Annotated in this window: 227 protein-coding genes, 1 other RNA gene, 2 pseudogenes and 1 other annotated feature (2 of these 231 only partly in view); of the genes and pseudogenes, 100 read left to right on the forward strand and 130 right to left on the reverse strand. The window is 52.5% G+C overall.

The features are described from left to right. On the reverse strand, positions 1-379 hold the 5' portion of the coding sequence (gene ttrR / locus AC07UY_RS07060) for a tetrathionate respiration response regulator TtrR (protein ID WP_494700947.1). 206 nt of this gene lie to the left of the window's left edge; 379 of the gene's 585 nt are visible here — the first part of the coding sequence; it begins with the start codon at positions 377-379; its stop codon lies beyond the left edge, outside the window. Beyond that, on the reverse strand, positions 354-2,117 hold the full coding sequence (ttrS, locus tag AC07UY_RS07065; protein ID WP_494659984.1) for a tetrathionate respiration histidine kinase TtrS: 1,764 nt from the start codon (positions 2,115-2,117) through the stop codon (positions 354-356). Before ttrS ends, ttrR begins: the two co-directional genes overlap by 26 nt. A gap of 197 nt (positions 2,118-2,314) precedes the next feature. On the opposite strand from ttrS, the gene ttrB reads away from it, so the two are divergent. The 3 genes from ttrB to ttrA are packed head-to-tail and all read left to right on the forward strand — an operon-like array spanning position 2,315 to position 7,133. Then, the gene (gene ttrB, locus AC07UY_RS07070; RefSeq protein ID WP_370552271.1) at positions 2,315-3,049 is read left to right on the forward strand and encodes a tetrathionate reductase subunit TtrB; all 735 of its coding nucleotides are present in this window, start codon (positions 2,315-2,317) and stop codon (positions 3,047-3,049) included. After that, positions 3,050-4,075 (forward strand): tetrathionate reductase subunit TtrC, encoded by a 1,026-nt coding sequence (gene ttrC / locus AC07UY_RS07075; protein ID WP_494700948.1) that lies wholly within the window; start codon positions 3,050-3,052, stop codon positions 4,073-4,075. Then, the gene (gene ttrA / locus AC07UY_RS07080) at positions 4,068-7,133 is read left to right on the forward strand and encodes a tetrathionate reductase subunit TtrA (protein ID WP_494700949.1); all 3,066 of its coding nucleotides are present in this window, start codon (positions 4,068-4,070) and stop codon (positions 7,131-7,133) included. Before ttrC ends, ttrA begins: the two co-directional genes overlap by 8 nt. Before the next feature lie 43 nt (positions 7,134-7,176). Here ttrA and AC07UY_RS07085 read toward each other — a convergent pair whose 3' ends face one another. Genes AC07UY_RS07085 through AC07UY_RS07095 form a run of 3 tightly spaced genes read right to left on the reverse strand, consistent with a single transcriptional unit; the run spans position 7,177 to position 9,694 of the window. Next, positions 7,177-7,989, reverse strand: coding sequence for a MetQ/NlpA family ABC transporter substrate-binding protein (locus tag AC07UY_RS07085; RefSeq protein WP_494700950.1), 813 nt, complete (start codon positions 7,987-7,989; stop codon positions 7,177-7,179). 21 nt (positions 7,990-8,010) lie between these two features. Then, on the reverse strand, positions 8,011-8,679 hold the full coding sequence (locus tag AC07UY_RS07090; RefSeq protein ID WP_494659826.1) for a methionine ABC transporter permease: 669 nt from the start codon (positions 8,677-8,679) through the stop codon (positions 8,011-8,013). Continuing rightward, complete coding sequence (locus AC07UY_RS07095; protein WP_494700951.1) at positions 8,672-9,694, reverse strand: methionine ABC transporter ATP-binding protein; 1,023 nt, start codon at positions 9,692-9,694, stop codon at positions 8,672-8,674. The genes AC07UY_RS07090 and AC07UY_RS07095 overlap by 8 nt, the downstream gene beginning before the upstream one ends. 351 nt (positions 9,695-10,045) lie before the next feature. On the opposite strand from AC07UY_RS07095, the gene ynhH reads away from it, so the two are divergent. The 3 genes from ynhH (at position 10,046) to lpp (ending at position 12,250) form a co-directional block, all read left to right on the forward strand. Next, the gene (ynhH, locus tag AC07UY_RS07100; protein ID WP_494700952.1) at positions 10,046-10,276 is read left to right on the forward strand and encodes a protein YnhH; all 231 of its coding nucleotides are present in this window, start codon (positions 10,046-10,048) and stop codon (positions 10,274-10,276) included. Between the two features lie 7 nt (positions 10,277-10,283). After that, positions 10,284-11,705, forward strand: a complete 1,422-nt coding sequence (gene pykF, locus AC07UY_RS07105; RefSeq protein ID WP_203357981.1) for a pyruvate kinase PykF — start codon at positions 10,284-10,286, stop codon at positions 11,703-11,705. A 308-nt stretch (positions 11,706-12,013) separates the two neighbouring features. After that, positions 12,014-12,250: a murein lipoprotein Lpp gene (gene lpp, locus AC07UY_RS07110; protein ID WP_001082307.1), complete on the forward strand. Its 237-nt coding sequence runs from the start codon at positions 12,014-12,016 to the stop codon at positions 12,248-12,250. Between the two features lie 69 nt (positions 12,251-12,319). On the opposite strand, the gene ldtE is transcribed toward lpp, so the two are convergent. The 8 genes from ldtE to AC07UY_RS07150 all read right to left on the reverse strand — a co-directional run bounded on the left by ldtE (position 12,320) and on the right by AC07UY_RS07150 (position 20,451). Then, positions 12,320-13,324, reverse strand: a complete 1,005-nt coding sequence (gene ldtE / locus AC07UY_RS07115; RefSeq protein WP_494700953.1) for a L,D-transpeptidase LdtE — start codon at positions 13,322-13,324, stop codon at positions 12,320-12,322. Between the two features lie 99 nt (positions 13,325-13,423). Beyond that, entirely contained in the window at positions 13,424-13,840 is a 417-nt protein-coding gene (gene sufE, locus AC07UY_RS07120) for a cysteine desulfuration protein SufE (protein WP_203357983.1), read from the reverse strand. 12 nt (positions 13,841-13,852) lie between these two features. Further along, entirely contained in the window at positions 13,853-15,073 is a 1,221-nt protein-coding gene (gene sufS, locus AC07UY_RS07125) for a cysteine desulfurase SufS (RefSeq protein ID WP_494700954.1), read from the reverse strand. Beyond that, positions 15,070-16,341, reverse strand: a complete 1,272-nt coding sequence (gene sufD / locus AC07UY_RS07130) for a Fe-S cluster assembly protein SufD (RefSeq protein WP_494700955.1) — start codon at positions 16,339-16,341, stop codon at positions 15,070-15,072. The genes sufS and sufD overlap by 4 nt, the downstream gene beginning before the upstream one ends. After that, the gene (gene sufC / locus AC07UY_RS07135; RefSeq protein ID WP_203357986.1) at positions 16,316-17,062 is read right to left on the reverse strand and encodes a Fe-S cluster assembly ATPase SufC; all 747 of its coding nucleotides are present in this window, start codon (positions 17,060-17,062) and stop codon (positions 16,316-16,318) included. The genes sufD and sufC overlap by 26 nt, the downstream gene beginning before the upstream one ends. A 9-nt stretch (positions 17,063-17,071) precedes the next feature. After that, a complete protein-coding gene (gene sufB, locus AC07UY_RS07140) occupies positions 17,072-18,559 on the reverse strand; it encodes a Fe-S cluster assembly protein SufB (protein WP_192612063.1) in 1,488 nt (495 codons plus the stop codon). An 8-nt stretch (positions 18,560-18,567) separates the two neighbouring features. Beyond that, positions 18,568-18,936 (reverse strand): Fe-S cluster assembly scaffold SufA, encoded by a 369-nt coding sequence (sufA, locus tag AC07UY_RS07145; protein WP_203357987.1) that lies wholly within the window; start codon positions 18,934-18,936, stop codon positions 18,568-18,570. A gap of 639 nt (positions 18,937-19,575) precedes the next feature. Next, entirely contained in the window at positions 19,576-20,451 is an 876-nt protein-coding gene (locus AC07UY_RS07150) for a LysR family transcriptional regulator (RefSeq protein ID WP_494700956.1), read from the reverse strand. Between the two features lie 124 nt (positions 20,452-20,575). Between AC07UY_RS07150 and AC07UY_RS07155 the strand changes: the two genes are divergently transcribed. After that, positions 20,576-21,427, forward strand: coding sequence for a Vmh family MBL fold metallo-hydrolase (locus AC07UY_RS07155; RefSeq protein ID WP_494700957.1), 852 nt, complete (start codon positions 20,576-20,578; stop codon positions 21,425-21,427). Between the two features lie 83 nt (positions 21,428-21,510). Here the strand turns inward: AC07UY_RS07155 and AC07UY_RS07160 are convergent, their stop codons facing one another. From AC07UY_RS07160 to ydiJ, 3 genes are all read right to left on the reverse strand, one after another. After that, positions 21,511-21,699 carry a YdiH family protein gene (locus tag AC07UY_RS07160; protein WP_203357990.1) on the reverse strand — a complete coding sequence of 63 codons (189 nt, stop codon included), beginning with the start codon at positions 21,697-21,699 and terminating at the stop codon, positions 21,511-21,513. Between the two features lie 99 nt (positions 21,700-21,798). Continuing rightward, positions 21,799-22,209 (reverse strand): 1,4-dihydroxy-2-naphthoyl-CoA hydrolase, encoded by a 411-nt coding sequence (menI, locus tag AC07UY_RS07165; RefSeq protein WP_203357991.1) that lies wholly within the window; start codon positions 22,207-22,209, stop codon positions 21,799-21,801. Further along, on the reverse strand, positions 22,206-25,262 hold the full coding sequence (gene ydiJ / locus AC07UY_RS07170; protein WP_494700958.1) for a D-2-hydroxyglutarate dehydrogenase YdiJ: 3,057 nt from the start codon (positions 25,260-25,262) through the stop codon (positions 22,206-22,208). The genes menI and ydiJ overlap by 4 nt, the downstream gene beginning before the upstream one ends. 302 nt (positions 25,263-25,564) lie before the next feature. On the opposite strand from ydiJ, the gene ydiK reads away from it, so the two are divergent. The 3 genes from ydiK (at position 25,565) to aroD (ending at position 27,929) form a co-directional block, all read left to right on the forward strand. Next, the gene (gene ydiK, locus AC07UY_RS07175; RefSeq protein WP_494700959.1) at positions 25,565-26,677 is read left to right on the forward strand and encodes an AI-2E family transporter YdiK; all 1,113 of its coding nucleotides are present in this window, start codon (positions 25,565-25,567) and stop codon (positions 26,675-26,677) included. A gap of 265 nt (positions 26,678-26,942) precedes the next feature. Further along, positions 26,943-27,050: antisense sRNA RprA (rprA, locus tag AC07UY_RS07180), an RNA gene on the forward strand. 126 nt (positions 27,051-27,176) lie between these two features. Continuing rightward, on the forward strand, positions 27,177-27,929 hold the full coding sequence (gene aroD, locus AC07UY_RS07185; RefSeq protein WP_494700960.1) for a type I 3-dehydroquinate dehydratase: 753 nt from the start codon (positions 27,177-27,179) through the stop codon (positions 27,927-27,929). Between the two features lie 63 nt (positions 27,930-27,992). Here aroD and ppsA read toward each other — a convergent pair whose 3' ends face one another. Further along, positions 27,993-30,371, reverse strand: coding sequence for a phosphoenolpyruvate synthase (ppsA, locus tag AC07UY_RS07190; protein ID WP_494700961.1), 2,379 nt, complete (start codon positions 30,369-30,371; stop codon positions 27,993-27,995). 335 nt (positions 30,372-30,706) lie between these two features. Here ppsA and ppsR point away from each other — a divergent pair, with 335 nt between their 5' ends. The 3 genes from ppsR to hemP all read left to right on the forward strand — a co-directional run bounded on the left by ppsR (position 30,707) and on the right by hemP (position 33,101). Beyond that, positions 30,707-31,540 carry a posphoenolpyruvate synthetase regulatory kinase/phosphorylase PpsR gene (gene ppsR / locus AC07UY_RS07195; RefSeq protein WP_203357996.1) on the forward strand — a complete coding sequence of 278 codons (834 nt, stop codon included), beginning with the start codon at positions 30,707-30,709 and terminating at the stop codon, positions 31,538-31,540. Positions 31,541-31,695: 155 nt separating this feature from the next. Then, on the forward strand, positions 31,696-32,742 hold the full coding sequence (gene aroH, locus AC07UY_RS07200; RefSeq protein WP_203357997.1) for a 3-deoxy-7-phosphoheptulonate synthase AroH: 1,047 nt from the start codon (positions 31,696-31,698) through the stop codon (positions 32,740-32,742). A 167-nt stretch (positions 32,743-32,909) separates the two neighbouring features. Continuing rightward, entirely contained in the window at positions 32,910-33,101 is a 192-nt protein-coding gene (gene hemP / locus AC07UY_RS07205; protein WP_494700962.1) for a hemin uptake protein HemP, read from the forward strand. A 6-nt stretch (positions 33,102-33,107) separates the two neighbouring features. Here the strand turns inward: hemP and selO are convergent, their stop codons facing one another. The 14 genes from selO to thrS all read right to left on the reverse strand — a co-directional run bounded on the left by selO (position 33,108) and on the right by thrS (position 45,871). After that, positions 33,108-34,550 carry a protein adenylyltransferase SelO gene (gene selO / locus AC07UY_RS07210; RefSeq protein WP_494700963.1) on the reverse strand — a complete coding sequence of 481 codons (1,443 nt, stop codon included), beginning with the start codon at positions 34,548-34,550 and terminating at the stop codon, positions 33,108-33,110. Between the two features lie 61 nt (positions 34,551-34,611). Continuing rightward, positions 34,612-35,325, reverse strand: a complete 714-nt coding sequence (locus AC07UY_RS07215; protein WP_494700964.1) for an EAL domain-containing protein — start codon at positions 35,323-35,325, stop codon at positions 34,612-34,614. Between the two features lie 314 nt (positions 35,326-35,639). Beyond that, positions 35,640-36,104, reverse strand: a complete 465-nt coding sequence (locus AC07UY_RS07220) for an NlpC/P60 family protein (RefSeq protein ID WP_203358001.1) — start codon at positions 36,102-36,104, stop codon at positions 35,640-35,642. Positions 36,105-36,179: 75 nt separating this feature from the next. After that, a complete protein-coding gene (gene btuD / locus AC07UY_RS07225) occupies positions 36,180-36,929 on the reverse strand; it encodes a vitamin B12 ABC transporter ATP-binding protein BtuD (RefSeq protein ID WP_494700965.1) in 750 nt (249 codons plus the stop codon). After that, entirely contained in the window at positions 36,929-37,480 is a 552-nt protein-coding gene (locus AC07UY_RS07230) for a glutathione peroxidase (protein ID WP_494700966.1), read from the reverse strand. Before AC07UY_RS07230 ends, btuD begins: the two co-directional genes overlap by 1 nt. A gap of 81 nt (positions 37,481-37,561) precedes the next feature. Next, positions 37,562-38,542 (reverse strand): vitamin B12 ABC transporter permease BtuC, encoded by a 981-nt coding sequence (gene btuC, locus AC07UY_RS07235; RefSeq protein WP_203358004.1) that lies wholly within the window; start codon positions 38,540-38,542, stop codon positions 37,562-37,564. Between the two features lie 102 nt (positions 38,543-38,644). After that, positions 38,645-38,944, reverse strand: coding sequence for an integration host factor subunit alpha (gene ihfA / locus AC07UY_RS07240; RefSeq protein WP_003030571.1), 300 nt, complete (start codon positions 38,942-38,944; stop codon positions 38,645-38,647). A 4-nt stretch (positions 38,945-38,948) separates the two neighbouring features. Then, positions 38,949-41,336: a phenylalanine--tRNA ligase subunit beta gene (gene pheT / locus AC07UY_RS07245; protein ID WP_494700967.1), complete on the reverse strand. Its 2,388-nt coding sequence runs from the start codon at positions 41,334-41,336 to the stop codon at positions 38,949-38,951. A gap of 15 nt (positions 41,337-41,351) precedes the next feature. Beyond that, positions 41,352-42,335, reverse strand: coding sequence for a phenylalanine--tRNA ligase subunit alpha (pheS, locus tag AC07UY_RS07250; protein ID WP_192612044.1), 984 nt, complete (start codon positions 42,333-42,335; stop codon positions 41,352-41,354). Positions 42,336-42,449: 114 nt separating this feature from the next. Continuing rightward, positions 42,450-42,574, reverse strand: a sequence feature (Phe leader region). Then, entirely contained in the window at positions 42,525-42,569 is a 45-nt protein-coding gene (gene pheM, locus AC07UY_RS07255) for a pheST operon leader peptide PheM (protein WP_001386830.1), read from the reverse strand. Its footprint overlaps the feature before it by 45 nt. 119 nt (positions 42,575-42,693) lie before the next feature. Continuing rightward, positions 42,694-43,050 (reverse strand): 50S ribosomal protein L20, encoded by a 357-nt coding sequence (gene rplT, locus AC07UY_RS07260; RefSeq protein WP_192612043.1) that lies wholly within the window; start codon positions 43,048-43,050, stop codon positions 42,694-42,696. Positions 43,051-43,102: 52 nt separating this feature from the next. After that, the gene (gene rpmI, locus AC07UY_RS07265; RefSeq protein ID WP_003030583.1) at positions 43,103-43,300 is read right to left on the reverse strand and encodes a 50S ribosomal protein L35; all 198 of its coding nucleotides are present in this window, start codon (positions 43,298-43,300) and stop codon (positions 43,103-43,105) included. 96 nt (positions 43,301-43,396) lie between these two features. Further along, entirely contained in the window at positions 43,397-43,939 is a 543-nt protein-coding gene (gene infC, locus AC07UY_RS07270) for a translation initiation factor IF-3 (RefSeq protein WP_071828920.1), read from the reverse strand. A 3-nt stretch (positions 43,940-43,942) separates the two neighbouring features. Beyond that, on the reverse strand, positions 43,943-45,871 hold the full coding sequence (gene thrS / locus AC07UY_RS07275) for a threonine--tRNA ligase (RefSeq protein WP_203358006.1): 1,929 nt from the start codon (positions 45,869-45,871) through the stop codon (positions 43,943-43,945). A gap of 302 nt (positions 45,872-46,173) precedes the next feature. On the opposite strand from thrS, the gene yniD reads away from it, so the two are divergent. Further along, positions 46,174-46,281 carry a small membrane protein YniD gene (gene yniD / locus AC07UY_RS07280; RefSeq protein ID WP_162379854.1) on the forward strand — a complete coding sequence of 36 codons (108 nt, stop codon included), beginning with the start codon at positions 46,174-46,176 and terminating at the stop codon, positions 46,279-46,281. A gap of 167 nt (positions 46,282-46,448) precedes the next feature. On the opposite strand, the gene AC07UY_RS07285 is transcribed toward yniD, so the two are convergent. Beyond that, a complete protein-coding gene (locus AC07UY_RS07285) occupies positions 46,449-47,207 on the reverse strand; it encodes a DUF481 domain-containing protein (RefSeq protein WP_162379771.1) in 759 nt (252 codons plus the stop codon). Positions 47,208-47,495: 288 nt separating this feature from the next. Between AC07UY_RS07285 and pfkB the strand changes: the two genes are divergently transcribed. The 3 genes from pfkB to AC07UY_RS07300 all read left to right on the forward strand — a co-directional run bounded on the left by pfkB (position 47,496) and on the right by AC07UY_RS07300 (position 49,789). Then, on the forward strand, positions 47,496-48,428 hold the full coding sequence (gene pfkB, locus AC07UY_RS07290; protein ID WP_203361283.1) for a 6-phosphofructokinase II: 933 nt from the start codon (positions 47,496-47,498) through the stop codon (positions 48,426-48,428). A gap of 103 nt (positions 48,429-48,531) precedes the next feature. Beyond that, positions 48,532-48,822, forward strand: coding sequence for a type V toxin-antitoxin system endoribonuclease antitoxin GhoS (gene ghoS / locus AC07UY_RS07295; protein ID WP_494659843.1), 291 nt, complete (start codon positions 48,532-48,534; stop codon positions 48,820-48,822). 106 nt (positions 48,823-48,928) lie between these two features. Next, a complete protein-coding gene (locus AC07UY_RS07300; RefSeq protein WP_494659844.1) occupies positions 48,929-49,789 on the forward strand; it encodes a fructosamine kinase family protein in 861 nt (286 codons plus the stop codon). Between the two features lie 88 nt (positions 49,790-49,877). Here AC07UY_RS07300 and AC07UY_RS07305 read toward each other — a convergent pair whose 3' ends face one another. Then, complete coding sequence (locus AC07UY_RS07305) at positions 49,878-50,417, reverse strand: YniB family protein (RefSeq protein WP_203358010.1); 540 nt, start codon at positions 50,415-50,417, stop codon at positions 49,878-49,880. A gap of 149 nt (positions 50,418-50,566) precedes the next feature. Between AC07UY_RS07305 and hxpB the strand changes: the two genes are divergently transcribed. The 4 genes from hxpB (at position 50,567) to tcyP (ending at position 54,346) form a co-directional block, all read left to right on the forward strand. After that, positions 50,567-51,235, forward strand: coding sequence for a hexitol phosphatase HxpB (gene hxpB / locus AC07UY_RS07310; protein WP_494659845.1), 669 nt, complete (start codon positions 50,567-50,569; stop codon positions 51,233-51,235). 138 nt (positions 51,236-51,373) lie between these two features. Continuing rightward, on the forward strand, positions 51,374-52,135 hold the full coding sequence (kduD, locus tag AC07UY_RS07315) for a 2-dehydro-3-deoxy-D-gluconate 5-dehydrogenase KduD (protein WP_494659846.1): 762 nt from the start codon (positions 51,374-51,376) through the stop codon (positions 52,133-52,135). Positions 52,136-52,231: 96 nt separating this feature from the next. Further along, positions 52,232-52,819, forward strand: coding sequence for a metal-dependent hydrolase (locus AC07UY_RS07320; protein ID WP_192612035.1), 588 nt, complete (start codon positions 52,232-52,234; stop codon positions 52,817-52,819). A 135-nt stretch (positions 52,820-52,954) separates the two neighbouring features. After that, entirely contained in the window at positions 52,955-54,346 is a 1,392-nt protein-coding gene (gene tcyP, locus AC07UY_RS07325; RefSeq protein ID WP_494700968.1) for a cystine/sulfocysteine:cation symporter, read from the forward strand. 62 nt (positions 54,347-54,408) lie between these two features. Here tcyP and cedA read toward each other — a convergent pair whose 3' ends face one another. The 8 genes from cedA to osmE all read right to left on the reverse strand — a co-directional run bounded on the left by cedA (position 54,409) and on the right by osmE (position 60,755). Next, positions 54,409-54,651 (reverse strand): cell division activator CedA, encoded by a 243-nt coding sequence (gene cedA / locus AC07UY_RS07330; RefSeq protein ID WP_494700969.1) that lies wholly within the window; start codon positions 54,649-54,651, stop codon positions 54,409-54,411. Between the two features lie 205 nt (positions 54,652-54,856). Beyond that, the gene (gene chbG / locus AC07UY_RS07335; protein WP_494659849.1) at positions 54,857-55,615 is read right to left on the reverse strand and encodes a chitin disaccharide deacetylase; all 759 of its coding nucleotides are present in this window, start codon (positions 55,613-55,615) and stop codon (positions 54,857-54,859) included. Positions 55,616-55,627: 12 nt separating this feature from the next. Then, entirely contained in the window at positions 55,628-56,977 is a 1,350-nt protein-coding gene (locus AC07UY_RS07340; RefSeq protein ID WP_494659850.1) for a 6-phospho-beta-glucosidase, read from the reverse strand. Positions 56,978-57,103: 126 nt separating this feature from the next. Then, positions 57,104-57,946, reverse strand: coding sequence for a transcriptional regulator ChbR (gene chbR, locus AC07UY_RS07345; protein ID WP_494659851.1), 843 nt, complete (start codon positions 57,944-57,946; stop codon positions 57,104-57,106). An 11-nt stretch (positions 57,947-57,957) separates the two neighbouring features. Beyond that, on the reverse strand, positions 57,958-58,305 hold the full coding sequence (gene chbA / locus AC07UY_RS07350; protein WP_494700970.1) for a PTS N,N'-diacetylchitobiose transporter subunit IIA: 348 nt from the start codon (positions 58,303-58,305) through the stop codon (positions 57,958-57,960). A gap of 49 nt (positions 58,306-58,354) precedes the next feature. Further along, positions 58,355-59,713 (reverse strand): PTS N,N'-diacetylchitobiose transporter subunit IIC, encoded by a 1,359-nt coding sequence (chbC, locus tag AC07UY_RS07355; protein ID WP_203358020.1) that lies wholly within the window; start codon positions 59,711-59,713, stop codon positions 58,355-58,357. 79 nt (positions 59,714-59,792) lie between these two features. Continuing rightward, positions 59,793-60,113, reverse strand: coding sequence for a PTS N,N'-diacetylchitobiose transporter subunit IIB (chbB, locus tag AC07UY_RS07360; RefSeq protein ID WP_192612027.1), 321 nt, complete (start codon positions 60,111-60,113; stop codon positions 59,793-59,795). 303 nt (positions 60,114-60,416) lie between these two features. Beyond that, a complete protein-coding gene (gene osmE, locus AC07UY_RS07365; RefSeq protein ID WP_192612026.1) occupies positions 60,417-60,755 on the reverse strand; it encodes an osmotically-inducible lipoprotein OsmE in 339 nt (112 codons plus the stop codon). Positions 60,756-60,981: 226 nt separating this feature from the next. On the opposite strand from osmE, the gene nadE reads away from it, so the two are divergent. After that, on the forward strand, positions 60,982-61,818 hold the full coding sequence (gene nadE, locus AC07UY_RS07370) for an NAD(+) synthase (protein ID WP_203358021.1): 837 nt from the start codon (positions 60,982-60,984) through the stop codon (positions 61,816-61,818). A gap of 66 nt (positions 61,819-61,884) precedes the next feature. On the opposite strand, the gene ves is transcribed toward nadE, so the two are convergent. From ves to astC, 7 genes are all read right to left on the reverse strand, one after another. Beyond that, on the reverse strand, positions 61,885-62,460 hold the full coding sequence (gene ves, locus AC07UY_RS07375; RefSeq protein WP_494659852.1) for an environmental stress-induced protein Ves: 576 nt from the start codon (positions 62,458-62,460) through the stop codon (positions 61,885-61,887). Positions 62,461-62,623: 163 nt separating this feature from the next. Then, complete coding sequence (gene spy, locus AC07UY_RS07380) at positions 62,624-63,109, reverse strand: ATP-independent periplasmic protein-refolding chaperone Spy (protein WP_494659853.1); 486 nt, start codon at positions 63,107-63,109, stop codon at positions 62,624-62,626. Between the two features lie 339 nt (positions 63,110-63,448). Beyond that, a complete protein-coding gene (gene astE / locus AC07UY_RS07385) occupies positions 63,449-64,417 on the reverse strand; it encodes a succinylglutamate desuccinylase (RefSeq protein WP_494659854.1) in 969 nt (322 codons plus the stop codon). Next, on the reverse strand, positions 64,410-65,753 hold the full coding sequence (astB, locus tag AC07UY_RS07390; RefSeq protein WP_494700971.1) for an N-succinylarginine dihydrolase: 1,344 nt from the start codon (positions 65,751-65,753) through the stop codon (positions 64,410-64,412). Before astB ends, astE begins: the two co-directional genes overlap by 8 nt. Continuing rightward, a complete protein-coding gene (gene astD, locus AC07UY_RS07395) occupies positions 65,750-67,228 on the reverse strand; it encodes a succinylglutamate-semialdehyde dehydrogenase (protein ID WP_494700972.1) in 1,479 nt (492 codons plus the stop codon). Before astD ends, astB begins: the two co-directional genes overlap by 4 nt. Continuing rightward, positions 67,225-68,259 (reverse strand): arginine N-succinyltransferase, encoded by a 1,035-nt coding sequence (gene astA, locus AC07UY_RS07400; protein WP_494659857.1) that lies wholly within the window; start codon positions 68,257-68,259, stop codon positions 67,225-67,227. Before astA ends, astD begins: the two co-directional genes overlap by 4 nt. Then, a complete protein-coding gene (astC, locus tag AC07UY_RS07405; protein ID WP_494700973.1) occupies positions 68,256-69,476 on the reverse strand; it encodes a succinylornithine/acetylornithine transaminase in 1,221 nt (406 codons plus the stop codon). The genes astA and astC overlap by 4 nt, the downstream gene beginning before the upstream one ends. A gap of 445 nt (positions 69,477-69,921) precedes the next feature. Here astC and xthA point away from each other — a divergent pair, with 445 nt between their 5' ends. The 9 genes from xthA to AC07UY_RS07450 all read left to right on the forward strand — a co-directional run bounded on the left by xthA (position 69,922) and on the right by AC07UY_RS07450 (position 78,315). Then, the gene (gene xthA / locus AC07UY_RS07410; RefSeq protein WP_203358028.1) at positions 69,922-70,728 is read left to right on the forward strand and encodes an exodeoxyribonuclease III; all 807 of its coding nucleotides are present in this window, start codon (positions 69,922-69,924) and stop codon (positions 70,726-70,728) included. 173 nt (positions 70,729-70,901) lie between these two features. Then, positions 70,902-71,624, forward strand: coding sequence for a TVP38/TMEM64 family protein (locus AC07UY_RS07415; RefSeq protein WP_494659859.1), 723 nt, complete (start codon positions 70,902-70,904; stop codon positions 71,622-71,624). A 4-nt stretch (positions 71,625-71,628) separates the two neighbouring features. Next, the gene (locus AC07UY_RS07420; protein WP_494659860.1) at positions 71,629-72,312 is read left to right on the forward strand and encodes a YdjY domain-containing protein; all 684 of its coding nucleotides are present in this window, start codon (positions 71,629-71,631) and stop codon (positions 72,310-72,312) included. Positions 72,313-72,327: 15 nt separating this feature from the next. Then, a complete protein-coding gene (locus AC07UY_RS07425) occupies positions 72,328-73,035 on the forward strand; it encodes a TVP38/TMEM64 family protein (RefSeq protein WP_494659861.1) in 708 nt (235 codons plus the stop codon). Then, a complete protein-coding gene (locus AC07UY_RS07430) occupies positions 73,035-73,598 on the forward strand; it encodes a carboxymuconolactone decarboxylase family protein (protein WP_494659862.1) in 564 nt (187 codons plus the stop codon). The genes AC07UY_RS07425 and AC07UY_RS07430 overlap by 1 nt, the downstream gene beginning before the upstream one ends. Before the next feature lie 15 nt (positions 73,599-73,613). Beyond that, positions 73,614-74,780, forward strand: coding sequence for an ABC transporter substrate-binding protein (locus AC07UY_RS07435; RefSeq protein WP_494659863.1), 1,167 nt, complete (start codon positions 73,614-73,616; stop codon positions 74,778-74,780). After that, positions 74,753-76,288: an ABC transporter permease family protein gene (locus AC07UY_RS07440; protein ID WP_494700974.1), complete on the forward strand. Its 1,536-nt coding sequence runs from the start codon at positions 74,753-74,755 to the stop codon at positions 76,286-76,288. Before AC07UY_RS07435 ends, AC07UY_RS07440 begins: the two co-directional genes overlap by 28 nt. Beyond that, the gene (locus tag AC07UY_RS07445; protein WP_494700975.1) at positions 76,288-76,920 is read left to right on the forward strand and encodes an ATP-binding cassette domain-containing protein; all 633 of its coding nucleotides are present in this window, start codon (positions 76,288-76,290) and stop codon (positions 76,918-76,920) included. Before AC07UY_RS07440 ends, AC07UY_RS07445 begins: the two co-directional genes overlap by 1 nt. A gap of 87 nt (positions 76,921-77,007) precedes the next feature. Next, the gene (locus tag AC07UY_RS07450; protein ID WP_494700976.1) at positions 77,008-78,315 is read left to right on the forward strand and encodes a rhodanese-like domain-containing protein; all 1,308 of its coding nucleotides are present in this window, start codon (positions 77,008-77,010) and stop codon (positions 78,313-78,315) included. Between the two features lie 67 nt (positions 78,316-78,382). On the opposite strand, the gene AC07UY_RS07455 is transcribed toward AC07UY_RS07450, so the two are convergent. Next, entirely contained in the window at positions 78,383-79,006 is a 624-nt protein-coding gene (locus tag AC07UY_RS07455) for a CDP-alcohol phosphatidyltransferase family protein (RefSeq protein ID WP_494700977.1), read from the reverse strand. 87 nt (positions 79,007-79,093) lie between these two features. Here AC07UY_RS07455 and AC07UY_RS07460 point away from each other — a divergent pair, with 87 nt between their 5' ends. Beyond that, positions 79,094-79,507 carry a pyrimidine (deoxy)nucleoside triphosphate diphosphatase gene (locus tag AC07UY_RS07460; protein WP_494700978.1) on the forward strand — a complete coding sequence of 138 codons (414 nt, stop codon included), beginning with the start codon at positions 79,094-79,096 and terminating at the stop codon, positions 79,505-79,507. Here the strand turns inward: AC07UY_RS07460 and AC07UY_RS07465 are convergent. Further along, a complete protein-coding gene (locus AC07UY_RS07465) occupies positions 79,467-79,745 on the reverse strand; it encodes a YnjH family protein (protein ID WP_192612007.1) in 279 nt (92 codons plus the stop codon). The two genes, AC07UY_RS07460 and AC07UY_RS07465, sit on opposite strands and share 41 nt — an antisense overlap. A gap of 236 nt (positions 79,746-79,981) precedes the next feature. On the opposite strand from AC07UY_RS07465, the gene gdhA reads away from it, so the two are divergent. After that, positions 79,982-81,325, forward strand: coding sequence for an NADP-specific glutamate dehydrogenase (gdhA, locus tag AC07UY_RS07470; protein ID WP_192612006.1), 1,344 nt, complete (start codon positions 79,982-79,984; stop codon positions 81,323-81,325). Between the two features lie 80 nt (positions 81,326-81,405). Here gdhA and topB read toward each other — a convergent pair whose 3' ends face one another. The 3 genes from topB to AC07UY_RS07485 form a co-directional block, all read right to left on the reverse strand. Further along, positions 81,406-83,343: a DNA topoisomerase III gene (topB, locus tag AC07UY_RS07475; RefSeq protein WP_494700979.1), complete on the reverse strand. Its 1,938-nt coding sequence runs from the start codon at positions 83,341-83,343 to the stop codon at positions 81,406-81,408. A 4-nt stretch (positions 83,344-83,347) separates the two neighbouring features. Further along, a complete protein-coding gene (selD, locus tag AC07UY_RS07480; protein WP_490467821.1) occupies positions 83,348-84,391 on the reverse strand; it encodes a selenide, water dikinase SelD in 1,044 nt (347 codons plus the stop codon). Positions 84,392-84,507: 116 nt separating this feature from the next. After that, positions 84,508-85,059, reverse strand: a complete 552-nt coding sequence (locus AC07UY_RS07485) for an NAD(P)H nitroreductase (protein ID WP_494659872.1) — start codon at positions 85,057-85,059, stop codon at positions 84,508-84,510. A 178-nt stretch (positions 85,060-85,237) separates the two neighbouring features. Between AC07UY_RS07485 and sppA the strand changes: the two genes are divergently transcribed. The 4 genes from sppA to AC07UY_RS07505 all read left to right on the forward strand — a co-directional run bounded on the left by sppA (position 85,238) and on the right by AC07UY_RS07505 (position 89,923). Continuing rightward, positions 85,238-87,094: a signal peptide peptidase SppA gene (gene sppA / locus AC07UY_RS07490; RefSeq protein WP_494700980.1), complete on the forward strand. Its 1,857-nt coding sequence runs from the start codon at positions 85,238-85,240 to the stop codon at positions 87,092-87,094. 54 nt (positions 87,095-87,148) lie between these two features. Continuing rightward, positions 87,149-88,165: an asparaginase gene (gene ansA / locus AC07UY_RS07495; protein ID WP_494700981.1), complete on the forward strand. Its 1,017-nt coding sequence runs from the start codon at positions 87,149-87,151 to the stop codon at positions 88,163-88,165. A gap of 20 nt (positions 88,166-88,185) precedes the next feature. Beyond that, a complete protein-coding gene (pncA, locus tag AC07UY_RS07500; RefSeq protein WP_494659874.1) occupies positions 88,186-88,827 on the forward strand; it encodes a bifunctional nicotinamidase/pyrazinamidase in 642 nt (213 codons plus the stop codon). 193 nt (positions 88,828-89,020) lie between these two features. Next, positions 89,021-89,923 carry a DMT family transporter gene (locus AC07UY_RS07505; protein WP_494659875.1) on the forward strand — a complete coding sequence of 301 codons (903 nt, stop codon included), beginning with the start codon at positions 89,021-89,023 and terminating at the stop codon, positions 89,921-89,923. Positions 89,924-90,233: 310 nt separating this feature from the next. Here AC07UY_RS07505 and AC07UY_RS07510 read toward each other — a convergent pair whose 3' ends face one another. After that, positions 90,234-90,512, reverse strand: coding sequence for a YeaC family protein (locus AC07UY_RS07510; RefSeq protein WP_203358047.1), 279 nt, complete (start codon positions 90,510-90,512; stop codon positions 90,234-90,236). Between the two features lie 41 nt (positions 90,513-90,553). Further along, positions 90,554-90,967 (reverse strand): peptide-methionine (R)-S-oxide reductase MsrB, encoded by a 414-nt coding sequence (msrB, locus tag AC07UY_RS07515; RefSeq protein ID WP_494659877.1) that lies wholly within the window; start codon positions 90,965-90,967, stop codon positions 90,554-90,556. A 341-nt stretch (positions 90,968-91,308) separates the two neighbouring features. Here msrB and gapA point away from each other — a divergent pair, with 341 nt between their 5' ends. Together gapA and AC07UY_RS07525 are read left to right on the forward strand one after the other, a co-directional pair. Next, the gene (gene gapA / locus AC07UY_RS07520) at positions 91,309-92,304 is read left to right on the forward strand and encodes a glyceraldehyde-3-phosphate dehydrogenase (RefSeq protein ID WP_203358049.1); all 996 of its coding nucleotides are present in this window, start codon (positions 91,309-91,311) and stop codon (positions 92,302-92,304) included. A 76-nt stretch (positions 92,305-92,380) separates the two neighbouring features. Then, complete coding sequence (locus AC07UY_RS07525) at positions 92,381-93,265, forward strand: D-hexose-6-phosphate mutarotase (RefSeq protein WP_494659878.1); 885 nt, start codon at positions 92,381-92,383, stop codon at positions 93,263-93,265. Between the two features lie 126 nt (positions 93,266-93,391). On the opposite strand, the gene AC07UY_RS07530 is transcribed toward AC07UY_RS07525, so the two are convergent. Both AC07UY_RS07530 and AC07UY_RS07535 read right to left on the reverse strand, forming a co-directional pair. Then, positions 93,392-94,246 (reverse strand): aldo/keto reductase, encoded by an 855-nt coding sequence (locus tag AC07UY_RS07530; protein WP_494700982.1) that lies wholly within the window; start codon positions 94,244-94,246, stop codon positions 93,392-93,394. Between the two features lie 90 nt (positions 94,247-94,336). Next, entirely contained in the window at positions 94,337-95,083 is a 747-nt protein-coding gene (locus tag AC07UY_RS07535) for a MipA/OmpV family protein (protein ID WP_203358052.1), read from the reverse strand. Between the two features lie 445 nt (positions 95,084-95,528). Between AC07UY_RS07535 and yeaG the strand changes: the two genes are divergently transcribed. The 5 genes from yeaG (at position 95,529) to AC07UY_RS07560 (ending at position 102,736) form a co-directional block, all read left to right on the forward strand. Continuing rightward, the gene (yeaG, locus tag AC07UY_RS07540) at positions 95,529-97,463 is read left to right on the forward strand and encodes a protein kinase YeaG (RefSeq protein WP_494700983.1); all 1,935 of its coding nucleotides are present in this window, start codon (positions 95,529-95,531) and stop codon (positions 97,461-97,463) included. Between the two features lie 123 nt (positions 97,464-97,586). Next, entirely contained in the window at positions 97,587-98,870 is a 1,284-nt protein-coding gene (locus AC07UY_RS07545) for a YeaH/YhbH family protein (RefSeq protein WP_192611994.1), read from the forward strand. A 298-nt stretch (positions 98,871-99,168) separates the two neighbouring features. Further along, positions 99,169-100,506: a sensor domain-containing diguanylate cyclase gene (locus AC07UY_RS07550; protein ID WP_494700984.1), complete on the forward strand. Its 1,338-nt coding sequence runs from the start codon at positions 99,169-99,171 to the stop codon at positions 100,504-100,506. Between the two features lie 188 nt (positions 100,507-100,694). Then, on the forward strand, positions 100,695-102,185 hold the full coding sequence (gene dgcJ, locus AC07UY_RS07555) for a diguanylate cyclase DgcJ (RefSeq protein WP_494700985.1): 1,491 nt from the start codon (positions 100,695-100,697) through the stop codon (positions 102,183-102,185). Between the two features lie 44 nt (positions 102,186-102,229). Further along, a complete protein-coding gene (locus tag AC07UY_RS07560; protein ID WP_203358056.1) occupies positions 102,230-102,736 on the forward strand; it encodes a YbaK/prolyl-tRNA synthetase associated domain-containing protein in 507 nt (168 codons plus the stop codon). A 1-nt stretch (position 102,737) separates the two neighbouring features. On the opposite strand, the gene yoaI is transcribed toward AC07UY_RS07560, so the two are convergent. Continuing rightward, positions 102,738-102,842, reverse strand: a complete 105-nt coding sequence (yoaI, locus tag AC07UY_RS07565; protein WP_238929142.1) for a small membrane protein YoaI — start codon at positions 102,840-102,842, stop codon at positions 102,738-102,740. Between the two features lie 204 nt (positions 102,843-103,046). Between yoaI and AC07UY_RS07570 the strand changes: the two genes are divergently transcribed. Beyond that, the gene (locus AC07UY_RS07570) at positions 103,047-103,493 is read left to right on the forward strand and encodes a DUF441 domain-containing protein (protein WP_003832453.1); all 447 of its coding nucleotides are present in this window, start codon (positions 103,047-103,049) and stop codon (positions 103,491-103,493) included. Here AC07UY_RS07570 and AC07UY_RS07575 read toward each other — a convergent pair. Next, positions 103,476-104,268, reverse strand: a pseudogene (locus AC07UY_RS07575) (AraC family transcriptional regulator); the annotation flags it as partial. The gene AC07UY_RS07570 and the pseudogene AC07UY_RS07575 sit on opposite strands and share 18 nt — an antisense overlap. Before the next feature lie 99 nt (positions 104,269-104,367). Here AC07UY_RS07575 and AC07UY_RS07580 point away from each other — a divergent pair. Next, positions 104,368-105,555, forward strand: a complete 1,188-nt coding sequence (locus AC07UY_RS07580) for a CynX/NimT family MFS transporter (RefSeq protein WP_494700986.1) — start codon at positions 104,368-104,370, stop codon at positions 105,553-105,555. Positions 105,556-105,589: 34 nt separating this feature from the next. On the opposite strand, the gene AC07UY_RS07585 is transcribed toward AC07UY_RS07580, so the two are convergent. Further along, the gene (locus AC07UY_RS07585; RefSeq protein WP_494659886.1) at positions 105,590-106,297 is read right to left on the reverse strand and encodes a CTP synthase C-terminal region-related (seleno)protein; all 708 of its coding nucleotides are present in this window, start codon (positions 106,295-106,297) and stop codon (positions 105,590-105,592) included. Between the two features lie 190 nt (positions 106,298-106,487). Here AC07UY_RS07585 and AC07UY_RS07590 point away from each other — a divergent pair, with 190 nt between their 5' ends. Beyond that, positions 106,488-106,835 carry a DUF488 domain-containing protein gene (locus AC07UY_RS07590; protein WP_494659887.1) on the forward strand — a complete coding sequence of 116 codons (348 nt, stop codon included), beginning with the start codon at positions 106,488-106,490 and terminating at the stop codon, positions 106,833-106,835. 5 nt (positions 106,836-106,840) lie between these two features. On the opposite strand, the gene AC07UY_RS07595 is transcribed toward AC07UY_RS07590, so the two are convergent. After that, the gene (locus tag AC07UY_RS07595; RefSeq protein WP_494659888.1) at positions 106,841-107,092 is read right to left on the reverse strand and encodes a putative hemolysin; all 252 of its coding nucleotides are present in this window, start codon (positions 107,090-107,092) and stop codon (positions 106,841-106,843) included. Positions 107,093-107,290: 198 nt separating this feature from the next. On the opposite strand from AC07UY_RS07595, the gene AC07UY_RS07600 reads away from it, so the two are divergent. Then, positions 107,291-108,304, forward strand: a complete 1,014-nt coding sequence (locus AC07UY_RS07600) for a sensor domain-containing diguanylate cyclase (RefSeq protein ID WP_494700987.1) — start codon at positions 107,291-107,293, stop codon at positions 108,302-108,304. A 47-nt stretch (positions 108,305-108,351) separates the two neighbouring features. Beyond that, positions 108,352-108,450, forward strand: a complete 99-nt coding sequence (locus tag AC07UY_RS07605) for a YoaK family small membrane protein (RefSeq protein ID WP_203358063.1) — start codon at positions 108,352-108,354, stop codon at positions 108,448-108,450. Between the two features lie 141 nt (positions 108,451-108,591). On the opposite strand, the gene AC07UY_RS07610 is transcribed toward AC07UY_RS07605, so the two are convergent. Continuing rightward, the gene (locus AC07UY_RS07610; RefSeq protein ID WP_203358064.1) at positions 108,592-108,840 is read right to left on the reverse strand and encodes a GlsB/YeaQ/YmgE family stress response membrane protein; all 249 of its coding nucleotides are present in this window, start codon (positions 108,838-108,840) and stop codon (positions 108,592-108,594) included. 490 nt (positions 108,841-109,330) lie between these two features. On the opposite strand from AC07UY_RS07610, the gene fdhF reads away from it, so the two are divergent. Next, a complete protein-coding gene (gene fdhF, locus AC07UY_RS07615; protein ID WP_494659890.1) occupies positions 109,331-111,478 on the forward strand; it encodes a formate dehydrogenase subunit alpha in 2,148 nt (715 codons plus the stop codon). A gap of 61 nt (positions 111,479-111,539) precedes the next feature. Here the strand turns inward: fdhF and AC07UY_RS07620 are convergent, their stop codons facing one another. From AC07UY_RS07620 to dhaR, 7 genes are all read right to left on the reverse strand, one after another. Next, complete coding sequence (locus AC07UY_RS07620) at positions 111,540-112,184, reverse strand: hypothetical protein (protein WP_494659985.1); 645 nt, start codon at positions 112,182-112,184, stop codon at positions 111,540-111,542. A gap of 227 nt (positions 112,185-112,411) precedes the next feature. Continuing rightward, the gene (locus tag AC07UY_RS07625) at positions 112,412-112,594 is read right to left on the reverse strand and encodes a DUF1869 domain-containing protein (protein ID WP_012132688.1); all 183 of its coding nucleotides are present in this window, start codon (positions 112,592-112,594) and stop codon (positions 112,412-112,414) included. A gap of 3 nt (positions 112,595-112,597) precedes the next feature. Next, positions 112,598-112,960, reverse strand: a complete 363-nt coding sequence (gene yeaR, locus AC07UY_RS07630; RefSeq protein WP_203358066.1) for a DUF1971 domain-containing protein YeaR — start codon at positions 112,958-112,960, stop codon at positions 112,598-112,600. Between the two features lie 186 nt (positions 112,961-113,146). Further along, entirely contained in the window at positions 113,147-113,785 is a 639-nt protein-coding gene (gene leuE / locus AC07UY_RS07635; RefSeq protein ID WP_192611979.1) for a leucine efflux protein LeuE, read from the reverse strand. A gap of 138 nt (positions 113,786-113,923) precedes the next feature. Beyond that, positions 113,924-115,189 carry a translesion error-prone DNA polymerase V subunit UmuC gene (gene umuC, locus AC07UY_RS07640; protein ID WP_494700988.1) on the reverse strand — a complete coding sequence of 422 codons (1,266 nt, stop codon included), beginning with the start codon at positions 115,187-115,189 and terminating at the stop codon, positions 113,924-113,926. Further along, positions 115,173-115,607 (reverse strand): translesion error-prone DNA polymerase V autoproteolytic subunit, encoded by a 435-nt coding sequence (gene umuD, locus AC07UY_RS07645; RefSeq protein ID WP_494659892.1) that lies wholly within the window; start codon positions 115,605-115,607, stop codon positions 115,173-115,175. The genes umuC and umuD overlap by 17 nt, the downstream gene beginning before the upstream one ends. Before the next feature lie 138 nt (positions 115,608-115,745). Beyond that, the gene (dhaR, locus tag AC07UY_RS07650) at positions 115,746-117,662 is read right to left on the reverse strand and encodes a dihydroxyacetone kinase operon transcriptional regulator DhaR (RefSeq protein WP_494659893.1); all 1,917 of its coding nucleotides are present in this window, start codon (positions 117,660-117,662) and stop codon (positions 115,746-115,748) included. Between the two features lie 324 nt (positions 117,663-117,986). On the opposite strand from dhaR, the gene dhaK reads away from it, so the two are divergent. The 4 genes from dhaK to AC07UY_RS07670 all read left to right on the forward strand — a co-directional run bounded on the left by dhaK (position 117,987) and on the right by AC07UY_RS07670 (position 123,041). Continuing rightward, positions 117,987-119,057 (forward strand): dihydroxyacetone kinase subunit DhaK, encoded by a 1,071-nt coding sequence (dhaK, locus tag AC07UY_RS07655; RefSeq protein WP_494659894.1) that lies wholly within the window; start codon positions 117,987-117,989, stop codon positions 119,055-119,057. 11 nt (positions 119,058-119,068) lie between these two features. After that, positions 119,069-119,701: a dihydroxyacetone kinase subunit DhaL gene (gene dhaL / locus AC07UY_RS07660; protein ID WP_203358072.1), complete on the forward strand. Its 633-nt coding sequence runs from the start codon at positions 119,069-119,071 to the stop codon at positions 119,699-119,701. Between the two features lie 10 nt (positions 119,702-119,711). Further along, a complete protein-coding gene (gene dhaM / locus AC07UY_RS07665; protein WP_494700989.1) occupies positions 119,712-121,145 on the forward strand; it encodes a dihydroxyacetone kinase phosphoryl donor subunit DhaM in 1,434 nt (477 codons plus the stop codon). Positions 121,146-121,325: 180 nt separating this feature from the next. Next, positions 121,326-123,041, forward strand: a complete 1,716-nt coding sequence (locus AC07UY_RS07670) for an alpha,alpha-trehalase (protein WP_494659896.1) — start codon at positions 121,326-121,328, stop codon at positions 123,039-123,041. A 40-nt stretch (positions 123,042-123,081) separates the two neighbouring features. On the opposite strand, the gene AC07UY_RS07675 is transcribed toward AC07UY_RS07670, so the two are convergent. Further along, entirely contained in the window at positions 123,082-125,187 is a 2,106-nt protein-coding gene (locus AC07UY_RS07675; RefSeq protein WP_494659897.1) for a TonB-dependent siderophore receptor, read from the reverse strand. Positions 125,188-125,323: 136 nt separating this feature from the next. Then, a complete protein-coding gene (locus AC07UY_RS07680) occupies positions 125,324-125,578 on the reverse strand; it encodes a GlsB/YeaQ/YmgE family stress response membrane protein (RefSeq protein WP_203358076.1) in 255 nt (84 codons plus the stop codon). 202 nt (positions 125,579-125,780) lie between these two features. On the opposite strand from AC07UY_RS07680, the gene ycgR reads away from it, so the two are divergent. Next, entirely contained in the window at positions 125,781-126,515 is a 735-nt protein-coding gene (ycgR, locus tag AC07UY_RS07685; RefSeq protein ID WP_494659898.1) for a flagellar brake protein YcgR, read from the forward strand. A gap of 12 nt (positions 126,516-126,527) precedes the next feature. Here the strand turns inward: ycgR and emtA are convergent, their stop codons facing one another. Further along, positions 126,528-127,139, reverse strand: coding sequence for a membrane-bound lytic murein transglycosylase EmtA (gene emtA, locus AC07UY_RS07690; protein ID WP_276292013.1), 612 nt, complete (start codon positions 127,137-127,139; stop codon positions 126,528-126,530). Positions 127,140-127,299: 160 nt separating this feature from the next. Between emtA and ldcA the strand changes: the two genes are divergently transcribed. Together ldcA and AC07UY_RS07700 are read left to right on the forward strand one after the other, a co-directional pair. Further along, positions 127,300-128,214, forward strand: a complete 915-nt coding sequence (ldcA, locus tag AC07UY_RS07695; RefSeq protein ID WP_203358079.1) for a muramoyltetrapeptide carboxypeptidase — start codon at positions 127,300-127,302, stop codon at positions 128,212-128,214. Between the two features lie 119 nt (positions 128,215-128,333). Continuing rightward, positions 128,334-130,067: a potassium/proton antiporter gene (locus AC07UY_RS07700; RefSeq protein WP_494659899.1), complete on the forward strand. Its 1,734-nt coding sequence runs from the start codon at positions 128,334-128,336 to the stop codon at positions 130,065-130,067. A gap of 49 nt (positions 130,068-130,116) precedes the next feature. Here the strand turns inward: AC07UY_RS07700 and dadX are convergent, their stop codons facing one another. Both dadX and dadA read right to left on the reverse strand, forming a co-directional pair. Continuing rightward, the gene (gene dadX / locus AC07UY_RS07705) at positions 130,117-131,187 is read right to left on the reverse strand and encodes a catabolic alanine racemase DadX (protein WP_494700990.1); all 1,071 of its coding nucleotides are present in this window, start codon (positions 131,185-131,187) and stop codon (positions 130,117-130,119) included. A gap of 12 nt (positions 131,188-131,199) precedes the next feature. Beyond that, complete coding sequence (dadA, locus tag AC07UY_RS07710) at positions 131,200-132,534, reverse strand: D-amino acid dehydrogenase (protein ID WP_494659901.1); 1,335 nt, start codon at positions 132,532-132,534, stop codon at positions 131,200-131,202. A gap of 290 nt (positions 132,535-132,824) precedes the next feature. On the opposite strand from dadA, the gene AC07UY_RS07715 reads away from it, so the two are divergent. Further along, a complete protein-coding gene (locus AC07UY_RS07715; protein ID WP_203358083.1) occupies positions 132,825-134,357 on the forward strand; it encodes a SpoVR family protein in 1,533 nt (510 codons plus the stop codon). A 63-nt stretch (positions 134,358-134,420) separates the two neighbouring features. Here AC07UY_RS07715 and fadR read toward each other — a convergent pair whose 3' ends face one another. Further along, on the reverse strand, positions 134,421-135,140 hold the full coding sequence (gene fadR / locus AC07UY_RS07720) for a fatty acid metabolism transcriptional regulator FadR (protein WP_494659902.1): 720 nt from the start codon (positions 135,138-135,140) through the stop codon (positions 134,421-134,423). Positions 135,141-135,364: 224 nt separating this feature from the next. Here fadR and nhaB point away from each other — a divergent pair, with 224 nt between their 5' ends. Then, positions 135,365-136,906 carry a Na(+)/H(+) antiporter NhaB gene (gene nhaB, locus AC07UY_RS07725; RefSeq protein ID WP_203358085.1) on the forward strand — a complete coding sequence of 514 codons (1,542 nt, stop codon included), beginning with the start codon at positions 135,365-135,367 and terminating at the stop codon, positions 136,904-136,906. A 144-nt stretch (positions 136,907-137,050) separates the two neighbouring features. Beyond that, complete coding sequence (gene dsbB, locus AC07UY_RS07730; protein WP_203358086.1) at positions 137,051-137,581, forward strand: disulfide bond formation protein DsbB; 531 nt, start codon at positions 137,051-137,053, stop codon at positions 137,579-137,581. A 130-nt stretch (positions 137,582-137,711) separates the two neighbouring features. On the opposite strand, the gene AC07UY_RS07735 is transcribed toward dsbB, so the two are convergent. Beyond that, positions 137,712-137,957, reverse strand: a complete 246-nt coding sequence (locus AC07UY_RS07735; RefSeq protein WP_162383724.1) for a hypothetical protein — start codon at positions 137,955-137,957, stop codon at positions 137,712-137,714. A 153-nt stretch (positions 137,958-138,110) separates the two neighbouring features. Then, positions 138,111-138,530 (reverse strand): hypothetical protein, encoded by a 420-nt coding sequence (locus AC07UY_RS07740; protein ID WP_494700991.1) that lies wholly within the window; start codon positions 138,528-138,530, stop codon positions 138,111-138,113. Between the two features lie 328 nt (positions 138,531-138,858). Between AC07UY_RS07740 and AC07UY_RS07745 the strand changes: the two genes are divergently transcribed. Then, on the forward strand, positions 138,859-139,218 hold the full coding sequence (locus tag AC07UY_RS07745; RefSeq protein ID WP_203358088.1) for a hypothetical protein: 360 nt from the start codon (positions 138,859-138,861) through the stop codon (positions 139,216-139,218). 205 nt (positions 139,219-139,423) lie between these two features. Here the strand turns inward: AC07UY_RS07745 and ycgN are convergent, their stop codons facing one another. The 3 genes from ycgN to AC07UY_RS07760 form a co-directional block, all read right to left on the reverse strand. Then, the gene (ycgN, locus tag AC07UY_RS07750) at positions 139,424-139,870 is read right to left on the reverse strand and encodes a cysteine cluster protein YcgN (RefSeq protein ID WP_494700992.1); all 447 of its coding nucleotides are present in this window, start codon (positions 139,868-139,870) and stop codon (positions 139,424-139,426) included. A 92-nt stretch (positions 139,871-139,962) separates the two neighbouring features. Beyond that, positions 139,963-140,622 carry a fumarylacetoacetate hydrolase family protein gene (locus tag AC07UY_RS07755; protein ID WP_203358090.1) on the reverse strand — a complete coding sequence of 220 codons (660 nt, stop codon included), beginning with the start codon at positions 140,620-140,622 and terminating at the stop codon, positions 139,963-139,965. Positions 140,623-140,691: 69 nt separating this feature from the next. Continuing rightward, positions 140,692-140,985 carry a YcgL domain-containing protein gene (locus AC07UY_RS07760; RefSeq protein WP_192611955.1) on the reverse strand — a complete coding sequence of 98 codons (294 nt, stop codon included), beginning with the start codon at positions 140,983-140,985 and terminating at the stop codon, positions 140,692-140,694. A 574-nt stretch (positions 140,986-141,559) separates the two neighbouring features. Here AC07UY_RS07760 and AC07UY_RS07765 point away from each other — a divergent pair. The 4 genes and pseudogenes from AC07UY_RS07765 to minE all read left to right on the forward strand — a co-directional run. Continuing rightward, positions 141,560-141,796: pseudogene (locus AC07UY_RS07765) on the forward strand (tyrosine-type recombinase/integrase); the annotation flags it as partial. A gap of 178 nt (positions 141,797-141,974) precedes the next feature. Continuing rightward, positions 141,975-142,682 (forward strand): septum site-determining protein MinC, encoded by a 708-nt coding sequence (minC, locus tag AC07UY_RS07770; protein WP_494659906.1) that lies wholly within the window; start codon positions 141,975-141,977, stop codon positions 142,680-142,682. A gap of 22 nt (positions 142,683-142,704) precedes the next feature. Further along, positions 142,705-143,517, forward strand: a complete 813-nt coding sequence (minD, locus tag AC07UY_RS07775) for a septum site-determining protein MinD (protein WP_192611953.1) — start codon at positions 142,705-142,707, stop codon at positions 143,515-143,517. 3 nt (positions 143,518-143,520) lie between these two features. After that, positions 143,521-143,787, forward strand: coding sequence for a cell division topological specificity factor MinE (gene minE / locus AC07UY_RS07780; RefSeq protein ID WP_003859937.1), 267 nt, complete (start codon positions 143,521-143,523; stop codon positions 143,785-143,787). A 91-nt stretch (positions 143,788-143,878) separates the two neighbouring features. Here minE and AC07UY_RS07785 read toward each other — a convergent pair whose 3' ends face one another. Further along, the gene (locus AC07UY_RS07785) at positions 143,879-144,796 is read right to left on the reverse strand and encodes a LysR substrate-binding domain-containing protein (protein ID WP_192611952.1); all 918 of its coding nucleotides are present in this window, start codon (positions 144,794-144,796) and stop codon (positions 143,879-143,881) included. A gap of 103 nt (positions 144,797-144,899) precedes the next feature. On the opposite strand from AC07UY_RS07785, the gene AC07UY_RS07790 reads away from it, so the two are divergent. From AC07UY_RS07790 to AC07UY_RS07810, 5 genes are all read left to right on the forward strand, one after another. Then, complete coding sequence (locus AC07UY_RS07790) at positions 144,900-145,985, forward strand: tartrate dehydrogenase (RefSeq protein WP_494659907.1); 1,086 nt, start codon at positions 144,900-144,902, stop codon at positions 145,983-145,985. A 256-nt stretch (positions 145,986-146,241) separates the two neighbouring features. Then, the gene (locus AC07UY_RS07795; protein WP_494659908.1) at positions 146,242-147,855 is read left to right on the forward strand and encodes a BCCT family transporter; all 1,614 of its coding nucleotides are present in this window, start codon (positions 146,242-146,244) and stop codon (positions 147,853-147,855) included. 49 nt (positions 147,856-147,904) lie between these two features. Continuing rightward, positions 147,905-149,029, forward strand: coding sequence for a carnitine monooxygenase, oxygenase subunit YeaW (gene yeaW / locus AC07UY_RS07800; RefSeq protein ID WP_494659909.1), 1,125 nt, complete (start codon positions 147,905-147,907; stop codon positions 149,027-149,029). Positions 149,030-149,047: 18 nt separating this feature from the next. After that, positions 149,048-150,496, forward strand: coding sequence for an NAD-dependent succinate-semialdehyde dehydrogenase (locus AC07UY_RS07805; RefSeq protein ID WP_494659910.1), 1,449 nt, complete (start codon positions 149,048-149,050; stop codon positions 150,494-150,496). 62 nt (positions 150,497-150,558) lie between these two features. After that, positions 150,559-151,524, forward strand: coding sequence for a PDR/VanB family oxidoreductase (locus tag AC07UY_RS07810; protein ID WP_494700993.1), 966 nt, complete (start codon positions 150,559-150,561; stop codon positions 151,522-151,524). A 47-nt stretch (positions 151,525-151,571) separates the two neighbouring features. On the opposite strand, the gene rnd is transcribed toward AC07UY_RS07810, so the two are convergent. The 5 genes from rnd to yoaA form a co-directional block, all read right to left on the reverse strand. Continuing rightward, positions 151,572-152,687: a ribonuclease D gene (rnd, locus tag AC07UY_RS07815; RefSeq protein WP_494659986.1), complete on the reverse strand. Its 1,116-nt coding sequence runs from the start codon at positions 152,685-152,687 to the stop codon at positions 151,572-151,574. An 81-nt stretch (positions 152,688-152,768) separates the two neighbouring features. Next, complete coding sequence (fadD, locus tag AC07UY_RS07820; protein WP_494659912.1) at positions 152,769-154,454, reverse strand: long-chain-fatty-acid--CoA ligase FadD; 1,686 nt, start codon at positions 154,452-154,454, stop codon at positions 152,769-152,771. A 204-nt stretch (positions 154,455-154,658) separates the two neighbouring features. Further along, positions 154,659-155,246: a Slp family lipoprotein gene (locus AC07UY_RS07825; RefSeq protein ID WP_494700994.1), complete on the reverse strand. Its 588-nt coding sequence runs from the start codon at positions 155,244-155,246 to the stop codon at positions 154,659-154,661. Positions 155,247-155,302: 56 nt separating this feature from the next. Beyond that, positions 155,303-155,998 (reverse strand): tRNA (adenosine(37)-N6)-threonylcarbamoyltransferase complex dimerization subunit type 1 TsaB, encoded by a 696-nt coding sequence (gene tsaB / locus AC07UY_RS07830; RefSeq protein ID WP_203358099.1) that lies wholly within the window; start codon positions 155,996-155,998, stop codon positions 155,303-155,305. A gap of 57 nt (positions 155,999-156,055) precedes the next feature. Next, positions 156,056-157,966 carry a DNA repair helicase YoaA gene (gene yoaA, locus AC07UY_RS07835; protein ID WP_494700995.1) on the reverse strand — a complete coding sequence of 637 codons (1,911 nt, stop codon included), beginning with the start codon at positions 157,964-157,966 and terminating at the stop codon, positions 156,056-156,058. 136 nt (positions 157,967-158,102) lie between these two features. Here yoaA and AC07UY_RS07840 point away from each other — a divergent pair, with 136 nt between their 5' ends. Further along, entirely contained in the window at positions 158,103-158,447 is a 345-nt protein-coding gene (locus AC07UY_RS07840; protein ID WP_203358101.1) for a RidA family protein, read from the forward strand. Between the two features lie 7 nt (positions 158,448-158,454). Here AC07UY_RS07840 and AC07UY_RS07845 read toward each other — a convergent pair whose 3' ends face one another. Further along, the gene (locus AC07UY_RS07845) at positions 158,455-158,634 is read right to left on the reverse strand and encodes a YoaH family protein (protein ID WP_203358102.1); all 180 of its coding nucleotides are present in this window, start codon (positions 158,632-158,634) and stop codon (positions 158,455-158,457) included. An 83-nt stretch (positions 158,635-158,717) separates the two neighbouring features. Between AC07UY_RS07845 and pabB the strand changes: the two genes are divergently transcribed. From pabB to AC07UY_RS07865, 4 genes are all read left to right on the forward strand, one after another. Then, positions 158,718-160,079 carry an aminodeoxychorismate synthase component 1 gene (gene pabB / locus AC07UY_RS07850; RefSeq protein ID WP_494659914.1) on the forward strand — a complete coding sequence of 454 codons (1,362 nt, stop codon included), beginning with the start codon at positions 158,718-158,720 and terminating at the stop codon, positions 160,077-160,079. Positions 160,080-160,082: 3 nt separating this feature from the next. Next, positions 160,083-160,661 carry a CoA pyrophosphatase gene (locus AC07UY_RS07855; protein ID WP_494700996.1) on the forward strand — a complete coding sequence of 193 codons (579 nt, stop codon included), beginning with the start codon at positions 160,083-160,085 and terminating at the stop codon, positions 160,659-160,661. Positions 160,662-160,844: 183 nt separating this feature from the next. Beyond that, a complete protein-coding gene (gene sdaA / locus AC07UY_RS07860; RefSeq protein WP_203358105.1) occupies positions 160,845-162,209 on the forward strand; it encodes an L-serine ammonia-lyase in 1,365 nt (454 codons plus the stop codon). Between the two features lie 130 nt (positions 162,210-162,339). Beyond that, entirely contained in the window at positions 162,340-163,938 is a 1,599-nt protein-coding gene (locus AC07UY_RS07865; RefSeq protein WP_494700997.1) for an EAL domain-containing protein, read from the forward strand. Between the two features lie 6 nt (positions 163,939-163,944). Here the strand turns inward: AC07UY_RS07865 and yoaE are convergent, their stop codons facing one another. Then, positions 163,945-165,504, reverse strand: a complete 1,560-nt coding sequence (yoaE, locus tag AC07UY_RS07870) for a CNNM family cation transport protein YoaE (RefSeq protein WP_494659917.1) — start codon at positions 165,502-165,504, stop codon at positions 163,945-163,947. Then, positions 165,492-165,650, reverse strand: coding sequence for a protein YoaL (locus tag AC07UY_RS07875; RefSeq protein ID WP_494659918.1), 159 nt, complete (start codon positions 165,648-165,650; stop codon positions 165,492-165,494). Before AC07UY_RS07875 ends, yoaE begins: the two co-directional genes overlap by 13 nt. A gap of 315 nt (positions 165,651-165,965) precedes the next feature. Here AC07UY_RS07875 and manX point away from each other — a divergent pair, with 315 nt between their 5' ends. The 5 genes from manX (at position 165,966) to mntP (ending at position 170,156) form a co-directional block, all read left to right on the forward strand. Next, the gene (manX, locus tag AC07UY_RS07880) at positions 165,966-166,931 is read left to right on the forward strand and encodes a PTS mannose transporter subunit IIAB (protein ID WP_494659919.1); all 966 of its coding nucleotides are present in this window, start codon (positions 165,966-165,968) and stop codon (positions 166,929-166,931) included. Positions 166,932-166,988: 57 nt separating this feature from the next. Next, positions 166,989-167,789, forward strand: coding sequence for a PTS mannose transporter subunit IIC (gene manY, locus AC07UY_RS07885; protein WP_162379735.1), 801 nt, complete (start codon positions 166,989-166,991; stop codon positions 167,787-167,789). A 12-nt stretch (positions 167,790-167,801) separates the two neighbouring features. Continuing rightward, on the forward strand, positions 167,802-168,653 hold the full coding sequence (locus tag AC07UY_RS07890) for a PTS mannose transporter subunit IID (protein ID WP_203358109.1): 852 nt from the start codon (positions 167,802-167,804) through the stop codon (positions 168,651-168,653). 51 nt (positions 168,654-168,704) lie between these two features. Beyond that, entirely contained in the window at positions 168,705-169,163 is a 459-nt protein-coding gene (locus AC07UY_RS07895; RefSeq protein WP_494700998.1) for a DUF986 family protein, read from the forward strand. A gap of 426 nt (positions 169,164-169,589) precedes the next feature. Then, the gene (gene mntP, locus AC07UY_RS07900; protein WP_192611932.1) at positions 169,590-170,156 is read left to right on the forward strand and encodes a manganese efflux pump MntP; all 567 of its coding nucleotides are present in this window, start codon (positions 169,590-169,592) and stop codon (positions 170,154-170,156) included. Here the strand turns inward: mntP and rlmA are convergent. The 6 genes from rlmA to mgrB all read right to left on the reverse strand — a co-directional run bounded on the left by rlmA (position 170,153) and on the right by mgrB (position 174,640). Continuing rightward, positions 170,153-170,962 (reverse strand): 23S rRNA (guanine(745)-N(1))-methyltransferase, encoded by an 810-nt coding sequence (gene rlmA / locus AC07UY_RS07905; protein ID WP_494700999.1) that lies wholly within the window; start codon positions 170,960-170,962, stop codon positions 170,153-170,155. The genes mntP and rlmA overlap by 4 nt on opposite strands. A 141-nt stretch (positions 170,963-171,103) precedes the next feature. After that, the gene (gene ftsI / locus AC07UY_RS07910) at positions 171,104-172,849 is read right to left on the reverse strand and encodes a peptidoglycan glycosyltransferase FtsI (RefSeq protein ID WP_494701000.1); all 1,746 of its coding nucleotides are present in this window, start codon (positions 172,847-172,849) and stop codon (positions 171,104-171,106) included. 219 nt (positions 172,850-173,068) lie between these two features. Then, positions 173,069-173,278, reverse strand: coding sequence for a transcription antiterminator/RNA stability regulator CspE (gene cspE / locus AC07UY_RS07915; protein WP_001062678.1), 210 nt, complete (start codon positions 173,276-173,278; stop codon positions 173,069-173,071). 12 nt (positions 173,279-173,290) lie between these two features. Next, positions 173,291-173,434 carry a DUF2627 domain-containing protein gene (locus tag AC07UY_RS07920; RefSeq protein WP_192611929.1) on the reverse strand — a complete coding sequence of 48 codons (144 nt, stop codon included), beginning with the start codon at positions 173,432-173,434 and terminating at the stop codon, positions 173,291-173,293. Positions 173,435-174,134: 700 nt separating this feature from the next. Beyond that, on the reverse strand, positions 174,135-174,422 hold the full coding sequence (locus tag AC07UY_RS07925; RefSeq protein ID WP_494659923.1) for a YebO family protein: 288 nt from the start codon (positions 174,420-174,422) through the stop codon (positions 174,135-174,137). Positions 174,423-174,496: 74 nt separating this feature from the next. Next, positions 174,497-174,640, reverse strand: a complete 144-nt coding sequence (mgrB, locus tag AC07UY_RS07930) for a PhoP/PhoQ regulatory lipoprotein MgrB (RefSeq protein ID WP_162379727.1) — start codon at positions 174,638-174,640, stop codon at positions 174,497-174,499. 157 nt (positions 174,641-174,797) lie between these two features. Between mgrB and AC07UY_RS07935 the strand changes: the two genes are divergently transcribed. Then, complete coding sequence (locus AC07UY_RS07935; RefSeq protein WP_203358115.1) at positions 174,798-175,037, forward strand: YobH family protein; 240 nt, start codon at positions 174,798-174,800, stop codon at positions 175,035-175,037. 196 nt (positions 175,038-175,233) lie between these two features. On the opposite strand, the gene kdgR is transcribed toward AC07UY_RS07935, so the two are convergent. After that, the gene (gene kdgR / locus AC07UY_RS07940; protein WP_192611926.1) at positions 175,234-176,025 is read right to left on the reverse strand and encodes a DNA-binding transcriptional regulator KdgR; all 792 of its coding nucleotides are present in this window, start codon (positions 176,023-176,025) and stop codon (positions 175,234-175,236) included. Positions 176,026-176,201: 176 nt separating this feature from the next. Between kdgR and AC07UY_RS07945 the strand changes: the two genes are divergently transcribed. Then, positions 176,202-177,575, forward strand: coding sequence for an MFS transporter (locus AC07UY_RS07945; RefSeq protein ID WP_494701001.1), 1,374 nt, complete (start codon positions 176,202-176,204; stop codon positions 177,573-177,575). An 81-nt stretch (positions 177,576-177,656) separates the two neighbouring features. Here the strand turns inward: AC07UY_RS07945 and htpX are convergent, their stop codons facing one another. The 4 genes from htpX to AC07UY_RS07965 all read right to left on the reverse strand — a co-directional run bounded on the left by htpX (position 177,657) and on the right by AC07UY_RS07965 (position 182,083). After that, a complete protein-coding gene (gene htpX / locus AC07UY_RS07950) occupies positions 177,657-178,541 on the reverse strand; it encodes a protease HtpX (protein WP_192611924.1) in 885 nt (294 codons plus the stop codon). 192 nt (positions 178,542-178,733) lie between these two features. Then, positions 178,734-180,782 carry a carboxy terminal-processing peptidase gene (gene prc / locus AC07UY_RS07955; protein WP_494659925.1) on the reverse strand — a complete coding sequence of 683 codons (2,049 nt, stop codon included), beginning with the start codon at positions 180,780-180,782 and terminating at the stop codon, positions 178,734-178,736. A 19-nt stretch (positions 180,783-180,801) separates the two neighbouring features. Beyond that, positions 180,802-181,488, reverse strand: coding sequence for an RNA chaperone ProQ (proQ, locus tag AC07UY_RS07960; RefSeq protein WP_203358122.1), 687 nt, complete (start codon positions 181,486-181,488; stop codon positions 180,802-180,804). A 97-nt stretch (positions 181,489-181,585) separates the two neighbouring features. Continuing rightward, positions 181,586-182,083 carry a GAF domain-containing protein gene (locus AC07UY_RS07965; protein ID WP_494701033.1) on the reverse strand — a complete coding sequence of 166 codons (498 nt, stop codon included), beginning with the start codon at positions 182,081-182,083 and terminating at the stop codon, positions 181,586-181,588. A 128-nt stretch (positions 182,084-182,211) separates the two neighbouring features. Here AC07UY_RS07965 and yebS point away from each other — a divergent pair, with 128 nt between their 5' ends. The 5 genes from yebS to AC07UY_RS07990 all read left to right on the forward strand — a co-directional run bounded on the left by yebS (position 182,212) and on the right by AC07UY_RS07990 (position 188,263). After that, on the forward strand, positions 182,212-183,507 hold the full coding sequence (yebS, locus tag AC07UY_RS07970) for a membrane integrity lipid transport subunit YebS (RefSeq protein ID WP_494701002.1): 1,296 nt from the start codon (positions 182,212-182,214) through the stop codon (positions 183,505-183,507). After that, on the forward strand, positions 183,464-186,097 hold the full coding sequence (locus tag AC07UY_RS07975; RefSeq protein ID WP_494659927.1) for a PqiB family protein: 2,634 nt from the start codon (positions 183,464-183,466) through the stop codon (positions 186,095-186,097). The genes yebS and AC07UY_RS07975 overlap by 44 nt, the downstream gene beginning before the upstream one ends. Positions 186,098-186,175: 78 nt before the next feature. Then, entirely contained in the window at positions 186,176-187,615 is a 1,440-nt protein-coding gene (rsmF, locus tag AC07UY_RS07980; RefSeq protein WP_494659928.1) for a 16S rRNA (cytosine(1407)-C(5))-methyltransferase RsmF, read from the forward strand. Between the two features lie 117 nt (positions 187,616-187,732). Further along, the gene (locus tag AC07UY_RS07985; RefSeq protein ID WP_192614329.1) at positions 187,733-187,969 is read left to right on the forward strand and encodes a YebV family protein; all 237 of its coding nucleotides are present in this window, start codon (positions 187,733-187,735) and stop codon (positions 187,967-187,969) included. A 102-nt stretch (positions 187,970-188,071) separates the two neighbouring features. Further along, positions 188,072-188,263 (forward strand): YdfD/YebW family protein, encoded by a 192-nt coding sequence (locus tag AC07UY_RS07990; protein WP_203358126.1) that lies wholly within the window; start codon positions 188,072-188,074, stop codon positions 188,261-188,263. Here AC07UY_RS07990 and pphA read toward each other — a convergent pair whose 3' ends face one another. From pphA to AC07UY_RS08005, 3 genes are all read right to left on the reverse strand, one after another. Then, a complete protein-coding gene (gene pphA / locus AC07UY_RS07995; RefSeq protein ID WP_494659929.1) occupies positions 188,264-188,926 on the reverse strand; it encodes a protein-serine/threonine phosphatase in 663 nt (220 codons plus the stop codon). Positions 188,927-189,314: 388 nt separating this feature from the next. Further along, complete coding sequence (locus AC07UY_RS08000; RefSeq protein WP_494659930.1) at positions 189,315-189,992, reverse strand: SDR family oxidoreductase; 678 nt, start codon at positions 189,990-189,992, stop codon at positions 189,315-189,317. A 313-nt stretch (positions 189,993-190,305) separates the two neighbouring features. Then, a complete protein-coding gene (locus tag AC07UY_RS08005; protein WP_494659931.1) occupies positions 190,306-190,587 on the reverse strand; it encodes a hypothetical protein in 282 nt (93 codons plus the stop codon). A 295-nt stretch (positions 190,588-190,882) separates the two neighbouring features. On the opposite strand from AC07UY_RS08005, the gene AC07UY_RS08010 reads away from it, so the two are divergent. The 3 genes from AC07UY_RS08010 to AC07UY_RS08020 all read left to right on the forward strand — a co-directional run bounded on the left by AC07UY_RS08010 (position 190,883) and on the right by AC07UY_RS08020 (position 194,264). Next, on the forward strand, positions 190,883-191,287 hold the full coding sequence (locus AC07UY_RS08010; RefSeq protein WP_494659932.1) for a cell envelope integrity TolA C-terminal domain-containing protein: 405 nt from the start codon (positions 190,883-190,885) through the stop codon (positions 191,285-191,287). A 135-nt stretch (positions 191,288-191,422) separates the two neighbouring features. Next, complete coding sequence (locus AC07UY_RS08015) at positions 191,423-192,406, forward strand: alpha/beta hydrolase (protein WP_494659933.1); 984 nt, start codon at positions 191,423-191,425, stop codon at positions 192,404-192,406. Between the two features lie 472 nt (positions 192,407-192,878). Further along, a complete protein-coding gene (locus AC07UY_RS08020; protein WP_494701003.1) occupies positions 192,879-194,264 on the forward strand; it encodes an FAD-binding oxidoreductase in 1,386 nt (461 codons plus the stop codon). A 255-nt stretch (positions 194,265-194,519) separates the two neighbouring features. Here AC07UY_RS08020 and AC07UY_RS08025 read toward each other — a convergent pair whose 3' ends face one another. Next, on the reverse strand, positions 194,520-195,431 hold the full coding sequence (locus tag AC07UY_RS08025; protein ID WP_494701004.1) for a LysR substrate-binding domain-containing protein: 912 nt from the start codon (positions 195,429-195,431) through the stop codon (positions 194,520-194,522). Positions 195,432-195,616: 185 nt separating this feature from the next. Between AC07UY_RS08025 and AC07UY_RS08030 the strand changes: the two genes are divergently transcribed. After that, positions 195,617-196,816, forward strand: coding sequence for an MFS transporter (locus AC07UY_RS08030; protein ID WP_494701005.1), 1,200 nt, complete (start codon positions 195,617-195,619; stop codon positions 196,814-196,816). A 2-nt stretch (positions 196,817-196,818) separates the two neighbouring features. Beyond that, complete coding sequence (locus AC07UY_RS08035) at positions 196,819-197,991, forward strand: amidohydrolase (protein ID WP_494701006.1); 1,173 nt, start codon at positions 196,819-196,821, stop codon at positions 197,989-197,991. A gap of 580 nt (positions 197,992-198,571) precedes the next feature. Here the strand turns inward: AC07UY_RS08035 and AC07UY_RS08040 are convergent. From AC07UY_RS08040 to yobA, 3 genes are read right to left on the reverse strand one after another with little or no spacing between them, the layout of a single operon-like run. Then, a complete protein-coding gene (locus AC07UY_RS08040; protein ID WP_494701007.1) occupies positions 198,572-198,910 on the reverse strand; it encodes a YebY family protein in 339 nt (112 codons plus the stop codon). 16 nt (positions 198,911-198,926) lie between these two features. Further along, positions 198,927-199,799 carry a copper homeostasis membrane protein CopD gene (copD, locus tag AC07UY_RS08045; protein ID WP_494701008.1) on the reverse strand — a complete coding sequence of 291 codons (873 nt, stop codon included), beginning with the start codon at positions 199,797-199,799 and terminating at the stop codon, positions 198,927-198,929. Positions 199,800-199,801: 2 nt separating this feature from the next. Then, on the reverse strand, positions 199,802-200,176 hold the full coding sequence (gene yobA, locus AC07UY_RS08050) for a CopC domain-containing protein YobA (protein ID WP_494701009.1): 375 nt from the start codon (positions 200,174-200,176) through the stop codon (positions 199,802-199,804). A 138-nt stretch (positions 200,177-200,314) separates the two neighbouring features. Here yobA and AC07UY_RS08055 point away from each other — a divergent pair, with 138 nt between their 5' ends. The 3 genes from AC07UY_RS08055 to exoX all read left to right on the forward strand — a co-directional run bounded on the left by AC07UY_RS08055 (position 200,315) and on the right by exoX (position 201,993). Continuing rightward, a complete protein-coding gene (locus AC07UY_RS08055) occupies positions 200,315-200,545 on the forward strand; it encodes a DNA polymerase III subunit theta (protein WP_162383786.1) in 231 nt (76 codons plus the stop codon). A 106-nt stretch (positions 200,546-200,651) separates the two neighbouring features. Continuing rightward, on the forward strand, positions 200,652-201,308 hold the full coding sequence (locus AC07UY_RS08060; RefSeq protein ID WP_494701010.1) for a nitrilase-related carbon-nitrogen hydrolase: 657 nt from the start codon (positions 200,652-200,654) through the stop codon (positions 201,306-201,308). A 22-nt stretch (positions 201,309-201,330) separates the two neighbouring features. Continuing rightward, a complete protein-coding gene (exoX, locus tag AC07UY_RS08065) occupies positions 201,331-201,993 on the forward strand; it encodes an exodeoxyribonuclease X (protein ID WP_192611904.1) in 663 nt (220 codons plus the stop codon). Here exoX and ptrB read toward each other — a convergent pair. From ptrB to yebG, 4 genes are all read right to left on the reverse strand, one after another. Next, positions 201,990-204,050, reverse strand: coding sequence for an oligopeptidase B (gene ptrB, locus AC07UY_RS08070; protein WP_494701034.1), 2,061 nt, complete (start codon positions 204,048-204,050; stop codon positions 201,990-201,992). The two genes, exoX and ptrB, sit on opposite strands and share 4 nt — an antisense overlap. A gap of 87 nt (positions 204,051-204,137) precedes the next feature. Further along, the gene (locus AC07UY_RS08075; RefSeq protein WP_192611902.1) at positions 204,138-204,797 is read right to left on the reverse strand and encodes a tellurite resistance TerB family protein; all 660 of its coding nucleotides are present in this window, start codon (positions 204,795-204,797) and stop codon (positions 204,138-204,140) included. A gap of 95 nt (positions 204,798-204,892) precedes the next feature. Continuing rightward, on the reverse strand, positions 204,893-205,249 hold the full coding sequence (gene yebF / locus AC07UY_RS08080; protein ID WP_494701011.1) for a protein YebF: 357 nt from the start codon (positions 205,247-205,249) through the stop codon (positions 204,893-204,895). A 66-nt stretch (positions 205,250-205,315) separates the two neighbouring features. Continuing rightward, entirely contained in the window at positions 205,316-205,606 is a 291-nt protein-coding gene (gene yebG / locus AC07UY_RS08085; protein WP_494701012.1) for a DNA damage-inducible protein YebG, read from the reverse strand. A gap of 131 nt (positions 205,607-205,737) precedes the next feature. On the opposite strand from yebG, the gene purT reads away from it, so the two are divergent. Then, positions 205,738-206,916, forward strand: a complete 1,179-nt coding sequence (gene purT, locus AC07UY_RS08090) for a formate-dependent phosphoribosylglycinamide formyltransferase (protein WP_494659945.1) — start codon at positions 205,738-205,740, stop codon at positions 206,914-206,916. A 61-nt stretch (positions 206,917-206,977) separates the two neighbouring features. On the opposite strand, the gene kdgA is transcribed toward purT, so the two are convergent. From kdgA to zwf, 3 genes are all read right to left on the reverse strand, one after another. Continuing rightward, on the reverse strand, positions 206,978-207,619 hold the full coding sequence (gene kdgA / locus AC07UY_RS08095) for a bifunctional 4-hydroxy-2-oxoglutarate aldolase/2-dehydro-3-deoxy-phosphogluconate aldolase (RefSeq protein WP_162383794.1): 642 nt from the start codon (positions 207,617-207,619) through the stop codon (positions 206,978-206,980). A gap of 37 nt (positions 207,620-207,656) precedes the next feature. Further along, the gene (gene edd / locus AC07UY_RS08100) at positions 207,657-209,468 is read right to left on the reverse strand and encodes a phosphogluconate dehydratase (RefSeq protein WP_494659946.1); all 1,812 of its coding nucleotides are present in this window, start codon (positions 209,466-209,468) and stop codon (positions 207,657-207,659) included. Positions 209,469-209,702: 234 nt separating this feature from the next. Then, the gene (zwf, locus tag AC07UY_RS08105) at positions 209,703-211,178 is read right to left on the reverse strand and encodes a glucose-6-phosphate dehydrogenase (RefSeq protein WP_203358151.1); all 1,476 of its coding nucleotides are present in this window, start codon (positions 211,176-211,178) and stop codon (positions 209,703-209,705) included. A gap of 355 nt (positions 211,179-211,533) precedes the next feature. Between zwf and AC07UY_RS08110 the strand changes: the two genes are divergently transcribed. After that, complete coding sequence (locus tag AC07UY_RS08110) at positions 211,534-212,403, forward strand: MurR/RpiR family transcriptional regulator (RefSeq protein ID WP_192611897.1); 870 nt, start codon at positions 211,534-211,536, stop codon at positions 212,401-212,403. A 93-nt stretch (positions 212,404-212,496) separates the two neighbouring features. Then, complete coding sequence (pyk, locus tag AC07UY_RS08115; protein ID WP_203358153.1) at positions 212,497-213,939, forward strand: pyruvate kinase; 1,443 nt, start codon at positions 212,497-212,499, stop codon at positions 213,937-213,939. Positions 213,940-213,987: 48 nt separating this feature from the next. Here the strand turns inward: pyk and lpxM are convergent, their stop codons facing one another. From lpxM to yceD, 15 genes are all read right to left on the reverse strand, one after another. After that, entirely contained in the window at positions 213,988-214,959 is a 972-nt protein-coding gene (gene lpxM, locus AC07UY_RS08120) for a lauroyl-Kdo(2)-lipid IV(A) myristoyltransferase (protein WP_494701013.1), read from the reverse strand. A gap of 177 nt (positions 214,960-215,136) precedes the next feature. After that, complete coding sequence (ptsG, locus tag AC07UY_RS08125) at positions 215,137-216,570, reverse strand: PTS glucose transporter subunit IIBC (protein ID WP_494701014.1); 1,434 nt, start codon at positions 216,568-216,570, stop codon at positions 215,137-215,139. A 294-nt stretch (positions 216,571-216,864) separates the two neighbouring features. Beyond that, on the reverse strand, positions 216,865-217,662 hold the full coding sequence (locus tag AC07UY_RS08130) for a metal-dependent hydrolase (protein WP_494659950.1): 798 nt from the start codon (positions 217,660-217,662) through the stop codon (positions 216,865-216,867). 10 nt (positions 217,663-217,672) lie between these two features. Beyond that, the gene (gene holB / locus AC07UY_RS08135) at positions 217,673-218,677 is read right to left on the reverse strand and encodes a DNA polymerase III subunit delta' (RefSeq protein WP_494701015.1); all 1,005 of its coding nucleotides are present in this window, start codon (positions 218,675-218,677) and stop codon (positions 217,673-217,675) included. Then, positions 218,674-219,315 (reverse strand): dTMP kinase, encoded by a 642-nt coding sequence (gene tmk / locus AC07UY_RS08140; protein ID WP_203358158.1) that lies wholly within the window; start codon positions 219,313-219,315, stop codon positions 218,674-218,676. Before tmk ends, holB begins: the two co-directional genes overlap by 4 nt. Then, positions 219,305-220,327, reverse strand: coding sequence for a cell division protein YceG (gene yceG, locus AC07UY_RS08145; RefSeq protein WP_494701016.1), 1,023 nt, complete (start codon positions 220,325-220,327; stop codon positions 219,305-219,307). The genes tmk and yceG overlap by 11 nt, the downstream gene beginning before the upstream one ends. Before the next feature lie 2 nt (positions 220,328-220,329). Continuing rightward, complete coding sequence (pabC, locus tag AC07UY_RS08150; RefSeq protein ID WP_494701017.1) at positions 220,330-221,139, reverse strand: aminodeoxychorismate lyase; 810 nt, start codon at positions 221,137-221,139, stop codon at positions 220,330-220,332. 162 nt (positions 221,140-221,301) lie between these two features. Then, complete coding sequence (gene fabF, locus AC07UY_RS08155; protein WP_494659955.1) at positions 221,302-222,543, reverse strand: beta-ketoacyl-ACP synthase II; 1,242 nt, start codon at positions 222,541-222,543, stop codon at positions 221,302-221,304. Between the two features lie 90 nt (positions 222,544-222,633). Next, a complete protein-coding gene (gene acpP / locus AC07UY_RS08160) occupies positions 222,634-222,870 on the reverse strand; it encodes an acyl carrier protein (protein ID WP_000103754.1) in 237 nt (78 codons plus the stop codon). 154 nt (positions 222,871-223,024) lie between these two features. Continuing rightward, positions 223,025-223,759: a 3-oxoacyl-ACP reductase FabG gene (gene fabG / locus AC07UY_RS08165; RefSeq protein ID WP_203358162.1), complete on the reverse strand. Its 735-nt coding sequence runs from the start codon at positions 223,757-223,759 to the stop codon at positions 223,025-223,027. Positions 223,760-223,771: 12 nt separating this feature from the next. Next, entirely contained in the window at positions 223,772-224,701 is a 930-nt protein-coding gene (fabD, locus tag AC07UY_RS08170) for an ACP S-malonyltransferase (protein ID WP_494659956.1), read from the reverse strand. 15 nt (positions 224,702-224,716) lie between these two features. Continuing rightward, entirely contained in the window at positions 224,717-225,682 is a 966-nt protein-coding gene (locus AC07UY_RS08175) for a beta-ketoacyl-ACP synthase III (RefSeq protein ID WP_203358164.1), read from the reverse strand. A 76-nt stretch (positions 225,683-225,758) separates the two neighbouring features. Further along, positions 225,759-226,838: a phosphate acyltransferase PlsX gene (gene plsX, locus AC07UY_RS08180; protein WP_203358165.1), complete on the reverse strand. Its 1,080-nt coding sequence runs from the start codon at positions 226,836-226,838 to the stop codon at positions 225,759-225,761. A gap of 201 nt (positions 226,839-227,039) precedes the next feature. Next, positions 227,040-227,213 carry a 50S ribosomal protein L32 gene (gene rpmF, locus AC07UY_RS08185; protein WP_000290724.1) on the reverse strand — a complete coding sequence of 58 codons (174 nt, stop codon included), beginning with the start codon at positions 227,211-227,213 and terminating at the stop codon, positions 227,040-227,042. Positions 227,214-227,229: 16 nt separating this feature from the next. Next, on the reverse strand, positions 227,230-227,751 hold the full coding sequence (gene yceD / locus AC07UY_RS08190; protein WP_192611884.1) for a 23S rRNA accumulation protein YceD: 522 nt from the start codon (positions 227,749-227,751) through the stop codon (positions 227,230-227,232). 197 nt (positions 227,752-227,948) lie between these two features. Here yceD and AC07UY_RS08195 point away from each other — a divergent pair, with 197 nt between their 5' ends. After that, the gene (locus tag AC07UY_RS08195) at positions 227,949-228,533 is read left to right on the forward strand and encodes a Maf family protein (RefSeq protein ID WP_192611883.1); all 585 of its coding nucleotides are present in this window, start codon (positions 227,949-227,951) and stop codon (positions 228,531-228,533) included. 80 nt (positions 228,534-228,613) lie between these two features. On the opposite strand, the gene rluC is transcribed toward AC07UY_RS08195, so the two are convergent. After that, entirely contained in the window at positions 228,614-229,567 is a 954-nt protein-coding gene (gene rluC, locus AC07UY_RS08200; RefSeq protein WP_203358166.1) for a 23S rRNA pseudouridine(955/2504/2580) synthase RluC, read from the reverse strand. A gap of 572 nt (positions 229,568-230,139) precedes the next feature. On the opposite strand from rluC, the gene rne reads away from it, so the two are divergent. Beyond that, positions 230,140-230,686, forward strand: partial view of a ribonuclease E gene (gene rne / locus AC07UY_RS08205; RefSeq protein ID WP_494701018.1) — the 5' portion only. It continues 2,681 nt past the right edge of the window; the window shows 547 of its 3,228 coding nt (coding positions 1-547); its start codon is at positions 230,140-230,142; the stop codon falls past the right edge of the window.

A 230,686-nucleotide genomic window follows, 5' to 3' on the forward strand; every position in this document is an offset into this window, starting at 1 on the left:
GCCGCGCAAACGCCGACGCCGACACCACCAGCGCATGTTCCAGCGCAGTCTGGAGGGGGCCGGCAGACACCGGTTTTTGCAGGAAATCGACCGCCCCGCGCTTCATCTGCTCCACCGCCATCGGGACATCCCCATGCCCGGTGAGAAACACGACGGCCAGCGTACTGCCTCGCTGGCGCATCTCTTCATGCACGCTCTGACCATCCAGCCCAGGCATCCGCATATCCAGCAACAGCACACCGGTTTGTCGCAAGTCCGCCTGTGCTAAAAAACGGCCGCCATCGTTCCAGCAACGAACCTCGTAACCTAAACTCTCCAGTAAAAAGGCACATGCGTCTGTCACTGCCACATCATCATCCAGCAGATGAATGATCGCCATCGCCGCTCTCTCCCTCATTTTTTCTGAAATGCAATATGACAACCGCCCCCGTCTGACCATCAGGCGATGTCTGGTTCGAAATGCTAATTTCTCCCTGGCCGTAACGTACCAGCCGCTGGCAGATAACCAGCCCTAAGCCCATCCCTTCTTGGCGGGTGGTCACGAAGGGCTGAAAAGCCTGATGAAGTACCGCGTCATCGATTCCCCCCGCATTGTCCCGCAACAGGATATACATCGAGTGGTTGCCCTCTTCAGCCTCTAACCACACTGTCGTCGCGCCCGCCTGAGCGGCATTGAGGATAAGATTCGCCAGAACCTGTTCAAGGAGCATCGGCGGCAGCGTGAGCGTCAGTGCAGGATCCACATCGGCGTGTAACGTCACCGTCGGGAAATGCTGCGACATGCGTAACAGCTGCCAGACGTGAGATATGGCGTCGCGAATGCCGGTAGCCTTCCACTCTTCGGTCAGGACCGGGTTTCCCCGCGCCTGGCTGACCCAGTGGCGCAAATTGCGCAACGTATCCGCGCCGCGCTGGGCCTGGCTGTCGATATGTTCCAGCGCGGGTAACAGCGGGTGTTGCGGATCCTGTTTGCGTAAACGAATCAGGCATCCTTCGGCATAATGACGGATCGCCGAAAGCGGTTGGTTTATCTCGTGGGCAAACCCGGAGGTCATCTCGCCGAGAATACTCATTTGTCTTGCCGTTTCGAGGGCCTGCTCTTGTTGATGCAGCAGCACATTATTGCGTTCCAGCTGTTTCCCCCGCCGTCGAACCAACAGCATGACCCAGATGTAATTCAGGGTAAGCAGGAAGAGGATAATCGCCGCCCCGCCCATCGCCGTCTTATGCTGAATGAGCCAGCTTTTCACATCCAGCCATAAACGTCGCTGCTGCGGATGCTGGCGCACCTCGCGCAGCAATGCTTCAACCTGGCTGGTCGAGGCAGGCGCGCCCCAGTGATACGGGGCGGATTCCGGGGCGTTGAATAACGCGCGGGTAACGCGATCCGCAAGGGTATTACTGACGGACGACAGTGCCGCAAACGACCAGTCAGGATAAAGCGGAGTGCTGGTTAAACAGGGGATCGATGCGGGATGGTTGAGTACCGCCACAAAATCGTCTTTGTGAATCAGCCCTTCCTGGTCCATTTTTTCCAACAGGCACACCGGTACAATCGCGGCCTGCACCGCTTTTTCTCGTAGCAGATACACCACCGCATCGCCGGGGAAACCGGTAAAACGTAACTGCAGATCGCGCTCCGGACGCAGTCCCGCGTCGCTGAGGGCTTTATACCCCAGCAAATACCCGCCGAAGGCCTGGGCATCAATGGCGCCAACCGTTTTACCGATCAGGTCGTGAACGCCGTTGATGCCGCTGTCACGCCGCGTCAGGATCACGCTGCCAATCACATTTCCCGCCGTCTCGCTCCCACGCAGCGAACGCAGCGAGGCCAGCCAGCGTAACGGGGCGTGACTATTGAGTTGCACAAACTGCGCCGGGTTTGTAATCACAAACTGAATCGTTCCGCGATTCACCGCTTCCTGCATTTGGTGCAAGTCTAACGGTTGAATATGGAATTGTTCGTCAGGCAGTTGCTGATTCAGCATCGTCACCAGCGGTTGCCAGTGATTGCGCGTTGAATCTTCCCCTCGCATCGCCAGAACGCCGATATTCCACATCCCCGCCCACGCGGGATTCATTAATACCCAGACGGATGCCAGCACCGTCAGGTACATCGCCACTTTGCCTTTCACCCAAGAATCCCTGTCATTTATGTTGTTTTAGATCAACAACAAGCCGGGTATGTGGTTAACCACAATAGAGTTGCCCCCGCCGCGATTTTTACACTGTAAATCATCAAGATTCTTTATACATAGCACGCAAATCAACGACATGACCAATGTTTAGTGGTTACATCGTGACGGGAGAAAATATGGACAGCAGTAAACGGCAGTTTCTCCAGCATCTCGGCGTCCTGACCGCAGGCGCCTCTCTGGTCCCCCTGGCAGAGGCGAAATTTCCCTTCTCACCGGAGCGACATGAAGGATCGGCGCAACACCGTTATGCGATGCTTGTCGATCTGCGCCGCTGCATTGGCTGTCAGGCCTGTACCGTCAGTTGTGCGATTGAGAACCAGACGCCGCAAGGTGAGTTTCGTACGCACGTCAACCAATATCAGGTCAGGCTGGAAGGCGAGCAAAATGTCACTAACGTCCTGCTTCCCCGCCTGTGCAACCATTGTGATAACCCGCCCTGCGTCCCGGTCTGTCCGGTGCAGGCCACCTTTCAGCGAGAGGATGGCATTGTGGTGGTGGACAACACACGCTGCGTCGGCTGCGCCTACTGCGTGCAGGCGTGTCCCTATGACGCCCGGTTTATCAACCACGAGACGCAAACTGCGGATAAATGCACGTTCTGTACGCACCGACTGGAGGTTGGATTGCTCCCCGCCTGCGTTGAATCCTGCGTCGGCGGCGCCCGGATTATCGGGGATATCAAGGATCCCGACAGCCGGATCTCGCAGATGCTTCACACTCACCGCGATGCAATCAAGGTACTGAAACCGGAAAACGGCACCTTGCCACACGTATTCTACCTGGGCCTGGATGAGGCGTTCGTCACGCCGCTGATGGGCCGCGCACAACCCGCCCTCTGGCAGGAGGTTTAAATGTCGCATTCACTGTTAATCGAAGAGGTGCTGACCCGGCCGCAGGAAGTGAGTTGGCTGCCCTGGGCTGTGCAATATTTCTTTTTTATTGGCATTGCCACCTGCGCGGCACTGTTTGCCTGCTATCTGCACTGGCGTAAGTCTGACGACAGCGCCTCTCTGGAGAATTTGACACTACTGATTGCCCTGACCTGCGCCATCACCGCGCCGCTGGCGCTCACCGCCGATCTCCACCAGACCGCCCGCGTATGGCATTTTTATGCGTATCCTACTCCCTGGTCCTGGATGCCCTGGGGCGCCGTATTTCTGCCACTGTTCACGGGTTTTCTGGGACTCTGGTTTGTGGCGCAGCACATCAAGCGGTTAACCGACAAACGTTATCGCCTCACTAAATGGCTGGCGCTGGCCAGCGCGTTGTCCGCCGTCGGATTACTGGTTTATACCGGGCGGGAAGTGTCTGTGGTACAGGCTCGCCCGGTCTGGTTCAGCTACGCCTTTCCGCTGGCAATGCTCTTCAGCGCCTTTCAGGCTTTCTTCGCGCTCCTGGTTGTCGCCAATCACCGCGACCCGCGATTACAACGACGCCTCGCGGGCGGACAGTTCTGCATGTTGTTGGCGCTGGCGCTCGTCGTGGTGATTTGGGTGAGCAGTGACACGCTTTCGGGCGTCGCGCTCCGCCAGTGGATTGACGTATCGCCTTCCGCCCGGCACTACGCCGTTGGCTGGGTCGCCTTATGGCTTTTCACTCTCACCGTGTGCGCCATCGCAATGCGTAAACCCTTATCGCGCACATGGCGCGTCAGCCTGGCGTTAAGCGCAATGGCACTGTGCTGGCTAATGCGCTGGACACTGCTGATTCAGGTACAGACCATCCCCAAATTTAACGCGCAATTTAACCCGTATTCGCTGCCAGGTGGGAACGACGGCTGGCTGGCCATCGTTGGGACTTTTGGTTTGTGGATTGCGCTTATCATCATTGTTCGTGAGGTGCTTAACGTGTTCACCAGGAGATTACAACATGGCTAATTTAACCCGTCGTCAGTGGCTTAAAGTGGGTCTTGCCGTGGGCGGCATGGTGACCTTCGGCCTCAGTTACCGTGATGTGGCAAAACGCGCGATTGACGGTCTGTTGGACGGCACATCCGGTAAAATTACCCGCGATCGAATTTTCGGCAATGCGCTGATCCCCGAAGCACATGCTGCGCCGCACTGGCAGCAAAACCCGCATCAGGTGATCTCCATGACGCAATGTTTCGGTTGCTGGACACAGTGCGGCGTGCGGGTTCGGGTCGACACCCAGCAGGGCAAGGTGCTGCGTATTGCAGGTAATCCGTATCACCCGCTTTCACATGAACACCACATTGACGCCGCCGTCCCATTTGCAACGGCAATGGAACAACTGGCCGGAGAAAATGGGCTCGACGCCCGTTCCACCGCCTGCGCCCGTGGCGCCACGCTGCTCGAAGGCTTATACAGTCCGCTACGCATCCTGGTACCAATGAAACGCGTAGGCAAACGGGGAGAAGGGAAATGGCAGCGCATCAGTTTTGAACAGTTGATCGAGGAGGTTGTCGAGGGTGGCGATCTGTTCGGCGAAGGACACGTCGACGGCCTGCGCGCTATTCACGCCCCGGACACCCCCATTGACCCGCAGCACCCCGGTTTTGGCCCCAAAAGTAATCAACTGCTGGTGACCAACACCAGCGATGATGGGCGCGATACCTTCCTGCGCCGCTTTGCCCTCAACAGCTTCGGCAGTAAAAATTTCGGTGCCCACGGCGCGTACTGTGGCCTGGCATACCGGGCGGGTTCTGGCGCGCTGATGGGCGATCTGGATAAAAACACCCACGTAAAACCCGACTGGGAAAACGTCGAATTCGCCCTCTTTATGGGCACCTCACCGGCGCAGTCCGGCAACCCCTTTAAACGCCAGGCCAGACAGCTTTCCAGCGCACGCTTACGTGATGATTTTCGCTATGTGGTGGTCTCTCCGGCACTGCCATTAACCACCGTGCAGGCCGACCCTCGTGGGCACTGGCAGTCTATTTTGCCGGGCAGTGACTCGGCGCTGGCGATGGGCATGATCCGCTGGATAATCGAAAATAAACGCTATAACGCCGCGTACCTCGCGCTCCCCAGCGCGGCGGCAATGCAGCAGGCTGGCGAGAAAAGCTGGACCAACGCCTCACATCTGGTGATTACCGATGAGATCCCAACCCTTGCCGGACAGCATCTGACCCAGGCGCACCTGAGTTCTGAGGGCAGTGCCGATCCCATGGTTGTCAACGAATCGGGCGAGATGGTTGCGGCAACGGCGTGTCAGCAAGCCCAACTGTTTGTCACCCGCCAGGTGACGCTGGCAGACGGTCGTCACGTGACGGTAAAAAGCGGGTTTCAGTGTCTGAAAGAGTCCGCAGAAAAACTGACGCTCAGCGAGTACAGCCTGCAGTGTGGGGTTTCACCAGAAAACATGGTGGCCATGGCTGACGCCTTCACCGGTCATGGCCGCAAAGCAGCCGTGATTACCCATGGGGGAATGATGGCGGGCAATGGATTTTACAACGCCTGGGCCGTGATGATGCTCAACGTGTTGATTGGTAACCTCAGTCTCGAAGGCGGCGTTTTTGTCGGCGGCGGTAAGTTTAATGGCGCAACCGATGGTCCCCGCTACAACATGGAGAGTTTTCCCGGCAAGGTGAAGCCGAAAGGTCTGAGCATTGCCCGCAGTAAAACCGCCTATGAATCCTCCGAAGAGTACCGTGACAAAGTGGCTGCCGGGAAATCCCCTTTCCCGGCAAAAGCGCCGTGGTATCCGTTCGTGGCAGGCCAGCTCACTGAATTACTCAGCTCTGCGCTGGAAGGTTATCCCTATCCGCTGAAAGCCTGGATTTCCAATATGACCAACCCGTTCTATGGCATTCCGGGATTGCGGGCGGTCGCCGAAGAGAAGCTCAAAGATCCCCAACATCTGCCGTTGTTTATCGCGATTGATGCGTTTATGAATGAGACGACAGCGCTGGCGGATTATATCGTGCCGGATACCCACAACTTTGAAAGTTGGGGATTCAGCGCCCCGTGGGCGGGTGTCGCCAGTAAAGCCACGACCGCTCGTTGGCCTATTGTTCCGCCAGCCACCCACCGCGCGGCAGACGGGCAGCCCGTATCGATGGAATCGTTCTGTATCGCGGTGGCGAAACGGCTGCATCTGCCTGGATTTGGCGACAATGCGATCACTGATGCGCAGGGCAACAACTATCCGCTGAATCGCGCAGAAGATTACTACCTTCGCGTCGCCGCCAATATTGCGTTTATGGGCAAATCGCCGGTGGCCGAGGCCAATCAGGAGGATGTCACGCTGACCGGCGTAACGCGTATTCTGCCGGTGATTGAACAGACGCTGAAAGCCGATGAAGTGCGCCGCGTCGCCTTTGTTTACTCGCGCGGCGGTCGTTTTGCGCCGGAAAAAAGCGGTCGGGTGGATGATCGGGTCGGCAACGCCTGGGAAAAACCGCTGCAAATCTGGAATGCGAGTGTTGCTGCACATCGTCATGCCATCACAGGTGAACGCTACAGCGGCTGCCCGGCATGGTATCCGTCGAGGCTGTCGGACGGGCGTTCGGTGGATGAACTGTTCCCCGTAAAACAGTGGCCGTTCAAACTCATTTCCTTTAAGTCCAATACGATGGCGAGCGCATCGGCGGTGATCCCGCGTTTACTCCACCTTAAACCCACCAATCTGGTGGCGCTCAACCCGCAGGATGGCGAACGTTACGGACTCGCCCATGGCGACGTGGCGCGCATTACCACGCCTGGCGGTGAGGTGGAAGCGCACATCAGTCTGCTCAGCGGCGTAATGCCGGGCGTGATTGCCATTGAGCATGGCTATGGACACCGGGAAATGGGAGCAGCACAGCATACCCTGGACGGTGAACCGATGCCGTTTGATGCACAGATAAAATCGGGAATCAACCTGAACGATTTAGGGTTTGCCGACCCGACCCGTCAGGTGAGTAATACCTGGCTGGACTGGGTGTCGGGCGCGGCGGTTCGCCAGGGATTACCGGCGAAAATTGCGCGGGCCTGATCCGTGTGCCGGATGGCAACATCGCCATCCGGTACAGAACCTGTCAGTTATTGACCGGGATCACCGCACCTTTATATTTGGTGCGGATCCAATCCTGAATCGCCTGAGAGTGCAGCACGTCAACCAGCGCCACAATATCCTTCTTCTTCTCATCGCCGCGATGCACGGTAATGATGTTGGCGTACGGGTTATTTTCGCCACTTTCCACCGCAATCGGATCGTGTACCGGATCCAGTCCGGCATCGATCGCGTAGTTGGCGTTGATAACCACCGCGTCACCTTCGTCATTGTTGTACATCTGCGGTAGCAGCGCCGCTTCAACGTTTGGCAGGAACTTCAGTTTCTTTGGATTATCGACAATGTCGCTGATGCGGGCAGACACTTTATCCACGCCAGGCTTCAGTGTGATGACCCCTTCTTTTTCAAAAATCGACAGGATACGCCCCTCTTCAGAGACAGCATCACGCATGATAATTTTGCCGCCTTCCGGCAGGTCTTTCAGCGACTTGTATTTCTTCGAGTAAATACCGATCGGCTCAATATGAATCGCCCCTGCGCTGACAAAATCATAGGTTTTATCCCCCGCATGATCCTTCAGAACGCTGTTCAGATAGGGAATATGCTGGAAGTAGTTCGCATCAATCTCGCGTCCAGCCAGCGCGGTATTGGGCAGGATGTAATCCTGGAAGGGTTGGATCTTCAAATCGATCCCCTGCTTTGCGAGGATCGGTTTCGCCTGCTCGAGAATTTCAGCATGCGGAACGTTAGACGCGCCAACAGTCAGGGTATCTGCCCAGGAGGCAAAGCTCAGGGCGCTTAAGGTTGCGGCAGCGAGTAATGTCAGTGTTTTTTTCATGATGCAGGTTTCCCTATTTTATTAGCGTTTATCGAACAGTGATGTGATCACATCGCCGCAGAACTGGATGATGAAGACGATGAGCAAAATGGTCACCGTCGCCACCAGCGTGACGTCGCTGTGGTTGCGCTGGAATCCTTCCAGATAGGCCAGATTCCCTAAACCGCCTGCGCCAATCACCCCTGCCATCGCGCTGTAGCTAACCAGCGCAATCAGCGTCACGGTGATCCCGGACACTAACGCGGGTGATGACTCAGGCAGTAAAACCCGAAAAATAAGCGTGGCTGGACGCGCGCCCATTGAGCGCGTAGCCTCAATCACCCCCTTGTCGACCTCGCGAAGCGCGATCTCCACCAGACGCGCATAAAAAGGTGCCGCGCCGACAATCAGGGCGGGAAGCGCCGCGTTGGCGCCAAGAATGGTCCCCACTAATGACTTGGTGAATGGAATCAGCAGTACAATCAATATGATGAACGGGATAGAGCGAAACACGTTCACCACAAGGGAGATAGCGCTATAGAACGCGCGATGTTGGTACAGCCCGCCGCGGGCGGTCAGGAACAACGCCAGCCCCAGAACGATGCCAAGCGCAAAGGTGGCAGCCCCTGAAAGCGCAGTCATGTAGAGCGTTTCCTGGGTTGCCGCCCACAGTTGCTCCCACCGGAGGTGAGGAAACAGCGTCTCAGCCATGTTGAATCACCTCGCTTTCAATCCCACTGCGTCCCAGATCCGCCAGAATATTGTTCAGTTGCTCTTCGGTTGCCACGACATGCAACCAAAGTTCCCCAAACACGCCGTGTGCGGTTTGCGTCATCTTGCCGTGCAAAATATTGAAAGGCAGGCCGTAGCGCAGGGTCAGCTCCCCGACAATCGGTTGATGCGTACTGTGACCGGTGAAGGTCAACTTAATCACCGTGCCGCCCAATTCACTCGCCAGTAAAGGATTGAAGGCATCGTCCTCGGCATACTGGTTGACCTGACGGACAAACTGTCGGGTGATCGGCTGCTGCGGATGGGTAAAAACGGTCAACACGTCCCCTTCTTCCACCACCCGGCCATTCTCCATCACCGCCACGCGATCGCAGATTTTGCGTACCACGTGCATTTCATGGGTAATCAGCACAATCGTCAGTTGGAAGCGACGGTTGATATCGAGTAACAGATCGAGAATTTGATCGGTGGTTTGCGGGTCCAGCGCCGACGTGGCTTCATCGCACAACAATACATCCGGACGATTTGCCAGAGCCCGCGCAATACCCACGCGCTGTTTTTGCCCACCGCTTAATTGAGACGGGTACGCATTTTCGCGCCCGGTTAAGCCAACAAGTTCAATCAATTCCGCCACCCGGGTTTTGATCTTCGCCTTTGGCGCGCCGGCAATTTGCATCGAGAAGGCAATGTTTTCGCTGACAGTGCGCGACCACAGCAGATTAAAGTGCTGAAACACCATGCTGATTTTTAGCCGCGCCTGGTGCAGGGATTCCCCTTTAGCCTGAGAGATAACCTGCCCATTGATGGTGACGCTGCCAGCAGTCGGTTTTTCAAGCCCATTGAGTAAACGAATCAACGTGCTTTTCCCGGCTCCGCTGTAGCCAATGATTCCGTAAATTTGCCCCTGTTCAACCGTCAAATTGACGTTATCCACGGCGGTGATCGTATGGTTGCCGGGCGTAAACACTTTCGAAATATTTTTCAACGCGATCATATCGTTATCGTATCCGCTGCTGCTGATGGTTATCCTGCCAGTGCCTTTCGCTGTTTAGCAGTATGGATGTCCAAATGAGTGTAATCAGAGCAGATACGCTTTAAAATGATTAAAAAAGAATTTGTTATAACTTCAGAGAATAAATGTCATCGTGCGAGCGTAAATTCAGACTTTGGCACTATTTTTGTAATGCTAAAGCATAAGATTCCCACTGTTGCGCAACACTTTTGCCTCCTGGAGGGTCAGTCTTCACGCGGGTATTAACGCTCTAATAACAATTTGTGGTGAAACTGCACAGAAGATTTTTGAAACGCTGTTTTTATTTTCCTTTTGGATAAACTTCAGCGTATAATGCGCGCCAATTGTCTCTTGAATGGTTTCAGCAGATTGCAGTATAAAACTCAACGACTAACATTATCCCCTTCCCGTTGGGCTGAAACACGAGCACACATTCTTCTGCACGCTCCTTCGATGTCACCTATCCTTAGAGCGATGTATCACCACTTTCGCAACACAGGTTTAGCTTCTTGGCCGTGCGCCCCTGAAGCCAGATTTCCATATCCTTCTCAACTTAAAGACTAAGACTGTCATGAAAAAGACGAAAATTGTTTGCACCATCGGCCCGAAAACCGAATCTGAAGAGATGTTAAGCAAAATGCTGGACGCGGGCATGAACGTCATGCGTCTGAACTTCTCTCACGGCGATTACGCAGAGCATGGTCAGCGTATCCAGAACTTGCGCAACGTGATGAGCAAAACCGGCAAAAAAGCCGCTATCCTGCTCGACACGAAAGGTCCGGAAATCCGTACCATCAAGCTGGAAGGCGGTAACGATGTTTCTCTGAAAGCGGGCCAGACCTTCACGTTCACTACCGACAAAACCGTAGTCGGTAACAACGAAATCGTTGCTGTGACTTACGAAGGTTTCACCACTGACCTGAGCGTTGGTAACACCGTTCTGGTTGACGATGGTCTGATCGGCATGGAAGTTACCGCGATCGAAGGTAACAACGTTATCTGTAAAGTACTGAACAATGGCGACCTGGGCGAAAACAAAGGCGTTAACCTGCCGGGCGTCTCTATCGCACTGCCAGCACTGGCTGAGAAAGACAAACAGGATCTGATCTTCGGTTGTGAGCAAGGCGTTGACTTCGTTGCCGCGTCCTTCATCCGTAAGCGTTCTGACGTGGTTGAAATCCGTGAGCACCTGAAAGCGCACGGCGGCGAGAAGATCCAGATCATCTCCAAAATCGAAAACCAGGAAGGCCTGAACAACTTCGACGAAATCCTCGAAGCGTCTGACGGCATCATGGTTGCTCGTGGCGATCTGGGTGTAGAAATCCCGGTTGAAGAAGTAATCTTCGCGCAGAAGATGATGATCGAGAAATGCGTTCGCGCGCGTAAAGTGGTTATCACTGCGACGCAGATGCTGGACTCCATGATCAAAAACCCACGCCCAACCCGCGCAGAAGCAGGCGACGTGGCTAACGCCATCCTCGACGGTACCGACGCAGTTATGCTGTCTGGCGAATCCGCAAAAGGTAAATACCCGCTGGAAGCCGTCTCCATCATGGCGACCATCTGCGAACGTACCGACCGCGTAATGACCAGCCGTCTGGACTACAATAACGACAGCCGTAAACTGCGTATCACTGAAGCCGTATGCCGTGGCGCAGTCGAAACTGCAGAAAAACTGGAAGCTCCGCTGATCGTTGTTGCGACCCGTGGCGGTAAATCTGCACGTGCAGTGCGTAAATACTTCCCGGATGCAACCATCCTGGCGCTGACCACCAATGAAACCACCGCGCGTCAGCTGGTGCTGAGCAAAGGGGTTATTCCGCACCTGGTGAAAGAAATTGCTTCTACGGATGATTTCTACCGTCTGGGTAAAGAAGTGGCTCTGGAGCTGGTTGACCGTGGTCTGGCACAGAAAGGCGACGTTGTGGTCATGGTTTCCGGTGCACTGGTACCAAGCGGCACCACCAACACGGCATCTGTTCACGTGCTGTAATAATTCCTGTGTGAATTAATTTGTTTAAAAAGCGCCCTTGTGGCGCTTTTTTTATTTTATCAATAGCTACTATTAATAAAAAATCAAATCGGATTTCGCTATCTAATTACTGATTATCTAAGATGAATCCGATGGAAGCATTCTGTTTTCACTCAGTTTTTTAGACGATTTCGCTCAATTCGGTGCTTCTTTGAGCGAACGATCAAAAATAAGTGCATTAGCATCAAAAAAATATTCTCAACCTAAAAAACTTTGTGTAATACTTGTAACGCTACATGGAGATTAACTCAATCTAGAGGGTATTAATAATGAATCGTACTAAACTGGTACTGGGCGCGGTAATCCTGGGTTCTACTCTGCTGGCAGGTTGCTCCAGCAACGCTAAAATCGATCAGCTGTCTTCTGACGTTCAGACTCTGAACGCTAAAGTTGACCAGCTGAGCAACGACGTGAACGCAATGCGTTCCGACGTTCAGGCTGCTAAAGACGACGCAGCTCGCGCTAACCAGCGTCTGGACAACCAGGCTACTAAATACCGTAAGTAATAGTACCTGTGTAATAAAAATGGCGCACATTGTGCGCCATTTTTTTTGTCTGTTACTCACCCTTCCCTGTTACTGCGTCACACGCTGCTCCATATCATTCCCGGCTTTCCCATTCTGCGCAGAATCAACCGTTGAGACATTATTCGCAACCGGTGTCTGACTGGCGGTTACGGCCACAGGGTATCCCGCGCGACGATACAGCGCTTTCTCTACCAGCCCATGATCCACATTCTTATCCGCTTTGAATTGGCTAAAACCCGCTGGCAAGACATAGGGCATGGTTTGTACGTTTTGTTCTTCTTCCGGCGACAACGGTCGGTGCACTTCTACATAACGTATACCGTTAGGCTCAACGGAGTATTTCACCGGTTCGTTGATCACTTTGACCGGCGTTCCTGTTCTGACCTGAGCAAACAGGGCCTTAATGTCAGGTGCATTCATGCGGATGCAGCCGGAACTCACTCGCAGACCGACGCTGTCCGGCGCGCTGGTGCCATGAATGAGATACTCTCCGTGACCATGCGCCAGACGCAGCGCATAGCGTCCCAACGGGTTATTGGGCCCGGCCGGGACCACGGGCGGCAGCGTAATACCACGCTCCAGAGAACGCTTACGTATGCCTGGCGTCGGCGTCCATGTCGGGTTAGGGATCTTCTGGCCGACACGGGTTTCCATCACCGGCGTTTCAAGCCCCTGCAAACCAATACCGATCGGGAAAACCTGCACCATGTTCTCACCTGGCGGATAATAGTAGAGCCGCAGTTCCGCCAGATTCACAATGATGCCTTCGCGCGGCGCATCCGGTAATAACAATTGAGAGGGGATTGTAATCAGCGTTCCGGCTTTAGGAACGGGAGCAATAGTGTTATTCGCTTCCAGGATCAGCATCGCGGCGGTATCGAAACGCCGGGCAATCGCCTGTAAATTCTTATCGCCTTCCTGAACGGTGTACGTTTGATTTTGCCCAACCAGACGACTTCCTGCTGGCGGTAATGGATAATCCACCGCCCAGGCTGCCTGTAAGGCGCTGTAAGCGCCGAAAAGTGTAATAGTGATGAGAGACACGCGTTTCATACCCAAACTCCTGTATTCACTGGCTATGAGCCAGAAGGCTGAACGTCCGACAAGGCAAAGCACCGCCTTGCCTAACAGGATGAAAGCTGTCTATTGAGTTTAGCCAATAGTGGCGGCTTTGGTGCGGATAGCGCGTATCATTGCCTCCAGCCCCTGTGAACGGGAAGGTGTCAAATGCTGCGCAAGCGCCATTTTTTCAAACCACGGTCGCACATCAAAATTCACAATATCCTGGGCGGTCATCTGGTCGTACAAAATGAACACAACGCCGATAAGCCCCTTCACAATTGCCGCATCACTGTCGCCCTGCAACTCAATAATGCCTTCAGCATTCTGACGCATAACGATCCATACCTGACTCTGACACCCTTGAATGCTGTTTTCGGGGTTACGATCCTGCTCCGTTAATTCCGGCAGACGCTGTCCCAATTCAATGATGTACAGATACTTCTCTTCCCAATTATCGCAACGCTGAAAATTACGCAACAATTTTTCTTTATCCGGTAGCGCGGCCATAGTGTCTCCCTGTTACCCCAGCAGACGGTGAATACGTGTCAGCCCTGTCGCCAGGCGATCCACTTCTTCATGGGTGTTATACATTGCCAGCGACGCCCGGCACATGGCAGGAACGCGATAGAACGCCATCAGCGGCATCGCACAATGATGCCCGGTACGCACAGCAATGCCGTAGTTATCCAGAAAACTCCCCACATCATAGGCGTGATGTTTACCGAGATTGAATGCGATAACGCCAAGCCGATTATCCGGGCCATACAACGTCAGTTCCGGCACCTCAGCCAGTTGCTCCAGCGCGTAATGCATTAAATTCTGTTCATACTCGCTGATGTTCGCGAGCCCCAGCGCTGAGACATACTCTATTGCCGCGCCGAGTCCGACGATGCCGCCGGTATTTGGCGTGCCCGCCTCAAAACGCCAGGGGGCTTTCGCCCAGGTGGTTCCCTGCGTCAGGCTAACAGTGGCGATCATCGACCCGCCGCCTTCCCACGGCGGCATTTCCTGCAACAGCGCCTCTTTGACATACAACACGCCAATGCCCGTCGGTCCATACAATTTATGCCCGGAGAAGACATAGAAATCGCAGTCCAGCGCCTGCACATCAACCTTGTGATGCATCACCGCCTGTGCGCCATCCACCAGCACTTTCGCACCGTACTGATGTGCGAGCGCAATCATTTCCGGCAATGGATTCTCCGTCCCCAGCACATTGGAGACGTGCGTAATCGCCAGTAGCTGCGTATTGTCGTCAAACAGGGTGTCCAGAACATCCAGTTGCAACGTACCGTCCTGGTTTAGCGGGATCACCCGCAGTTCCGCTCCGACGCGCGAACAGAGCATCTGCCAGGGCACGATGTTGGCGTGGTGCTCCATCTCGCTGATAATAATGTTGTCGCCGGCGCGAATATTGCTGTTACCCCAACTGTTAGCCACCAGGTTAATGCCTTCCGTTGTGCCGCGAACAAACACTAATTCTTCGGCGGATCGGGCATTAATAAACAGCGACGCCTGCTTGCGTACGTTTTCCATTCTTTCCGTGGCCTGCGCACTCAGCGTGTGAATACCACGATGGACCGCCGCATAGCCGTGTCGATAAAATTCGGCCTCAGCATCAATCACCTGATTGGGTTTTTGCGCACTTGCCGCGCTGTCCAGATAGGCCAACGGCATACCATTGACCTCACGCGTCAGGACAGGAAAGTCCGCCCGTACTTTTTCGATGGAGAAACTCATGCTACGCCTCCCGGCAGGCGAAGACCTATTCGCGCCAGCACCTGTTGTTTGAGCACATCATCACCGAGAACTTCCGTCAGCTCTGCGGCAAATGCATAAAGGATCATCTGTTGCGCATCCTGCTGCCCAATACCCCGCGAGCGCAAATAGAACATCTGCTCATTATCGATACGCCCTACCGTTGCTCCGTGACTGCACTTCACATCATCGGCATAAATTTCTAATTGCGGCTTAGTATCGACTTCAGCGAGTTTCCCCAGCAGCAAGTTGTTATTGGTCATCTGTCCGTCGGTTTTGATCGCGTGCTGCGCCACGGTGATCACGCCATTAAAGACCGCCCTGCCTTTATCGCTGACGATGGTTTTATGCAACTGACGGCTGTTGCAGTAGCCCTTGTTGTGTTCCAGCCAGGTCCGGGTGTCACACACTTCATTTTTCACTGGCATCGCCAGACTGTTGATCCGAAGGGTGGTATTTTCGCCGTTAAGCTGCGTGCTGGTGTTGTGGCGCAGCACGGCATCACCTAGCAGGAAGCTGTGGCTGTGCGCGGTGGCATCGCCAGCCAGCCGAAGATCGTTATGGGCAAAATGATGGCTAACCGGGTTTTCAAACACCAGCTTGATGTGATGCAGATGCGCATTCGCACCGACATTCATCGTTAACCGTGCCCCGGTGAAATGACGCGTGTCATCAAGGCTGACGTAGTGCTCAATAATCGTTGCTTCAGCGCCTTCGCCCAGGTCAAGGTGATGGCGGTAATGTGCGGTATTCACCTCATCACCGTCCACGCCTTGCGTGATATGTATCAGCAGCAGGGGTTTCACAGGACGTTGATGGCGTTTCACGCGAATATGGCTGCCGCATTGGGCGAGACTTTCGGTCAAATGCAGGAACACATCCGGCTGAATCGGGGCAACCCAGGTTTGCGGGTCATCATTGAACGTGACCTCAAAGCCGCTGCCTTCTGTGCTGTCACTCAGCGCCGGGCTAAATTGTCCATCGACAAACACCAGGCGAACCGCATCGATGCCTAATGCCAGGGCCTCGCATTGGGCCGGGTTAATTTCAGTAATGCGGCTGACAAAAGTGCTGTTGGTCAATCCTTCAAGCGGTGTGTATTTCCAGTTCTCATGCTTACGCGTCGGCAATCCCAGACGCAGCATCTGCTGCAGATGCTGCTGGGCATGTTCTGAGCGCGATTCTCCCTGCGCCTCAAACAGGCGGTGCCATTGTTGCAGCACGTTACTGCTGTTCGCTAAGCCAGCCATATCCCTGCTCCTCCAGTTGTTTGACCAGAGTGAAATCACCGGACTTCACAATCCGCCCCTGATACAAAACGTGAACGTAATCAGGCTTGATATAGTCGAGAATACGCTGATAGTGGGTGACGATAATGAACGCGCGTTTCCCGTCACGCAGGGCGTTGACTCCATCGGCGACAATTTTTAGCGCATCAATATCCAGCCCGGAATCAGACTCATCAAGGATGCACAGTTCCGGCTCCAGTACGGCCATCTGCAGAATGTCATTACGCTTTTTCTCGCCGCCCGAGAAACCCACATTCACGGAGCGGGTTAACAAATCTTCCGGCATCTTCAGGAGCGCCATTTTCTCTTCCATCAGATCCTGAAAATCAAAGCGATCCAGAGACTCTTCTCCCCGGTAACTGCGCACCGCATTGAGCGCGGTTTGTAAAAAGAACTGGTTACTGACGCCAGGGATCTCCACCGGATACTGGAATGCCATGAAAATCCCTTCTCCCGCCCTCGCCTCCGGCGACAGTTCAAGAAGATCTTTTCCTTTAAACTCTACCTGCCCCTGGGTGACTTGATAATCTTCACGTCCGGCAAGCGTAGCGGATAAGGTGCTCTTTCCGGAACCATTAGGCCCCATAATGGCGTGCACCTCTCCAGGACGGATCTCAAGATTCACGCCCCGCAGGATCGCGTTATCTTCAACACTGACCTGTAAATTTTTAATGCTTAACATGAGCTTTCCTTATCCAACGCTGTGTTCAAGGCTAATCGCCAGTAATTTTTGCGCTTCAACCGCAAACTCCAGCGGCAATTCGGAGAAGACATCCTTACAGAAGCCGTTGACGATCATGGAGATGGCATCTTCTTCACTGATCCCGCGTTGTAGACAGTAAAACAGCTGGTCTTCACCAATGCGCGAGGTGGTCGCCTCGTGCTCCAGTTGGGCACTGTTATTTCGGCACTCAACATACGGGAAGGTATGTGCGCCACAGTCCGTACCGATAAGCATGGAGTCGCACTGGGTAAAGTTTCGTGCGTTGGTCGCCGTTGGCATGATCTTCACCAACCCGCGATAACTGTTCTGGCTATGCCCTGCGGAGATCCCTTTCGAGATAATGGTTGAGCGGGTATTTTTGCCGATGTGGATCATTTTGGTGCCAGTATCCGCCTGCTGATAACCGCTGGTTAACGCGACGGAGTAAAATTCGCCGATGGAGTTGTCGCCGCGCAGAATGCAGCTCGGGTATTTCCAGGTGATGGCCGAGCCGGTTTCCGACTGGGTCCACGACATCTTGCTATTTTCCCCTTCGCACAGCGCACGCTTCGTCACAAAGTTCAGAATCCCGCCGGTGTTGTTATCACCGGGGAACCAGTTTTGCACCGTGGAATATTTCACTTCAGCGTCTTTGTGGATGATCACTTCGACGACCGCCGCATGCAGCTGATAGCTGTCGCGGACCGGCGCAGAGCACCCTTCGATATAACTCACGTAGCTCCCTTCCTCCGCCACCAGAATAGTGCGTTCAAACTGGCCGGTTTTTTCCGCATTAATACGGAAATAGGTGGAAAGCTCCATCGGGCAGCGCACGCCTTTCGGTACATAGATAAAGGTGCCGTCAGACGCCACGGCAGCGTTAAGTGCCGCAAAAAAGTTGTCATTCCCCGGAACCACAGTCCCGAGGTATTTCCTCACCAGTTCAGGGTGATCGTGAATCGCTTCGCCAAAAGAGCAGAAGATGATGCCCTGTTCCGCCAGTTTTTCACGGTAGGTGGTGGCCACAGAAACGGAGTCAAAAATGGCGTCCACCGCCACATTGCTACCTTCATGCACCGGCACCCCTAACTGGGCGAAAGCATCCTCCACCTCTTTGCTTAAAAAGGCATTCGCGCCTGTCTGCTGTACCGCGCCGGGTTCAGAGGCGCAGGTGTCGTCGCAGTTTCCGCACGACGGGGCTGAGTAATAGCTGTACTCCTGATAATTCAGTTTGTCGTAATGCGCTTTGAGCCAGTGCGGCTCCTCCATCTCAAGCCACGCACGAAACGCGTTGAGGCGAAATTCGAGCATCCACTCCGGCTCATGCCGTTTTGCAGAAATAGCGCGCACCACCTCTTCATTAATGCCTTTTTCCAGCTCGTCGGTTTGCAACTGGGTGAAGAACCCCTCTTTATAGTTGAGGTGTCCACCCGTCCAGGTTTTGACATCGTCGGTTGCTTCAGTATTACGAGACATAGTACCGCCTATACCCCAAAGCTTTCGCCGCAGCCACATTCATTCTGCGCTTTCGGGTTGTGAAATTTGAATATTTGATTTAATCCTTCACGCACATAATCGACTTCCGTTCCGTCGATAAACGGCATGGCCTGTAACGGCACATACAGTTTCGCGCCATCGAATTCGAACAGCAGATCGTCATTGTGCGGTTCACTGACCGTCGCCAGCACATAACCAAACCCTGCACACCCGGTTTGCTTCACGCCTAAACGCACACCCTGCATACCCGGTTGCTTATCAACCAGCTCGCGAATATGCGCTGCCGCGGCGGGCGTTAACGTCAATCCGCGCCAGGTAAAGTCGTCCGGGTTAAATGTTCCTGAATGCAATTCCATAGGTTCACCTCATGTCATGAGCCACCAGGGCATAACACCATGTTAGTGATAATGATTATCACTTCAACCCCTCATCCGCAGGGGCATTCGTTTAAATCGCCCTTTTTGGCTACGTTAACTAAGCATAGACCCTGCTACGCGGGATCACAGGGAACGATGTTTTTGTTCAATGCATTGATTAATAATGAATTAATGAGAGGTTATCGTTCTGGCAGGTCAAATCATAAAAGATGTATAGAAAATGCCTATTTATAAAATAGCCGCAACTGGCACGTATCTGGTGTAGCGGAGTACCAACATTGTGAATCGTGCTGAAAAGAAGGAAGAACAGGTATGACGCGTTCGACGACGATCGCCGGCAAACAGATTAAAAGAAGAGGGTTGAAAAAGAGAGAAATGACAGACAGTGAGGAAATGACCAGCGAACGGTCAGCGCTGTGGTACAACGCTGACCGTTCGCCTTCCCCATCCGGCGCTTATCTCCGGCACTCATTTCTGGCTTAGCTCTTGAAGGGGCATAAGAATCCTCTCATAACACCGCAGTGCCTTTTTAACACAAATTGCGGTTTGTTTTATTTATGAGCCATATTAAGCACCTGGACGCTCAAATAATCATCTGAATAGCTCTGATAATCGGGTTTATCTCATTGTGGCCTGCACCGCATCAAGCAACAAACGCAATGCTGCTGGCTGATGATCGCGGGAAAGATACATGCCGTACACCGCAAGTCGCCGTGGCTCCAGTTGCCCTAAAAGCCGAATTAACGCGCCCTCTGCTAATCCCGGGCGAGCCTCTTTTTCCGGCACCAACGCAATGCCCATTCCCGCCTGCGCGGCCTCACATAAGAGCGAGGAGATCCCGGCACTTAAATTTCCTTTGATAGCCACCGATATGGCCTCGTCCTGAGCATTCAGAAAATGCCAGGATTTCCCTGCAAATCCGCTGTAATAGAGACAGTTATGGTGCGCCAGGTCCTCAAGCGTCTGTGGGGTTCCGTGCTGGCGCAGATAATCAGGTGAAGCGCAAAGGACGGATTCACAGTCGCCCAGTCGGCGGGCTATCGTCCCTGGCTCAGGATTGTCAGTAATACGGATCGCCACATCAATGCGTTCGCCCACCAGACTCACCGGTTGATTATTGATCTCAACTTCAATACGCAGTTCCGGATAACGCGCTAAAAAGTCAGGCAGAATCGGGGCCAGAACATGGGTTGCCGTAAAATGCGCGCAAGCAACACGTAATATTCCTGAAGGGATTTCGCGTCCGGCAGCCCCCGCGATATCGAGGGATAACCCTGCCAGCGTACGTGTTTTTACCAGCGCCTCTTCCCCGGCAGGGGTAATCGTTAATCGCCGTGATGAACGATGGATCAGTCTGGCGCCTGCCCATTTTTCCATTTCATCCAGATAGCGGCTCACCATCGGTCTTGAGATCCCCAGCGCGCGGGATGCGGCGCTCAGACTGCCCAGATCGCAGATATGATTAAACACCGTTGCCGCCATCACTCTGTCCATTCTTCCCTCATCTGATCGTTTTACGAAACTAAGCATGTCCTGATAGAGGAATTTTAACAGATCGATATTTGCTTAAAATACGAGGCGTAAAGAAAACAACATCCTCTGCATAAGGTTTCCTGTTATGAACGTTAAAACGCTGGCACTGCTGCTGTCATTTGCCGCATCGCCGTTACTCGCCGCCCCGCTTCAACTTGATGTTTATAATCCGCAAGAAAACGGTCTTTTCCCGGTCTCTTCCACGCTGGTTTCCGGCCCGAAAGAGGCCATCTTGTTTGATGCGCAGTTCAGCATCAAAGACGGCGAAAAACTGGTGAAGATGATTCAGGCGAAGGGCAAAAAACTGAAAGCCATCGTGATTACCTCCGGCGATCCGGATTTTTACTTTGGCCTACAACCACTGGTCAGCGCCTTTCCAGAGGTGAAGATCCTGGCGACGCCCCACGTGGTTGACCATATTCGCGCGACAAAAGACGCCAAACTGGCGTTCTGGGGCCCACAAATGAAAGACGGCGCGCCAACAGCGGTGACGGCGCCAACGGTCACCCACGATACCCGTTTCACCGTTGATGGTGAAACGCTGGAACTCCGCCATCCGAATGATTATGCCGCCTATATCTGGATCCCTGCGAACCGTGCCATTCTGGGCGGCACGGGCATTGCTTCCGGCATTCACGTCTGGACGGCAGACACGCAATCGGCAAAACAGCGCGCGGCATGGCGAGACACTCTCAATGAAATGCAGAATCTGAAGCCGGATCAGGTGATCCCAGGGCACTACATTGGCGAACGTCCGGCTGGCGATAGCGCAATCCGTTTCACGCAAGATTATCTGCAATCCTTCGAAAAAGCGCTGGAGGCGAAAAAGGGATCAACGTACGTGATTCAGACGTTAAAAGCCGCCTGGCCGGGGTTAGCGGATGAAAGTTCGCTTGAATTGAGTGCGAAGGTCAACAGCGGTGAAATGGCATGGTGAGCAGATAAAAAATAACCCCGGCGGGAGACTGTCGGGGTTTTCTGTTTGGCATTATAGGCCGTCGCCTTTCAGGCGGTCCGGCATCAATGCACGCCCAGCCGCCAGGCAAAATAAATTTCTTCTTTCAGCTCAGTGGAGGAAAGTGCGAGTAAATCGGCAAATTCCAGCTCGAGTTGTTTCAAACGTTTCAGATACTGCGCGGGAGAAAGCTCGGTTTTATCGCGACGAATAAATTCAATGGCCAGTTGGCTTGGGTCTAATTGGGTAGACATATCATCCTCACTTTTGTTCAAAACGTGCACAGTATATCACTTTCCACTGTGCACATTACGACCAAAAGCAAAATCAGGATGATAATTAAAGTGACGTTGTCACACAATAGCCGTTGTCAGACGTGAAGTACAACACAGGCGTCCCTGTTCATCAAAGATCTCAATTTGCCAGACCTGATGGCGCGAGCCCGTATGCAGCGCTTTACACACGCCCCTCACACGCCCTTCGCGAGCGGAACGAATGTGGTTAGCATTCACCTCCAGCCCCACCACTCTTTGTTCGCCCTGGGTACACAAGTAGCCGGCAACCGAACCGATACTTTCAGCCAGTACGACGGACGCCCCGCCGTGCAACAGGCCAAACGGCTGTTTTGTCCGACGATCCACAGGCATTGTCGCCTCCAGTGTATCGTCACCAATATGCTCAAATCGGATATCCAGCAGTCCGACCATGTTTCCTTCTCCCATCGCATTAAGCGCGTCGAGAGAAACTTCACGTTTCCAGATCATCCAATAATCTCCAACAATGCCTGTAGTGGATGGCGAACGCCGGTGCCTTCAACACGCTTGACCTGGCTCCGGCAGGAATAACCGGTTGCCAGACAGCGGTTGCGCGGCAGTCGCTGCATCGCCTGACGCCATGATAGCTCGTAGATCCCCAGCGAGTTCTCATGATTTTTGACTTCGTGCCCGTAGGTACCCGCCATCCCGCAGCACCCGACGCTGACATTTTCCAGTCTGGCGCCAAATTGGGCAAAAATAGCCCCCCACTGCGCTGGCGCGCCGGGTAAGGCAGTCACTTCGGTACAATGGCCGAAGAAATACCAGGGCTCACCGCTGACCGCCAGCGGCTGTATCGGCTCGAGTACCTTCGGCAGCCATTCATGAACCAGTTGCACGTGGAAATCGCCACGCTGTTCACCCAGCGCCAGGTTGTACTCATCGCGATAGCACAGAACCAGCGCCGGATCGACGCCCACCATCGGTATCCCCAACGCGGCCACGCGATTGAGAAACTCTGACGTCTTCTTCGCGGTTTTTGCAAACCGTTTAAGGAAGCCTTTGATGTGCTGAGCCTTGCCATTCGGCGAGAAGGGCAGCAGCACCGGCTGCAATCCCAGTTTTTCCACCAGGCGGACGAAATCTGCCACCACCTGCGCGTCGTAATAACTGGTGAACGGATCCTGCACCACCAGCACCGTGCGGGATTTTTGCTCGAAACTTAACAACTCCAGCTGTTCCAGCGTCATATTGGCGCTGCGATGCCCGACCATGTGTTGCTGGAGTGACGGCGTAGAAAGCAGCGGCAAATCAACCATCCCAATGTGTTTTTTGGAAAGCGACCGCACCAGGGGTTGATTTATAAAGAAGTTGAATGTTTTTGGCGCCCGCGCCATCAACGGCGCATAGGTTTCCACTGTCGCCACCAGATGATCGCGCAGAGGACGCAGATAACGCGTGTGATAGAGCTGCAGGAAACGCGAACGGAATTCCGGTACGTCGATTTTGATCGGGCATTGCGTGGAACAGGCTTTACAGGCCAGACACCCGGACATCGCCTCTTTCACTTCATGCGAGAAATCGTACTCGCCCTTGCGGGCATGCCAGCTGTTACGGGTGCGGGCAATCAGCGTCCGCAAACTGGCGTGTTTTTCCGGCAGTTCGTGTTCCAGCTTGACGGGATCGATACCACGGTCGGCCAACAGGCGTAACCATTCCCGCACCAGCGTTGCGCGCCCTTTCGGGGAGTGGATACGGTTAAGACTGATTTTCATCGACGGACACATCGGACTTTTGGCATCAAAGTTAAAGCACAGCCCGTTGCCGTTGCACTCCATCGCCCCACGCCACTCTTGTCTCACCGCGAACGGGATCTGGCGATCGTAGGTGCCGCGCTTCACGGCATCCACCTTCATCATCGGCGCATCAATACCTGCAGGCGGGCAAATCTTGCCTGGATTCAGTCGGTTTTGCGGGTCGAACGCCGCTTTCACGTTGCGCAGTTCACCGTACAGTCGCTCGCCAAAAAATGCCGGGCTGTACTCAGCGCGGAAACCTTTCCCGTGTTCACCCCATAACAGACCGCCATATTTCGCCGTCAGCGCTACCACGTCGTCAGATATTTGCTTCATCAGAATCTCTTGCTGCGGGTCGCACATATCCAGAGCCGGTCGAACGTGCAACACCCCGGCATCAACGTGACCAAACATGCCATAGCTCAGGCCGTGGCTGTCGAGCAAAGCACGGAATTCAGCAATGTAATCAGCAAGATGTTCTGGCGGCACGCAGGTATCTTCGGCAAAAGGAATCGGTTTTGCCGCGCCTTTGGCATTCCCCAACAAACCCACCGCTTTTTTACGCATTGCGTAAATACGTTCGACACCCGCCAGTTCAGTACACAGCTGCCAGCCGATCACGCCAGCCTGTTGCCCGGCAATCAATCCATCGAGTCGCTCGCACAGCGCCTCGATCTGCGCGTCAATCAACGCCTCGTCATCCCCCGCAAATTCGACGATGTTCAGACCCAACATCTCTTTATCCGGCACATCGGTGATGAGTTCACTGACGGAATGCCAGACAATGTCCTCCCGCGCGAGGTTGAGCACTTTAGAATCGACAGTTTCGACCGACAGCGCCCGCGCCTCAACCATAAACGACGCATTGCGGAGCGCAGAATCGAAAGAGTCATATTTCACATTCACCAGACGGCGAACTTTGGGCAGTGGGGTGATATCCAGACGCGCTTCGGTGATGAAGGCAAGCGTTCCTTCAGAACCGGTCAGGATGCGCGTTAAATCAAACTCCGTCATCTCATCATTAAAGACATGACGTAAATCGTAGCCCGTTAAAAACCGGTTCAGCTTCGGGAACTTATCGATAATCAACTGACGGTTTTCACGGCAGCGCTGATAGACCGTATGGTAGATACGTCCTATCGTCGTATTGCTTTTACCCAGCGTCTCAGCAAGTTCGACGGGAAGTGCCTGAGTGTCGAGAATGTCGCCCCCCAGTAGCACTGCCCGCACGCCAAGAACATGATCAGAGGTTTTGCCGTACACCAGCGATCCCTGACCGGATGCATCGGTATTAATCATCCCCCCCAGCGTCGCCCGATTACTGGTCGACAACTCCGGCGCAAAGAAATAGCCATACGGTTTCAGATACTGGTTCAGTTGATCTTTGATCACGCCGGCTTCCACCCGTACCCACCCTTCTTCCGGGTTGATCTCAATGATACGGCTCATGTAGCGCGACATATCAACGATAATGCCCTGATTCAGCGCCTGACCGTTGGTGCCGGTGCCGCCGCCGCGGGGGGTAAAGACAAGAGAGGTGAATCGCGGTTCTGCCGCCAGGCGGGCTAGCAGCGCCACATCTGCCGTTGAACGGGGGAAAAGGACAGCATCCGGCAGAAGTTGATAGATACTGTTATCTGTCGACATTGTGAGGCGATCGGCGTAACTGGTTGCCGTATCCCCCGTAAACCCTTGCTGTTCCAGTGCCTGCAAAAAGTTGAGCACCAGCTGAACGACGCCAGGTGCCTGAGAAATTTGTGGAATCATTATTGACCCTTTCCTGCGGTCTGTGTTGTGGACTCTGGGCCTGTCACGGTAATGGCTACTTTACAGACAATGAGAGGCTGTTCAGCTTCACAACGGTAAATAAAATAGCCTTACAGGGCGGCGCCTAATCGTTTGCGTGTTGCACTATTTGTTGTATCACATTTTTTTCATATGCGCTCAGCAGAATTACAGGCAGAATCACCCTGTCAAAAACCGCTGAAATTGCTCATTATTATATACGAGTGATTCGCGTGTTCAGATCACGTCAACATTCTGACGTACAGAAAAGGTGAAAAGTATTTATGGAAAACATTCGTCAGCCAAGGGATATCGCGCAAGTGCTGCTATCGGCGCTGTTTTTGGTCATCATGATTGTGGCATGTCTGTGGATTGTACAACCCTTTATCCTTGGCTTTGCCTGGGCAGGCACCGTGGTGATCGCCACCTGGCCTGTTTTACTTCTGCTGCAAAAACTGCTCTGGGGCCGCCGTTCTCTCGCCGTTCTGGTGATGACGCTCCTGTTGGTTTTGCTGTTTGTGATCCCCATTGCGCTGTTGGTGAACAGCATCGTCGACGGCAGCGGTCCGCTAATCCACGCCATGAGCGCCGGTGACATGACGTTACCCGACCTTGCCTGGCTGAACAGCATTCCGCTGGTCGGGAGCAAATTGTATGCCGCCTGGCACAATCTGCTGGATATGGGCGGCTCGGGGATTATGGCCAAAATCCGGCCTTATATTGGCACTACGACCACCTGGTTTGTTGGTCAGGCAGCCCATATTGGCCGTTTTATGGTGCACTGTGGCCTGATGCTGCTGTTTAGCGCCCTGCTGTTCTGGCGTGGTGAGCAGGTTGCTTTAGGGGTCCGCCATTTTGCAAGCCGACTGGCGGCAAAACGTGGCGATGCAGCCGTTGTGCTGGCAGCGCAGGCCATTCGCGCTGTGGCGCTTGGCGTCGTCGTCACCGCACTGGTGCAGGCGGTTCTCGGTGGTGTGGGTCTGGCGATCTCCGGTGTGCCTTATGCCACGCTGCTGAGCGTGCTGATGATCCTCTCCTGCCTGGTGCAACTGGGGCCTCTGCCGGTACTGATTCCATCCATCATCTGGCTCTACTGGACAGGCGACAACACCTGGGGCACCGTGCTGCTGGTGTGGAGTTGTGTGGTCGGTACGCTGGATAACGTGATTCGCCCAATGCTCATTCGCATGGGGGCTGATTTGCCGTTGATTCTGATCCTCTCAGGGGTTATCGGCGGATTAATTGCGTTTGGCATGATCGGCCTGTTTATTGGTCCAGTGCTGTTGGCCGTCTCCTGGCGTCTGTTCTCTGCGTGGGTCAACGAGGCTCCGCTTCCCGATAATGAGCCAAACAACGCTCTGGAAGGACTGGCTGAACCTGAAGAACCCCACAAGTAGATCGTAAAAGTGTGGTGTTGCCGAAGCCTATTTTTCTGGTAAAGCCACACGGCAGAACTGCCCGTTAACAACGCGTCGACGGGCAGTCCCGATATTCCGAAACGCCAAATACTTTAGACTTACTAATCAATCAACCCCTTGATTACACAATATTGTTGCTGAATCTTTCTGTTTTCCCCTCTTTGTGTCGCAAATTCTTTACAGCTTTTAAACTATTGAGACGAATCTGATCGACGCAAAAAATCCCCATGCCTACTATTAGCTCACGGTTATAGATCAACACATTGATTTATAAGCATGGACATCCCCTGAGTGAAACAACGAATTGCTGTGTGTAGTCTTTGCCCATCTCCCACGATGGGCTTTTTTTTATTCCCCTGAAGATGACCCCCTGACCCCTTTATTTCGCCATTGTGTTGAAAATCCCCGGGGCTATGGTTGCAAAACGATGCTGTGTTGCGGCATGTTGTAACGCAGACCAGGTATGTGAAGGGTAATAATGAAGACATTAACAATAAAAAATCTCGTCATTGGCGAAGGCGTTCCGAAAGTGATTGTCTCTTTGATGGGCAAGGACATCGCCACCATAAAGACGGAAGCACAAGCCTATCTCGATGCTGATTTCGACATTCTGGAATGGCGCGCCGACCATTTTATGGATGTGGGTTCTGCGCAATCTGTATTGAACGCGCTGGCTCATCTTCGCCAGATAGTGGGAGATATCCCCTTACTATTTACCTTCCGTAGCGCTCAGGAAGGGGGAGAACATGCGCTTTCCGTTGAGGAATACACAGCGCTCAATCTGGCGGTAATAGACAGTGGGCTTGCTGACATCATCGATATTGAACTGTACACCGGTGATAAACACGTAGAAGACCTCGTTGCCAGGGCGCATGAAAAAGGTGTTTATGTCGTCATGTCTAACCATGATTTTCACCAGACGCCAGCGGCAGACGAAATCGTCCATAGGCTACGCAAAATGCAGGCTTTGGGGGCGGATATTCCCAAAATTGCCGTCATGCCTCAGTCAAAACGCGATGTATTAACCCTGCTTACCGCCACGCTGGATATGCATGAAAACTATGCGGATCGTCCGATTATCACCATGTCGATGGCTAAAACAGGGGTCATTTCTCGCCTGGCGGGTGAGGTGTTTGGTTCTGCCGCCACCTTTGGCGCGGTAAAAAAAGCGTCAGCCCCGGGACAAATTTCTGTCACTGACTTACGCGCTATCCTGGCTCTCCTGCACTAACAAGGCATAAAAAAACGGCTCCTTTTACGGGAGCCGTTCTCGATTTACGTGACGTAATCTATTTTACTTCTTCAGTTCCGCCAGACTCAGCCAGGTTTGCACGACGGTGTCCGGGTTCAACGAAAGGCTGTCGATCCCCTCTTCCATCAGCCACGCAGCAAAGTCTTCGTGGTCGGACGGACCCTGACCGCAAATACCCACGTACTTCCCTTGTTTCTTCGCTGCACGAATCGCCATCGACAGCAGCGCCTTGACCGCATCGTTACGTTCGTCGAACAGCGCTGAAACCACACCGGAATCACGATCCAGACCCAGCGTCAGCTGCGTCATGTCGTTGGAACCGATCGAGAAACCGTCAAAGTATTCGAGGAACTGCTCTGCCAGCAAGGCGTTGGACGGGATCTCACACATCATGATGAGTTTCAGCCCATTTTCACCACGTTTCAGCCCCTGACGCTCCAGCTCTTCTACTACCGCTTTCGCCTGATCAACCGTACGCACAAACGGGATCATGATTTCAACGTTGGTCAGCCCCATGTCGTTGCGCACACGTTTAACCGCATCACACTCAAGCGCAAAACAGTCACGGAAGCTGTCAGAAACATAGCGGCCAGCGCCACGGAAGCCCAGCATCGGGTTCTCTTCTTCTGGCTCATAACGCTCGCCGCCCACCAGGTTGGCGTATTCGTTCGATTTAAAATCAGAGAGACGCACGATGACGCGTTTCGGGTAAAATGCGGCGCCCAGCGTCGCGATACCTTCCGTCAAACGACCAACATAGAACTCGCGCGGCGAATCGAAACCTTTCATCATTTCGCGGATTTCGTTTTGCAGTTTCACGTCCTGGTCATCAAACTCCAGCAACGCACGCGGGTGCACGCCGATCATACGGTTGATGATAAATTCGAGACGCGCCAGGCCAACACCTTCATTCGGCAAACAGGCAAAGTCAAACGCGCGATCCGGGTTGCCAACGTTCATCATGATCTTCAACGGCAGATCCGGCATGGTGTCGACGCTGGAGCTTTTCACACTAAAGTCGAGTAAATCGGCATACACGTAACCGGTGTCGCCTTCAGAGCAGGAAACGGTCACTTTATCGCCATCTTTCATGCGTTCGGTCGCATCGCCACAGCCAACCACTGCCGGGATCCCCAGCTCACGCGCGATGATCGCCGCATGACAGGTACGACCGCCACGGTTAGTCACAATCGCCGCGGCTTTTTTCATGATCGGTTCCCAGTCCGGGTCGGTCATGTCAGTTACCAGCACATCTCCCGGCTCGATACGGTTCATCTCGCTGATGTCATGGATGACCTTCACGGTGCCCGCGCCGATACGGTGGCCAATGGCACGACCTTCCGCAACAATTTTGCCCTGGGCATGCAGCGTGTAACGCTCCATCACCTGACCGCGTGAGCGGACGGTTTCCGGACGCGCCTGAACAATGAACAATTTGCCGGTGTGACCGTCTTTTGCCCATTCGATGTCCATCGGGCGACCGTAATGTTTCTCGATCTGCACCGCTTGTTTCGCCAGCTCCTGGACTTCCTCGTTGGTCAGCGAGAAAATGTCGCGTTGTTCCTGCGGCACATCTTCAATTTTGACCTGCTTTCCGTGCTCTTGCGTCGGCGCATAGACCATACGGATTTTTTTCGAACCCATGGTGCGACGAACAATGGAAGGACGGTTTGCCGCCAACGTTGGTTTGTGCACGTAGAACTCATCCGGGTTCACCGCGCCCTGCACCACCATCTCGCCCAGACCCCAGGCTGAAGTAATGAAGACGACCTGGTCGAAACCTGACTCCGTATCAATGGAGAACATCACGCCGGACGAGGCGAGATCTGAACGCACCATGCGCTGAACGCCTGCAGAGAGCGCAACGCCGCGGTGGTCATAACCCTGATGCACACGGTAAGAGATCGCACGATCGTTAAACAACGACGCGAAGACATGCTTCACCGCCACCAGCACAGCATCAAACCCCTGCACGTTGAGGAAAGTTTCCTGCTGGCCCGCAAATGACGCGTCTGGCATATCTTCTGCCGTTGCGGAAGAACGCACCGCAAACGAGGCATGAGCATCATCCGCGGAAAGCTGTGCGTACGCATCGCGGATGGCATTTTCCAGCTCAGGCTGGAAAGGAGTGTCGATAATCCACTGGCGGATCTGCGCACCGGCTTTCGCCAGCGCAGTGACATCGTCAATATCCGTTTTATCCAGCAGTTCATAAATGCGCTGGTTTACGCCGCTTTGGTCCAGAAATTGGTCAAACGCATCGGCGGTTGTCGCAAACCCATTCGGTACTGAAACACCCATACCGGAGAGGTTAGTAATCATTTCACCCAGGGAGGCATTTTTGCCCCCAACTCTGTCTACATCATTCATGCCGAGTTGGTTATACCAAAGCACCAGCGGTGACGAGCCATTGTTGGACATCGAACAATCCTTTTGTGATAAATGAACGAGTTTAGGAAACACTTAATTGCGTATTTATCTTTGCATATTTAACCCGCCGAAAAAAACGGTGAATCGTTCAAGCAAATATATTTTTTCTTTTTTCAGATTGTTTCCGCATTTGCGCAAAGCCACGAAGTACGGGCGATCCCCCTAAAAACTGTCGGTATAAACATCAGTTCCAAAAAATGAAATGTACTTTTCAGTAAATATAAAAATAGTGTTTCATTTTATAAAATAAGAGCTGAGTTATACGCTTCTGTCTTTTTTTAATTTATGCTTTCAGAGAATTATGTGTGCTCTTCAGGATGAACAAAATGGATAATGTTGTTGATCGTCATGTTTTTTATATTTCTGATGGTACGGCCATTACTGCCGAAGTGCTGGGACATGCTGTCATGTCGCAGTTTCCCGTGACGATCAGTAGCATCACGCTGCCGTTTGTCGAAAATGAGAGTCGCGCCAGGGCGGTCAAAGACCAGATCGACGCGATTTACCAGCAAACTGGTGTGCGCCCGCTGGTGTTCTACTCCATTGTGCTACCCGAAATCCGCGCAATCATTTTGCAAAGCGAAGGTTTCTGTCAGGACATTGTGCAGGCGCTGGTCGCGCCGCTGCAGCAAGAAATGAAGCTTGACCCGACCCCGATTGCGCATCGCACCCACGGTCTTAATCCCGGCAATCTCAATAAGTATGATGCGCGCATCGCCGCCATTGACTACACCCTCGCGCATGATGACGGCATTTCGTTGCGCAACCTCGATCAGGCTCAGGTGATCCTGTTGGGTGTCTCACGTTGTGGAAAAACGCCGACCAGTCTTTATCTGGCAATGCAGTTTGGCATCCGGGCGGCAAACTACCCCTTTATTGCTGATGATATGGATAATCTGGTGTTACCCGCGTCTCTGAAACCCCTCCAGCACAAGCTTTTTGGTTTGACGATCGAGGCGGAACGTCTGGCGGCCATTCGCGAAGAGCGCCGTGAAAACAGCCGTTATGCTTCACTGCGCCAGTGCCGGATGGAAGTGGCGGAAGTTGAAGCGCTGTATCGTAAAAACCAGATCCCGTGGTTGAACAGTACCAATTACTCGGTAGAAGAAATTGCGACTAAAATTCTCGACATTATGGGATTGAATCGCCGAATGTACTAATGCGCTAGTGCAATGATTCAATTTTCGTTATCATCTCTGATAGCTTGCGAGGTGTGACACGCCTCGCACTTGAAATCAGCAGGGATTGGTTTATCGTGATGCCCATCACTTCCCGGTAGTCCTGCCGTTGAAGCAACAAATTTCTGAGAGATGTAATGAACAGAACCGACGAACTCCGTACTGCGCGTATAGACAGTCTTGTCACCCCCGCCGAATTGGCGCTACGACATCCCGTATCGTCCGCTGTTGCAAGCCACGTTACCGACTCGCGACGCCGGATTGAAAAAATATTGAATGGTGAAGATCCCCGCCTGCTGGTGATCATTGGCCCTTGCTCAATTCACGATCTTGATGCCGCGATGGATTACGCCAGCCGTTTGCAAACACTGCGTTCAAAACATCAGGCGCGCCTGGAAATCGTCATGCGCACCTATTTTGAAAAGCCGCGTACCGTTGTTGGCTGGAAAGGCTTAATCTCCGACCCTGATTTAAACGGCAGCTATCGTGTTAACCACGGCATTGAACTGGCGCGAAAATTACTGCTGAAAGTCAATGAATTAGGCGTACCAACCGCGACTGAATTTCTCGACATGGTGACGGGGCAGTTTATCGCCGATCTGATCAGCTGGGGAGCCATTGGCGCACGGACCACAGAAAGCCAGATCCACCGTGAAATGGCTTCCGCACTCTCCTGCCCTGTCGGATTTAAAAACGGTACTGATGGCAACACACGCATTGCCGTCGACGCCATTCGCGCCTCCCGCGCCAGTCATATGTTCCTTTCACCGGATAAATCGGGCCAGATGACCATTTATCAGACCAGTGGCAACCCTTATGGTCATATCATTATGCGTGGCGGTAAAAAGCCCAATTACCACGCTGAAGATATTGCCGCCGCCTGCGATACCTTGCACGAGTTTGATCTGCCGGAACATCTGGTGGTGGACTTTAGTCACGGCAACTGCCAGAAGCAGCACCGCCGCCAACTGGACGTGTGTGATGACGTTTGCCAGCAAATTCGTAATGGCTCCACTGCGATTGCCGGGGTCATGGCCGAAAGTTTCTTGCGTGAAGGCACGCAGAAAATCGTTAGCGGTCAACCGCTGGTGTACGGTCAGTCGATTACCGACCCCTGCCTGAACTGGGAAGACACCGAACTGTTGCTGGAAAAATTAGCCTCCGCCGTGGAGTGCCGTTTTTGATGTACGGCCCATTCCTTCGGGGATGGGCGCTTCCTTCCTCACCCTTATTTTGCTCATCACCCTCTTCGCTACGCATCAACACGCAACGCTCATTTAACACTTGCCGTTACCGTCCATATTATTGATAATAATAATCATTGTTAAATTGATTTTTATTAATGAACGCTATGTCACGTATGGATCACACCGAGTCACCTCATTCTAAGGAAAAGAGCAGCGTCCCTCCCCCCAATGATACGGAACGGCGGATCAGCAGCCAGACGTTATTAGGTCCACAAGGAAAAGTGATCATCGATCATGATGGTCAGGAGTATCTGCTGCGTAAAACGAACGCCGGTAAGCTTCTCCTGACCAAATAAACTGTTCTAGCTTGAGCAACTGACTTCCAGCCGTTTTCCCCAGTCGGGAGGACGGCTGACATAGTCATCATCTCTGTCGGTAAACGGTGTGCGCAGTACCTGATGCAGTTGGTGCAATTCGCGCGTATCCCCACGTTCCGCATTCTCTATAGCACGCTGAGCCAACCAGTTGCGCAGTACCACCGCAGGGTTGGCGCGCTGCATGTGTTGCTGACGCAATGCATCATCAACCTGTTCCCGTTGCAGGCGAGCGCGATACTGTGTGAACCACTCGTCAAAGGCGGCACGGTCAACAAACTCATCACGCAACGGAGATGCCGCGCTTTGCTGCTCTGTCTGGCTCAACATTCTGAATGTTCGGGTATAGTCGCTTCTCTCGCGCGCCATCAGGCTGAACAAAGCGTTGAGTAACGCATTGTCGTCTTTCTGTTCGCTAAAGAATCCCAGCTTTTGCCGCATCCGTTGGCCGTAACGCGTCAACAGGGCCAGTTGATAGCCATCCAGCGCATCATTGAGTGTATCAACCGACATAAACGGAGAAAGCGTCTGCGCCAGTCGTTGTAAATTCCATAGCCCCACAGCGGGTTGGTTTTCAAAGCTGTAGCGCCCCAGATGGTCGGAATGATTGCAAATCAGCCCAGGCTGATAATCATCCAGAAAACCAAACGGCCCATAATCTATCGTCAACCCCAGGATAGACATGTTGTCGGTATTCATCACGCCATGGGCAAATCCCACGGTCTGCCAGTCAGCGATAAGCGTCGCCGTACGCGACACCACATCCCGAAACCAGAGCGTGTATTTATCATCTTCATCCTGAAAATGGGGCCAGTAGTGGCGAATAGCAAAATCAGCCAGCTGGCGCACTTTTTCAGGTTCACGGCGATAGTAGAAGTGTTCAAAATGGCCGAAACGCATATGGCTTTGCGCCAGACGCATCAACATTGCACCGGTTTCCGGCGTTTCCCGGTAAACCGGGGAATCGCTGGTCACAATCGACAACGCACGGGTCGTTGGGATCCCCAGGTAATGCATCGCCTCACTGGCCAGACTCTCTCTGATCGTAGAGCGCAGTACGGCTCGCCCATCGCCCATTCGCGAATACGGGGTTAAACCCGCGCCTTTCAGATGCCAGTCAAGCGTCGTGCCATCGGGCAGGAGTTGTTCTCCCAGCAGAATGCCGCGTCCGTCGCCAAGTTGCCCCGCCCAGACACCAAACTGATGTCCGCTGTAGACCTGGGCCAGAGGCGACATTCCGGGAAGTAAAGATTCACCACCCCAGACACCCGCTCCACGTTCAATATCAAAAAGTGAGGCTGGAATATCAAGCTGTTGTGCCAAAGCATCATTATGCCAAATCACACGGGCATTGCTCAGGGGAGTTGGGGAAAGAGCGGTATACGTTGCCGGCAACTCATCGCGCCAGCGAGCGGTAAAAGACAGGGTCATAGGGCCTCCTGTTTGTAGTGTAGTCGGTTACTACCGTCTTAAACACCAGCAAATAGAAGGGTTATCGCTGTACCAGAGTCGTTATCTGACCGACCGATACGGCTGGCCACAAGCAGCCCTGCAATACGCTGAAACCTAAAGGGGTTACGCGGGCCTTCATCTCTTCCGTATCGATACCCGCAATTATAACGGAATCACAACAGGATGATATTTGCGAAACAATAGCCTGCATAAACGGTTCAAATGAAATGCTCATTGCTCTGTGCTGAACAAAACTTTTATCCAGTGCAACCCGTTTGAAAAGACCGTCAAAAATGGCTTTCATTGAAGAATCACCCGCACCAAAATTAGCCAGTATGAGTGGAAACCGAGCCGCTAATTTCACCAGTTTTGGATTTTCTTTTCCACGATTTAATTCAGGGTAATTTTCATTAATCATTAATTCAAGAAATGAAAATCGCTTAACACGCGCGTTAAACTGGTCGTCATATATTAATGCGTCAACCACCGCTGGTGTTAATTTTATCCAGGCATTCAATTTTTGTTGAATAAAGAAATGTTGGCACGTTTCAATCAGTGAGAGTTTTTCTTCGAATAAACGGCACTGCTCTTCAGCCGACAGTCGGGGTATGACCAGCTCTGTCGGCATACGTACAGAGCCATCGTCACTGACAAAGTTTGCAATGATTTCTAAACCGACAAGATCCCCTTTTACACTCCGCGCGGGCAGAAACAAGAGATCGGAGTGATAGGAATTATCCAGTGAAACAATCATTTTGCCAGCCCCGCTGTTTGGGTGTAATCCGGCATCCTGTAACAACGGATGGAAAACGACATCATTTCAGAGACTAATGGGGGTGCTTTCATTTTATCCTTTTTATCCGGTAAACCGGGTCCTTTTTTTAGCTTATCCTGATTATAAACCAATATCCAGTTTTACACTTTTTCATGGGATGCGCGCGAATTTACGCTAACCACATTACTTTCATGAATAGTATGGTTATCAGGAAACCAGCCTTATGTCATTAATCGCAAAATTCCATTTTTAAATACGGATGATAAGCCAGGAAAACCTTGTCATCCGTATGATTAAATTCTTCGGGCCTGCCAAAAATTTTTGCGCCAGTAGACATTGTCGAGAGATGAACGCATCACCCCTCGACTGGTCGACGCATGGATAAATTGATTATTGGTGTCATAGATACCGACATGCAAACCACTCTCACCCGAACCGGTTTTAAAGAAAACCAGATCGCCGGGCAGGAGATCATCTTTGTCGATTTCCGTACCAATTTTGGACTGTTGTCGGGTGTCTCGTGGCAGTTGCAGAGAGAACTGGTCACGCATCGTCATCAACACAAACCCTGAACAGTCCACACCACTACGGCTCATTCCGCCATAACGGTACGGTGTTCCGCGCCAGTTCTGTAACTGATCATTGAGACCCGCGATCACCGTAATGGAATCCGAAAGTCTGGCATTTGGCGCAGGAGCGCGATGGCTACTACACCCAGCTAACACCAGTGCTGCGATAAGAAGGAACCAAAAACGCATTCAGGACGAATCCTCTTTTTTATTTTTATATCTATATAGCGTGGAAAGCGCCTTATTTTCAAGAAACCATTTAACTTAAGTGGTTGATATGAGCATTCTGTGGCCTTCCACATCAAGCCGCCGGAAGTTTAACCCATACGCACGGGCTAAATTGGGCGGTGTCAGCACCTCTTCACGCGGCCCACAGGCAATCAACGCCCCACGTTTCAACAGCCACGCCTGATGCGCGTGACGTAGCGTGTGGTTAAGATCATGGCTGCTCATCACGACAGCAATTCCCTGCAGGCAAAGCCGACTGAGCAATCGGTCCAGTGCGTTTTGTTGCGCAACATCCAGGCTGTTCATCGGTTCGTCCAGAAGCAACAATTGCCCGTGAGGATTAGAATCTGGTGAAATTTGTAGCATTACCGCCGCAAGACGGACACGTTGCCACTCGCCGCCGGAGAGTTGATTCGTGCCTCGTTCCAGCTTATCGCCCAATCCGAGTGCCTCTGCCACCTCTTTCAGCAGATCGGTTCGTGTTTTATCGGGCTGATGAAGCGTCAGGTAATGCCAGACAGGCATGGCAAAAGGGGGATTTTGCTGTTGCGCAAGGTAGGCGCGATGTTGGGCAAGCTTTGCGGCAGGCCAGGATTCCAGAGCCGTACCGCCAAATACGACAGTTCCGGCACCGCTGGTCAGGCCTGCCATCCGCGCCAGCAGTGTGCTTTTCCCCGCCCCGTTAGGTCCGACAAGGTGTAAGATTTCGCCAGCTTTGATCGAACCTGAAAGTGGACCAAGCCGGGTGCTTTCAGCCACGTCCTGTAACTGCATCAACGGAGACATTATTTCTCCAACGCCAGTTTGATACTTTCCATGACAATGGGATCGTCAGGCGTCATGTCGGGTGAAAAACGCTGCACGACGTGTCCATCCCTGCCCACTAAAAACTTCTCAAAGTTCCACAAAATATCGTCAGGATACAGCGGCGCACGTCCTTTGCTGGCCATCCGCTCGTAAAAAGCGCTCGCCTGCGGGGCAATGGCCGCAGGCGCGGCAGCGACCAATTTTTGGTACAACGGGTGGCGGTCGTCGCCATTGACATCAATTTTGCTGAACATCGGGAACGTCACGCCCCAGGTCGTGGCGCAGTACGTTTTAATCTCATCTTCGCTGCCCGGTTCCTGCCCGAGGAACTGGTTGCACGGAAAACCCAACACGGCAAATCCACGTTCGCCCCAGGTTTTTTGCAGGTTTTCCAGTTGTTCATACTGCGGCGTTAAACCGCATTTTGACGCCACGTTAACGATCAGCAGTACATTTCCGGCATATTTCGCAAGCGAGATCTCCTCGCCGTCGATGCTTGTCACTTGAGTGTTGAGAATGGTCTTTTGCATAACGTCTCCCGGGTAACAGACGAATGAGTATTGAACAACATCAGTTTCTAATCATAGACCGAACAGCGATGATCTTTGTATTTAACGTCCTGCTTTTAATAGCAACCAGATGAAGACAGGCGCCCCTAATGTGGCCGTTACCACACCAATAGGAAGTTCTGCGGAGGCGAGCGCCAGTCGGGCAACCACATCCGCCGTCAACAGCGCAATCGCTCCTGCCAGCGCACACGCAGGCAATAAGACACGATGGTCGGTTAACCCGCATAAACGCAAGATATGGGGAATAACCAAACCGATAAAGCCGATAGCCCCGGCCAACGCCACGCTTACGCCAACCATCCATCCTGTCGCCACCACCAGAAGATTACGCCAGAACCATAAAGGCAATCCAAGCTGGCGGGCAGAGGTTTCGCCCAATGCCAGCATATTCATAGCCTGCGACTGGCAGCAAATCCAGATCAGAACCGGAATCAATGCGATCATCAACCAGCTCTGTTGCCAGTCAACGCCGCCGAAGCCCCCCATCATCCAGTACATCAACTGGCGCAGGTCAAAAGAGGTGGAAAAATAGATCGCCCACGTCATCAGTGCACTACAAATAATGCCCAACGCGACACCGGCAAGCAGTAAGCGACTGGTCGAAAGATGACGACGTGCGAAACGCAGAAGAATGAGCGTGATAATGAGTGCGCCTGCAATCGCGCACACCCCTAATGCCCAACCCGGAAGCTTACCCTGCCCTAACAGCACGGCCGCAATAAGCCCCACACCAGCGCCATTGGAAACGCCAAGCAGTCCCGGCTCCGCAAGTGGGTTTTCAAAGAGTGCCTGCATCACCGCGCCGGAGAGCGCCAGTGCGGCCCCGACCAGCAAAACAGCCAGCGTCCGTGGCAGTCGAATTTGCCAGACAAACAGGTCTCCACGGGTACCAAACCACTCACCTGGACCTATCCACTGTTCTCCAGCACATAAACTTACAGCGGCTGCCAGCAGCGTTAGCGCCGTCAGACTCAGTATCCAGCGCACATGTCGTCGCTGTTGTTGGCGGGCAAAAGTCAGCATATTTTCCATTCTGCTGAAAAGGGATGATCTTGATTTTACGGTGCTTATGCAGCAGTGAAAAGAAAAAAGGCCGCAAAAGCGGCCTTTTTAGTTAGTTAAAAATTACTCTTCTTTGGGCGTTGCGTTTTCAACCCGACTCTTTAACTTCTGTCCGGGTCTGAAGGTCACCACGCGCCTTGCTGTAATGGGAATATCTTCGCCCGTTTTCGGGTTACGGCCCGGACGTTGATTCTTATCACGCAGATCGAAGTTACCAAAACCAGAGAGTTTTACCTGCTCACCGTTTTCCAGAGCACGACGGATCTCTTCGAAAAACAGTTCGACCAGTTCTTTGGCATCCCGCTTGCTAAGCCCAAGCTTATCAAACAGATATTCTGACATTTCAGCTTTTGTAAGCGCCATAGGTTCAATCCCTCAATGATGCCTGGAATCGCTCTTTTAATGCCTCTACACATTTGGCGACGGTAGCGGCAATCTCCTCTTCTTCGAGTGTACGGCTGGTATCCTGAAGGATCAGGCTGATAGCGAGGCTCTTATAACCCTCCGCAACACCCTTACCGCGGTACACGTCAAATAAGTTTACGCCAACTACCTGATTTACGCCAACTTTCTTACACTCAGATAAAATATCTGCTGCAGGAACGTTTTCTGCGACCACAACCGCGATATCGCGACGGTTAGCCGGGAAGCGAGAAATCTCACCCGCCTGAGGCACCACGCGGTCTGCGAGCTTATTCCACTCCAGTTCAAACACCAGAGTGCGACCGTTGAGATCCAGTTTACGTTCCAGCTCAGGATGAACAACCCCAATAAAACCAATACGTTCACCTTTCAGATAAATCGCTGCGGACTGTCCAGGATGCAGTGCCGGATTGGCTTCTGCTTTGAACTGTACGTCAGCAAGTTTACCGGTCAGGTCCAGCACTGATTCCAGGTCGCCCTTCAGATCATAGAAATCAACGGTCTCTTTTGCCAGGTTCCAGTGCTCATCGTGACGGTTACCGCAAATCACCCCTGCCAGCATCAGGTCCTGACGAATGCCCAGGTTCGCCTGAGTATCAGGAACAAAACGCAGACCGCTTTCAAAAATGCGTACACGGTTCTGCTGACGGTTCTGGTTATAGACAACGGTCGCCAGTAAGCCAGTCCACAGAGACAGGCGCATTGCGGACATCTCTACAGAGATTGGGCTTGGCAGCAGCAGCGCTTCAACACCCGGGTGAATCAATTGCTGTACTTTAGGATCAACAAAGCTATAGGTGATCACTTCCTGATAGCCTTTGTCATTCAGCATCGTTTTGACGCGCTTCAGTGACAGATTGGCTTCGCGGTGTGTCCCCATGATCAGACCCGCCTGAACCGGCTCATCAGGGATATTGTTATAGCCGTACACGCGCGCGACTTCTTCGACCAGATCTTCTTCAATCTCCATATCGAAGCGCCAGCTCGGTGCAACCGCTTTCCACTCGTCCTGACCTTCCGTCACTTCGCAACCCAGACGGCGCAGAATATCGCTCACTTGCTCATCCGCAACGTGATGACCGATCAGGCGATCCAGTTTGCTGCGACGCAGGGTGATGGTCGCGCGCTTCGGCAACGTCGCTTCATGGGTGACGTCAATGACCGGACCAGCTTCACCACCACAAATGTCGATCAGCAGACGGGTCGCACGTTCCATCGCTTTGTGCTGCAGAGCCGGATCCACGCCACGCTCATAGCGGTGAGATGCGTCAGTGTGCAGGCCATGACGACGTGCGCGCCCCGTAATGGAGAGCGGGCTGAAGAATGCGCATTCCAGCAGCACATTTTGCGTTTCGTCGTTCACACCGGAGTGTTCACCGCCGAAGATACCGCCCATTGCCAGCGCTTTCTGATGGTCAGCAATGACCAGCGTGTCAGCGCTCAGTTTGGCTTCAGTGCCATCCAGCAGCACCAGAGATTCACCCTCTTTCGCCATACGCACGACAATCCCGCCTTCGATGCGGTCTTTATCAAACGCGTGCATCGGCTGACCCAGTTCGAGCAGCACGTAGTTGGTCACGTCAACCACGGCATCAATAGAACGGATACCACAACGACGCAGTTTCTCTTTCATCCACAGCGGCGTTGGTGCTTTAACGTTGATACCTTTGACCACGCGGCCCAGGTAGCGCGGACAGGCTTCTGGCGCGTCTACTGCGATAGGCAGCGTATCATTGACCGTCGCCGCAACGGGCGCGATTTCCGGCTCAACCAGCGGCGCCTGGTTCAGCACAGCGACGTCACGTGCGACACCGATAATACCTAAACAGTCGGCACGATTTGGCGTCACGCTGATCTCGATGGTGTTATCATCAAGTTTGAGGTATTCACGGATGTCGGTCCCGATCGGCGCATCCGCAGGCAGTTCGATAATGCCGTTATGATCGTCGGAAATGCCCAGCTCAGAGAAGGAGCACAGCATCCCTTCCGACGGCTCACCGCGCAGCTTAGCCGCTTTAATTTTAAAATCGCCCGGCAGTACGGCTCCGACTGTCGCCACCGCGACACGCAGCCCCTGACGGCAGTTCGGCGCGCCGCAGACGATATCCAGCAGGCGTTCACCACCCACATTGACTTTCGTTACGCGCAGTTTGTCGGCGTTAGGATGCTGACTGCATTCCACCACTTCGCCCACCACTACACCGTTAAACTCACCGGCAACCGGATCAACACCATCAACTTCCAGACCCGCCATGGTGATTTGGTTCGACAGCGCATCGCTATCGATAGCCGGGTTTACCCATTCGCGTAACCACAGTTCACTGAATTTCATTATTTATTCCTGCCTTTATTTAAACTGTTTGAGGAAACGCAGATCGTTTTCGAAGAATGAACGCAGGTCAGTCACGCCATAACGCAGCATCGTCAGACGTTCCATGCCCATACCAAAGGCGAAGCCAGAGTAAATTTCCGGATCGATGCCGACATTACGCAGCACGTTCGGATGCACCATGCCGCAACCCAGCACTTCCAGCCATTTGCCATTTTTGCCCATCACATCCACTTCTGCAGAAGGCTCTGTGAACGGGAAGTAAGAAGGACGGAAACGGATCTGCAAATCTTCTTCAAAGAAGTTACGCAGGAAGTCGTGGAGCGTGCCTTTCAGGTTGGTAAAGCTGATGTTGGTGTCAACAATCAACCCTTCCATCTGATGGAACATCGGGGTGTGGGTCTGATCGTAATCGTTACGATACACACGGCCCGGCGCGATGATACGAATCGGCGGCTGCTGGTCTTTCATGGTACGAATCTGAACGCCGGAGGTCTGCGTACGCAGCAGGCGGGTCGCATCAAACCAGAATGTGTCGTGGTCCGCACGTGCCGGGTGATGACCTGGGATGTTCAGCGCATCGAAGTTGTGATAGTCGTCTTCGATTTCCGGGCCTGTCGCCACGGTAAAACCAAGCTCGCCAAAGAAACTTTCAATACGATCGATAGTACGGGTCACCGGATGCAGACCGCCGTTTTCGATACGACGACCAGGCAGAGAAACGTCAATCGTTTCTTCGGCCAGACGCGCGTTCAGCGCAGCATTTTCTAAATCTGCCTTACGTGCGTTCAGCGCTTGCTGCACCTGCTCTTTCGCTTCGTTGATAACCGCACCAGCGGCCGGACGCTCTTCTGGCGGCAGTTCACGCAGGGTCGTCATCTGAAGGGTTAAATGCCCTTTCTTGCCCAAATATTCGACGCGTACATTGTCTAACGCGGCAACATCTGACGCCTGGTTAATGGCTGCCTTTGCACTGGCAACCAGCTCTGCGAGATGTGACATGGTTTTCCTCATTGTGTCGGTGAAGACACCGTTTGTGGTCATTATTTTTGCTCTAACTATTTCGAGTTGCAGTCTGTACGCCTGCTACTTGAAATAGATCGCGCAATTTTAGATACAAAAAAAGCCTCCACTGGGGAGGCTTTCTGGCGCTGTTTTCCGTTTCATTTCTCACGCGCTAGCCTCCTGAAGTCAGGTGCTAAAGTAAAAAAAGAAACGGAAAATAGCAGCATTCATGCTTGCGTTACCTTGTTGGGTAAAACCGAAAGACCTTTATTGAAAAGGGTTACGGGTAAATTGTCAACTGATTGATTGCACTACAAATAAAAGAGAGGGAGCCAGGCTCCCTCTTTTCACTGGCTTATGCCAGAGCTGCTTTCGCTTTTTCGACCAGAGCGGTGAACGCTAATTTGTCGAATACTGCGATATCAGCCAGGATCTTACGGTCAATTTCAACAGAGGCTTTTTTCAGGCCGTTGATGAATTTGCTGTAAGAAATACCGTTCTGACGTGCTGCTGCGTTGATACGCGCAATCCACAGTTGACGGAACTGACGCTTACGTTGACGACGGTCACGGTAAGCATACTGGCCAGCTTTGATAACAGCCTGGAAGGCAACGCGGTATACGCGTGAACGCGCACCGTAGTAGCCTTTGGCTTGTTTCATGATCTTCTTGTGACGTGCACGTGCCATTACACCACGTTTTACGCGAGCCATATGTGCTCTCCTGTATCTATATTCTTAGTGAAAAAAGTTAAACGTTAACGGCTTATGCGTACGGCAGGCACGCGATTACCAGACCCAGATCGCCTTTAGAAACAAGGCCTTTTGGACGCAGGTGACGTTTACGCTTAGTCGATTTTTTGGTCAGAATATGACGCAGGTTTGCGTGCTTACGCTTAAATCCACCACCACCGGTTTTTTTGAAGCGCTTAGCAGCACCGCGTACGGTCTTAATTTTAGGCATTTTAATAACTTCCACTTCGCATTGTTAATAAACGAAACGTAGGCGAACAACGACTGTGGAACCCGCAGGCTCCACAGACATTGCTACTTGAAGGCCTTACTGTTTCTTCTTAGGAGCGAGCACCATTATCATCTGGCGGCCTTCGATCTTCGTAGGGAAGGATTCGACTACTGCCAGTTCACTCAGATCGTCACGGACGCGCGTAAGCACTTCCATACCGATCTGTTGGTGGGCCATCTCACGACCGCGGAAACGCAGCGTGATCTTAGCCTTATCGCCATCTTCCAGAAAGCGTACCAGGCTGCGGAGTTTTACCTGGTAATCGCCATCGTCGGTACCAGGACGGAATTTAATTTCCTTAACCTGGATAACTTTTTGTTTCTTCTTCTGTTCCTTAGAAGACTTACTCTTTTCATAAAGGAACTTGCCGTAGTCCATAATACGACAAACTGGCGGTTCGGCGTTAGGGCTGATTTCAACTAAATCTACTCCAGCTTCTTCAGCTTTTTCGATAGCTTCTCTCAGACTCACAATACCCAAAGCTTCGCCTTCCAGACCTGTTAAGCGAACTTCCAGGGCGCGAATCTCGCCATTGATACGATTCGGACGTGCCGTTTGAACTCGTTTTCCGCCTTTAATACCTTATTCCTCCAGTTGTTGAAGACTGCGGCTGCGAATCTCTTGTTGCAGCTTCTCGATAACTTCATTTACGTCCAGGCTGCCCAAGTCTTTGCCACGACGGGTACGCACGGCAACTTTGCCTGCTTCTACCTCTTTGTCGCCACAGACCAACATGTAAGGGACACGACGTAAAGTGTGCTCGCGGATTTTAAAGCCTATCTTCTCATTTCTCAAGTCTGCTTTTACACGAATACCCGCATTTTGTAGTTTCTGCGTTAATTCGTTAACGTATTCAGACTGTGAATCGGTAATATTCATGACCACAACCTGAACCGGCGCCAGCCAGGTCGGGAAGAAGCCTGCGAACTCTTCAGTCAGGATACCGATGAAACGTTCCATCGACCCAAGAATTGCGCGGTGAATCATAACCGGTACCTGACGTTCGTTGTTTTCGCCAACATAAGAGGCGCTTAAACGAGACGGCAGAGAGAAGTCCAGCTGTACAGTACCGCACTGCCATGCACGATCGAGGCAGTCATACAGGGTAAACTCAATTTTCGGACCGTAGAATGCACCCTCACCCAGTTGATATTCAAACGGGATATTGTTTTCTTCCAGTGCAACCGCTAAGTCCGCCTCAGCACGATCCCACATTTCGTCGCTGCCGATACGTTTTTCGGGGCGAGTGGAAAGTTTGACGACGATCTTCTCGAAGCCAAAGGTGCTGTACATATCGTAGACCATACGGATACATGCGTTGACTTCATCACGGATCTGCTCTTCAGTACAGAAGATATGCGCATCATCCTGAGTAAAGCCACGTACACGCATCAGGCCATGCAACGCACCTGACGGTTCGTTACGGTGGCAACTACCGAACTCCGCCATACGCAGCGGCAGATCGCGGTAGGATTTCAGACCCTGATTGAAGATCTGAACGTGACCCGGACAGTTCATCGGTTTGATGCAGTATTCACGGTTCTCGGAAGAGGTGGTGAACATCGCATCTTTATAGTTGTCCCAGTGCCCTGTTTTTTCCCACAGAACACGGTCCATCATGAACGGACCTTTCACTTCCTGATACTGGTACTCTTTCAGTTTTGAACGAACAAAAACTTCCAGTTCACGGAAAATGGTCCAGCCGTCATTGTGCCAGAACACCATACCCGGTGCTTCTTCCTGCATATGGTACAGGTCAAGCTGCTTACCGATTTTACGGTGGTCGCGTTTGGCCGCTTCTTCCAGACGTTGCAGGTAGGCGCTCAGGGCTTTTTTATCGGCCCATGCAGTACCATAAATACGCTGCAGCATCTTATTGTTGCTGTCACCGCGCCAGTACGCGCCTGCAGTTTTCATCAGTTTGAAGTGATGGCAGAAACGCATGTTCGGCACGTGCGGACCGCGGCACATATCGACATATTCTTCATGATGATACAAGCCAGGCTTATCATCATGAGTAATGTTTTCATCAAGAATAGAGATTTTATACGTCTCGCCACGCTTCACGAAGGTTTCACGCGCTTCGTGCCAGCTGACTTTTTTCTTAATGACGTCGTAGTTTTTCTCAGCGAGCTCGTGCATCCGCTTCTCGAGCGCGTCGACATCTTCCTGGGTTAACGTACGGTCAAGATCAATGTCATAGTAAAAACCGTTGTCGACAACCGGACCGATAGCCATTTTGGTATTCGGCCAAAGTTGTTTGATCGCGTGCCCTAACAGGTGCGCACAGGAGTGACGAATGATCTCAAGACCTTCTTCATCCTTGGCGGTGATGATGGAGAGCTTCGCATCATGTTCGATGAGATCGGAAGCGTCAACCAGCTCACCATTTACACGGCCAGCAATGGTGGCTTTCGCCAGTCCTGGACCGATGTCCAGCGCAACATCCATGGGGCTTACAGCGTGGTCGTAATGGCGTTGGCTGCCATCAGGAAGAGTAATAACAGGCATGTTATATCCTTATTTGCAGTGGTGACCCACACGAAAGATCACATACAAAGTTTCAATGTTAAATTTATCAAAAAGTTATGGACTGATTCCCGCTTCACTCTGCGAAATATGTCACGTACCACTCGCGTGGCGATACCGTAACCTACATCCGCTTTTTGATAACACCGTCTGACAGTGTACACGGCATTGACGGTCGTTCAAAGCCGCAATCACACTGAACTCTATGATGTAAATCAACTGACTGACTTGCCGCGACTTTGTTACACTAAGAAAATCAGGTTGAATTTAACAGGAAAAGGATAATGCCGACGAACCGCTTTGCGAAAAAACACTGGAAGATGGTGGTTGTATTGATTGCCATCTGTGGTGCGATGCTTCTGCTACGCTGGGCGGCGATGATCTGGGGTTAACCTTCAGAATAATGGCGGAGCATAAAACGCTGTTTATTCCCTGCGCAACAATAAAACGCCAATGCGCGTTAATATTCACTTGCCCGTGATGACGGGAATAAATCTCTTAAAAAAATAACGTCGCATTTTAAAACGGCCAGGTCGCCTGTAAACGACCCGGCGCACGTTTACATCTTATAACCCAATGATACTGTCGTACGGCGATCAGTATGCTCTGGCGCCGTTTCAGGCGGTTCGGAGTTCCAGGTCACATTATAGGCAACCTTCAAGCCGAAATGTTCATTGATGGCGACATCCAGAGCCGTCTCCGAGTTGAGGGTGGTATCATCCGCCCCAAACACTGACACGCCCTGCGTGAATTTAGTGGTATCCGTCATTTGCCAGGCGTAAGCGCCCGACGCATAACCGAGTGGCTGAGTTTCCGTCGTATCGTCTGTGCGTTCGTCATAACGAACACCGGGACCGAATTCAAAACGGAAACTGTGTACCGGACCATTGAGAAACTGGCGACCATACCCTGCCGTCGCAATATCACGCTCGTGGTAACCGTTGTAGCGGTCGGTAAGCCAACTCGCCTGGCCAAAAAGATAATCATAATCGGTGGTGTTAAAACGGCTACGGCCGCCCACAGCGTATTTTTCCGAAGAACGCTCATCATTCGACGAGGTGTTGCTGGCATTCCCCCACAGTGACCATGCGGTGGTTTGACCGTACCAGGTCATGGTGGTATCCGCCGTTAAGGAAGAGCTTTGGGTATTGCCTGACTGCGCAAGGTATCCCGCATTCAGGTTACCTTCAAAGGGTTTCTTCGCGGTGGTGGGATCATCCATGACAGTAAAAACGGAATCATCGGCGGCGGCATGCATTGACGCAACGACGCCACCCGCCAGCATTAATGCAGCGGGTACTGTCTTCAAAAGCTTCATTTATAAAGAGTCCGTACAACAAAAAAAGAGACCATAGCGGTCCCGGAAACCTTCTTAGGGATCAAAGACAAACGATCGCCGGAAAGGTAACAAATTATAAAAAGGCTCGAATAACATAGCAATGAATTCTTATTTCATTTTTTGAATAAGGACGTTCCTGAATCAATAAAATATTTATATCTACACATAGCGCAAATTTTGAATAAATAGCCAATAAATCATACCGTTAATTACTTCACTTTCCAGGCGTTCGGTGCCAGACTGAATTCAGCCTAACAGGAGGTAATGATGGTACGTATCTATACGTTAACACTTGCGCCCTCTCTCGATAGCGCAACACTCACTCCGCAAATCTACCCCGAAGGGAAGCTCCGCTGCACGTCACCGGTTTTTGAGCCCGGCGGCGGCGGCATCAACGTCGCCCGTGCAATTTCACATCTTGGCGGTACGGCCACCGCCATTTTCCCCGCTGGCGGTGCCACCGGCGAACACCTGGTAGCCTTATTGGCCGATGAACATGTTCCCGTCGCAACAGTCGAAGCCAAAGACTGGACCCGCCAGAATCTGCATGTCCACGTCGGATCCAGCGGCGAGCAATATCGCTTCGTGATGCCCGGCGCATCGCTGAGCGACAAAGAATTTCAGTTGCTTGAAGAACAGGTTCTCGAAATTGAATCAGGCGCGTTGCTCGTTATCAGCGGCAGTTTGCCGCCCGGCGTCAAGCTGGAAAAACTCACGCAGCTCATCTCGGCGGCGCAGAAACAAGGCATTCGTTGCATTGTTGACAGCTCAGGCGATGCCCTACGCGCGGCCTTAGATATCGGCAATATTGAACTGGTTAAACCCAACCAAAAAGAACTGAGCGCACTGGTAAACCGTGAACTCACCCAACCTGATGACGTGCGTAACGCGGCTCAGGAGATTGTGAAAAGCGGTAAAGCGCATCGGGTTGTTGTTTCTCTGGGCCCACAAGGTGCGCTGGCGGTCGACGCCGACAGTTGCGTTCAGGTCGTCCCTCCGCCGGTGAAAAGTCAAAGCACCGTGGGTGCGGGTGACAGCATGGTTGGCGCTATGACGCTGAAATTGGCTGAGGATGCATCTCTGGAAGATATGGTGCGGTTCGGTGTGGCTGCGGGGAGCGCGGCGACCCTCAATCAGGGAACGCGTTTGTGCTCTGCTGAGGATACCCAAAAGATTTATGCTTATCTGACGCAATCATAATGGCTTTCCCCTCCTTTATTGTGAGGGGATTCGCCGACAAACCTGTCAGCATGGTGATTCTCCGTCTATGCTGAAAAGTCATGTGATTACAAAGAGGTGAATTATGGCCAGTGGTGATATCACCCGTTATGTCATAACCGTAACGTTTCATGAGCACTCCTTAACGGAAATTAATGAGCTTAATAATCATCTTACACGCGGTGGTTTCTTGTTGACCCTGACGGATGAAGACGGAAACGTGCATGAACTTGGCACAAACACCTTTGGCCTGATTAGCGCACTGAGTAAAGACGAGGTGACGGCACTCACCGCAGGGCTGGCTGAAAGTGCGTTAGGCAATAAACCCGGAATTTCCGTTTCCACATGGGAGGAGTGGCGAAAAGACAAACAATAAGTGCCATTACAGCGACGACGCGTCTCAGGTGTGCGTCAGTTCGTGTTTTTTTACCGCATTTATGCGCTAACCTTATGATCTGGCAGACAACATGGGGAGAGACATCATGTGGCAGGCTATCAGTCGTCTTTTAAGCGAGCAATTAGGTGAAGGCGAAATCGAACTGCGTAATGAACTGCCCGGCGGAGAGATCCATGCCGCATGGCATTTACGCTATGCGGGACGTGATTTTTTCGTTAAGTGTGATGAAAGAGAACTCCTTCCGGGCTTTACGGCCGAAGCTGACCAACTGGAATTGCTCTCTCGCAGTAAAACCGTTACGGTACCAAAAGTGTGGGCCGTAGGTTCGGACAGAGACTACAGTTTCCTGGTAATGGATTATCTCCCACCCCGTCCGCTGGATGCCCATAATGCGTTTATTCTGGGTCAACAGCTCGCCCATTTACACGCCTGGAGCGAGCAGCCGCAATTCGGTCTTGATTTCGATAACGCACTCTCTACCACGCCACAACCCAACGCCTGGCAACGACGCTGGTCGACCTTTTTCGCAGAACAACGTATCGGTTGGCAGCTGGAGTTGGCTGCAGAAAAAGGGATAGCGTTCGGTAACATCGACGCTATTGTTGAGCATATTCAACAGCGACTCTCCTCACATCAACCACAGCCCTCACTTTTACATGGCGATCTGTGGTCGGCAAACTGTGCGCTGGGTCCAGATGGGCCTTATATCTTTGACCCCGCCTGCTACTGGGGTGACAGAGAGTGCGATCTGGCGATGCTGCCGCTGCATACCGATCAACCTCCACAAATCTATGATGGCTACCAGTCGGTTTCCCCATTGCCGTTAGATTTTCTGGATCGCCAGCCCGTCTATCAGCTGTATACATTGCTAAACCGGGCGATTCTGTTTGGTGGTCAACACCTGGTGATTGCGCAAAAAGCAATGGACAGGCTGTTGGCAGCGTAGTGCGTATGCCCGATGGCGCGACGCTTATCGGGCACACAACCACGAACCCCTGGCCGGATAAGGCATCAGCCGCTATCCGGCATTATTTTTACCCGACAAATCCCAGCAGAGAAAAGAAGACGTAGCCGAGCACGATAATAATCACCGGCAGGATATAAAGCGGAAAAAACTGCAGAAAGATAGTGTGATGCGGCACGACGATACGTGACTCGATCTGCTCACGCGAGATCCCCTCAGCACCTTTGGCTTTTTCCAGAATCAACTGGTCCTCAACGCCTTCACGGAGAAAACGCGCCTGACGGCTCATTCTGGCGCCAGAGTCCTGCAACGCAAGACCAATGAAGATCAGGACGAAAATCACCCAAAACATCACATTGAGACTGTTTTGAAAATCCGGCGTCGGCGAGTTGTACCAGAACAGGTTCAGGAACGGGGTATTAACGCGCATCATGTCGATCATCACGTGGGCAAAATCGAGCATCACCGCATTAATCCCCTCTTGCTTCTCGCTGCGGGCGTACATAAATTTCAGTACCGACACCAGCGTAGAAATCAGCGCAGGGATGAAAATCACCCATCCCAGAATCCTTTTTAAGATAGCAATGCGTCCAGCTTGTTGATACGTCATGAGTTCCCCTTGGTAAAGACGCGCTGTTTTGGCCTTAAGTCTACCTTCTGATAACTATTTTCGCCCGATTTTTAAAGGCAGTATGGTACGGTAGTAGCCATAATGAACGCTCATTACCTTACGTTTTAATCTCAACAGGAGAGGTTGTGATGTCAACCCCGCGTCAAATTCTTGCTGCAATTTTTGATATGGATGGATTACTGATCGATTCCGAGCCGCTATGGGATCAGGCCGAACTGGATGTGATGGCTAGTTTAGGCGTAGATATCGCCCGCCGCCATGAACTCCCGGACACCCTGGGTTTACGTATCGATATGGTTGTCGACCTGTGGTACGCACAACAGCCCTGGAAGGGACCTGACCGTCAGGAAGTCACTGACCGGGTAATCGCGCGGGCTATTTCACTGGTAGAGGAAACGCGTCCACTGCTGCCTGGTGTACGTGAGGCCGTTGCGCTGTGCAAATCTCAGGGATTGCTGGTCGGGCTGGCGTCGGCTTCCCCGCTGCATATGCTGGAAAAAGTCCTGACTATGTTTGGTCTTCGCGACAGCTTCGACGCCCTCGCCTCGGCGGAAAAACTCCCCTACAGCAAGCCGCACCCGCAGGTTTATATCGACTGCGCAACCAAACTGGGCATCGATCCGTTAGCCTGTGTCGCGCTGGAGGACTCCGTCAACGGCATGGTGGCGTCAAAAGCCGCCCGTATGCGCTCTATCGTCGTTCCTGCTGAAGAGGGTCAACACGATGCACGTTTTGCCCTTGCCGACGTGAAACTGACTTCTTTATCCGATCTTACGGCCGCCCATTTGCGTGGCTAACCGTCAGGGGCAATAGTGTATTGCCCCTTCCTTGTATTTTTTTAAAACGTCGTTTCATTTTTTGTTGTATTCCCTCGCAACCTCTTCTATTCTTCTTTCATTCGTTATCGCTGATAAACATGGGTAGCCGAGGTAAGTATGATTTTGGATGCGTTTAGTCTGGCGGGGAAAACAGCGATCGTCACCGGTTGCGATACCGGGCTGGGCCAGGGTATGGCTGTCGCGCTTGCCGAGGCTGGCTGCAACATCGTGGGTGTGAACCGGAAGATCCCCCACGAGACGGCAGCGAAAGTTGCGGCGCTGGGCAGGCAATTTATGACGATTCAGGCCGACCTGAGCCAGCAAAGCGCTATCGCTGATATCGTGAACCAGACAGTCGCGAAATTCGGGCGGGTGGATATTCTGGTCAATAACGCCGGGACGATTCGCCGCGACGATGCGCTCTCTTTCAGCGAGAAAGACTGGGATGACGTGATGAACCTGAATCTCAAATCTGTTTTCTTTCTTTCACAGGCCGTGGCGCGCCAGTTTTTACAGCAAGGCCACGGTGGCAAAATCATCAATATTGCCTCCATGCTCTCTTTCCAGGGCGGGATCCGTGTTCCCTCTTATACCGCTTCTAAAAGCGGTGTGCTGGGTCTTACCCGCCTGTTGGCCAATGAATGGGCGCCACATCAGATCAACGTCAATGCCATCGCCCCGGGTTATATGGCCACAAACAATACGCAGCAGTTGCGCGATGATGCCGGGCGCAGCAAAGAGATCGTCGATCGCATTCCGGCTGGACGCTGGGGAACGCCAGACGACCTGAAAGGCCCGGTGGTTTTTCTCGCATCAGACGCTTCTGCCTACATCAACGGCTATACCATTGCCGTTGACGGTGGCTGGCTGGCACGCTAATCACCACTTTTGTGACATAGGGTTACAACGTCACCTCTTCCGCCTACTGTACAAAAACCCTATACTGTATGAATTGACAGTTTATTGGGTTCTATCATGACGGCGGAAGGCCACCTCCTTTTTTCAATTGCCTGTGCGGTATTTGCCAAAAATGCTGAGCTTACGCCCGTTCTCGCGCAGGGCGACTGGTGGCATATTGTCCCTTCAGCAATTCTGACCTGCCTGTTGCCTGACATTGATCATCCAAAGTCATTGCTCGGTCAGCGGTTAAAATGGATCTCCAAACCGATTGCCAGGGCTTTTGGTCATCGTGGATTTACCCACAGTCTGCTGGCGGTATTTGCGCTACTGACGACGTTTTATCTCAAAGTCCCCGAGACCTGGATTATCCCGGCCGACGCTCTGCAGGGTATGGTGCTGGGTTACTTAAGCCATATTCTGGCAGACATGCTAACCCCGGCTGGTGTCCCTCTGCTCTGGCCGTGTCGCTGGCGCTTCCGCCTGCCAATACTGGTCCCGCAAAAAGGCAATCAACTGGAGCGTTTTCTCTGCATGGCACTGTTTGCCTGGGCCGTGTGGATGCCGCAGACAATCCCCGAAAACAGTGCAGTACGCTGGTCTTCGCATATGATCAATACGCTGCAATTCCAGTTCAACCGTTTTATAAATCACCAAATCGATTAGTAAATCGGCGCAACTGTTGTTTTTGGTATAAACAATTCCATTTGAATATAAGAGGCAACTCACAGTTCTGCTAATCTTGCGGCAACAGAATCGTGGTAACGACGCGATACAAATAAAAAGATCAGGAGAACGGGGATGAATTTTCCATTAATTGCGAACATCGTGGTGTTCGTTGCACTGCTGTTTGTGCTGGCGCAAGCCCGTCACAAACAGTGGAGTCTGGCAAAGAAAGTACTGGTGGGTCTGGTTATGGGCGTGGTCTTTGGCCTTGCTCTGCACACGATTTACGGGTCTGACAGCCAGGTCTTAAAAGATTCAGTTCAGTGGTTCAACATTGTCGGTAACGGCTATGTGCAACTGCTGCAAATGATTGTTATGCCGCTGGTCTTCGCCTCTATCCTGAGTGCGGTGGCGCGTTTGCATAACGCCTCTCAACTGGGAAAAATCAGTTTTCTGACCATCGGCACCTTGCTGTTCACCACGCTGATTGCCGCTCTGGTGGGGGTACTGGTGACCAATCTGTTTGGTCTGACCGCGGAAGGTCTGGTGCAGGGAGGCGCAGAAACCGCGCGTCTGACCGCCATTGAAACCAACTATGTGGGCAAAGTGGCCGACCTCAGCGTACCGCAGCTGGTGTTGTCATTCATCCCGAAAAACCCGTTTGCCGACCTGACCGGCGCAAACCCGACGTCGATCATCAGCGTGGTCATTTTCGCTGCGTTCCTCGGCGTTGCGGCGCTGAAACTGCTGAAAGATGACGCGCCGAAAGGCGAGCGCGTGTTAACCGCCATCGATACCCTGCAAAGCTGGGTAATGAAACTGGTTCGTCTGGTTATGCAGTTAACGCCTTATGGCGTGCTGGCACTGATGACCAAAGTCGTGGCTGGTTCTAACCTGCAGGACATCATCAAGCTGGGAAGCTTTGTTGTGGCGTCCTATCTTGGCCTGGCGATTATGTTTGCCGTACACGGCGTTCTGCTTGGCGTTAACGGCGTCAGCCCGCTGAAATATTTCCGCAAAGTGTGGCCGGTCCTGACCTTTGCCTTTACCAGTCGTTCCAGCGCTGCGTCAATTCCGTTGAACGTTGAAGCGCAAACGCGTCGTCTGGGCGTACCGGAATCTATCGCCAGCTTTGCGGCTTCTTTTGGCGCGACCATTGGTCAGAACGGCTGTGCGGGTCTGTACCCGGCAATGCTGGCCGTCATGGTGGCACCGACCGTTGGCATTAACCCGCTGGATCCCGTATGGATTGCCACGCTGGTTGGTATCGTCACGGTAAGCTCTGCGGGTGTTGCTGGTGTGGGTGGCGGTGCGACGTTCGCCGCGCTGATCGTTCTGCCCGCCATGGGGCTGCCCGTCACGCTGGTTGCCCTGTTGATTTCCGTCGAACCGCTGATCGATATGGGGCGTACTGCGCTGAATGTCAGTGGCTCAATGACGGCCGGTACTCTGACCAGTCAATGGCTGAAGCAGACAGATAAAACCATTCTGGACAGCGAGGATGATGCCGAACTGGCTCATCACTAATCCACATCTGACTATGTGAAAAAAACCGCCTGTATGCCCTACAGGCGGTTTTTTATATCCCCTTATTCCGCCAGCTCATTTTCCTGGCGGATCTGATTTGCCCAGCGCTGCGCCGACTCCGGAACGGTAAATGCAGGCGATCGCTGAAACGACTCCCCCATTAAGACAAACGCGACGTATTTTCCACGCATAATCCACACGTCACGAAATGTATCCATTTTTATCGCGTGTTCCGGCGGCGCAGGCTCCACGCGTGGAACATAGCTGATAACCGGGCGATTTTGTTGGCGAAGAGGTTTCATCATCAGTTGTTTCACTAAAGGCAAATTCAAAAAATCATAAAAACACTATCTTAGCCGATTTTGCCCCCCGGCGTCCTGCCCTGCGTGTGCGGTTAAACGCATCGTAGCGATCGCGGATGGGAAAGTTGAAGGGGAAATAGCGAGCAGCAAATATAAAACATGGGTGAAATAAAAAAAACGGCGCTCTATCGCGCCGCAAACTCAGGCTCTATACATCAAGAAAACTGCCGAGACGATACCCACGTTCCGCAATGGCATTTTTCAATGACGGGGACGTAAGCACATCAAGCTCAGTCAAGCGGGGGTAACAGTAGGCGCTCTGACGAAGTGTATTGTCGACAAAGGCCGGATGACACATGACTTCAAGCGATGCCTCGCCTTTTTCTGCAGAAGCGTCAAGCACCTGCAAAAAGAGCGATTCTGAAATCGCCTCACCATAAAACTCGCTGCTAAACCCTTGCGAGCTTCGCAGCGCCATCGGCAAATCGGTATCTTTAAATACCGTCTGGCGATCGATTCGCAATGCAACACCCTGTTGTGCGGCAAAATGCGCCACCCGCGGGAAAATCTGCGGGAACATATGGACATGGTGATGGCTGTCCAGATGCGTTGGCGCTTTGCCAAACAGTTCTATAAAACGCTGATACTGACATTCCAGTTCATGCGAAATTTCGTCCAGCGGTAAGTCGTCTTCTTCCGCCATCTGCCAGATCCATTTCCCCAGACGGCCATCACGGGTTAGCCCTGGCATCTGCGTTAACGGTTTCCCCAGCGTCAGAACAAAGTGCATTCCCACCGCAAGCTCAGGGACTTCACGGCTAAGTTGAACGGCATGATCGATAGCGTCACCATTGACCAGCGCGGTCGTGGAAGTGACCACACCATGACGAAAGCTCTCCACAATGCCGTAGTTTTGCCCTTTGCTCAGGCCAAAATCATCCGCATTCACAATCAATAAGCGTTCCATAGCCAACCTCTGTTAGTGTTCTTTGAGCTTTTCAATGCAGTCCGCAAAATGAGGCAGCCACTTTTCATGCGCCAGAATCAGTTCGCGCGCCAGGCTTTCCGCATCACGGTCAGAATGCACCAGCGGGCTCAGGTTAAGCGCCAGCAAGACATCATTAAATTCACCGCTCAGCGCCGCCTTACTTGCCGCGACTTCAAACCCTTTAATGGTATAGATAAGACCCAACACTTTCTCGTCAAAATGCGTAATACGCGGATGTGGCGTGGCGCCATTGCGTCCTAACGTGCAGGTCATTTCCACCGCCCAGTCAGCCGGAATATTATCGACATGCCCATGATGCGGGATGTTGACATAATGCTCAGTCTGCTTGTCATTATAGATTGCATTAATCACTTCACAGGCGGCGTCGGAGTAATACGCCCCGCCGCGTTGCTCAAGCTCTTTCGGCTTCACGTTAAGTTCTGGATTCTTATAAAGGTCAAAAAGTTGTTTCTCCACTTTTTGCACCACCTGAGCGCGAGCGCCACCTTTATAGTATTCCCCTAACTCAATGGCCAGCATCTCTTTCTGTTTGAAGTAATACAGCAAATAAGAGCACGGCAGCAGATTCAGGGAGCGAATTAACCCTTCGCTAAACGGCAGATCGAAAATATTCTTCACCGTTGAGGCTTTCAACTCACCGGAGGCGACACCGTCCAGAAGTTCGGCAAACCGTGATTCACCATTTACCAGCACATCTTTAATAAAGACCATATGGTTCAAACCAAACAGGTCAATAGACAGGTCGTCGCTTTCCGATAATTTCAGCACATCATTAATAAACATCTTCATGCCAACCGGAATATTACACACGCCGATAAATTTCTTGAAGTTAGTGTGTCGGTAAACCGCTTCAGTCACCATTCCTGCCGGGTTGGTAAAGTTAATCACCCACGCATTCGGGCAAAGTTCTTCCACATCGCGAATGATGTCGAAAATAACCGGAATGGTACGCAACCCTTTGAACAGGCCGCCAGCGCCGTTGGTCTCCTGACCAAGATATCCCTGACTGAGAGGGATACGCTCATCGAGTTCGCGGGCTTTCAGTTGGCCCACGCGCAGTTGGGTGGTGACAAAGTCAGCCCCTTTCAACGCTTCACGGCGGTCGAGGGTCTTAAACAACTTCATCGGTACGCCAGCTTTGTCGATCATTCGCTGGCATAGATCAAAAATAATATCCAGTTTCTCTTTGCCGCCTTCCACATCGACCAACCATAATTCGGAAACCGGTAATTCGTGATAACGCTTAATAAAGCCTTCAAGTAATTCAGGGGTGTAGCTGCTCCCGCCACCAATGGTGACGATCTTTAATTTCTGGCTCATAATATCTCCCTTCAGTGTAAAAACACTGGCGTGTATTATGCTTCGCCCAAATACAGGACAGTCGCATGGCGTCCCGGCATTATTTTCGGGCAAGCTTTAAAATAATTGAGTCGAACAAATAAATCGTTATTGATTTATTTCAGTCAGTCTTTTTCGGTAGCTATTCGGCGTAAATGACGTCAGTTTTTTAAAGGTTTTAATGAACAGGCTTGGGCTACTGTATCCCGCTTCATAAGCGATATCGGTTACCGAATAGTTGGTCATTTCCAGCTGTTTTTTCGCAAAGTTGATACGGATTTCATTAATAATCTGCATCGGCGTTTTGCTGTAATAACGCTGGGTCGCGCGGGTCAGGTACTCCTGGGATTTTGCGGACAGGTATACCATATTTTCCAGCGCGTTTTCGCCAAACTGCGTTTTGTCGTGCATCGCCTCCACGGTGACTTTAAGCCACTGTGGAATATCGCCAATCACCTGCTCTTCCCGGTGGTGCCGTAACCGATTAATGATATAGAAGGTGACCACTTCTATAAATTCATCCAGTTCGTTATCACGAAAGTTGAGCGACGCAATCACTGTCTCGATATAGGTAAGAAAGGCGCTGTTAGCCCGATACACCTGCGATGCCACAAAGCAAAACGGTAATAAAGGGTGATAGTGCTGTTCAAAAAAACGTTTACTGATGCCGACATTCAGAATGCGCGTGGCGCCAAATTCGTAAAAACTTTGATGGTGCGACCCCAGAGGGATAAAAACAAAGTCTCCACGCTCCAGCAACACCCGCTTGCCGTTGATTTCCTGATAATAGCGACCGGTTAATACGAGGGTAAACTCATAGTAATCATGCTGGTGCAGCCCACTGATACTCTCAGTTTTGTTGTAGATAAACACATGGAAATTTTTGCCGTTAAAAAGCTGCTGCTCAAAAGCGGTCGCAATTTCCGGAGCGTTAACCTGTAGCTGCATCATATTACCCCTCGCTATTTCAACTTCTCGTGAAGCTCTATCAACTCGGTGACCAGTTCACGCGCCAGCATTGATGTCATCAGATGGTCCTGAGCATGCACCAGAACCAGGCTGACTTTCATTTTACCTTCACCCTGATCGCCTTCAATCAGTTTCGTCTGCACGAGATGCGCTTCATTGAGCGCCATGCGTGACTGCTCCATCATGGTTTTTGCAGCTTCAAAATCACCCTGCTTGGCCTGCTTAAGCGCAGCGTATGCCAGGCTGCGAGCCTGACCCGAATTGATGATAAGCCCCATCACCACTTCTTCAAGTTCTTCCGCTTCTGACTGCGTATCTACGATATTTTCGAGATCGATCATAATCCGTCCTCTGGTGTGTCCCGGCATGGCGCGCCATGCCGGACTCAATTTAGAATTTCAGTGCGTTGGCAATATCTTCTTCGCTTTCTTCTTCATCAATCGCGTTCTGTGCCTTGTTGGCAACCACCACGAACGGCAGATAAATCAGCGTGGCAATCCCTAAGTTGAACAGTGCGACCAGCAGAGCAGCGACACTACCGTTGGTGTTAAAGAACGCCCCTAGCCCGGTTGGCATCGTCCACGGAGCGATGTTGGTTATCGGCGGGATAATCCCCATGTAATAGGCCACCAGCGTGATACCTGCCAGAATCGGCTGTACCAGGATGAACGGAATAAACATCACCGGGTTCATGATAATCGGCAAACCGAACAGAATAGGTTCGTTAATCTGGAAGATACCGGAAGGCAGCGCCAGTTTCGCAACCTGACGATAATCCGCACGACGCGAGGCCAGGAAAATCGCAATAATCAGACCCAGAGTTGCACCGCTTCCGCCGAGGAAGATGTAGGAGTCCAGCATAGGTTTTGCCCACACGTGGAACGTCTTACCGGCTTCCAGCGCCGCATCTACGGAACCATACTGCTGGTAGATAGCGATGTTTTCCAGAGCCCAGGGGGTCATGATGCCGCTGTCCAACGCCGTCAGCGCCAGTGAACCGTGAATACCGAAGAACCACAGCAGCGGAACAAAAAGAACATACGCCCAACCCACCACACTGCCCAGCGACGCCAGCGGTGTAGAAATGGTGTCCATAATGATCTGGTGGAAGTTAGAACCATAATTCGACAGCGCCCAGGCAATGATCCCCATAATGGAGAGAATAATGAAACCTGGAATTAATGCCGAGAATGAGCGTGAAACAGATGTAGGCACACTGTCCGGTAATTTAATCACCCAGTTGCGGTGAACAATAAAGGTAAACATTTCGGCCACGGCCAGGCCAATAATAATACCGGAGATAATATTGGCGCCGCCTAACCAGTTCGCTCCCACCGCATAGGCTTCACCTACGCTATATGGCGTTACGGTCATAAAGGCAGCGACAGATAACAGTCCTGCGGCCAATGAATCGACTTTACGCTCTTCCGCCAGCGCCATGCCAATAAAGAATGGCGCCATCAGGGACATGATACCCAGCGTACCGTTATAGACGTTTCCGCCGATGCCTTTCAGACTGTTCAAATTCTCAATCGTCGACGCATCAAGCCGAATGCCTAATGAATAAAAAAACGACCCCTCCCCAAAGCTCAGGAAAACGTTATTGATCAAGACAAACATGGCCCCCGCAAGGGTCAGCGGCATTAAGCGAATAAAGCCGTTTTTGATTGCATTGACGTGTGGTTGCTTTCCTATTTTAACAGCGAAAGGAAGGAGTACCTTTTCAAGTGAAGCAATAGCGTTACTCATAGAAAAATACCCTTAAATACCGCAATAAAATATTGCGGTGAATGTTTATGAAATAACTCTTTGACGGGAAAATTTAAAATTAATTTGCAGCGGCTTTTTTAATTGCTGCAACAGCAGCCTTAAGCACGCCTAAACCATCGACTTTGCCATACAGCAGCGAGTCAATTACTTCTACCGGTTTGCCTGGTAACAGACGCTGAATTTCAGGCAACATATAAGCAATTTGCGGACCTAATAAAACGACATCTGCGACAGGTCCCTTTTCTCCGGCCAGTGTTTCAGGAAATGCTTCAATAACGACCGGAACTTCGTATTTCTCAGCCTGAGCACGCATTTTCGATACCAGTAACGATGTCGACATGCCGGCAGAACAAAACAGATAAATGTGTTTCTTTTCCATAAAAACGTTCCTCATGTGCGATTATCTGTCAGCCAGACATTGCGCAAGCCTTAACCTGCATCCATGCCTTGGGTAACTTGCGTAACCGAAATTACTTATTTAGGTGGCTGAAATGAGTATACGGTATCGAACCTGTGGATGGTATTTCCTTGACCTAACAAATTGTCTCTCATTGACCTTGCGTTATGACTGCCCTCACATTTTGGGCAAATAATTCGCGATAATAAATAAGATTATCATCGCCATAAAAAAACCGGCGCAATGGCCGGTTCTCTCAGATGCTCAGGCACCAGGCAGGGAGGACTACTTGCCTGTCTGCGGGTCGGTGTCATACTCTGCACAGGTCTGGTAACCCGAGTTAACGACATGCCCGGTATCGTCCAGCGCGACAAAATAGGTTTCCGTTTTACCATCCCGTTGACCCAGAATGTATGTCTGGCAACTACCGCGAGCGTGGGTCATGCTCACCTCAGAAGAAGGTTTCCCGGCAATTTGTGCAACCTGCGCCCGGCTCATGCCTTTCTTCACATCTTTGACGACAGGTTGAACAAATTGGTCTTTGGTACGATCATATGCCGTACACCCTGCCAACATCGTCATTACGGCCGCTGCGCTTAGAATTCCTGCCATTTTCTTGTTCATTTTTCGTCCTCTTGTTTATCAGCGTGTTATATAAGCCTGGAATACATCAAACCATTTTTCAAGCTTACTATTCCTACGATACGCGTTTCGGAAAATTCTCTTTAGGCCAAATGTTCTCTTTTTACGCCGCAAATTGCGCCACTCGCGCCAGTGAACCTTGTCGTTTGCACAGCAAAGCGTTAGCTTTAACGCATCGTGATTATTTTGATCGTTTCGGAGGGGTTGAATGACTCTGCAGCAAAAGATTATCCAGGCGCTTGGCGCAAAACCGCACATTAATGCCGAAGAAGAAATTCGCCGCAGCGTGGATTTTCTAAAATCCTATCTGAGCACCTACCCCTTTTTGAAATCGCTGGTGCTGGGGATCAGCGGCGGTCAGGACTCAACGTTAACCGGTAAATTATGCCAGATGGCAATAACGGAGCTACGGGAAGAAACGGGGAATATGGCTCTGCAATTTATTGCCGTGCGTCTGCCTTATGGCGTACAGGCTGATGAACAAGACTGCCAGGATGCTATCTCCTTTATTCAGCCTGACCGCGTATTGACCGTTAATATTAAAGGCGCCGTGCTGGCCAGCGAGCAGGCGTTGCGCGAAGCGGGCATTGAGCTTAGTGATTTTGTCCGTGGTAACGAGAAAGCCCGTGAGCGAATGAAAGCCCAGTACAGCATCGCCGGGATGACCAGCGGCGTGGTGGTGGGGACCGATCATGCGGCAGAAGCGCTGACCGGGTTCTTCACCAAGTACGGTGACGGCGGTACCGATATCAACCCTATTTTTCGCCTGAATAAGCGTCAGGGGAAACAGCTGCTTGCCGCCCTGGGCTGCCCGGAGCATTTATATAAGAAAGCGCCTACCGCCGATCTCGAAGACGATCGCCCTTCGCTTCCTGACGAAGCCGCGTTAGGCGTCACCTATGATAATATTGATGATTATCTGGAAGGAAAAACGCTGGCGGTCGAAACAGCAAAAATTATTGAAGGCTGGTATTTGAAGACGGAACACAAGCGCCGTACGCCGATTACCGTCTTTGATGATTTCTGGAAAAAAAGCGACCTCTGATGGTCACGTCAGGCCGGATAGCGCGTCCTCTATTCGGCCTGCCATTACCCGCAACACAATGTGAAATTATTGCACCGACGCTGGCGCATGGCCCGCCAGCCAGGTTATCTCGCTAAACAGCAGTTTCCCCTCAGATTTCAACAACCGCAGCGTATGCCGTCCATCATCCCAGCAGGCCCCTTGATCGGCCGTCAGTAATTTTTCGCCCAACTGCCAGGCCCCGCTAATGACAAACACCACGCCGCCGCGCGAGCCAAATGTTGTAAAGGAGCGGTCAGCAACTCTGACGTTCGCCTGGCAACAATCACGGCGGGTCATAATATTGAAATCCATCGACATTTTCCCCTCCGTCAGTTTCGCTTTCACCGCATGCTCGCCCGCAAAGGTAAACGGCTGATGCTGTTTGAGGGTGTGGTTAAAGGTATTGCCGCCGTCCAGAGTGACCTCGCCCCCTTCCAGCAGCGTAATCACACGCTCCACGCCGGGGAAAAGTGCAAACTCACCGTTTCCGGCAATAGAGGCGATGCTCGCGCGCCAGTGAAAGTCACGCGTCGCCGGAGGAAAACAGCAAATTTCTCGCGTTTCACCCGCCCCATTACGCCAGAGGTTTACCGGCATTTTACGGATATCAAAGTATTCCATCGTCACTCCTGAAAGATGCGGTGCGCCATAATCATGCACGGTATCGTTATCGGCAGCAGTGAGGATTTACCTTAGAGAGAAATAAAGAAAAACCGCCGACCCTGTCCACCTCGTAAAGACGTGTTGTGAACAGGGCCGGCGGTCTTGAATGTTGACTGCGAGATTACTCGGCAGTTGCAGGCATTTTACCTTCATGCGCCGGACGTTCTGTCAGACGCTTCTCAAAATTAGCATTAAACTGTTTTTTCTGTTCAGGGGTCAGAATGTTGTAGATCTTGTTCTGGGTTTCCATGTGCGCCAGCATGTTCGCCTGACGCTGCTCTTCCATCTTGGCAATCTGCGCCTGCGCTTTGGCTTTATCGAAGGTGTCGCTGGCAATGATGTCATGCATCGCGCGGCGTTCTTCTACCGGCGGACGTTTCATCTGGTCACGCTGGCCTTTCATGATTTCGCGAACCTGCTGCTTCTGCGCATCGGTCAGGTTCAGGTCTTTAAACATCATATCGTGATGCGGACCGAATTGACCTTTATGGTGCATCATCGGTTTTGCGTCAGTCGTGGCCGCGCTGGAAGTGTCAGCAGCGTGAGCCAGGTTTGCAGCGCCCAGCGCCAGTCCAGAGGCAACTAACAGTGCAGTTAATTTACGCATAATCTTTATCCTTCCTTTCAGTTATTTTTACGGCATTCCTGATGAGGCGGTGCCGTGTTGACGAGATTAACTTTACTGGCTTATTCGTCAATAAGTCAGAGCAACGGTAAAACAATGAAAGTGTAAAAAACAGTTTTTCGCCAATTATGAAGAAAAAAAGAATAAATCGTGGAGAGTTGAAATAAATAATTACAATACGCTGATTTTGAAGGGATTATGAAAAACTATACCGGAACAGTGGTGATTAATAAAGCAGTTATCCAGGAATAATCCGTAATCATGCGACCGACTGTCTGATGCGTATAATTCCCTCAGGCGAACACCCGAGGGTAAATATCGCTAACGCAGTTTTTCCAGCATTAATCCGGCGCGTAAACCAAATGCCACATTGGGATTGGGAAAGAGAACATATTCAATATCATGGGTGGCGATCACCCGATCTTCGCCATCCTGTGCCAGTAACGTCCCTTCTTTAAAGGGCGTAAAGTTCAGCGTCTGGTTATCCATATGCAGAACAAAAGCGTCGCTGCGACGGGTAATTTGCGACACCACGCGATAGCGTACTGGAGACAAATCCCCTGCGATAGCGAGATTGCCGGCAAGCAACGACGCTAACGCATGTGCGGTGGGCGCAAACAACGTGAGATCATTGTGGCCAAACGGCAGCGCCTTACCGAGTTCCAGCGTGCAGGACAGCGCGCCAAAATGCTCACAACTAAAATGCGTAAACGTGCCTCCCGGAGCCTGATGGAACACCAACGCCTCCAGACCCGCCGCGCCAAGCCAGCTAAGAAATGTCTCCTCCCAGGGAATCGGACGCTGAGGCAATACGCCAAACCGGACGTGATACGAGCCGCGAATCGCGGTATGCAGATCGAGATGCCAGCGTAACCGTTCACTGCCACCCGCGAAAAAATTCTCCAGACACTGCTCCAGCTCGCGGGTACGCTCCGTTTCTTCACTCTCCGCAAACACCTGCCATCGCCCGCCAAACATCCGGTTCATGTCGCTGTGGCAATACCGTTTCCCTGTCGAGAGCGCCAGCGGATTCCCCAGCACGACCAGCAGTCGCCAACGCAGCGTCTGTCGCCCCTGAATGAGCGCTGAAAGCAGCGCATCCAGCATCTCCACCGGCGCCGTTTCGTTGCCATGAATCCCCGCAGAAAGCACCAGCGCGCGATCCACAGGCGTTTCTGGCGTGAGCTCCAGCAATCCGTGACCTAACCACCGCCAGCGAAAACCGGGGGCTTCCCCCTCCCGGATATCCGGCGGTTTTCCCGCCAGCGTCAGCGCAAGAAAGTTATCCATTATTTGCCCCTGATTGCTGGAAGGGGTAGACCGACCCCAGGTTAAGCAACTGTGTCAGCGCATCCAGCGCTTCCCGACCTTCACGCAGCAACTGCGGATCGGCGAGATCTGCGGCGGTCAGGCGGTCGCGATAGTAGCGATCCACCCACTGATTCAGCACCGTAAAGAGCGTATCGTTCATCATCACCGACGGATTCACCGCCCGTTGTTCCTCTGGCGTTAATACCACGCGCAAACGTAAACAGGCTGGCCCCCCGCCATTCGACATACTTTCACGTAAATCAAAGACTCGGAGATCGCTTATCGGGTTGTCAGCGTCAAGCAGTCCATTCAGGTAACGCCATACCCCCGCATGGTCACGACATTCCTGCGGTAAAATCAGCATCATGCTGCCGTCTTCACGACTTAACAACTGACTGTTGAACAGATAGGTGGCAACCGCATCCTGTACCGTGACGTCAGACGACGCGACCTCTATCGGCGTAAAGTCGGGCACGCATGAGCGCAGCCGGTTCATTAGCTCGTCCTGGTTCACGAACGCCTGCTGATGGCAAAACAGCACCTGCCGGTTAGACACCGCAATCACATCGTTATGGAAAACGCCAAGGTCGATCACGTCCGGATTCTGTTGGGCGAAAATAGCCTGGCGGGGATTCACCTGATTCAGTCGCGCCACGGCGTCGCTGGCCTCACGCGTTTGTCGTGCCGGATAGCGAGTCGGCCGTAAAGTGTTCCCCCCTTCACAGCCATAAACAAACAGTTGCACGCCAGGCTCGCCGTAATCGCCCCCCAGTCGGTTATGGTTTGCAGCCCCTTCATCGCCCAGCAGCGCGACCTGTGGCAGCGCGTTGTGAACGGAAAAAAACTGCTCATCACGGAATATTGCCCGTAATAATGGCTCGGTGGTCGATGCTTCCAGAGAACGATGGAATTTGTTGTTCAGATTGGCGACGGTGAAGTGCACTTTGCCATCCAGCGCATCTGCCGAAGGGCATACTGTCGCCGCATTCGCCACCCACATCGGTGAAGCCGAACTGGCGCTGGAGAGCCATTGCGGCGCCTGGCGCGCCACTTTTTCAAGCACCTGCTCGTCACTGCCGGTAAAACCCAACTGACGGAGTACGGGAAGATACGGACGCTCATGCGGCGGGATCACCGCCTGCACAAATCCGGCGTCCGCCAGCGCCTTCATCTTTAAGAGCCCCTGCTTCGCCGCCAGCCGCGGGTTCGACACCTGAAAACGATGACGGGTCGACGCCTCATTGCCGAATGACAATCCGGCATAATGGTGCGTCAGACCGACCAGCCCATCGAAATTGACTTCATGCGCTTTCATACCGGCTCCTCATGAGAAAAATCGAGTCCGGGGCTGAGCGACGTGGGTAAGGTTAATGCCGGTGATTCAAGACTCGCCATCGGCCACGCACAATAATCTGCTGCATACCAGGCGCTCGCCCGGTGGTTGCCCGATGCGCCAACACCGCCAAACGGTGCCGTACTGGCGGCCCCGGTCAGCGGCTTATTCCAGTTGACGATCCCGGCCCGCGCCTCAAGCAACAGTTGCTCAAACTGTTCACGGTCCGGCGAGACCAGACCGCACGACAATCCAAAGCGGGTGTTATTCGCCAGCCGAATCGCCTCGTCAAAATCGTCATAACGCCAGACCCCAAGCAGCGGGCCAAACACCTCTTCATCCGGCACGTTCGCCACGCCGGTCATTTCGATAATGCCAGGTGAGAGCAACGATGCCCCCTCTTTCAGCACGCGCGGTGCCAGCAGCGTCTTCCCGCCCAGCGATTCAAGTTTTTGCCACGCGTCATACACGTGACGCGCCGCCTGGCCTGAGATCAATCCTCCCATAAAGGGCTGGGGTTCGTCGTCCCATCCCCCTGGCGTCAGCCGTTGGCTGACCTCCACCAGACGCGCCAGGAACGCATCGCCCAACTCCCCTTTTTTCACCAACAGGCGACGCGCGCAGGTACAACGCTGCCCGGCAGTGACAAAAGCCGACTGAATGGTCAGATGCACTGCCGCGTCAATATCCAAAGGTTCTTCAACGATCAGCGGATTGTTGCCGCCCATTTCCAGCGCGAGGATTTTTTCCGGCTGGCCGGAGAGTTGGCGGTGCAGTTGATAACCGGTGTTCGCGCTACCGGTGAAAAGCAGTCCATCAATGTCGTCCAGCGCGCTCAGCGCCTGCCCGGTTTCGCGCCCACCCTGCAGCATATTCAGCACGCCTGGCGGCAAACCGGCCTGCTCCCACAGGCGCATGACGGCTTCGCCCGTCCACGGCGTTAACTCGCTGGGTTTAAAAATCAGCGTATTCCCCGCCAGCAGCGCCGGAACGATGTGACCGTTCGGCAAATGTCCGGGAAAGTTGTACGGGCCAAACACCGCCAGAACGCCATGCGGACGATGGCGCAACGTCGCCGCGCCATCCGGCAGTTCACTGTGCTGTTCTCCGGTGCGGGTGTGGTAGGCCTTCACTGAAATGGCAATTTTATTGATCATTGCCGTCACTTCCGTCACCGCCTCCCAGCGGGGCTTACCGGTTTCGCGGGCAATAATGGTCGTGAGCTCCGCTTTATTGCTCTCCAGTAACGCGGCAAATTTCTCCACCACCGCCTGTCGCTCATTGAACGCGCGTTTCGCCCAGCCGGGGAACGCCGCCCGCGCCGCGCGGTTCGCCTGTAAAACCTGCGTCGCATCGGCATCATTACCCTGCCAGAGGACATCTCCGGTCACCGGGTTGGTTTTAATGCGATGTTCTCCCTGACCGGTTATCCAGTCGCCGTTAATCCATAGCGTCATACCGTTTTCTCCTCAGCGCACAGGCGCACCAGACGAACCTTATCTCCCGCGTGGCATTTCAGCGCATCTAATTGCGCTGCAGTCAGCACCAGACGCTGTGTGTCAGGGTCGGTACGTATCAAGGTGGCGCGAAAATGGTGGTAGTTTTCATTGGCGACCAGGCAGGCAGGAAACTCACCCTGCGCAGGCTGTCCTTCAACAACCTCCACCAGTCGGCTTTTGCGGATCGCGCGCACGCGATCGATATCGCATTCCAGCGTCGGGCCACCGTCAAAAATATCGATATAGTTCCGGTAGCGGAAACCTTCTTTCTCGAGCACCGCGCGAGCGGGCGCGGTCTGCGGATGCACCTCGCCGATCACCGCCTGCGCCTCGTCCGAAAGAAAGTGCGTATAAATAGGATGCTTGGGCATCAGTTCGGCAATAAACGCTTTCTGCCCCGTACCGCACAGAAAATCGGCCCGGCTAAACTCCATCGAAAAAAAGCGTTTCCCAAGGCTTTGCCAGAACGGGGAATAACCGTGCTCGTCGATCACGCCGCGCATTTCAGCGACCACTTTCTCGTTGAACTTGTCGCGAAATGCCGCCATGAACATAAATCGCGATTTCGAGAGCAGATACCCATTCCCCTCTTTGCGCCACTCCGGGTCAAGAAACAGCGTACACAGTTCGCTGCTACCAGTATGGTCATTGCTGAGGAAAAGCGTCGGCAATGCGTTGTAAACATTCAACTCTTTCGACGCGTGTACCAGCGTCCCGACCCGGTAGTTATACCAGGGGTCATTCAGCCCCACCGCCACTTCAATGGCGCAAATGCCCGCCACCGCGCCGGTTTCACTCTCTTCCAGCACAAACACGTAGCCCTGCTCGCTTTTTGGCAATTCACCCTGCCAGGTCTTTATCGCGCGATCGATTCGCGCAATCAGCGTTTCTTCATTCGCCGGTAACGAGGTCAGCCCGCCGCCGGTTTTCGCGGCAAGCTTCATCAGCGCGGTAATGTCCGCTTGTTCGACGGGACGGATCACCATCATGATGAACCCCCTGCTTTAATGCGTTCGCAGGCCAGGGAGAAGCGATCCAACCCGGTAGAGACTTCTTCTGCGCTGACGTTTAGCGCAGGGGCGAAACGCACCACGTTGCCACCTGCAATCAGCACCATGACACCGGCTTGTGCCGCTTCCTGGGAGATCAGTTTAGCTTTCCCGGCATATTCGGCCGTCAGCACACAACCGATCAGCAACCCCAACCCCCGGATTTCACTGAACAACCCAAAACGGGCGTTGATGGCATTCAGTCGTTCAACGAACCAGTCGTGACGCTGTTTGACGCCATTGAGCATCTCCGGAGTATTGACGATTTCCAGTAATTTTCCGGCCACCGCCGACGCCAGCGGATTACCGCCGTAGGTGGTGCCGTGGGTACCCACCGTCATCACGCTGGCACACCGTTTTGTGGTCAACAGCGCACCGATGGGAAAACCACCGCCCAGCGCTTTCGCGGTGGTCAGCAGATCCGGCGTCACGCCGTAATGCATATAGGCATAGAGTTCGCCCGTACGGCCCACACCGGTTTGCACTTCATCAAAAATCAGCAATGCATTGTGGCGCTCGCACAGTTCGCGAAGCCCCTGCAAAAATTCTTTTGTCGCAGGCAGCACACCGCCTTCCCCCTGCATCGGCTCGACAATCACGGCGCAGGTGGTGTCGTCGATCAGTTCGCTTGCCGAGTTGAGGTCGTTATACACGGCGTGACGAATATCCGGCGGCAGCGGTGCAAAATCCTGCGAGTAGGCCGGCTGTCCGCCTGCAGTGACAGTGAACAGCGTCCGCCCGTGGAACGCATTCTTGAACGCGACGATCCCACTTTTATGGCTGCCAAAATGGTCATGGGCGTACTTGCGCGCCAGTTTTAACGCCGCTTCGTTCGCTTCAGCCCCTGAGTTACAGAAGAAAACACGTTCGGCAAAGGTGGCATCAATCAACTGTTTTGCCAGTCTCAGCACCGGTTCATTGGTGTAGCCATTCCCGGTATGCCAGAATTTTGCCGCCTGTTCGTTTAATGCCTCACGCAATGCCGGATGCGCATGCCCCAGCGCGTTAACGGCGATCCCCGCCGCGAAGTCGATATACTCTTTACCCTGCTGATCCCACAAGCGCGAGCCCTCCCCACGAACCGGAATAAAAGGTGCGGGTGCGTATACGGGCATCATCCATTCATCAAAGTTTTCACGCGTAACTGACAGAGACATAGCGACCTCTTGGGTAAATTAAAAGTTACTTTTATGTTAATAAATATGAGTGTTTGCGCTGTAAATGTAGATTGCAGAGTTCGTGCCAGCCAGTGCTAAAAATGCATAAACGGGAGATGAGAACGGAAAATCAACCGGTTACGACCCAACGATATTCACTTTGATTGCATAAAAAGTGAATATGTTTGCGTATCCGGTGAGTATGGAGAGGAAAAAACGCAATATTATTCAGTTGCCAAATATAATTCTGGAATTGTGATCGTATACGAAATTTATCGGAAATGACTGCCTCATTCTGACGCAGCGCGCCCTAAAACAGTGCGTTTTTTGCGCCATTGTTAATACCATTCACACTCATCGCCGTAATCTCACGACAAGTGGCAGTCAGTTAGCCTAATTTCTGCTAACATCCTTGCACTATTCACCTTACAAAGTGGCAGCAACTATGAAATTTGTCTCTTTTAATATCAACGGCCTGCGAGCCCGCCCTCATCAACTGGCAGCCATTGTCGAAAAACACCAACCGGATGTTATTGGCTTACAGGAGACAAAAGTTCACGATGACATGTTCCCTCTCGAAGAGGTGGCAAAACTGGGCTACAACGTCTTCTATCATGGGCAAAAGGGCCATTACGGCGTAGCGCTGCTGACCAAAGAGACGCCGATTTCCGTGCGTCGCGGTTTCCCGCAAGACGATGAAGAAGCACAACGCCGGCTCATCATGGCGGAAATCCCCTCTCCACTGGGAAATATCACCGTCATTAACGGCTATTTCCCTCAGGGCGAAAGCCGCGACCACCCGTTGAAATTCCCGGCAAAAGCGCAGTTTTACCAGAACCTGCAAAACTATCTGGAAACAGAGCTAAAACAAGAGAATCCCGTGCTGATCATGGGCGATATGAACATCAGCCCGTCCGATTTGGACATCGGTATTGGTGAAGAGAACCGCAAACGCTGGCTGCGCACCGGTAAGTGTTCCTTCCTGCCGGAAGAGCGCGAATGGATGGCAAGGCTGATGAACTGGGGTCTGGTTGACACCTTCCGCCAGGCAAATCCAGAAACTGTCGACAAATTCTCGTGGTTTGATTACCGCTCGAAAGGTTTTGACGATAACCGTGGCCTGCGCATAGACCTTCTGTTAGCGAGCAATCCGCTGGCAGAACGCTGCGTAGAAACGGGCATTGACTATGAAATCCGCAGCATGGAAAAACCCTCCGATCACGCGCCAATCTGGGCCACCTTTCGCGGATAACGCATACTAACGTCCTGGCGGCTACGTGGCGTAGGACGTTAAATATATTGAGTAAAATCAACAAAATGGCAGTAAGAATTTGTTACTTACTGCCGTTTATTATACTGTCATCCTCGTTTTTGTTTCCCTACCAAACTCTCTATTATCAAGTCTTGATATAGGAAATCGCTGCGATGAAAGCCGAGTGTAAATTACCGATCGCCTGTCTGTTATTTGGCATTGTGGTTTACGCTATTCATTCATTCGGATTCTTTGATTTAGTCGTTAATTTACCCCATCTGCAAGAAATCGTTCGCCAAAGCGGCACGCCTGGTTACATCCTGTATATTCTGTTATTTATTGTTGCCACGCTCTGCCTGATGCCCGGCAGCGTGCTGGTCATTGTTGGCGGTGTGGTATTTGGTCCCCTTTGGGGAACGCTGCTCTCCCTGGTGGCGGCAACCCTGGCCTCCTCATTATCTTTTCTGCTTGCCCGCTGGTTGGGCAGAGATCTGCTGCTGAAATACGTCGGCCACACGCCCGTATTTCAGGCGATTGAGAAAGGTATCATCCGCAGCGGTACTGATTTTTTAATCCTTACGCGTTTGATTCCATTATTTCCCTACAACATTCAAAATTATGCTTACGGCCTGACGGCTATCTCATTCTGGCCTTTTACGTTTATTTCCGCCATCACCACCCTGCCCGGACTGTTGATATATACCCTGATGGCCAGTGAACTCGCCAGCGAAGGGGTTACAACGCTCTTTATTGTGAAACTCTGTCTGGCAGGTCTGTCGTTATTTATTTTAATTCAGCTTGCCAAAATATATGCCCGACATAAACGGGTTGATCTGCATGCTTCCGATACACCGAACAGCCCACCGACCTACTCATCGAATAATACGAAAGGATAGAGCGATGCAACATCACACAACAACATGGAAAAAAGGATTCACGGCACTGTGCCTGTTGGCTGTCGCAGGGCTTAGCGGCTGCGATCAAAAAACCGACGCGGCGGCGACCACACAAAAGACAGAATATGATGGTCTTTCGGAGAGTAAACCGCTGCGCATTGATTCGCAGGCGCACACTGTCACCCTGCTGGTGCAAATTAACGGGCGATTTCTTACCGACGATACCCGCCACGGTATTGTCTATAAAGGCGGCTCCAATGGTCATAAATCCCTGTTTATCGGCTATGCCGATCCCAAAGCATTGTATGACGCGTTGAAACAAGCCGGTGCCACTCCGGGTGATAATATGACGATGGAGAATAAAGAGACCACCCATGTCGCCGGGAGTAAACTGGCTATGTCGGTCAACTGGCAAGGCGCGGCTAAATCATATTCCTTCAATGACGTTATCAATGACAGTAATGGCAAAACTCTGGATATGCGCTTCGGCGGTAATTTGCAGGCAGCACAAGAGATGAAAACCGGTTGCCTGGTGTGTCTGGATAGCTGTCCTGTCGGCATTGTCAGCAACGCCACCTATACCTATGGTGCGGTCGAAAAACGCGGCGAAGTGAAATTTAAAGGTGACGCCTCGATATTACCGCCAGACGGCACGCTGGCTACCGTGACATTCAAAGTCGCTGACTGAGTTAACAGGTAAAGGATGATGGATAATAAAACGCGTATTCTCTGGTACTACCGCTGCGGAATCATCATCCTGTTGGCAGCCACACTGTTAGCATGGGCGCTGCTTCCCGGCGTTCATGCGTTTATTAATCACGGTATTGCGGCCTTTGCCGCCGTGGACCAACAGGGCATTGAACGTTTTATTCAATCGTACGGCGCCCAGGCGGCGGTAGTCTCTTTCATTTTGATGATCTTGCAGGCCATTGCCGCCCCGCTTCCGGCGTTTCTCATCACCTTTGCCAATGCGTCGCTGTTCGGTGCCTTCTGGGGCGGCCTGCTCTCCTGGACAAGCGCAATGGCGGGCGCCGCCCTCTGTTTTTTCATCGCCAGGGTGATGGGCCGTAGTGTTGTTGAGAAATTAACCGGCAAAGCCGTGCTGGATAGCATGGACGGTTTTTTTGCGCGTTACGGCAAACATACTATTCTGATCTGTCGTCTGCTGCCTTTTGTCCCTTTCGATCCGATAAGTTACGCCGCCGGTCTGACGTCGATCCGTTTTCGTCATTTTTTTATCGCAACAGGTCTGGGCCAGCTACCGGCAACCATCGTCTATTCGTGGGCAGGAAGCCTGTTAACCGGTGGCACATTCTGGTTCGTGACCGGACTGTTTATTCTGTTCGCGCTAACGGTGGTTGTCTTTGCTGCCCGAAAATTCTATAGCGAACGTCAAAAGAGGAGTTCCTGATGGGGTTGCCGCCTCTGAACAAAATCCCGTTGATTTTACGTCCCCAGGCGTGGCTGCACCGCCGCCATTACGGTGAAGTACTCAGCCCGATCCGCTGGTGGGGGCGTATTCCCTTTATCTTCTATCTGGTTTCTATGTTTGTGGGTTATCTGGAGCGCAAACGCTCACCGCTTGACCCCGTGTTGCGCGCGTTAGTCAGCGCCCGCATTGCGCAAATGTGCCTGTGCGAATTTTGTGTCGATATCACCAACATGAAAATCGCGGAACGCACAGGCAGTACGGACAAACTGTTGGCCGTCAGCGACTGGCGGCAATGTCCGCTGTTTAGTGAGTCGGAACGTCTGGCGCTCGAGTATGCTGAAGCCGCCACCATGACTCCCCCTACCGTCGATGACGCACTGCGCAGCACGCTGACCGCCCACTTTGACGCACAGGCGCTAACGGAACTGACGGCGCTGATCGGCCTACAAAATTTATCGGCGCGTTTTAACTCGTCAATGGACATTCCCGCGCAGGGACTGTGTCGCCTCCCGGGCGGGCCATCATCAGACGCGAAATCATAAGAATAAGGGGAAAATATGCGCCATTGTGTATGGTTATTGGGGATCCTGTCGCTCTTTTCCCAGACCACGTATGCCCTCGACTGGCAACAGATCAAAGATGAGGCGAAAGGTCAGACCGTCTGGTTCAATGCCTGGGGCGGCGATAATGCCGTCAATCAGTATCTCGACTGGGTGAGCGGCGAAATGAAAACCCATTACGCAATCAACCTCAAAATTGTCCGTCTGGCCGATGCCGCCGATGCCGTTAAACGCATCCAGACGGAGTCTGCCGCCGGGCGTAAAACAGGCGGTTCGGTGGATTTACTGTGGGTGAATGGCGAAAACTTCCGGACGCTGAAAGAGGCCGGATTGCTGCAAACCGGATGGGCGCAAACGCTGCCAAACTGGCGATTCGTGGACACACAACAGCCGGTGAACGAGGACTTCGCTATTCCCACCGAAGGCGCAGAATCACCCTGGGGCGGCGCGCAGCTCACCTTTATTGCCAACAGCGCGACCACGCCCGAACCACCCAAAACCCCGCAGGCGCTGCTGGAGTTTGCCAAAACGCATCCCGGGACCGTGACCTATCCGCGACCACCGGATTTTACCGGCACCGCCTTTCTGGAACAGCTTCTGATTACGCTTACCTCCCAGCCTGATGCTCTGAAAATCGCCCCCGATAACGCCACGTTTGCCGAGGTTACCGCGCCACTCTGGCACTATCTTGATGCACTGCATCCCTGGCTGTGGCGAAAAGGCGCTGATTTTCCGCCATCGCCTGCGCGTCTCGACGCCCTGCTCAACGCCGGTGTGCTGCGCCTTTCCATGACCTTTAATCCTGCCCATGCGCAGCAAAAAATCGCCGGCGGCGAACTCCCCGCTACTGCCTACAGCTTTGGCTTTTCTCAGGGCATGGTAGGCAACGTGCATTTCGTCGCGATCCCGGCGAATGCCCGCGCCAGCGCAGGCGCGAAAGTGGTCGCTAATTTTCTGCTCTCCCCTGAGGCGCAGTTACGCAAAGCCGACCCCGCCTTCTGGGGCGACCCTTCGGTGCTGGATCCGCAAAAGCTCCCGGATGCCCAACGTAACGTTCTGCAGTCGCGAGTCCCGGAAGGATTGCCCGCCGTACTGCCTGAACCCCATGCTGCATGGGTAAACGCGCTGGAACGAGAATGGCTACGCCGCTACGGTACGCGTTAATTTCGCTGCTCTGGTGCACTATAGCGGTGATCTATTCGCCGTTGGTTCCCGCCGCGTTCGCGCTTATCATTCCCGCGCTGTCCGTCAACCACTGGCTGGCGCTGTTTGCCGACCCGCAGCTATCACAGGCACTGCTGGCGACGCTGACCTCGGTGACCATTGCCACAGTTGGCGCTCTGGCGATTGCTCTGACGGTGATTGTCGCCCTCTGGCCAGGTGCGAAGTGGCTGCGTCTGTGCGCACGTCTGCCGTGGCTGCTGGCGATTCCGCACGTGGCCTTTGCCACCAGCGCGCTGCTGTTGTTTGCGGAAGGCGGGTGGCTGTACCAGATATTCCCTTATTTCTCCCCGCTATTGGATCGCTATGGTATCGGGCTTGGCGTGACCCTGGCGGTGAAGGAGAGCGCCTTTATCCTGTGGATCCTGGCGGCACTGCTCAGTGAAAAACACCTTTCCCAACAGGTTATCGTGCTGGATACACTGGGCTACAGTCGCCTGCAGTGTCTGAACTGGCTGCTGCTGCCTTCCGTGGCTCCCGCACTGGGGGCGGTGATGCTGGCGGTTGTCGCCTGGTCCCTCTCGGTTGTTGACGTGGCGATCATTCTCGGGCCAGGCAATCCACCTACGCTGGCGGTGTTAAGCTGGCAATGGTTAAGTCAGGGAGATAGCGAACAACAGATCAAAGGTGCGCTGGCCAGTTTGCTGCTGGTGGGACTGCTCGCCGCGTTTGCGCTGACAGGCTATCTGCTGTGGCGCTGCTGGCAACGCACCCTCCCCGCGCTCAGCGGCGTGCGTCGCCGCCGTTCATCAACGCGAGCGGGTAAAACGCTTTCGGTGATGCTGCCGGTAACGGGCGTGCTGTGCGCCCTGCTGCTGGCGCTTATCGCTCACCCTGCGTCCGTCAACCATGAGGCGTTACTCAACAGTCTGTATCTGGGCCTGGCTGCCAGCGCCATCGGACTCATCATGATTCTTTTATGGCTGGAATGGGGACCCGCACGCGGGCATCGCTGGCTCTGGTTGCCGATCATTCTACCAGCGCTACCGCTGGTGACCGGGCAGTATACCCTCGCGCTGCGACTGGAACTGGACGGTCAGTACGCCACCGTTATCTGGGGGCATCTGCTGTGGGTTATCCCCTGGATGCTGTTTGCGCTACGTCCGGCCTGGCAGCGCATCGACCCACGCCTGATACTGGTGGCGCAAACGCTGGGCTGGACAAAAGGTAAGATATTCTGCTGCGTAAAATGTCCGTTGGTGGTCCGTCCGGTACTGCTGGCCTTTTCGGTAGGATTCTCCGTCAGTATCGCCCAGTATATGCCAGGACTTTGGCTGGGTGCCGGTCGCTATCCTACACTCACCACCGAAGCGGTCGCGCTCAGTAGCGGCGGCAGCAACGCAATCCTGGCGGCTCAGGCGTTATGGCAGCTATTGCTCCCGCTGCTGGTTTTCGCGCTGACCGCGCTCATTTCAAAGTGGATTGGCTATTCACGACAAGGACTCCGCTAATGCTCGCTGTTCGCCATCTCTCACTGCATGTGGGACAAGTGCCACTGCTTAAACAGATGAATTTTGTTGTCGATAAAGGTGACATTGTCACTTTAATGGGACCCTCTGGCTGTGGCAAATCGACCCTACTCTCCTGGATGGTCGGTGCAATGTCTTCGCATTTTCAGGCCAGTGGCGAACTGTGGCTTGATACGCGACGCATCGATGGTTTGCCCACCGCTGAGCGACAAATCGGTATTCTGTTTCAGGATGCCTTGTTGTTCGATCACTTCAGCGTCGGGCAAAATCTGCTGCTGGCAATCCCCGCCAGGTTGAAAGGTTCAGCGCGGCAAGACGCCGTTCAGCAAGCCCTTGAACGTGCCGGGCTGGAGGGGTTTTATCACCGCGATCCGGCCTCGTTGTCCGGCGGTCAGCGGGCGCGTGTTGCCCTGCTACGTGCGCTACTGGCGCAACCGCAGGCGCTATTGCTGGATGAGCCGTTCAGCCGCCTGGATACGGAACTTCGCGAAGCCTTTCGCCAGTGGGTATTTGCTGAAATACGCCAGCAGGGAATTCCCGTGGTGCAGGTCAGCCATGATGTGCAGGATATTCCACCGGGTGGTGTGGTGTTGCAAATGGCTGACTGGGCGTGAATTTGCGCACAAACTGCGTTAACGCAAAGTTTTTGCCTCACGGCAGGCAGAAAATAGCGCCCTCTTATTTCAATGTCGGGCTATTCGATGAAACGTGTTTCTCAAATGACCGCGCTGGCACTGGCTTTAGGGCTCGCTTGCGCTTCTTCGCAGGCTGCTGAAATGTCGCAGGCGCTCACCCTCCACCAGTTGCAACAAAAACAGGGCGCTGCCATTGATACGCGTCAAAGCGCTTTCTACAACGGCTGGCCACAGTCGCTCAACGGCCCCTCAGGGCACGAACCCTCCGCGCTGAATCTCTCCGCGAGCTGGCTCGATAAAATGAACGATGAGCAGCTCACCGCCTGGCTCCAGACGCATCAGTTAAAAACCGATACCCCGGTCGCACTTTACGGTAATGAAACCGACATGCAGGCCGTCAAATCGCGTTTGCAAAAAGCCGGTTTACACCAAATCTCCACCCTCAGCGACGCATTGCAACAGCCTTCCCGCCTGCAGCGACTGCCGCATTTTGAGCAACTGGTCTACCCGCAGTGGTTGCACGATCTTCAGCAAGACAAGTCCGTGACGGCAAAACCGGCCGGTGACTGGAAAGTCCTCGAAGCAGGCTGGGGCGCGCCGAAGTTCTACCTGATGAGCCACATTCCTGGTGCCGGTTACATCGATACCAACGAAGTGGAAAGCGAGCCGCTGTGGAACAAAGTGTCCGATGCTCAGCTTAAAGCGATGCTGGCGAAACATGGCATCCGCCACGATACGACGGTTGTCCTGTATGGTCGCGACGTTTACGCGGCAGCGCGTGTCGCGCAGATCATGCTCTATGCCGGTGTGAAGGATGTTCGCCTGCTTGATGGCGGCTGGCAAAGCTGGTCCGATTCAGGCCTGCCAGTAGAACGCGGCACACCGCCTAAGGTGAAAGCGGAGCCTGATTTTGGCGTGACCATTCCGGCGCAACCGCAGCTGATGCTGAATATGGAACAGGCTCGCGCCCTGCTGCATCGCCAGGATGCTTCGCTGGTCAGCATTCGCTCGTGGCCTGAGTTTATTGGCACCACCAGCGGGTACAATTACATCAAACCGAAAGGCGAGATTGCCGGTGCGCGTTGGGGCCACGCTGGCAGCGACTCTACGCACATGGAAGACTTCCACAATCCGGATGGCACCATGCGTAGCGCAGAGGATATCACCGCCATGTGGAAGCAGTGGAATATCCTGCCGGATCAGCAGGTTTCCTTCTACTGCGGCACCGGCTGGCGCGCTTCAGAAACGTTTATCTATGCCCGCGCGATGGGCTGGAAAAACGTCTCCGTCTATGACGGCGGTTGGTACGAGTGGAGCAGCTTCCCCAAAAATCCGGTCGCCAGCGGCGAGCGTGGTCCGGACAGCAGCAACTAAATCGTGAATGCCTGATGGCGCTACGTTGTGTAGGCCGGATGAGCGTAGCGCCATCCGGCTACACGGCTTATCCGGCACGCTGAAGCGATTTCAGCGTCAGGTAGCCACTGCAAATCCGCGTAAAGGTCGTCATCCAGCACAACACGCCGAATATCCACGCAAACCACGAAAAATAGGCCGGGAATAAGCAACTCAACACAAACAGCAGAATCGTCTCCGTCCCTTCCGTCAACCCACCAAGATAGTAAAACGACTTGTGCGCGTAACCGGGATTATCAATCTGATGTTTCGCCGCCAGCGCGGCAAAGGCCAAAAAGCTGCTGCCCGTCCCGATAAACGCAAACAGCAGCCAGCCACCGGCCAGCGCATTTTGCTCCGGTGCAGCGAGAATAAAGCCAAACGGAACCAGCGCGTAAAAGAGAAAATCGAGCGAGATGTCGAGAAATCCGCCCGCATCCGTCAGCCCCCGACGTCTGGCTAATGCGCCGTCCAGACCATCCAGAAAACGGTTCAACACAATAGCGACCAGCGCGGCCAGATACCAGCCTAATGCCAGAAACGGCAATGCCAGGACACCGATAGCAAATCCAAGCAACGTCAGTCCGTCAGGCGTAATCGCCGGTTTATCCAGGACGCTGGCGCACCGATGCAGGAGGGGTTTAATTCCAGGGTGAAGATAGCGATCAAGCACAAGCGCTCCCGTAAGCGTAAAGGTCTTCAGATTAGGTAAAACTGCGGATATTATGGCATTTTCTCTCGTCAGACAGTGTTGAATATAATGAAATCTCTCGACGTCGTTGCCGCTATCATTGAACGTGATGGCAAAATTTTACTGGCTCAGCGCCCGGAACACGCTGACCAGCCCGGAATGTGGGAATTTGCGGGTGGAAAAGTCGAGTCCGGTGAAAGCCAGCCACAGGCACTGGCGCGCGAACTCAGGGAAGAATTGGGGATCGACGCGGTGGTTGGGCAGTATATCGCCAGCCATCAGCGCGAAGTGTCTGGTCGGTTAATTCATTTGCATGCCTGGCATGTGCCGGACTTTAGCGGTACGTTGCGCGCGCATGAACACCAGCGTCTGCTCTGGTGTTCGCCTGAAGACGCGTTTAATTATCCGCTCGCCCCGGCAGACATTCCGCTATTAGAGGCATTCAGGGTTTTACGCGACGCCAGACCAGCGGATTCGTACTGAGGGTTTTCTCGTCACGTTGACACTGCAACAACACGCCGTCGGCTTTGATGACGGCCCCTTCTGAATAATTTTGGTCCTGGTAGATGCAGCACTGATTGCAGGGCTGCGGGCGCTGTCCGCTGGAGCTAAAGACCTCCGGCGGCACGTTGACGTCGATATCCGGGCGATAACGGTCATTCGCCTGTACAGCAAAAGGCATAAGCGCCACTGCAACAGCGGCCATCAATAAACGGCGCATAGTCATTCCTTTTAAATTGAACTCATCTTCCATTATAACGGTCGTCAATGGCAGAAACTTTAGCCCTCTGACCATCGCTTTTGGTAATGACGCCCGCCTCGTTATTAATTTGCTTAGCGCGACGATTTTTTTCTTGCTTAGCGTCACATTGCTGATGTTATATTCAAAATCTGCAAACACCTATTCACATAAAACACAATTACAACCACATTAAAATATAAGAGGTTTTTAAATCTATGGATCAGACATGTTCTCTGGAGTCGTTTCTCAACCATGTTCAAAAGCGCGACCCGAATCAAACCGAGTTCGCGCAGGCCGTTCGTGAAGTCATGACCACCTTGTGGCCCTTCCTTGAGCAGAATCCCCGTTATCGCCAAATGTCATTGCTGGAACGTCTGGTTGAGCCGGAACGTGTGATCCAGTTTCGCGTCGTCTGGCTGGACGACCGCAATCAGGTTCAGGTCAACCGGGCCTGGCGCGTACAGTTTAACGCAGCGATCGGTCCTTATAAGGGCGGGATGCGTTTCCACCCTTCGGTTAACCTGTCGATTCTGAAATTCCTCGGCTTTGAGCAAACCTTTAAAAACGCCCTGACCACGCTGCCGATGGGCGGTGGTAAAGGCGGTAGCGATTTTGACCCGAAAGGCAAAAGTGAAGGCGAAGTGATGCGTTTCTGCCAGGCGCTGATGACCGAACTGTATCGTCATTTGGGGCCGGATACCGATGTACCCGCCGGTGATATCGGCGTGGGTGGGCGTGAAGTGGGCTTTATGGCTGGCATGATGCGCAAACTCTCCAACAATAGCGCCTGTGTTTTTACGGGCAAAGGTCTCTCGTTCGGCGGTAGCTTGATCCGCCCGGAAGCGACCGGTTATGGTCTGGTCTACTTCACCGAAGCGATGCTCAAACGCCACGGTCTCGGGTTTGAAGGGATGCGCGTGGCGGTTTCCGGATCTGGCAACGTGGCGCAATTTGCCATTGAAAAAGCGATGGAGTTTGGCGCGCGCGTGGTCACCGCCTCCGACTCCAGCGGTACCGTCGTTGACGAAAGCGGCTTTACCAAAGAAAAACTGGCGCGCCTGTGCGCAATCAAAGACAGTCGCGATGGTCGCGTTGCCGACTACGCGCGTGAATTTGGCCTGACCTATCTGGAAGGCAAGCAGCCGTGGGCAGTTCCGGTCGATATCGCCCTGCCATGCGCAACGCAAAATGAGCTGGATGTCGATGCCGCTCGTCAGCTTATCGCCAATGGCGTGAAAGCGGTGGCGGAAGGCGCAAATATGCCGACCACCATCGAAGCGACCGATCTGTTCCTGGAAGCGGGCGTACTGTTCGCGCCGGGCAAAGCGGCTAACGCAGGCGGCGTAGCGACCTCCGGGCTGGAGATGGCGCAAAACGCCGCGCGTTTAAGCTGGAAGGCAGAAAAAGTGGATGCACGTCTGCACCACATCATGCTGGATATTCACCACGCGTGCGTCGAGTACGGCGGTGAAAATAAACATACCAACTACGTTCGTGGCGCAAACATTGCGGGCTTCGTCAAAGTGGCCGACGCGATGCTGGCGCAGGGCGTGATTTAACGTTCTGTCGGTCTGATAAGCGTAGCGCCATCAGACATTGCCGGATGGCGACATAACTGCCTTATCCGGCCTGGACAGTGTTACAGGCCCGCCTCAGCTGATGGCGGGCTTTTTTTCGCCGTACGTTTACGCGGCGCGGACTTTTTCTTCTCGCCGCCGGGGGCAACAATTCCCCGAAAGCGCCTTACCGGCGTACGCTTCGCCTGATCGATCAACTGATACAGCGTTCCGACCAATGGCTGCATAAAGTCCTGATAACGGCACTGTTTTTCACTGATTTGGGTCAGGATCGACTCCCAGTGCGCCGTCATATCGGGTCGGGTCGCCATTTCCGGCAGCGAGTGAAACAACGCTTTTCCGGCATCGGTAGAGTGAATGTAGCGCCCTTTTTTGGTCAGAAAACCGCGTTTAAACAGTAATTCAATGATACCGGCACGGGTCGCCTCGGTACCAAGACCGTCGGTTGCTCGCAGGATCTTTTTCAGATCTTTGTCCTGCACAAAGCGAGCGATACCGGTCATTGCCGAGAGCAAGGTCGCATCCGTAAAGTGGCGTGGCGGTTGTGTCTGACGCTCGACTACTTCACCTTTCTCGCATAAAAGCTCATCGTCTTTCGCGACCACCGGCAGCGGTGTACCGTCGTTTTCTTCATCACGTTCTTTATTGCCCAGCAGCGTGCGCCATCCCGCTTCCGCCAGGAACCGGGCTTTGGCAATAAATTTGCCCTTCGCAATGTCCAGCTCAATCACGCACTTGCGGAACACCGCATCCGGGCAGAACTGCATCAGATACTGGCGCGCAATCAGGTTGTAGACCTTCGCTTCGTTGTCGTTCAGCGAGATCGATGAGCTGCGCGCGGTCGGAATGATGGCGTGGTGCGCATCAACTTTTTTGTCATCCCAGCAGCGATTACGGGTATCCGGATTGACCGCAGGCTGCGGCAACAGATCCGACGCATGGACGCTGATGGCGTTCAGCACCGCATGACGTCCGGCAAAATGTTCTTCCGGCAGATAGCGACAGTCAGAACGTGGGTAGGTGATAAGCTTGTGGGTTTCATACAGCTTCTGGCAAATATCGAGCACATTCTGCGCGCTCAGCCCGAAGCGTTTGGCGGCTTCAATCTGCAAGGCGGAGAGTGAAAACGGCAGCGGCGCTGATTCTGATTCCCGTTTATCGTTATAACTGGTGACCACCGCGGGCTGCCCGTTGATACGGTTGACCACGTGTTCCGCCAGCGGGCGATGAAGTAAACGCCCTTCTTCGTCCTGATACGGTTCACAGGCTTCGCTGGGTTGCCAGAGGGCGGTGAACCGCTCATCGGCCGGCGTCACAATATGCGCCTTCACCTCAAAGAAATCTTTGGCGACGAAATTTTCGATCTCTTCATCGCGGCGCACCACCAGCCCAAGAACCGGCGTCTGTACGCGCCCCACCGAGAGAACGCCCTGATAACCGGCGTTGCGCCCCAGGATGGTATACGCACGGGTCATGTTGATGCCATACAGCCAGTCGGCCCGCGCACGCGCCAGCGCCGAGACGCACAGCGGCACAAATTCGCTATTGGAGCGCAGACGTTCAATCGCCCGTTCGACCGCCTGCGGGTTGAGATCGTTGATCAAACAACGTTGCACCTGATGGCGCTTTTCCGGGGCCAGTTGCAGGTAATCCAGCACTTCATCCACCAGCAACTGCCCTTCGCGATCGGGGTCTCCCGCGTGAATCACTTCGCTGGCTTCATGCAGGAACCGTTTGATAACGTTGAGCTGTTTCGTCACGGAAGGACGCGGCTGCAACTGCCATTTTTCCGGCACTATCGGAAGATCGGCTAAACTCCAGCGCGCATAACGGCTGTCATAGGCGTCGGGCTGCGCTTGTTCAAGCAGGTGACCGATACACCAGGTCACCACTTGTCCATTGCCACATTCGATAAAACCATCGCCTTTACGGTGCGGCTTTGGCAGCACGTCCGCAATGGCGCGGGCCAGACTCGGTTTTTCGGCAATATACAACCGCATCGACTTAACGGATCTCGACCATGGCGCGTCCGCCACGGGCTTCAACCAGCTCACCGATGGCGGTCAGATCGATACCAAACTCCGCCGCGGTCGCTTTCACTTCCGCTTCGGATTCCGGCGTCACCGCCAACAACAGTCCACCGGAGGTTTGCGGATCGCACAACAGAGAACGTACCGCGTGTGGCATCTCGCCCATCAAATGCCCGTAACTGGCATAGTTGCGCTCGGTACCGCCTGGCACTGCGCCCAGTTGAATGTACTCTTCAACGCCCGGCAGTTTTGGCACATCCTGATAATCAATTTGCGCTTGTACCCCTGCGCCCTGACACATCTCGCTTAAGTGCCCCAGCAAACCAAAACCGGTCACATCGGTCATCGCCTTCACGCCGTCAATATTGGCAAACGCGGCACCTGCTATATTCATTTGGCACATCACTTCGGTCGCCAGTCCCTGATGTTCCGGCTTCAGCAGTGATTTTTTCTCTGCGGTGGTCAGTACGCCAATCCCCAGCGGTTTGGTGAGGAATAGCTTGCACCCGGCCTGCGCGGTACTGTTCTTTTTCACGCGCTCGGTCGGCACAACGCCGGTAACGGCCAGGCCAAAAATCGGTTCCGGCGCATCAATGGAGTGACCGCCCGCCAGCGCAATACCGGCCTGTTTGCAGGCAAAACGCCCGCCTTCCGTGACTTCCCGGGCAATTTCCGGGGACAGCGTATTGATCGGCCACCCCAAAATCGCGATCGCCATAATCGGTTTGCCGCCCATCGCAAAAATATCGCTAATGGCGTTAGTCGCCGCAATGCGACCAAAATCGAACGGGTTATCGACGATAGGCATAAAGAAGTCAGTGGTACTGATAATACTGGTGCCATTACCCAGATCGTACACTGCCGCATCATCGCGGGTTTCGTTACCTACAAGCAGGTTCGGGTCGACAAACTTCGCCTGCTCGCTGTGCAGGATGGTTTCCAACACTTTGGGGGAAATTTTACAACCGCAACCGGCTCCGTGGCTGTATTGCGTTAAACGAATAGTTTGCTCGCTCATGGACATCTCCTGTCATTGCAATCCGGCTATGGTAACGCTCATTCAGTGATGTGATAAGAGTGACTGTCTGAATTCCAGCGTCTTTGCTCACAATCCAGACAGTTTCGTCGAATATCTTAAAAATAACGGACGAAGGGGGTCGGATCTGGCAGGTTAATGTTCGTCGAGGCTTTCAGTTGCGGCGTCCCCAGGTAGAGGAATCCCACAATTTTATCCTGCGCCCGGCACTGAAACGCATCGCGCACGACCGGGCTTTCCGTTAATGCGCCACTGCGCCAGATCCCATTGAAGCCTTGCGCGATCGCCGCCATCTGCATCGCCATCACCGCACAGCCCGCGGACATCTGTTGTTCCCAGACGGGCACTTTGTGGTTCTCTTCGCACTTCGCCACTACGGCAATGATCAGCGGAGCGCGAAACGGCGCTGAGCGGGCTTTCTCAACGGCTTTTTCATCTCCGTCCTCCGCGATAGCGGCTTTCTCCAGCGTGGCGCTAAAACGTTCGCGCCCTTCGCCTTCAATCACAAAAAAACGCCAGGGTTGCAGAGATTTGTGATCCGGTGCGCGCATGCCTGCCCGCAAAATGTTTTGCAGTTGTTCACCGGCGGGAGCAGGTTCAGCCAGACGAGAGGCGCTACGGCGGTTAACAAGTAATTCGAGTGCATCCATTTAGTTAACTCCAGCAATGATGTTAATTCACAAAATTAACACGAGAGCAGATTTTGTTACAGCACAGGCAGTGATTCCTGCTGACAAGAGCCGGTTGGGTCATTACGATAGCCTCATCTTAGCGCTTTCTCCTGGTACGACGAGAGTGGCGTTGTGTTTCTTTGGTTAGGGAGTATACATGCAAACCCTGTGGCGATTTATTGCCGGATTTTTTAAATGGACGTGGCGACTGCTGAATTTCGTGCGTGAACTGGTGCTTAACCTGTTCTTTATTCTGCTGGTGTTGGTCGGTGTGGGCATCTGGATGCAGGTCAGCAGCAGTCATACCAGCGAGCAAACGGCGCGTGGCGCGCTGCTGTTGGATATTTCCGGCGTGATCGTCGATAAACCCTCCAGTACCAACCGCCTGGGCATTCTGGGTCGCCAGTTTTTTGGCGCAAGTTCTGACCGACTGCAAGAAAACTCGCTGTTTGATATCGTGAATACGATTCGTCAGGCGAAGGACGACCGTAATATTACCGGCATTGTGATGGACCTGAAAAATTTCGCTGGGGCGGATCAACCTTCCATGCAGTATATCGGTAAGGCGCTGCGCGAGTTCCGCGACAGCGGTAAACCGGTCTTTGCCGTGGGCGAAAACTACACTCAGGGGCAGTATTATCTGGCGAGCTTCGCCAATAAAATTTGGCTCTCGCCGCAAGGCGCTGTCGATCTGCACGGGTTTGCCACCAATGGCCTGTATTACAAATCCCTGCTGGATAAGCTGAAAGTCTCCACGCACGTTTTCCGCGTCGGAACCTATAAATCCGCCGTTGAACCGTTTATTCGCGACGATATGTCTCCGGCAGCGCGCGAAGCGGACAGCCGCTGGATTGGCGAACTGTGGCAAAACTACCTGAATACGGTTGCCGCAAACCGTCAGATCCCAGCCCAGCAGGTCTTCCCCGGCGCGCAGGCCATGCTCAACGGGCTGAGCAAAGTGGATGGCGACACGGCGAAATACGCACTGGATAACAAACTGGTGGATGCACTCGCCTCCAGCGCCGACATTGAAAAAGCGATGACCAAACAGTTTGGCTGGAGCAAAAAGGAAAATAATTACCGCGCCATCAGCTATTACAATTACTCGCTGAATCCCCCTTCCGATACTGGCGACAGCATTGGCGTGGTCTTCGCGAATGGCGCCATCATGGATGGCGAAGAGACGCCGGGAAATGTCGGTGGCGACACCACTGCCTCGCAGATCCGCGATGCGCGCCTGGATCCTAAAGTGAAAGCGATCGTCTTGCGCGTCAACAGTCCTGGCGGTAGCGTCAGCGCCTCCGAAGTGATCCGTGCAGAACTGGCGGCAGCGAAAGCGGCAGGTAAGCCTGTGGTAGTTTCAATGGGTGGCATGGCCGCCTCCGGTGGTTATTGGATCTCTACGCCTGCCAGTTATATTGTGGCCAACCCCAGCACCCTGACCGGTTCTATCGGTATCTTTGGGGTTATCAATACCGTTGAAAACAGTCTGGATTCTATCGGCGTCCATACTGACGGCGTCTCCACCTCCCCGCTGGCAGATATGTCGATGACCAAAGCCCTGCCGCCAGAAGTGCAGCAGATGATACAACTGAGTATTGAGAACGGTTACAAGCGCTTTATCACGCTGGTGGCGGATGCACGTAAGACCACGCCGGAGCAAATTGATAAGATTGCGCAGGGCCATGTCTGGACCGGACAGGATGCGAAAGCCAACGGTCTGGTCGACAGCCTGGGTGACTTTGACGATGCGGTCGCCAAAGCCGCTGAACTGGCCAAACTCAAGCAATGGCATATTGATTACTATCAGGATGAGCCGACCTTCTTTGATTTGGTCATGGACAGCATGTCAGGCTCGGTCCGCGCAGTGCTGCCGGAAGCGATTCAGGCAATGCTGCCCGCCCCGCTGGTCTCTGCGGCAAACGTGGTAAAAGCAGAGAGCGACAAACTGGCGGCGTTTAATGATCCACAAAACCGTTATGCGTTCTGTTTAACCTGCGCGAACGTTCGCTAACCATCAACCCCTCTTCACAAGAAGAGGGGTTTTTATTTTCCAGAAGAAAATATCATGCAGAAGAAATCGATTTACGTTGCTTACACTGGCGGTACCATTGGTATGCAGCGTTCCGAACAAGGCTATATTCCTGTTTCCGGTCATCTTCAACGTCAACTGGCGCTGATGCCCGAGTTCCATCGCCCTGAAATGCCCGACTTCACCATTCATGAATACGCCCCCCTGATGGATTCATCCGATATGACGCCGGAAGACTGGCAGCATATTGCCGAAGACATCAAAGCGCATTACGACGACTACGATGGTTTTGTCATTTTGCACGGCACCGACACTATGGCGTTTACCGCCTCAGCACTCTCCTTCATGCTGGAGAATCTGGGTAAACCGGTCATAGTGACAGGGTCACAAATCCCGCTGGCAGAGCTACGGTCAGATGGTCAAATCAATTTGCTGAATGCGCTGTATATTGCGGCGAATTATCCGATCAATGAAGTGACGCTCTTTTTCAATAATCGCCTGTTTCGCGGTAATCGCACCACCAAGGCGCACGCAGACGGCTTTGATGCCTTTGCATCTCCGAACCTACAGCCGTTGCTGGAAGCCGGGATCCATATTCGTCGGCTGGGCACGCCGCCCGCACCGCACGGCGAAGGCGAGTTGCTGGTGCATACGATCACCCCACAGCCGATTGGCGTGGTGACCATTTATCCGGGAATTTCCGCCGATGTGGTGCGTAACTTCCTGCGCCAGCCGGTAAAAGCGCTGATTCTGCGTTCTTATGGTGTGGGAAATGCGCCACAAAACAAAGAGTTCCTTAAAGAACTGGAAGAGGCCAGCTCGCGGGGTATTGTTGTCGTCAATCTTACGCAATGTATGTCCGGCAAAGTGAACATGGGCGGTTACGCCACCGGTAACGCGCTGGCGCACGCCGGGGTGATTGGCGGTGTCGACATGACCGTTGAAGCGACGCTGACCAAACTGCATTACTTGCTGAGCCAGGGCGTAGACACACAAACCATTCGCACCGCGATGACGCAGAACCTTCGCGGTGAACTGACGCCGGACGACTGAGTCGCCCTCAGGAGGACGAAATGACAAACCGGGCTTTGTTACTGGTCGATTTGCAGAATGATTTTTGTGCCGGTGGCGCGCTGGCGGTTCCTGAAGGGGACAGCACGGTAGAGGTTGCCAACCAACTGATTGCCTGGTGTGCTTCCCGGGGAGACGCCGTGATCGCCAGTCAGGACTGGCACCCCGCCGGGCACGGGAGTTTTGCCAGTCAGCATCAGGCGCAGCCGTACAGTCAGGGGCTGCTTGACGGTCTGGCGCAAACCTTCTGGCCCGATCACTGTGTGCAAAACAGCGACGGTGCGGCGTTACACCCCCTGCTCAATCAACGCGCCATTACGGCTATTTTCCATAAGGGTGAAAACCCGTTGGTTGATAGCTACAGTGCTTTTTATGATAACGGCCGTCGCCAGAAAACGGCGTTAGACGCCTGGCTTCGTGAGAATGGCATAGAGGCACTGATCATTATGGGGCTGGCGACCGACTACTGTGTGAAGTTTAGCGTGCTGGACGCGTTACAACTGGGCTATACGGTGAGCGTTATCACCGACGGCTGCCGGGGGGTGAATATTCAGCCGCAGGACAGCGCACAGGCGTTTATGGAGATGTCGAGCGCAGGCGCAACGCTGTATACCCTGGAGGACTGGGAAGAGACGCAGGCTTAAGTTTTATTCGGGCATCGGCGTTGGCTGATGCCTTTTTCCCCTCATATTGCCTCCATGACAGCAAAAAACGCTTTTTATGTTCATAAAGCCAATGAACCCCTGCGATTTCAGTCACAAAAAACCGCCATCTTATCCCCTTACAATCTACGCCACGCTCTGGGAGCAGTATCGCGAGTCATTTAAGGAGTTAGCCGTGGCTTATTTATTACTGACATGGGCTGCCGTTTTCTGGGGCGGGAATTATGTCGTCGGGCATATTCTGGTGCAATATGTCGATCCCTACGGATTGAGTCTTATACGCTGGGGAGGCACGACGCTGCTGATGTTTGCTCTTTACTGGAAGACATTTGTTCAAGACTATCCGGCACTGCGCCGTCAACTCAGGATGAATACTCTCTTCTCTTTGCTTGGTCAGGTTAGTTTTCCTCTCAGTTTGTATATTGGGCTGCAGTACACCACCTCGCTAAACGCGTCCATCTATATTTCCAGCACGCCTTGCCTGGTGTTGCTAATCAATTATTTTATTTTCCGGGAGCGTATTTCCGGAAGAAATATCCTTGGCGTCATTGCCAGCACTGCCGGGGTTATCTATCTTGCCTTCTCCAACGCTAAAGGCGCCAGCAGTCTGCAGGCCTTCGGCTGGGGAGATGTGCTGACGATTGTGTCTGCATTGAGCTGGGCATTTTACTGCGCGTTGTTGCGGCTCAAAAATAAAGAAGTGAAAAATACCTCATTTGTTGCCTTCAGCTCCCTGATTGGCACGATCATTCTTGTGCCAATGTACTGGCTGCATGCCACATTTTCGCAAGACTTCCACGGTATGATTTACACGGTTTCACCTCCGGTTATAGCCGGGATCCTCTATTTAATTATCTTTCCATCATGGCTTTCTTATGTGTTCTGGAACAAAGGTGTTTCGCTGATAGGAACGACACGTAGCGAAATCTACACGCATCTAATCCCCATTTCTGGCGGGATAATGGGAATCGCTTTCCTCGGCAATACGCTGGAGACTTATCATCTCATTACCCTGCTTTTGATTGTTTTTGGCATCGTCTGCTGCTCAGCAAAAAACTTAGCAACTGAGAAAATATAAGCCGTGACGGAGATTTTTGGCGAGTCGTCACGAAAAACAGAGAACCGTTTCCCGAATGGACGGAAATAAACCGGTGAACGGCGCATGGGATCTGCTGGATAAGCAACCTGCCGAGAGAGAAAACACCACCACCCTGTTAAAAGAACTTCACGAAACGTTGCCATAGAGCCAACGCGTAGCCACCGCCGTGGGGGTAAATGTCAAAAGCCCAAAAAGCTGAGTAGATGTGAAAACCTTTGCGCTTTTTTGGGCCTGGCTGGCCCGTACACAGGCCCAGCAAGCGTTGGCACCGCTGGGCAACAAATACAACTTACTGCACTTTCAGTGTCGCGATCGGCGGCGGTACAATGCCGAAATCGGCCTTCAGCTGCTGCTTACTCTTCATCACCATCTGACCCTGAGTATCAATCGTCATATGCTGTGCGTCGGTGTTGTAACGCGCCTGCCACAGCATCACCAGTTGCAGACTGTTCTCTTTTTGTTCCGGCGTCAGCGCGACGCCATCAGGCCATTTTCCCAGTTCAACCGCGGTGGATAACCGCTGATAAACTTCCGGCGTCATGCTGTCGATCATCTCATCAAGGTTCATGATAAGTCCGCTCCTCTGGAATAATTTGCTGAATCGTTTTTTCAGCCTTTGATTTGTTCGCCATTTTCATCATCGGTAAAGCTTAATGAGGCTGAATTGACGCAATAACGCTCGCCGGTCGGCTGCGGGCCGTCCGGGAAGACGTGTCCCAGGTGCGCATCACAGCTCCCGCAGCGGATTTCAATACGCTGCATCCCATGGGAAGTATCTTTAATGTAACGAATTGACTCTTCGCTGACCGGCTCATAAAAGCTGGGCCACCCACAGCCCGAATCAAACTTCGTCTGGGAGTGAAATAACGCAGCATCACAGACCAGGCAATGGTAGGTCCCACCCCGCTTGTTATGCAGCAAACGCCCGGTAAACGGCGGTTCTGTGCCGTGATTTTGCGTCACGTAAAATTGCATTTCCGACAAATTTTTTTTCAGTTCTTCCGGAGAGGGTTGGTTAGCCATTTACTCGCATCTCGCTGTAGTCATGCTCACATTACGCAACCGATTCTAACAAAACATTAACACCTCAGTACGAACTTTTGTTCTAAACTTGATCCTGGCGAAATGGCAGCTCGTGATTCGTGATCGCAATCACATTTTTATCTGAGTTGCCCTTTAAAATTCGGGGCGCCGCCCCCACGTGGTTTGAAGCCCAAAGGAAAAGTGAGGTGAATCAGTCGTGCAAAGCTTGTTCAGAGGATTGATTTGTCGCAATGATTGACACGATTCCGCTTGACGCTGCGTAAGGTTTTTGTAATTTTACAGGCAACCTTTTATTCACTAACAAATAGCTGGTGGAATATATGACTATCAAAGTAGGTATCAACGGTTTTGGCCGTATCGGTCGCATTGTTTTCCGTGCTGCTCAAGAACGTTCTGACATCGAGATCGTTGCAATCAACGATCTGTTAGACGCTGAATACATGGCTTACATGCTGAAATATGACTCCACTCACGGCCGTTTCAACGGTACCGTTGAAGTGAAAGACGGTCATCTGATCGTTAACGGTAAAAAAATCCGTGTTACCGCTGAACGTGATCCGGCTAACCTGAAATGGGACGAAGTTGGTGTTGACGTAGTTGCTGAAGCTACTGGTCTGTTCCTGACTGACGAAACCGCTCGTAAGCACATCACTGCTGGCGCGAAAAAAGTGGTTCTGACTGGTCCGTCCAAAGACAAAACCCCAATGTTTGTTAAAGGCGCTAACTTTGACAAATATGCTGGCCAGGACATCGTTTCCAACGCATCCTGCACCACTAACTGCCTGGCTCCGCTGGCTAAAGTTATCAACGACAACTTCGGTATCGTTGAAGGCCTGATGACCACCGTTCACGCAACCACCGCTACTCAGAAAACTGTTGACGGCCCGTCTCACAAAGACTGGCGCGGCGGCCGTGGCGCGGCTCAGAACATCATCCCTTCTTCTACCGGTGCTGCTAAAGCTGTAGGCGTTGTACTGCCAGAGCTGAACGGTAAAATCACTGGTATGGCGTTCCGTGTTCCGACCCCGAACGTATCCGTTGTTGACCTGACTGTTCGTCTGGAAAAAGCGGCTTCTTACGAAGACATTAAGAAAGCAATCAAAGCTGCTTCCGAAGGCCCGATGAAAGGCGTTCTGGGTTACACCGAAGACGACGTTGTATCTACCGATTTCAACGGTGAAGTTTGCACTTCCGTGTTCGATGCTAAAGCGGGTATCGCACTGAACGACAACTTCGTGAAACTGGTATCCTGGTACGACAACGAAACCGGCTACTCCAACAAAGTTCTGGATCTGATTGCTCACATCTCCAAATAAGTTGAGATGAAACAGTAATCTGTAAGAGAGCGACTTCGGTCGCTCTTTTTTTTGCCTGAAGAGAAAGGATTACGTGATGATCAATAAAATTTTTGCACTGCCAATAATCGAACATATTACCCCTGTCCTCTCCCGCCGCCAGCTTGATGAGCTGGAGGTGATCGTTGTCGACCACCCGCAGGTAAAAGCCTCTTTCGCATTACAGGGCGCGCACCTGCTCTCCTGGAAACCGGCAGGCGAAGACGAAGTTCTGTGGTTAAGCAACATTACGCCGTTTAAAACAGGCACCGCGTTGCGCGGCGGCGTACCGATTTGCTGGCCATGGTTTGGTCCGGCGGCACAGGCTGGCCTGCCTGCTCACGGTTTTGCCCGTAACCTGCCGTGGACGCTGAAAGCGCACAACGAAGATGAAAACGGCGTGGTCCTGACTTTTGAACTGCAAAACAGCGACGCCACCCGCAAGTATTGGCCGCATGACTTTACGCTGTTAGCCCGTTTTAAACTGGGGAAAACCTGCGAGATTGAGCTGGAAGCCCACGGTGAGTTTGAAACAACCTCCGCGCTGCACACCTATTTTAACGTCGGTGATATTGCGGCAGTGAAAGTCAGTGGTCTTGGCGATCGCTTTATCGATAAAGTGAACGATGCCAAAGAAGATGTGCTGGCCGACGGCGTGCAAACGTTCCCGGACAGGACTGACCGCGTGTACCTGAATCCACAGGCCTGCAGCGTCATTCACGATGACGCACTCAATCGCACTATTGACGTCGTGCACCATCACCACCTCAACGTGGTAGGCTGGAACCCTGGCCCGGCGCTGTCCGTGAGCATGGGTGATATGCCGGATGATGGTTACAAGACGTTTGTTTGTGTCGAGACGGTGTACGCTACCGCGCAGCAAAAGACCACCGAAGAGAAGCCTTCTCGTCTGGCGCAAACGATCCGCGTCGCCAAACGTTAAGCGGTAAGTGATGCCGGTGTTTCTGTCGTTTTCACAGGTCTGATAAGACATTAACCGCCATCAGGCATAGTTTGCCGGATGGCGATGCTTACGCATCTTATCCGGCCTACAGAAATTCCGGCATCATCACACCATATCCAGTGCGGTTTTCCCCTTCGGAGCCGGATACGCTTTATCCAGCGCAGCCAGCTCACTGGCTGAAAGAGTAAAATTCAGCGCCGCCGCGTTTTCCTGTACATGCTCAACGCTTGCCGCTTTTGGAATCGCCATCACGCCCTGATGACTAATGACCCACGCCAGCAGGATTTGCGCCGCGCTCGCACGGTGAGCATGGGCAATCTCATTAATGACGGGATTGTTCAATAAGCCGCTACGTAGACGTCCGGCTTGCGCCAGCGGGCTGTAAGCCATCACCGGCATCTGATGCTGCTGACACCAGGGCAGCAGGTCATACTCAATCCCACGAGAAGCCAGATGATAAAGCACCTGATTGGTGGCGCACTGCTTCCCGCCAGCAACCTGCCATAATTTCTGCATAGCGTCATCATCAAGATTAGAAACGCCCCAGCGACGGATTTTTCCCTGCGCGATCAGTTTTTCCATCGCCGTGACCGTCTCTGCAAATGAGTAGCTGCCCGACCAGTGTAATAAATAGAGATCCAGGTAATCGGTATTCAAGCGGCGCAGACTGCCTTCACATGCGGTAATGGCTTTCTGCCCTCCGGCATTCCACGGATACACTTTCGAGACCAGGACGACCTTATCACGCCGGCCTGCCAGCGCTTCGCCGACCACCTCCTCTGCCGCACCTTCAGCGTACATCTCTGCGGTGTCGATAAGCGTTAAGCCCAAATCAATGCCCGCACGCAGTGCATTCACCTCGGCCCGTCGATGATGGGGTTTTTCACCCATATACCAGGTCCCCTGTCCCACCGCAGGGAGTGTGAGCTGGCCACTAAAAACAACCTGTTTTTCTGTCATCGTATCCTCCAGTGTTATGCACTACCGTAATGCAAAACAGGGCGCTCGCGCCCTGTTTTGATGCACAAAATGCACTGTAATGATGCACAATCAGAACTTGTAGGTAACCCCGGTGGAGATCAGACCACTCCAGGATTTGTCCACCATCGGGCTGTCGCTAATTTCATCCGACAAATGGGTATAGCGCGCAGTACCGTACACGCTCCAGTTACCGAGGAAATTGTAGTTGGCGCTAATTTCCAGGTACGGGTTCCAGCTGTCGTTCGGGTCGTAGCTACGCAGACCGCTGTGCGAAGACTCTTTGCCCGAGACGCCATAGTAGTACTCGTTCTGGTTTTCGCTGTTCCATTCCACACCGATACCCGGTGTTAATGTCAAACCGCCATTGGTGTAACGGTACAGCCAGGCCAGATCCCACACGATGCCGTTGCTGTTATCCAGCGTGTCACCCGCAAGCGTAGTGCGCAGGAAGCCATACTGTGTGTTATGAACGTAAGACAGCCCTGCCATCATGGTACTTTTACGTTTGTCGAGCTGGCGAAGTTGGTGATTGTCGCTGTCTTCCGGTTTGAAATACATCGGAGACCAGTACGCGGTAATCGACAATTTATCGGTGTTGTCATTCCACAGGTAGTATCCACCACCCAGACCACGGAACCAGAAATTTTCACTTTCATAGGTGATGACTGGAACCGGATATACGTCGGTATCGTAATCTTTATAGGGGTGCTCAACCACACCAACACCTGCGCCCAACGTCAGGTTGCTTTCAGCTTGTGCGACATTCGTCGTCGTTGCGATAAGCACGCCAAGTGCCAGAAGTTTGAGTTTGGTCACAATCCATAATTCCTTATTCAAATGTTTAGCAGCAAAAGTGTAACCGCCAATACGTTTCAACCCAACCATTTTACTTATTACTCACAAAATGTAACCGACTAATTTTTCAGCAGCAGATGACATTTCATTTTCAGTCCGGTGAATTCTGCGTGATTTTCGTCCTTTATCTTTACATTAAATATGCATTTTTTGTGGATGAGTTATTGATATGCCATTGAAATTCATTTAAGCGCACAGGCAAGTTTTGCAAATGCCATCTACGCTTAATTTTAAGAAGGTGTATCACCGGGCACGTTGATCTCTTGGCCGCCAATTTGGCATGAGAGTTGCTGTTTTTTACAACAAGAGACAGCAGAGGCGTCGTTCAGTTTACCTCTTCCGGGGGCCTCTACTATTCATATGAACGGCTCTTAACATGTGCTAAAAAACGAAAGGACGGCATACCATGAATATATTCGATCACTATCGCCAGCGCTATGAAGCTGCCAAGGACGAAGAGTTCACACTGCAGGAGTTTCTTACCACTTGTCGGCAAGATCGCAGTGCTTATGCCAACGCGGCAGAGCGGCTATTGATGGCCATTGGTGAGCCCATTATGGTCGATACTGCCCAGGAACCCCGACTTTCTCGACTCTTTTCAAACCGGGTGATTGCTCGTTATCCCGCCTTTGAAGAGTTTTATGGCATGGAAGACGCGATTGAACAGATTGTCTCTTATCTGAAACACGCGGCGCAGGGGCTGGAAGAGAAGAAACAGATCCTGTATCTGTTGGGGCCTGTAGGGGGCGGTAAATCCTCGCTTGCTGAAAGACTGAAGTCTTTGATGCAGCTTGTTCCGATTTATATCCTGAGCGCAAACGGTGAACGCAGCCCGGTAAACGATCACCCGTTATGCCTGTTTAATCCGCAGGAAGATGCGCAAATTCTCGAAAAAGAGTACGGCATTCCGCGCCGTTATCTCGGCACCATCATGTCACCGTGGGCGGCGAAACGCCTGCACGACTTCGGTGGCGACATCACCAAATTCCGCGTGGTGAAAGTGTGGCCGTCGATTCTTGAACAAATCGCCATCGCCAAAACGGAACCGGGTGATGAAAACAACCAGGACATCTCCGCGCTGGTCGGCAAGGTGGACATTCGTAAACTCGAACACCATGCGCAAAACGATCCTGATGCTTACGGTTACTCCGGCGCACTGTGCCGTGCCAACCAGGGGATTATGGAATTCGTCGAGATGTTCAAAGCGCCGATTAAAGTGCTGCATCCTCTGCTGACGGCGACCCAGGAAGGCAACTATAACGGGACAGAAGGCATTTCTGCCCTGCCCTTTAACGGTATTATCCTTGCCCACTCGAACGAATCCGAATGGGTGACGTTCCGCAACAACAAAAACAACGAAGCCTTCCTCGACCGTGTGTATATCGTGAAGGTGCCGTATTGCCTGCGCATTTCTGAAGAGATCAAAATCTACGAGAAATTGCTTAATCACAGTGAGTTAACGCATGCACCTTGCGCGCCGGGAACCCTCGAAACCCTGTCGCGCTTCTCGATCCTTTCCCGACTGAAAGAGCCGGAGAACTCGAGCGTCTACTCGAAAATGCGCGTCTACGACGGCGAGAGCCTGAAAGATACCGACCCGAAAGCGAAATCCTACCAGGAGTATCGTGATTACGCAGGTGTCGATGAAGGGATGAACGGTCTGTCAACGCGTTTCGCGTTTAAGATCCTCTCCCGCGTCTTTAACTTTGATCACGTTGAAGTGGCAGCCAACCCGGTGCATCTGTTCTACGTCCTCGAACAGCAGATCGAGCGTGAGCAGTTCCCACAAGAGCAGGCAGAGCGTTACATTGAGTTCCTGAAAGGCTATCTGATCCCGAAATATGCTGAGTTTATCGGCAAAGAGATCCAGACCGCCTATCTCGAATCCTACTCCGAATACGGACAGAACATTTTTGATCGTTATGTCACTTATGCGGATTTCTGGATTCAGGATCAGGAGTATCGCGACCCGGATACCGGTCAGCTGTTCGATCGCGAGTCGCTGAACTCCGAGCTGGAAAAAATCGAAAAACCGGCGGGCATCAGCAACCCGAAAGATTTCCGTAACGAGATCGTCAACTTTGTTCTGCGTGCTCGCGCGCATAACAGCGGTCGCAATCCGAACTGGACCAGTTACGAGAAACTGCGCACCGTGATTGAGAAGAAAATGTTCTCGAACACCGAAGAGCTGTTGCCGGTAATTTCATTCAACGCCAAAACCTCTACAGATGAGCAGAAGAAACACGACGATTTTGTCGACCGTATGATGGAAAAAGGCTATACCCGCAAGCAGGTGCGTCTGTTGTGCGAATGGTATTTGCGCGTACGTAAATCGTCATAAAACCAGCCCGGTAGCGTTGCGCTTACCGGGTCTGGAACGACAGCGAACCGTAGGCCGGATAAGCGGCGCTTATCCGGCGCTACAGGCGTAGCATGAAGTTGGCAAATGCAGTACGGGGGGCATATGACCTGGTTTATAGACCGGCGCCTGAATGGGAAGAATAAAAGCACTGTGAATCGCCAGCGCTTCTTACGCCGTTACAAAGGGCAAATTAAACAGTCGATCTCCGAGGCCATTAACAAGCGTTCGGTCACCGACGTGGAGAGCGGTGAGTCCGTCTCCATTCCCACAGAAGATATCAGCGAACCGATGTTTCATCAGGGGCGTGGCGGTCTGCGCCATCGCGTACACCCGGGTAACGATCATTTTGTGCAAAATGACCGCATTGAACGTCCTCAGGGCGGTGGCGGCGGCTCAGGAAGCGGACAAGGCCAGGCCAGTCAGGACGGTGAAGGCCAGGATGAATTCGTCTTTCAGATTTCAAAAGACGAATATCTGGATCTGCTCTTTGAAGATTTAGCCCTGCCTAACCTGAAGAAAAACCAACAACGCCAGCTAACCGAGTATAAAACGCACCGGGCGGGTTTTACCTCAAACGGTGTTCCGGCCAACATTAGCGTGGTGCGTTCTCTGCAAAACTCTCTGGCGCGCCGCACGGCAATGACCGCCGGTAAACGCAGAGAATTGCATGAGCTGGAAGACGCGCTGGAAACCATCAGCAAAAGCGAACCGGTACAGTTACTTGAAGAAGAGCGGCTACGCAAAGAAATTGCCGAATTGCGGGAAAAAATTGCGCGCGTGCCGTTTATCGACACCTTTGATCTCCGCTACAAGAACTACGAAAAACGCCCTGACCCTTCCAGCCAGGCGGTGATGTTCTGTCTGATGGACGTGTCAGGCTCCATGGACCAGTCCACCAAAGACATGGCCAAGCGTTTTTATATTCTGCTGTATCTGTTTTTAAGCAGGACATATAAGAACGTTGAGGTGGTGTATATCCGCCACCACACTCAGGCCAAAGAAGTTGACGAGCATGAGTTTTTCTATTCTCAGGAAACGGGCGGCACCATTGTCTCCAGTGCCCTGAAATTAATGGATGATGTGGTGAAGGATCGTTACGACCCCGCACAATGGAATATTTATGCGGCACAAGCATCCGATGGCGACAACTGGGCGGATGATTCACCTTTGTGTCACGAAATTCTGGCGAAAAAATTGCTGCCGGTCGTACGCTATTACAGCTATATCGAGATCACCCGACGCGCTCACCAGACCCTCTGGCGGGAATATGAGCATCTGCAAACCACGTTCGAAAACTTTGCGATGCAGCATATTCGCGATCAGGATGATATTTATCCGGTATTCCGCGAGCTTTTTCATAAGCAAGGCGCCACTAACAGAGATTAATCATTCGCCATCAGCCAGCGGTTAACGCCACTGGCTGATTTCTCCTGGTGATTATTTTACTTGCTGGCTTAATAAACACCGTGTTGATAATCAAGTCCGTTAATTCCCAAAACCTCTACATAATTTATTTCTCACGTTATCATTCGGAAAAACTCACATCAGACATTTATTTTTTCCGTTTTATCAGAGAATAGTGCCTGCCCTGAACGAAAATAATTGATCACAATCAACACTGAACATTTTTATCATCAATAGAATCCCACCCACATCACAATCGATTGCCATTAAGAGTTGTTTTATGGAAAAGCATAAAATAAATGCACGGAGCATTCTTTTATTCACCCTGCTACTTTTCGTTATCTTATTTTGTCTCACAATGCTATATCAGGAAAATTCCAGCGTAAAATCGATACCGCAATTAAATTATCTTATTGTTGTCGTGGCGTTATTTTTCTTGAACGCGATAATTTTCATTTTTATGATTTTAAAATATTTTGCCAACAGCCGTCATTTTTCAACTCTCATTATGAGCTTAGCGTTCCTGAGCAGTCTGGTTTATTTTGTAGAAACAATATTTATCATCAAGGAACCGATTATCGAGAGCGCATTAATTCAGATGAAATCGAATGACATCTCAATTTTTTATCTCTTTCGACAATTAAGCTTTATATTCTTACTATCTCTGGCGCTGTTCTGTTCAGACATCAATAACGTAGACCAAACCGATAATAAGAAAAAAACCGTCGTTTTGCTAATGTCGCTAATCCCGTTCTTCTTCTTTCCTGTGATTGCCCATAACCTGAGCAGTTATAACCCAGATTATTGCTGGTTTATTGTCGATTACTCCAGAAAAAATGAAGCCGTCACATGGGGCGCTAACTACCTTAAAATCATCATATGCCTGTGGTCATTTTTACTTTTCTTTATCATTACCCAAACCCGGCTGGCATCTGATCTTTGGCCTTATATTGCCCTGCTTTGCCTTTCGGCAATATGTTGTAATTTATTACTACTGGCTCTGGATGATTATAACTATACTGTCTGGTATATCAGTCGGGGGATCGAAGTCGCCAGTAAGCTTTTCATCATTTCAATTCTCATTCATAACATATTTAAAGAGTTACACTTAGCAAACAAACTGGCCGTTCAAGATGTAATGACCAATATCTATAATCGCCGTTATTTCTTTAACGAGCTCGAGTTACGATTAAACACCAGGAACAAAACATGCTTTTGTCTTTTGTTCCTCGATATTGACCATTTTAAAAGAATCAATGACCGATGGGGACATGTGGTGGGAGATAGGGTAATCATCTCAATTGTTAATATTATACAACAAAGCCTTCGCTCAGAAGATCTGCTGGCGCGCCTGGGCGGCGAGGAATTTGGCGTCATGCTTTATAAAACGAATATAACCCAGGCCAGATTTATTGCTGAAAAAATCCGTAAAAATGTTGAAATGCTCACCGGAGAAAATAACATTTATAATGTCCCTGAACCGATGACAATAAGCATAGGTGCTTTTTTTGCGACCACGCCAGATTACAGCGCTTCGGACGTCATGGTTCAGGCAGACAAAGCACTCTATGAAGCTAAAAACAATGGCCGTAATCAAGTGGTGATCCATCACACCTGAGCAAACTGTTTTAATTATGGTCATACACAATGTGTATGACCATTGTCTTCCTACTTTTTCGCCTATTTCCTCATTAGCGCTGTCCCACATCCTGTTCATGAGTATAATTAGCACCTTCTGCATTATGAGTACAAACGGACATTGTGCGATAATCTTCAGTTTCCGATCGGCAAGGGGTGTCATTTACCATGAAATTGCATCATAAAGCGCTCAGGCACTTTATCTACGCAAGCGTCATCGTCCTGACCTCTTCTTTCCTGGTTTACGAACTAATTGCCAGTAACAAGGCGATGAACGCCTATATGCGTTACATCATCGAGAAAGCAGATTCCTCTTTTCTGTATGATAAATATAAAAATCAGAGTATTGCCGCGCATTTAATGCGTACGTTCGCCTCGCCGAAAATGCCTGTGACGACAGCGGAGAAAAACGCATTATGCGCTGCCTTTGAGACTCTCAACGATACACACGGACTCAACCTCACTGCGCATAATTACCGTGCGCTACACGGCACGTTGCAGACATCTGCCGAACGCTGCACGGAACAACTCGATGACGTGTTCTTGCTCCCGGCCTTCGACCAGGCAGTGAACGTCAATCGCCAGCAAGTGGATTTCAACCAGGGGCTGGGAACGCTGGAATATAAATTCCGTTATTATTTCGATTTGAAAAATCACTACATCTATTTCTACGATCTGGTCAATTCACGCCAATTTTCGATGCACCACTGGTCTTTCCTGCAAAATGCAACATTAGGCATTGACCGGGAGGATATTGATGATTTATTTACCGGTCGCACGGTTATTTCCAGCATCTATCACGACGATCTCACACAAAAGAAAGTGATGAGTTTTTTAACGCCGGTCTATTTATCCGGAAAGTTGAAAGGCATGGTGATGGTAGACATTAACCAGGAGAATTTGAAGAATATTTTTTATACCCAGGACCGCCCTCTGGTCTCGCGTTATCTGAATGTGACGTTGGCAGATATCGAATCAGGAAACACAATTGACATTCACCAGAGTGAAAGCGATCTTTTCCCGTATGTTCACCATGTTCATAACATTCCGGGTGGGATGCGTGTCACGCTGTCCCTCGATTTAATGTACTTTGTCGTCTCTTCCTGGAAGCTTTTTGCCTTCTACCTGTTGGCCACTGCGCTGCTACTGAATATGGTCAGAATGCATTTTCGTCTGTATCACAACATCACGCGTGAAAATATCAGCGATGCCATGACCGGGCTCTATAACCGAAAAATATTAACGCCCACCCTTGAGCTACGTTTACAACGCCTGGTGAAATCAGGAACGCCCGTGACATTCATCGCCATTGATTGCGACAAATTGAAAATGATCAACGATACGCAAGGGCATCAGGAAGGCGACCGGACGATTACGATCCTCGCCAAGTCCATTGAAGCATCAATTCGTAAAAGCGATTACGCCATTCGTCTTGGCGGCGATGAATTCTGCATTATTCTTGTCGATTATGCAGCGGAGTCCGCTAACACACTTCCGATGCGGATTGCTAAAAACCTGCAAATCATCGCCGACGAAAGAACGATCAGCTTTTCCTGGGGAATGTATACCATGCAGGCGAATGACACTATTGATGATGCATATCAGGCTTCCGATGCGCAACTCTACCTCAACAAGCAACAAAAGCGGGATCGTTCGTGATAGTCTTTTCGCGTTGATTTTTCTCTGTGAAGTCAGGAGTAAACATGACCGAAGTTGTTAAAGGCACTGCGACTCATCAGCGGTTGATTGCCTTATTATCACAGGAAGGGGCGAGCTGGCGCGAGGTCAGCCATGAGCCCGTAGGCAAATGTGAAGCCGTTTCTGAAATCCGCGGTACAGCGTTGGGTCAGGGCGCAAAAGCGCTGGTCTGCAAAGTGAAAGGCAATGGCGTCAACCAGCACGTACTGGCTATTCTTTCCGCCGATCAGCAGGCCGACCTCGCTCAACTGGCAACCCATCTGGGCGGTTTGCGCGCCTCCCTTGCCAGCCCGGCAGAAGTTGACGAACTGACAGGCTGCGTATTTGGCGCAATCCCCCCTTTCAGCTTTCATCCTAAGCTGAAACTGGTCGCCGATCCGCTGCTGTTCGAACGTTTTAGCGAGGTCGCGTTTAACGCGGGCGTACTGGATAAATCCGTCATCCTGAAGACCGAAGATTACCTTCGCATCGCCCAGCCAGAACTGGTCACATTCCGTCGCATATCATCGTGAGTTAATGGCTTCTTTCGAGAACCAGCACTGAAATCACAATAACGACGGCTATGGCCAAAAAAGAAGAGGTAATGAACAGCGTCTCAATAAACATGTGATCGTTCATGGTTTCACCCCGTGGTGACGAATATGACAACTCACTTGTTATTGATAGAGCAAATAGATGGCAATTTAATGACAGCCTCTTCAGTTTAAAAACCGACCTCGGGCATTCGCCTAAAAATAAAACCCGGCAACAAAAAAAGCCTGTTCAGCTACGCATTTACGCGTACAGTAAGCAGGCTTATCTTTTTTTGGCAAGGAAACCCCGATGTTTGATGTCACTCTGCTGATCCTACTCGGACTGGCGGCTCTCGGCTTTGTGAGCCATAACACCACTGTCGCCGTTTCAATTCTGGTGCTGATTATCGTACGCGTGACCCCGCTAAATACCTTTTTCCCGTGGATTGAGAAACAGGGTCTCACTGTGGGGATTATTATTCTGACAATTGGCGTTATGGCGCCCATCGCCAGCGGAACACTTCCCCCCTCCACGCTGATTCACTCCTTTGTGAACTGGAAATCACTGGTCGCCATTGCGGTGGGCGTATTTGTCTCCTGGTTAGGGGGACGTGGGGTAACGCTGATGGGCAGTCAGCCACAGCTTGTCGCCGGCCTGCTGGTGGGCACCGTCCTCGGCGTCGCTCTGTTTCGCGGCGTGCCGGTGGGTCCGCTTATTGCGGCGGGACTGGTTTCGCTGATTGTTGGGAAGCAGTAGTTAATCCCGTCAGATAACGGCCTGGTGTTTGTCCCAGGCCTTTTTTAAACATGGTGATAAACGCCGTCGTGGAATCATAACCCAGCGTTTGCGCCACCTGTTGAACGCCTTTACCGTCAATCAGCGCCTGTAACGCCAGGATAAGCTGTAACTGATGACGCCAGCGACGAAAACTGAGTCCTGTTTCCTTCACCACCAGTCGTGCCAGATTACGTTCGCTCATGGCAAACTCACTGGCCCACTGCCCCAGCGTCTGCCATTGGGCGGGCTCACGCGCCATCGTCGCCACCATTCGGCGAATTTTCGGATGCCCGGAGACCGGCAGCTGCATCTGCTCCTGGGGCTGCTGTGGAAGCTCATCAAACAGCACCTGCGTCAGTCGCTGTGTGGTCGGTTCTGTACGCTGAAGATCCGATCTGTCGGCCAGTGCTAAGATAAGCTCCCGGCACAGCGGGGCAATTTTCAACGTGCAACAGCGTTCCGGCATTTTTACCGCCTCTGGCTCTATAAACAAAAAGCACAGCTCAGCCCCGGCAGTAACATGGTTGCTGTGCACAATTCCACCGGGTATCCAGACGGCGTACTGCGGCGGCACCATCCACATCGCATTTTCAACTTCACAGGTGATCGCGCCATGCTGGGCGAGGATCAGTTGCCCCTTGCGATGCTGATGCAACGGGCTGAAAAGTTCGTCTTCTCTAGCGCGGATACAAAACGCGACGGCGACATCGTGGTGAAGATCGGGCTCATAGCCATCCAGTCTCAAACCAATCATCAACTTGTCCGATTTTAGCGATAATCTGTCATTTTAGCTTGATTCATCCAATCTGTAAAAACGGTAAGGTAGCGCCTCGCCTGACACGATGAGAAGACAATGACCCTTTCACCTGCATTACGCGGCAAAAATACCGCCTTACTGATTGCCGGTATCCTGATGATTGCCACCACGCTGCGCGTTACCTTCACCGGTGCGGCGCCGCTGCTGGAGGCTATCCGTGCTGATTACGGACTGACGACGGCCCAAACCGGTCTCCTGACTACTTTACCCTTGCTGGCCTTTGCGCTGGTTTCGCCTTTGGCAGCACCGATCGCTCGCCGATATGGTATGGAGCGCAGCTTGTTTGCCGCCATGCTGCTGATCTGCCTCGGGATCGGCGTACGCTCACTCCCCTCACCCTGCTTTTTATATAGCGGAACGGCGATCATCGGTTGCGGTATCGCCCTTGGTAATGTGCTGTTGCCAGGGCTTATCAAGCGCGATTTCTCGCAGCATGTGGCAAAACTGACCGGCGCCTATTCGCTGACGATGGGCGCTGCTGCCGCGCTCGGATCTGCACTGGTTGTACCGTTGGCGCTACACGGCTTTGGCTGGCGCGGCGCGCTACTCATGCTGATGGCCTTCCCGTTACTGGCCTTTCTCATCTGGCTACCCCAGTGGCACAATACCGCCCAGGCCAGTCTGAGTACCTCCCGGGCTTTGCACACCCGCGGTATCTGGCGTTCAGCCCTTGCCTGGCAGGTCACACTGTTTCTGGGTATTAACTCGCTGATTTATTACGTGATAATAGGCTGGCTGCCTGCGATTTTAATAAGCCAGGGCTACAGCGAATCGCAGGCAGGCTCCGTTCACGGTCTGTTGCAACTGGCGACCGCTGCACCTGGACTCCTGATCCCCCTGGTCCTGCACCGATTTAACGATCAACGCAGTATTGCCGCCGGGGTGTCGTTAATGTGCGCGATAGGTACCGCCGGAATCTGGCTAATGCCAGGACAAGCAGTGCTGTGGACGCTGCTGTTCGGATTTGGCTCCGGGGCAACGATGATCCTCGGGCTGACCTTTATCGGCCTGCGCGCCAGCTCTGCACACCAGGCGGCTGCGCTTTCGGGCATGGCACAATCGGTCGGTTACTTGCTCGCGGCATGCGGTCCGCCGCTGATGGGAAAAATTCACGACACCCGCGGAGACTGGCACATTCCGCTGATGGTGGTGGCGGTGTTATCTCTGGTGATGGCTGTGTTCGGACTCTGCGCCGGGAGAAACCGGGAGATCGCCACACAATAACGTTGCGGGCAGGTGTCATAACCTGCCCTTTTGTTTAACCTCGTGCGACCCGCAGCATCGCCTGCACCAGCGGCACCGGTTTGCCGGTCAGCGCGCCGCGTTCATGTTGAAAGAGCGTGCCGACAAAAAACGGATGCGTCACCAGTTCAATCGCGCGAACCTCGCCTGCTTCATCCCAGCCGGTCACCCGCAGATCGCCACGTTCAAGTTCGGCGGTAAATTCTTCAGACACGCCGTAGTTGCAGTGATAGCCCTCAGAGATCACCGTCTGCCCATACGCTTTGGCGATCAGCGTATTCGCCCGCAGTTCGATAGCCTCGGTTTTTTCCACCAGGGAACAGGCCAATGGCGCAATCACCATGCGGCCTGAAGTGTCGGTCTCAGCGTGTGCGGCATCGCGCCAGCCCACGACATTACGCGCATACTCCAGAATGGCATGCTGAAAGCCGCCACAGGTTCCGAGAAAAGGAATGCTGTTTTCCCGCGCATAGCGAATGGCGATCAGCGCGCCTTCCGTATTCTGATACGGACTGCCAGGCACTACCCAAATTGCATCGTAACCCACCAGATCTTCAGCGCTACCGATATCAGACGTCGTCAGCCAGTCGTAGTCGGCCATGAGCTCCAGCACCGCAGCGGCGTCATCAATCGCCAGGGGAATAGCCTGATGCGCCACGATCTCTGGGTTGTAATCACCCACCAGCGCAATGCGTAGCGTATCTTTAACAGGGGAGAATGCCATGAGGAGTTCCTTATGCCAGGACAATGAGAGACAACATAAGGAATCTCAAACTACCGATCTTTTGCGGTTTTCACAATCCCTTAATTTAGGGGGCGTCGTCGCCAGGCGCTATCGTGTTCGCGATGACGTCAGACCTGCTTTATGGTACTCATAGGGATCGGTTAACCCGCCGAATGGATGAGAGGGAAACATGAAAATTCAGTGTAAACGCGTTTATGACCCGGCAGATCAAAGCGATGGATATCGTGTGCTTGTCGACAGGTTATGGCCACGCGGGATCAAAAAAACGGATCTTGCGTGTGATGAGTGGGATAAAGCCCTGACGCCGTCGACCGAATTGCGTAAAGCCTTTCACTCTGAAGCGATAGATTTCACACACTTTTCAGAACAGTACCGCGCAGAGCTGGCGCAATATACGCAGGAAGGCCAACGGCTGGCGGACATTGCCCGCCAGCAAACGCTAACGCTGCTGTATTCAGCAAAAAACACCGGGCAAAACCATGCTCTCGTGTTAGCCGAGTGGTTACGCGGTTTTTAATTCACTCATTTGTTGGTCGGATGATCTCTGCGCCAGAGCGCCCACTCATCGATGACTTCCCCGCCAGGCAGTTTGCAGTCTGCACGCGCGCCTTGTGGGGTCTGAACCGGCACGAGCGTTCCGCCTTTTTGTTCACAATAGACCGCCGCAGGATTCGCCATACCGACCTGAGGGGGTTTAGGGGCATCAGGCAGTGTTGACGATGAACATGCAGCCAGTCCCAGAATACAAGGCAGCACGGCAAGAATGAATTTCATAGAATCTCCCATTAACGCAATATCCGGACAGGGTAACCCGTCTGATAAGGCATCTCCATGTTTTATTGGCATCTTTTCCCTGTTACTCACTTTCTGGCAGAACAGATACATTTCATTTGTCAAAGTGATACTCTACCTGCCCAGCAAAGCAGAAATTTTCAGCACACTGTGCTACCAATCAGGGAGAACCTTCGCGTCATGCCAGATATGATCCTCGCCCGCGTCTCGCAATCACTCGCCACCGAACAGTCTCTGGAAAGCCTGGTTCGGCAACTTCTGGAGATGCTGGAGATGGTGACCGAGATGGAATCAACCTATCTGACGAAGGTCGATCTCGACGCCCGTTTGCAACACATCTTGTATGCCCGTAACAGCAAGCAGATGCACATTCCTGAAGGATTGTCCGTGCCCTGGGATGAAACGTTATGTAAACGCGCAATCGACGATAACTGTTTTTACAGTGATAACGTCCCGGAGCGCTGGCCGGATTGCACCGCCGCCCAGGCGCTGGAAATCACCACATTTTTAAGCACGCCGGTTCATCTTCCGGACGGCACGTTTTACGGTACGCTGTGCGCCACCAGTAAGCAGCAACATAAATTGAGTCACCGTGGAGAACAGGTATTGCATCTGTTTGCCGGACTCATTGCCCAGTATATTCAGAAAGAGTCACTGGTTTCTCAACTGCAATCGGCCAATGCGGCGCTTATCGCGTACTCGTATACTGATGCACTCACCCGCTTACCAAACCGACGGGCCATTTTTGAGAATATGGACACCCTTTTCTCACTGGCCAGCCATCTGAATCGCAACGTCATTGTGGCGTATATCGATCTGGATCATTTTAAACAGATCAACGATCGCTTTGGGCACGAAGCTGGCGACCAGTTTCTAATCCAGGTCGGCCAGCGCCTGACCGACTGGCGCAGCGAAAACGACATTATTGGCCGCTTAGGCGGCGATGAGTTTCTGGCCGTGTGTCTTGCCGATGAAAATGAGCTCAGTCTGCAAACGTTAAAAGACCGGCTACAGCAGCAGATTCGTGGGGAGTACCAGGTCGAGGGCGAGGTTCTGTTTTACCCTGGCGCCAGCCTCGGCGTTATTGAAATCAATCCTCGTGAGACGGACGTTGACAGCGCCCTTCGCGCGGCGGATAGCGCCATGTATCAGGATAAAAAGCGCAAAGATAAAACACCTTTTGTCACGCATTGAGCCCTGCTATTCTGGCGCGTCATCAAATAACACAATCAGGTGGTAGCATGAGATTGGGTATTGTTTTTCCTGTCGTCATTTTTATTACAGCGGTTATTTTCTTAGCGTGGTTTTGTATTGGTGGTTACGCAACCCCCGGAGCATAACGGTGAAAAAAACAACGCTTATCATGATCGGCGTGGCCATTATTGCGCTAGTGGGAACGGCGCTGGGTTGGTGGTAACGGCGGTCATTTAAAATAATAAAGGCCACCGTCGGTAGCCTTTTTATCTTGCGATACGCTTCGTTTAGCTTTTGATTTTTCTGTAGATAAACAGAACAACAATGGCACCAATAACGGCGACGGCAAAACTGCCAAAGTTGAAACCGTCAACTTTGCCAAATCCGAGAAGTGTGCTGATCCATCCCCCAACCACGGCACCGACGACCCCGAGAATGATCGTCATAAAGAAACCACCGCCATCCTTACCAGGCATAATCCACTTCGCCAGAATACCTGCAATAAGCCCAAAGATAATCCATGAAATAATGCCCATTCTTTCCTCACTTATGTTTTTACGTCAGCGATTAATTCGCTGCTAAAAAGAATAGCACATGGACAGAAAATTGAAATTTGTGATCAGCATCACCTTTCAGTATTTCACGTTCTTCCGTTATTCGATCAAATAAACACACATAAAAGACAGGGTTGAAATGTTAGATGATAAAGATTATCTTTCTCATTACCAAATAGTTGAGTAAATAACTCGGGTATTTGGTACGACATTGCTCACATTGCTTCCAGTATGTTTTGCCCGCCTCAATGAGTGCGGGCTTTTTTTTGACATCTGCCCGTCATTTCTGTCGATCCGTCTGTCATTTCTCGCCCACCTTCTCAGCAAAGCCCCGCCGTCTCTGGTTTTCCGCTTTTGGCACAATTTATGCTTAGCTTCCTCTGTCGCTACGACAAAACGAAGTCCATCGCCTGTAATGCGCTGACTTCTTCTTCAATTCGCGCTATTTCAGCATTTAACAGGTCTGTTATTGATGAAAAAAATCACCAGTGTGTGCCCTTATTGCGGGGCCGGGTGCAAGCTCACGCTTGTTGTTGAAAATAACAAAATCATCCGCGCCGAAGGTGCAGAAGGTGTAACGAATCAGAATCAGCTATGCCTGAAGGGATTTTATGGTTGGGATTTTCTTAACGACACACGTCTTCTGACGCCGCGTCTGACCCGCCCAATGATTCGCTATGAAAAAGGCGGCAAACTCACCCCTGTGAGTTGGGATGAAGCCATCCGCTATACCGCAACGCGTTTGTCAGAAATTAAAGCGGCCTTCGGCCCTCGCGCCATCATGACCACCGGTTCTTCCCGCGGGACAGGGAATGAGACGAACTACGTCATGCAGAAATTTGCCCGCGCCGTGCTGAATACCAACAATGTCGATTGCTGCGCTCGCGTGTGCCATGGCCCTTCCGTTGCTGGTTTGCAGGAGACGCTGGGCAACGGCGCAATGAGCAACGCGATTAGCGATATTGAAAACTCTAAATGCCTGCTCATTTTTGGCTACAACTGCGCCGACTCCCACCCAATCGTGGCGCGCCGGGTCATTAAGGCGCGTCAGAACGGCGCCAAAATTATCGTGTGCGATCCAAGGCGCATTGAGACGGCCCGCATTGCTGACCAGCATCTGCAACTGAACAACGGCTGCAATATGGCGCTGGTCAACGCCTTTGGCTATGTCCTGATTGATGAGCAGCTTTATGATCGGGAGTATGTGTTAAAACACACCGAAGGGTTCGAGGATTACTGGCAAACCGTGAAGGATTTTTCGCCAGAATCCGTCGAACACCTGACCGGCGTCCCTGCACAACAGGTACGTCAGGCTATGCGGACTTTCGCCGCCGCCCCTTCTGCGACGGTGATGTGGGGAATGGGCGTAACGCAGTTTGGTCAGGCCGTTGACGTCGTTCGCGGTCTGTCGAGCCTGGCCTTGCTGACCGGAAATCTGGGGCGTCCTCATGTCGGCGTCGGGCCGGTTCGCGGTCAGAATAACGTGCAAGGGGCGTGCGATATGGGCGTGTTGCCCAATCAATTCCCCGGTTATCAAGACGTGACGGATCCCGCAGTCAGAGAGAAATTTGCGCGCGCCTGGGGCATTGATGCCGCGCTGATGGACGATAAAGTCGGCACCCGTATTACTGAGGTGCCTCATCTGGCGCTCGAAGGTAAAGTCAAAGCTTACTACATCATGGGGGAAGATCCGCTGCAAACAGAGGCCGATCTGGGGCTGGTACGTTCAGGCTTCGACGCGCTGGATTTTGTCGTGGTGCAGGATATCTTCATGACCAAAACGGCAGAAGCGGCGGATGTGATTCTGCCCGCCACCTCGTGGGGTGAACACGGAGGTGTCTTTACCTGCGCCGATCGTGGTTTCCAGCGTTTTGAAAAAGCCATTGAGCCGACTGGCGATGTGAAGCGTGACTGGGAGATAATCAGCCTGCTCGCCACCGCAATGGGCTACCCCATGAAGTATGAAAATAATCAGCAAATCTGGGATGAGATGCGCGAGTTATGCCCGCTGTTCTACGGTGTGACGTACGAAAAAATGGGCGATATGGGGCATATTCAGTGGCCGTGTCCTGACCTTGATCACCCCGGCACCCCGTATCTTTATCTGCACAGCAAATTTGATACGCCCAGCGGGAAAGGCAAGCTGTTTGCCGCCCCGTGGCGCGCGCCTGCTGAGGTGCCGGATGAGGATTTCCCGATGGTGCTTTGCACCGTGCGTGAAGTCGGACACTATTCCTGCCGTTCCATGACCGGTAACTGCGCGGCGTTACAGGCGCTGGCTGATGAACCGGGGAATGTGCAAATCAACGGACTTGATGCGGAAAAACTGGGGATTCGCCATCGCGATCTGGTCTGGGTCAGTTCTCGTCGCGGCAAGGTGATCAGCCGTGCCGACGTCTCAGACCGTATTAACCGTGGCGCAGTTTACATGACGTATCAATGGTGGATTGGCGCCTGCAATGAGCTGACTCAGGATAACCTGGATCCCATCTCAAAAACGCCTGAAACAAAGTACTGCGCCGTGAAAATTGAGCCGATTGCCGATCAGCGCTGGGCGGAAAACTATGCTGTAGACACTTACACGGCGATGAAATCGCGTCTCTGTGAGGCCATCGCGTAAGCGTCATTATCTCGCCTGGGTCCGTATTTGCGGACTCAGGCTACCTGCATCGGCTAACGCACTATTTCGCGAACTGCACATCACCGACCCGGGACGTGGCATTCTCGCCCACTCTCTCCCGCTGCATAAACCCCAACGTAATTAAAAATAATCCCAACATAAACGGCAATTCATATAGCTCTTCAATCAGATCGGCATAGTGCAGGTTGTGCAGGAAAACGGGCGCCATCAAACGATGATGCTCTACGGCGTCGGAAATCAAAAACGTCGCGGCGGTGACAGCAAACAGCCACAACGGGAACGGCTCTTCACGCAGTCGACGCACAATCTCGTGACGCAGCGTTTTCGAGAAAAATACCGGTAGTGCGAGTGCTGCGATCAATATCACCGAGATAACCCTGAAGATGATTCTGGGCTCGTCCGGGAAATAAGCGCGTCCCCAACTGGTGCTTCGCCCCAGGAGCACCAGCCACCATACAACGGCCCAGAGCCAAAACTGTTTTGCCCCTTCCGGGCGAGAGAGTGGCTTGATATACCAGGCGGTAAACAATGCGCCAAACAGCAACCATAGCGCTTGTCCATTTTCAATCCACGTCACCACGACGCCATCAAGCAGGGGAAGATGCCAGTCAGCAGTGAAGGGGATAACTATCGCGGCCAGTACAAGCAGCACCGTTATCGAGGTGATTCGGGTATCAAGTTTCATAAGCATTTTAGTCTGTTCCGCTTTCGATACCTGAATCATAAGTTTTATGAATATTCATTCATTAGCAATCTATGCCATATTCTTAAGGTTTTCTTAATATTTTATTTCTACTGATGTCAGCGGGTAAGGTAGTCTGCCAGACCGTTAACAAAAAAGCCGCACAGCGCGGTCATCACGCTATGCGGCTTAGAGGACTGAAAGCGTTACGCTTTCGTTAGCTGGCTGAGTTACCAGCCGCAAACATCATGTTCATTTTCCGTGTCGTATGAACGCACGGTATTAACCAGGTCTTTGACGACTTCTGCGGCGACATCCGGCACCAGCAAGGTCATCGGCGCTTCAGTTTCATAATCGACCGAAACGCCATTACTGTTGTTGGTCACCGTCACGGTATATGTTGCTTTACCCATGGTTTACTCCTTCCCGGTGCGAATGACTTTCCGTTGGTTTGCGCTTTCCAGTAACACTTCCGGGGCAACGAAAAAATCGATGTTAAAGTAAGTGTCGTCAGTCATCACTTCGATGTTATGCCACTTTTCCGGTGGGAAAACGCCAAACTGACCGGCTTCAATAATCATCACCTTTTCTGGCTCGGGACTGTGTTCATCGGCATATCCGAGATATTTGACCGCCCCCTGCATGACCGACAAACGGGGATACACGCCCGGTCGGGTTCCTTTATCAAGGTGGCGTTCGAAAATTCCGGCGGGCGCTGTCTCTTTGTTCCAGAATGGCGTGGCGCGTGTGTGAATATGATTCTGTGGAATTTGAAGCATTGTCTTCCCTCTTTCCATCAACAACGCAGCGTATTTCATTTATCGCTGCTGTAAGAAGGTTACTCCTCATAATATGCATTTAAAATACCATTTATTGGTTATTTTAAAGGTTTATACATCAGGGCTGTATCTTGATTTGCGGGAGGAAAAGACAGAGGCCCGTCAGAATAAACGGGCCTGCAGATATTACGACTGCAGCGTCGCCAGACGCGCGGCAAAACCGACGAAAATCAAACCAATCAGAGAATTGCCGACTTTCGCCAGTTTCTTTTTAGTCCGAATATATTGCGTCACAAACGCCCCCGAAATAATCAGGAAGCTCAGGTAGAAGAAGCTCACCACTTCCAGCGAGATAGCCAGAATCAAAAATGACAGCCCCGTATGCGGCGCGTTCACATCAATAAATTGCACGAAGAACGACACGTAAAAAAGGATCGCTTTTGGGTTGGTCAGGCTCAGAACTAAGGCGCGTTTAAAAATCGCACCAAAAGGGACATCCTCGCCAGTCGACGCGTTTTCTTTTGATTTCAGCGTCGCGTAGAGCATCTTTGCGCCCAGATAAAGCAGATACAATGCGCCGAGATAGCGAACAATACTAAACAGCACCGGCGTCGTTTTAATCATCGTTGCAACGCCGGCGTAAGCGAGAAACATCAGCACCGCATCGCCAATAAACACGCCGCTTGCCGCGAGATACCCACCTTTCATCCCACGCCCAACGCTATTTTTCAGCACAAAAAATGTATTAGGACCAGGGACCAGAACGATAAAAATTGCCCCGACCAGATACGTCCAGTAATTCAGAACTCCATACTCTGCGAACACGTTAACCTCTTCCTGAAAAAAACAGATACGCCTAGCTGCGAAACAATATGCTAACGAATGCGTCTGATGATGGAAAGGAAAATCAGGACTCACCGCCATACCCAGTACATTACTCCGAAAAACAGGCAATAAAGCAGCCTATTTCACCACCGGTAAATCTGAAAACCGAGTGGTATAGCGTGGGGAGAGCATTTCCCGTTTCATTTGCCATTGCTGCTGTACCCCCTGCCCGGCAAAATAGAGGGTGCCTCTCCCCTTTTTGCTGTTGAGGTGATCCAACACCGCCATTAATTGCTCACTGTTGGGGCGTGGGGCGTTTTCATCAAACAAGTTTAGCTGAGCAATCCCCTGGCTAAAAAAATCACTGAGCATGACGCCTGCTTTCATATAGCGAAAACCGTCTTTCCAGATCCTGTCCAGCGCACTGCAGGCAACACGAATAATGTCGCGGGTATCCTGAGACGGAATCGTTAACTGACCACCGGCCTGCGGCGCGTAAAATACCTCATTTTCGGCATGCGGGCTGGTTCGCATAAAGACGCTGATAGCGCAGCAGTACTGTCGTTCTGCCCGCAGTTTTTCCGCCGCGCGTTCAGCGTACATACAAATCGCCTGATGCATCTCGTCGTAGTGGGTGATGCGATGGCCGAATGACCGGCTACAAATAATCTGCTGTTTGGTGGGGGCAAACTCATCAAATGCCAGACAAGACTCCCCGCGAAGCTCACGCACGGTACGTTCCGTCACCACGCTGAAGTGTTTACGCATCACCCAGAGAGAGCTGTCAGCCAATTGCAGCGCCGACGTAATGCCCATCGCATTGAGTTTCTTACTGGTACGCCGCCCTATCCCCCAGACTTCTTCAACAGGGACGTGCGCAAGAAGTTTTCTCTGACGCAACGAGTCTGAGAGATCAACCACGCCGCCGGTCTTTTGCCATGTTTTCGCCGCAAAATTGGCGACTTTAGCCAGCGTTTTGGTCTGCGCAATGCCTACGCCAACGGTCAACCCCGTGTTCTTTCGTATCTGTTGACGAATTTGGTGCCCAAACGCCTCGAGCGAGTAACCACGCCTGATCCCTGACAGATCGATAAACGCTTCATCAATGGAATAGACCTCAACCGACGGCGCCATTTCTGCCAGCGTCAGCATTACACGGTGGCTGAGATCGGCATAAAGCGCATAATTTGAGCTAAAGACCGCGACGTGCTGACGCCGTAATTCATCTTTCACTTTGAAATAAGGCGCCCCCATTTTGATGCCGAGCGCTTTTGCCTGTGCCGATCGCGAAATAATGCATCCGTCGTTGTTTGAAACCACCACCACCGGTTTTCCCTCGAGATCCGGTCGAAAGACCGTCTCACAAGACGCATAAAAACTGTTTACATCAACCAGCGCGAACATGTCTGTGTGATTTCAACGTAAATGTCACAACGCCAAAGAGTTGCAGCTCTTCCTCGCTCTGCAACACGATGGGGGAATAATGCGGGTTGTGGGGAACGAGCTGAAGACGGGGCCGCGTGTGTAGCTCCTTCACGGTAAATTCCCCCGCCACGGCCGCCACCACAATATCGCCATGCGTCGCCGTCAACGAACGGTCAACCACCAATAGATCGCCATCGCTGATACCGGCGCCTACCATCGAGTCACCGCTGACCCTAAGGAAGTATGTTGCCCCCGGATGCTTCACCACCAGGGTGTTAAGATCGAGACTGTCCTCAACATAGTCTTGCGCCGGGCTGGGAAACCCGCATGAAACACGCTCCAGAAACAGAGGTAACGTAATGATGTCATTACGTTCACAGGAAAAAATATCATTCATCACGGCCAAACCAATAAACACTGTACATATAAACAGTATGTTGTATTTGCCGATCAAATCAAGCGACTTATGCGATCAGTGAATGAACCCGTTGAAGTCACAGCACATTCAGTGATCCATGCCCCGCCACGTTCAGCCTCAACGCGAGTCCTGACGACGGCGCTTAAACTGACTGACATCAATGTTGTACTGCTTTAGCTTACGCCACAGCGTTGTGCGCCCAATGTTCAACACGCTGGACATTTCCTGTACACGGCCGCCGGTGACCTTTGCTGCATGAATAATGGCGTCTTTCTCGATACCGGCAAAGGTCAGCTGGGTTGGGAGGCGCATACCGCCCTCTTCGAAGCGTTCGGTGAAAAGATGTTCCGGTAAATCGCTCAGCCGGATATGCCCGTTGTCGCAACTCATGGCGATGTTTTCGATAACGCTAAGCAACTCAAAATCATTCCCCGGCCAGGCGCAATCAACCAGCTGCGCCATCGCATCATCCTCTATCTTCAGCCGCGTCGAGAAACGTTTCTCAAGACGCGCAAGGGTATTACGCACCAGCGCTGGAATGCTGTTGCGCCGCATTCGAAGCGGTGGAATGGTGATTTCAAATGCATGTAACGCGTAGTAAAGCTGGCGACTAAAACGGTTTTGTTCCACCAGCAACGCGAGATCCAGGGTCGTAGAGGCGATGACTTTCACATCGACAGGAATCAGCCTGCGGGCATCAAGGCGCGTTAATACTCCTTGTTTGATCACCTGCAGAAGCGCCGATTGCAACTCCGGCTCCAGATATTCAATTTTCTCCAGAAATAAGGTGCCGCCGTTGGCCAGTTCCAGACGACTTAAACGCCCGCCCTCCGACGTGCCATTGGTATCGCCCTGTCCCAACACGGTATCGGCATACAGCTGACAGTTCACCGCAATATAGGGGCATTCCGCACGCTCACTTTCATTATGAATGGCCTGACTGAGCTGTTCTTTGCCGACCCCTTCCTCCCCGCAAAGTAACACCGGGAAGCGCCCCCGCGCGGCCTGACGCCCAAAATGCAGTAAGCGCCGGGTGGCAGGATCGTCGCCCGGCATTTGTGCAAAGGTGTGACTCACTTTCCCCAACTGGCTGGTCACCAACTGGCGCATCTGTTCGACCGGATGGAGCAACAGAATAAAACTGGCCCCCTGAGCCTCAATAATCGGTTTCAGAGTGATGACCGCATCCACAAATTGATGCTGGCTTTCAAACGTGACTTCGACATGGTTAAGCTGGCGCATTTGCCGGATTGCACGCTGCAAAACGGCAGGCAGCGTGACCAGATCGGTGATATTTTTCCCCTGGCTCGACTGGGCATCCAGATGCAGTAATCGCGCGGCCTGCGCATTCAGAAATTGCAGCGTTCCCTGCTCATTCCAGGCCATCACGCCGTCGACCATTCCTTCGAGCAGGCCGTACAGCTGATTCAGATGGCGATTAGACTCGGTCAGCAGGTTGTCGGTCAGCAATGAATTGCCCACTTCACGCGCTATCGCCAGCGTCAGCGGCAGATCGGACGCCGCCTCCTGCCCAACAGGGCAACACAAGGCGATGGAACCCGACTGGCGACCGTGGTTATCAAAAATAGGCGTGGAGAAGAAACTCCAGCCAGACAGCCTCCGTTTGAAATGTTGCTCGCCAGACGTTTGAATCGGCTGTCCAAGCGCAGACGCCAGGGAGAGCGCACAGGTGCCAATAAGACTTTCCGCACAGTAGGCACCGTTGATAAACCCCAGTTCGCCAAGCTGTTGCAGCGTAAGCGGATCGCCGCAGCGACTCAGAATGCAAGCCGACTCATCAAGAATAAATAACCCACATCCCCGGGGAGACATGTATTCCCAGGCATCCTCCAGCGCCGCTTGCCCTAACGCCAGCAATGCGGTCTTTCGTCGACAAATAGAGTCAAACGTCAGTCCCTGAGCCTGATGCGGCACGATCCAGGGCTCTCGCTGCATCATTGTGCTACAGCGTTGCCACGAGGTGTCAAGAATGCCAGAGACGGCGTTGTCGCCGGTTTGATGTTGAGTCGCCATGTTTTCTCCGCACGCATGCGCGCGCTTTTCCACGTCCCGAGCACCGGGAACCCTTTTTCGCCTTTTGCAGCGGCAAAGAGGGTTGAACCTCTCATTTTTGCCTAAAAATTCATCTTCACGTTCCATTATGAAACATAAATAAAAATAAATGTTCCGTATTGAAACATAAATTTGTGGAATATTTTTTTCGCGTCGCTGCGGCACAATGATCGTATCGGCAGCATGTGGTCGCCGTGTCGTTGTCCATAACCGATACCCGCACTCAGATGCCTGCGATGTGTTCCCTTTTGCAGCCATCTCATGACGACCTACGGAGCACAAAAAATGAAAAAATTGATTAACCGTGTCGAAGATGTCCTGAATGAACAGCTGGCCGGTATGGCGAAAGCCTTTCCTACACTGACGCTGCATCAGGACCCAGTATATGTCACCCGTTCAGATGCCCCTGTACAAGGGAAAGTGGCGCTGCTGTCGGGCGGCGGTAGCGGACATGAACCCATGCACTGTGGCTACATTGGTCAGGGAATGCTTTCCGGCGCCTGTCCGGGTGAAATTTTCACCTCGCCGACGCCGGACAAAATGTTTGAATGCGCGATGCGTATCGACGGCGGTGAAGGTGTCCTGCTGATTATCAAAAATTACACCGGCGATATTCTTAATTTTGAAACGGCCACCGAACTCCTGCACGACAGCGGCGTGAAGGTAACGACCGTCGTCATTGATGATGATGTGGCGGTCAAAGACAGCCTCTATACCGCCGGTCGCCGGGGAGTAGCAAACACGGTTCTGATTGAAAAACTGGTCGGCGCGGCGGCTGAACGCGGTGATTCGCTGGAAGCCTGCGCGGAACTGGGACGTAAACTTAACAACCTCGGCCACTCCATTGGTATCGCGCTGGGGGCGTGTACGGTGCCTGCCGCCGGTAAGCCCTCGTTTACCTTGCAGGATAATGAGATGGAGTTTGGCGTGGGTATTCACGGCGAACCGGGTATTGACCGTCGGGCTTTCACCTCTCTCGACAGGACCGTCGATGAAATGTTCGACACCTTGCTGGAAAACGGTGCCTACAACCGTACGTTACGTCACTGGGATCCCGTACAGGGCGCATGGCAAGAAGACAAACAGGGCAAACAACCGCTGCAACGCGGCGATCGCGTGATTGCGCTGGTCAACAATCTTGGCGCGACGCCGTTATCCGAGCTGTTCGGCGTCTATAACCGACTCGAAAGCCGTTGTCAGGACGCGGGCATTCACATCGAACGCAATCTGATCGGATCTTACTGCACCTCCCTGGATATGGCCGGATTTTCCATCACCCTCTTAAAAGTGGACGATGAGACGCTGGCATTATGGGATGCCCCGGTACATACCCCGGCCCTCAACTGGGGTAAATAAGGAGATTTTTTATGTCGCTCAACAGAACGCAAATTGTTAACTGGCTCTACCTGTGCGGTGAAATCTTCACCAAAGAGAGTGATTTCCTCACCGGGCTCGACAGAGAAATTGGCGATGCTGACCACGGTTTAAACATGCATCGCGGATTTAGCAAAGTGGTCGAAAAATTACCCGCGATTGCCGACAAAGACATCGGTTTTATTTTGAAAAATACCGGAATGGTGCTGCTCTCCAGCGTCGGGGGTGCCAGCGGACCACTGTTTGGCACCTTTTTCATTCGCGCCGCTCAGGTTACCCAGTCCCATCAAAGTCTGACCCTCGACGAGGTCTATGCAATGGTGCGCGAAGGCGCCGAAGGTGTGGTCAGCCGGGGCAAAGCCGAACCGGGTGATAAAACGATGTGCGATGTCTGGCTGCCGGTGGTGGAATCCTTGCGCCACTCCTGCGAACACGCGCTGTCCGTACCGGCAGCGCTGGAGGCCGCCCGTCTCCAGGCGGAAGCGGCGGCGCAAAGCACCATCACCATGCAGGCGCGTAAAGGTCGCGCCAGCTACCTCGGCGAGCGCAGCATCGGTCACCAGGATCCGGGAGCGACTTCCGTCATGTTTATGGTGCAATGTCTGGCGGCAGCCTCCAGAGAGTAAGGGGAATACGATGGTAAACCTGGTCATTGTTTCTCATAGCGCCAGGCTGGGCGAAGGCGTTAGGGAGTTAGCCCAGCAGATGTTGATGGGGGGAAGCTGCAAACTCGCGGTTGCTGCGGGTATTGATGACCCGCAAAACCCCATTGGCACCGATCCCATCAAAGTGATGGAAGCCATTGAGTCCGTGGCTGACGCAGACCACGTGCTGGTGATGATGGATATTGGCAGCGCGCTGCTGAGCGCAGAAACGGCGCTGGATTTGCTCGACCCGACTATTGCGGCGAAAGTGCGTCTGTGTGCCGCACCGCTGGTTGAGGGAACGCTCGCGGCGACCGTGAGCGCAGCGACGGGCGCCGGTATCGACAAAGTCATCAGCGACGCCATGAACGCCCTTGACGCCAAACGTGAGCAACTGGGTTTACCTTCGCCGTTTGAAGCAAGCAACCCCACAACGGCATTTTCAGCCCACGACAGTGAAGCGCGTTCGCTTTCCGTCGTCATCAAAAACCGTCATGGGCTCCACGTGAGACCCGCTTCACGGCTGGTCGCCACCCTTTCGGGCTTTAACGCCGACATGCTGCTGGAAAAAAACGGTAAATGCGTCACCCCAGACAGCCTGAATCAAATCGCCTTGCTGCAAATACGCTGCAACGACATGCTACGACTGATCGCCAAAGGTGAACAGGCAGACGAGGCGCTGGCGGCGTTCAAACAGCTTGCCGCAGAGAATTTTGGCGATGCCCTGGAAGAGAGCGGGTCTGGCGATCCGTCGCACCCGTTACCCGACCCGGTAACCGGCACCGCGTTTTGCTATTCCCCCGACCTGCCAGACTTCGCCAGTAGCACGACCGACTCTGTGCAGTATGAACAGCAGCGTCTTCGCGCCGCCATCCGGCTTACGCTTGACGACCTCAGCGCATTGACGGCGCTGGCGGAAGAAAAATACTCCGCTGACCTGGCCGCTATTTTCTCCGGGCACCACACGTTGCTGGACGACCCGGAACTGTATGACATGGCCAGCGCATTCATTCTCCATCAACACTACAGCGCAGAAGCGGCGTGGCAAAGTGTACTGAACGACCTCCGAGAACAGTATCAACATCTCGACGATGCCTATTTGCAGGCGCGCTACATCGACATCGACGATCTGCTCCACCGTACGCTTCGGCATCTGAGTGGCATAAAGGCGCAAATGCCCCTCTTCACTCGCCCGACTGTCGTGCTCACGGACAATATTTTCCCGTCCACCGTGTTACTGCTCGACCCGCAATTCGTGAAAGGGATTGGCCTGAGTGCTGGCAGAGAGATGTCACACTCCGCGCTCATCGCCCGTGAGATGGGCATCGGCTGGCTTTGTCAGCAGGGCGAGTCTGTCAGTACGCTGAAGACCGGAGAAACGGTAACGCTGGATCTCGCCAACCGCCGCATTCTCCGCCCAGAGTAAACCCATAAATAGCGCGTCCCTGCCCGAAAAAGGCCGCGCTATTCATGTCATGCCCTACGGCGAGAAATGCCCGTGAGTTCCCAAAATGTCGGTTCAATCACGCGCAGAGGGCAATCGTGGACTAAGGTTTTCTCAAGGTAAATGCCGTTAACTCAGGCACACCGCTAAGGAGGAACCTCAATGATAACCCCAGCTATTCGCCAACCAGGCGTATTGTCTTTCATGATTAAACTGGCTCTGACCGGGACGTTTCTGACGCTCGCCTCGTTGTCTGTACATGCGGAAGAATCCAATGACAGTCTGCCGCAACCCCCGGATATTCTGCTGGGACCGCTATTTAATGATGTGCAGACCGCCAAACTGTTCCCCGACCAGAAGACGTTTGCCGACGCCGTTCCCAATAGCGATCCCCTGACGATCCTTGCCGATTATCGAATGCAAAAAAGTCAGTCTGGCTTCGATCTACGCCATTTTGTCGACGTGAATTTTACGCTGCCCAAAGAGGGGGAAAAATACGTTCCTCCGGACGGACAATCGCTGCGTGAACATATTGACGGGCTGTGGCCGGTATTGACCCGTTCGACAAAAAGCGCGGGGAAATGGGACTCTTTGCTGCCGCTGCCTGAGCCTTATGTCGTGCCCGGCGGACGTTTTCGGGAGATCTATTACTGGGATAGCTATTTCACGATGCTGGGACTGGCTGAAAGTGACCACTGGGATAAAGTCGCGAATATGGTCGCCAATTTCGGCTACGAGATTGACAGTTGGGGCCATATTCCCAACGGCAACCGCAGCTATTATTTAAGCCGTTCACAGCCCCCCTTCTTCGCGTTTATGGTGGAGTTGCTGGCGCAACATGAGGGCGATGACGCCCTGAAAAAATATCTGCCGCAGTTGCAAAAAGAGTATGCCTGGTGGATGGAGGGGGCAGAATCTCTTCAGCCAGGGCAACAACATAAGCGGGTGGTCAAACTCGACGATGGCACGGTGTTGAACCGTTACTGGGATGAGCGTGACACGCCACGTCCGGAATCCTGGGTAGAAGATATCGCCACCGCGAAGAGCAATCCGAATCGCCCGGCCACGGAAATTTATCGCGACCTGCGATCGGCGGCCGCCTCCGGCTGGGATTTTAGCTCACGCTGGATGGATGATCCGCAACAACTCAGTACCACCCGTACTACCAGTATCGTCCCTGTCGACCTCAATGCGCTGCTGTATAAAATGGAAAAAATTCTCGCCCGTGCCAGTAAAGCCGCAGGCGACGATGCCAAAGCCAGCCAGTACGAAACCCTCGCCAGCGCGAGACAAAAAGGAATCGAGGACCATCTGTGGAATACCAAAGAGGGGTGGTACGCTGACTACGATCTGAAGAGCAAGAAAGTCCGTAATCAACTGACGGCGGCGACGCTGTTCCCGCTGTATGTGAATGCCGCGGCAAACGATCGGGCCAGCAAAGTGGCGGCGGCAACTCAGGCGCATTTACTGCAACCTGGCGGCCTTGCCACGACCTCGGTGAAAAGCGGACAGCAGTGGGATGCCCCCAATGGCTGGGCGCCGTTACAGTGGGTCGCGACCGAAGGGTTACAAAATTATGGTCAGGATACGGTTGCCATGGAGGTCAGCTGGCGTTTTCTGACCAATGTTCAACACACCTGGGAGCGCGAGAAAAAGCTGGTCGAGAAGTATGATGTCAGCAGCACCGGGACGGGCGGCGGCGGTGGCGAGTATCCGCTGCAGGATGGGTTTGGCTGGACTAACGGCGTAACCCTGAAAATGCTCGATCTGATTTGCCCGAAAGAAAAACCGTGCGACAACGTACCCGCTACGCGCCCCACGCCGACAGAGACCGCGCAGCCTGCGCCACAAAAACAGACCACGCCCTCTACTCCGTAAACAGGATGAAATGACCCGGCGTTCTTCCGGGTCATTTTTATCAGAAACTGTAGCTCGCACCGACCTGCACCGTGCGATCGCGACCGATCCAGCAGTTGGTGCTGTCATAACAGCTGAAGGTCTCTTTGTTGGTGATGTTCTGCGCGCTGGCTTTCAACGTGACGCCAGTCAGCGACGGCAACGCTTCTCCCAGACGATACGACACGGCCATGTCGTACTGCGTGGTGCCGCCAAGCTTACCCCCTTTATTATCCGGCGAGATCTCCATCGGCCCGGTATAACGTGCCCCGGTGCCAATGGTCAGCCCTCGCAGAACCGTCTCATCAAAGGTGTAGTCGCCCCACAGGTTAAACGCGTTTTCGGGTACCTGCGTCGGGCGTTTACCTTCGTACGTCTCATCTTCGGTATTGATGGCATGGGTATAGGCGTAGTTGGCGATCAGCGTGATGTTATCCGCCGGGCGGCTCACGACAGACACCTCTGCCCCTTTCGACTCTATCTCGCCGGTCTGACGGTAATCCCAGGTTGGCGTGGCGGAGAGGACATTTTTCTGGCGAATGTTGAACACCGAGGCGGTAAAGGTGGTGGCATATTCTGCCAGCAGGTATTTCACCCCGCCCTCAACCTGCTTGCTGGTGGTCGGCTTTACATCCTTTGCCGTCAATGTACCTTGTGGCGAAATCGGCTTAAAGCCTTCGGAGTAGCTGATGAACGGGGAGATACCATTTTCGAAGGCGTACAGCGCGCCCAGACGTTTGGTTACGCGATCCTGCGAGATCCATGTTTTCTCGCCATTTTGCATATCATCCGTGGTGGTGGAGCGGTAGTCGTCGTACCGCACGCTCGCCAACAGATTCAGCCCGCCAAATTCCACCTGATCCTGCAAATAGTAACCATTCTGCTGGTAGGAGAGACGGTTTTTCTGCGCGGTATAAAGCCCGAGTTCATCGCTGTGAATTTGATGGTAGTTCGGATCGCGCATATCGATCCCCGGCGTGTTGCTGGCGTAACGATACAAGTAATGGCTATCGAGTTTTTGGTAGTCAAAACCCGCCAGCAAATGGTGTTTCCAGTCACCCAGCTCAAGGGTTTTGGTCACCTGGTTGTCAATATTAAAGCTCTTCAGATCTTCATCGGTGGTGTAGGCAAAACGGTTTAACTCCCACACCGGATTCGTGCCATTCCCGGTTGAGTAGACGCTGCGCTGATGGGTATCGACATCAAAATAGCGGGCTTTCTGCGTAAAGCCCCAGCCGCTGTCAAACTGGTGTTCAAAACTGTACCCCAGCATCCATTGCCGCTGTTTGAAACCGCTCCACTCGTCCCCGGCATAGTCACGGGAATCGGCATACCCTGAGCGCAAATAGGCAATGGGCAGCGGGTTGGAAGGTGACAACGACGGCGTGTTCTGCGCCAGCGCATCGATGGTCAGCCGTGTTTTATTATCCGGCTGCCAGGTGACAGAGGGCGCCACCAGATAGTTTTCATAACGGGTGGTGTGCGGCTGATCGTCGCCTTCCGTGGCTTTGCCCAGCAGACGGTAATTCCAGTCGCTGTCGCTGATTTGCCCTGTCGAATCCAGATAACCCTCTTTCAGATTGCGGGTCCCGGTCGTAAAGCCCATTTCCGTTTTTTGTTCCGCTTGCGGCTTTTTCCCCTGGATGTTAACCAGCCCACCAGGCGATCCATTCCCATAAAGCACCGATGCCGGACCTTTCAGAATATCCACGCTTTCAATCATCAGGGGATCGATCCGCGCTTTGGTATTGCCGGTCACGTTATAGGGGAGTTGTAAGCCGTTGTAGTACTCCTGCTCGACCGTAAAGCCACGAATTTTGTACTCGCTCATGTACGAAGTACTGCCCCGCACCTCCGTAGAAACGCCCGGTGCGTAGCGTAGGATCTCATTCACTGAGTTCGCATGACGCTGTTCGATCTCTTTACTGTCGATGGTGTTAATGACCTGCGGCGTTTTGCTTTCCGGCACGGCCGACTTGGTGGCGCTGTTGGTCCAGGCGGGCAGCAGACTCTCCTGACCGGCGGCCGTCACGACAATGGTTGATTCTTCGGCATAAGACGGGAGTGTCAGTGCCAGGGTGATACATCCAGAGAGCGCGCGCAACGTAAAACAATGGGTGGTTTTCATGGGTGAATTATTACATGAGAAATGGAACGACAATTATTCGCATTTTCATTAACAAATCAAGCTATCCCTTCCCCTTTACATTCCTGCGGTTACGGAACCTGCAGAAAGAAAAACGGCCCCCGCAGGAGCCGTTCTGTTAATTTCGCCGCAGGAGTCGAAAGACGCCCAGCACAAGAATCGCACCAACGACGGCCACCAGGAAACTATTCAAATTGAATCCACTGATACTGCCGCCAATGCCAAACATGGTCGCCAACCATCCACCGACAACTGCACCCACGATACCGAGAATGCAGGTCAGGAAAAAACCTCCACCATCACGGCCCGGCATGATCAGTTTGGCGATAACACCTGCAATCAGACCAAAAACAATCCAGGCAATAATTCCCATTTTCAGGCCCTCTTTCCAGTGAACGCATGCGCAAGACGTTCTTGCACTCGCACCCTAAGTATAGGCAAGCCACGATTCTGCGCTTTTGGACGCCGCCTTAATTCGTTCAGTTTGAAAAAAAATTTCACCCATTTGTATTAAGTTCTGTCGCGCAATGCCGATAACTGACGACAGTCTGTCAGGTATCCAGGAGTCATTAGGCGTGAGTCATTACCATGAGCAGTTCCTGAAACAAAATCCATTGGCGGTGTTAGGCGTTCTTCGTGACCTCAATAAGAATCAGGTTCCGTTACGCATTTCATGGTCAGGAGGCCAGTTCATCAGCAAAATTCTCGCGGTCAGCCCGGAGAGTCTGGTGATGGATTTCGGCAGTCAGGAGAATGAAAACCTTGCGGCTCAGCGCGCCAGACAAATAACCATTACCGCCGAAACGCAGGGCGCGAAAGTCGAATTTACGCTACCGCAGTTGCAGAGCGGTGAATACCAGCAGCTTCCGGCGTTTATCACTGCGCTACCGCCCACCCTGTGGTTCGTACAACGACGCGAATATTTCCGTATCTGCGCCCCGCTGCATCCTCCCTACGTCTGCTCAGCAAAAATGCCGGACAACAGCACGCTGCGTTTTCGCTTATTCGATCTCTCTCTCGGGGGCATGGGCGCATTGCTGGAAGGCGCCAAACCCGAAGGGTTGAAGGAGGGAATGCGGTTTTCTCAGATTGAACTCAACATGGGCGAATGGGGAATTTTCCATTTTGACGCGCAGCTCATCTCGATTAGCGAGCGTAAAGTGATCGACGGGAAAAATGAAACGATCACCACTCCCCGCCTGAGTCTGCGTTTTCTTAACGTCAGCCCGGCGGTGGAGCGGCAATTACAGCGGATTATCTTTTCGCTGGAGCGCGAAGCGCGGGAAAAAGCGAATAAAGTGCGCGAGTAACATCAACCCCGGTTACATGGCATTCAGCGCTTGCTGAAGTTTCCAGATATAGCGCGGTGCCTGTGGCGCAGGATGGTTATCGGCAACATGTTCGATAAACTCATCAGGATCAAGATCGTTGATCTTGCTGATCGCTTTTTTCCTGTCAGAGGAGAAGGTACGCAGTAGCGCGCCAGCCCCGTTCGCGTAGGAAACCACCAGCGCATATTGCATCACCTGCGGATCTTCGATGCCGGCCAGCGGACCGTTTTCCAGAATGCTCAGATAGGCGGCGCCCATGGAGATATTACGTTCCGGGTTTTTCAACTCGCTGGTCGACGGCTCGCCGCTCCACCCCATCCGGCGATAGACATCCCGTCCGGAAGTAGAAGCTTTCAACTGCATCAATCCTACGGCATTCGATTTACTGACCGCATTAGGGTTACCGCCGGATTCAATCGCGATAATCGCGGTGATCAGTTGAGGATCCACGCCCCAGGCCGCACCGGCTTTTTCGCTGATTGGCATCCATTGCATCGCGCGTTTGACCGGAACTTCCGCATTCCAGGGCGGATTTTTATAATCCTGCTTTGAACTACAACCCGCCAGTAACACGATTAAAAAAGCAAACCATCTCAATTTCACTTCGTCTATCCTTTTAGCCGGAATCCATCGTTGAGGTGACAACAACACAACGTTACGCTGAAACTTCAGCAGGCCGGATAAGCAAAGCACTACCCGGCAAAACGTTCTAATATATGCGGCATGATATACATTTGCATTCTATTGTCAGCAAGGAATTGCCATGTCTTTGTTTCATTTAATTGCTCCATCGGGCTACTGCATCAATCAACAAGCCGCATTACGCGGGCTTACGCGTCTTAGGGAAACGGGGCATCAGGTGAATAACGCCTCGGTCATCCATCGCCGTGAACAGCGCTTTGCCGGAACGGAAGCAGAACGCCTGGCTGACGTGAATTCCCTCGCCAGCCTGACCACTGCCGATACCATTGTGATGCCGGTGCGTGGCGGTTATGGCGCCAGCCGTTTGCTGGAGAACATTGACTGGCAGGCCCTGACGGCCCGACAACAGCACAACCCGTTACTGATCTGCGGGCACAGCGACTTTACCGCCATTCAGTCCGGTTTACTCGCCCAGGGTAACGTCATCACCTTTAGCGGCCCAATGCTGGCGGCTAACTTTGGCGCTGAAGAAATGAACGCCTTCACGGAATACCATTTCTGGCTCGCGCTACGCAACGCGCAATATACCGTGGAGTGGCAAGGTCAGGGGCCAGCCTGTCAGACCGAAGGGACGCTGTGGGGCGGCAATCTGGCGATGCTGATTTCGCTCATCGGCACACCGTGGATGCCGAAAATTGAAAACGGCATACTGGTGCTGGAAGACATTAATGAGCATCCTTTCCGCGTTGAGCGTATGCTGTTGCAACTGCTTGATGCCGGTATTTTAAACCGGCAAAACGCGATTGTACTGGGCAGCTTTAGCGGCAGTACACCAAACGAGTATGATGCAGGTTACGATCTCGACGCGGTTTACGCCTTTTTGCGCTCACGTCTGTCTGTACCGCTGATTACTGGCCTGGATTTTGGTCATGAGCAACGCACCGTGACCCTGCCATTAGGCGCACATGCGGTGCTGAAAAATACAAAAGAAACTACCCAACTCACGATATCGGGTCACCCCGTACTCAAATCGTAAAAAAACCGGTCCGAAAGTGCAAAGCCTGACCCGTCAGGCTTTCAGCAACACGCTGTTTCTGTCGTTTTTGTGTTAGGGTTTATTATTAAGAAACAGCGTAATTCAGGAGTAACCGAACGTTGGATGCCGCAGCAATCATTAGTCTGTTTATTTTGGGTTCAGTCCTCGTAACCTGCAGTATTTTATTAAGTTCATTCTCATCCCGCCTCGGCATCCCTATTCTGGTTATTTTTCTCGCTATCGGTATGCTCGCGGGCGTGGACGGCGTGGGCGGTATCCCCTTTGATAACTACCCGTTCGCTTACATGGTGAGTAACCTTGCGCTGGCGATCATTTTGCTGGATGGCGGCATGCGCACGCAGGCCAGCTCTTTTCGCGTTGCGCTGGGACCGGCCTTATCGCTGGCCACCGTCGGGGTTCTTATCACCTCCGGATTAACCGGGATGATGGCGGCATGGCTGTTTCACCTTGATCTCATTGAGGGATTGCTGATTGGCGCCATTGTCGGCTCAACGGATGCAGCGGCGGTATTTTCATTGCTGGGCGGTAAAGGGCTTAACGAACGTGTGGGGTCCACACTTGAGATCGAGTCCGGAAGTAACGATCCGATGGCGGTGTTTCTGACCATTACGCTGATTGCGATGATCCAGAATCATGAGACGAGTCTGAGCTGGATGTTTGCAGTCCACATCATCCAACAGTTTGGCCTGGGGATTATGCTCGGCTTAGGCGGCGGCTACCTGCTTTTGCAGATGATTAACCGCATATCGCTGCCCACCGGTCTGTATCCTTTGCTGGCGCTCAGCGGCGGGATCCTCATTTTCGCCGTCACCACCGCGCTGGAAGGCAGCGGCATACTGGCGGTGTACCTGTGTGGATTCCTGCTGGGCAATCGCCCGATTCGCAACCGGTTTGGGATCCTGCAAAACTTTGATGGCCTCGCCTGGCTGGCGCAAATCGCCATGTTCCTGGTGCTGGGGCTGCTCGTCAATCCTTCGGATCTACTGCCGATTGCCGTTCCGGCGTTGATATTGTCCGCCTGGATGATCTTTGTTGCCCGCCCGTTGTCGGTCTTCGCGGGGCTGCTGCCATTTCGCGGCTTTAATCTGCGCGAGCGGACGTTCATCAGTTGGGTTGGCTTGCGGGGGGCGGTGCCGATTATCCTCGCGGTCTTCCCGATGATGGCCGGACTGGAGAATGCGCGGTTGTTCTTCAATGTCGCGTTCTTCGTGGTGCTGATCTCCCTACTGCTTCAGGGCACGTCGCTCTCCTGGGCGGCTAAAAAAGCCAAAGTGGTGGTTCCCCCTGTGGGCTGGCCGGTCTCTCGCATGGGGCTGGACATCCATCCGGAAAACCCTTGGGAGCAGTTTGTTTATCAGCTGAGCGCCGACAAATGGTGCGTTGGCGCGGCGCTGCGCGATCTGCACATGCCAGAGGATACGCGCATTGCCGCCCTGTTTCGCGATAATGCCCTGTTTCATCCAACCGGCAGTACTCGCCTGCGTGAAGGCGACGTCCTGTGCGTGATTGGCCGCGAGCGTGACCTGCCTGCGTTGGGGAAACTGTTCAGCGAGTCGCCGCCCGTGGCGTTGGATCAGCGCTTCTTCGGCGACTTTATTCTGGAAGCCAGCGCGAAATATGCTGATGTGGCGCTGATTTACGGGCTGGACGATGGCACAGAGTACCGCGATAAGCAGCAGACGCTGGGTGAAATTGTTCAGCAACTGCTTGGCGCCGCCCCGGTCGTGGGTGATCAGGTGGAGTTTGCCGGTATGATCTGGACAGTGGCGGAAAAAGAAGACAATGCGGTACTGAAGGTCGGTGTTCGTGTCGCAGAGGATGAAGCGGAATAACGACGCAACATGCCGGATACGCCCAAGGCGATATCCGGCAGTTGTTAAGTTACACTGTCACTACTGGCACGCGTAACGCTAACGCGCACATCAGCTCATAACCTACCGTGCCTGCTGCAGAGGCGACATCGTCAATTTTCACCTCTTTGCCCCACAGCTCCACCGGCGTGCCAATCCCCGCCTGTGGACACGGCGTCAGATCCACCGCCAGCATATCCATCGATACCGTCCCCACCGTTCCGGTACGGACACCGTCGACGAGGACGGGGGTTCCGCTCGACGCATGGCGCGGATAGCCGTCCGCATAACCGGCAGCGACAATACCGATGCGCTGTTCGCCACGGGCGGTATAGCGCCCGCCGTACCCCACCCGATCGCCCGCTTTCAGGGTCTGTACGCCAATGATTTCGCTGCGAAGGGTCATCACCGGCTTCAGCCCGGTATTGGCGATATCCTGCCACTTTCCTGACGGCGAGGCGCCATACAGAATGATACCCGGGCGCACCCAGTCAAAATGGGCCTCAGGATGCCATAGCGTGGCCGCCGAGTTTGACAACGAGCGACGACACTCCAGTCCTTCCGTGGCCTGAGATACCCGGGCCATGGCTTCACGGATGCCATCCGGATGCTCGGCATCCGCAAAGTGCGACATCAGCGTCAGTTCGCCGACATTCGGCATCGCACGCAGTTGCTGCCAGACGGTTTGCACTCTTTCCGGCAGGAACCCCAATCGGTTCATGCCGGTATTGACCTTCAGATAGACATCCAGCGGCGCGTTTAATCGGGCATTCTGTAGCGCTTTTAGCTGCCAGTTGCTGTGCACGCTGGTTGTCAGACGGTATTTGTCGTACAACGCCAGATCTTCTGCGTGGAAAAAGCCTTCCAGCATCAGAATTGGCCCCTTCCAGCCGCGTTCCCGCAGAGTGACTGCCTCCTCCAGATTGAGCAGGGCAAAGCCGTCAGTCGCGCCCAAAGCCGACCAGACGCGATCAATGCCATGCCCATACGCATTGGCCTTTACCACCGACCAGATACGGGAGTTCGGTGCTGCCTGGCGCGCAATCCCCAGGTTTTGTTTCATCGCCTGCAGGTCAAGGCTGGCCAGTATAGGACGAGTCATCCGGATTCCTTATTAGCTATGTGCGCCATGCAAATGTCGTGGACGTGAGGGGGTAAATCCCGGTTGGTAACGCGCAACGCTCAGGTCATCGTACGGGATAGCCGGCGTCCGTCCGGAAAGAATGTCGCTCAGCAATTGCCCCGAGCCACAGGCCATGGTCCACCCCAGCGTGCCGTGTCCGGTGTTCAGCCAGAGATTTTTGAAGGGGGTACGCCCTACCACTGGCGTACCGTCTGGCGTCATCGGGCGCAGTCCGGTCCAGAACGTGGCCTGTTCAACATGTCCGCCGCGTGGGAAGAGATCGCGTACGACCATCTCCAGCGTTTCACGACGCGGTTGCAGCAGTTCGGTATTAAAGCCCACAATCTCCGCCATCCCGCCCACACGGATGCGATTATCAAAACGGGTAATCGCAATTTTGTAGGTTTCATCGAGAATCGTAGACACCGGCGCGCCATCCTCCTGCGCCACCGGAATGGTCAGCGAATAACCTTTTAGCGGATAGACCGGAATATCGACAATCCCTTTGAGCATCGCCGTCGAATAAGAGCCAAACGCCATCACATACGCATCGGCCTTAATAATTTCCTCGCCGCACTTCACGCCATAAATCTGCTCGCCCTCATAAAGCAACTTTTCCACCGGCGTGTTGAAGCGGAATTTAACGCCCGCCTGCTCCGCCATCAGCGCCAGATGTTGGGTAAACAGCTGGCAATCGCCGGTTTCATCATTCGGCAACCGCAGGCCACCGGTCAGCTTGTGCGCCACTTCCGCCAGCGCCGGTTCGACTTCAGCCAGACGGCTGGACTCCAGCAACTGATACGGAACACCTGCATCTTCGAGCACGGCAATATCGCGGGTTGCGTTTTCGTACTGCTGCTCGGTACGGAACAGCTGCAGGGTTCCGCCCTGACGGCCTTCATACTGAATACCGGTTGATGCGCGCAGCGCTTTCAGACAGTCACGGCTGTATTCCGCCAGACGCACCATGCGTCCTTTGTTTTCCATGTAATGGCTTGTGTCACAGTTACGCAACATTTGCCACATCCATTTAAGTTGAAATTGCGTCCCGTCAAGGCGAACGGCCAGCGGTGCGTGCCGCTGGAACATCCATTTAATTGCCTTCAATGGAACACCGGGTGCCGCCCACGGCGCCGCATACCCCGGGGAGATTTGCCCCGCATTCGCAGCACTGGTTTCCAGCGCCGGGCCGGGTTCGCGGTCAATGACGGTCACGTCATGTCCAGCCTGACTCAGATACCAGGCGCTGGTCACGCCGACAACGCCACTTCCCAGTATGACAACTCGCATAGCCACTCCGTTAACAGTAGGTAAAAGAACAATCATCTAATTACATCTTGATAACTCAGATGAAAATATTATTCAACATATGGCTTTTTTATGGTGACGTATCTCACATATGTCTCTTATGTCAGGCATATTGCTGGTTTGGGATCTCCTGCTGCGCGTCATTTTTATCCAGCATAAAATGCTGTAGCACCTGCGTTATACGGCATCCCAATAACGTGAAATCGCAAAGAAAAATTTTCCTCACCAGCACGCTTTTTAACACGGTGTTCTATGCTTGAGATGAGGTGCTCCAGACAGAGAGCGCCGCTAACAATGAGGGTGCGCGAATGGCTACGATTGATTCCATGAATAAGGACACCACACGTTTGAGCGATGGACCCGACTGGACGTTTGATCTGCTGGATATCTATCTGGCGGAAATAGACCGCGTGGCGAAACTCTACAGACTGGACACCTACCCGCACCAAATCGAGGTGATCACCTCCGAACAGATGATGGATGCCTACTCCAGCGTTGGCATGCCGATCAACTATCCTCACTGGTCGTTTGGCAAAAAATTTATCGAAACCGAGCGGCTGTATAAACATGGTCAGCAAGGGTTAGCCTATGAAATCGTGATTAACTCTAACCCGTGTATCGCCTATTTAATGGAAGAGAACACCATCACCATGCAGGCGCTGGTGATGGCGCACGCCTGCTATGGGCACAACTCGTTCTTCAAAAATAACTACCTGTTCCGCAGCTGGACAGACGCCAGTTCGATTGTCGACTACCTGATTTTCGCGCGGAAATACATTACCGAATGCGAAGAGCGCTACGGTGTGGATGAGGTGGAAAAACTGCTCGACTCTTGTCACGCGCTGATGAACTACGGCGTCGACCGTTACAAACGACCGCAAAAAATCTCCTTACAGGAAGAAAAAGCCCGGCAGAAGAGCCGCGAAGAGTATCTGCAAAGTCAGGTCAATATGCTGTGGCGCACCCTGCCGAAACGCGAAGAAGAGAAAACCATCGCCGAGGCGCGTCGTTATCCGTCTGAGCCACAGGAAAACCTGCTCTACTTTATGGAGAAAAACGCCCCGCTGCTCGAATCCTGGCAGCGTGAGATCCTGCGTATCGTGCGTAAGGTGAGCCAGTATTTCTACCCACAGAAACAGACGCAGGTGATGAACGAAGGCTGGGCGACCTTCTGGCATTACACCATCCTCAATCATCTGTACGATGAGGGTAAAGTGACCGAACGGTTTATGCTGGAATTTTTGCACAGCCATACCAACGTGGTGTTCCAGCCGCCGTACAACAGTCCGTGGTATAGCGGGATTAACCCCTATGCGCTCGGCTTTGCCATGTTCCAGGATATCAAGCGTATTTGTCAGTCACCCACCGAAGAGGACAAATACTGGTTCCCGGACATCGCGGGTTCCGACTGGCTGGAAACGCTCCATTTTGCGATGCGCGACTTTAAAGACGAGAGCTTTATCAGTCAGTTCCTGTCGCCCAAAGTGATGCGTGATTTCCGCTTGTTCACCGTGCTGGACGACGACAGACACAATTACCTGGAGATTTCGGCGATTCACAACGAGGAGGGATATCGTGAAATTCGCAACCGTCTCTCATCGCAGTACAACCTGAGCAATCTGGAGCCGAATATTCAGGTCTGGAATGTTGACCTCCGGGGCGATCGCTCTCTGACATTGCGCTACATTCCGCACAACCGTGCACCGCTGGACAAGGGGCGTAAAGAGGTCCTGAAACATGTGCATCGGTTATGGGGATTTGATGTGATGCTGGAACAGCAAAACGAGGACGGTAGCGTCGAGCTTCTGGAGCGTTGCCCACCGCGCATGAACAGCCTGTAAAAAAAGGCCCCTTCATCATGAAGGGGCCTTTTTACTCTTTTCGCCGATGATTCAAAGAGCCGCTTAGCGGCCCTGAATCGCTAAATCACCGGGCAGATTTTTCTGCATACGATGCCAGATTTCACCACTGTCATGACCGTAGCGACGCACCGTTTCATAAACCTGATCGTGAGAGCCTTGCTCACACAGCGTTGACAGCTTGTGGTAAAACGCCAGCGCCAGGCTGCGCGCTTCAGGATTCGCGAAATAGTGACGACCAATGCGGGTGTACAGCCCTTTCATTCCATTAATAATCAGACCGTAAATGGGGTTACCGGAGGCAAACGCCAGACCACGGAAAATGTTGTAGTCCAGATCGGAGAACGCATCGGCGTGATCGGCCACTTCGTTTGCCGTCGCCAGCACTTCTTGTGCTTTATCCGGATGTTGACGAAGCGCTGTGCGGATAAAGATGGTGGAAATGTTGGTACGCACCGATAACAAATTATCGATCAACTGCGGGACACTCTCGTGATCGAGTCGCGCGAGCGTCTCGAGAATATTAAGCCCGGACGTTTCCCAGAAATTATTCACCTTCGTCGGTTTGCCGTGCTGAATGGTCAACCAACCGTCTCGCGCCAGACGCTGCAACACTTCACGTAATGTGGTACGCGTTACCCCGATAAGCTCGGAGAGTTCACGTTCTGCAGGCAAGATAGTGCCAGGTGGGAAGCGGTTATTCCAGATACTTTCAATAATGTACTCTTCCGCGAAACCCGCCGGGCTCTGCGCCTTAATGACCATAGTGAGATTTCCATTACACAGCAAAACATAGTTGCACTCATCATACCAGACGGGTTTCATGGCTGATAGCGGACAAAATAAAGAAAAAAGGGATCAAGGCTTCATTTTCTGCATTTCCCGATTCCACACTCTTTGCAGAAGGACTTGCCTGCGCGCGCCCCTGCCCGTAAGCTTTGCGCCTTACATAAAAACGCCATTTCATAATTTACGGTAAGGGAAACTGCATGGAGATCTCCTGGGGGCGCGCATTGTGGCGCAACTTCTTAGGCCAGTCACCAGACTGGTATAAACTCGCACTCATTATCTTCTTAATCGTCAACCCACTGATATTTATCATCAACCCGTTTGTTGCTGGGTGGTTGTTGGTCGCTGAGTTTATTTTTACGCTGGCAATGGCGCTGAAATGCTACCCGCTGCTGCCCGGTGGATTACTGGCGATCGAAGCCGTAATCATCGGTATGACCAGCGCCTCACACGTCCGTGAAGAGATTGCCGCCAACCTTGAGGTACTGTTGCTGCTGATGTTCATGGTGGCGGGTATCTATTTTATGAAACAGCTTCTGCTGTTCATTTTTACCCGGTTGCTCCTCAACATCCGCTCCAAAACCATCCTGTCGCTTGCCTTTTGTCTTGCAGCAGCGTTCCTCTCTGCCTTCCTCGACGCCTTAACCGTGGTCGCCGTGGTGATCAGCGTTGCCGTCGGTTTTTACGGTATTTATCACCGCGTTGCCTCTGCGCGTGGAGAAGATAACGACCTGCTCGACGACAGCCACATCGACCAGCACTACAAAACCGTGCTGGAGCAGTTTCGCGGATTCTTGCGCAGTTTGATGATGCACGCTGGCGTGGGCACCGCATTAGGCGGCGTGATGACCATGGTGGGCGAACCGCAAAACCTGATCATCGCCAAAGCCGCAGGCTGGCATTTTGGCGACTTCTTCCTGCGCATGTCGCCCGTAACCGTACCGGTACTCTTTTGCGGCTTATTAACCTGCGCACTGGTAGAGAAAATGCGCTGGTTTGGCTACGGCGAAACCTTGCCAGAAAAAGTGCGCGGCATCCTGCAAGAGTTTGACGATCAAAGTCGCAAGCAACGTACTCGTCAGGATAAGCTCAACCTGATTGTACAAACCATTATCGGTATCTGGCTGGTTATCGCACTGGCGTTGCATCTGGCGGAAGTGGGATTAATTGGTCTGTCGGTCATTATCCTGGCGACTTCGCTGACTGGCGTCACCGATGAACATGCCATTGGTAAAGCGTTCACCGAGTCGCTGCCGTTTACCGCACTGCTGACCGTGTTCTTTGCGGTGGTCGCGGTCATTATCGATCAGCACCTATTCGCCCCGATCATTCAGTTCGTTTTACAGGCGCCTGAGCATACGCAATTAAGGCTGTTCTATCTGTTCAACGGTCTGCTCTCTTCTATTTCCGATAACGTCTTTGTGGGAACGATTTATATCAACGAAGCCAAAGCGGCAATGGAAAGTGGCATTGTTAGCTTAAATCAGTATGAGTTGCTGGCCGTCGCCATCAATACCGGCACCAACCTGCCTTCTGTTGCGACACCGAATGGCCAGGCGGCATTTTTATTCCTGCTGACCTCGGCACTGGCTCCCCTCATTCGTCTTTCCTATGGCCGGATGGTCTGGATGGCGCTGCCGTATACGATAGTACTGACCCTGGTCGGTTTATTCTGCATTGAATATACCCTAACGCCAGTAACAGAATGGATGACGCAATTAGGCTGGCTGGCTACACTTTAATAACAATAAACCGAGCAAATCACTGCTCGGTTTCACTTTTTGCATGATAATTATCCAATTACACTTTATTTCATTTTCCGCTAGTGGCGTGAAAATTGAATTGGTTTACACTGCCGACTCTACGCATGTTGCAGGGAAATTATTATGTTACGATTTTTGAACCAGTGCTCACGGGGTCGGGGCGCATGGTTATTGATGGCGTTAACCGCACTGGCGCTTGAAATGGTGGCGCTGTGGTTCCAGCATGTCATGCTGCTTAAACCTTGCGTCCTGTGCATTTATGAACGTTGCGCGTTATTCGGCATTATGGGTGCGGGTCTGGTTGGCGCGATTGCGCCGAAAACACCGTTACGCTATGTGGCACTGGTGATTTGGATTTACAGCGCATGGCGCGGCCTGCAGCTGGCGTATGAACACACCATGATCCAACTTCATCCTTCGCCATTCATGACCTGTGATTTTATGGCGCGTTTCCCGAGCTGGCTGCCTCTGGACAAATGGCTGCCGCAGGTGTTCGTCGCTTATGGTGATTGCGCACAGCGTCAGTGGGAGTTTTTGACGCTGGAAATGCCGCAGTGGCTATTGGGGATTTTTGCCGCGTATCTCGTCGTGGCCGTTCTGGTGGTCATTGCCCAGCCGTTTAAGCCTAAAAAGCGCGATCTGTTCGGTCGATAACCTAAGACGCTCTTGTGGAGCGCTGAGTGTGATGACAACGAACATCATCTCAGAATCAGCGATTAACGCTAAAACAGACTGGGCAAGATAAGATTCAACCCGACTAACGTCGGGTTTTCTTGCACATCACTTAGTACTTGATATCACGAGCCTGATCGCGCCCTTCCTGTTTATTCTGGCGATGATCCTGGCGGCAATCAGCATTACCGACAACACCATTACGGCATTCCTGCTTAATTTCACGGGATTCCTGACGCGTATCCTGGCGAACTTCCCTGGCATCACGGCGCTCACCAGCCTGCTGGGTTTCAGCCTGCGCGGGAACAATGGTCATCAGGGACGTGGCAGCCAGCAGCATCAACGCAAACTTCTTCATTATCAACCCTCTAAATATTCATCACGCCTCTACGACGTCCTAAAATTATAGGTTTAAGACATATTTTTTGCTTGATGGAAAGTGCTGGCTTTTGCCGTTTTTCTCTTACCTCTTCAATCCTCTATGAAAATAAATTGCCACAAAATATAACCATTAAAACCGGCCATTTTTGGGCCGCAGATGGCCCTGTACGATAAGGTAAACACTGGTGATTAAAAGCAATCCAGCAACGGCTATCATCCAGTAAATTTCATTTGGGGCAGGACTGAAGATGAGATTGCCGTCTGCATCATCCGGATAGTTGAGCAGTGACCCGATACCGGCAATCACCTGAATGGCGCTGGCGCACAATAACGCCACTCTGGCCCCTGCAAAGCGGGCCAGGATGGTCGCGGCCAAACCGGCGGTGGTCAGCAGCCAACCGCCTAAGCACATCAGGACCAAAAACATTCCGCCAAATAATGTCCCTCCCACCTCTCGCGGTGTTATCAGCAGGATACCGAAAAATGACTGAACTCCGAGCAGAGTAAGTGCCGCTATTCCGCAGAATACGTAATAGATCAGGTGATTCATTGCGCCTCATTAAACAATTAATAATGACCTTATTATACGGGCTAACGGGTAAGCGAAAATACCTTTTACTTCAGGCACTCACGGTGCCCATTCGGGTTTATTAAGGCCCGGCAGCAGTAAAAAATGAGAGTACGTAGAGTGACCGATTGGGAGGAAGTTGCCGATCGTGCTGTGCTGCCTTGACCCACGTGCATTGCTGGGCAATCATCGGCAAATCTCCACGCGTACCGCTGTTTGAGAACAACAGAGGTACGCGTTTTTATTTATCTATGATGTCTGTTTGAACAGGCTCATGCGCTATGCATGAGCCCATTATTTGAGGTTATTAATGAAAAATACTGCACTGCTGCTCTCCCTACTGATGACAGCGCCTGCCCTGGCAGACGTCAGCATCAATTCCGATGGTATTCGGGTCAGTATGGATCGAGAAGACGAGATCAATGAGTGGAAAAATAAGCACAAGAATGAGTGCTCATCAGTCACCATCGGCGGCGTCAAAGTGACCAGCGACGGTTGTAGCGACGGCAAGAACAAAGAGAACCGCAGCGTCCACGGCGACAACAACCCTGGCAAGGGGCACGACAAAAACAAGAACAAATATGATGACGATGATGACTATAACGTCAAGGTCGAGCACTATGATGCTGACTCCACAAAAGGCAAAGGCAAGAGTAAGCAAAACAAATAAAATCTATTCGCTCAGATGAACTGACAGCTGCTGGTTATTAACCCGTGACCCGTCGCTCCTCGCCCAATGCGGGCGGGGAGTCGTTACGGTGAGAAAATCATATCAATCGGAATACGCTGACGCGTGCTGGGCATTAATGCCTGAGCCAACCAAATTTTATTGCTGCATAAAACGAGCAGGCAATAACGTGTTTTATTTCAACGACTCACTGCGCCCATTCGGGTTTATTGAGGATATGATCCTGCCAGTCCAAGACTTCGGACTCTTTCACCGCAATATGGCGCACAGAAATACGCTCACCGTGCATGGCGGATTTTGAACCGGTCACCAGTGGGTGCCAGTCTGGTAGCCCCTTCCCTTCGGCCAATAACCGATAGGCGCAGGTCATCGGCAACCATTCAAAGGTCGGAAGATTATCGCGGGTAAGTTTGATGCAATCGGGTTCGTACTCGAAACGACGTTCGTAGTTACGACACTGGCAGGTTTTGATGTTTAGCTGACGGCAGGCGACGTTGGTGAAATAAATTTCATCGGTGTCTTCATCCATTAATTTATGCAGGCAGCATTGACCACAGCCATCGCATAACGACTCCCACTCAGCATCGGTCATGTCGTCCAGGGATTTACGTTGCCAGAAAGGTAAGTCGTTCATTCGGGTATCCGCCATTGCAATAAAGCTGCACCTTATAACCAGTCTGGCAGGCTGATGCAAGTTTTGCCGCCCAAAAAGGCGGCAAGCAGAGATTACAACACCCGGGTGGTCAGCGTTTGACCATTAAAACTGACGGTCAGTTCATCACCACTGTGTAGCGGACCCACCCCTTCCGGCGTGCCGGTCAGCACCACATCACCGGCTTTCAGCGTGAAAAATTTACTCATATAGGCAATCAGCGGAATAATCGGGTGGATCATATCCGCCGTCGTGCCGTGCTGACGCATTTCGCCGTTAATGCTCAGGCTGAGCATGGTGTTCTGCGGGTCATCCTTAAACTCGGCCACCGGAATAAAGCCGGACAGCGGGCATGAGTTATCAAATCCCTTCGCTTTCTCCCAGGGTTGCCCGGCCTTTTTCATTTTTCCCTGAATATCACGCAACGTGAGATCAAGCGCCACACCGTAACCGGCAATGGCTTTACGCACATGATCTTCCGTTGCCTGCCGTAGCGTCGCGCCAATCAATACCGCCAGTTCGACTTCGTGATGTACAGACCCCATATTTGCAGGGATCGCCAGCGGCTGGCGTAAATCACACAATGCGGTTTCTGGTTTAATGAAAAGTACCGGTTCTTCCGGCGTCGCGCTGCCCATCTCCTTAATATGCTTTGCATAATTACTGCCTACGCAAACCACTTTACTCACTGGGTAATCAAGCAGAGCACCTTGCCAATTATGGTGTTGATACATTATTTTCCCCTAACGTAATCGTGGACTTCAGGAACTGCATCGACGAGGCATGACGCGGCCGGATACAGTTTAACGTTTAGCGTCTGATTTATTTTCTCCGGCTACCGAAAGATGCTGTTTCAGTAAATTTTCCGGCGGCGGCGGCAGTTGTAAATAATAGCCCTGTTCAGCAAGCGCCTGTTTTACTTTATCAAGATCGGCGTTAGCGAGTTTTTTACGCCCATCGAGAGGCAGGATCATCGCAAGCTGGGGCTGACCGAATCCCTTCAGCAGTTCTTCAGGAACCCGTGAGAAATCGTCTTTTTTTTCGACATATAAATAGGTCTGGTCACGCTTAGTACTTCTGTAGATCACACAAAACATACATTTACTCTTTTTAATGCGTAATTTCGACATACGCTAACATCAATCAAACCCGCCCCACAAGCCAGCTGCCTCAGTTTTGAGGTGCAGATTTTCGCATCCCGTCACTATTTTTATCTGTCCTGTGGCACAAACCTGTCACATTCCTTTGAAGAGGATCGTCATCGTCCGGAAGTGACACCGAACCTGGTGGTTGCGATTGCATCTCCCCTCCCCACGGACTCATACCAGACAGGTGGCATTGACTCGTGTTCTGAATGATGTTTTTTCACTTCATGCGCTTTCATAATTGCATGTGTGATTGCATTGCTTGCCAGTATAGCTTCTGCTGGTTTTCACACTGGCGGAGCTGCATGTGGCACATGAACACCTCAATCTCACTTCCTTGTGTCTACCTATGGCAGCCGCCAGAATCGCATCCACCGTAAACGCCGCGCTGTCGGGTTTCCATGTCGGCGATAGTGGTTCGTTCACCTGCCGCGTTGAATCTGGTGACTAGGTTATCGGCTTTGTGTTTGAACTGGCCGTAAGTTGCCTATGATGACTTTCAGTCAGGCAACGAAAAAAAGCAAAGATCTCCTACTTCCGTTTTAATGACCTGAGGCACGCCTGGGTAAATTGGCATGTTCAGAACGGAACCCCGTTAGTGATGTTAAAAGAAATGGGCGGATGGTAAACACTGGAAATGGTGAAAAAATACACTTCCCTGGGTGGGGAACATTTAAACAAATTCGTAGGTTCCGTCACGTTTTTGGCACATGAAAATGAGCTTGATATGAGAAGGGAATTGAAAAATGCAGCATCACATTGACAGATAAAGGTTTTTTTGAAAAACGGTGAGTTAACTCTATTTAAGATAAGTAGACTTTTATTATGAATTAACGGGATGGTGACTTGCCTCAATATAATACTGACTATAACATGCCTTCTGGACTTCGGAATATCACTCCGCACTGGAGATGATAAATAGCAAATTGAGTAAGGCCAGGATGTCAAACACGCCAATCGAGCTTAAAGGCAGTAGCTTCACCTTATCAGTGGTTCATTTGCATGAAGCAGAACCCGAGGTTATTCGTCAGGCGTTAGAAGACAAAATCGCGCAGGCACCTGCTTTTTTAAAACATGCTCCTGTCGTGGTTAATGTCAGCGGTCTTGAAAGCCCGGTAAACTGGCCGGTTCTACAAAAGGTCGTTGCGTCCACCGGTCTGCGTATTGTCGGGGTTAGCGGATGCAAAGACGCCCGACTGAAAGCGGAAATCGACGAGATGGGCCTCCCTTTACTGACCGAGGGTAAAGAGAAAGTGGTTCGTTCCGCTCCCGTTGAAGTCGCTGCGCCCGTTCCCCCACCGCAAAACGTTACTCCTATCACAAAAACGCGATTAATTGATGTACCGGTTCGTTCCGGCCAGCGTATTTATGCTCCACAATGTGATCTGATTGTTACAAGTCACGTCAGTGCTGGCGCGGAGTTGATTGCCGACGGCAATATTCACGTTTACGGTATGATGAGAGGCCGCGCGCTGGCAGGCGCAAACGGCGATCGGGAAGCGCAAATTTTTTGTACGCATCTGACGGCAGAACTGGTGTCTATCGCAGGTGTTTATTGGCTGAGTGATAAAATCCCAGCAGAATTTTATGGCAAAGCGGCACGTCTGCAACTGGCAGAGAACGCTTTGACAGTTCAACCGTTGAATTGATCCCTTTTAACAAGGAATTTCTATGGCACGCATTATTGTTGTTACTTCGGGTAAAGGGGGCGTTGGCAAGACCACCTCCAGCGCGGCCATCGCTACAGGTTTGGCCCAGAAGGGAAAGAAAACTGTCGTTATTGATTTTGATATCGGCCTGCGTAACCTCGACCTGATCATGGGATGTGAACGTCGCGTCGTTTACGATTTCGTGAACGTGATTCAGGGCGATGCGTCACTCAATCAGGCGTTAATCAAAGATAAACGTACTGAAAATCTCTTCATTCTTCCGGCATCACAAACCCGCGATAAAGATGCACTGACCCGTGAAGGCGTCGCGAAAGTGCTTGATGATCTGAAAACGATGGATTTCGATTTCATCGTCTGCGACTCTCCGGCAGGTATTGAAACCGGCGCGCTGATGGCGCTCTATTTTGCCGATGAAGCGATTATCACCACCAACCCGGAAGTCTCCTCGGTACGTGACTCTGACCGTATTCTGGGCATTCTGGCCTCAAAATCACGTCGTGCAGAGAATGGTGAAGATCCAATCAAAGAACACCTGCTGTTAACGCGCTACAACCCAGGCCGCGTCAACAAAGGCGATATGCTCAGCATGGAAGACGTGCTTGAGATCCTGCGTATCAAACTGGTGGGCGTCATCCCGGAAGACCAATCCGTATTACGTGCATCTAACCAGGGCGAGCCGGTCATCCTCGATATCAACGCGGATGCAGGCAAAGCGTATGCAGATACTGTGGAACGTCTGTTGGGAGAAGATCGTCCTTTCCGCTTCATTGAAGAAGAGAAGAAAGGTTTCCTCAAACGCCTGTTCGGAGGATAAGTTATGGCATTACTGGATTTTTTTCTCTCGCGGAAAAAGAGTACAGCTAACATCGCAAAAGAGCGACTGCAAATTATTGTCGCGGAGCGCCGTCGCAGTGACGCCGAGCCGCATTATTTACCGCAGCTGAGAAAGGATATTCTCGAGGTTATCTGCAAATATGTGCAAATAGATCCGGAAATGGTCACCGTGCAGCTTGAACAAAAAGACGGCGATATTTCTATCCTCGAACTTAACGTGACGTTACCAGAAGCAGAAGAGTCCCGATAACGTTCTGCACAAATAGCGCATGTATTATAGAAGGCAGATAATTCTGCCTTTTTTATTTTCGATGGCTGGGCAAAAACTCAGCGTGTCACGTTTATTCCAGTTTAAACTTTGGATAACGCTCCTGAAAATAACCGCGTAAAAACTCAACCGTAATACGGATTTTTGCCGAAGTCGCAAGACGAGAAACATAAACTGCCCAGATATTGGCGGGCTGATAATACTCCGGCAGCACGTGTACCAGATGACCACTGGCAATGTTGTCGCACACATCCCACCATGAGCGTAGCGCAATCCCCTGCCCATCCAGACACCACTGATGCACAATCTCGCCGTGGTTGGATGACAACGCGCCAGTCACTTTGATCGAGTGGACGCCCTCTTTGTTACGCAATTGCCAAATGCCAAACGGATGGTCACGCTCCTTAATGACCAGACATGGATATGTTGCCAGCTCAGAAAGTTGTTTCGGCGTACCGTGCTGCGTCAGAAATTCTGGCGATGCGCATAAAACGCGATAGTTGGTGGCCAGTTTGCGGGCAATCAAATTCGGTGCAATATCATCCCCGATACGAATGTCGAGATCGACCCCTTCATTGACCAGATCCACCAGCCGGTCTTCAACGTCAAAGCGCACTTCCAGTTGCGGATACTGTTTTGCCAGGGCGGAGAGTGCCGGGGCGACAACCCGACGCCCAAAACCAAAACTGCTGATTACCCGTAGCATGCCCTGCGGTACCTGCCGCACGTCGGACAGTTCATCCATCATCTGATCCACATCCTGCAAAATGCGCTGCGCCCATTCGTAGATGCGCTCCCCCTCTTCGGTGATGGTGACCCGCCGGGTGGTTCGGTGCAATAACACAACGTTCAGCGTCTGTTCCAGCAGCGCGACACGCTTGCTGATAAATGCAGGGGAAACGCCCAACTCTTCCGCCACGGCGGCAAATCCGGCACGACGGGCAACCAGCATAAAGACGCGTAAATCATTCAGCAGCGGCAGATTATTCATGATCTGTGTTTTATGTTTCACCAGTTAGGGGGATTAACTATCAATCAGTCAATTATAGGATAAAGGGGAAGTCAATTTTGGTTGCTGATAAGTGAGAGCTGGTATGAAGAAAACCTATCGTATTGCCGCTATTCCCGGGGACGGTATTGGGAAAGAAGTTCTGCCTGAAGGTATTCGTGTCTTGCAGGCCGCCGCTGAGCGCTGGGACTTGTCCCTGAGCTTTGAGCCGATCGAATGGGCCAGCTGTGAGTACTATACCCATCACGGAAAGATGATGCCTGATGACTGGCACGAGCAACTTAAGTCCTATGATGCCATCTATTTTGGCGCCGTCGGCTGGCCGGAAACGGTGCCTGACCACGTCTCATTGTGGGGCTCACTGCTGAAATTCCGCCGCGAGTTTGATCAGTACGTCAACCTGCGCCCGGTACGTCTCTTCCCGGGGGTTCCGTGTCCGCTGGCCGGAAAACAGGCGGGTGATATTGATTTTTACGTGGTGCGCGAAAATACCGAAGGCGAATACTCTTCGCTGGGCGGACGCGTCAACGCCGGGACCGAGCATGAACTGGTTATCCAGGAGTCCGTGTTTACCCGTCGCGGCGTGGATCGCATTCTGCGTTACGCCTTTGAGCTGGCGCAAAGTCGCCCACGCAAAACACTCACCTCTGCCACCAAATCTAACGGTCTTGCCATCAGCATGCCGTACTGGGATGAACGTGTTGAGGCGATGGCCACGCAATACCCGCAGATCCGCTGGGATAAGCAGCACATCGATGTACTGTGCGCCCGCTTCGTTTTACAGCCAGAACGCTTTGACGTGGTGGTCGCCTCTAACCTGTTCGGCGACATCCTGTCCGATCTGGGTCCGGCCTGTACCGGAACCATCGGCATTGCGCCCTCTGCCAACCTCAATCCTGAGCGCACTTTCCCGTCACTGTTCGAGCCGGTACACGGCTCAGCGCCGGACATCTACGGTAAAAACATCGCCAACCCCATTGCGACCATTTGGGCTGGCGCCATGATGCTGGATTTCCTCGGTAATGGTGATGAGCGTTTCCATAATGCACACAATGCCATTCTGGCGGCCATTGAGCAGGTGATTGCCAGCGGGCCTAAAACGCCCGATATGAAAGGCGTTGCCTCCACGCAACAGGTGGGTGATACCATTTGTCAGGCTATCCTGCGTTGAGGTCAAACCACAGAATAAGAGCCGCGTCACTGACGCGGCTTTTTTTATTCATTCTCCCCGGTAAATTCCTGCGCCATTTCACCTTTTATTATTTCCGTTCCGTGTTTTATTGCTTCACGCATCCGCTAATTGTTTAATTCATGTAACAACTAAATAATTAAATCGTTAATACAGCAGTAACAAGTCTTGACCCTACAGCGTGATTACAACAACAGGCCAATGCCAAATACGGGCGACGACGCCCAGGAGATCACCCATGTTGAGCAATGTAAAAAAGAAAAAAGATGTGCCGCTGATCGCCATCAGCTTACTGGCCATCCTTTTTATCGCAGCAACATTAAGCCTCTTCCCCCAGCAGTCTGCGCAAGCAGCAAACACCATTTTTAACGGCGTTACCCGGATGCTCGGTTCCGCTGTTCAGGTCCTGGTGCTATTGGCAATGGGACTGGTCATTTATCTGGCGACCAGTAAATACGGCAATATTCGCCTGGGGGAGGGAAAACCGGAGTACAGTACCCTGTCCTGGTTATTTATGTTTATCTGCGCCGGATTGGGTTCTTCCACGCTCTACTGGGGCGTTGCGGAATGGGCGTATTACTACCAGACTCCGGGTCTGAATATCGCGCCGAACTCGCAAAAAGCCCTCGAATTTAGCATCCCCTACTCCTTCTTCCACTGGGGGATCAGCGCGTGGGCAACCTATACCCTGGCCTCATTAATCATGGCCTACCATTTCCATGTGCGTAAAAATAAAGGATTAAGCCTCTCGGGGATTATTGCCGCCATCACCGGCGTGCATCCGCAAGGCGTCTGGGGCCGTCTGGTCGACCTGATGTTCCTGATCGCCACCGTCGGCGCATTGACCATCTCTCTGGTCGTCACCGCGGCCACCTTTACTCGCGGGTTGTCTGCGCTGACCGGATTACCGGATAACTTCACGGTGCAGGCCTTCGTTATCCTGCTTTCCGGCGGAATTTTCTGCCTTAGCTCCTGGATTGGCATCAACAATGGCCTGCAACGCCTGAGCAAAATGGTCGGTTGGGGCGCGTTTCTGCTGCCGCTGCTGGTGCTCATCGTTGGCCCAACCGAGTTTATTACCAACAGCATCATCAACGCCATTGGCCTGACCACGCAGAATTTCCTGCAAATGAGTCTGTTCACTGACCCGCTTGGCGACGGTTCATTTACCCGCAACTGGACCGTGTTTTACTGGCTGTGGTGGATCTCTTATACCCCAGGCGTGGCGATGTTCGTTACTCGCGTGTCGCGCGGTCGTAAGATTAAAGAAGTCATCTGGGCGCTGATCCTCGGCAGCACCGTCGGCTGCTGGTTCTTCTTCGGCGTGATGGAAAGTTATGCCATCCATCAGTTTATTAACGGTGTGATCAACGTTCCGCAGATTATGCAAACGCTGGGTGGCGAAACCGCCGTGCAGCAAGTATTGATGTCGCTCCCGGCCGGTAAGCTGTTCCTGGCGGCGTATCTGGCGGTGATGATTATTTTCCTCGCCTCCCACATGGATGCGGTGGCCTATACCATGGCGGCGACCAGCACGCGAAACCTGCAGGAAGGTGAAGATCCTGAGCGTGGACTGCGTCTCTTCTGGTGTGTGGTTATTACCCTGATTCCGCTGTCGATTTTGTTTACCGGCGCCTCGCTGGAAACAATGAAAACTACCGTGGTACTGACAGCGCTTCCGTTCCTCGCCATCTTACTGGTGAAGGTCTTTGGCTTTATTCGCTGGTTAAAGCAGGACTATGCCCACGTCCCTGCCCATCAAATTGAAAGCAGTCTTCCCGAAACGCAGGAGCGCGCGCCCGTATCAACGCCCACGCTGCCCGCCGGGACAATACTCAAAGGCGACCACTGAGCGCCACGAGCCAACATCCTCTTACTGACAAAAAATAAAAGGTAACCCTATGAGCAATCTGAGCCCTGAATTTGTTTTGCCTGACAACTTTTGTGCAAACCCACAGGATGCCTGGACCATTCCGGCACGCTTTTACACTAACCAGCAGGCATTCGAACATGAAAAAGAGAACGTGTTTGCCAATAGCTGGATTTGCGTCGCGCACAGCAGCGAACTGGCGAAGCCGAATGATTATGTGACCCGTGAGATCATCGGTGAAAATATCGTCCTGGTGCGCGGTCGCGACAATATTCTGCGCGCCTTCTATAACGTCTGCCCGCATCGCGGTCATCAGTTACTGAGCGGCGAAGGGAAAGCGAAAAACGTGATTACCTGCCCGTACCATGCCTGGGCTTTCAAGCTGGATGGCAATCTCGCTCACGCCCGTAACTGTGAAAACGTCGCCAATTTCGACAGTGAAAAGGCCCACCTCACCCCGGTTCGCCTTGAAGAGTACGCCGGTTTTGTCTTTATCAACATGGACCCTAATGCGGCCAGCGTTGAGGAGCAGTTACCGGGGCTGGCGGCAAAAGTGGTGGAGGCGTGCCCGGAGGTTCATGACCTGAAACTCGCGGCCCGTTTTACCACCCGCACCCCGGCAAACTGGAAGAATATCGTCGACAACTATCTGGAATGCTACCACTGTGGCCCGGCACACCCTGGCTTCTCTGATTCCGTACAGGTGGATCGCTACTGGCATACCATGCATGGAAACTGGACGCTGCAGTACGGTTTTGCCAAACCGTCTGAGCAGTCATTCAAATTTGAAGAGGGTGTGGATGCCGCCTTCCACGGTTTCTGGCTGTGGCCCTGCACCATGCTCAATGTCACCCCTATCAAGGGGATGATGACCGTTATCTATGAATTCCCGGTTGATGCGGAAACCACCCTGCAAAACTACGATATCTACTTTACCAACGAAGAATTAACGGATGAGCAGAAGTCGCTGATCGAATGGTATCGCGACGTGTTCCGCCCGGAAGATTTACGTCTGGTCGAAAGCGTACAAAAAGGGCTGAAATCACGCGGCTATCGCGGTCAGGGGCGCATTATGGCGGATACCAGCGGGAGCGGAATTTCCGAGCACGGTATCGCCCATTTCCATAATCTGGTCGCCCAGGTGTTCCAGAATTAATTGTACAGGGAGAGAGCCATGTCCGTATTTCAGTCTTCACTTTTTCGTCAACAAGCGTTCATTGCTGGCGTCTGGCGAGATGCCGATGATGACGCCACGCTGGCGGTGACGAACCCGGCAACGGGCGCGACGCTGGGAAAAATCCCCAATATGGGCGCAGAGGAAGCGCGTCAGGCGGTTGACGCCGCCTCGCAGGCATTACCGGCCTGGCGGGCGATGACTGCCGCTCAGCGTGGGATGTTACTCAAAGCCTGGCATCGTCTGATCCTCGACAACACCTCTGCGCTGGCGCAGATCATGACCGCCGAGCAAGGTAAGCCGCTGGCGGAGGCAGAGGGGGAAATTGCCTACGCCGCGTCGTTTATCGAATGGTTTGCCGAGCAGGGAAAACGCACCAACGGCGACGTTATCCCCTCCCCGTCCACCGATAAACGGTTGATGGTGATCCGCCAGGGAATTGGCGTCTGTGCCGCCATCACGCCGTGGAACTTCCCTGCGGCGATGATCACCCGCAAAGCCGGGCCTGCGCTCGCGGCAGGTTGTACGATGGTGCTCAAACCGGCGAATGAAACGCCATTCACCGCGCTGGCGCTGGCGGAACTGGCGCGACAGGCGGGGATCCCGTCCGGTGTTATCAATGTCGTGACCGGTAAGTCCCGCGATATCGGGGCGGTATTCACCGGTGATGAGCGCGTGCGCAAACTCTCCTTCACGGGGTCAACCGAAGTGGGCCGTGTCCTGATGCGCCAGTGTGCCGACAGCATTAAAAAGGTGTCGCTGGAGCTGGGCGGTAACGCGCCGTTTATCGTCTTTGAAGATGCCGACCTCGACAAAGCCGTGGAAGGCGCGCTGGTCGCCAAATTCCGTAATGCCGGGCAAACCTGCGTGTGCGTAAACCGCTTTTATATTCATCACGCCATTTACGACGCGTTTTGCGAGAAATTCGTCGCCAGGGTCGCGGCGCTGCGGGTGGGCGACGGCAGTCAGCCCGGCGTACAAACAGGACCGCTGATCAACAGTGATGCCGTGCAAAAAGTGCAGTCCCTGCTCGACGATGCGCTGACCCGTGGCGCCACGCTGTTAACCGGCGGCCAGCGTCATGCGGCAGGCGGCAATTTCTTTACCCCCACGGTGATAGGCAACGTGCAGCCAGGCTCTCAACTGTTGCAGGAAGAGATCTTTGGCCCGGTTGCCGCACTGGTGAAATTCGACGATGAACAGGATGTTATCCGTCAGGCTAATGACACCATTTATGGCCTGGCATCGTATTTCTACACCAATGACGCCGCGCGGATCTGGCGCGTTTCAGAACAGCTTGAGTACGGGATGGTGGGGATCAATACCGGACTCATCTCCAATGAAGTCGCGCCGTTTGGCGGCGTCAAACAGTCGGGGCTGGGGCGCGAAGGGTCAGAGTACGGGATCGAAGATTATCTGGAGATGAAATACCTCTGCCAGGGGCTGTAACGATGACAGGTCCCGACGCGGCCAATGCGCAGCGTCGGGCTGATTTTTAAGGGAGTGCTGCGATGTCCGAATATCAAATGCATCAGGTGCGGGTGAGTCAGGTTGAAACCCTCACCGCGCATGTAAAGCGTTTTACCTTGGTCGCTGCGTCGGGCGGCGCGTTACCCGCCTTCAGCGGCGGTAGTCATATTATTGTCCAAATGCGTGAGGGCAATCAGCTCTATAGCAATGCCTATTCGCTGATGAGTTCCCCGCTGGATACCTCTCACTGGCAAATTGCCGTGAGGCTGGAGGAAAACTCCAAAGGGGGATCCCGCTATCTGCATCAGCAGGTGAAACCCGGCGACACGCTCACCGTGTCCACCCCGAAGAATCTCTTCGCGCTCGCACCGCAGGCGAAAAAACATCTGCTGATCGCCGGGGGAATTGGGATCACCCCATTCCTCTCTCAGATACCCGAACTGGAACAGCGCCAGGCGCAGTGGCAGCTCCATTATTGTGCCCACAGCCAGGAGAGTTGCGCGTTTCACAGTGAGTTATCTCAGCACATCAATGCCTCCCGTATTCATCTGCACCTTTCGTCAGAAGGCACACGGTTGGAACTGGCGCGTCTGCTGGCGGATGTTGAACCGGGCACCCATATCTATACCTGCGGTCCGGCAGCACTTAACGACGCCGTAAGACGCGAGGCTGCCGCTCTCGGCATCGACAAAGATGCTCTGCATTTTGAACAATTTGCCGTTGAAGATAAGGTGGGCGATGTCTTTACCCTCGTGCTGGCCCGTTCGGGACGCGAATTTGTGGTCCCCGAAGAGATGACGATTTTGCAGGTGATCGAAAATAACAAAGCGGCGAAGGTGGAGTGTTTGTGCCGTGAAGGGGTGTGCGGCACATGTGAAACGGCGATTCTCGAAGGGGAAGCCGATCACCGGGATCAGTATTTCAGTGACGATGAAAAAGCCAGCCAGCAAAGTCTGCTCATCTGCTGCTCACGCGCCAAAGGTAAGCGACTGGTGCTGGACTTATGATCTCACGGCCGAATAACGGGAGCGCCTGGCTCCCGTTTTCGTCTGGTTTAGCGGGGATACTCTTGCAGCAGACGGTTGAGCTGTTCGGCCATCAGCTCCGCGCGCCATCCGGAAATCAGCTCCGGCAATGTCGCCTGCGGTTTTAGCTTCCAGTGCCAGTTGAGCAACTGGTTTATCTGGCGGCGGGAGGCGAGCAGCTCGGCGCTGAGATTATGCGCCGCACTGACGTCGGCAACCAGCGCCTTGATGGCTTTGAATGCCTTGCGGTAGCCCGGCATATCCATCAGATTCAGCAAGGGTTGCGGGAGGCTCTCTTCCGGGAGCGCCTGCGCTTGTGCCACCAGCGAAATCAGCGTCTTGCCGTGAAAACGAATTTCACTGCCGGAAAGCCCAAGACCGTCGAGTTCCCCCAGACTGCCTGGCATATAGCGGGCAACAGCCCACAGATGTTCTTCGCGCACCACAAAATTGACCGCCAGATCGCGCTCACGCGCTTTACGCAGTCGCCAGTCGGCCAATAATTGCAGGCAGGCCAGTTGACGGGTACGCAGCTGCCAGGCGTTGGTAATTTCACGCCAGGCGTCTTCAGGCGCGAGGATCTCCTGACGGCGTTGCTGCATCAAACGACACTCATCCAGCGCAGCTGGCAACCAACCACTCTCTTGCGTTTCCGCCATCAGCTTTGCGGTGATCGGTAATAGATACCAGACATCGGCCGCCGCATACTCACACTGGCGCTCCGTTAACGGTCTGGCCAGCCAGTCGGTACGGGATTCACTCTTGTCCAGCGCTACGCCGGTGAACTCTTCCACCATCGATGCAAATCCCCATGACAAGGGACGTCCGCAAAATGCGGCGAGGATTTGCGTGTCGATCAGCGGCTGCGGCAGTTCACCAAAGGTATTCAGAAACACTTCCAGATCTTCACTGCCCGCATGCAGATATTTGGTAATGGCGGTATCGCGTAAAATGGCGCGCAGTGGGGACCAGTCGGTGATCCCGTGCGGATCAATCAGCGCAACGTGTTCGCCATCAAACAGCTGGATAAGACCCAACTGCGGATAATAGGTGCGCGTGCGGACAAATTCAGTGTCCAGGGCAATGGCCTTAAACGCACGGACCGCTTCGCACAGGGTTGCCAGTGCGTCGTCCGTCGTGATCATTTGGTAATTCAAATCGTGTTCTCTTAGGTTTGCGCCAAAAAAAACGCCGGCTTAACCGGCGTCTGACGACTCATTTAAAGCTTATGCCTTATTGTCTACTTTGCCACGCGCTTCGTCACGTAATTCTCGTCGCAAAATTTTTCCGACGTTAGATTTTGGCAACTCGTCACGGAATTCCACCAGCTTAGGCACTTTGTAGCCCGTCAGATGGCGACGACAGAAAGTGACCAACGCCTCATCGGTGAGAGAAGCGTCTTTTTTCACCACAAAAATCTTCACCGCCTCGCCGCTGCTGCCGGATGGCACGCCCACCGCGGCCACTTCCTGAACGCCAGGATGCTGCATGACCACATCTTCAATCTCGTTCGGATAGACGTTGAAGCCGGAGACCAGAATCATGTCCTTTTTACGGTCAACGATGCGCAGGAAACCTTCTTCATCCATCACCGCGATATCACCGGTATGCAACCAGCCCCCTTTGACGATCTCATCCGTCGCGTCGGGACGCTGCCAGTAACCCAGCATCACCTGTGGGCCTTTGATGCACAGCTCGCCCGGCTCTCCCGGCGGCACTTCGTTGTCATCATCGTCCACCAGTTTGACCTCGGTGGAGGGAACCGGTAAGCCAATACTGCCGCTGTGATAGTCGATATCATGCGGGTTAACGCTCACCAGCGGCGAGCATTCGGTCAGCCCGTAACCTTCCAGCAGGTATTGCCCGGTCAGCTTCACCCAGCGCTCCGCTACGGCTTGCTGGACAGGCATTCCGCCACCTGCTGACAGATGCAAGGTAGAAAAGTCGAGCTGCTGGAACTCTTTGTTATTTAACAGGGCATTAAACAGCGTGTTCACGCCCGTCATGGCGGTGAACGGGTATTTCGCCAGCTCTTTAACCAGACCAGGGATATCACGCGGGTTGGTGATCAGCAGGTTTTGACCGCCCAGTTCAATGAACAGTAAGCAGTTCATGGTCAGGGCGAAGATGTGATACAGCGGCAGCGCGGTGACCACCAGCTCTTTACCCGGATGCAACAGCGGCCCGTAGGTAGCATTCACCTGCTCGAGGTTTGCCAGCATATTGCGGTGCGTCAGCATCGCCCCTTTCGCCACCCCAGTCGTGCCACCGGTATACTGCAGAAAAGCCAGATCTTCAGGCACCACCTCAGGCTTCACATATTGCATGCGATAGCCGTTCTGTAACGCGCTACGAAATGAAATCGCATCCGGCAGATGGTACTTCGGCACCAGACGCTTAATGTATTTCACTACGAAGTTAACCAGTGTGCCTTTCGCCGTCGAGAGCTGATCGCCCATACGGGTCAGGATCACGTGTTTTACGGCCGTTTTCTCAACCACTTTTTCCAGCGTATGGGCAAAGTTGGAGACAATCACGATGGCCGTCGCGCCACTGTCGTTGAGCTGATGCTCCAGTTCACGCGGTGTATACAGGGGATTGACGTTGACCACGATCATCCCGGCACGCAGGATACCAAACAGTGCGACAGGGTACTGCAACAGGTTCGGCATCATCAGCGCGACACGATCGCCCTTTTTAAGCCCGAGCCCCTGCTGCAAATACGCCGAAAATGCCCGGCTACGCTCTTCGAGTTTGCGGAAGGTCATCACCTCCCCCATATTGACGAACGCAGGCTGATCGGCGTAGCGCGCCGAAGCCTGTTCGAACAGTTCCACCAGGGATTGATAACGGTCAGGATTGATCTCCGCCGGGACATCTGCGGGATAACGGTTAAGCCAAACCTTCTTCAAAACATCACCTCTAAAATGCGTGTTCGTCGTCATCACAACCCCAGTAAATAAACAAGCCGTTAACATAATATTAACTCAGCGTACCAGTTTATTAATTACTCAACTGAAAGGTTGCGAAGCGCGTCACTATTTATTTTTCTTCTATCCGTATTAATGCAGAAACAGCGGACGAGCCGCTGTTTCTTTTATCGACAAAACAATGAGTTACTCTGTTACTATCGTCTGAACCTGGACGGGGCCGGGGTTATACCATCCGCCATAACCATAGCCGTAACCATAGTGTCTGGCGCGTGCACCGTAAAACCACGGATCAATCGGCTGAGGCGGCATCACAACCTGTTGCGTAACCCGCCAGCGCTTATAGCCCGTAACCTGCATCAGCATAAATTTATACGGGGTATTGCCGATTTTACCGTCGACAGTTCCGCTGATTGGGCCGACGACAGTAACCAGTTGACCACGAAAATCAACCGGGTCAAGGAACCCGTTCACGTCTGCCATAATGCGTCCGCGTGACACTTCGCCGAGCACCGGTCGCGCGCCGCTATCCAGAGACACCGTCGCGATCTCCAGACGGGTTTTCCCCTGCTGGTTTTGCACGTCCACCACTTTGCCGCCAAAACGCGCTTCCTGGCCGACATACAGTTGCGGCGCGTTCATCACCCGCGCCAGATCCTGTTGCGGCGTTGGACTCGACCCTTTGATAGCATCCGGAACGGTGACGCAGCCACTCAGCATAAGCGCAACGGCTGCCGCCAGCATTCCTTTAACAATCTGTCTGTGAACCGCCATAATGCGACTCCTTCTTCTCAGCGCATATCACTGCATCAGGCTAATACTACTGAGATTCATTCTTTACCGGGAAGTTTCTTCCACGCCACGTTGTTACGCAAATAAACCGGTTCGGCATGCTCAACGGCGACGGTTTTTCCTGCCGCCAGCATTTGGCTGGCTAACGGCAGCATATCTTCTGCCGCAGGCAGCAAGACGTCGCCATCACGCAGCGCCAGACCGCTCTCGTTTGCCAGTTCCGGCCATGCAGGCCAACCCGTGCCCACCGTGGCCCACTCGCCGGAAAGTTGCTTTAACCGTGCGAGTACAGCATCCGGTTTTAACACCGCTTCAGTATCTTCACCGTGCCATACGCCATTTTCGTCGCGCTGATATTCTGCCCAGTAGACTTCGCCCATTCGGGCGTCAATCGCCGCCAGAACGCGGGTGGCGCCGGTTTTACGCCAGGCGCCCTGCGCCATCGTTGCCAGCGTCGAGACACCGATCATCGGAAGAGAGGCCCCCAACGCCAGACCTTGCGCAATACCGATACCAATGCGCACGCCGGTAAAGCTCCCCGGCCCGCGGCCAAAGGCCAGCGCGTTGATTTCGGCAAGCGTTGTGCCGCTGGTTGCCAGGATATCCTGAACCATCGGCAAGATTCGTTGGGTGTGTTCTCGTGGGCAAAGCTCAAATTGAGCGTTGATATTACCGTCATTCCACAGGGCAACAGAACAGGCTTCTGTGGCGGTATCGATAGCCAGAATTCGCATGGGTCTTCGTGCTTAGATCAATAAAATGGCGCGTATCTTACCATACTCCGTAACAAATTACTTAACCGATGGGAGGGCAAGAAACCGGACGGCGCGAGCAATATCCCGGGTGCGCGGCGCAGGCGGGAGACTGGCCAGGAACGTCGCGCCATAGGGACGCATAACGAGTCGGTTATCACAAATCACCAGCACGCCACGGTCATCGGCATCACGGATCAGGCGCCCCACCCCCTGCTTCAGGGTGATAACCGCATCCGGTAACTGAACCTCATCGAAAGGATCGCCGCCGCGCAGTCGGCAGTCTTCCATTCGCGCTTTGAGCAACGGGTCATCCGGCGAGGTAAACGGCAGCTTGTCGATAATCACCAGCGACAAGGTATCGCCTCGCACATCAACGCCTTCCCAGAAACTGCTGGTCGCCACCAGCAGCGCGTTGCCCGCGCTAACAAACTGCTGCAGCAGTTGACCTTTGCTGGTTTCGCCTTGCAGCAGCACCGGTAACGTCATGGTGGCGCGGAACTGTTCGGCAAGGTCGCGCATCATGGCGTGCGAGGTACACAGCATAAAGCAGCGCCCGTTGTTCGCTTCAATGATGGGTCTTAGCATTGCGGCTAACTGGCGCGCCGCGCCGGGTTGGTTGGTCTGCGGCAGGTTTCGCGGCACTAACAGCAGCGCCTGCTGCGTGTAATCGAACGGACTGGGAAGCAGCATGGATTCTGCCTCTTCAATCCCCAGTCGCGCGGTAAAGTGGTGGAGATCGTCATTCACCGACAGGGTCGCTGAGGTAAAAATCCAGCTACCGGGTTTCTGCGCCATCACCTCTTTGAATTTATCCGCAACACTCAGCGGCGTCAGCGCCAGGGTAAAATGCCGTGACGTACATTCATACCAGTAGCTGTAGCCTGGCTGATTGATCTCTTTCAGGCGTTTGAGGCGGGTGCGGTATAACGTGGCCCGCTCAAAGGCGGCGTCTAACAGCGCCGAGCGCCCCAGAGAAAGTTTCGCGACGTCGTAACACAGTTCGAGCGTGTCATCGAGCAACAGAAAGGCCCGCTGGACGCGCGGATCGGCGAGAAGCTCGCGCAGGTTCCCACGGTAGCCTGGCTCCCCTAATTGCAAACGGAAATCTTGCGCACTCTGGGCAAGGCGGTCAGCGCATTTTTGCAGTTGTTGGGTGTCTTTGAGCTCGGTGCGATACGCAATCGTAAAATCTTTTGCCAGATCAAGCAGCTGTCGGCTGGAGAGTGACTGTCCAAAATACTGGCTTGCGATGTCGGGAAGTTGATGGGCTTCGTCGAAGATCATCACCTCGGCCTCGGGGATCAGTTCACCGAAACCGCTCTCTTTCACCACCATGTCAGCCAAAAAAAGATGGTGGTTGACCACCACGACATCGGCATCCATCGCTTTTTTACGCGCTTTGACCACAAAGCACTCTTTGTAGAGCGGGCAATCGCTGCCCAGACAGTTGTCGTTGGTGCTGGTGACCAGCGGCCAGGCCTGGGAGTCTTCCGCCACGCTAACGCAGGTACTGATGTCGCCATCAAGGGTTTGATTAGACCAGGAGCGCAGTAAGATGACGTCGCTCAAAATTTGCACCGGCAAGTCACCGCCGGCCAGCGCCTGCTGTTCAAGACGCTCCAGACACAAATAGTTTGAGCGCCCTTTCAGCAGCGCCAGTTTGCCGGTGAACTTCAGGGCGTTTGCCACGGTAGGGAGATCGCGACTGTAGAGCTGATCCTGCAACGCTTTCGAGCCCGTTGAAATAATCACTTTCTTTTTGGCGCGCAACGCAGGCGCGAGATAGGCGTAGGTTTTCCCTGTGCCTGTTCCGGCTTCGACGACCAGAGGGGCCGAAGTTTCAATCGCATGGGCCACGGCAACGGCCATTTGTCGCTGTGGTTCGCGCGGCTTAAAACCCGCTATCGCTTTCGCTAACTGACCGTCTACGGCAAAATCGTCCGACACACTACCCCCTGTTCATTTGAACAGGGATTATGTCAGGCCAGAGGATCTTTCGCCAGTTGAAGAGGTGACGACGGCATAACAATGTGGCAGTCTTGCCGCGTAAAAATGGAACCTTAACGCTAACGAGGAGTAATTGATGACTATTGTCCGTATTGATGCCGAAGACCGTTGGTCTGATGTCGTTATCCACAACAATACCCTGTACTACACCGGCGTACCTGAGAACCTGGACGCTGACGCCTTCGAGCAGACGGCCAATACCCTGGCGCAAATCGATGCCGTACTGGAAAAGCAAGGCAGCAATAAGGCGCGCATTCTGGATGCGACCATTTTTCTTACCGATAAAAGTGATTTCGCGGCGATGAACAAAGCCTGGGATGCCTGGGTTGTTGCCGGACATGCGCCTGTACGTTGCACGGTACAGGCTGGGTTAATGAACCCGAAATATAAGGTTGAGATTAAAATTATCGCTGCCGTCTAAGGTCGCGTTATTCGTCCTCATCCTCAAAACGCGCCACGATCCGCTCGCCGGTATGGGTGGCGCGTAACTCCGCAGCCACCAGCGCAATCGCCTCCCCGCTACTCATTCCTTGTGACATCAGTTCCTGAATGCGTTCTACCGCTTTTTGCTGCTGATCGTGCGTGAGTGAAGGTAAACCTGCAAACATGATGAACTCCTGCTAAATTGTTAACGCTAATTATTTCATGCTACCCGGCACATAGCCAGTAGAGTAGTCACGAGTCAGGACAGATGAAGACGTTATCTCCCGCTGTAATCCAGTTACCCTGGCGTCAGGACGCCGCTGAACACTATTTTACGCCGCTGAGTCATACCCCCTGGGCCATGCTTCTGCATTCTGGTCACGCGGATCACCCGCATAACCGCTTTGACATTCTGGTGGCCGATCCCATCACGACGCTGGTCACACGTGGAGAAAAAACACGGGTCTGCGATGCGCATAACTGCACCACAACGACGGATGATCCGCTGAACGTCGTGCAGACAGCGCTGGCATCGCTGGCGATGACCCCATCGCACAGCGACGATTTTCCGTTTCAGGGGGGAGCTCTGGGGCTTTTTGGCTACGATCTGGGGCGTCGTTTTGAATCGCTGCCCGATATTGCCCAACACGATATCACGTTGCCGGATATGGCGGTGGGAATTTACGACTGGGCGCTGATTGTCGATAACCAAAAGCAAACCGTGTCGCTGCTCAGCCATTCGAACGCACTCGCACGACTCGACTGGCTGGAAAGCCAACAGGCGCCAGTGCATGAGCCGTTCAGCTTAACCTCCGCCTGGCAGTCGAACATGACGCGCGAGCAGTATGGTGAAAAATTTCGCCAGGTACAGGCTTATCTGCACAGCGGCGACTGCTATCAGGTGAATCTTGCCCAGCGTTTTCAGGCTGACTATCAGGGTGACGAATGGCAAGCCTTTGTGCGTCTCAATCAGGCCAACCGCGCCCCCTTCAGCGCCTTTTTACGTCTGGAAGATGGCGCTATTTTGAGCCTTTCACCAGAACGATTTATTCAACTCGCGAACGGCCACATTCAGACCCGCCCCATCAAAGGGACACTTCCGCGTCTGGAGGATCCGCACGATGACCGTCAGCAGGCGCAAAAACTCGCCAGCTCACCGAAAGACAGGGCGGAAAACCTGATGATTGTCGATCTGATGCGCAATGATATTGGCCGCGTTGCCGTACCAGGGTCCGTCAAGGTGCCCGAACTGTTTGTCGTTGAGCCGTTTCCGGCGGTACACCATCTGGTCAGTACCATCACCGCACAATTGCCCGACCACCTGCATGCCACCGATCTGCTGCGTGCCGCCTTCCCTGGCGGTTCGATCACCGGCGCGCCGAAAGTACGCGCGATGGAAATTATTGATGAACTGGAGCCCCAGCGACGCAATGCCTGGTGCGGCAGCATCGGGTATCTCAGCGTTTGCGGCAATATGGATACCAGCATCACCATTCGCACCCTGAGCGCGACAGAGGGAAAACTTTCGTGTTCCGCAGGCGGCGGGATTGTGGCGGACAGCCAGGAAGCGGCGGAATATCAGGAAACGTTTGATAAAGTGAATCGTATTTTGCATCAACTGGAGAACTAAGACGTGGATAACAGCAGCCTGACGCTCGATGATTTTTTATCACGGTTTCAACTTTTACGCCCTGAGATGAGTCGTGAAACGCTGAACAACCGTCAGGCCGCCGTACTGATCCCCGTCGTTCGTCGCCCTCAGCCTGGACTGCTGCTCACCCAGCGTTCCGTCCATCTACGCAAACACGCCGGTCAGGTGGCCTTTCCCGGCGGCGCGGTAGACAGCAGTGATGTGTCGCTTATCGCCGCTGCGCTGCGCGAAGCCCAGGAAGAGGTCGCGATCCCGCCAGAGGCCGTCGAGGTGATTGGGGTACTCCCTCCGGTAGATAGCGTTACCGGGTTTCGGGTGACGCCCGTCGTTGGCATCATCCCACCCGATCTTCATTATCACGCCAGTGAAGATGAAGTGTCTGCCGTGTTTGAAATGCCGCTGGCGCAAGCGCTGCAACTGAGGCGATATCATCCACTGGATGTGTATCGTCGCGGGGACTCTCATCGCGTCTGGCTTTCCTGGTATGAGCATTATTTCGTCTGGGGCATGACGGCCGGAATTATTCGTGAGCTGGCGCTGCAAATTGGCATGAGACCCTGACTATACTTAACTTTACACGTACCAAACACGACTTGAAACTCCACGCCCAATATTAGTAAAAGCAAGGTTATCTATTAGTTTAATTCATGTGAATAGTTAAGCTGATAGCCCTATTCCCTCTTACACTATGCAAAGTTATTACATCGTTACTGGAACCCCAGTTACCCTGTCAGGAGTATTATCGTGATTAGTCTATTCGACATGTTTAAGGTGGGGATTGGTCCCTCATCCTCCCATACTGTAGGGCCTATGAAGGCGGGTAAACAGTTCGTCGATGACCTGGTCGAAAAAGGATTATTGGATAGCGTTACCCGTGTCGCCGTGGATGTATACGGCTCGCTGTCATTAACGGGTAAAGGTCACCACACGGATATCGCCATTATTATGGGTCTGGCGGGGAACGAACCTGCCACCGTTGATATTGATAGCATCCCGGGTTTTATCCGCGACGTTGAAACGCGCGGACGCCTGTTGCTGGCTCAGGGTCGGCATGAAGTGGATTTCCCGCACAATAACGGGATGCGTTTTCATAATGACAATCTGTCATTGCACGAGAACGGAATGCAGATCCACGCGTGGAACGGCGAAACCGTCATCTACAGCAAAACCTATTATTCCATCGGCGGCGGTTTTATCGTTGATGAAGAGCATTTTGGTCAGGACGCAACGGGTGATGTGAGCGTGCCTTATCCGTTCAAGTCAGCCACCGAGATGCTGGAATATTGCAACAGCACCGGCCTGTCGCTTTCTGGCATGGTGATGCAAAACGAACTGGCGCTGCACAGCAAGAAAGAGATTGAAGAGTATTTCGCCAATGTCTGGCAAACCATGCAAGCCTGTATCGATCGCGGCATGAACACCGAAGGCATTCTGCCCGGTCCGCTGCGCGTTCCGCGCCGTGCGTCGGCGTTACGCCGGATGCTGGTTTCCAGCGACAAACTCTCCAGCGATCCGATGAACGTTATCGACTGGGTGAACATGTTCGCCCTGGCCGTTAACGAAGAGAACGCGGCGGGAGGCCGGGTGGTGACGGCACCAACCAACGGCGCCTGCGGTATCGTCCCTGCGGTGCTGGCTTATTATGACCATTTTATTGAGTCAGTCAGCCCGGACATCTATACCCGTTACTTTATGGCCGCTGGCGCTATCGGCGCACTGTATAAAATGAACGCCTCTATTTCTGGTGCTGAAGTCGGCTGCCAGGGCGAAGTTGGCGTGGCCTGTTCAATGGCTGCTGCGGGCCTGGCGGAACTGCTGGGCGCCAGCCCGGAGCAGGTTTGTGTGGCGGCCGAAATCGGCATGGAACACAACCTGGGCTTAACCTGCGATCCGGTTGCGGGTCAGGTGCAAGTGCCGTGTATTGAACGTAACGCGATTGCCTCGGTAAAAGCGATCAACGCCGCGCGTATGGCTATGCGTCGTACCAGCGCACCGCGCGTCTCGCTGGATAAAGTCATCGAAACCATGTACGAAACGGGCAAAGACATGAACGCCAAGTACCGTGAAACGTCGCGTGGCGGACTGGCCATTAAAGTGCAGTGTGACTAATACTTGAACCTCGCCCATCTGCAACGGATGGGCGAATTTTACGCATCACCCTCGTCTACTGTAATTTTCCCCACTACACTTGCTCTGTCGCGGTTGGCTTTTGTTGCCAACGGCTTATCGGGCAGCTCGTATGCAAACAGCTCAACGGATCATCAAAACCTACCGTCGTAACCGTTTCATTGTTTGCACGATTTGTGCGCTGACCACGCTCATCCTGACGTTATGTTTCCGCTTTATGTCAGAGCGAAATTTTAATCATCATCGAACCGTGTCGTTCGCCAATCATGCCGTTAACGCACTGGATGAGGTTCTGCGTCCCCTCAACTCCAGTCGGGATGTGATGCTGCCGTTGATTGGCCTCCCCTGCTCAGTCACCCATTTAGCACTGCGTAAACAGGCCGCCAAACTGCAAACGGTCCGTTCCATTGGTCTGGTCGAAGGGGGCGTATTGTACTGCTCCAGCATCTTTGGCTATCGCAATGTGCCGGTCCACCAACTGCATGCAAATCTCCCGGCGCCAGAGCCTTTACTTCTTCTCTCCATCGATCGCTCGCTTATCAAGGGCAGCCCTATTCTTATCCAGTGGTATCCGTCATCATCCAATGGCAAAAACGGGGTGCTGGTGATCGTGAACATCGATTTGCTGGTGGATATGCTGCTTGAACCAGAACAGCCGCAAATCACCAGCGCGAGTTTGTCCGTCGGCAATCACCATCTCCTTTATGGCAGAGGGGTCGTCGACACGTTACCCCCTCTTAATGGCGAACAACGTTATCAGCTTTCCTCACAATATTTTCCGTTCACCATTAGCGCGACCGGTCCAGGGGCGGGAGAACTGGCGCTAAAGCATCTGCCTTCTCAGCTCCCGCTCGCCATGATGCTCAGTCTGTTGGTGGGGTATCTCACGTGGCTGGCGACCGCCAACAGAATGAGTTTCTCCTGGGAGATCAATCTGGCCCTTGCCGCGCGCGAGTTTGAGCTTTTTTGTCAGCCATTAGTGAACGCACGTACACAACAATGTATTGGCGTAGAAATTCTGCTGCGCTGGAATAATCCCCGCCAGGGTTGGATCTCTCCGGATGTGTTTATTCCGATCGCCGAAGAGCACCATCTCATTGCCCCACTGACCCGCTACGTGATCGAGGAAACGGTTCGCCAGCGGCATTTTTTTCCGATGAGCAGCCAGTTTCACATCGGTATCAATGTGGCGGCCAGCCACTTTCGTCATGGCGTACTGTTAAAAGATCTCAATCACTACTGGTTTAAAGCGCAACCCATTCAGAAGCTCGTTCTTGAACTCACAGAACGGGATGCGTTGCTTGATGTGGACTATCGCATGGTCCGCGAACTTCACCGTAAAGGTGTCAAACTCGCGATTGATGATTTTGGGACGGGAAACAGCTCGCTGTCGTGGCTGGAAAAACTGCGGCCAGATGTTCTGAAGATCGATAAGTCGTTTACCGGCGCCATCGGCACCGACGCGGTGAATTCGACAGTGACCGATATCATCATTGCCCTCGGACAGCGGTTGAATATCGAACTGGTGGCGGAAGGGGTGGAGACACAAGCGCAGGCGCAACATCTTCGTCAACACGGCGTACATATACTGCAAGGATTTCTGTATGCGAAACCGATGCCATTACGTGATTTTCCACAGTGGCTGGCGGGCAGCTCACCGCCGCCCGCCCAGCATAACGGGCACATGATGCCCGCCATACCGTTCCGTTAACCCCGTTTATTCATCTTCGTCATGTGCGGGTTGCTCTTTAACAATACGAACCAGATCAACCCGATAGTCATTGGCTTCGACAATCGTAATGCTCAATGGCGCGACCTCAATCACATCGCCCACGCGTGGAATATGGCCATTTACCGCGATAACCAGTCCCGCGACCGTGGCAATTTCATCGTCGTCGTCCACCAGATTATCGACCGCAAGCGCCTGTTGAAGCGCATGGAGATCGGTCCCACCTTTCACCAGCCAACCGTCAGCATCGGTGATGATTTCCGGTGTTTCATCCGCATCCGGGAATTCACCGGCAATCGCTTCCAGTACATCCAGCGGAGTGACCAGTCCCTGCACGACGCCAAATTCGTTGGTAACGATAACAAAGCTACCGCGGGCACGACGCAATACCCCTAACAGGTTGATCGGATCCAGCGTTTCCGGAACCACAATGGCCGGCGATGCGGATGCAATGGCCGCAACGTCGACACCTTCTTCCAGGGCAACCAGCAGTTCTTTCGCACGGACGATACCGATAATTTCATCAAGCTCGCCACGACACACCGGGAACAAACTGTGCGGAGAGGAGAGTAATTGCTCGCGGATTTCATCCACGCTCAGACTCGCATCAACCCAGCTAATCTCACCGCGTGGCGTCATAATGCCGCGTAACGAACGCGACGCCAGCGTCAGTACGCCGTTAATCATATAACGCTCTTCATCGGCAAAGGCGCCTTCCAGGACGGGAACCACCGCCGGAATATCCAATTCACTCTGCACATTCGCCTGCCTTTTTCCGCCCATTAAGCGCAGAATCGCGTCAGCGGTACGCGCACGCAGCGGTAACGTCGACTGATGGCGAATAAAATTACGCCGGGCAATTTGGTTAAACAGCTCGATAATAATGGAGAAGCCAATCGCCGCGTACAGATACCCTTTCGGAATGTGGAAGCCGAAACCTTCAGCCACCAGACTCAAACCAATCATCAGCAGGAAGCTCAGACAGAGCACGACCACCGTCGGATGTTGGTTCACGAAACGTGTCAGCGGTTTAGAGGCCAGCAACATCACCGCCATCGCAATGACCACTGCCGCCATCATCACTGGCAGGTGGTTAACCATACCTACAGCGGTAATGACCGCATCCAGCGAGAAGACCGCATCCAGAATCACAATTTGCGTAACCACCACCCAAAAACTCGCATAGCCTTTACCGTGCCCGGAATCATGCTCGCGATTTTCCAGCCTTTCATGGAGTTCCGTGGTGGCTTTAAACAGCAAGAATATCCCCCCGAGCAGCATGATCAGGTCACGCCCCGAAAAGGTTAAATCCCAGACGGTAAAGAGCGGTTTGGTTAAGGTCACCATCCACGAAATGATGGACAGCAACGCAAGACGCATGAACAGCGCCAGTGACAAACCGATAAGACGTGCTTTATCGCGCTGCTTTGGCGGTAGTTTGTCAGCCAGAATCGCGATAAAAACCAGGTTATCAATGCCCAGAACAATTTCGAGAACAACAAGCGTGAGCAGCCCCACCCAAATTGAGGGGTCCATTAAGAATTCCATGACAAGCTCCTGCTTAAGGAATAGCCAGACGGCGCACTGAACATCTCAGGCGATAAAGCAATGTGCAAATTCAGATTGTGGCAAACGTTGCCAGAATGGCAGGCGCAAAGCGACCTGAAGGTGAAATGACGTCGGTGACGATCCATACATCGGGCTACTGCCCTATACTCCTTAGAAATTAAAACAGATCATAAACATAACAGAGACAATATCTTTTTGGCAAAGATTTACGGTCCTTTGCAAAGAGATGTGACAGAGATATTTTACACCACGAAATTTCTCGTAACCGAAACCTAAATTACGGATCTCCATCACATAAAATATTTTTTTCGATATCTAAAATAATTCACGAAAATCATAGGTTTTCTATTGTAACCCTTATCTGAATCGATTCGATTGCGGACGGCGATTCAAACTACATTTTTGCGTCGATGTGTTAACAATAATAAAGGAGGTAGCAAGTGACCATTGCTATTGTGATAGGCACACATGGTTGGGCTGCAGAGCAGTTACTTAAAACAGCCGAAATGCTGTTAGGCGAGCAGGAAAATGTCGGCTGGATCGATTTCGTTCCAGGCGAAAATGCCGAGACGCTTATTGAAAAGTACAACGCTCAGTTGGCAAAACTCGATACCAGTAAAGGCGTGCTATTTCTCGTCGATACATGGGGAGGCAGTCCGTTTAACGCTGCCAGCCGCATTGTCGTTGATAAAGAGCATTATGAAGTTGTCGCAGGCGTTAACATTCCCATGTTGGTGGAAACGTTTATGGCCCGTGATGACAACCCGAGCTTTGACGAATTGGTTGCTCTGGCAGTTGAAACCGGACGTGAAGGTGTGAAAGCGCTGAAAGCAAAACCGGTTGAAAAAGCGGTGGTCGCACCGGTTGTAGCACCCAAAGCGGCCGCACCGGCAAAACCAATGGGTCCTGATGATTATATGACCATCGGTCTGGCCCGTATTGATGACCGTCTTATCCACGGTCAGGTGGCAACGCGCTGGACCAAAGAGACCAACGTGACCCGCATTATCGTGGTAAGCGATGAAGTGGCTGCGGATAACGTTCGTAAAACCCTATTAACACAAGTCGCACCTCCGGGCGTAACGGCGCACGTCGTAGATGTCGAGAAGATGATTCGCGTCTACAACAACCCGAAATACGCCGGCGATCGCGTCATGCTGTTGTTCACCAATCCTACTGATGTGGAGCGTATCGTCGAAGGTGGCGTGAAAATCACCTCCGTGAACATTGGCGGTATGGCCTTCCGCCAGGGCAAAACGCAGGTTAACAATGCGGTTTCTGTCGATGAGAAAGATATCGTCGCTTTCAAAAAACTCAACGAACGCGGTATCGAACTTGAAGTTCGTAAAGTTTCCACCGATCAGAAACTGAAAATGATGGACTTGATCGCCAAAGCGGCGAAGTAAGCCGTCATCATTAATTAGCTTTCACACTTAAGTCTGTATAGCAATAGGAGAAGTACAATGGAGATTACCACTCTTCAGATTGTGCTGGTGTTCATCGTCGCATGTATCGCGGGTATGGAGTCGGTACTTGATGAATTTCAGTTCCACCGTCCGCTGATAGCCTGTACGCTGATCGGCGCCGTTCTCGGGGATATGAAAACCGGTATTATCATCGGTGGTACCCTGGAAATGATCGCTCTGGGCTGGATGAACATCGGTGCCGCCGTTGCACCCGATGCCGCGCTGGCGTCCATTATCTCAACCGTTCTGGTTATCGCCGGTCACCAAAGTATTGGTGCTGGTATCGCGCTGGCTATCCCGCTGGCGGCGGCAGGCCAGGTTCTGACCATCATCGTGCGTACTATCACCGTGGCATTCCAGCACGCAGCGGATAAGGCGGCCGAAAACGGCAACCTCACGGCGCTGTCCTGGATCCATGTCTCTTCCCTGTTCCTGCAAGCAATGCGAATCGCCATTCCGGCCGTTATCGTGGCTATCTCTGTCGGTACCAGCGAAGTGCAGAGCATGCTCAACGCGATTCCGGAAGTCGTTACCGGTGGTCTGAATATTGCGGGCGGTATGATCGTCGTCGTCGGTTATGCAATGGTCATCAACATGATGCGTGCGGGCTACCTGATGCCGTTCTTCTACCTCGGCTTTGTGACCGCCGCATTTACTAACTTCAACCTGGTCGCTCTGGGTGTGATTGGCGCAGTCATGGCCATCCTCTACATTCAGTTGAGCCCGAAATATAACCGCGTAGCGGGTGCGCCAGCTCAGGCTGCTGGTGATAACTCTCTCGATAATGAACTGGACTAGCAGGTGAGCGAAATGGTTGATATGACTAAAACAACTACCGAGAAAAAACTCACTCAGAGTGACATTCGTGGCGTGTTCATTCGTTCTAACCTGTTTCAGGGTTCATGGAACTTCGAACGTATGCAGGCGCTGGGTTTCTGCTTCTCTATGATACCGGCCATCCGTCGTTTGTATCCTGAGAATAACGACGAGCGCAAACAAGCGATTAAACGTCACCTGGAGTTCTTTAACACCCATCCTTACGTGGCGGCTCCAGTACTGGGCGTTACGCTGGCGATGGAAGAACAACGTGCTAACGGCGCGGAGATCGACGATGGTGCTATCAACGGTATCAAAGTCGGTCTGATGGGTCCGCTGGCGGGCGTCGGTGACCCGATCTTCTGGGGTACTGTTCGTCCGGTGTTTGCCGCACTGGGTGCCGGTATCGCGATGAGCGGCAGTCTGCTGGGTCCACTGCTGTTCTTCATCCTGTTCAACGCCGTACGTCTGGCAACCCGTTACTACGGCGTGGCCTACGGTTATCGTAAAGGTGTCGATATCGTTTCTGATATGGGCGGCGGTTTCCTGCAGAAACTGACTGAGGGGGCGTCAATTCTCGGCCTGTTTGTCATGGGGGCACTGGTTAACAAGTGGACGCACGTCAACATCCCGCTGGTGGTATCGACCATCACCGGTCAGGATGGACAAACCCGCGTGACCACCGTGCAGACCATCCTTGACCAGCTAATGCCGGGCCTGGTGCCGCTGCTGCTGACCTTCGCCTGTATGTGGCTGCTGCGTAAGAAAGTGAACGCCCTGTGGATCATCGTTGGCTTCTTCGTCATCGGTATCGCAGGTTACTCTGTAGGTCTGTTGGGTCTGTAATAACGTTGTACTTTACCGGGGGCCTGCCCCCGGTTTTTATTTGGAGGATTCATGACAATCACGGACCTGGTGCTGGTTCTCTTTATTGCCGTGTTGCTGGCATTTGCCCTTTACGATCAGTTCATCATGCCCCGCCGTCACGGCTCCACCCTGCTTTCTGTTCCCCTGTTGCGTCGCAGTCGTGTGGACAGTGTCATCTTTGTTGGCCTGGTGCTCATTCTTATCTATAACAACGCCACCAGCCACGGACCGCAAACCACCACATGGTTATTATGTGGTCTGGTATTAATGGGGTTGTATCTGTTCTGGATCCGGGCGCCTAAAATCATCTTCAAGCCAAAAGGCTTCTTCTTCGCCAATGTGTGGATAGAATATAACCGGATTAAAGAAATGAATTTATCCGAGGATGGCGTGCTGGTGATGCAATTAGAACAACGCCGATTGCTGGTCCGCGTACGAAATATAGACGACCTGGAAGGAATATATAAACTTCTCGTTTCTTCTCAATGAGTTAATAATATAGCCTGAACTATATCCTGGTATATCAGCCAACGACAAACATAGCTCAGGCTATATTTTAATAGCTAAAATTATTATTCCTTTTAACCTTTCATTGATATTTAAATCTAAATGAAAATCGTTTTCAGTTAGAAATCAAATATTATTTCCCCATTGTTGTTTTATATTCTCAAAATATGTTAAGGTTGCGCCGTCATTTGGGGAGTAGCCGATTTCCAGACTCCGGAAATGTACGTGTCAACATACTCGTTGAAAAACGTGGCGCGTACGGACTGAAATTCTCAGTCAGGCGAGACCATATGCACATCAACTGCTATGCCAACCAGAATGCGAATACTGTCATCACAGATGCGCGTTGGGGGCATGTTTGCTGGGGGCGGTGATGTGTTTTATGGAAACCCCGGTCAGGACGCTGTCATGCATGTTACCGCTACAATTCTTCTCGCTTTTGGCATGTCGATGGACGCCTTCGCTGCGTCGATTGGTAAAGGCGCTACCCTGCATAAACCCAAATTCTCCGAAGCGCTGCGCACCGGCCTTATTTTTGGCGCTGTCGAAACGCTGACCCCGCTGATTGGTTGGGGCATGGGGATGCTGGCGAGCAAATTCGTTCTCGAATGGAACCACTGGATAGCCTTCCTGCTGCTGATTTTCCTCGGCGGGCGTATGATCATTGAAGGCTTTCGTGATAACGATGACGAAGACGCAGAGCCCCTGCGCCGTCACAGCTTTTGGCTGTTAGTGACTACAGCCATTGCCACCAGTCTGGATGCAATGGCCGTTGGGGTCGGTTTAGCCTTCCTGCAGGTAAATATCATCGCGACTGCGCTGGCCATTGGTTGCGCGACGCTTTGCATGTCGACGCTGGGAATGATGATCGGCCGATTCATTGGCCCGATGCTGGGCAAACGAGCTGAAATTTTAGGCGGGATCGTGCTGATTGGCATTGGCGCCCAGATCCTCTGGGCCCATTTTTACGGCTAACTGTCGCGCTGCCAGAGGTGAAGGCTGAAATCGGTCTGGCAGTCAAACACCTCCCTGGCTGACAACGTTTCCCACACGTCTAGTTTCGCCCGCCATGCAAAAGGCGTCATCTGTAACAACGCCACAGCCTCACTGCCGCTAAGGCTCATCGGATAGTTCAACGCCACGCTCTGCTGTAACGTAAATCCGTCGATTTGCTCCGTGTGCGGCGCATGCAGGCGGATCTCATCATAAATCAGCCCTTTGAGCTCCATTAAATGGCGTGGTCCCGGCGTGGCGGTGATCACCCACCCACCCGGTTTGACGACTCTGGCTAACTCTTCCGCTTTGCACGGCGCGTATATCCTGACAATGGCATCCATTGACGCATCAGCAAATGGCAGACGGTGACTCGAGGCAACGCAGAACGTCACCTGCGGATAACGCTTTGCCGCAGACTTAATCGCCACTTTTGCCACATCCAGACCAAACACGGTGATTTCTGGCTGCGCATCGGCAAATGCATGGGTGTAATACCCTTCGCCGCAGCCAATATCGAGAACCGAAGTCGCATGGGGAGGTAAACGTTCATTGAGGATATTGACGATAGCGTCACGTAGCGGCTGATAATGCCCGGCGTCAAGAAACGCCCGGCGCGCCTGCATCATTTCCGCACTGTCACCGGGATCACGCGAGCGTTTATGCTGCACCGGCAGTAAGTTGACATATCCTTCTTTCGCCACATCAAACTGATGTCGTTGCGGACAGATAAAACTGTTTTTTACTTGCGCAAGAGGGTGGTGGCAAAGAGGACAAGAAAACGACATGACAACTCCGGCTGATAACTTCGGGGCGCAAGTGTAACGCGAATTGCGCCCCGGGAAAATATACTCTCAATAATTCACGTTGCAGAACAACGCGCGCAAACGCCCTGAATGCGGGCCCGCAGACCAGGTAACCTGGCGCTCTTAGTGCGCAGGCGACGGAGCACGGTTGCCGTGCATGACCAGCAAATGGTCAGAATCGGCGGGCATGCCATCAGGCTTGACGTTTTCGAGGCGTAATACGTCCCCCATAATCTGACTAAAGACCGGAGCCGAAACCGCCCCGCCATAATAAGCACCGTTCTGCGGATCGTTGATAACTACCACCAGCGCAAATTTCGGGTCACTCGCCGGGGCGACGCCCGCCGTGTAGGCCACATATTTGTCGACGTACTTTCCATCATCGCCTATTTTTTTCGCCGTACCGGTTTTCACCGCGACACGATAATCTCTCACCGCCGCTTTGGTTCCGCCACCTCCGGGCAACGCGACGCTCTCCATCATATGTTCAACTTCGCGGACCAGACCTTCAGACATCACCCGGGTGCCAATCACCGGGGGATCGATACGGGTGATGGAGAGCGGTCGATAAATACCAAAGCTGCCGATCGTCGCGTAAACATGCGCCAGTTGCAGCGGCGTCACCATCAGACCATAACCGAAAGCGAATGTTGCCCGGTCGAGATCGCTCCAGTAACGTCGTTGGGGCAGCAAGCCGCGACTCTCCCCGGTTAATCCCAGTCCTGTCGGCGTACCAAATCCGAAGCGTTTATAGGTATCGAGCAATTGCTGAACCGGCATCGCCAGTGAGAGATGCGAAACTCCCGTGTCACTCGATTTTTGCAAAATGCCGGTTAACGTGAGTTCAGGGTAGAAGCCCACGTCTCGGATACGATGACCGTCAAGATTAAACGGATGCGTGTCGATCACGCTGTCTGGCTGCACAATACCCTGCTTAAGCGCCGTCATGATGACTAATGGTTTGACGGTGGAGCCCGGCTCGAAGGTGTCGCTAATGGCGCGATTTCGAAAATCGTCCAGCACGGCTCCGTCGCGATTGTTCGGGTTAAAATCCGGGAAGCTTGCCATCGCAAGAATTTCGCCGGTGGCGACACTGACCAGCACTGCTGCGCCCGACTCCGCTTTATTCCAGGTGACAGCATTGTCTAAGGCATCCTCCGTCACGGTCTGCAAACGCTCATCAATACTGAGTCGCAATTCATGTGCCGGAATAGACGTGACTTCCGTGATGTTCTCAATCACGTGTCCGAACTTGTCTTTACGCACAAGACGCGAGCCCGGTTTTCCCGTCAATTGCGAATTAAAACTTTTCTCAACCCCTTCAATCCCCTGCCCGTCTATATTGGTAAAACCAATCAGGTTAGCCGCAACATGTCCGGCAGGATAAAATCGACGTGATTCTTCGCGCAGATTGATCCCCGCAAGGTTAAGTTTGTCTATCCATTGTGCTTGTTGCGGCGATACCTGGCGCGCCAGATAGAGAAATCGCCCTGCAGGATTACTGTTAACTCGCTTTGCCAGCACACTTAACGACAGATGCAGCGTACTAGCCAATGCTTGCCAGCGTTCGTTATATCCCACACCGCCCTTGCTGATGATGGTTTGAGGATCGGCCCAGACCGCATTCACCGGCACGCTAACGGCCAGCGGACGCCCTTCCCGGTCAGTAATCATCCCGCGCACAGAAGCCGTCGTGACTTCACGTAGCGAGCGCATATCCTCTTGCCTGACCAGGTTCGTCGGCGTGACAATCTGTAACCACGCAAGGCGCCCGAGTAATAATCCCATACTTGCCACTATTGCCGCACAAAGCAGCGCAAAACGCACGGGGGTAAAATTAGCCACAGCGCTGTCGCTTTTCTTTTTCACCAGGTCTCCAGCAAACTTACTTTCCAGGTGATTGATTTAACGAAAAACAGTGGGGGAAATCGGGAAAAACAATGCTACGAACTTCGCGGTTTTGCAACAAAGCGCAAACGGGAGGGGATTCAGAAATGTTTTGACGCAAGTTGAATTAAAAAGCCCCGCATTTGCGAGGCTTTATATCTGAGGTTGATGCGCCTGAACGCTTCAAATCAGTGGTATCGATCAGATAGCTGTTACGTTAACAGCAGCCGGACCTTTCTGGCCGTCCTGAATTTCGAACTCAACGTTCTGGCCTTCAGCCAGAGTTTTGAAGCCATTACCCTGGATAGCGGAGAAGTGTACAAACACGTCTTTGCTGCCATCAGCCGGAGTAATGAAACCAAAACCTTTAGACTCGTTGAACCACTTAACTTGACCTTTAATCTTTGCCATTTGCAAAATTCCTTAGATTGTTTTCTTCGCCCGCAGGCATAACATAGATAAAACTGAGACATTACTGCTTGAGGCACTAATATAAGGTTCGGCAGAGAAGCGGTATTCAACGACAACGTTTTTACTCAGGACTTCTTTACTGAAAATGCCACACATAAACAGAACTGTACCTCGTTTAACCCAAGCCGTGTTATCACATACAACGTTAAATATGGCAAGCCATTTTTAAACGTGTCTCGATCAGTCGCACAAATCCCGAAAATCGGCAAAGCGCGACTGCACAGTTATGCGCTAAATCCGCTGAAAATATATTTTCGCCTCTCTGCGTCCGCTCTGACAAACCGCAGTCAGAACAGGCGCTTTTCTACCATAGCTCAATAAGTTCGGTTGTTCCAGGCAAGTTGCTTAACTTATCACCACTAGTGACAGATATCACTTTTTATGCTTTGTAATGCATAAATTGTCACATAACAAAAACACACTAATTGAAAAAAAACAGATACGAAAGACTGATTTTTTAATGGATTAATGTACCAAAATTCTCCAACGGCGTTGTGCACCAAAATAATGAAAATACGATGACAATGCCCAAAAAAAGTGAGAGAAACGTTTCGTTATTAATAAAAACGATCGTTATCACAAAAAAAACATAATCATATATTAGTCGTAGAGAAGAACATTAATTAATCCAGGCAAGGATAAGATATTCATTGTTCGATGAAATATCACGTTGCCGGGGTCTATAGCAGACGAGAATCAAAATGCGCACTTGCACCAGAACAGTGCATCATCGCGAAGGATGACAGGATGGCGTGTCCGCAGGTTGTGCAGGCTCACTCGCATCCTGTCACTCCGGCTACCTTTCCGCTACCAGACGGATGATGTCATCGTCCTCTTCCCGTGCATTTGCTGCGGGGGGTGCTTCAACCGCTTTTTCTGGTTCATTTGCTTCACACAGACGGCGCAACAACGCATTTTGACGTTTTTGCTGGTCTAACAAGGATTCGAGCAATTCGATCTGCTCATTGGTGCGCGAGCTTGCGCGGTTGACGAAAAACCATAAGACAAGTCCAACAACCAGAACCACCACCGATACCATTAAAGACGCGAAAGTTAGCGCGCCAGAGTTCAGAACTTCGTTCATTTTACCACCTCAATGTAGACGGAGCATTTTAGCACTGCTACACGAGAAGGTAATCACCTGTTGTAAAAATGCGGTTACCAGGGAATAAATTTATTGATGGCACAAATACCGCTGAAAAATTGTACATCCTGATCGCACATGATGTTGAACACCTGCGCCCAAAGCAACAGGCAGACCAGCACGCCAATTATCAGGAATACCCACCGAAACTTTTTCACTCCGTTCTCCGAATCCACATCTTATGACTCTAAATTACCATGCGTTACCTAAACCGGGGCTAACTGTAGCGGCACTCTGTATTTTTAGGAATGATTCACTTGTATCAGCAGATGTAGAGGCTACTCTTATTATAACGAAAGAAGAAAAGAGGTTGTAATGCGTTTGATCATTCGCGCGATTGTCTTGCTTGCTCTGGTATGGATAGGTTTACTACTCAGCGGTTATGGAATTTTGATTGGGAGTCAGGAGAATGCGGCGGGTCTGGGCTTGCAATGCCACTATCTGACCGCCCGCGGCACCAGCACGGCACAGTATATTCACACTAATAGCGGTATTATCGGTCTGACAGATTGCCCTGTATTAAGAAAAAGTACGGTTGTGGTTGATAATAACTAAATCTGTTTGTCGAGTATTTCCCCAAGGCATAACTCTGTTATGCCTTATTTATTCTTCCGTTCATCATATTGAGTCCCGCTAATATTGACTTATCCAATATTGAAACGATCCCGGCAGTAAACGGTTACGTCATATTTAAAAAGCCAGCCAGCAGTATGTGCCGTCTGGCTTTTTAAAATCAGGAAGCGAACGCCACTCAGAACGGGTAGTCGTTATAGCCCATTTGTTCGGAGATCTTGCGTGCCGCCGTGTGCAGCATGGCGACATACTCGTGCAAACGCTCTTCTGAGAAGCGCAGCGTCGGGAAGGAGATGCTCAGACCCGCAATGACAACCCCGAAGCGATCGAATACCGGTACGCCAATACAGCGTAAACCTTCTTCCTGTTCTTCGTTATCTTCGCCATAACCCTGTTCGCGGACTGTATCCAGCAATGTCAGCAATTCATCAGTAGAAGTTATAGTACGGTCGGTGCTGCGCTTATACTCAACCCCTTCCATAATCTGTTTGACTTCATCACGATCGCGCCAGGCCAGCAGCACTTTACCAATCGCGGTACTGTACAGCGGGTTACGACGTCCAACCCGCGAGTACATACGCAGATTGTACATAGAATCAATTTTGTGAATGTAAACGATACTGTCTTCATCCAGCGCACCAAGGTGTACCGTCTCTTTCGTCAGACGCGAAAGCTCACGCATTTGGATATCAGCGCTACGGATCAGATCAACATTCTGTAAAGCACGTGCGCCTAATTCAAACAGTTTCAGGGTCAGAGAATATTTTTCTGATTCGCCTTCCTGAGCCACATACCCCAGCGTTTTCATGGTCTGCAAAAAGCGATAAACGGTGCTTTTTGACATCATGACACGTTGCGACAACTCGGTAATACCAATTTCGCGCTCTTCCCCCAGCGCCTGTAAAATGCCAAACACCTTCAGCACAGAAGAAACAGAATCAGGTTGTTTATCCAGATCTGCGATAGCCATTTATCACCTCATTACGAGTGTTTTATAAAAATCAGAACAATTTTTTATTATAATTTCACGTTACATTGCCCGCAATCCATCTTTGCTTACTTAGTGACAATTCTGCGACATAAGCCCTGAATATCAATGCTAAAATAATTACTCTGATCATAATCCCCAAAAGACTCTGAATTCATATGGAAAAATGCCAGACAGATGGATTGCCCGTTCCTCAACGGTACGGTGCCATTCTCACCATCGCTATTGGTATTTCGATGGCAGTCCTCGACGGTGCAATTGCTAACGTCGCGCTCCCAACGATAGCCGCCGATCTTCAGGCTTCACCCGCCAGTTCAATCTGGGTGGTTAACGCTTACCAAATTGCCATTGTGGTGTCCCTGCTCTCTCTATCATTTTTGGGGGATATGTTTGGTTATCGACGTATATACAAATGCGGGTTAGTGATTTTCCTGCTGGCGTCCCTGTTTTGTGCCTTGTCTGACTCATTGCAAATGCTGACGATGGCGCGCGTCGTCCAGGGATTTGGCGGGGCAGCGCTGATGAGTGTCAACACCGCGCTAATTCGCCTTATATTTCCCCAGCGCCATCTTGGACGGGGAATGGGCATTAACTCATTTATTGTCGCGGTATCATCAGCGGCAGGCCCCACACTGGCTGCCGCCATCCTCTCAGTCGCATCGTGGCAGTGGTTATTTCTGATTAACGTACCGTTAGGCATTCTGGCATTGCTACTGGCCATGCGTTTTTTGCCGCCCAACAGCTCACGCAGTAAGAAACCGCGCTTTGACCTGCCGAGCGCAGTGATGAACGCTTTAACGTTTGGACTGCTGATCACGGCGCTAAGTGGATTCGCCCAGGGGCAGTCACTCCTGCTGATCGGCGCCGAGGCCGCCATCATGCTTGTTGTCGGTTTTTTCTTTATTCGCCGCCAGCTTTCGCTTCCGGTCCCTTTACTGCCGGTAGACTTGCTGCGAATCCCGCTCTTTTCCCTCTCTATTGGCACCTCGATTTGTTCTTTTTGCGCGCAAATGCTCGCCCTGGTGTCCCTGCCTTTTTACCTGCAAACCGTTTTAGGCCGAAGCGAAGTGGAAACCGGCCTGTTATTAACGCCCTGGCCGCTGGCCACCATGGTGATGGCACCGCTTGCTGGTTACTTAATAGAAAAGGTACACGCGGGTCTGCTGGGCGCATTGGGGTTGGCGGTGATGGCGGCAGGTATGTTTTCCCTGGTGTTGTTGCCAGCTTCCCCCTCAGACATCAGTATTATCTGGCCGATGATCCTGTGCGGCGCCGGTTTCGGTTTATTCCAGTCGCCAAATAACCATACGATCATCACCTCAGCCCCCCGCGAACGTAGCGGAGGTGCGAGTGGCATGCTGGGAACGGCACGTTTACTGGGGCAAAGTTCGGGGGCCGCACTGGTGGCACTCATGCTGAACCTGTTCGGCGATGGCGGAACCCACATTGCGCTGATAGTTGCGGGCATAATGGCTACGCTGGCGGCCATTGTGAGTGCTTTACGTATCACACAACCCCGGGCAGGCGCGTAAAAAAAGCGCGTCATCAGACGCGCTTTTATACAGTCAGACTTTACGGAGAACCTGTTCAGCTCACCGGCACACTGATGCCTGTTACTTCAGATATTCCCCACTGCGCAGCGCTTCAATACGCTTATCCAGCGGTGGGTGCGTCATGAACAACTCGCTCAGCGATTTCGACTTGCCGTTGATACAGAATGCCATCATGCTGCTGGCTTCCTGTGGCTCATAGCTGGTTTTCAGACGCTGCAGCGCGGCAATCATTTTTTCGCGACCGACCAGTTTCGCCGAACCGGCATCGGCATGGAATTCACGGTGACGAGAGAACCACATGGTGATAATGCTCGCCAGAATACCAAAGACCAGCTCCAGCACTGTCGCAACTGCGAAATAGATCAATGGATTGCCATTACCGCCCTCACCTTCTTCTTCACGGTTACCGCCCAGAAAGCCTGCGGCGATCTGCGCAATAATACGTGAGATAAAGATAACAAACGTGTTCACAATCCCCTGAATCAGGGTCATCGTCACCATATCGCCATTCGCAATATGGCTGATCTCATGCGCAATAACGGCTTCAGCTTCGTCCGGGCTCATGTTTTGCAGCAAGCCCGAGCTCACGGCGACCAAAGACGCATCGCGACGAGCACCGGTAGCAAACGCATTGATGTCTGGCGCATGGTAAATAGCCACCTGCGGCATAGCAATCCCCGCCTGGCGGGCCTGCGTCGCGACCGTATTCATCAGCCAGCGTTCTCTTTCATTACGTGGTTGCTCGATGACCTCTCCACCAACGGATTTCAACGCCATCCATTTGGACATCAGCAACGAAATGAAGGAACCACCAAAACCAAACAGCAGCGCCATGATCAGCAGACCTTGCACGCTGCTCGACTGTATCCCCGTCAGGCTCAGCACCAGCCCGAAAACGACCATCACGGCCAGGTTCGTCAGCAGGAAGAGCGCGATTCGCATCATAATCTTCTTTTAACCTCAACTTAACAAAACGCACTATGCGATTACCCACATCGTATGGGTCTTATTGCTATTTTCAAGCATCAATGGGCTGTAAGTCACCAGAAAGACACAACTTTACATTTGATAGCCCTGGTCTGACGGCCACCCACATATGTTAAAAAAAACAGGCACAATTTCTTGTGCCTGTTCAGGTTATTGCGTGACTGCGGGTTGCTCCGCAGGCTTCTCTTTCTCAAGATGGGCCAGGTCCAGCGCTATTTTCACCGTCTCATCAAGATACGGATCGGGCTCCTGGTAATCCTTCGGCAGATCGTCCAGGTTCTTCAGCGGTGGTTTACCTTCGCGTTTAAAGCGGTCGTTGATACGCGCCAGTCGCATTGCATCATCTTCGTTATTCTCTTTTTCACGTTGCGCAAAATTGAGAGACGCAATGTTGCGTTTATCTTTCATGGCGTTGTAACGGGCAATATCCTTCATGATGTACTGGAATTCAGGATCACTGGCGATACGTGCAGTGTGTTCCTTGAGCAATTCCGGACCGAATGGCGTTAAATCCTCTGACTTCACATAGGTTGCCGCATCAACACTGTCCCACGGTAACGCGTTATCTTCGAACTTCTCACCAGTTTCAGTCTCTTCATTACCTGTCGGCATGAGGATATCGGGTGTAACGCCCTTACGCTGAGTACTACCGCCATTAACACGATAGAACTTCTGGATTGTGTATTGCACGGAACCCAACGCCGGCCATTCCGGACGCAGCATCTGGTCGTAAATGCGATTCAGTGAACGGTACTGCTGCACGGTGCCTTTCCCGAAGGTCGGTTCACCCACAATCAGCGCACGCCCATAGTCCTGCATTGCCGCGGCAAAAATTTCAGATGCGGATGCGCTAAAGCGGTCGACTAACACCACCAGCGGACCTTTATAGTAGACAACGCCGTCGGTGTCGCTGTCTTCGCGAACCTTACCGTTGTTGTCACGCACCTGCACAACCGGGCCAGAAGGGATAAACAAGCCGGAGAGCGAAACCGCTTCTGTCAGCGCGCCGCCGCCGTTGGTGCGCAGATCGATAACGATGCTGCTCACGTTCTGTTTTTCCAGTTTCTGCAGTTGAACTTTGACATCATCCGTCAGGCCAACATAGAAACCAGGAATATCCAGCACGCCCACTTTTTCTTTGCCGACGGTTTTCACCGACATTTTGACAGCACGGTCTTCAAGGCGAATACGTTCACGCGTAAGCGTAACAATTCGGGTCTTCGTACCTTTGCCAGCAGGCAGGATTTCAAGGCGAACTTTACTGCCCTTCGGTCCTTTGATCAGCGCAACGACATCATCCAGACGCCAGCCAATCACATCCACCATGCCTTTACCGTTCTGGCCGACGCCCACAATACGATCGCCAACGCTGATCGCTTTGCTCTTCGCCGCCGGACCACCAGCCACCATGGAGTTGATGACCGTGTAATCATCATCCATCTGCAGCACAGCGCCAATACCTTCCAGAGACAGGCTCATTTCGGTATTGAACTGTTCCGTGTTACGCGGGGAAAGGTAATTGGTATGCGGATCGATTTCGCGCGCGAAAGCGGTCATTGCCAGCGAGAAAACGTCTTCGCTGTTGGTTTGCGCCAGACGGCGAATGGCAAATTTGTAACGACGCGTCAGCGTCTCACGAATTTCTTTGTCGGTCTTGCCCGTTAACTTCAGGCTCAGCTCGTCAAATTTTACTTTTCCATCCCACAGCGCATTCAGCTCGGCCTCATTCTTCGGCCAGGGCGCTTTGCTGCGATCAAGGTTAAACGTATCGGTACCGGTGAAATCCATCGGACGTTCCAGTACGCTTAACGCATACTGATAACGTTCAAATCGACGTTTTTGCGCCAGATTATAGAGATCGTAAAAGACATCCAGCTTGCCCGAACGTAGCTCATCGCCCAGCACGGTTTTCTTTTTAGCAAACTGCTCGACATCGCTCGCCAACAGCACGTTGTGGCTGAAGTCGAGTAAATTCAGATAACGATCGAAAATTTTCGCCGAAAACGACTGATCCAGATCGAACTGACGATAGTGGGAACGTGTGAAACGGGACGTCACACGTTCACTCACTGTCGCATGCTGTGTTTCTTCCTTCAGTACAGGAATTTGATCGGCACGCGTAATGTCGTCCACAGCAAATGACTGGCCTGCTATTGCAAGCAGGCCAGCTAACGCGGTAAGCCTAAAAAAAGTGTTCATGCCCGGCCTGGCCTCCGTTTCAGAACACCAGGTGTTCTGCGCGTACAATCAAAGACATACCCGAATTCAGCTGTACACGGACGCCATCTTTGGTGATTTCTAATACGGTGGCATCCATCGCATTATTACCTGCTTTCACCTTCAGAGACTGCCCTACCGTGAGGACTGAAATGTCAGAAACCGGGGTGTGCTGCTCTTCGCGAGGTGCACGAGGTGCTTTCGCTGCCGGTTTCTCAGCGCGAACTTTACGTTCAGCGCCTTCTTTGCGGCGTGGTGCAGGACGCGGCTTACGTTCGCGACGCGGAGCGTCTTCTTTTTCGCCTGCAGCAGCGGCAGCTTCGCGTTTTTTCGCTTGCTGTTCTGCGCGCTGCGCCTGAACGCGAGCTTTTGCCTCTTCAAGCTGCTTACGTGCATGCTCAACGTGCTGCTCATCCAGCTCACCGCAAGGGTTGCCGTCGAGATCGACACGCGTTGCACCCGGTTTAACACCGTAGAGGTAACGCCAGCTTGAAGTGTAAAGACGTAAAGCGGAGCGAAGTTGAGTCTTGCTAAGGTTCATTTCACCCTCAACGCGCTCTACCAGATCCTGAAAAATGCCAATTTTCAGCGGGCGCGCTTCGCCTTCCGCACTAAAACAGTGAGGAAAACGTTCGGCCAAAAATGCGATAACTTCTTTACTGCTATTCAACTTAGGTTGATTTTCCATGAAATTTCCTGATTACAACGGACGTAGCCAACTAGCCGCAGGCATGAACAGGCGTCATTATAATGACGCCATCAGTAATTGCTACGTTATCCGTTGATTATCCTGCGTCGGCCGCAAAGAATTTTTTGTAATCCGTCATTGCAAGCACCGCCTCAAGCTGTGCAACAAGCTGACGCAGACCCTGTTCATCTTCTTCAGTGAAGCGGCCAAATGCCGTGCTATCAATGTCCAGCACACCCAAAATCCGATTCCCGACCGTCAGCGGCAGTACGATTTCGGAATTGCTGGCGGCATCGCACGCGATATGCCCGTCAAAAGCATGAACATCTTCGATACGCTGAACGCGGTTCTGCGCCACTGCCGTGCCACAGACGCCGCGCCCAACCGGGATACGCACACAGGCGATTTTCCCCTGAAACGGACCTAATACAAGCATGTCGTTTTCAAGCAGATAAAATCCCGCCCAATTCACTTCTGAAAGACGTTCATACAACAATGCGCTTGTGTTCGCGAGTGTTGCCAGAAAACTTGTTTCACCTGCCATTAATGCCTGAAAGTCGCGATTAAGATCCGTGTATAACTCTGTTTTGTTCATTTTATAATCACTTGGTTGTCTTACTTTACATTGCAGCCTATTAAAATAAGCATTAAATGCGTTAATGCTCAAGATCATTCCCGTCATGAGTTAAGATTACATAAATCTAACACTTTGATTCGCGATACATGGCTCTTAAAACCCCACATATCACGCCAACGAAAAAAATAGCGGTCAGATCCATCGGCGAGGCATTGCCCCGAGCACATTATCACCGTTGCCCTCAGTGCGACCTGCTGTTCAGCCTGCCAAAAATGCGCTCTTACCAGAGCGCGTACTGCCCGCGCTGTCAGGCCAAAATCCGCGACGGACGCGACTGGTCGCTGACACGTCTGGCGGCAATGGCCATCACGATGCTGTTGCTGATGCCTTTTGCCTGGGGCGAACCGCTGCTGCACATCTATTTACTCGGGGTACGCATTGATGCCAACGTGATGCAGGGTATCTGGCAGATGACAAAACAGGGCGACCCGATAACCGGCGCGATGGTGCTCTTTTGCGTCGCCGGTGCGCCGCTGGTGCTGGTGACGTCTATCGCCTACCTGTGGTTTGGCAACATTCTGGGGATGAACCTGCGCCCGGTGCTGTTAATGCTGGAAAGGTTAAAAGAGTGGGTCATGCTGGACATCTACCTGGTCGGCATCGCGGTGGCATCAATTAAAGTGCAGGATTACGCCTTTTTGCTGCCCGGTGTTGGGCTCACCGCCTTCATCGCACTGGTTCTCCTCAGTATTCTGACCTTATCCCACCTCAATGTTGAGCAGTTATGGGAACGCTTTTACCCGCAGAAGCCTGCCCGACGTCCCGACGAAAAACTTCGCGTTTGTCTGGGGTGTCACTTTACAGGTTACCCCGATCCCCGTGGGCGTTGCCCTCGCTGTCATATCCCACTGCGATTGCGCAGAAAGCAGAGCATACAAAAATGTTGGGCCGCTTTATTAGCCTCTATCGTCTTTTTGCTACCGGCCAACTTGATGCCCATTTCGATCATTTATGTCAATGGCGGGCGTCAGGAAGACACTATTTTTTCAGGTATTATGTCACTGGCGAGCAGCAATGTTGCGGTGGCCGCCGTGGTCTTTATCGCCAGTATCCTGGTGCCATTTACCAAAATAATTGTGATGTTTACACTGTTGATCAGTATCCATTTCAACTCTGTGCTGGGGCTGCAAATGCGTATCCGGCTTCTGCGCCTGGTCACCTGGATTGGTCGCTGGTCAATGCTGGATCTCTTTGTTATTTCATTAACGATGTCTCTGATTAATCGCGATCAGATACTGGCTTTTACTATGGGACCGGCTGCGCTGTATTTCGGCGCAGCGGTAATATTGACTATTCTTTCAGTCGAATGGCTGGATAGCCGCTTACTTTGGGATGCACATGAGTCAGGAAACGCCCGCTTCGCCGACGGAAGCGCAGATTAAAACAAAACGCCGTATTTCGCCCTTCTGGTTGCTGCCGCTCATTGCCCTGATGATCGCCGGATGGCTGGTATGGGGAAGTTATGAAGATCGCGGTAATACCGTCACCATCGATTTTATGTCGGCGGATGGCATCGTTCCTGGCCGAACCCCCGTGCGTTATCAAGGGGTTGAAGTCGGCACGGTGCAGGATATCAATCTGAGCAAAGACCTGCGCAAAATCAAAGTTCGCGTCAGTATCAAGGCCGACATGAAAGATGCACTGCGTGAAGATACACAGTTCTGGCTGGTCACGCCGAAAGCTTCGCTGGCGGGGGTTTCCGGCCTGGACGCGCTGGTCGGCGGCAACTATATCGGCATGATGCCCGGAAAAGGCGAACCCAGCGATCACTTTGTGGCGCTGGATACACAACCGAAATATCGCCTGAACAACGGCGAATTAATGATCCATCTTCAGGCACCGGATCTCGGTTCACTCAACAGTGGCGCACTGGTCTATTTCCGTAAAATTCCCGTGGGGCGTGTCTACGACTACGCCATCAACCCCAACAAACAGGGGGTCACGATTGATGTGCTGATTGAACGACGCTTTACTAATCTGGTGAAAAAAGGCAGCCGTTTCTGGAATGTCTCGGGGGTGAATGCCGACATCAGTCTCAGCGGCGCAAAAGTGAAACTGGAAAGTCTGGCAGCACTGGTGAACGGTGCTATCGCGTTTGACTCCCCGGACAACTCTCAACCCGCAGCTCAGGACGATGCTTTCGGGTTGTACCAGGATCTCGCGCACAGTCAACGTGGCGTGCTGGTGAATCTTGAGCTGCCCAGCGGCAACGGTCTGAAGGCCGGTTCGACGCCATTGATGTACCAGGGGCTGGAAGTGGGTCAGTTAACCAAACTGCATCTCAACCCCGGTGGTAAAGTGACCGGTGAAATGACGGTGGATCCTGCCGTTGTGACGCTGTTACGCGATTCGACACGCATTGAACTACGCAATCCAAAACTGTCGCTCAGCGATGCCAACCTCAGTGCATTGCTCACCGGAAAAACCTTCGAACTGGTGCCCGGTGAAGGCGAACCGCGTAGCGAGTTTGTGGTAGTGCCGGGCGAACAAGCCCTTCTTCATGAGCAAAATGTGCTGACCTTTACCCTCACCGCACCGGAAAGCTACGGCATTGATGCCGGACAGCCGCTTATTCTGCACGGGGTGCAGGTGGGCCAGGTCATTGAGCGTAAACTCACCAGTAAAGGCGTCACATTTATTGTCGCTATCGATCCACAACATCGCGATCTGGTTCAGGGCGACAGCAAATTCGTGGTCAATAGCCGCGTCGATGTCAAAGTCGGTCTGGACGGCATTGAGTTTCTCGGCGCCAGCGCCAGTGAATGGATAAGCGGCGGCATTCGTATTTTACCTGGCACCAAAGGTGAGATGAAGGCCAGTTATCCGCTGTATGCCAATCTGGAAAAAGCCGTAGAAAACAGCCTCAGCGACTTGCCGACAACCACCGTCAGCCTCAGCGCCGAAACGCTACCGGATGTACAGGCCGGTTCCGTCGTGCTGTACCGTAAATTTGAAGTGGGTGAAGTGATCACCGTGCGTCCACGCGCCAATGCCTTTGATATTGATCTGCATATCAAACCTGAATACCGCAATTTGCTGACCAGCAACAGCGTGTTCTGGGCCGAGGGCGGCGCGAAAGTACAGCTCAATGGCAGCGGCCTTACCGTGCAAGCCTCCCCGCTCTCCCGTGCGTTAAAAGGGGCTATCAGCTTCGATAATTTGAGCGGTGCCAGCGCCAGCCAGCGTAAAGGCGACAAACGGATCCTTTATGCGTCGGAAACCGCAGCCCGCGCGGTCGGCGGCCAAATCACCTTACACGCCTTCGACGCGGGGAAACTTGCCGCCGGTATGCCGATTCGTTACCTCGGCATCGATATTGGACAGATCCAGACGCTGGAGTTGATTACTGCGCGCAATGAAGTTCAAGCCAAAGCGGTACTCTACCCGGAATACGTGCAAACCTTCGCCCGGGGCGGCACCCGTTTCTCGGTGATCACCCCGCAAATCTCTGCTGCGGGCGTCGAGCATCTGGATACGATTTTGCAGCCTTACATCAACGTTGAACCGGGACGCGGCAACCCACGTCGCGAATTCGAGCTACAGGAAACCACCATTACCGACTCTCGCTATCTTGATGGCCTGAGCGTCGTGGTTGAAGCCCCTGAAGCCGGTTCGCTGAACATCGGTACGCCGGTTCTGTTCCGGGGAATTGAAGTGGGCACGGTGACGGGAATGACCTTAGGAACGCTGTCTGACCGTGTGATGATTGCTATGCGCATCAGCCAGCGTTATCAGCACCTCGTTCGCAACAACTCCGTGTTCTGGCTGGCATCTGGCTACAGCCTCGATTTTGGCCTGACCGGCGGGGTCGTGAAGACAGGCACCTTTAATCAGTTCGTTCGTGGCGGTATCGCGTTCGCCACCCCGCCAGGCACGCCGCTGGCGCCTAAAGCGCAGGCAGGCAAACACTTCCTGCTGCTGGAAGTCGAACCCAAAGAGTGGCGCGAATGGGGAACCGCGCTCCCTCGTTAACCGCAGAGCTCCGGCGTGCCCGCGCCGGAGCGTTTGTGCTACACTGCGCGCCTGTTTTACTGCCGGTGGTATATTCTTGTGGCTCAACACGCCGTTTATTTTCCTGATGATTTTCTGACGCAAATGCGTGAGATAATGCCTTCTACGCTCTGTTTTGATGATTTTCTTGCCGCCTGCCAGCGTCCGCTACGCCGCAGCATTCGCGTCAACACACTGAAAATCTCCGTCCCCGCGTTTCTCGAGTTGACGGCCCCTTACGGCTGGTCACTGACGCCCGTCCCCTGGTGTGAGGAAGGTTTTTGGATCGAGCGTGATGATGAAGAGTCACTGCCGCTGGGCAGTACGGCCGAGCATTTAAGCGGTCTGTTTTATATTCAGGAAGCCAGCTCAATGCTGCCGGTCGCTGCACTGTTTGCCGACGGAAATAGCCCGGAGCGGGTCATGGACGTCGCCGCCGCCCCAGGTTCCAAAACCACGCAAATCGCTGCCAGAATGCATAACCAGGGCGCGATTCTGGCCAATGAGTTTTCTGCCAGCCGCGTCAAAGTGCTGCATGCGAACATCAGTCGTTGCGGGATCAGTAACGTTGCGCTGACCCATTTTGACGGTCGCGTGTTCGGCGCCGCACTGCCAGAAATGTTTGATGCCATTCTGCTGGACGCCCCCTGTTCAGGCGAAGGCGTAGTGCGTAAAGATCCGGACGCACTCAAAAATTGGTCTGTTGAGAGCAACCTTGACATCGCCGCCACCCAACGCGAGTTAATTGAGAGTGCATTCCACGCGTTGCGCCCCGGCGGAACGCTGGTTTATTCCACCTGTACGCTCAATCGCGATGAAAACGAAGCCGTCTGTCAGTGGCTAAAAGAGACCTGGCCGGACGCCGTTGAATTCCTCCCGTTAGATGACCTATTTCCTGATGCAAAGCGGGCATTGACGCCGGAAGGTTTTCTGCATGTCTTCCCGCAGATTTATGACTGTGAAGGCTTCTTCGTTGCGCGCTTACGCAAAACTCAGGCTATCCCTGCGTTACCCGCGCCAAAATATAAAGTCGGCAATTTCCCGTTTACGCCCGTGAAAGGTCGCGAATCGGCACAGATTACCCAGGCGGCCAGCGCCAGCGGCCTGCAATGGGATGAAAACCTGCGCCTCTGGCAACGTGATAAAGAGATCTGGCTTTTCCCGGAGGCTGTCGAAGGGCTGATTGGCAAAGTGCGCTTCTCCCGACTCGGCCTGAAATTAGCGGAAACCCATAACAAAGGGTTCCGCTGGCAGCACGAAGCGGTCATTGCGCTGGCCAATCCTGAGCACAAAAATGCCTTTGAACTTTCGCCGCAAGATGCAGAAGAGTGGTATCGCGGTCGCGATGTTTATCCACAAACCTCCCCTGCCACAGATGATGTTCTGGTGACATTCCAGCATCAGCCGATAGGTCTGGCAAAACGCATTGGTTCGCGCCTAAAAAATAGCTATCCCCGCGAACTAGTGCGTGACGGTAAGCTGTTTAGCGGTAATGCCTAGAAGCGCGCAAAAATAACGCACTTTTTGACTGGCGCTTTTGCCGCCGTTGACTACGCTGAAAATTGGGCGATCGAACTGGTCGTACCACAATCAGCGAATTTCAACGGAGAGCAAATGATGAAAACCAGTGTACGTATTGGCGCTTTTGAAATTGACGACGGTGAGTTACACGGTGAATCGCCGGGGGATCGAACGTTAACCATTCCGTGTAAATCCGATCCTGATTTATGTATGCAACTGGATGCCTGGGACGACGAAACCAGCATCCCCGCCCTCCTCAATGGAGAACATTCCGTTCTATTTCGCACCCGCTACGATCGCCATTCCGATGCCTGGGTCATGCGTCTTGCCTGACTCAAAAAGAACCCGTCGCCAGACGGGTTATTTATTTCTCCCTTTCCCTCCACCGATAACCTCTCCTACACTAACGGTACGGCAATACAATTTGAGGATGGAATGTTCGCACTGGTACTTTTTGTTTGCTACCTGGATGGCGGTTGCGAGGATATCGTGGTGGATGTCTACAATACTGAGCAACAGTGCCTGTTCTCAATGGACGATCAGCGAATTCGCCATGGAGGCTGCTTCCCGATAGAAGACTTCATCGATGGATTCTGGCTGCCGGCCCAGAAATACAGCGATTTCTGATTACTGCAACTGGACCAACGTCAGTTCGCCACCGAAAACAGCACCGGTATCAATATAGTGCAGGTTATCTATATCCACGCGATGACGTAACGGGGTATGGCCAAACCAGAAGTGATCCGCCCCACTAATACCGCCACCGCGTCCCGCCAGTCGTTCACTCAGACGCGTGCGACTCCACAACACCTCATGCAAGTCGACAGGCTTTTGCCACTGATACTCATCGTCCGGATAATCAGCATGCGCCACAACATGCATGCCATTGTGGCAATGCAGCTCCAGAATCCACGGAAGTTCACGGCAATCTTCCAGCGCGCGCCTTGCCTGCGCCTGCTGTATTGCCGGTAACGCCATAAACCAGCCCCCGCCATTCATCGACCATAACGAAGGCTCTTCTGATTTCAGCGCATCCATCGCCATTTGCTCATGGTTCCCTCTGATCGCCACCATCCAGTTTTTACGCAGTAACCGGAGGCAGCCCAGACTGTCCGGCCCACGATCGATAACATCACCTACCGAGACCAGCAAATCCTGCCAGGGATCAAAATGGCATTCGCGTAATTTGGTCATCAGCAAGGCGAAGCACCCGTGGAGGTCGCCTACAATCCAGACGTGCCGCCACTGGTTTCCGTCAACGCGCAGATAGACATTATCAGGCTGTTTCATCTCTCCTCCTCTCCCATACGACACACCCCAAAAAATTGAATAGCAGAGGCAAAAAACCAGGGCGATTGAGGGGCGAAGTATGGAATTGTTTAAAAAGAGTACAGCGTGTGGCGCGGGTTTGTGCCAGGAAATAACAGCGTATTTTTCACTTAAAAAGAGACGGATTACGGTTCCCGCATTGTCCTGAATTTTATTTTTTCTTTATAATTCGTATAAATAAAAGATTCTTAAAAACAACCGATCTACGTTGTGTTTTTAAAGCCTGCGGTTACAGCTGAAACATCAACGGATTGCGAGGCCTTTTCAGCCAGGCTTTAAGCTGAAAAATACGATGTCCAGATACCCATTCAGGTTTTGTCTCCTGAATGGGCAAAGTGTCTTATTGCGGCTACCAGGTCAGCGGCGTTGAGGTGTAGTCCACGAAATGGTGCCCACCCTTTCCTTGATAACTTTCCAGAACGTTAGCCAGTCCCTTAACGCTTTCTTCAACCGTAAGCGGTGCCTGCGCGCCACCCATATCAGTCTGCACCCAGCCCGGATGCAGTGACAGAAGCGTCAGACCACGAGAATCTGTCTCCGGTAACAAGGCGCGTGTCAGCATGTTCAGGGCGGATTTACTTGCCGAGTAGAGAGGCATATCAGCCTGCGTGTTTTCGTTCAGGCTGGCAAGTATTGAACTGGTGAAGGCCAGGATCCCTGTTCCCGGCTTAACGGCATCAAGTACTAAATTTGCTAACCTGATAGGCGAGAACGTATTGGTCATAAACAAGGACAAGAGCTCTTCTGGCGTCGCGGAACTGGCTGACTGATGCTGCGGCCCTTGCACGCCAGCATTAATCAGAATGACATCGTATTGCCCTGGCTGCAGCAACTGACCGAAAGCAGTGCTTTGCTGCACATCATTAATATCGAGAGTCAGCCACGTAATTTCTGGATATGTCTCAGCGCCAACAGACTGCCTGCGCGTTGCAGAGACTGCCCATCCCCGGTGATGCAGCTCCTGACTCAGACCAAGCCCGATCCCCCGAGATGCACCAATGATGAGTGCCTGATGTTGCTTACTCATATTTCCTCCGTTTGAGTATGGTCGGATTACGTCCTGTACCAGAACTCAGTAGCAGTAACCGGATCTTCCGACATCCTGATATCAGTATTTCAATGAGCCCCAGACTGAATGCGAAACGTTAAGATATTACTGATGTATTAAACATAAGGAATGTTCAATTTGTGCTGCAATGATTTTTTTGAAGGGCTAATTATTTATCGCTGTGGCGGCAAGCACAGCGGCTAAACTTTCCGCTCCGGATAAAAATAGACGTGCAGTAGCGTTGACAAGTATTATTGTTGCCTTTGCGAAAAGTGAAACAATACACACGCCATCATTTCATTTTTAACCAAAATGATTCCTGGCAAACATTATGAAATTGTTTCTTCATGGGTCTGATATTCTGTCCAGCCGCATCTGTGACCTCCCAACAGATCCAACATTCAGGACAAACATAAGCGGAACTTTGCATTGCTTCAAGTTCATTGGTGTAGCTGATTATCACACCACTCTCATGAAGCCATACCTTAGAGATAGTCTCAACTTCTGCTAAATCATCTTTTTCCCTGCTCTCTTGAATGCAATTTACTTTCTTTCTGTTTTTAATAGCATTCACATAATACCTTAAGTCGATCATCGCCGGGTTCGTCGCAAAAAATAACTGTGGTAAGAATATATTATCCTATTGCTTCTCCCACAGCATCACAGATGTAACAAAATACGGTCTACCACACACCGTCAACCTTACCGCGTTCTTCCTGACTCCTTGCTGCTATTTTCCAGTCTGACATTCCCCCTAAAATTGGTGGGATTATGAGCCAACAAATCCTTCTTCTGATTTACATGCCATAATGCCCCCAGTCATTGGTGTATATCGGTACTTTTTGGAAAAATAATAAACGGACTTAGACATGACCAAATTCTTGATGCTGGTAGTAATGCTAGCAACCATTGCTGGCTGCACTCCACTTACCCCAAAAGATTGCCAGAAGAAAAGCGCTCTTGATTCGTGCTCTTACAAGCGTTCAGGTAAAGTCACCGATAAAGACATTTATGGCGAACAAGCATCAGGTATAAAAAAAGCACTCGATGCAGCACTTACCAAACCACACGCCTGGAATGGTAAAAGATGTAATGTGCATCTGGATTTCAATATGGACGGCACCTTGCAGAATTTCATCATAAAGAGTGGAGATAAGGATTACTGCCGTGCTTTAGCTGAAGCCTCCAGGCGAGCAAAATTCCCAGCATTTACTGACCTGAATGTTTACAACGACATGGGTTCTGCTCAGTGGGATATGCACGGACAACCATGAAAAAATATACGCTGACTGTCGGCTTCGTGCCAGCAGCGGACTTTTCTAACGCCACTGATGTATTAATCAATGGAGAGCAGGCCATATTTATAATATAAATTGACGGGTACGCTGAATTTTACAGGAACATCTCCGATGAATATTGCTGCCTCCATTGCCCTTTTGAGCGCTTGCCCAGTTGTGAGTCTGGCGGCAGTACCGGTGACCCTTTCCGAAACTGTCCTGGATGCCGCAGGGCCAAAAGGCCCTTTGAAAGGCACGTTACTCACCCCGAATTCAAAACCAACAGCCGTTGTTCTTATCGTTCCAGGCTCCGGGCCGACCGATCGGGATGGAAACAACCCGCTTGGTGTGAATGCATCGCCTTACCGACTTCTTGCTGAAGGTCTGGCTGCCAAAGGCTTTGCGACGCTTCGTATCGACAAACGTGGAATGTTCGCTAGCGCAATGGCCGTAGAGGATGCCAATGCGGTGACGATTGCTGACTATGTTGACGACGTTCGATCCTGGGTAGACGTGCTTAGACGTCACATGCACACTCCCTGTATTTGGGTTTTAGGACACAGCGAAGGGGGCGTTGTCGCACTTGCCTCGGCTCAAGAAGAGGATGTGTGCGGCGTGGTTCTTATCGCAACGCCCGGGAGGCCGATGGGAGAGGTGTTGAGGGGGCAACTTAACGCTAATCCGGAAAACGAAATGCTATTAAAGCAGGCACTGCCGATAATTGATGCCCTGGAGCATCGGCGGCGAGTCGATATTACGAATATGCACCCAGCACTGCAAAGTATCTTTAATCCTGCGGTTCAGGGGTTTTTGATCAATGCGTTTTCATATAATCCGGGTCATCTCATTTCGAGTATTTCCAAACCCGTGATAGTGCTACAAGGGCAACGCGATCTCCAGGTGGAAGAAACGGATGCAAGACTGCTTAAGGCCGCGAATCCTCAAGCGTCCCTGGTTATACTGCCCAATATGAACCATGTTATGAAAGAGGTGGCTTCGGACGATCGCAAGGCGAATATCGCGTCATACGCCGAACCCGCGCTCCCCTTAGCTCCCGGTTTAATCGACTCGATTGAGCATTTCCTGATCCACAACTCACCTTTTCCCGAAAAGTAATAGTTGCTCTGCTCGCGGTGTCCTGCCAAAAAACGATTTACTTTTAAAGAGTTCAGCATTCTTTAAAGCATTCGTCTGCTCCTCGCTCTAAACAGACATAGCTAATCTCGAGATTGACTATGAATTTGTATCATCAGTTACTGGAAAGCGATGAGCTAATTAAATAGCTGATCTTCAAATCGCTGAGCTTTTGTCTACCTGTGTTTTCCGCCAGCCAATGGATTTAACATATTCATTAAGTGGCGTACCTTGTTCAGAACCCATGTCAGCAAACCTTCGTTTATGTGTTGTATCCCATAGCCGAACACACCTCTGATTTCTTCATGCAGAGCGGCCTCAGACAGATGAGTGCTCCGGTGCTGATTCTGTTTACGACCACAGTCCACAAACTCCTCATTAAATACCCCTCAAACCATCAGGGTTTGTGAAATCCGCCATAATTAGTAGGGATACTCAAAGGTAGGAGACAATCATGAAGGAGTTACTAAAGCTAAATATCGACGAGTTCAAAACTCACTTCCAGGGGGAGGTGATTCTTCCTGACGATGCAGGCTACGACGAGGTGCGCCAGATCTGGAACGCCATGATCGACCGCAAACCCGCGCTGATCGCCCGCTGCACGTCGCCTGAGGATGTCGTCCAGGCTATCGAATTTGGACGAACGCAGAATCTCCTCATTTCGATCCGAGGAGGTGGACACAATATCGCGGGCAATGCCGTGTGCGACGACGGCCTAATGATCGACCTCTCGCTGATGAAGAAAGTGCAAGTGGACCTGGCAACCAACAGGGCTAGCGTTGAACCTGGCTGCACCCTTGGCGACTTTGATAAGGTGGTGCAGGCACATGGCCTTGCCACGCCACTGGGCATCAACTCGACCACCGGTGTGGCCGGCCTGACGCTCGGCGGCGGGTTCGGCTGGCTGAGTCGCAAGTACGGTATGACAATAGACAATCTGCTCTCTGCGGAGGTCATTACGGCAGATGGCAGCCAACTGCACGCCAGCGAATCAGAAAACCCGGATCTCTTTTGGGGGTTGCGGGGCGGAGGTGGCAACTTCGGTGTTGTTACTTGCTTCGAATTCCAACTCCATCCCGTCGGGCCGAATGTATTGAGTGGACTCATCGTGTTTCCGTTTGATCAGGCAAAGTCCGTTATCTCACAGTTCGCCCAATTCACCGAGACGATGCCGGAAGAGCTCAATGTTTGGATGGTAACGCGCAAGGCGCCTCCGCTACCTTTCCTGCCCAAGGACGTTCACGGGAAAGAGATGGTCGCGCTCGCGCTGTGCTATGTGGGCGATCCTAAAGAGGGTGAGAAGCTTATTGAGCCATTACGCGGGTTTGGTACGGTGCTCGGCGAGCACATCGGAGTGCAGCCTTATATCGCCTGGCAGCAGGCATTCGACCCGCTATTGTCGAAAGGGGCGCGTAACTACTGGAAATCGCACAACTTCTCGCAACTCAGTGAGGGTGTTATTGATGCCATCATCGAATACGCCGCCAGGTTGCCGTCACCCCAGTGTGAGATATTCATCGGGACAATTGGAGGTCAGACAGCCAGCGTCTCGCCCGAAGCAATGGCCTACTCAAGTCGGGATGCCAACTACGTGATGAATGTGCACGGTCGCTGGGAGTCAGCCACGGAGGATGAGCTCTGCATTACCTGGGCGCGCGAATTCTTCGCTAAATCACAACCGTTTGCCAGCAGCGGTGCATACATCAACTTCCTCACCCAGGAGGAGACTGACCGCATCGCCTTCGCTTACGGTGCGACCTGGAATCGACTAGTGGAGCTCAAGAAAAAGTACGACCCGACGAACCTCTTCCGGATGAATCAGAACATCAAACCGGTATGAGACCAGGTATTGCGCCTGACAGCAGTATGTCGCCAGCACGCTACGCATACTGCGGATGCTAAACGTTAGGCGCAGTAACATGGATATCGACTTGATCCTCATTTCGAGCAGCAATTTTGTCTGCACTGTTCGCTCTTCGCTGATAACCGACGTCATGCCCAGAGCGTGCCAGATATAGTCATTCATTTACACCAAAGATGTGTAATTCGATTATAAGCATACACTTCTGTTGAGGTGACCAGATTTACTGTGCAGCTACAACCAGTTATACCGAGTGCAATGATCGCGCAAGAGATCGAGAAAACGACGAGCCGTGTTGGTGAGGGGCGATTTTTGTGACCAGAGTACGCAATATTGTGCCTGCGGCAGGTTGTCGATCGGCAATATTGCCAGCTGTTGTTGAAACCAGATGGAACGCACCATCGCTCTGGCAACCACCACCAGATACCCCGTCTCCAGTACCATATTCATACCGCTAATAAATGAGTCAGTATGTACTGCTGGCGTGATCAGATGCTGATAAAGCTCACTCCATTCCATCTGTACCTGTTGGTAATACCCCATATCCGTTTTTGGCAATATCCATTTCGCCTCTGTCAACTCACCGAATGTAGAAGACCGGGACAGCGGATTATCTTTGTGAGAGATAATGCAAAATTCGGCGCTAAACAGTGGCTCACAGATCAAATCATCGAGCGGTAATTCCGGGCTGACGGTACCGACGGCAAAGTCCAGTCGCCCCTCCCGCAACGCGGGCAACAGCGTAGAAAGTTGTGCTTCATGAATGAATACATTGGATTGTGAAAAGGATTGGCGAAACGCATCCACCAGCGCCGGTAACACAGTGAGGGAAAGTAATGAGGAGCAACCAATCGCCACACTGCCTTGCTTAAGCTGATCGAGTTGTTGAATTTCATGAGCGGCGCGCTGGAGTTCTTCAAGAATCAGCTGCATACGGCGCGAAAAGGCCAGTCCCGTTTCGGTGAGTGTCATTCCATGAGTGCTGCGAATGATCAACTGGGTTTGCAGTACCTGTTCCAGTTCCCGAATAGTACGACTCACTGCCGGTTGCGATTGCCCAAGCGCCCGCGCAGCCCCTCGAATGCTGCCGCTACGAATCACCTGCTGAAAGACTTTCAACTGCTGAATCTTTGGTAAGTAGCGCATTCTGAGCCCTATCAGAAAAAAACATCACCGATTAAAAATTAGTATCTTATGCCCCTTCAATAAAGTCGATAATTTCGATGGCGCAAGCACGTGTTATCAACATCATAAAGTGACGTAAGTCACGCAAAAACAGACGCCACCCTATTCGTTGGTTTTCCGGGTGATAATTAAAAGGAATACATCCGATGAAAAATCGTTCGTTGATGGTTTTTTTGCTGTTTATGGGTTATGCCGTGGTTTATCTCGATAAAACTATTATCGGCTTTGCGCTGCTACCCATAGAAAAAGAGTTTCATTTACTGCCTGAGCAACTCGGTTATATCACCGGGATGTTTTTCCTCGCCTATTCGTTGTTTCAGGTTCCCGCAGGTTGGCTAAACGATCGTATCGGTTTTAAGAAAGTCCTCTGCTGTTCTTTGTTATTGTTGGGCGGATTTGCTCTGTGCTTTGGCTTGCTGGGCTTCAGTTTGGGTCTGCTGGTCACTTTTCGTTTCCTTTCCGGTATGGAGCACTCAGGTTATCCAACGGCGTGTGCCAAAGCTGTCGTCGCTAATTTTCCTCTTGAACAGCGCACGTTTACCCAATCGATTCTGCTCTCTTCTGCCGGGCTGGCGATGACCGTCGGGCCGCTGATCGCCGTCTATGTACTGGCGCATCTTGGCTGGCGTGGCTCATTTTCCGGGCTCGGTTTGGTCGCCTTCGCCATCATGATAGCCGTCTTGTTGCTGGTGCCAAATCCGCCTAAAACAGCAGATGAAAAATCCGCGGCAGCGGCGGTGAGTTACAAAGGCTTATTGAAAAACCCCATCGTTATCCTGCTGTTTATCTCGATTTTTTGTATCAACATCCCTGCTTATGGCCTGTTGGCCTGGTTACCGAAATTCCTCGTTCAGCAACGGGGGATGCCAATAGGTACCTCCAGCCTGGTCGTTGCAGCAGGTGGCCTTGGGATCTGGATTTCCTCACTCGGTAGTGGCTGGCTGGTCGGGCGCTACCTGCAAGGACGTGAACCCCTGTTTGTCTGTTGCAGTTCGCTACTCAGCGCATTGTGCATCTGGTTAGTATTTATCAGTCAAACGGCTCTGGTTTCCAGTGTGTTCCTGTTTATTGGTTATATCTTCCTGATGGGTTCATTTGTCACCGTCTTCACGCTGCCAATGAAACGCCTGCAGACCGAAGTCATAGGCGCTGGTATGGGCATGATTAACACTGGGGGAACACTCGGGGGCTTTATCGCACCGATTGCTATCGGCTATTTAGTCACCATCAGCGGTAATTACACGACGACCTTTATTTTTTTAGCCATGGCTATGGTGGTTTCCGGGTTAATTGTTTTACCGCTGGCGGGCAAATCACGTCACCAACTCTCACCTGAAGGAATCTGAAAATGAATGCTGAACAACTCATCGCTGACGTGGAACAGGACGTCCTGACATGGCGTCGTCATCTCCACGCCAACCCGGAGCTGTCGTTTCAGGAGCATAAAACGGCCGACTATATCGTGGAGCAGCTGACACGCTTTGGCGGGCTTAAAATCAGCCGTCCGACAGCAACGAGCGTGGTCGCGTATCTGCAAGGTGTTGCTGCAGGCCCATGCTATGCATTGCGTGCAGATATCGATGCCCTGCCATTGCAGGAAAAAAATGACGAGCCATTATGCTCGACGAATCCTGGGGTGATGCACGCCTGTGGTCATGATGCCCACACCGCGATGCTGTTGGGTGCCGCGCGTGTGTTGTGTCAGATGCAGGAGCAATTAAAGGGGTCTGTCTGTTTTATCTTCCAGCATGCGGAAGAGTTGCCGCCAGGCGGCGCACAAGAGCTGGTTGATCTCGGGTATCTTGACGATGTGAGTATGATCTTCGGACTGCATGTTTTCCCGACGGTCCCAACCGGGATCGTCAACATGAAGCAGGGGATTTTCAGCGCCGCCTGTGACAACTTCGACATCGTGATTCAGGGCAAAGGCGGCCACGGCTCGACACCGCAGCACTGCATCGATCCTATTGTGATTGGCGCTGAAGTTGCCACGTCATTACAGAATATTGTCGCGCGTAAAATCGATCCGCTCATGGTTCCAGTATTGAGCATCACCACTTTCCAGGCCGGAGCCAGTTATAATGTGATCCCTGATAGTGCGCGTCTGGCGGGGACACTGCGTACGCATAACCGTGAAGTTCGTGAGAAAGTACCACAACTGGTGGAACAGACCGTCGCAGGTATCTGCCAGGCGCATGGAGCAAGCCACAAAATTAGCTGGACACGGGGTTTTTCCAGCGGCGATAACCATCCGGATGCGTGTGCTATCGCCCGCCAGGTGGTGGCTGACGCGTTGGGGCCAGATGCTCTGGAGGAGGTTGATACTCCACTGTTTGGCGGGGAGGATTTCTCGTCATATCAGGCGAAACGGCCTGGTTGTTTTCTGTTTATCGGCTGCGGCAATGAAGCTATCGGTGCCACCCATGGCCTGCACAACCCCTACTTTAAACTGGATGAGGCCGCCTTGCAGGTGGGTGTAAAACTGCATGTGGGCTTTATTCGTCAGTTATTGATGCGTTAATCCATAAGATCTGGCCCATCAGGCATTTTTGTTGCGGCCAGTTTCAACACGTCTCATACCATGACTGACCGAGCGCATGTACGAAAAAGAATTCGGGAAGGATTTTACACAAAAACCGCTGGAGCATAAGCCGGGAAAATGACAGAGAAGAACCCTAATACCAGAAAAAAAGAGTATGTGATGCTCGTTTTTTTTCGGCGTAAATGAATTGTTAATGTTAATGTCGGGTGGTATAACGGAAAAAGACCGGATATTGAAATTCGGGATAATTTCGGGGTTTTTCGGACATGATGTCTTAAGCGCCTGAAATTAAAGCCAGATAAAAAGAGACCGAATACGATTCCTGTATTCGGTCCAGGGAAATGGCTCTTGGGAGAGAGCCGTGCGCTAAAAGTTGGCATTAATGCAGGCTAAGTCGCCCTGCCCTTTAAGAATAGATGACGACGCCAGGTTTTCCAGTCCGTGGCTAAAGTGGCTGGAAAAAAAGGATGCTTGTCACCCGCTACAACGTAAAAACCGCAAGTTCTTCTGCGAGAAACTTGCGGTTTTTTATTGGAAATCAGAAAGATATTTCTGACAATTAACAGAGTTTTTCTGCTCTTTCAATAAACGGCGCCAGGCTCATTTTTTCCCCTGGCTTCGCAGGATCGTCAATCTGAATAATGGTAAGAGGCTGAGCATTGGTTTTCCCGCTGCTTACCTGCTGCTGCGCGATATCATTGAGCGGGTATTGCACCAGCGTACTGGGGTTGATCACATACAAGGCATTCCCCGCCCGACACGTCAGCATCACTTCTTCACGGTTAAAGGACCACTTGTCTTTACCGACTTCAAAGCGGCTTACGGTGATCACCTGGGGTGCTGCCATTGCTGCTGTGGAACTTGCCAGTAGTAGAAGAGAAAGAATCATTTTTTTCATACGTTTTGCCTGTCCATCAGAACGGTTCCAGGGTCGCAAACAGGCTGACAATGGCCAACACGACGCCCCCAATTCCCCATTCAATTTGAGTCATCCAGATAAACCAGAGATTCGCGCGGTGATTTTCTTCGCGCATCCGTGGTACGAGAACATACCGATTCGTCAGCGCAATTGCCACCATTAGCAGTACCAACGCAATTTTTAGCACCAGTAACTGCCCGTACGCGGTATGCCATGGCGCAGTAAATCCGTTAATAAACAGGATATTAAAGATACCTGTCAGTAGCACGCCAGCCACAAACGCGTGACCATAACGGGAAAAACGCATCATGGTGTCAATGGCCTGTTCGCGCCAACGGCCTCTTGCGATGCGCATACAGTAGATTACGGGCAGCAGCCCGCCAAACCAGGCCGCCGCGCAGATCAGGTGCAGGGCGTAGTTTGTTTTGACCAGCCCGCCCAGCACGCCGTGATGTACGGCGGCATGCCCCACGCCCGCGAGAAATAGCAGTTGGCCCAACGTGAGGATAAGCAGCAAACGCGGCAAATTACGCGGCACAATCAGAACCACACCCAGCGTGACAAAGGCCAGGACAATCTGCCATAGCCAGACGCCGCCAAATTGCGTTTGCAGGACGGCGCCCCACACAGGGACGGAAAAGACATCCGGCCAGCCGGAACCCATTAATCCGCCCTGAACCATAAACATCAGCGCAGCGCTGATAAAACTCCACGTCGCGGCATGTTGTTGCAGGCGCAGGAAACGGCGAGCCATCAATCGGCGAATCGAGAACGGCGCCAGCCATGCGCTATACAAAGCACAGCCGAACACCAGCATCAGAGCGGTAAAATGGATAAATCTGAGCGCTATCCAGATGAACGTCAGCATAGTTACTTCACGCTAAAGGTGTATTGCCCTTTGGTTTTATGCCCGTCTACCGAGACGACATGCCACTCCACCGTATAAGTTCCTGGGTTCAGAGGCTGGTCAAGCGGGACAATCAGTTGTTTTTCATCCTGTTCGTTGCGCTTCGCTTTTTGCGTTTTAATGATTTCCTGTTTTGCTCCCGTGAGCGTCACCCCGCTGAACCCCGGTTCAATACCCTCAGAGAAATTCAGCGTGATGGCCTGTAAAGCGGCTTCAACCGCTGCATTCGCGGCAGGATATTGGTGTGTTAAATGCGCATGAGCCCAGGCGGCAGGAGCGACCAGCGTTGAGACAAGAAAGATGAATGCATAACGCAGCGATGGGGCAGCAAAAACCATATCAAATATTCCTTTTTGTTATGTCATAACCCTATGAGAATAACCTTCTATAATGATTGAGTCGAGAATCATCAATTGTGGCTTGCCATTGCGCCTGGGAGTTAGTAACTTTTGCGCGCACTTGATGAGGAGAAGCGCATGAAAACAAATCTGGCTCTACTTGAACAGGCAGAAATGGATAAGGTCAACGTCGATCTGGCCGCTGCAGGCGTGGCATTTAAAGAGCGCTACAACATGCCGGTCGTGGCTGAAGTTGTCGAACGCGAGCAACCAGAGCATTTACGCGGATGGTTTCGCGAGCGACTGATCGCACACCGTCTGGCCTCCGTTTCGCTTTCACGTTTACCTTACGAGCCTAAAGTTAAATAAAGCTTATATAACGTTACACTTCCTTACATGACAATTGCTACAGTATAAGAGCATTCTTAAGCCCTGATTTAAGGATGATTGTAGACACTATGAAAAGGAAGTCATTATGTCACACTGGAAAATTGCTGCAGCACAGTATGAACCCCTACACACCAGCCTGGCGGAACACGTTGCGCACCATCTGAAATTTATTGAGAAAGCCGCCAGCCATCGATGTGAATTGCTGGTATTTCCTTCCCTGTCGCTGCTGGGATGCACCGATCAGGATGATTCACTGCCCGCCCCGCCCGACAGCGCGTTATTACAACCTTTGGCTTACGCCGCCGCTACGTACCGCATGACGATCATCGCAGGTTTGCCGGTGGAGCATCACTCCCGTTTCGTTAAAGGTATTGCGGTGTTTAGTCCGTGGATCTCTTCGCCGTTAACCTTTCATCAAAGTCATGGCGCCTGTATTGCCCGGCATCTAAAGACCATCAGCGTTGTCGACGAACAACCTGAAGGCATGGATATGGATCCGGCGTTTTCGCTGTTCACCACCGGTCAAAGCGTGAGTGAGCCAAACCTGCAGGCCTCCACCTCCCGATTGCAGCGCTTCTCGCATCAATTCGCCATTGCCGTTTTGATGGCAAATGCGCGTGGAAGCAGCGCATTATGGGACGAAAGCGGTCAGCTTATCGTCCGTGCTGACCGCGGTTCGTTATTGTTGACAGGTCAGCGTACCGCACAGGGCTGGCAAGGTGATATCATTCCACTTCGCTAAGCGTTTTGGTCCGGAGCCTCCCATGTTGCGCATTATAGATACAGAAACCTGTGGCCTGCAGGGTGGAATTGTTGAGATCGCGTCAGTTGACGTCGTTGACGGCAAAATTGTGAATCCCATGAGCCACCTGGTGCGTCCTGATCGCCCCATTAGCCCGCAGGCCATGGCGATCCACCGCATTACCGAGGCCATGGTGGCTGACAAACCGTGGATTGAAGACATTATTCCGCTCTATCACGGAAGTGACTGGTATGTCGCGCACAACGCCAGTTTTGACCGTCGCGTTTTGCCGGAGATGCCCGGCGAGTGGATCTGCACCATGAAACTCTCCCGCCGGTTATGGCCGGGAATTAAATACAGCAACATGGCGCTGTATAAATCACGCAAACTGAGTGTGCAGACACCGCCAGGGCTTCATCATCACCGCGCGCTGTATGACTGTTACATCACGGCGGCTCTGCTCATCGATATCATCAACACCTCTGGCTGGTCGGCAGAACAGATGGCCGATATCACCGGTCGCCCTGCGCTTCTCACCACCTTTACGTTTGGCAAGTATCGCGGGAAGGCCGTTTCTGAAGTGGCGGAACGCGATCCGGGCTATCTGCGTTGGTTGTTCAACAATCTTGACAGCATGAGCCCGGAACTGCGTTTAACGCTAAAACACTATCTGGATAACGCTTAAACGTCTGCCTGTCCGGGCAACGTCCCCTGCGCGAGCGCAATCAGGAAAGCGAATTCCAGCGCCACGCCTTCATACGATTTAAAGCGCCCTGATTTGCCGCCATGCCCGGAATCCATGTCCGTACACAGCAGCAGCAGGCGCTCATCGGTTTTGAGTTCCCGCAGTTTTGCCACCCATTTGGCAGGCTCCCAGTACTGCACCTGGGAATCATGCAGGCCGGTGGTGACCAGAAGATGCGGGTAGCCCTGCGCACGGACATTATCGTAAGGACTGTAGCGCTTCATGTAGGTGTAATATTCAGGATCCTGCGGGTTGCCCCACTCTTCAAACTCTCCCGTGGTCAATGGGATCGACTCGTCGAGCATGGTGGTTACCACATCAACAAACGGAACCTGCGCAATCACGCCGTGAAAAAGTTCAGGCCGCTCATTAATCGCAGCGCCCATCAGCATTCCCCCTGCGCTTCCCCCCATTCCATAGCACAATGAAGGCGAACCGTACCCCAGATTGACTAAGGCGTCACAGACATCCAGATAGTCGTTGAAGGTATTTTCCTTTTTCAGAAACTTGCCATCTTCGTACCACTGTTGCCCCAGTTCACCGCCGCCGCGCACATGCGCGATGGCGTAGACAAAGCCCCTATCCAGCAGACTGAGTCGACTGCTGCTGAAGTCGGCATCCATGCTGGCACCGTAGGAACCATAGCCATACACCAGCAGCGGATTATGATGTCTGCGAAAATGCTTTTGATGGTAAACCAGTGAAACTGGCACCTCAGTGCCGTCACGGGCGGTTACCCACACGTGTTCACTGCGATAATTCGCCGCGTCAAATCCTGGGACATTGGTCTGTTTAAGGACCCGTCGCTCACCAGTGTCCATATCCAGTTCAAATAACGTATCCGGTGTCGTCATTGACGAGTAGCCATAGCGCAGGCGTGAGGTTTCCGGTTCCGGGTTGTAGGCAATCCAGCTCACATAAGCCGGATCATCAAAAGCGATCCCCACCACTTCACCTGTTTTGCGGTTTATTTGCCGCAGACTGGTCAACCCGCGCTGGCGTTCTTCCACCACCAGCCAGTCGGTGAAAAGCGTGAACCCTTCCAGCATGATGGCCTCTCGCGGCGGGATCAGCGCTTCCCAGGCGTTTTCATCACGGACACGCGTGCGGTACAGACCGAAATTTTTACCCTGCCGGTTTGAACGCAGATAAAACGCATGCTGGTAGTGATCGAGGCTATATTCATGATCCTTACGGCGCGGTAAAAACACGAACGGTTCAGCATCGGCAAGCTCTGCGTCGAGCAGGCGTACTTCACTGGTCGTCGCGCTGGCGAGTTGGATCACCACATAATGCTGCGACGTCGTTTTATGCAGACTGACATAAAACATATCGTCTTTTTCTTCGTAGACCAGTTCATCGCTGGATGTCGGCGTTCCAACCGTATGACGCCACACCTGGTACGGCAACAGCGTGACGGCGTGTTTACGCACGTAATAGAAGGTCTGTGAATCATTCGCCCACACCAGTTCCGGCTCAACATTATCCAACAGCTCCGGATACCAGTTGCCGGTTTCCAGGTTGCGAAAGCGGATCCCATACTGGCGGCGGGAGAGATAATCCTCTGCCAGCGCCATAAGGCTGTTGTCGGGGGAAATCGCGAGCCCGCCCAGCGTATAAAACTCGCTGTGTGCCGCGCGCTGGTTGCCGTCCAGCAACGTCTCCCATTCATCCCACTCTTCAGTGAACGCCGATTGTCGCTGGTAAATGGCGTATTCACCCCCTGGCTCATAGAGATGCCGGTAGCGGTAGCCATTCTTTATGTAAGGCGCAGAGACATCCTGAGGGGGGATCCTGTCGATAATTTCTTTCAGCACACGCTCCTGGAGCGCTTGCTGAGAAGCCATGACCTTGTGCCCGTAGGCATTTTCCTGATGCAGATAATCCAGCACATCAGGCTGCGCACGGGAGTCGTCGCGCAGCCAGTAGTAGTTGTCGATACGGGTGTCGCCATGCACGGTCATGGCGTGAGGAATTTTGTGCGCTTTTGGTAGCATGTCATTGTTCTTTTGCAATATACACTCTATAAGGTGTGGCAAAAGTTACGCGCAATGCAAGCGAAACATGCGACTTCGCAAAGTGGATTAACCCGGCAACGCCTGTTTTTGTTGTTGCAGATCCCGCTCAATATCTTCCCGGACGTCCTGCGGGATCTTCAGGGCATCACCCAGCGCGTTGAGGTAGCTGCGCTCCATAAAGTGGTCAATATCGATTGCCGCACAGCTCAGGAAGTAAATTTCCAGCGCCTCTTCTTCATTACGGATCCCCTGCGCCAGTCGCTGCGGGTCGAGCGGTTGTTCAATGGCGTGTTCAATGAGTTTCCGCCCCTGCTCTTCCACACCGGCTTCACGCAGTTGTTGTTCAATGGCCGCGCGCTCTTTCGCATCAATATGCCCATCGCTTTTTGCCGCAAAGACCAGCGCCAGAATCAGTCGCTCGGTACGCACATCAAGCGGTGTGCTATGTGTGCCAAACTGCGGTTCATCCTGATGCGCCGTACGGACTTTATCTTTGTATTTGTTCCATAGCACCGTACCGGCGACGGCGCCGCCGCCCACCAGCAACGCGCTGGTGCCGTATTTGGTCAGTAGCTTACGAGACGATTTATTGGCGACCAGTAAACCCGCCAGGCCGCCTAACGCGCCAGGAACCAGCAGTTTACTGAGACCCTGATCACCAGAAGACGATGAAGAAGACCCTTTTTGCCCGAGAAGAGATTGTAATTGGTTCAACCAGTTAGCCATGTAGCCCCCTCAAGTACAGACGATTTGTCGTCAAAGCGTACCCGAGGGGATGTCAGGAAGTGTCTATATCCGCAAAAGATGCGCAAATTCGGTGGTTAGCGCAATTGGTACTCCGCCTTTCCTGCGACGCAATCGACGCTCACCTGATAGTGGAGATCGGCGCTTTTACCGCGCGCGGTCAGCGGCACTGACCATTTACCCTCTTTGCCCACAATGTCCTGCGCATTTACCCATACCACCGGATCGATTTGCCCCAGCGTTTTTTGATCATCAGCCCAGCGCACAATGCGGTTTTGCTGATAATCACGCTTTACGCTCGCGGCAATACCTTCAGCATCCAGACCTTCACACTTTGGAAACGTCACCGATTTGCTGTCGGGATTATTGGCGGCGAAGGCCGATACGCTGGCGGATAACAATAGCAGGCTCAACAGCGCTCCTCTCTTATTCATACTTTTCTCCTTAGCACAATGATTCAGGAAAAGCATGGTACAAAACGTCAGGAGCGCAAGTCAGATTCAGGCGGCCTGGGTATCGTCCTCTGCGGACGCCGTGGTGTCGACGGCCTGCGGAGAAGGCAATTTGCCGGTTTTCAGGATCGTACTCAGCACATCCTTCTGTTCAGCCAGCCAGAGAGACAGCGCTTCGCGTTGTTCGTCCTCCAGTGCGACCGGAGACTGCTCAAGCCACGTGTCGAGCAAATCTGCTGTATCGAGCATTTTGTCGTATGCATCGGCTTCCTTTTTGCTGGTAAAAGACATCTTCTCCTCACCTTCCCGAATGACTACGTATTTAACTTCAACCGCCATTTTGCAGCCTCTCAATATACCTGTATTTTTGTACAGTATATTACTTTTCGGCATTGAAATCAACCTGGCAATAAAGACAGACGCAAACGTTTTCGTATATACTGCGCCCGGATAAATCAGGGGATATTTTTATGACGTTATTAGGCACAGCGCTGCGTCCGGCAGCGACGCGGGTGATGTTATTGGGTTCAGGCGAACTGGGTAAGGAAGTGGCGATTGAGTGCCAGCGTTTGGGCGTCGAAGTGATCGCCGTCGATCGTTACCCCGACGCGCCAGCGATGCACGTTGCTCACCGTTCGCATGTCATCAATATGCTGGATGGCGACGCGTTACGTCGCGTGGTTGAACTGGAAAAACCGCATTATATCGTGCCGGAAATTGAAGCGATCGCCACCGATATGCTGGTGAAACTGGAGCAGGAAGGGCTGAATGTCGTCCCCTGTGCCCGCGCGACCCAACTGACAATGAACCGTGAGGGGATCCGTCGGCTGGCTGCGGAAGAACTGGCGTTGCCAACCTCCTCTTTCCGCTTTGCAGACAGTGAAGCGAGCTTCCGTGAAGCCGTAGCAGAGATTGGTATTCCCTGTATCGTTAAGCCAGTGATGAGCTCTTCGGGAAAAGGGCAAAGTTTTATTCGCTCTGCCGGGCAACTGGCGCAGGCGTGGGACTACGCGCAACAAGGCGGTCGCGCCGGTGCGGGCCGGGTGATCGTCGAAGGGGTGGTGAATTTCGATTTTGAAATTACGCTGCTGACCGTCAGCGCCGTTGATGGCGTCCATTTTTGCGCCCCCGTCGGCCACCGTCAGGAAGATGGCGATTACCGCGAATCCTGGCAGCCGCAGCAAATGACGCCGCTGGCCCTTGAGCGAGCGCAGGAAATTGCCCGTAAAGTGGTGCTGGCGTTAGGTGGCCACGGCTTATTTGGTGTCGAACTGTTTGTTTGCGGCGACGAGGTTATCTTCAGCGAGGTGTCTCCCCGTCCACACGACACCGGGATGGTCACGATGATCTCTCAGGATCTGTCGGAATTTGCTTTGCACGTGCGCGCCTTCCTCGGCCTGCCCGTTGGCGCGATTCGTCAGTATGGCCCTGCCGCCTCGGCCGTGATCCTGCCGCAGCTCACCAGCCAGAATGTGACGTTTGAGAATGTGCAGGCGGCGGTTGGCGCCGGTCTGCAGGTACGATTCTTTGGGAAACCAGAGATCGACGGCACCCGTCGCCTGGGCGTCGCGCTGGCAACCGGCGTGAGCGTAGAAGAGGCCATCGCACGTGCGAAAGATGCCGCCGCTCAGATAAAAGTCAACGCATAAAAAAACGGGCCAAATGGCCCGTTCTGGCAAAGCCCGGTGGTGTACCGGGCTTTATATTCACTTACTGTTTCGCGCCTTCTACCGCTTCGCGAGCCAGTTGAGTAATGCGGTCGTAATCACCCGCTTCCAGCGCATCGGCCGGAACCAGCCAGGAACCACCGATACACAGCACGCTTTTCAGCGCCAGATAATCACGGTAGTTAGCCGGAGAGATACCGCCAGTCGGGCAGAAACGCACCTGAGAGAACGGACCCGCAATCGCCTGCAGCGCTTTGGTGCCGCCGTTGGCTTCCGCCGGGAAGAATTTGAACTCTTTCAGACCGTAGTCCATACCCAGCATCAGTTCAGAAACGGTGCTGATACCCGGAATCAACGGGATCGTCCCTTCGGTTGCCGCTTTCAACAGAGGCTCGGTCAGACCCGGGCTAATAGCGAACTGCGCGCCAGCTTCAGTGACTTCTGCCAGCTGCTGCGGGTTCAGTACGGTACCCGCACCGATAATCGCGTCTGGCACTTCTTTGGCAATCGCGCGGATAGCATCCATCGCACATGCGGTACGTAAGGTCACTTCCAGAACGCGCACACCACCTGCAACCAGCGCTTTTGCCATCGGCACCGCGTGTTCCAGTTTATTCACCACAATCACCGGAACTACCGGGCCCGTGGTCAGGATTGCTTCCGCACTTGTTTTCCAGTTTTTCATCAGAGTTTTTCTCTCGCCTGATTACAAAATTTTCGTTTTAAAAAGTGATACAGGTTGCGCCCTGCTCCGCACCGGAGAGTTTTTCGCGCAACGCGCTGAACATCTCACGTCCTGTCCCTACTCTTGATGAGCTCAGATCCGGGATGTGAGGCTGGCGAGCGGCAAGTTCCGCTTCATCGACCAGCAGAGTCAGTTCACCTGTCTGTCCGTTCACACGAATGATGTCGCCATCGCGCACTTTCGCCAGTAACCCACCATCGTAAGCTTCCGGCGTGACATGGATTGCTGAAGGCACTTTACCTGAAGCACCGGAAAGCCGTCCATCGGTAACTAACGCAATTTTGAAACAACGGTCCAATAATACACCAAGTGGCGGCATGAGTTTGTGCAATTCTGGCATTCCGTTCGCTTTTGGTCCCTGATGGCGTACGACTACCACGCAATCACGGTCCAACAACCCGGCCTCAAATGCCGGTAATACGTCGTGCTGGCTCTCAAAGACAATGGCTGGTGCTTCAATGATCTGGTTTTCAACCGGTACCGCAGAGGTTTTCATCACTGCACGTCCCAGGTTGCCGCTCAGCACTTTCGTCCCGCCGTGGTGCGAGAACGGCTTATCAAAGGTGGCAATAACATTGCTATCAAGAGACTTCGCAACCCCTTCACGCCAGTCCAGCTCGCCATTGTTCAGCCACGGTTCCAGGGTATAACGAGACAAGCCAAAGCCCGCCACGGTGTTGACGTCTTCATGCAGCAGGCCCGCGTTCAGCAGTTCACGCATCAGTACAGGCACCCCGCCCGCCGCCTGGAAGTGGTTAATGTCCGCCGGGCCATTCGGGTAGAGGCGAGCCATCAGCGGGACGACATCTGAAAGGTCGGAGAAGTCATCCCAGTTGATCACAATACCGGCGGCGCGCGCCATTGCCACCAGGTGCATGGTGTGGTTGGTTGAGCCGCCCGTCGCGAGCAGCGCGACAATACCGTTCACCACCACTTTTTCGTCAATCATTTTACCGACAGGCATCCATTCGTTGCCGTTGCCGGTCAAACGCGTCACCTGACGGGCTGCCGCCGCGGTCAGTGCTTCACGTAGCGGCGCATCGGGATGCACAAAGGAGGAGCCCGGTAATTGCATCCCCATAAACTCCACCACCATTTGGTTGGTGTTGGCGGTACCGTAAAACGTACAGGTGCCTGGCGCATGGTAAGAGGCGGCTTCGGATTCCAGCAGCGCCATACGGTCAACCTTACCTTCGGCATAAAGCTGGCGAATACGAACTTTTTCTTTATTTGGCAGGCCGCTGGCCATCGGGCCAGACGGCACGAAAATAGACGGCAGATGACCAAACGAGAGCGCCGCCATCGCCAGCCCCGGGACGATTTTGTCACACACGCCGAGGAATAACGCCCCATCGAACATGTTGTGCGACAGCCCGACCGCCGCCGACATGGCAATGACTTCGCGACTCAGGAGTGATAATTCCATTCCATCCTGGCCCTGGGTCACACCATCGCACATCGCAGGCACGCCGCCCGCCACCTGACCAATCGCATTCGCCTTGTGCAGCGCTTTGCGGATAATCTCAGGGTAATGCTCATAAGGCTGATGCGCAGAAAGCATGTCGTTATAGGAGGTAATGATCGCGATATTGTTACGCAACATGCTTTTCAGCGACGCTTTATCGTCGGGTTGGCACGCCGCAAATCCGTGCGCCAGGTTTCCGCACGCCAGCTGGGAGCGGTGAACCGTCGACGTTTTCGCTTGCTCAATACGGGCAAGGTAGGCAGAACGTGTCTTGTGAGAACGTTCGATAATACGTTGTGTTACGCGTAACAAATTCGGATTCATAGAGGCTCCTAAAATTTATCTGTCCGGGCCGCAGGATTACCAATGTGTTTCATCAGGGTTAAATAATGCTGAAACGCTTGTAAGCCGTAGCTCAGGGGCAAAATCGTTTCAGTCAGTGTAATAAAAAAAGCCCCGCGGGTGAATCCACGCGGGGCTTAAAAGTGCAAAAATTATTCTGCAATCTGTGTTAGATCATGTTACCGGTAAAATAACACCGTCGTGACAGATGAAGTTTTACTCAAATTCATTCCAGGAACGACCATCGCGGGTGATCATCGCCACTGAGGCAACCGGTCCCCACGTTCCCGCCTGATACGGCTTCGGCGCGTCGTTATCCATCGCCCAGGCTTCTGTGATGGAGTCGACCCATTTCCATGCTTCTTCTACTTCGTCACGGCGCACAAACAGCGCCTGAATGCCCCGCATGGTTTCCAGCAGTAAACGTTCATAGGCATCCGCCAGATGCGTCTGGTTGAACGTTTCGGAGTAACTCAGATCCAGCTTGGTAATTTGCAGGTTATGTTTATGATCCAGACCCGGGACTTTATTGAGTACCTGAATATCCACGCCTTCATCTGGCTGCAAACGGATCGTCAATTTGTTCTGCGGCAGATCCTGCCAGGACTCTTTGAACAGGTTGAGCTCCGGCGTTTTGAAGTAGACGACCACTTCAGAACATTTGGTCGGCAGTCGTTTGCCTGTACGCAGGTAAAACGGCACGCCCGCCCAGCGCCAGTTATCGATATCGACACGAATGGCGACGAACGTTTCGGTATTGCTGCTCTTATTCGCCCCCTCTTCTTCCAGATAACCCGGCACTTTTTTACCTTGCGCGAAACCGGTGGTGTACTGGCCACGAACCGTTTTTTCACGGACGTTCGAACGGTCGATACGACGCAGCGATTTCAGCACTTTCACTTTTTCATCGCGAATACTGTCAGCGCTCAGATCGGACGGCGGTGACATGGCGATCATGCACAGAATTTGCAGCAGGTGGTTCTGGATCATGTCGCGCATCTGGCCGGCCTGGTCAAAGTAGCCCCAGCGACCTTCAATACCCACCTCTTCCGCCACGGTGATTTCCACGTGATCGATGGTGCGATTGTCCCAGTTATTGACGAACAGGGAGTTGGCAAAACGCAGCGCCAGTAAGTTCAGAACCGTCTCTTTGCCGAGATAGTGGTCAATACGGTAAACCTGGCTCTCGTCAAAATATTCACCCACCTGGTCGTTGATTTCACGAGAGGTGGCCAGTGATGTGCCGAGCGGTTTTTCCATGACCACGCGCGCAGGCTTAGCATTCAGCTTCGCCTCGCCTAACCCTTTGCAGATTGCGCCAAAGGTGCTGGGCGGCATCGCAAAATAGTTAATGGTGGTGCGCTCTTTTTGATCCAGCATCTCCCCCAGGCGGGAAAAGGCTGCGGTATCGTTGACATCCAGATTGCAGAAATCCAGGCGACCACTCAGGGTATCCCACAAACCTTCATCAATTGTTTCCTTCATGAAGGTTTCGAGCGCTTCGCGTACCACCTTGGTGTAGGCTTCTTTATCCCAGTCAGCACGACCAACCCCAATAATGCGGGTATCCGGGTTTATCTGACCGGCTTTTTCCAGTTGATACAGGGAAGGCAGCAATTTACGACGCGCCAGGTCGCCTTTCGCGCCGAAAATGACCAGGTCACATGCCTGGGCTGTTTGCGTTACCGCCATGTCATTCTCCTCAGTTAACTATCCTGGTACTTCTGCCAGGTTATAGTTGTAATTTTATTACAGTGCACTGTACTGCTTTTACGTAATTCCGGAAACCGTAAACACTTATCCACCAGTGCGATCCCGGCTTGTCAGGCGTTTTGCGGCATGTTCAGCCACAAAACGGATAAAAAAGTCGTCGTTTTCACACACGTAGCCGACAGCTAAAATCAGACGTCGATCATGTAATGAAAAAAAACAACAACTATTCTATCCATTTTGCCCCCTTAATGGGCACCCGGGGGTAATATCTAACAAAATTGCCTCTCGATTTCCTATATCTCAGAAATCGTCGTCACCATGAGTTTTCTACATCATGAATATGCTGGAAAAAATCCAGGTACAACTGGAACATCTGAGCAAGTCAGAACGCAAAGTCGCCGATGTTATTCTTGCTTCCCCTGATCAGGCCATCCACTCGAGTATTGCGACGCTGGCCCTGGAAGCGAATGTCAGTGAACCTACCGTAAACCGCTTCTGTCGCAGCATGGACACGCGCGGCTTTCCTGATTTTAAACTGCATCTGGCGCAAAGTCTGGCAAATGGCACGCCCTATGTTAATCGCAATGTGGATGAAGATGACAGCGTTGAGTCCTACACGAGAAAAATCTTCGAATCCGCGATGGCCAGTCTCGATCATGTCCGCCAGTCGCTTGATAAATCTGCGGTGAATCGCGCGGTCGATCTGCTGACGCAAGCGAAGAAAATTTCCTTCTTCGGCCTTGGTTCTTCCGCCGCCGTGGCACATGACGCCATGAACAAATTTTTCCGCTTCAACGTTCCGGTCATATACTCCGATGATGTTGTCCTGCAACGCATGAGCTGTATGAATTGTAGCGATGACGACGTCGTTGTGCTCATTTCACACACGGGCAGAACCAAAAGTCTGGTGGAGCTGGCGCAGCTGGCGCGCGAAAACGATGCGATGGTGATTGCACTGACCTCTGCCGGAACGCCACTGGCGCGCGAGGCCACATTAGCGATTACACTTGATGTACCGGAAGATACTGACATTTATATGCCTATGGTCTCTCGACTTGCTCAACTGACCGTGATAGATGTGCTGGCAACCGGATTTACTTTGCGTCGCGGGGCAAAATTCAGAGATAACTTGAAGCGCGTCAAGGAAGCGCTTAAGGAATCGCGTTTTGATAAAGAACTGCTCATAAGGAGCGATGACCGCTAAAAGCAATAACACGCATACCCTTTTCGTCATCCGGCGTTATATCCGGATCAATGTTCACGCAACACCAAGTTGTTTCAGTCAACGGAGTATTACATGTCCAGAAGGCTTCGCAGAACCAAAATCGTTACCACGTTAGGCCCGGCAACTGATCGCGATAACAACCTTGAGAAAATTATCGCTGCGGGTGCGAACGTCGTACGAATGAACTTCTCTCACGGATCGCCAGAAGATCACAAAATACGCGCTGATAAAGTTCGTGAGATTGCCGCAAAACTGGGGCGTCATGTGGCAATTCTGGGCGATCTCCAGGGGCCAAAAATTCGCGTATCGACCTTCAAAGAAGGCAAAGTATTCCTGAACATCGGCGATAAATTCCTGTTAGACGCGAATCTGGGGAAAGGCGAAGGCGATAAAGAAAAAGTCGGTATCGATTACAAAGGCCTGCCCGCTGATGTTGTTCCTGGTGATATCCTGTTACTCGACGATGGTCGCGTACAGCTAAAAGTCCTGGAAGTTCAGGGCATGAAAGTCTTCACCGAAGTGACCGTCGGCGGCCCACTCTCCAACAACAAAGGCATCAACAAGCTCGGCGGTGGCCTCTCTGCAGAAGCGCTGACCGAAAAAGACAAAGCGGATATCGTCACTGCAGCGCAAATCGGCGTTGATTATCTGGCCGTCTCCTTCCCTCGCTGCGGCGAAGACCTGAACTATGCGCGCCGTCTCGCACGCGAAGCTGGCTGCGATGCAAAAATTGTCGCCAAAGTCGAACGTGCCGAAGCCGTTTGCGACCAGAATGCGATGGATGACATCATTCTGGCTTCCGACGTTGTGATGGTAGCTCGCGGCGATCTGGGCGTTGAAATCGGTGATCCGGAGCTGGTCGGCATTCAGAAGGCATTGATTCGTCGTGCTCGTCAACTGAACCGTGCGGTCATTACCGCCACGCAGATGATGGAGTCGATGATCACCAACCCGATGCCGACCCGTGCAGAAGTTATGGACGTGGCCAACGCCGTGCTGGATGGCACCGACGCCGTGATGCTGTCAGCTGAAACCGCCGCAGGTCAGTATCCGGCTGAAACGGTAGCCGCGATGGCGCGCGTCTGTCTGGGCGCAGAAAAAATCCCAAGCATTAACGTCTCCAAACACCGCCTCGACGTGCAGTTCGATAATGTTGAAGAAGCCATCGCCATGTCGGCAATGTATGCTGCAAACCACCTGAAAGGGGTGACGGCCATTATCGCCATGACCGAATCAGGGCGTACTGCACTGATGACCTCGCGTATCAGTTCAGGCTTACCGATTTTCGCAATGTCTCGTCATGAGCGTACACTGAACCTGACCTCTTTGTATCGCGGCGTCACGCCGGTGCACTTCGACAGCGCGGCTGACGGCGTTGTGGCGGCAAGTGAAGCGGTTAATTTGCTGCGTGACAAAGGCTATCTGGTGTCCGGCGATCTGGTGATTGTCACCCAGGGCGACGTGATGAGCACCATCGGTTCGACCAACACCACTCGTATTCTGACCGTCGAATAATTTCCCGACGCCAGAAAGTAAAAAGCCTCTCTGACGAGAGGCTTTTTTTTATTTGATAGGATAAAGGTCTTTGCGCTTATACGGCTGAATTTCGCCAGGTTTACGCGTCTTCAGCAGTTTTAAAATCCAGGTGTATTGTTCGGGATGCGGACCCACGAAGATTTCCACCTCTTCGTTCATTCTTCTGGCGATGGTGTTGTCATCCGCCGTCAGGAGATCGTCCATCGGCGGGCGCACCAGAATCGTTAACCGGTGTGTTTTGCCATCATAGACTGGAAAGAGCGGAACCACGCGGGCGCGGCACACTTTCATCAAGCGACCGATAGCCGGCAAGGTTGCTTTATATGTCGCGAAGAAATCAACAAACTCACTGTGTTCCGCACCGTGATCCTGATCCGGCAGATAGTATCCCCAGTAACCCTGGCGGACAGACTGGATAAACGGCTTAATGCCATCATTACGGGCATGCAAACGCCCGCCGAAGCGACGACGTACGGTGTTCCAGACGTAATCAAATACCGGGTTGCCCTGATTATGGAACATGGCCGCCATTTTCTGCCCCTGTGATGCCATCAGCATCGCCGGGATATCAACGCCCCACCCGTGCGGCACCAGAAAAATCACTTTTTCGTTGTTGCGGCGCAGTTCCTCGATAATTTCCAGCCCCTGCCAGTCGATGCGTTTCTGTACTTTTTCAGGACCGCGCATCGCCAGCTCGGCCATCATCGCCATTGCCTGAGGCGCTGTCTCAAACATCTCATCGACAATTGCTTCACGCTCGGCTTCGCTGCGCTGCGGGAAGCAAAGCGACAAATTGATCAGTGCACGACGACGAGAGCTTTTCCCCATACGTCCGGCAATACGGCCCAGTTTGGCCAGGATGGGATCGCGAATTGACGCTGGCGTTAGCGCAATACCCGCCATCGCGGCGACGCCCAGCCAGGCTCCCCAATAGCGAGGGTGGCGAAATGATTTTTCAAATTCAGGGATGTACTCAATGTTATTTTTTTTCGTTTCCATGCTTTTCCAGTGTCTGATGACGCGAATGCGAAAAGTCGATCTGCTGATAGTGTAGCGGCGCGCCGTGCCCCATACAAAGTAAAAATCCGCCTTCGCGGGCGGTAGTCTCTCTTTTTTGCGTCAGGTATAAAAAAGGCAGCCATAAGGCTGCCTTAGTTCTCCCCAACATCTTACGGCTTAGTGGCTACGGATGTATTCATCCATTTCAGTTTTCAGGTTATCGGATTTAGTACCGAAAATTGCCTGAACACCAGAGCCTGCCACGACAACACCTGCTGCACCCAGTTTCTTCAGGCCAGCCTGATCCACTTTCGCAACATCAGCAACGCTGACACGCAGACGTGTGATACAGGCGTCGAGGTTGGTGATGTTATCTTTACCGCCGAATGCCGCAATCAGAGCCGGAGCCATTTCACTGGTCTCGCCAGTTTTGTTGTCTTCGGTGGCATCTTCACGACCAGGCGTTTTCAGATCCAACGCTTTGATCAGCACACGGAAAATGGTGTAGTAAACAATCGCATAACCTGCACCGACAATCGGGAACAGCCACAGCTTGCTGCTGTTGCCGCTCAGCACGATGAAGTCGATCAGACCGTGAGAGAAGGAAGTACCGTCACGCATACCCAGCAGGATACAGATCGGGAACGCCAGACCAGCCAGAATCGCATGAATCACATACAGGATCGGCGCAACGAACATGAAGGAGAACTCGATCGGCTCGGTAATACCGGTCAGGAACGAGGTCAACGCTGCGGAGATCATGATACCGCCCACTTTCGCGCGGTTTTCTGGTTTAGCAGAGTGCCAGATTGCAATCGCAGCCGCCGGCAGACCGTACATTTTGAACAGGAAGCCGCCAGACAGTTTACCTGCAGTCGGGTCACCCGCCATATAGCGCGGAATATCGCCGTGGAACACCTGACCTGCTGCGTTGGTGTATTCACCAATTTGCATCTGGAAAGGAACGTTCCAGATGTGGTGCAGACCGAATGGCACCAGGCAACGTTCAACGAAGCCGTAGATACCGAACGCAACAACCGGGTTCTGATAGGCAGCCCATTGAGAGAACGTCTGAATAGCAGTACCGATCGGCGGCCAAATGAAGGACAGGATGACACCGGTGAAGATGGCAGCCAGACCAGAAATAATAGGCACAAAGCGCTTACCGGCGAAGAAGCCCAGATACTCAGGCAGCTTGATACGGTAGAAACGGTTGAACATATACGCTGCAATCGCACCGGAGATAATCCCCCCGAGCACACCGGTATCCGCCAGGTGTTTTGCTGCGATTTCTTCAGCAGGTAAATGCAGAACCAGCGGCGCTACCACAGCCATGGTTTTAACCATGATGCCGTATGCAACCACCGAGGCCAGTGCCGAAACGCCGTCGTTGTTAGTAAAACCGAGTGCAACACCGATAGCAAAGATCAATGGCATATTGGCAAAAACAGAACCGCCTGCTTCCGCCATTACGTGTGAAACTACGGCTGGCAGCCAGCTGAAGTTTGCGGAACCGACGCCCAGCAGGATACCTGCGATAGGCAGTACGGATACCGGTAGCATCAGCGATTTACCGACCTTTTGCAGGTTAGCAAATGCATTCTTAAACATAATTGAGAGTGCTCCTGAGTATTTTGTGCTTTCTACGTTCTCACGCATTGGCGAGGGGGGAGAACCCCGCCGTGGACAGGACATCTAAGTGCCCTTTTATTTATTACACAGAGTAAAATAATTCAGATCAATTTTGTTTGACGGCTATCACGTTTCAGCTGTAGCCCATGTCAATATCGTCAAATACTGTCGAAATCCGTATCGGAATGTTTCAAACCGACCGTTCACCGCCCATTTTATGGCGGTGAACTCTACGCGTTTTGCGTATTAATTACGAGCTTAAAAAAAACTCTGCTAGCGGATGGATTGCAGGCGAGAAGCGTCGATATGGAACAGGCGGGAGAAGTTATCGGTGGTTACCTGCGCCAATTCTTCAACGGCAACACCTTTCAAAACAGCCATATACTCTGCAACATCACGAACCATAGCGGGCTGGTTCTCTTTCCCGCGATGCGGCACCGGAGCAAGATATGGCGAATCCGTTTCCACTAACAGACGATCCAGCGGTACGTAGCGGGCTGCATCACGCAACTGCTCAGCATTACGAAAAGTCACGATACCGGAAAAAGAGATATAAAATCCGAGATCCAGTAACTTACCCGCCGTTTCTCTGTCCTCTGTAAAACAGTGTAGTACGCCACCGCAATCCGTCACCTTTTCCTGGCGTAAAATTGCCAGCGTGTCAGCGCGTGCATCGCGGGTATGAACAATGACCGGCTTATTAAGCTCACGGCCAATCTGGATATGGTGAATGAAAGATTCCTGCTGGCGCATCTTTGTTTCAGGGGTGTAGAAATAATCCAGCCCGGTCTCTCCCATCGCGACAACGCCCTCTTCAGCGGCGAAACGACGCAGCTCTTCGACATCATACGGTTCATCCTGATTTAACGGATGTACGCCGCAAGAGAAAACCACATTGTCGCGGTCACCGACCAGTTCACGCATTCCGCGATACCCCGGCAGCGTTGTCGCCACCGCCAGGCAAAATTTCACATCACGCGCGGCGGCTTTCGCCAGCACGTCATCCACGTCCTTATGCAGAGATTGATAATCCAGGCCATCCAAATGGCAGTGTGAGTCGACTAAAAACATAATGTCTCTCTCAAAGATGGGAAACGGGCAACACGGTGCCCGGTTGCAAATAATGTTCAATACGGAGGATGAGATCGGTAAGCACCAGTTCGCGGTTTACCCCGACCACATTGATAAGTTGCTCGCGGCAATGACAAACATCGCTGAGGATTGCCTGAATATGAGCCGCCGATAAGCGTTGTGCTATCAGCGGAACCAACGTTTGGACATCCACATTGGTAAGGTACGAAGCACCGTGGCGGAACTTCAGGGCATCCATCAGTAAGGTTGCCAGCCAGTGTAGACGGGTCGCCGCCTGCTCATGATTCAGAGCGGAAAGCAAGATATACCAGTCGTTGGCCTGCAGAGTGTTAGCCAGCGCCTCACAGAGTGCACCACGATGCGCCCAGCTCTCTTCCTGAAGCAGCGTCAAGGCGGCGCCAGGAGACCCCGCACTCAGGCGAAGCGCCGTAAGTAACGCGTCTTGTGACGCTGTCACTTCTCGTGCAAGCCAGGAAATTGCATAGTTTTCTGCCGGGGGCGCCAGGTGGTGAAGTCGACAACGACTGCGTAATGTGGCCAGCAATCGCGCGGGTTCGCGACAGGCGAGGAAGAACCAGGTTTGAGACGGCGGCTCTTCCAGTGTCTTTAACAGCGCATTGGCGGCAGCCTCTGTCAGTAACGACGCTTCGGGGATCCACACCACCTTCGCGCCGCCAAGACGGGAGCGCTCATACAGTTTTTCGCTGATGTCGCGGACGGCGTCAACCCCGAGGGTACTTTTCCCTTTTTCGGGCAGCAGTGAGTAGTAATCCGGATGCGTTCCAGCCTGCATCAACTGGCAGCCCCGACAGTGTCCACAGCTTTTATGTCCTTCCGGACGCTGACACAACAGATAGCGGCTAAGGGCATAAATCAGCGCATCGTCGCCCATACCAGGCAGCGCCTGAATCAGTAACGCATGGTGACCACGACCCGACTGATAGCTTGCTACCAGTTTTTCAAAGTCCGGTCGTAACCATGGATACCATTTCATGCGCCCTGCTCCTTCACCCATTCGGTGACGGCGGCGCGAATATCACTCATGACCTTTTCCAGCGTCTGGGTCGCATCAATCGTGCGGATGCTGGCATCCTGCGACGCCAGTTCCAGATAACGGGCGCGGGTTCGATTGAAGAAATCAAAAGACTCCTGCTCAATGCGATCCAGTTCGCCACGCGCACGGGCGCGTTTTAGTCCGACTTCAGGGGTGACATCCAGATAGAGCGTGAGATTCGGGCGAAAATCCCCCAGCACGGCGTCACGCAGTGTCGCCAGCATGCGCTGATCGATACCGCGACCGCCGCCCTGGTACGCCTGCGTGGAGAGATCGTGACGATCGCCAATCACCCAGGTGCCCTTAGCCAGCGCAGGTTTGATCACCGTTTCCACCAGTTGCACACGGGCGGCATAAAACATGAGCACTTCAGCTTTGTCTGTAATCACTTCATCGCCGACCGATTTGATGTCCAGCACCAGGCTTCTTAATTTTTCCGCAAGCTGCGTACCGCCCGGCTCACGGGTAAAAATCATATCGCGGATACCCAGTTGCTCGAGCGTCTCTACCACGACATTTCGCGCCGTGGTTTTACCCGCGCCTTCCAGTCCTTCGATGACGATGTAATTACTGCCCATTTTTTTCCTTAAGCACTTTCAGGTAGTCCTGCACTGACCGGTTATGGCCGGCAAGATTAGTATTAAACGTGTGACCGCCTTTGCCATCGGCCACAAAATAGAGATACGGGGTTTTAGCCGGATGTGCGGCGGCCTTTAAAGATGCCTCGCCGGGCATGGCAATCGGCCCTGGGGGCAACCCTGAGATAGTATAGGTATTATACGCGGTCGGGGTTTCCAGGTCCGCACGGGAAAGTTTGCCATTATAGCGCTCCCCCATTCCATAGATAACCGTCGGGTCGGTCTGCAAACGCATCCCCGTACGAAGACGGTTGATAAACACCGATGCCACCTGGTCACGCTCACTGGCAACCGCCGTCTCTTTTTCGATGATGGAGGCCATGGTAACCAGCTGATTCTGATCTTGATAGGGCAACCCTTCCGACCGACCTTCCCAGACACCCTCAACGGCTTTGACCATCTTTTGGTGGGCGCGCTTCAGTAACGCAACGTCGGTCGTGTTGGCGGTGTACATCCAGGTATCTGGCCAGAACCAGCCCTCCACCCACTCAGGATTTTCCAGCTTCAGCGCCTGCGCGACCGTCTCGTACTTGTCGTCGCTCAGGGTGTGCTTGATGTAAGGGGCTTCTCTCAGCTGTTTGAGGTAATCACTCAGCCGCATCCCTTCAACCAGCCGTAGCGGAAACTGGGCCTCTTTCCCACTTTCCAGCAGGATAAGCATCTCCCTTACGGTCATATCAGGCGTGAGTCGATACGTCCCCGCCTTAAAATGCGAGAGTTCTGGCTCAATGCGCAATAACCACTGAAACACGCGAGGGCGGTTGATGACGTTATCAGCATAAAGCTGTTCCCCCAGTGCCAGGCGGCCCGTCCCGGCCTTCAGGCTAAAGACCGTCTCTTCTTTAATCAGCAGTTTGCTGTCCGCCAGTTGGCGAACTTTCCACATTCCCACTCCAGCAGCAATGCCCAGCACAACCAGCATCAGAAGGAAAACGTATAACAATTTTTTCATGGCTAATTCGGGTGCTCACAACGTGGGGCTAAAAAATCAAACAATGTGCGTGAAGACAACAGCCTGTCACCGCAGGCGCGCACTGGAACCACAGGCATCAGGGCGTTGCAAACCACCATTTCTTCAGCCTGCATCAGTTCCTCTTCTCTGGCATTCACTTCGACAACCTCGAAAGACGATTGTGCCAGTATACGAATACAGAATTGTCGCATAATGCCATTCACTCCGGCCTGGTCCAGACGTGGGGTATACACCCTGGTCCCTATACGCCAGAACAGATTCGCGGCACAGCATTCCGTAACCCATCCCTCACTGTCAAGAACCAGCGCCTCATCCGCGTTTGTCTGCTCAAGATGAGAGCGGATTAGCACCTGCTCCAGCCTGTTCAGGTGTTTTAAACCAGCGAGATAAGGATTCCGCCCGAGACGAACCGGGCTTAACGCCAGGGTAATTCCCTCACGACGCCAACGATCATAATGGGCAGGCCAGGCAGAAACTGAAAGAAGTCGGGTGGCTGCCGTGCAGTTCGCCGCGCTATATCCTCTACCGCCGCTGCCACGACTGATGATCACTTTCAAAACGCCACGTTCATGTCCCACTGCCAGTTGCACCATTTCTCGCTGCAACAACGCCCATTCACTGAAAGGGATCAAGAGCTTCTCGCAGGCATTCTGTAAACGCTCCAGATGAGCATTCAGCAGGGAAACGCTTCCCCCGACGATTTGCGCCGTGGTGAAGCAACCATCGCCGAATTGTATCGCCCGGTCACTGGCAGCAAGGGTTTCCTGCTCACGGCCATTAATCAAGAACATAGTGGCTCCTTATGCGTGGTCGGGTAGTTTGGCAGGATGGATAACACAGGACAAGGGAAGAAAACTGAATAAAAAAGGCCCGGCAAGCGGACCTTTTTTATTTTAATCACCAAATGGCGCTTCGCAATGAACAGGCCCGCGCATTGGCTGGCCTAAATTGCATCAGATCTTTTTAAAGATCAGCGAGCCGTTGGTGCCGCCAAAGCCGAAGGAGTTACACAATGCGTACTCCATTCCGCTGACCTGACGCGCTTCGTGAGGAACGAAGTCCAGATCGCAACCTTCATCTGGATCATCCAGGTTAATGGTCGGCGGAACAGCCTGATCGCGCAGCGCCAGGATAGAGAAAATAGACTCTACCGCGCCAGCCGCGCCCAGCAGGTGGCCGGTCATGGATTTGGTGGAACTGACCATCACACGGGTCGCCGCATCACCAAATACCGATTTCACGGCCTGGGTTTCCGCTTTGTCGCCTGCTGGCGTCGACGTACCATGTGCATTGACATAGCCAATCTGACCCGGTTCGAGTGCGGCATCACGCAGCGCGTTAACCATAGCCAGCGCCGCGCCTGCGCCATCTTCCGGCGGTGACGTCATATGATAAGCATCGCTGCTCATACCAAAGCCGACAACTTCAGCATAAATTTTTGCGCCACGCGCTTTCGCATGTTCGTACTCTTCCAGTACCACCATGCCTGCACCGTCGCCCAGCACAAAGCCATCACGTTCTTTATCCCACGGGCGGCTTGCCGCTTGCGGGTTTTCATTACGTGTAGACAGTGCACGAGCCGCGCCAAAACCACCCACGCCGAGCGGGGTACTGGCTTTTTCAGCACCACCCGCAACCATCGCATCTGCGTCGCCGTATGCAATGATACGCGCGGCATGACCGATGTTGTGTACGCCAGACGTACAGGCTGTAGCGATAGAGATGCTTGGCCCACGCAGGCCATACATGATGGTCAGGTGTCCTGCCACCATGTTAACAATCGTCGACGGGACGAAGAACGGGCTGATCTTACGCGGCCCACCGTTTACCAGTGAGGTATGGTTTTCTTCGATAAGTCCGAGACCGCCAATACCGGAGCCGATTGCGGCGCCAATACGGGTTGCGTTCTCTTCCGTCACTTCAAGACCAGAATCCTGCATGGCCTGAGCGCCAGCGACAATTCCATATTGAATGAAGGCATCCATCTTGCGCTGTTCTTTGCGCGAGATGATGTCATCACAGTTAAAATCCTTTACTAAGCCAGCAAATTTAGTTGCATAGGCGCTAGTATCGAAATGGTCGATCAGGCTGATGCCACTCTGACCGGCAAGGAGAGCTTTCCAGGTAGACTCTACGGTATTGCCGACAGGAGACAACATGCCCAGTCCGGTCACAACTACACGACGCTTAGACACGGTTGTCCTCCAGGGAGGGAAAAAATGATTCTAGTGGGACAAAATAAAGATAAAACTCAGGCGGTCGAGTGACCGCCTGGAGATGTTCACTTACGCCTGGTGACCGTTGATGTAATCAATGGCAGCCTGAACGGTAGTGATTTTCTCAGCTTCTTCGTCCGGAATCTCAGTATCAAACTCTTCTTCCAGAGCCATTACCAGCTCAACGGTGTCAAGAGAATCTGCGCCCAGGTCTTCAACGAAGGAAGCATTGTTGGTTACTTCTTCCTGCTTAACGCCCAGCTGTTCGCCGATAATTTTCTTAACGCGTTCTTCGATAGTGCTCATACTCTTAAATTTCCTATCAAAACTCGCTTTCGCGATGGTTTTCGTAGTGTATAAAATGTTGAAAAATTTGCAACTAAATCCCGGCAGGTCTTACCACGATTTTACGTTATTTTGAGGCCATTCGCTCTAATAACGCAAATCTTTTTCATCGTGATTAAACCATGTACATTCCGCCGTTGACGTGCAGAGTCTCACCAGAGATGTAACTTGCTTCGTCAGAGGCTAAAAATGCAACCGCACTGGCGATTTCCTGAGCGCCGCCGAGGCGACCCGCAGGAACCTGCGCCAGAATACCCGCACGCTGATCATCTGACAGCGCACGCGTCATGTCCGTTTCAATAAAGCCCGGAGCAACAACGTTTACAGTAATACCACGGGACGCAACTTCACGCGCCAGTGATTTACTGAAGCCGATCAAACCCGCTTTCGCCGCAGCGTAGTTAGCCTGACCTGCATTTCCCATGGTACCAACCACAGAACCGATAGTGATAATACGACCATGACGCTTTTTCATCATAGCGCGCATTACCGCTTTTGACAGACGGAAAACAGATGACAGGTTGGTTTCGATAATATCGTTCCACTCATCATCTTTCATTCGCATCAACAGATTATCACGAGTGATACCGGCATTATTAACCAGGATATCGACTTCACCAAATTCTGCGCGAATTTTTTCCAGAACAGATTCAATAGATGCAGGGTCGGTCACATTCAACATCAGACCTTTACCGTTTGCACCTAAGTAATCGCTAATGGCCTGAGCGCCACTTTCGCTGGTAGCAGTACCGATAACCTTCGCGCCACGGGCAACGAGTGTTTCAGCAATTGCGCGGCCAATGCCACGGCTTGCACCGGTAACCAGCGCGACTTTTCCTTCAAAACTCATGGTTTTCCTCTTTTATTGCTCAAGCGCCGCAGACAGCGCCGCTGGCTCATTCAGTACCGAGGCTGTCAGGGTGTCAACAATACGTTTCGTCAGACCAGTGAGAACTTTACCTGGGCCCACTTCATAAAGGTGCGTAACACCCTGCGCGGCGATAAATTCTACGCTCTTCGTCCACTGCACCGGATTATACAGTTGGCGTACCAGTGCATCACGAATTGCATCAGCGTCAGCTTCACATTTCACATCAACGTTATTCACGACAGGTACCGTCGGCGCGTTGAAGGTGATTTTCGCTAACTCAACAGCCAGTTTATCGGCTGCGGGCTTCATCAGCGCACAGTGTGACGGAACGCTGACCGGTAATGGAAGCGCACGTTTTGCACCTGCGGCTTTACAGGCTGCGCCAGCACGTTCAACGGCTTCTTTGTGCCCGGCAATGACCACCTGACCCGGTGAGTTAAAGTTAACCGGGGAGACAACCTGACCTTCAGCAGACTCTTCGCACGCTTTGGCGATGGAAGCATCGTCCAGACCAATAATAGCAGACATGCCGCCAGTCCCTTCTGGGACCGCTTCCTGCATGAATTTGCCACGCAGTTCAACCAGACGCACGGCATCAGCAAAATTCATGACGCCAGCGCAGACCAACGCAGAATATTCACCGAGGCTGTGTCCCGCCATCAGCGCTGGCGTTTTACCGCCCTGCTGCTGCCATACGCGATACAGTGCCACGGAGGCCGTCAACAGTGCTGGCTGAGTTTGCCACGTTTTATTCAGTTCTTCCGCTGGACCTTGCTGCGTCAACGCCCACAGGTCATAGCCCAGCGCCGCAGAAGCTTCAGCAAATGTTTCTTCTACGATGGGGTATGCTGCAGCCATATCAGACAGCATCCCAACGGTTTGAGAACCCTGACCAGGGAACACAAAAGCAAATTGCGTCATGTTTAATTCCTTATACTAGAAACGAACCAGCGCGGAGCCCCAGGTGAATCCACCCCCGAAGGCTTCAAGCAATATCAACTGACCGGCTTTGATCCGTCCGTCACGCACGGCTTCGTCGAGCGCGCACGGTACAGATGCAGCAGAAGTATTGCCATGACGGTCAAGCGTAATGACGACTTTCTCTTCAAGCTTGTCGGGATCAATCCCCAGCTTCTTCGCCGTTGCGGAAATGATGCGAAGGTTCGCCTGGTGTGGCACCAGCCAATCCAGGTCGGAGCGAGAAAGACCATTAGCTTCCAGCGTCTCATCAACGATGCGCGCCAGTTCAGTCACCGCGACTTTAAAGACTTCGTTACCAGCCATCGTCAGATGAATCGAGTTTTCCGGATTCACGCGATCGGCATTTGGCAGCGTCAACAATTCACCGTAGCGTCCGTCTGCATGCAAATGCGTCGAAATGATGCCCGGTTCCTCGGATGCGCTCAGAACAACAGCGCCAGCGCCATCACCGAAGATAATGATCGTCCCACGATCGGTCGGATCGCAGGTGCGTGCCAGGACATCAGACCCCACCACCAGTGCATGCTTTACTGAACCTGATTTTACATACTGGTCGGCAACGCTTAAGGCATAGGTAAAACCAGCACACGCCGCCGCAACGTCAAACGCCGGACAACCTTTAATGCCCAGCATGTTCTGAATCTGGCAAGCGGCACTTGGGAATGCGTGTGTTGAAGATGTGGTCGCAACCACGATCAAACCAATTTGTTCTTTATCGATGCCAGCCATTTCAAGCGCGCGGTTTGCGGCAGTGAAGCCCATCGTCGCGACTGTTTCATTTGGCCCAGCAATATGGCGTTCACGGATACCTGTACGAGCGACGATCCACTCATCAGATGTCTCTACCATTTTTTCCAAATCGGCGTTAGTACGCACTTGTTCAGGCAGATAGCTGCCAGTACCAATAATCTTCGTATACATGTACGCTCAGTCACTTTTCGGTTATATACCACCACGAACAAACTGCTGGTGCGTTAACAGCGAGACGGCCACATGATTACTTGTGTGTCCGCGAACTCCCGCTTTTGCCACCATCCAGCAATTCGAATCCGGCTGGGTATACAGATTCCAGGCGAGCGGCAATTCGCTGAGGAACTTGTCGCTGCACCGCCTGCACTGCCTGTTCAATCGCGACCGCAAATGCTCGCTGATTGGCCGCACCATGACTTTTGATCACCGTGCCGCGCAATCCTAACAGACAGGCGCCATTATACTGGTCGGGGTTGAGGTGACTGAATCGCCTCGTTAGGCTTTTTTGTAACCAACGTTTTAATAACAGCAGCCACCACGACCGTTTTTTACCCTCACCCTGAGATTTCAGCAGTGAGAGGAACATTCTGACAACACCTTCCATTGTCTTTAATGTGACATTACCTGTAAATCCATCACATACCAGAACATCGGTTTTCCCCGTCAATAATTCATTAGCTTCAAGATAGCCGATGTAGTTGATGGAAGGGATTGTTTTTAGCACCACTGAGGCATCCCGAATACTGTCGAGACCCTTGGTTTCTTCTTCGCCGATGTTAAGTAGCGCCACTCGAGGGTTGGTTATGCCAACCACCTCCTCCGCTAATACGGAGCCCATAATGGCGAACTGCACTAACATCGTGCTGTCGCAATCGACGTTGGCGCCAAGATCCAGCACCACCGTTTTGCCCTTTTGCTGATGCGGTAAAACCGTCACCAACGCCGGACGCTCAATCCCCTCAAGGGGTTTGAGCAATAATTTCGCCAGTCCCATCAGCGCGCCCGTATTACCGGCGCTCACACAGGCCTCAGCTCGACCTTCTTTCACCAGCTCCAGGGCCACACGCATAGAGCTACCGCGACTGGCGCGGATCGCTTGCGAAGGCCGGGCATCACTGGCAATAACTGACTGTGCAGGGATAATCTGCAGACGCGAACGTTGTTCAAAGTCAGCTTTGGCAAGTAATGGCGTGATTGTATCGGGATTCCCGACTAAAAGAAGTGTGAGTTGCGAATTAGAATTCAGTGCCTGCAGTGCTGCAGGCACTGTCACGGAAGGGCCAAAATCGCCCCCCATGACATCTAACGCCAGGGTTAGACGTGTCAAGGTATCGTCGCCGCCCGGTTTGGTGTTTCCCCGCTTACACGGGGAAATCCTCACTAAGCTTCATCACGCTTGTACTCTTCGGCATTCACACCGCAGGCGCACTGACCGCGCTTATTCACCCCAGGGCAGAGTAACCTGTGCAGTGGGGATCCTCTCGCTTGCCGGTTTCCTGAAATACGAAATCCGTTGAGTAACGCGTGATTACTTAGCGATTACCTTGCGACCGCGGTAGAAACCGTCGGCAGTGATGTGGTGACGCAGGTGTTTCTCACCAGAAGTTTTGTCTACAGACAGGCTGGTGACTGCGGTCAGAGCGTCATGAGAACGACGCATGCCACGTTTGGAACGGGTTGGTTTATTCTGTTGTACGGCCATGGACCTTACTCCTCAATTACTTACGCTTTAAGCTGGCTAATACGGCAAATGGGTTTGGTTTTTGCACTTCAACAGGCAATTCACCAAAGACCATGTCCGCCTCGGACACTTCACAGTGTTCAGAATCATGCACCGGAACTACCGGCAAGGAGAGGATAATTTCATCTTCTACCATTGCAAGCAGATCGATTTCACCGAATTCGTTAACCTCAATCGGCTCATACGCTTCCGGGAGTGCTTCAGCTTGTTCGTCAGAACGGACAGGACTGAAACAATACGTTGTGTGTACATGGTGTGGAAACGGCTTCCCGCAACGCTGGCATTCGAGCGTTACCGAAACCTTCGCATCACCCGTAATAACGGCGAGACGTTGGTTATCGATAGCGAACGACATGGAGCATTCCACATCACTGTCCACACTGACTACAGAATCGGCGACGCGCTCAGCCAGATCGGAAGGAAAGATACCTTCATAATCGAGGCGTTTTTGAGCCGTACGAACCGGATCAAGAGTCAGGGGTAATTTTACCTTTTGCATAGGGCGCGCATATTAACTTTGTAACGTCATATAGTCAAAGAAAAAGGCAACGTGCGGTTGCCTTTTGCCAATAATTCGCACACATTGCGAGTCACAGTCTTAAAATCAATCAGGACAAGCCGCTGTGGCACGCTTGAACGTCCCGGCGCCTAGTTTAAAATGGCTCACATCATTACGCTATATCTGGGGAAAAAAATATGCCGCAACTGATTCTCGCTTCAACGTCACCCTGGCGTCGCGCGTTGCTCGAAAAGCTGTGTATCCCCTTCGAATGCGCAGCCCCAGAGGTCGACGAAACCCCGATGCCAGGCGAAGCGCCGCGACATCTGGTATTGCGTCTGGCACAGGAAAAAGCACAATCTCTCGCCCACCGTTTCCCAAATCATCTGATCATTGGTTCCGACCAGATTTGCGTTCTGGACGGCGAAATTACCGGTAAACCGCTAACCGAAGAAAAAGCACGGCAACAATTAGCGAAAGCCAGCGGGAATATTGTGACGTTTTATACCGGGCTTGCGCTTTATCATTCCGCAACCGGGCACTTGCAAACAGAAGTCGAGCCTTTCGATGTCCATTTCCGTCATCTGAGCGAAACGGAAATCGAGGACTATGTCCGCAAAGAACGCCCATTACATTGTGCGGGGAGCTTTAAAAGCGAAGGACTCGGCATCGCGCTTTTCGAGCGCTTAGAGGGACGAGACCCGAACACGCTCATTGGGCTGCCGTTGATTGCGCTGTGTCAGATGCTGCGCCGGGAAGAGATGAACCCGCTGAAGGCCTAGTGTGACAGCCTGATGCCGCGCGCAAGCGTCTTATCTGGCCTACAATGGAATTCCCCCATAGGCCAGACAAGCAAAGCGCCTTAGGCTTTGTTACGCAATACCTGAAGACAATGCTTCAGTTGGTTATCCATCGGCGCTTCGATACGTAACACTTCTCCGGTGCCGGGATGGGTAAACTTCAGCGCTGCGGCATGGAGAAAGAGTCGCGATAACCCTGTGCCCGCCAGCTGTTTATCGAACTCACGATCGCCGTAACGATCGTCAAATGCGATAGGATGTCCGGCATATTGGGTGTGAACACGAATCTGATGGGTTCTTCCAGTAACCGGACTACAACGCACCAGCGTGGCGAACGCATAGCGTTCTTCCACTTTGAAACGTGTCTCCGACGGCTTACCTTCCTGGTTTACCCGCACAATACGCTCACCGCTTTGCAGAATATTCTTTAATAAAGGTGCCTGGACCGTTTTGACGTGCGACTGCCACTGACCGCGCACCAGCGCCAGGTAATCTTTTTGCATTCCCTTTTCGCGCAACTGTTCATGCAGCGAACGCAAAGCAGACCGTTTTTTCGCCACCAGCAATACGCCGGAGGTGTCACGGTCAAGGCGATGCACCAGTTCCAGGAAACGTGCTTCTGGTCTCAGTGCGCGTAAACCTTCAATCACCCCGAAACTGAGCCCGCTTCCGCCATGCACAGCCGTACCGGAAGGTTTATTCAGCACCAGAATGTGCTCATCCTCATAGAGAATGACGTCTGCCAATGCCGCGACTTTTTGCAGATGCGGCGAAACCGCCTCTTCTTCGCGTTCGGCAACACGCACTGGCGGAATACGCACTTCATCACCGGCTTCCAGCTTATACTCGGGTTTGATGCGCTTTTTGTTCACCCGCACTTCGCCTTTACGCAAAATGCGATAAATCATACTTTTTGGCACGCCTTTAAGTTGCGTGCGTAAAAAGTTGTCGATTCGTTGCCCAGCTTCGTCTGCTGAAATGGCAATCATTTTTACGGATGGAGTCTCTGTTTTCATGGTGGGCGATTCTAAATAGCCATTGAGATTAGCGCCACTCATTTTTCTATGCTTATATTTACTTTTACACCCGTTCACTCACCGTCCACTTCTTCATTTTGGCGGTTATTAAACCAATCACTCTGCAGAAGTGAAAAAACTGTGAGTAACCGGGTGATAAATGGTAAAAGTCATCTTGCTATAACAAGGTTAGCAGTGGAATAATGAGGCTGTTTCCGTGTTGAAACTTGCTAAAACAAGAACTTTTACGGAATAACCCATTTTGTCTGACCGATCATCAACGCAGCAATGGCGTAAGACGTATTGATCTTTCAGACAGTTAGCGGGCTGCGGGTTGCAGTCCTTACCGGTAGATAGGATCTTCTCTGGAGAGTAATACCCAGACTGTTCCCCTGATAATTGCGCTGTGTTTCCGTTTGAAATACAGGCAACCGACACTCTGCGCCTCTTTGAGCTGACGACAACCGTGAGGTTGGCGACGCGAATAGTCACGAGGCCATCGGTTCACACCCGGAAAGGCGTTACTTTGCCCGCAGCTTAGTCGTCAATGTAAGAATAATGAGTAAGTTACGATGAAAAGAATGTTAATCAACGCAACTCAGCAGGAAGAGTTGCGTGTCGCCCTTGTAGATGGGCAACGTCTGTACGACCTGGATATCGAAAGTCCTGGACATGAACAGAAAAAAGCAAACATCTATAAAGGCAAAATTACCCGTATTGAACCGAGCCTGGAAGCCGCTTTTGTTGATTACGGCGCTGAACGTCACGGTTTCCTCCCGTTAAAAGAAATTGCCCGCGAATATTTCCCCGCCAATTACAACGCCCATGGTCGTCCAAACATTAAAGATGTGTTGCGCGAAGGCCAGGAAGTTATTGTTCAGATTGATAAAGAAGAGCGTGGCAACAAAGGTGCCGCGCTGACGACATTTATCAGTCTGGCGGGGAGCTATCTGGTGCTGATGCCGAACAACCCGCGTGCGGGCGGCATCTCTCGTCGTATCGAAGGCGACGATCGTACCGAGTTAAAAGAAGCGCTGGCGAGCCTGGAACTGCCTGATGGCATGGGGCTCATCGTGCGTACCGCTGGCGTCGGCAAATCTGCCGAAGCGCTGCAGTGGG

This window comes from Citrobacter sp. GW821-FHT02E08, assembly GCF_059421685.1.

Bases quoted from the DNA above. Each gene is read 5' to 3' on its own strand.
- ttrS (WP_494659984.1), bottom strand. From the start codon at position 2,117: ATGTACCTGACGGTGCTGGCATCCGTCTGGGTATTAATGAATCCCGCG.
- exoX (WP_192611904.1), top strand. From the start codon at position 201,331: ATGTTGCGCATTATAGATACAGAAACCTGTGGCCTGCAGGGTGGAATT.
- ycgN (WP_494700992.1), bottom strand. From the start codon at position 139,870: ATGAACGACTTACCTTTCTGGCAACGTAAATCCCTGGACGACATGACC.
- AC07UY_RS07220 (WP_203358001.1), bottom strand. From the start codon at position 36,104: ATGCGTTTTTGGTTCCTTCTTATCGCAGCACTGGTGTTAGCTGGGTGT.
- AC07UY_RS07785 (WP_192611952.1), bottom strand. From the start codon at position 144,796: ATGAATAATCTGCCGCTGCTGAATGATTTACGCGTCTTTATGCTGGTT.
- cedA (WP_494700969.1), bottom strand. From the start codon at position 54,651: ATGATGAAACCTCTTCGCCAACAAAATCGCCCGGTTATCAGCTATGTT.
- AC07UY_RS07585 (WP_494659886.1), bottom strand. From the start codon at position 106,297: ATGGCATTCTCCCCTGTTAAAGATACGCTACGCATTGCGCTGGTGGGT.
- yebS (WP_494701002.1), top strand. From the start codon at position 182,212: ATGGCTCTTAAAACCCCACATATCACGCCAACGAAAAAAATAGCGGTC.
- astE (WP_494659854.1), bottom strand. From the start codon at position 64,417: ATGGATAACTTTCTTGCGCTGACGCTGGCGGGAAAACCGCCGGATATC.
- AC07UY_RS07580 (WP_494700986.1), top strand. From the start codon at position 104,368: ATGACCCTTTCACCTGCATTACGCGGCAAAAATACCGCCTTACTGATT.
- ppsA (WP_494700961.1), bottom strand. From the start codon at position 30,371: ATGTCCAACAATGGCTCGTCACCGCTGGTGCTTTGGTATAACCAACTC.
- yniD (WP_162379854.1), top strand. From the start codon at position 46,174: ATGCCGACGAACCGCTTTGCGAAAAAACACTGGAAGATGGTGGTTGTA.
- ansA (WP_494700981.1), top strand. From the start codon at position 87,149: ATGCAGAAGAAATCGATTTACGTTGCTTACACTGGCGGTACCATTGGT.
- AC07UY_RS07300 (WP_494659844.1), top strand. From the start codon at position 48,929: ATGTGGCAGGCTATCAGTCGTCTTTTAAGCGAGCAATTAGGTGAAGGC.
- AC07UY_RS07945 (WP_494701001.1), top strand. From the start codon at position 176,202: ATGGAAAAATGCCAGACAGATGGATTGCCCGTTCCTCAACGGTACGGT.
- AC07UY_RS07425 (WP_494659861.1), top strand. From the start codon at position 72,328: ATGATGGATAATAAAACGCGTATTCTCTGGTACTACCGCTGCGGAATC.
- ldcA (WP_203358079.1), top strand. From the start codon at position 127,300: ATGTCTTTGTTTCATTTAATTGCTCCATCGGGCTACTGCATCAATCAA.
- sufE (WP_203357983.1), bottom strand. From the start codon at position 13,840: ATGGCCGCGCTACCGGATAAAGAAAAATTGTTGCGTAATTTTCAGCGT.
- yebG (WP_494701012.1), bottom strand. From the start codon at position 205,606: ATGGCGGTTGAAGTTAAATACGTAGTCATTCGGGAAGGTGAGGAGAAG.
- rpmF (WP_000290724.1), bottom strand. From the start codon at position 227,213: ATGGCCGTACAACAGAATAAACCAACCCGTTCCAAACGTGGCATGCGT.
- ptrB (WP_494701034.1), bottom strand. From the start codon at position 204,050: ATGCTACCAAAAGCGCACAAAATTCCTCACGCCATGACCGTGCATGGC.
- dadX (WP_494700990.1), bottom strand. From the start codon at position 131,187: ATGACTCGTCCTATACTGGCCAGCCTTGACCTGCAGGCGATGAAACAA.
- AC07UY_RS07620 (WP_494659985.1), bottom strand. From the start codon at position 112,184: ATGAAACTTGATACCCGAATCACCTCGATAACGGTGCTGCTTGTACTG.
- AC07UY_RS07740 (WP_494700991.1), bottom strand. From the start codon at position 138,530: ATGAATCACCTGATCTATTACGTATTCTGCGGAATAGCGGCACTTACT.
- ptsG (WP_494701014.1), bottom strand. From the start codon at position 216,570: ATGTTTAAGAATGCATTTGCTAACCTGCAAAAGGTCGGTAAATCGCTG.
- spy (WP_494659853.1), bottom strand. From the start codon at position 63,109: ATGCGTAAATTAACTGCACTGTTAGTTGCCTCTGGACTGGCGCTGGGC.
- AC07UY_RS07935 (WP_203358115.1), top strand. From the start codon at position 174,798: ATGCGTTTGATCATTCGCGCGATTGTCTTGCTTGCTCTGGTATGGATA.
- umuD (WP_494659892.1), bottom strand. From the start codon at position 115,607: ATGAATGATATTTTTTCCTGTGAACGTAATGACATCATTACGTTACCT.
- AC07UY_RS08010 (WP_494659932.1), top strand. From the start codon at position 190,883: ATGACCAAATTCTTGATGCTGGTAGTAATGCTAGCAACCATTGCTGGC.
- yeaW (WP_494659909.1), top strand. From the start codon at position 147,905: ATGAGCAATCTGAGCCCTGAATTTGTTTTGCCTGACAACTTTTGTGCA.
- aroD (WP_494700960.1), top strand. From the start codon at position 27,177: ATGAAGACATTAACAATAAAAAATCTCGTCATTGGCGAAGGCGTTCCG.
- AC07UY_RS08000 (WP_494659930.1), bottom strand. From the start codon at position 189,992: ATGAGTAAGCAACATCAGGCACTCATCATTGGTGCATCTCGGGGGATC.
- AC07UY_RS07795 (WP_494659908.1), top strand. From the start codon at position 146,242: ATGTTGAGCAATGTAAAAAAGAAAAAAGATGTGCCGCTGATCGCCATC.
- AC07UY_RS08110 (WP_192611897.1), top strand. From the start codon at position 211,534: ATGAATATGCTGGAAAAAATCCAGGTACAACTGGAACATCTGAGCAAG.
- AC07UY_RS07790 (WP_494659907.1), top strand. From the start codon at position 144,900: ATGAAGAAAACCTATCGTATTGCCGCTATTCCCGGGGACGGTATTGGG.
- AC07UY_RS07560 (WP_203358056.1), top strand. From the start codon at position 102,230: ATGACCGAAGTTGTTAAAGGCACTGCGACTCATCAGCGGTTGATTGCC.
- lpxM (WP_494701013.1), bottom strand. From the start codon at position 214,959: ATGGAAACGAAAAAAAATAACATTGAGTACATCCCTGAATTTGAAAAA.
- btuC (WP_203358004.1), bottom strand. From the start codon at position 38,542: ATGCTGACTTTTGCCCGCCAACAACAGCGACGACATGTGCGCTGGATA.
- AC07UY_RS07440 (WP_494700974.1), top strand. From the start codon at position 74,753: ATGGCTACGCCGCTACGGTACGCGTTAATTTCGCTGCTCTGGTGCACT.
- AC07UY_RS07610 (WP_203358064.1), bottom strand. From the start codon at position 108,840: ATGGGCATTATTTCATGGATTATCTTTGGGCTTATTGCAGGTATTCTG.
- astB (WP_494700971.1), bottom strand. From the start codon at position 65,753: ATGAAAGCGCATGAAGTCAATTTCGATGGGCTGGTCGGTCTGACGCAC.
- AC07UY_RS07510 (WP_203358047.1), bottom strand. From the start codon at position 90,512: ATGAACCTTGATGAGATGATCGACAGCATGACGCCGGAAGTTTATCAG.
- osmE (WP_192612026.1), bottom strand. From the start codon at position 60,755: ATGAACAAGAAAATGGCAGGAATTCTAAGCGCAGCGGCCGTAATGACG.
- ttrA (WP_494700949.1), top strand. From the start codon at position 4,068: ATGGCTAATTTAACCCGTCGTCAGTGGCTTAAAGTGGGTCTTGCCGTG.
- fabG (WP_203358162.1), bottom strand. From the start codon at position 223,759: ATGAGTTTTGAAGGAAAAGTCGCGCTGGTTACCGGTGCAAGCCGTGGC.
- dadA (WP_494659901.1), bottom strand. From the start codon at position 132,534: ATGATTGTTCTTTTACCTACTGTTAACGGAGTGGCTATGCGAGTTGTC.
- AC07UY_RS07625 (WP_012132688.1), bottom strand. From the start codon at position 112,594: ATGGGTAAAGCAACATATACCGTGACGGTGACCAACAACAGTAATGGC.
- sufA (WP_203357987.1), bottom strand. From the start codon at position 18,936: ATGGAATTGCATTCAGGAACATTTAACCCGGACGACTTTACCTGGCGC.
- ldtE (WP_494700953.1), bottom strand. From the start codon at position 13,324: ATGAAACGCGTGTCTCTCATCACTATTACACTTTTCGGCGCTTACAGC.
- AC07UY_RS07435 (WP_494659863.1), top strand. From the start codon at position 73,614: ATGCGCCATTGTGTATGGTTATTGGGGATCCTGTCGCTCTTTTCCCAG.
- gapA (WP_203358049.1), top strand. From the start codon at position 91,309: ATGACTATCAAAGTAGGTATCAACGGTTTTGGCCGTATCGGTCGCATT.
- thrS (WP_203358006.1), bottom strand. From the start codon at position 45,871: ATGCCTGTTATTACTCTTCCTGATGGCAGCCAACGCCATTACGACCAC.
- gdhA (WP_192612006.1), top strand. From the start codon at position 79,982: ATGGATCAGACATGTTCTCTGGAGTCGTTTCTCAACCATGTTCAAAAG.
- AC07UY_RS07825 (WP_494700994.1), bottom strand. From the start codon at position 155,246: ATGGCGGTTCACAGACAGATTGTTAAAGGAATGCTGGCGGCAGCCGTT.
- AC07UY_RS07865 (WP_494700997.1), top strand. From the start codon at position 162,340: ATGCAAACAGCTCAACGGATCATCAAAACCTACCGTCGTAACCGTTTC.
- rplT (WP_192612043.1), bottom strand. From the start codon at position 43,050: ATGGCTCGCGTAAAACGTGGTGTAATGGCACGTGCACGTCACAAGAAG.
- AC07UY_RS07085 (WP_494700950.1), bottom strand. From the start codon at position 7,989: ATGAAAAAAACACTGACATTACTCGCTGCCGCAACCTTAAGCGCCCTG.
- ydiJ (WP_494700958.1), bottom strand. From the start codon at position 25,262: ATGATTCCACAAATTTCTCAGGCACCTGGCGTCGTTCAGCTGGTGCTC.
- AC07UY_RS08030 (WP_494701005.1), top strand. From the start codon at position 195,617: ATGAAAAATCGTTCGTTGATGGTTTTTTTGCTGTTTATGGGTTATGCC.
- topB (WP_494700979.1), bottom strand. From the start codon at position 83,343: ATGCGGTTGTATATTGCCGAAAAACCGAGTCTGGCCCGCGCCATTGCG.
- selO (WP_494700963.1), bottom strand. From the start codon at position 34,550: ATGACCCTGTCTTTTACCGCTCGCTGGCGCGATGAGTTGCCGGCAACG.
- ynhH (WP_494700952.1), top strand. From the start codon at position 10,046: ATGCGCGCCAATTGTCTCTTGAATGGTTTCAGCAGATTGCAGTATAAA.
- AC07UY_RS07230 (WP_494700966.1), bottom strand. From the start codon at position 37,480: ATGCAAAAGACCATTCTCAACACTCAAGTGACAAGCATCGACGGCGAG.
- ydiK (WP_494700959.1), top strand. From the start codon at position 25,565: ATGGAAAACATTCGTCAGCCAAGGGATATCGCGCAAGTGCTGCTATCG.
- acpP (WP_000103754.1), bottom strand. From the start codon at position 222,870: ATGAGCACTATCGAAGAACGCGTTAAGAAAATTATCGGCGAACAGCTG.
- AC07UY_RS08175 (WP_203358164.1), bottom strand. From the start codon at position 225,682: ATGTATACGAAGATTATTGGTACTGGCAGCTATCTGCCTGAACAAGTG.
- ttrC (WP_494700948.1), top strand. From the start codon at position 3,050: ATGTCGCATTCACTGTTAATCGAAGAGGTGCTGACCCGGCCGCAGGAA.
- AC07UY_RS07445 (WP_494700975.1), top strand. From the start codon at position 76,288: ATGCTCGCTGTTCGCCATCTCTCACTGCATGTGGGACAAGTGCCACTG.
- AC07UY_RS07530 (WP_494700982.1), bottom strand. From the start codon at position 94,246: ATGACAGAAAAACAGGTTGTTTTTAGTGGCCAGCTCACACTCCCTGCG.
- lpp (WP_001082307.1), top strand. From the start codon at position 12,014: ATGAATCGTACTAAACTGGTACTGGGCGCGGTAATCCTGGGTTCTACT.
- AC07UY_RS07975 (WP_494659927.1), top strand. From the start codon at position 183,464: ATGAGTCAGGAAACGCCCGCTTCGCCGACGGAAGCGCAGATTAAAACA.
- proQ (WP_203358122.1), bottom strand. From the start codon at position 181,488: ATGGAAAATCAACCTAAGTTGAATAGCAGTAAAGAAGTTATCGCATTT.
- yceD (WP_192611884.1), bottom strand. From the start codon at position 227,751: ATGCAAAAGGTAAAATTACCCCTGACTCTTGATCCGGTTCGTACGGCT.
- ihfA (WP_003030571.1), bottom strand. From the start codon at position 38,944: ATGGCGCTTACAAAAGCTGAAATGTCAGAATATCTGTTTGATAAGCTT.
- dgcJ (WP_494700985.1), top strand. From the start codon at position 100,695: ATGAAATTGCATCATAAAGCGCTCAGGCACTTTATCTACGCAAGCGTC.
- AC07UY_RS07550 (WP_494700984.1), top strand. From the start codon at position 99,169: ATGGAAAAGCATAAAATAAATGCACGGAGCATTCTTTTATTCACCCTG.
- astC (WP_494700973.1), bottom strand. From the start codon at position 69,476: ATGTCTCTGTCAGTTACGCGTGAAAACTTTGATGAATGGATGATGCCC.
- pyk (WP_203358153.1), top strand. From the start codon at position 212,497: ATGTCCAGAAGGCTTCGCAGAACCAAAATCGTTACCACGTTAGGCCCG.
- AC07UY_RS07670 (WP_494659896.1), top strand. From the start codon at position 121,326: ATGATAACCCCAGCTATTCGCCAACCAGGCGTATTGTCTTTCATGATT.
- AC07UY_RS07525 (WP_494659878.1), top strand. From the start codon at position 92,381: ATGATCAATAAAATTTTTGCACTGCCAATAATCGAACATATTACCCCT.
- yobA (WP_494701009.1), bottom strand. From the start codon at position 200,176: ATGGTTTTTGCTGCCCCATCGCTGCGTTATGCATTCATCTTTCTTGTC.
- nadE (WP_203358021.1), top strand. From the start codon at position 60,982: ATGACTCTGCAGCAAAAGATTATCCAGGCGCTTGGCGCAAAACCGCAC.
- yceG (WP_494701016.1), bottom strand. From the start codon at position 220,327: ATGAAAAAATTGTTATACGTTTTCCTTCTGATGCTGGTTGTGCTGGGC.
- AC07UY_RS07890 (WP_203358109.1), top strand. From the start codon at position 167,802: ATGGTTGATATGACTAAAACAACTACCGAGAAAAAACTCACTCAGAGT.
- AC07UY_RS07600 (WP_494700987.1), top strand. From the start codon at position 107,291: ATGCCAGATATGATCCTCGCCCGCGTCTCGCAATCACTCGCCACCGAA.
- AC07UY_RS07990 (WP_203358126.1), top strand. From the start codon at position 188,072: ATGTTCGCACTGGTACTTTTTGTTTGCTACCTGGATGGCGGTTGCGAG.
- dsbB (WP_203358086.1), top strand. From the start codon at position 137,051: ATGTTACGATTTTTGAACCAGTGCTCACGGGGTCGGGGCGCATGGTTA.
- AC07UY_RS07090 (WP_494659826.1), bottom strand. From the start codon at position 8,679: ATGGCTGAGACGCTGTTTCCTCACCTCCGGTGGGAGCAACTGTGGGCG.
- AC07UY_RS07545 (WP_192611994.1), top strand. From the start codon at position 97,587: ATGACCTGGTTTATAGACCGGCGCCTGAATGGGAAGAATAAAAGCACT.
- hxpB (WP_494659845.1), top strand. From the start codon at position 50,567: ATGTCAACCCCGCGTCAAATTCTTGCTGCAATTTTTGATATGGATGGA.
- AC07UY_RS08040 (WP_494701007.1), bottom strand. From the start codon at position 198,910: ATGAAAAAAATGATTCTTTCTCTTCTACTACTGGCAAGTTCCACAGCA.
- AC07UY_RS08130 (WP_494659950.1), bottom strand. From the start codon at position 217,662: ATGTTTTTAGTCGACTCACACTGCCATTTGGATGGCCTGGATTATCAA.
- tsaB (WP_203358099.1), bottom strand. From the start codon at position 155,998: ATGCGAATTCTGGCTATCGATACCGCCACAGAAGCCTGTTCTGTTGCC.
- sufC (WP_203357986.1), bottom strand. From the start codon at position 17,062: ATGTTAAGCATTAAAAATTTACAGGTCAGTGTTGAAGATAACGCGATC.
- minC (WP_494659906.1), top strand. From the start codon at position 141,975: ATGTCAAACACGCCAATCGAGCTTAAAGGCAGTAGCTTCACCTTATCA.
- AC07UY_RS08035 (WP_494701006.1), top strand. From the start codon at position 196,819: ATGAATGCTGAACAACTCATCGCTGACGTGGAACAGGACGTCCTGACA.
- kdgA (WP_162383794.1), bottom strand. From the start codon at position 207,619: ATGAAAAACTGGAAAACAAGTGCGGAAGCAATCCTGACCACGGGCCCG.
- AC07UY_RS07285 (WP_162379771.1), bottom strand. From the start codon at position 47,207: ATGAAGCTTTTGAAGACAGTACCCGCTGCATTAATGCTGGCGGGTGGC.
- pphA (WP_494659929.1), bottom strand. From the start codon at position 188,926: ATGAAACAGCCTGATAATGTCTATCTGCGCGTTGACGGAAACCAGTGG.
- AC07UY_RS08195 (WP_192611883.1), top strand. From the start codon at position 227,949: ATGCCGCAACTGATTCTCGCTTCAACGTCACCCTGGCGTCGCGCGTTG.
- AC07UY_RS07965 (WP_494701033.1), bottom strand. From the start codon at position 182,083: ATGAACAAAACAGAGTTATACACGGATCTTAATCGCGACTTTCAGGCA.
- AC07UY_RS07595 (WP_494659888.1), bottom strand. From the start codon at position 107,092: ATGAAATTCATTCTTGCCGTGCTGCCTTGTATTCTGGGACTGGCTGCA.
- AC07UY_RS08060 (WP_494701010.1), top strand. From the start codon at position 200,652: ATGTCACACTGGAAAATTGCTGCAGCACAGTATGAACCCCTACACACC.
- mntP (WP_192611932.1), top strand. From the start codon at position 169,590: ATGCATGTTACCGCTACAATTCTTCTCGCTTTTGGCATGTCGATGGAC.
- AC07UY_RS07320 (WP_192612035.1), top strand. From the start codon at position 52,232: ATGACGGCGGAAGGCCACCTCCTTTTTTCAATTGCCTGTGCGGTATTT.
- AC07UY_RS07215 (WP_494700964.1), bottom strand. From the start codon at position 35,325: ATGATTGTTTCACTGGATAATTCCTATCACTCCGATCTCTTGTTTCTG.
- pheS (WP_192612044.1), bottom strand. From the start codon at position 42,335: ATGTCACATCTCGCAGAGCTGGTTGCCAGTGCAAAGGCAGCCATTAAC.
- AC07UY_RS07675 (WP_494659897.1), bottom strand. From the start codon at position 125,187: ATGAAAACCACCCATTGTTTTACGTTGCGCGCGCTCTCTGGATGTATC.
- chbB (WP_192612027.1), bottom strand. From the start codon at position 60,113: ATGGAAAAGAAACACATTTATCTGTTTTGTTCTGCCGGCATGTCGACA.
- ghoS (WP_494659843.1), top strand. From the start codon at position 48,532: ATGGCCAGTGGTGATATCACCCGTTATGTCATAACCGTAACGTTTCAT.
- AC07UY_RS07920 (WP_192611929.1), bottom strand. From the start codon at position 173,434: ATGTGTGGCATTTTCAGTAAAGAAGTCCTGAGTAAAAACGTTGTCGTT.
- ttrB (WP_370552271.1), top strand. From the start codon at position 2,315: ATGGACAGCAGTAAACGGCAGTTTCTCCAGCATCTCGGCGTCCTGACC.
- xthA (WP_203358028.1), top strand. From the start codon at position 69,922: ATGAAATTTGTCTCTTTTAATATCAACGGCCTGCGAGCCCGCCCTCAT.
- pncA (WP_494659874.1), top strand. From the start codon at position 88,186: ATGACAAACCGGGCTTTGTTACTGGTCGATTTGCAGAATGATTTTTGT.
- hemP (WP_494700962.1), top strand. From the start codon at position 32,910: ATGTCACGTATGGATCACACCGAGTCACCTCATTCTAAGGAAAAGAGC.
- AC07UY_RS07155 (WP_494700957.1), top strand. From the start codon at position 20,576: ATGAACGTTAAAACGCTGGCACTGCTGCTGTCATTTGCCGCATCGCCG.
- chbC (WP_203358020.1), bottom strand. From the start codon at position 59,713: ATGAGTAACGCTATTGCTTCACTTGAAAAGGTACTCCTTCCTTTCGCT.
- ppsR (WP_203357996.1), top strand. From the start codon at position 30,707: ATGGATAATGTTGTTGATCGTCATGTTTTTTATATTTCTGATGGTACG.
- sufD (WP_494700955.1), bottom strand. From the start codon at position 16,341: ATGGCTGGCTTAGCGAACAGCAGTAACGTGCTGCAACAATGGCACCGC.
- purT (WP_494659945.1), top strand. From the start codon at position 205,738: ATGACGTTATTAGGCACAGCGCTGCGTCCGGCAGCGACGCGGGTGATG.
- AC07UY_RS07840 (WP_203358101.1), top strand. From the start codon at position 158,103: ATGACTATTGTCCGTATTGATGCCGAAGACCGTTGGTCTGATGTCGTT.
- tcyP (WP_494700968.1), top strand. From the start codon at position 52,955: ATGAATTTTCCATTAATTGCGAACATCGTGGTGTTCGTTGCACTGCTG.
- prc (WP_494659925.1), bottom strand. From the start codon at position 180,782: ATGAACACTTTTTTTAGGCTTACCGCGTTAGCTGGCCTGCTTGCAATA.
- AC07UY_RS07420 (WP_494659860.1), top strand. From the start codon at position 71,629: ATGCAACATCACACAACAACATGGAAAAAAGGATTCACGGCACTGTGC.
- tmk (WP_203358158.1), bottom strand. From the start codon at position 219,315: ATGGGCAGTAATTACATCGTCATCGAAGGACTGGAAGGCGCGGGTAAA.
- dhaM (WP_494700989.1), top strand. From the start codon at position 119,712: ATGGTAAACCTGGTCATTGTTTCTCATAGCGCCAGGCTGGGCGAAGGC.
- rluC (WP_203358166.1), bottom strand. From the start codon at position 229,567: ATGAAAACAGAGACTCCATCCGTAAAAATGATTGCCATTTCAGCAGAC.
- AC07UY_RS07895 (WP_494700998.1), top strand. From the start codon at position 168,705: ATGACAATCACGGACCTGGTGCTGGTTCTCTTTATTGCCGTGTTGCTG.
- btuD (WP_494700965.1), bottom strand. From the start codon at position 36,929: ATGTCTCCGTTGATGCAGTTACAGGACGTGGCTGAAAGCACCCGGCTT.
- AC07UY_RS07150 (WP_494700956.1), bottom strand. From the start codon at position 20,451: ATGGACAGAGTGATGGCGGCAACGGTGTTTAATCATATCTGCGATCTG.
- AC07UY_RS08075 (WP_192611902.1), bottom strand. From the start codon at position 204,797: ATGGCTAACTGGTTGAACCAATTACAATCTCTTCTCGGGCAAAAAGGG.
- AC07UY_RS08025 (WP_494701004.1), bottom strand. From the start codon at position 195,431: ATGCGCTACTTACCAAAGATTCAGCAGTTGAAAGTCTTTCAGCAGGTG.
- yeaG (WP_494700983.1), top strand. From the start codon at position 95,529: ATGAATATATTCGATCACTATCGCCAGCGCTATGAAGCTGCCAAGGAC.
- ves (WP_494659852.1), bottom strand. From the start codon at position 62,460: ATGGAATACTTTGATATCCGTAAAATGCCGGTAAACCTCTGGCGTAAT.
- AC07UY_RS07485 (WP_494659872.1), bottom strand. From the start codon at position 85,059: ATGGATGCACTCGAATTACTTGTTAACCGCCGTAGCGCCTCTCGTCTG.
- AC07UY_RS07415 (WP_494659859.1), top strand. From the start codon at position 70,902: ATGAAAGCCGAGTGTAAATTACCGATCGCCTGTCTGTTATTTGGCATT.
- manY (WP_162379735.1), top strand. From the start codon at position 166,989: ATGGAGATTACCACTCTTCAGATTGTGCTGGTGTTCATCGTCGCATGT.
- AC07UY_RS07605 (WP_203358063.1), top strand. From the start codon at position 108,352: ATGAGATTGGGTATTGTTTTTCCTGTCGTCATTTTTATTACAGCGGTT.
- rpmI (WP_003030583.1), bottom strand. From the start codon at position 43,300: ATGCCTAAAATTAAGACCGTACGCGGTGCTGCTAAGCGCTTCAAAAAA.
- fdhF (WP_494659890.1), top strand. From the start codon at position 109,331: ATGAAAAAAATCACCAGTGTGTGCCCTTATTGCGGGGCCGGGTGCAAG.
- kduD (WP_494659846.1), top strand. From the start codon at position 51,374: ATGATTTTGGATGCGTTTAGTCTGGCGGGGAAAACAGCGATCGTCACC.
- sufS (WP_494700954.1), bottom strand. From the start codon at position 15,073: ATGAGTTTCTCCATCGAAAAAGTACGGGCGGACTTTCCTGTCCTGACG.
- fabD (WP_494659956.1), bottom strand. From the start codon at position 224,701: ATGACGCAATTTGCTTTTGTGTTCCCTGGTCAGGGTTCTCAAACCGTT.
- yoaI (WP_238929142.1), bottom strand. From the start codon at position 102,842: ATGAACGATCACATGTTTATTGAGACGCTGTTCATTACCTCTTCTTTT.
- AC07UY_RS08015 (WP_494659933.1), top strand. From the start codon at position 191,423: ATGAATATTGCTGCCTCCATTGCCCTTTTGAGCGCTTGCCCAGTTGTG.
- edd (WP_494659946.1), bottom strand. From the start codon at position 209,468: ATGAATCCGAATTTGTTACGCGTAACACAACGTATTATCGAACGTTCT.
- dhaR (WP_494659893.1), bottom strand. From the start codon at position 117,662: ATGGCGACTCAACATCAAACCGGCGACAACGCCGTCTCTGGCATTCTT.
- dhaL (WP_203358072.1), top strand. From the start codon at position 119,069: ATGTCGCTCAACAGAACGCAAATTGTTAACTGGCTCTACCTGTGCGGT.
- AC07UY_RS07810 (WP_494700993.1), top strand. From the start codon at position 150,559: ATGTCCGAATATCAAATGCATCAGGTGCGGGTGAGTCAGGTTGAAACC.
- AC07UY_RS07760 (WP_192611955.1), bottom strand. From the start codon at position 140,985: ATGTTTTGTGTGATCTACAGAAGTACTAAGCGTGACCAGACCTATTTA.
- AC07UY_RS07460 (WP_494700978.1), top strand. From the start codon at position 79,094: ATGAAATCTCTCGACGTCGTTGCCGCTATCATTGAACGTGATGGCAAA.
- fadR (WP_494659902.1), bottom strand. From the start codon at position 135,140: ATGGTCATTAAGGCGCAGAGCCCGGCGGGTTTCGCGGAAGAGTACATT.
- kdgR (WP_192611926.1), bottom strand. From the start codon at position 176,025: ATGGCTATCGCAGATCTGGATAAACAACCTGATTCTGTTTCTTCTGTG.
- pykF (WP_203357981.1), top strand. From the start codon at position 10,284: ATGAAAAAGACGAAAATTGTTTGCACCATCGGCCCGAAAACCGAATCT.
- chbR (WP_494659851.1), bottom strand. From the start codon at position 57,946: ATGATGCAGCTACAGGTTAACGCTCCGGAAATTGCGACCGCTTTTGAG.
- rlmA (WP_494700999.1), bottom strand. From the start codon at position 170,962: ATGTCGTTTTCTTGTCCTCTTTGCCACCACCCTCTTGCGCAAGTAAAA.
- AC07UY_RS07305 (WP_203358010.1), bottom strand. From the start codon at position 50,417: ATGACGTATCAACAAGCTGGACGCATTGCTATCTTAAAAAGGATTCTG.
- selD (WP_490467821.1), bottom strand. From the start codon at position 84,391: ATGAGCGAGCAAACTATTCGTTTAACGCAATACAGCCACGGAGCCGGT.
- htpX (WP_192611924.1), bottom strand. From the start codon at position 178,541: ATGATGCGAATCGCGCTCTTCCTGCTGACGAACCTGGCCGTGATGGTC.
- AC07UY_RS07095 (WP_494700951.1), bottom strand. From the start codon at position 9,694: ATGATCGCGTTGAAAAATATTTCGAAAGTGTTTACGCCCGGCAACCAT.
- umuC (WP_494700988.1), bottom strand. From the start codon at position 115,189: ATGTTCGCGCTGGTTGATGTAAACAGTTTTTATGCGTCTTGTGAGACG.
- pfkB (WP_203361283.1), top strand. From the start codon at position 47,496: ATGGTACGTATCTATACGTTAACACTTGCGCCCTCTCTCGATAGCGCA.
- zwf (WP_203358151.1), bottom strand. From the start codon at position 211,178: ATGGCGGTAACGCAAACAGCCCAGGCATGTGACCTGGTCATTTTCGGC.
- AC07UY_RS07160 (WP_203357990.1), bottom strand. From the start codon at position 21,699: ATGTCTACCCAATTAGACCCAAGCCAACTGGCCATTGAATTTATTCGT.
- chbA (WP_494700970.1), bottom strand. From the start codon at position 58,305: ATGATCGATCTCGAAAATATCGTAGATACGCAGTCAGAAGCGGAAGAA.
- copD (WP_494701008.1), bottom strand. From the start codon at position 199,799: ATGCTGACGTTCATCTGGATAGCGCTCAGATTTATCCATTTTACCGCT.
- AC07UY_RS07570 (WP_003832453.1), top strand. From the start codon at position 103,047: ATGTTTGATGTCACTCTGCTGATCCTACTCGGACTGGCGGCTCTCGGC.
- dhaK (WP_494659894.1), top strand. From the start codon at position 117,987: ATGAAAAAATTGATTAACCGTGTCGAAGATGTCCTGAATGAACAGCTG.
- chbG (WP_494659849.1), bottom strand. From the start codon at position 55,615: ATGGAACGCTTATTGATTGTGAATGCGGATGATTTTGGCCTGAGCAAA.
- AC07UY_RS07985 (WP_192614329.1), top strand. From the start codon at position 187,733: ATGAAAACCAGTGTACGTATTGGCGCTTTTGAAATTGACGACGGTGAG.
- AC07UY_RS07745 (WP_203358088.1), top strand. From the start codon at position 138,859: ATGAAAAATACTGCACTGCTGCTCTCCCTACTGATGACAGCGCCTGCC.
- astA (WP_494659857.1), bottom strand. From the start codon at position 68,259: ATGATGGTGATCCGTCCCGTCGAACAAGCGGACATTACCGCGCTGATG.
- holB (WP_494701015.1), bottom strand. From the start codon at position 218,677: ATGAAATGGTATCCATGGTTACGACCGGACTTTGAAAAACTGGTAGCA.
- AC07UY_RS07465 (WP_192612007.1), bottom strand. From the start codon at position 79,745: ATGCGCCGTTTATTGATGGCCGCTGTTGCAGTGGCGCTTATGCCTTTT.
- AC07UY_RS07845 (WP_203358102.1), bottom strand. From the start codon at position 158,634: ATGTTTGCAGGTTTACCTTCACTCACGCACGATCAGCAGCAAAAAGCG.
- nhaB (WP_203358085.1), top strand. From the start codon at position 135,365: ATGGAGATCTCCTGGGGGCGCGCATTGTGGCGCAACTTCTTAGGCCAG.
- AC07UY_RS07735 (WP_162383724.1), bottom strand. From the start codon at position 137,957: ATGAAGAAGTTTGCGTTGATGCTGCTGGCTGCCACGTCCCTGATGACC.
- AC07UY_RS07755 (WP_203358090.1), bottom strand. From the start codon at position 140,622: ATGTATCAACACCATAATTGGCAAGGTGCTCTGCTTGATTACCCAGTG.
- menI (WP_203357991.1), bottom strand. From the start codon at position 22,209: ATGATCTGGAAACGTGAAGTTTCTCTCGACGCGCTTAATGCGATGGGA.
- aroH (WP_203357997.1), top strand. From the start codon at position 31,696: ATGAACAGAACCGACGAACTCCGTACTGCGCGTATAGACAGTCTTGTC.
- AC07UY_RS07805 (WP_494659910.1), top strand. From the start codon at position 149,048: ATGTCCGTATTTCAGTCTTCACTTTTTCGTCAACAAGCGTTCATTGCT.
- sufB (WP_192612063.1), bottom strand. From the start codon at position 18,559: ATGTCTCGTAATACTGAAGCAACCGACGATGTCAAAACCTGGACGGGT.
- rnd (WP_494659986.1), bottom strand. From the start codon at position 152,687: ATGATCACGACGGACGACGCACTGGCAACCCTGTGCGAAGCGGTCCGT.
- minE (WP_003859937.1), top strand. From the start codon at position 143,521: ATGGCATTACTGGATTTTTTTCTCTCGCGGAAAAAGAGTACAGCTAAC.
- AC07UY_RS07680 (WP_203358076.1), bottom strand. From the start codon at position 125,578: ATGGGAATTATTGCCTGGATTGTTTTTGGTCTGATTGCAGGTGTTATC.
- yebF (WP_494701011.1), bottom strand. From the start codon at position 205,249: ATGAATAAGAGAGGAGCGCTGTTGAGCCTGCTATTGTTATCCGCCAGC.
- minD (WP_192611953.1), top strand. From the start codon at position 142,705: ATGGCACGCATTATTGTTGTTACTTCGGGTAAAGGGGGCGTTGGCAAG.
- yoaE (WP_494659917.1), bottom strand. From the start codon at position 165,504: ATGGAATTCTTAATGGACCCCTCAATTTGGGTGGGGCTGCTCACGCTT.
- AC07UY_RS08020 (WP_494701003.1), top strand. From the start codon at position 192,879: ATGAAGGAGTTACTAAAGCTAAATATCGACGAGTTCAAAACTCACTTC.
- AC07UY_RS07590 (WP_494659887.1), top strand. From the start codon at position 106,488: ATGAAAATTCAGTGTAAACGCGTTTATGACCCGGCAGATCAAAGCGAT.
- AC07UY_RS07925 (WP_494659923.1), bottom strand. From the start codon at position 174,422: ATGAACGAAGTTCTGAACTCTGGCGCGCTAACTTTCGCGTCTTTAATG.
- AC07UY_RS07450 (WP_494700976.1), top strand. From the start codon at position 77,008: ATGAAACGTGTTTCTCAAATGACCGCGCTGGCACTGGCTTTAGGGCTC.
- pheT (WP_494700967.1), bottom strand. From the start codon at position 41,336: ATGAAATTCAGTGAACTGTGGTTACGCGAATGGGTAAACCCGGCTATC.
- AC07UY_RS07430 (WP_494659862.1), top strand. From the start codon at position 73,035: ATGGGGTTGCCGCCTCTGAACAAAATCCCGTTGATTTTACGTCCCCAG.
- AC07UY_RS07875 (WP_494659918.1), bottom strand. From the start codon at position 165,650: ATGGATCGTCACCGACGTCATTTCACCTTCAGGTCGCTTTGCGCCTGC.
- msrB (WP_494659877.1), bottom strand. From the start codon at position 90,967: ATGGCTAACCAACCCTCTCCGGAAGAACTGAAAAAAAATTTGTCGGAA.
- astD (WP_494700972.1), bottom strand. From the start codon at position 67,228: ATGACGCTATGGATTAACGGCGACTGGATAACCGGTCAGGGAGAACAT.
- pabB (WP_494659914.1), top strand. From the start codon at position 158,718: ATGAAGACGTTATCTCCCGCTGTAATCCAGTTACCCTGGCGTCAGGAC.
- AC07UY_RS07715 (WP_203358083.1), top strand. From the start codon at position 132,825: ATGGCTACGATTGATTCCATGAATAAGGACACCACACGTTTGAGCGAT.
- sppA (WP_494700980.1), top strand. From the start codon at position 85,238: ATGCAAACCCTGTGGCGATTTATTGCCGGATTTTTTAAATGGACGTGG.
- yeaR (WP_203358066.1), bottom strand. From the start codon at position 112,960: ATGCTTCAAATTCCACAGAATCATATTCACACACGCGCCACGCCATTC.
- pabC (WP_494701017.1), bottom strand. From the start codon at position 221,139: ATGTTCTTGATTAATGGCCGTGAGCAGGAAACCCTTGCTGCCAGTGAC.
- AC07UY_RS08055 (WP_162383786.1), top strand. From the start codon at position 200,315: ATGAAAACAAATCTGGCTCTACTTGAACAGGCAGAAATGGATAAGGTC.
- AC07UY_RS07340 (WP_494659850.1), bottom strand. From the start codon at position 56,977: ATGAGCCAGAAATTAAAGATCGTCACCATTGGTGGCGGGAGCAGCTAC.
- cspE (WP_001062678.1), bottom strand. From the start codon at position 173,278: ATGGCAAAGATTAAAGGTCAAGTTAAGTGGTTCAACGAGTCTAAAGGT.